Raw genomic sequence first — 230686 nt, 5'->3', positions numbered from 1 at the left:
GTAATTTGACGCAATTAAATATTGGTCTGTGGTTGCTTTTTTAAGTGAAGAGTTGTAATATTTTAACGCTTGTTTCTGGTTGTTGTTTTTATCATGAAAAACACCCATTTGGTAATAAATTACATCTAAAAAAGGTCGGTTTTCTCGATCTGCAAGTAGCTTATTGAATGTATTTACAAAAGACGTGGTATCTCCTTTTTCATAATCAAACAGTTGTGCTTTTTTGACTTGGGATTGAATAACATATTCTCTTGCCACTTTTCTTTTCATGTCAATAACGGACTGGTAGCTGTATATTGCGCTATCTTTTTTCCCTAGTTCTTCATACAATTGTCCCAGTATAAAACGATATCTGGCTTTTTCAGCTTTTACTTTGGTGTACTTTTCGGCTATTTTTAGTTTTGCTACTGCACTGTCTTTTTCCTCCAAATTCAAGAAAGCTTCTGATAAAAGTGCATTGGCATTTGCCACAACCTGATTGCTTAGTTTTTGTTCGTCTAGAAGTTTGGATATATTTTTAACCACCAATGCATCATTTCCTAAACGCATGTTGGTTTTTTCACGCCAAATTTTGGCCTCGTAAATATTGCTACTGTTTGGATATTTGTATAAGATGTAATTGAACGCGTCTAATGCGGGAACAAATCTTTGGTCGTAATATCGAGATTTACCAAGCAATAAATAGGCTTCATCAATTTGGCTATTTTTTTCTCTTCCGTCAATGTTCATCGAATGTTTCTGAATTGCCTTTGTGGCTTTGCTTTCCGCCAATTCAAAATCAGCATTTTTGGGTTTTTCTCCTGCAACGAACTCTTCTTTCATTTGCATTTTTTCAATTGGCAAACGTTTCCAAAAATTATCGCGGCTGCCGGCTTTTATACCTACTACACCTTTATCCAGTCCTATTTGACCGTTGTATAAAATGTTGTATTTAGTACTTAAAGCATGGGATTTTCTAGCCAAAAAAGTATCCTTCTTGGTAGAACATGCTATCAAAAAGAGCAAAAATCCTATAGAAAATAGTTGTCTAAATGTATTGGTTTTCAATGGTAAACGTTTTTATCAATTAACTTTCAAAAATACTTTTTAGTATAATGACTTGTAAAAATACGTTTCTTTTTGATAGTGTGGAAATTATTAGGTTTCTTTTTGATCTGTGCTTTTGCGTGAGATTTGAGATTAAGAGGAGAACAGCCAGTGGCTGTTAGGTATTTATTATTGCTGTTTTAGGTAAAGATTCCCTTATGATATTTTAATTGAAACAAAAGCCCGACCCGGAATTTTTTTTTCCGGGTCACGCCCAAAATAAATTCTTCCAGGCTTGAATGCTATAAATTTTGATTTGACTTACTAAAAATAAACCGCTAATTCGCGAATTAATAAATGTAATTAGCGAATTAGCGGTAAACTGTTTTATATATACTCGCTAATTTAAATTTTAAACTGCAAAAAACATTTCCAGTTCTTGAAGTGTCTCTCTGGAGGTTTGAATATCTTTTACAATTTCTCCTTTGTTTAGTGCTACAATTCTATCGCAAACCTCCACCGTATGCAATAAATCATGACTTGAAACCAGAACAGTAATTTCGGGATTTTCAGCCAGTTCTTTGATGATTTTCTTTAATCTATTTACCGTCGTTGGATCTAAATTAGCAAAGGGTTCGTCTAGAATTACCACTTCCGGATTTCCAATAAGCGTAGCAATAATCCCCACTTTCTTTTGGTTTCCTTTGGACAAATCGCGTAAATATTTTTTGTTTTTAAGGATTTCACCGTTAAAAAACTCTTCATGTTTAGCCAGCAATGCATCAATATCGGCTTTGTTTTGACCACGTAAATCGCCAATGAAATAAAAGTATTCTTCGGGTGTTAAGTAACCTATTAAAAAGCTTTCGTCCAGAAAAGAAGCGGTAAACGGTTTCCAGTTTTCACTCGTATTTACTTGAACATTATTATTGATAATATTTCCCGTTGAAGGCTGGATTAAATCCAATAACAAACTGAAAAAAGTAGTTTTTCCGGCTCCATTATTTCCTACTAAACCAAAGCTTTGTCCTTTTGGAATCTCAAGCGTTTCAATGTTTAGAACTGTAGTTCCGTTATATGTTTTTGAAAGGTTGTTTACTTGTATCATTTTGATTTACGATTTTAGAAATACGATATTAGATAGACGGTTTTTATGATTTCTGCTTGTAAGCATCAATGGTTTTATATTTTTCGGTTTTATAGATTTTTTCAATTAGGGAGAATACTTTATCTTTCAAAGCAAAACCTATTAATCCTGCAATGGCTACCAACGCCAATCCTAAATTGGGATCCATAATTTTGGAACCAATCCAATAAAGTCCCAAAGGCAGCAGCAATTTTGGAAGTGAAATCAACATTGTGTTTACATTAAATGCTTTTTTATCGCCAAAAGCGCCTTTAGTAGAATCTAAATCTATTGGTGTTTTCGTGTAAGCGCCGGCAAGAAGTACCAAGTGCGAATTTACTCCAATGTTATAAATCGCCCCGACAACAATTGTAAGGTACACCTGCCAACCAAAATACAAATAAAACGACGCTAAAATTGTCGAAATAAACGTTGCGATCACAATCAGCCACCATTTTGAACTCAAATATCCTTTGTAAGGAATGTTTTGTGTCATCATCAGCGGATAATAAGCGCTGTCCCAACTCGGTACAAATTGACCGAAGGTGAATAAGAATCCTCCCGAGACAAAAATTCCCGCAAAAATGTGCATCACCGGATTATATAAACCATTCGTTTTAAAAAATAACAATCCATAAAATAAAAACACCACACTCATGATAACGGTGGTTTTCGATCTTTTGTTTCTTTTGATTAATTTGATGTCGTTTTTTAAGAACGTTCCCAAAGTACCAAATTGGTTTAACCAAGTCAAATCCTCGGTTTTGGCAATTTTGTTTTTAGTCGAAAGTCCCGCATCTAAGTATAAATTATTTTTAAAAAAATGGAAAGTGAAATAATATAATCCGATTAAAACCAAAACAGGAAGCAGAAACATCCATTTTGTATGAAACAATGCATCGAAAAACAAAGAAGTATAATTGGTAATATCAAAAACTTTATAATATTGACAACCTCCTAAAACAAGTACAACTCCCACGAAAATCGCAAACAAATGGTCTTTGTTATTCAATAAAATATTGAGAAAATTATTTATGTAAATTAATGAAACCATTGCCAAATACCAAATTACCGCGCTCAAGACATCATATCCTTCGATAATCAAAACAATCGTAAACGGAATAAAGAAAAAAACATGAACGATATTAAAAAAGGACAAGATTGTCTTTCCCAAAGAGAAATGCACAATTGTTGGTTTTTTTATTGGTAAAATTAATAACGGTCTAATGTTCATTACCGGAATAGCCTGTAACAAAAGACGAATTATTAAATCCATTAAAAAGTAATAAATCAAAAACTTATTTACCGTTACTAATGGATCAAGTTTCATTTCCTTAAGAATGTAAAATGCTCCAATTCCCAAGGCCAAGAAAGCCACAGAAAAATAAGCAATAAGAAAGAACATTAGAATTTTTAGTCCCAAATTAGTTGCGAAAGAAGCTGATCTTGTAAAAGCCTTCCATTCGAGATAAATAAAACGTTTAAACATAATTTAGTGGTTTGGTTTTATTGTAAGTAGATAAAGACGGAAAAATGTTACAGCTTTTCTAATTTATATTCGGGATAGGTAGTTTGTAAATAGTCTTCTGCCTTGGATGGAATAATTTTAAAAATGATGAAAATCAGCAGACCAAGAACTACCAGAAAGAAACTCAAACCTAGTGTCCAGATGTCATTACCCAAATACTTTTCGGAATGATTAAAGATTGAAACGAAGAAGTTAAATGGAAAAATGATAACGCCTGAAAAACTTCTATATTGATTTATTATTTCTTCAAAAAGCCATCTTTTTTCTTTGGTTTGCTTTTTTCTTTTTTTGATTTTATTGTTTTTGAAAATTTCGTAAAATGTAAACCCAATCAAAATGAGGTAAAACCCGATAAAACTCCATTCGTTGTACCGACTTATTTTGAGAATACTGTATAAAACTAGCGTCATAGCAATCGTCAATACAATCTTTGGGATGCCAAAAAAATCTTTAAAATGTTGCCAAACCAAACCGTTGTATTTTTTACCCAAAACGGCTTGTCGTTTTTCCACTACATCCATAAAACCAAAAACGCCAAACTTCTTAAATTCCTTGTTCAAAGCTTCGTCAAAAGTAAGTTTAGGATTTTCTTGCCATTCGGTTTCAATGGCATTCGCTAAATGATCCACTAGTTCTGATTGCAAGTCATACCATTCTACAAAATGCTGGCGGGTGAAGGTAAAGAGTTGATCTATTTGTGAGGTGGTTAGTTTCATGTTATGTTTTGGTATTCTTGAAAGTTATTTGTCGCTTAAGATTTTCTTACTTCTTTTGTCATGCTGAGGAACGAAGCATCTCTGCTTGGTTAATCAAAACAGTGGTCCAAAAAATTTAACGCAGGGTTAATTGTTTTAATTAATGTAATCTTCTTGTCTTTTTTCCAGCCTTTAATTTCTTTTTCTTTGGCAATTGCTAATTGAATCCAAGTAAATTTTTCGAAATACAACAAATAATGAACATTATATTTGGCTGTAAACGAATTAGGATTCAAGGATTCTTTGTGCTGCTTTAATCGAATTTTTAAATTATTTGTAACGCCAGTATACAAAACAGTTTTAGCTTTATTCGTCAGAATATAAACATAATAAGTATGGTTACCTTCTTGAAATTCTATCATATTCATTTGTTTTAAAGATGATTTGCCAATTTTGTGGAGATGCTTCGTTCCTCAGCATGACAATTTTATATGAGTTTATTACTTGATACTTGAGCTTCGTTGCGTTTTCAAAAACTCTATTTCTGAAGCAATATGATCCGTAACTTCTAGTTTTATGTCGTCATGTTTTAGACTGTTTAAAATTAGAGTTTCATCTATTTGGGTGATTTGTTCTGTGGTTAATTTCATCTTTAAAGATTTGATAATTTTTTTTCAAATTGAAAATGTTTATAGGCAAGTTGCAGATAAATTCCCGTGAGTAAAACATAAATTATTGCAAAAAAAACAGATACAAAAGCAATTTTAGCATCTTGATGATTCAATCGTACTGGAAACAAACCAATTCCTAACATAAAAAGAAAGATGATGAGGCCTAAGCTCTTTTTCTTCATCAAATAACTATACGTTGTTTGTCGTTTTGATGTTTGAATTAAACCCCAAGCCAAAACAACCGAACAAAATTCGGCAAGAACAAACGATTTTAAAACTTGTTGAATATTTGTTGGAACTGTTACATAACTTGCATTTCTAGCAAATAACAGTAATGAAACGGCAATCAAAGCAGAAATTGAAATTACGATCAACAATTGCCTTTTTACTATTTTATGGCATTTAGCAGTCATTATTCTAGGGTTTGTAAAACCAATTAATCCAGAAAAGGAAGGCTGTAATTGTGGTTTCCATTTTTCTAAAACAATTTTTAAATTTTCATCAAAGGAAAGTCCGTTTTCTTCCATTAAAAATTCTATTTCTGAAGCAATATGATCCGTAACTTCTAGTTTTATGTCGTCATAATTAAGACCGTTTAAAACTAAAGTTTCTTCTATTTGGGTGATTTGTTCTGTGGTTAATTTCATGGTATAATTTCTAGTTCAATCTGATTTCTAAAAAAATTAAAATTCTAATTTGGGATTTACTAAACTCTGCATGTTTCTGATAAAATCTTCCAGTTCTGAGAGTCGGTTTACGGTTTCTGTGGTCCCTTTTTCAGTTAATTTATAATATTTCCGCATTCGGTTGTCCACTTTTTCAATCTCCACATCCAGTATGCCTTCAGCTTCCAGTTTATGCAAGGCCGGATACAAAGCGCCCTCAGTAATATTGAGTTCGCCTTGGGTAATTGCTTTTACTTTTTGAGTGATTTCATAACCATACATCTTACCATTTTCTTCCAGCAATTTCATGATGATGGTATTCAAACTTCCCTTGTATAATTGTGAATTTTTCATTTTTTTGTCATTGCGAGGCACGAAGCAAGCTCAAGTTTAGAACACAAATATACATAAGAATCTTATACATAATTAAATTAGGTATAAAAATTTCAAAATTTATCACTTTTAGAAAACATATCGGTTTACTATCTTTGTAAAAAAATAATCACATGTCGTCCTTTTTAAAACTCATTATAAAAGAAGTAAAACGCGAAACCAAAGATGCCGTTTCCATACTTTTTAACGTCCCTGCAGAATTAAAACCCAACTATTCATTTATTGCGGGTCAATACTTAAATTTAAGGTTAACACTAGACGGACAAGAAATTCGTCGTGCCTACTCGATTTGTTCTTCACCAGAAAGCGGGGAATTACGAATTGCGGTGAAAGCGGTAAAAAATGGAGCTTTCTCTCAATTTGCAAATACAAAACTTAAAGCGGGTGACGCCCTAGAAGTAGGAACACCAGAAGGAAAATTCACATTTGATCCTCAAGCCGAACGACAAAAAAATTATGTTGCTTTTGTGGCAGGAAGTGGGATCACTCCGGTTCTATCAATTTTGAAGTCGGTTTTGAAAAACGAACCTAAAAGTTCTTTTGTGCTTGTTTACGGTAATAAATCTCCTGAGGAAACTATCTTTTTTCAAGAATTACACGATTTACAATTACAATATGTCGGGCGCTTTTTTGTGCATTATGTTTTCAGTCAAGCCAAAGCAGAAAATGCATTATTTGGACGCATAGAAAAAGCAGCAGTTAATTTTGTTTTAAGTAACAAACACAAAGAACTGGAATTTGATAAGTTCTATTTGTGTGGTCCAGAAGAAATGATTAATCTAGTAAGTTCTGTTTTAAAAGAAAAAAACGTAAAAGAATCCGCTATAAAATTTGAGCTTTTTACTACTTCTTCCACTGAGAATGCAATAAAAGAAAACTTAGAAGGTCATACAAAAATTACCGTGATGGTGGATGATGAAGAAACGACTTTTGACATGTCAAAAAAACAGACAATTCTGGAAGCCGCTTTAAAACAAGGAATTGACGCTCCTTATTCCTGTCAAGGAGGAATATGCAGCAGTTGTTTAGCAAGAGTGACGTCTGGAACTGCAGAAATGACTAAAAACTCTATTCTGACCGATGGTGAAATTGCCGAAGGACTGATTCTTACTTGTCAAGCGCATCCAACTTCTGCCAGTGTTTATATAGATTATGATGATGTTTAGGAATACCTGAATTCATTCATTGTTCGAAGTTCCAAGTTGGATATTCAATCTTTTTAATTTTGAACATCCAGCTTGGAATTTTTAAATTAGAGATCAAACCCCATGAAAAAACCTCGCGAACTTTTTAAAAATAACCCTCATCTTCTAGACGAAATAGAAGTGGAACAACTTTTGGAATATTGTGAAAAATTGCAAGATGAATTGGTCGATTTAAAATTTAAGCAAAACGAGAACAAACAATTGATTATGCTTGACATGCTCAAAGAAATTATAAAAGCGTGTGAAGAAACCGAAAAACAACAAAAAGAATTTTTACGTTTTGGATTAGAACCGCCTGATTTTGAGGAATCAATTTCTAATCTAAAGCGTTTTTTAATTGTAAGATGTAGAGAAAATGGAATTTGGCTGTGAATCCAATAGTATAATTCAGATTGAATAATACTGTCATAACAACAAATCTACAACACTGACTGAATTCTGAAAACTACTTGCTCTGGTAAAATCGTTCTCATCGCCTCTTCATAACCTTCCACTTTTTTGTTTCCGTACACCGAAGTTGGTAATTTAGGAAACAGGTTTCTATCCGAAACCAAAGCATTTTCCATCGGTTGGTTGAAAGGCAAAAATCCCGCATACGGATGCGTTGCGCCCCAAAGCGTAACAACTTTCACACCAAGCATTGCCGCAATATGCGCATTTCCGGAATCCATGGAAAGCATAACATCCAGATTACTGATGAGTTGCAGTTCTTGCTGAAATTTGATTTTACCCGCCATATTAATGACGTTTTCTTTAGTATTGGAAAGCGTATTTAAAATTCCGATTTCCTTTTTACCGCCTCCAAAAAGCAAGATTGTATTGTTTTTGTCTAAAGCCAATTCGGCTATGACTTGTTCCATTAAATCCAACGGATAGACTTTAGAGTCGTATTGCGCAAAAGGAGCAATTCCAATTAGTTTTTGGCTTTTATCACCAATTAAAGTTAGAATTTCTGGACTTAAAACGGCTTTTTCGGGAAATGCTGTCCCGAGACTTCGGGATAACAAATCTATAGGAAATCCTAGCGCTTCGAATACTTTTGCATGTCTCTCAAACATTGTGGGTAATTGCTTGAAAACTTTATTCTCTTCCTGCGTCAATGCTTTTTTCTCCGCTCTTCCTTTGTCAACTGAAGCCACTTTTTTTCCGCTCAAGGCAAAAAGCGATCTGACAATTTTAGAACGCAGAACGTTGTGCAAATCGGCAAAAGCGTCGATATCCAGCTTTTTTAAATCTTGGAACAATCGCAACAATCCTGCAATTCCTTTATGCCGCTCTTTTTCATCGAAAGCAAAAAAAGAAACATTGGGAATGAAATCAAAAAAAGGTTTGAAAAATGGTCTGCAAACCACCGTGATTTTAACCTCAGGATACTGATTTACAAAAGCCCGTAAAACAGGAACCGTCATGGCGACATCTCCCATTGCGGAAAGTCTCATGACGGCTATATGTTGGATTTTTTTAGGCAATTTAAAAATGCGAATTACTTCTTGTTTTGGTACAAAACAGGATTTAATTCATCATCATTGTACATTTTCATTTGTTTGTAAACTTTCATGAATTTGTCTCCTTTTTCAATGTCTGTTAATAAGTCATCGATTGCAGTTGACAAATCTGATCTTTGCTCCAGTAAAATGTTCAATTTTGCCTGACATTTATCTCTGTGATCTTGGGAAGCTTCAGCACGAGTGGCTTCTTCATTCATATGATAAATTTTTAAAGCTAAAATAGACAATCGGTCAAATGCCCAAGCAGGACTTTCAGAGTTGATTTTTGCATTCTCTTTTACCTTTACGTTGCTGTATTTTTGAAGGAAATAACCATCAATATATTCTACCATATCAGTTCGTTCCTGGTTAGAAGCGTCGATTCTTCTTTTCAATGTCAAAGCGGCTACAGGGTCAATATTTGGGTCACGAATAATATCCTCAAAATGCCATTGTACGGTGTCAATCCAATTTTTCAGGTATAATAAATGTTCGAATTTATCTTTAGGAAAAGGATTGTTTATAGGCTGATCTACATTATCAAATTGATGATAATCCTTAATACTTTGTTCGAATACGGAATAAGCTAATTTTGAAAACATATTTTTATATTTTATAAATACAAAGATACTTTTTATACTTTTATGGTATAAAAAAAACTTTAGAAGTTTAATTCCAAAATTCAAATCATGCAAATTCATATTTTATCAGAAAACAATAGTGTTCTGAATCATTTTTTAGGGCAAATCAGAAACATCAATGTTCATAATGACAGCATGCGTTTTCGAAGAAATATTGAAAGAATAGGTGAAATAATGGCCTATGAATTGAGTAAAGAATTGCACTTTAAAGACATCGAAATCCAAACACCACTTGGCATTAAAAAAACCACAGAAATTAAGGATCAGTTGGTTTTATGCTCCATTCTACGCGCTGGCTTACCATTGCATATCGGTTTTTTAAACTATTTTGACAGTGCCGAAAATGGTTTCATTTCAGCCTACAGACATCATCCTAACAATGATGCTAATTTTGAAATTAAAGTCGAGTATCAAGCAGTTGCTAATATCAATAATAAAAATGTAATATTGATTGATCCCATGCTTGCTACGGGACAATCCATAGTTGCTGTTTTCAATCGATTAATGGAACGAGGAAGCCCGAAAGAAATTCATATCGCTGTTGTTATTGCTGCGCCAGAAGGTATTGCTCATCTTGAAAAACAGTTGCCTGAAAATTGTCATCTTTGGATTGCCACCTTAGACGAAAAGCTAGATGAGAAAAGTTATATTGTTCCAGGACTTGGAGATGCCGGAGATTTAGCTTTTGGACAAAAATTATAATTGCGAGAAAAAAGTAAACAAACTACAAGCAATAAGTACAACTAATGCTATTTCTTGACTTAACTTTGATTGTGGTGTTTCAATGTGACTTGTTGCCATTATTGCCAAAGGGGCAAACGTAAACAGCAATAAATCATTGCTTTTATTTGCTGAAACCACAAAAATTAATACTCCAATAAAAAATGAAACTATAATTTTTTTGAATGAAGTATGCAAAAGTACCGGTCTGTGTGATAAGGTCGCAAACATAGATATTACAAAAAACAAGGCTATAGTAGCATAAATGGATAAAGCGGCATTTTGATAATTGTTAGTGAAATAATTGATCTCAAAAGTTGTTGCCACGTTTCTATTTATGAATTCAATCATACTCACATTGAAAACCATAGATAAAAGCAAAGAAATAATTCCCACTATAAAAAATGCGATAAAAGGTAATACCCAATTTCTAAACTCGCTGGAAACATGAAAAAGTATGGAAATAAATACAAGTATAATAAATAGAATACTCCAAAAATGAAATAAAGCAGCTACAAAAATCCATAATGAAGCATCGAATATTTTTTCTGTGGAAGCTTTCAGTGATTGTAAAGAAATCAATCTCCGAAGTGCCAATAGAATAAAGAAATTTGAAACAACGAGGTTCAAATTATCGAGTACAGAGGGGAAAAAAAGTAGGAATAAAAGATAAAAAAAAATGGTGTAGCTACTGTCTTTACTCAATCCATTTTTCTTTGCAACGAAATTTGTAATTAAAACTGAGGCTAATAAAACACCTAAGATTGTTACTTTTTTCAAAATTAAAATACCCGAGCCCATCCAAGAAAGATCCTGAAACTGATACATTAAAAAGAAAACCAGTATTAAAATTACGACCAAAGATAAATTTAATGGAGTAGATTTTTTAAAAACACTTGTTATCATAAGGATATTTTATACTTTTGTGATTGTAAATATAATACTTGTTTAAAAGGAAAGGCTGCAAGTTCAAAAGATTATTATTGAAAATGAACTTTTTTGTAATCTGAAACCTTTAAAAACAATTAATAAAATTAATTTTATACATTATGAAAGCATTTTTCGAAGGAATAGAATACTTATTTGTAAACATTTTATTTGCTCCTCTTGACTTTTTACGCGCTTTAGAACTGAAATCTTGGTTTGTAGCTAGTACTATCAACTGGATTTTCATGATTATTTGCGCAGCAGCAATGGTCTATTGGATTTTGCAATTGAAATTACATCAAGACAATGGTGAAGAAAACCAAGATACTACCGCTCACTCTTTTTTAAAATAATATTTAAAAAAAGTGAACGATAATTGGAAACTATTTTAAATCATTTCCAATATCTTTTCTAAAATACATCTTATCAAAGCAAAGTTTATCTATGTTTTGGTAAGATTTTTTTATGGCCTCTTCAAAATTATTTCCATAAGAAGTTACGGTCAAAACCCTTCCTCCATTAGACACAACATTGCCGTTGACTAATTTTGTTCCCGCATGAAATACAATCGAATCGGTAATATTTTCTAATCCTTGAATTACTTTTCCTTTTTCAAATTCTTCTGGATATCCACCAGAAACAACCATTATTGTAGTAGCGCTTCTTTCGTCAACTTCCAGCGTAATCTCATCTAGTTTTTCATTGGCTACAGCCAAAAATAATTCAACTAAATCCGTTTTCAATCTAGGAATAACCACTTCGGTTTCCGGATCACCCATTCTCACGTTGTATTCAATTACGATTGGTTCGTTTTTCACATTGATTAAACCAATAAAAACAAATCCCTTGTACGGAATTCCATCTTTTTGAAAACCTTCGATTGTAGGTTTTACGATGCGAGTTTCTATTTTCTCCATCAAAACAGCGTCAACATAAGGAACTGGAGAAACTGCTCCCATTCCGCCTGTATTTAACCCCGTGTCGCCTTCACCAATGCGTTTGTAATCTTTAGCCGTTGGCAGAATTTTATAACTTTTCCCGTCAGTCAGCACAAAACAACTTAATTCTATTCCGTCAAGGAATTCTTCGATAACCACTTTTGAACTAGCTGCGCCAAATTTTTGGTGAACCAACATGTTTCGTAATTCTTCTTTGGCTTCTGCCAAATCCTGAATAATCAAAACACCTTTTCCTGCTGCTAATCCATCTGCTTTCAAAACATAAGGCGGTTGCAAGGTTTCAAGAAATTTACATCCATTTTCAACCGTTTCAGCAGTAAAACTATCGTAAGCGGCTGTAGGAATATTATGTTTAATCAAAAATTCTTTGGCAAATTCTTTACTTCCTTCTAATTGCGCACCTATTTTTGATGGACCAATAACTGGAATATGTTTCAAATCATCATCGTTAAGAAAGAAATCGTAAATTCCTTTTACTAATGGATCTTCTGGACCTACAACAACCATCGCTACTTTTTCCTGAATCACGAACGTTTTTATAGCGTGAAAATCAGTTGGGCTCATATCAACATTAGTTGCGATTGAAGCGGTACCAGCATTTCCCGGTGCTACAAAAAGTTTGTCACAAAGTGGGCTTTGAATCATTTTCCATGCAAAAGCATGTTCTCTTCCGCCGGAACCCAGTAGTAAAATTGTCATGGTGTAGTTTTTAGTTGTGTATCCACCTTTTGGAGGATGGTGCAAAAATAGTTGGTTTTAGGCTGAAATAATAATTTTTTTTACTTACTTTTGACGTTAGTAACGTAAAAGATATGATAATTTCATTTGGATCCAAAGAAACTGAAAAAATATGGAATGGAATTGTGGTAAAAAAACCATCAATAGAAATACAACAAATAGCCCGAAGAAAGCTAAGAATGCTTAATAACTCTCAAGATTTAATAGATTTGAGCATTCCTCCTTCCAATCGATTAGAAAAATTAAAAGGCGACTTGAATACCTATTACAGTATTCGGATTAACAGTCAATGGCGGATTATTTTTATTTGGGAAAAAGGAAATGTTGCTAATGTCGAAATTATAGATTACCATTAAAAGTTCTTAAAATGGAAAAATTAAAAAATATACATCCTGGTGAAATTTTATTGGAAGAATTTCTTATTCCTTTAGAAATATCCGCCTACCGATTAGCAAAGGAACTGAAAATTCCGCAAACCAGAATTTCTGAAATTACTAAAGGAAACCGACGAATTACGGCTGATACCGCTTTGCGTTTGAGTCTGTATTTTGGCAATTCTGCAAAATTTTGGTTAGGACTTCAGGATGATTTTGATATTGAAGAAGAACAAGAAAATAAAGCACAAGAACTGCAATCCATCAAACGTTTTGCTACTAAAAATATAGCTTAGATGTTTCCACTATTCGACTTATCACTCCAAATAAATGGTTTCCCAATGAAGGAAGCCAAATCCGAATTGCAAAAAATTGTTGCTCTATCAGCTGAAGACCACAAAATTTTTGTCGATAATAAAAAAAGAGAAATTGTTGCATTTCATATGCAAAACAATCCTTTTTATCGGGAATTAATTGGTTTAAAAAATGATAAAAACTGGCATGATTTACCTGTTTTAAATAAACAAAATTTACAAAAACCATTATTGGAACGACTTTCGAAAGGCTATACTCCAAAAAATGTTTACGTTAATAAGACTTCCGGTTCCAGCGGTGATCCATTTATTTTTGCCAAAGACAAATACAGTCATGCATTAACTTGGGCTTCTAATATCTATCGTTTCGGCTGGTACGGAATTGATTTCAACAGTTCCTATCAAGCCCGTTTTTATGGAATTCCAATGGATTTTATTGGCAACAAAAAAGAACGGTTCAAGGATTTTTTGAGTAATCGGTTTCGATTCTCTATTTTCGATTTATCAGATGCTGTTTTAGAAAAGATGCTGAAAAAGTTTTATCATAAAAAATTCGATTATATCAATGGCTACACGAGTTCGATTGTTTTGTTTGCCAAATTTTTACAGAAGAAAAATATCGTATTAAAAGATATTTGTCCTTCGTTAAAAGTGTGTATGGTTACTTCCGAAATGCTTTTTGAAGATGATAAAATAGTGCTGGAAAAACAATTTGGAATCCCTATTGTCAATGAATACGGCGCATCAGAACTGGATTTAATTGCTTTTCAGAATCCCGAAGGACAATGGCAAGTGAATTCAGAAACGCTGTTTGTGGAAATTTTGGATGAAAACGACATTGTTTTACCGTATGGTCAAGAAGGTCGCGTTGTCATCACTTCCTTGTTCAATAAAGCGCATCCGTTTATTCGATATGACATAGGTGATATTGGGATTTTGGACGAAAAAAGCACCTTAAAAAAACCCATTCTCAAAAAATTAGTTGGTCGAACTAATGACGTTGCGATTTTGCCAAGCGGTAAAAAATCTCCCGGACTGACCTTTTATTATGTGACAAAAAGCATTATTGAAGACGATGGAAACGTAAAAGAATTCATTATTAAACAAACAAAAATGGATTGTTTTGAAATTGAATACGTTAGTGAAACCGAATTAAATTTGGCACAAATTCAAAAAATTAGAAAAGCAATTGAGTTGTATTTAGAACCTAATTTAAACTTCAGTTTTATTCGAAAAAGTACTTTGGAAAGAAGTAATCGTGGCAAATTGAAGCAGTTTAAATCGATGCTTTAATGTAGCGCGGTTTTATTAACAATTGCGTAAATAAAAATCCTATCATACAAATTGTTGCCACAACCAAATTGAATCCGTGAAACCTTCTGTAAACGGCAAAATTATGCTTTAATAAATCTAATTTTGAAGCAGAGATTGAGTTTTCTCTAATTCTGTAATAAGCCAAACTTTCAGGAACAGGTTGAGCAGATTTAATTTTTTTGAGAATCGTGAGCCAAAGCATCCAATCTTGGCGTTTTCTGATAGATGAAATATTAATCTTTCCGAAATAATCAACATCGTAAATACCCGTAAGATTCCCAACATAATTACAAAAAAACAACTGTTGATAGGAAAGATTTCTGGGTGATTCCACTCGTTTCTTTAATGACTTCCCTTCTTCATCAATACATTCGTAAAAAGAAAAGGAAAACGGTAAATGGTTGCTTTTTAGGAAATTTATTTGTTTTTCCAATTTCTCTGGTTTCCATAAATCATCAGCATCTAAAAATGAAATATATTTCCCCGAAGTCTTGTTTAAAGCGGTGTTTCTGGCAATTCCGGTTCCTGAATTTTTTTCGAGTGTATAAATTTTAATTCTTCTATCGTTAATTGCAATTTCTTCCGCAATTGAAACTGTTTTGTCCGAAGAACAATCATCAACAATAATCATTTCCCAGTTTTGGTAGGTTTGATTTTGCACGGATTGAATCGTTTCTGCAATGAATTTTTCAGAATTGAAAGAAGGTGTAATAATAGATACTAATGCTGTTTCCATTTTAATATGCTTTTTCTTCGCCTTTAAAAATATTGACAACCGTTTGCAAAATAATTTCTAAATCCAAGATAAGCGACCAGTTTTCGATGTAAAAAATATCAAAATTAACTCGGTTAATCATATCTTTTTCGGTTTCAATTTCACCTCGACAGCCGCTAACTTGAGCTAAACCCGTAATGCCAGGTTTAACGCAATGACGCACCATATATTTTTTTATTTTTTTTCCATATGATTTATTTTGTGCCCAAAGATGCGGACGAGGGCCTACAACTGACATATCACCCAGTAAAACATTCAAAAATTGCGGCATTTCATCTATGCTTGTTTTTCTCATAAATTTACCGATACGGGTGACACGCGGATCATTTTTGGAAGCCTCATTTTCGGTTGTTCCATTGATTCTCATCGAACGAAACTTATAACAAAAAAATTCATTTTCATCAATTCCAGGTCTGCCTTGCTTAAAAAAAATAGGCCCTTTAGACTCCAATTTTATCAAAATAGCTAATAAAGGCACTAGCCAAGATAAAAGAAATATTACAACAAGCGATGAAAAAACAATATCAAAAACCCTTTTAAATATCTTTATTAAAGGTTCATGCAAAATTGTTTTCTTTAAGGAAAGAACCGGGAAAAAATCGTAATAATCTATTTTCAAATTCTTTGAAAAAATCTCTTTTGTGTCTGGTATGAATTTTATTGTTTTGTTATTTTCATCGGCAAAATCAATTAAATCTTTCAACTCAACGTTGGAGATTTCATTTAATGAACAATATATTTCATGAACACAATTTTCAATTACAAAAGGCTTTAAATCTGCCAACTTACCTTTGATGTTTTGATTCGATTTCTTATCGGAAAAATAACCCAAAAATCGATAACCGTAATCGTTTCTGGTTTCGAAAAGATTTTTTAATTGAATTGCCTCTGGTGTATATCCAATGATTACTGCGCTTCTGTAATTACTTCCGGTTACTATTCTATATTCTTTTAGATAATAAAACAGCATGAATTTTGATAAAGTAATCAGCAATATGCTAGAACTTATAAAAAGAGCGATAGTATTACCGCTAAAAACAACCTGTTTTGAGAAAGGAAAATAAGCAATGACAATAAGCAAAAATAAGACAGATTGCTTAATTATTTTTGAAATAATTTCGATTGGTGTAGTAAAGCGATATACATCATAAAACTGTATAAAAACAGCAGTGCAAATCCATCCAACTGATTGATAAATAAGATAAATTTCAATGTTTAAATTAAGTTCTTTAAAGAAAAATAGGCTCATAACAGAAATGACCAATAAATCTGTGGCAACACTAATCGGTCTTATGTATTTTGAATATCTTCCTGTTTGAAATGCAGTCATAATTAACGAATATAACCTGTTCGGTACTTTATCAATTTTTTTAAAAAAATCCCTGTTGCCATTGAATTGAAACAGCTGCAGGTAATGGTTATCATTTCGTATCGGTTTACTTTGGCTTTCCAACATATTATCTGTTTTGACTTTTGGTTAGCAAATAGTAATTTTAAAAAATCAACTTCCAGAAAAACATATAAAAATTAATTTATTATTACTTCCTTCACATTTGTTTTTTAACTACTCAATCACCCACACAATCTATTACAGTAAATGTGCTGTTATTATTTCATTTTTAATTAAACTCAATGTATATTAAAACTATACAACATCAAAATTAATTCCTAACCCTTTAACTTTTATTGATTTTTTATAAGAAATCTACAATTAATTCGGTCAATTAATATAAACATTAAAACACTAAAAGAATAGCGCTCCTTTTCATCCAATTAAAATTCTCTACTTTATATAACTTGAAAAATCTTTATGTTCCTCTTTTGAAAGCTCCTCTTTTGACAACGATTTAAAATACTCATAGGTAATTTTCATTCCTTCGGCACGGTTTACCTTGGCTTCCCATCCCAATAATTTTTTTGCTTTTGTTATGTCGGGTTGTCGTTGTAAAGGATCATTTATTGGCAATGGAAAATATACTATTTTTTGATTTGTTCCGGTCAATTTAATGATTTCCTCAGCAAAATCTTTAATGGTGATTTCATCTGGGTTACCAATATTTACAGGTAAAACATAATTGGAATGCAATAATCTGAAAATACCTTCCACTTGGTCATCTACATAACAAAAAGAGCGCGTTTGCATTCCATCGCCAAAAATGGTCAAATCTTCACCACGAAGTGCCTGTCCTATAAATGCAGGAATCACTCTTCCGTCATTGAGTCTCATTCGTGGTCCATACGTATTGAAAATTCTAACAATTCGGGTTTCCACTCCGTGAAAAGTATGATACGCCATCGTTATCGATTCCTGAAAACGCTTGGCTTCATCATAAACGCCTCTTGGACCTATAGTATTTACGTTTCCATAATATTCTTCGGTTTGTGGATGAACCAATGGATCTCCATACACCTCCGAAGTAGATGCAATAAGGATTCTCGCCTTCTTGACACGTGCCAATCCTAAAAGATTATGCGTGCCAAGTGAACCGACTTTTAAGGTTTGTATCGGAATTTTCAAATAATCAATAGGGCTTGCTGGTGATGCAAAATGCAATATATAATCTAAATCTCCGGGAACATGGACGAATTTTGTAATATCATGGTGATAAAATTCAAAATGTTCTAATTTGAATAGATGTTCTATGTTTTTTAAATCCCCTGTAATGAGATTATCCATGCCAATGACAAAATAACCTTCTTTTATAAAACGGTCACAAAGATGTGATCCTAAAAATCCTGCAGCTCCGGTAATAAGTATTCTTTTCATATAGATTTTTAGCTTATTTTGATGTCTTTTGAAGTTGTTGATGAATTAAAAAGACAATACATTATCGTAAAAAAAACAATTCCTCGTTGCCGAGATAAAAATGATTCGGTCAAAAATAAACTAATCGTTAGGACTGCAAAAGAAATATGAACGAAATCTTTTGATTGAATGCCTTTAATTAAATTTAAGATAACAATCGCAACAATTAATAAAAAACCGAAAATACCCATTTCAGCAAAAAGTTGAATATATTCATTGTGGAAATTTTTATTTTGATAACCATCATGAGTGCTATCCCCGGAAAAAATGGCGTGTTTTTTTCCCATTTCTTTAATTTTAAAAGCAGTTGCGTTAAGTCCGTAGCCCGTAAATAGAATTGGATCTTCCTGCAGCATTTCTTTAAAAATCCTGATTTGATACACTCTAAAAGCAGTACCGGAAAAATAATCGTTTTGTTGGAATTTTTGTTGCGTCCAAGCTTGATGAACATTTACATAATTTACATTTCCTTGTATATCAAGCTTATTATTACCAGTAGTACTGGTGTTCGAATGAAATTCAGATGAAAAGCGGTCTCTAATTCTAGGAGACAACACTAATAGTAACAACCCCATTACAATTAAACCAATCATTGTCTTTTTTCGCGCCAAACTCTTTTTAAAATTATAAAACTCATAAAATACAACTAGGAATACAAAAACTATAATTATATTCTTTGATGACAATAGAAAAATAAATATCGCAAATAAAAAAGAGATTGTTTTAAATAAATTTGATTCTGATATTTTTGTATAAAAATAAAAAAATGCGACACTCATATAAACCGAAACATGTATAGCATTAAGATCTTCATTTACTAAATCGTGGTAAAAGAATACTGCGCTGTTTTTTGTAATTAAATACCTAATTATGGCTTTAATCAAGTAGAAAACCATGTAAAAGAACATACCAAAACTAAAATATTTTAAAACAAATTGTTTTTTATTTTCATCTAATGCAGGCATTGCCATAAAGCAAATTGGAAAAATCAATAAAGGAAGTTCTTTTGAAATCGCTTTTAATGTCGCATTTACATCCTGACTCCAAAATATTGAAATTACCATCAAAAGATATAAAATAATTGGCGCAATCAGGTATTTTTCAATTCTAAAATTATTTTTTCTGAAAGAAAATAAAGCTGTTAATGCAAAGAATAATATAGTAATACTATTAACCGCATAACTCAAAGGTAAAGTAAGCAAAACTACTATTAAAGCCAGCAAATTAAGGTTTTGTTTACTTTCCAATTTTATTTCTTGACATGCATTCTTCAAATAATTGCAGGTAGTCTCCATTAATTTTATCCCAATTAAAATCATTAACAATCGTGTCAAAATTATTTTGAACGAAATTTGAATTCATCTCTTTATTTACTGTCAAAAAAAGCTCTTTTACCTCTTGAGCATTTGAAAAATAAAATGAGTTTTCTTGTAAAATAGCTTTATTAAAAATATTATCATGAGCAATAATCAAGGCTCTCGAAGCCATTGCTTCTAAAAGAGATGGATTAGTCCCTCCCACAGAATGTCCATGAAAATACAAATTAGAATAGTATCTTAAATTGTTTAAGTGATCTAAGTTATAAATTCCACCTAAGAATTTAATATTTGAGTACTGTTTAAATTTATTCTTTAAAAACGCTCCATATTTTGTCTGATGATTTCCAACAACAATAATTTCAGTTTTAATATTGCTTAAGACCAACCCTTCTAAAACCATGTCAAGATTATTTTCTGGTTCAAATCGAGCCATTATCATGTTGTACTTATATTTTGACAACTGATAATCTAATAATATCGATTCGTTGGTATTTTTAAAAGGATTAGCACCATAGGCAATATAGGTTGATTTTTTATTATATTTTTCTTTCAAAATACTCTGGATTCCTAACGAATCCGCCACTAAATAATCACTGCTTATAACTGCTAATCTTTCGGCAAATTTAAGAAATTGACGAACTGGTTTAGAATATTTGGTCCGTTTCCACTCTAATCCGTCCATATTAGTAATGATGATCGATTTTCGTGGTAAAAGAAACGACCATATTGAATTACTGGTATAACCCAACTGCAAAATGATATCAAAATTTCTTTTGCGAGAATCCATAATGCAATTGTAATCATAAATGAATTGACCAAAAGTCCCAATTTTGTGCTCTGGATCATTTTGATGGATAATATGAACTCCATGAAAAAGTTTTTCTTGAAAGGGATGATTGTGAGAATTATAGACATATACTTCATGCCCTTTATTTACTAGGAACACTGAAAAAAATTCGGCAAATTGCTCAAAACCAGAGTAATAATTTGGTATACCCCGAGTACCTAAAATGGCTATTTTCATATGTTTTTACTAAATTTTATAATTAGCATTTTTTTAGTTTATATCGAGTGATTTTGATTGTCGTTTATTGCTTTGAAAAGTACTGATGCAGCTATTTTCCAATTGTATTTATCTTTAATTGCTTTCGAAATAGAATAAAAGTTTTGTGGATTCAGACCAGCAATTATTTTATCTTTTAAATCCTTTTCATCAAAAGGATTAAATAAATTATTTTGGAAGAAGTCAAAATCAGACATTGCAGTTGTATTTGAGCAGATTGTTGGAATTTGCGCTGCCGCAGTTTCTAATGGCGGAATACCAAAACCTTCAGCAATTGAAGGATATATAGAAAGTGATGCCCCTCGAATTAAATTCAGTAATTCATCAAAATTAACTTTGTTTAGAATTACAATTTTATCTTTTATCTCGTTAGGTAACGTTTTAAAATAACGTTTGTAAGTTGTGTTTGTAATTAAATTGTCTCCAACAAAAACTAAGTGAAATTGTTCATGAAATTTATTTTCAACAAAAACTTTTAATAACAACAGATGATTTTTTCTTTTTTCCCAGCGGCTCAGATATAAAAAATAACTCGCTAAACCATAATTAACTTTATTAGCCTCCATTACAGCTTTTTTGTCATATTCTTCAAAAAAAACAGCCTCGACAGCATTTGGTGTTACTTCAATGTTTTCAATCTTGAAATGATCTTGAATTCTATTTTTAGAATATTCTGAAACGGTTAAAACTATATCTGCCTTTTTTGCGCTCCATTTGAAAAGAATCTTTTTAGAAATCTTGTATGCTAATGGAAAATAACTTGGAAAATCTAAAAATAAAACATCGTGAATAGTGACAATGTATTTGCATTTTTTTATTGGCGGCACAATATATTGAAAATGGGCGTAATCAATATTGTTTTTTTTTATTAAACCTGGAATATCAAATAATAATCTTAGATATTTACTTTTTGATGAATATTGAAGATAATGCACATTATTATTTTTCCCGAAAATGCTTTCAAGATTTCCGGTATAAGAAGCAAAATAAAAGGTTTTGGTTTGGTCCTTAATCAACTCTTGATACAGTCCTTTAATATAACTTGTAGTTCCTTGTGGGCTTCCGTCAAAAACATGACAATCAACAAAAATTTTTAAATTTTTCATTCTGAAATTTCTTTTTGAAAATTTGTCTTCCTCTCAAAATACAGAAATGCTCCTAAAATAAAAATAATAACATCTCGACCGTTATAAATTCCGGTAATTGTCAATGTAGTAAATAAATATATTAGCCCAATTGCCGAAATAAATAGTGTAACAAATTTTTTGTCTTTTTGGTTGAAATATACAGTTCGATACAGCATTGTGAAAAAAATTAATAGAATTATAATTCCTAAAGCTCCCGTTTTGTAAAATACATACATATACCCATTATGCAGCTCTGAAATGTATTTGATTCCATTTTTTTCACCTGTTAATGGTGCGTAAAATTTTAGATTAACTAAAGACCCGTAACCGGTCCCAAAAACAAAACTACTGGGATTGTCTTTCATTAAAGCAAAAGCTCTTTTTACTTCATACCCACGCCAATGGTCCCATAAATCTTTATGATTTTCTCGGTCAATTTTTGTTTTAAATATTTCAGCTGGCGCAATTTTTATTTTATAGAGAAATGCTTGCATTCCAGGTTTGTCTCTTTCTATTTTCACAGAAAACAAAAAGACATAAAACAGCATGATTAAAAGAGTAAAAACTGCCAAGAATCGTATTGCTTTTTTGGTCAAAATAGTATGTCCTTCAATTGATAAAAAAAGAATAATCGCTACAACAATCATTGTTCTTGAAAAATATAAAATGTTAGAAACCAAAAGTACAATTAGAATCGCTTTTCTTTTTAAAACGCTACTGAACAAGGTCTCTTGGTAGAATTTTTTATAATATAGTAGGAAAAAAACAGCGAAAAGTTCCAAAAAATTGTCTTTTCCAAACTCTCTAATTCTCTCCACTGAACCGGAAAACAAATCAGCTGTTGCCATTAAAATTATAAAATGAAGTACTGCCGATGCAAATCCGCATAAAATAATTGTCTTAATGAAGTAACTAAAATTGTTGATTTTTTTATAAAATAGATAACCGACAAGTAGCCCTAAAACAGGTTTCAAAAAATGAAAAATATCTTTTATAATATTGTAAACTTCATATTTATGAATCAAAGTTCCTGCAAAACCTAATAATAAAAGGAGTAATACGGGTATTGTTTTTATCAGAAAAGATTCAGTTATTGTAATTTTTTCAATCAAAAAGTAAAGCGCCACCATTCCTACTTGTATAAACAAATTAGCCTTGAATGAAGGCAGATACAATTGTAAAAAAAGTACAATTACAAATAGAATAGTATAAAATCTAGATTTACTTATATGCATCAGATTGTATCTGGTAGTTAAAAAAACTATTTAGTCTTTTATTAAAATTGATTTTATGTTTTTTACCCATTTATTTAGTTTCAAAACAATCCTAATTCCAGTTTTTTCAAGTCCGAAGAAATGTTTTGAAATATAGGTCTCATATCCTTTTACTAATAAATGGTTTTTTGACTTCGTGAACCCTATAAAATGTATGTAACTAAAATGAGGCAAAAAAACTCTTTTATATCCATTATTTGCTAGTTTTTTGGAAAAATCAACATCTTCCACATATAAAAAATAGTCTTCATCAAATCCCCCAATCTCATTGAACACCTTGGTCAATAAAAGTAAAAAAGATCCGCTTAGCCAATCTACTTCATAAAAACGCTCTGTAAAATTTCCTTTTATAAATTCATTCCCTCTATCCAAAAGTTTTTTCATTTGGAACATATTTCTATAATTGGGGAAATTTCCCGCAGATGGAAGATAGTTTCTTTTGCCATCCAGCATTTTAATACCAATTGCGCCTATTGTTTGATCCGTTTTTAAAAAATCTAGAACTGGCATTAACCGTTCAAGAATTATTGTATCATTGTTTAATAATAGCAAATACTTTCCGCTAGCTATTTTTACAGCTTCATTATTAGCTTTCCCAAAACCAAGATTAATTTTTGATTCGATAACGACTATTTCAGGGTAATTTTTTTTTATAAAGGAACAGCTTTCGTCATGAGAATTATTGTCGATTACAATAATTTCGTATGCTATGCCGTCTAGATTTTGAACTAATGAATCAAAACATCCTTTTAAATATCTTAATCCATTAAAGTTTACTATTACTACCGAAAGTTCTGGAAGCATTGTTTAAGTGTTATAAAAAGGTAAATCTACATAAAAGTTAAGAAACCTAGTTTCTTTTTAATGATAATAACAAAAACAATGTTAACTACTATGTTTGTTATTAAACTTGAAGTTGCTGCGCCTTCAATACCATATTTAGGTATCAAAAAAATATTTAGGATAACATTTAATAAAAATCCTAAAAAAAATATGTTTTTAACTATCTTTTGATGGTTTGTCATATTTAAAATCTGATCTACATTTCCAGTCATAGCATTAAAAAGAGACCCAATTGTAATTAATATTAATGTGTTCTTGCCTGCAACAAAACCGGGACCAAATAATTTTAAAATTAATTCACTAAAAAAAATTAAAGTTACTGCTAAAGGTATTGTCAGAATAATTACTAATTGAGTAATCCTATTTATAACCTTTTTCATTTCAGCGATATTATTTTTATAATACAGTTCTGATACTTTTGGCATAATAAGCACATTCATTGAAACGACAAAAAAAAGGGTCAAATAACCAATTTTAAAAGCCGTATTGTAAATCCCAATCTGGCTTTCGTTTTCAATCCTACCCAACATAAGGATATCGGTCCAGTTTAATAAAATTAGAAAAACACCACTCAACATCATTGGAAAAGATTTATTTATAATTCCTTTAAATGATATTGTAGGGTAAATTATTTTTTCTTTTTTGTGAAAAATAGCTACAAACCCAATAATTACTGTGATTAAAATTGAACTTACATAAGCCAGAAAAATGAAATATTCAGTAAGATTATATTTATAAAAAATAGCCAATAATCCCATAAAAAGAACATTCGGTAATATAAAAAATAGTAGTCCATAAGCGACAAACTTTTTTATTGAAATAAAATAATAACAAATTATTTCGTGAAGTATCATAAATGGAACGCTAAACCCCAATATTAAAAAGTACGTATAGAGATTCGGTTTTTTGAATAGCACTTCGGAAAAAAAAGAAGCTCCAAAAGAAATAAATAAAATTGGGAACGATGAAACAACGAGTACAATTTTACTCACTTTTATCAATAATCCTTTTGATTTTATATCCGCATCAAATTCTCCAGTAAATCCCACAAAAGCATTAGGAATTCCCAAAGCAAAAACCACCGCTACAATTTGTAATACAGTTAAAGCGATGGTATAACTTCCAAAAACCGCTTCGCCGTAAAAATGGTTAATAAACCACATCGAAAGAAAACTTAATGCCATCGCTATCATTCTAAAAGCAAAAATAATTCCCCCTTTAGAAAGTATAAAACCTATGATGTCTTTATCCACAAGTAGTTTTTTAAGCATTCTTTTGATACCTTTTAAATTTCACAAAACAATTTATTATACAATAGTTGCCAATCAATCATTACATATATGGAATCCCAATGTATCTGAGTTGAAAGGTTGGGAATTGAAGAAATACACATGAGTTTATTAAAGAAGAAAAAAAATCAAAGCGCATTTTTCTTAAATAGTGGTCATCTGCTTTATTTGTACATTTAATTAATTTCTGTCGATCTAAATCGAAAGAGAGCGGCAATTTATTAAGCGTATCAACAGCATCATATAATCTAAAAATAACTGTAGTTTTAATATCCGTAGCAGTTAAATTCATTCCTTAAATATTATCTAAAAATGATAAAAGGAAGTTTCTAACTTCCTTTTATCATTTTTACTTTATAAGTTTTTCAATTTCTGTTTTTATTGCTAAATCATGGGGGTATAAAGATGCTCCCTTAACACTGTTAGGGTCTTTCCTCTTTAATGATCTTGTTTTATAATCAATAATTGTAGCATTCTCGTCTGCTCTGAAATAATTGAAAATATTGGTTTCATCTGCTACGAACTTCCTGTCAAAATAATTAAATTTAACTTTATTCAAGATAATTTCCTTATTCTCTTTATTAACTCCAAAATCAAATCTTACTTTTATTGGCAGAACATCTTTTGGTAAACTAAAAGTAACTTGCTGCCCTACTTCTTTTCCTTGCACAGGAAGCCAAATTGAGCTTTGTTCAGTATAATCTTCGGCAGAATCTTGTGCATAATACAAATGAAGTGTATCATTCTCCTTGATTACTAAATCTAAAGTGACTTTAAATAAATTTTTTGTATCGTCAATTTTTTCTTCTTTTTTTACTTCTTTTTTACACGAAATCAAACATAATATCATTGATAAACATAGAAAAAATAATTTTACTTTCATTTATATTTCTTTTACTGTGATTGGATTTAATTCTTTAATTATTGTTGCAATTTTAATTTTTGTTTGCGATAAAAGGCAACAAAAAAATAATATATTATGAATGCAAATATAAATAAAATTGGCAGAACAAATTTTAATTTTCCATTGATAGCACTAGGACTTTCGAGATTCAATACTGCACTGTCATCTTTTACAATTTTATTTAATCCAACAAGCTCGACTCTGTGAGATGCTTGCTCGTTAATTAAATTATCCTTCGTCTTAATAATGTCATTTAGTTGCGTGTTTTCATTATAATAAACTAGTTTATCGCTTTTTTGAGCACCGTTTACCATATTAGAAAATCCATTTAAGACATTATTAATTTGTGAAATAATAGTGTCATTTTGACTCATCTTTATTTCAACATTTTTAATTGAAATCTTTTGAATTTTAGCAAAATAATCGGATTTATTAAAATAATTCAACAACGGTTGAATCGTTGCTTTATCATTCGTTATTCCATTTGTTTGCATAGAAATAGTATGAAATATATAATTTTTACTAGTCAAATTATCTTCAAGAATTTTTTTAATATCCCCGTCTTCCGCCATCAACTTGATTAATTCAAAGTTTTCAGTTTTGTTTTCAATAAATTTATAAACATCATTAATGGGTTTTATCTCTATTTTTTTTAATTTCTTAGGTATATTTATACCTACAACTTCTTTTAAAAAAACCGTGTCTCCTTCATTGATTTTTGATTGGATCAAATCAATTTTTGAATACAAATAATCGGTGCTTCCAAAATTTGGTGTTACAATGATTTGACTATCATAACTTTTTTGCGTTTGGTCTAAAAATAATCCAATACCAACTCCTACTACTAACAAAATTAAAATTACAATCGCATTTTTTATAAAAAACCGAATGCCATTGAATATAAGAGCATTAATTTTCTCGAAAAAACCTCCTATCTTTTTTGAAATTTGTGATAAGTCTATTTCCTGATCTTCTGGATTAGGTTGGGGTACATTTGTACTCATATTGTCTTCTTATTTTACGTTGAAAAGTTGTTCCAATATTTTAATGGTAATCAAATACGTAGGTTTTACTCCTGTCGTTCCAAGTCCACCCGAAGCTAATGTGCTTCCGGTTTCAAGTGGATTATCCGAAGCATAATACGCATATCTCACTTTAATATCCAATGGGACACTCTTCCTGATTTTGGAAGCGGATTGAATGGCTTTTTGATAATAAGAACCTTCCATTTCCAGACCAATAACTCCCCAAGTAGATTCGTGAAAAAATTTCAATAAATCTCTGTTTTGTAAGGAAGTTCCAAGTACAGTAACCATTGGTCCCGCAAAAACTGAAATACCATTTCCTTCAAACATATCCGCAGTTAATTCATTTTCGAAAAAATAATTATCCGCCGTTCCCTCATTGATATGAGCATTCGGAATCATAATATCGCCTTTTCCGCCTTCCAGAATACCTGCTTTTCCCATTATAGAAACGGATTCTACGTTGAGTAAAGTTTCTTTTTTATACGGTTTCAATAACTCGTCAATGCATTCATAAGCTTGCTCACCAAAAGCATAGTCCATGACAATAATTACGGGTTGTTTATCCCCTAAATTAGATTTTGGAAACGATGATTTAGCCCAATCAATTTTGGCAGTATCAAAAATTTGAACATCAATATTAGTTCCTGAAGTATCGGGCAACGAAATCATTCCGTGTTTCAGCGCTACTTCTTCCACTTGATTTCGAACTTCATTTGCTCCCTGCTTGCTCAATTCTTCATAAATAAAGAAATCCGCTTTGCCTTTAAATTTGGTTTTCAAAACCTCGGTTGCAAAAATAGAGTTCATCACACTGTGCATATTGGCACTAATCACATGAATAGGTCGTCCTAAAAGTTCGTTTTCTTTAAGAACTTCCTTAATATTTGTTGCCCATATTTCACCATGAATGTGATGTCCTAAACGTTCTCTTAAAATAGGACTGAACGTTATGGTTCTTTTATTATCATTCACAATCTCTTCGATTGCCAATTTTCCTAACCAAAAAATTACGTGTAAAAAACGATCTGGTGAGGCAGCGGAACCAAATGAATCATAAATGTCTAAAACCTCTTCAAATGTTCGTCCAAGGATATTCGCAGCATGTGAAATCGCTTTCTCTTTTTCTATAAGAGTCAGTTTTTTGTTTTGGGAAACCGCCTGTTCCAGTTTAAACCAATCGCGCGATACTTCACCGGCGTCATCCAGCAAAACTCGATTTCTGATTTTATGGGATTCAATGAAAATAAACGTCAAATGCGTCAAAATATCATAGATGTCGGAACGTCCACGGGTAATTTCTACATTCATTTGTTCCTCGTCAATTCTATAGCAATTACGACGTCTTTTAGGCGGAACAATCGCTTGAAAATGAGATTTGGAATATCCCTCTTCCGAAGTTAAATTAATAAAACGACATTCTTCAATTCCTAAAGGAAGACGTTCAATAACATATAAAAGCCCATTTAATTCTACTTTTTCTTCACCAATATTTCCATATATTTCAGGGCGTAACGCCAATAAGGCTTCGCGTAAAGTATCCCCAGAAATTCCCATTGGTTTATAAAAACCTCTATTGAATAAATGGCGCATCGTGATGTACATTTTTTCAATAGCTGCCGATGATTCTTGTGCTCTGGATCTTGATATATTTTTAGTTTCTTTCATTCTTTTTATTTTCTAACCCGTAAATGTAATTCTTTTATTTAAAGTTTTAATAAATCCACAATCTTCCTGTCATTAGAAAGTCTTGGAATTTTATTCTGACCTCCTAATTTTCCAATGGATTTCATATAATCCTGAAAACCATTTTTTGCCACTTTTGTAAGTACCACTTTTTTCAATACGTTCCCCACAATTAAATCGTCATAATAGATGTTTTGCTTTCTCATGGCATTGTCTATCGCTTCCGCAAAAGCTGCGATGTCTTCCGGTTCGTTCTCAAATTCGATGAACCATTCATGATATGGCAATCCTTCAGCTGGTGTGATTTGCGGCGCAACAGTAAATTCATTAATCCGTATAGTAGTTCCAATTATCGCTTCCTGCAAGGCACTTTCTACTTCCTTGCCAATCACGTGTTCCCCGAAAGCCGAAATGTAATGCTTGATTCTTCCGGAAACAATTATTCGATACGGTTTCAATGAAACAAACTGAACGGTGTCACCAATGTTATATCCCCAAAGTCCCGCATTTGTAGAAATAATCAAAACATAGTTTACGTTCAATTCTACCTCGCCAATGGTATAACGTCTCGGTCCCGTCCCGAAACTTCGGGATTCGGGATCGGCAGAAAATTCGTCACTTTTAATAAATTCGTAGAAAATACCACCATTCAAAAGCAGTAACATTCCCTTTTCTTTTTGGGAATCTTGGCAGGCAAAAAATCCTTCCGAAGCGGGAAATAACTCGATGCTATCCACTTTTCGACCAATCAAATTTTCAAATTTAGCGCGATACGGTTCATAATTCACCCCGCCATAAATAAACAAATTGAAGTTTTTGAAGATTTCACCTACCGGCTTTCCTCCTTTTTGCTGCAATTTTTCAAAATACATTTGCACCCAAGAAGGAATTCCTGAAATCACCGTCATGTTTTCGTTAAATGTTTCTTCGACAATCGCATTTACTTTGGTTTCCCAATCTTCGATACAATTGGTTTCCAAAGAAGGCATTCTATTTTTTTGCAAATACTTAGGAACAAAATGAGCCACAATTCCTGATAATCGCCCCAGCTTGATCCCATTTTTTTCTTCCAGAATTGGACTTCCTTGCAGGAAAATCATTTTTCCGTCTACAAAATCAGCTTTGCCGGTTTCATGAATATAAAGCAAAATCGCATTTCTGGCCGCTTCAATATGATACGGCATCGATTCCTTCGTCAGCGGAATATATTTGGCTCCCGATGTTGTGCCTGATGTTTTGGCAAAATAGAGCGGTTTCCCTTTCCAAAGTACATTTTCTTCTCCATTTACAACCTTATCAACATACGTTTTCAACCCTTCATAATCTCGAACTGGAACATTTTTCGCAAAATCAGAACTTGTTTTTATAGTATCAAAATGATGGTCCATGCCAAATTGAGTTCCCTTAGCTTCGTTGATTAACTTTTGTAAAACTTTGTTTTGGGTTTTAACAGGATTATCGGCCCACTTCTGTGTTTTCGTATATATTTTCTTTGCAAAAAGTTTTGCAGCGACTGATTTTATTGACATTTTTTTTATCTTTTTAATTTTTTTTTGCCATGAAGAATCAAAGGCACCAAGATTTTATTATAAGCTAAAAACCCTATTTATTATTTTGAGTTTTGGCTCGTCCCCTTAGGGTAGGCTGGGTGGGAATCTTCTTTCGTCACTTGTGTTCTTAATTCCAATTCTTCTTTTGACGGAGATAAATTAACCTGTGACGGTACGTCTTCGGTTGCCGCAAGTATCGAATCTTTATTGAATTTTGCAAATTCTAATTCACCCGTTAATACTTTCTGAATTGATTTGATGTAAGCCTCGTTTTTCTTCAAGGCAAATGACAATGAATCCGCTTTTATAGCTAATTGGGTCGCATCTTTTTTAAGTTTTGAGGAAGAATATCCCGGAATAAATTCTCGTAAAGGCGTAAAAGCGATAATAAAAGTGGTAACCGTTATAATAATAATTGTACTCAAAGTAACAAATACGAACACATTCATCAAAGTAAGTTTCAAAGAAAAAGTTTCCTCAAAAGTATCTTCGTTTAGAATTATTAAACGTCTTTTATTGAATAGATTTTCCTTTATTATTTTACGTTTCTGTCTTTTCTTGGACATACAATTTGATTATTGAACAAATATAAACAATTATTGCTATTGCTGGTATTTGAATCCTTTCAACCCTTTGCAGGAAGTTAAAAAAGTATTTTAATAAATTTTTAACGTTGTTGAAACCAAATAACTGCCTTAAAATGAGTTCCTATTAATTTATTCTAATTACCTTTGTCTATAGTTTTTATTACAAATTTGCTTCGGCATAAATTATTCAATCATGGGAAGATTTGGTGTTACAGAAATCCTTGTTATATTAGCCGTTGTTTTATTACTTTTCGGAGGTAAAAAAATCCCGGAATTAATGAAAGGTTTAGGAAGCGGAATTAAAGAATTCAAAAACGCTGCTAAGGATGATAACCAGCCTGCTGATAAAAAAGTAGACGAAGAAACAAAATAAAAAAAAGGCTTTTCTAAATTTGAAAAGCCTTTTTTTTATAGTTTAAATTATCATTGTCAACTGAATCCGTTTTCTATCTTCATCAACTTCCGTTACTTTTACCTGAACGTGTTGGTGTAGTTTTACCACTTCGTTTACATCACTCACAAACCCCGCTTTAAGTTGCGAAATGTGAACCAAGCCGCTTTCTTTCACGCCAATATCCACAAAACAACCAAAATTGGTGATGTTATTCACAATTCCCGGTAAAATCATTCCGGTTTTTACGTCTTTAATGGTTTTTACATTGGGATCAAATTCAAATACTTTAGCCGATTTTCGCGGGTCCAATCCTGGTTTCTCCAATTCTTTGATGATGTCTTTCAATCCTAACAAACCAATTTCTGGTGTAATGTAATTTTCTGGTTTTATTAAAGTCGTTTTTTCTGTATTGGCAATTAAATCATTCACCGTCAATTTCAAATCCTTGGCCATTTTCTCCACAATTCCGTAAGCTTCCGGATGCACAGCGGAATTATCCAACGGATTTTTGGCATTCGAAATTCGAATAAAAGCAACGCCTTGCTGATAGGCTTTTTCACCTAATCTCGGCACTTTTTTGAGTTGTTTTCGATCCGTAAATGGACCGTTTTCCGAGCGATACTGAACTATATTTTCGGCCAGCTTCTCTCCTATTCCACTCACATAACTCAACAAATGTTTACTCGCCGTATTGATATTGATACCTACGGAATTCACACAACGAATCACGGTATTATCCAGTTCTTCTTTCAACTTATTTTGATCCACATCATGCTGGTATTGGCCTACGCCAATGGCTTTCGGGTCAATTTTCACCAATTCTGCCAAAGGATCCGAAAGTCGTCTCCCAATAGAAATCGAGCCACGAACCGTCACATCATAATTAGGAAATTCCTCTCTTGCAATTTTCGATGCGGAATAAACAGATGCGCCAGCTTCTGAAACAATGAAAACCTGAACCGGTTTGTCGAAAGCTATTTTCTTGATAAAAAATTCGGTTTCACGCGAAGCGGTTCCGTTTCCAATGGAAATCGCATCAATTTTATAAGAATTCACCATCGAACGAATTTTTTTCATCGCCATGGCTTCCTCTTTTTGTGGCGCATGCGGATAAATCGTTTCATTGTATAGTAAATCTCCTTTTTCGTCCAAACAAACAATTTTACAGCCACTTCTAAACCCTGGATCAATCGCTAAAATTCTTTTTTCACCTAAAGGAGGCGCTAACAATAACTGCCCCAAATTATTTGCAAAAACCTGAATCGAATTGGCATCAGCCTTCACCTTTGCTTCTTGTAAAGCTTCGTTTGAAATTGCCGGATTTAACAATCGTTTGTAACTATCCTCTATCGCTAATTGTACGTGTGGTGTGGTTTTATTTTGACTTTTTAAAACTAACGCATCAATAATATCATACGCTTCATCAATATCGACTTCGACTTTAAACTTAATAAAACCTTCGTTTTCGGCACGAAGCATCGCTAGTAATCTGTGTGAAGGTGCTTTTGTCAAAGGTTCTGACCATTCAAAATATTGATTGAATTTCTGTGCTGCTTCTTCGTCTTTCTTCGTTTTTACTACTTTGGTTGTAATGGTGGCTTTGCGTTCGTACAATCTTCGGAGTTGTTTTCGAACATAAATATTTTCATTAATCCATTCGGCAATAATATCTCTGGCTCCTTGTAGTGCTGCTTCTTCATTGCTGACATTTTCGTTTAAATATTGTGTTGAAATAAAGTCGACATCATCATTATTTTGCGCCATGATGATTTTAGCGAGCGGTTCCAATCCGTTTTCACGAGCAACATCGGCCTTGGTTTTTTTCTTCTTTTTATAAGGCAAATAAAAATCTTCCAATTCCTGTAAGTCAAAACTGTTTTGGATTTTTTTCTCTAATTCTGGACTAAGCGCATTTTGTTCCTGAATCGATTTTAAAATCGCTTCTTTTCGTTTTACAATGACTTCGTAATCTTTTTGGAATTTGGCAATTTGTTCAATAAAAACTTCGTCCAGATTTCCGGTTTTGTCTTTCCTGTAACGGGAAATAAATGGAATCGTACAATCCTCTTTTAATAATTGAACTGTGTTTTGAATATTAATTGCTTCAGTAGAAACATATTTAGCTATAAATTGTATATTGGTCATCCTGTAATTAGATAATTTTAAACGTATTAATCTGATAAATTTTTAATTAGAAAAATGAAATCATCTAATTAATTTTTAGCTAAAATAATAGCTTTTAACTTCAAATTTATATCAATTATGACTTTATTATATAGTTTTTTGACCTTGAATATTTTAGCTTTTATAATTACTGCTTATGACAAACGGTTGGCGATTGTGCATAAAAAAAGGATTTCCGAAGAAACCCTTTTGACTTTTGCTGCTTTTGGCGGCACCATTGGTTCGGCATTAGCCATGTATTTTTTCAATCATAAAACATCTAAAAAATATTATCTTTTTAAGTTTTATAGAATTGTATTTATCCAAATTTTAGTGGTTTTGGGATTGTTATATCTTGACTTTCTAGAGTATGAAATCTAAATAATTACTCTTATTAATTACTTCAAAAGTCGCATCTGGGTAGGCTTTTGCGAAAGCGGTCGGAATTTTGACTTTTTTCTTTTCGTTCCATTTAAATTCAAAACCGTGAAGTTCCTCTCCTGTTTCTTCCAACCAATCTAGTTCTTGCTGATCGTAAGTTCTCCAAAAGTAATTTTTAGCTTTTATCTTTTGATAATTTTGCTTTTTGACTCTTTCTGAAGCGAGATAATTTTCCCATAAATCGCCAATATCGGTTCTGGAATCCAAACGATTAAAGTTATTGATGATACCATTCCGAATGCCATTATCATAAAAATACCACCGGCTCGATTTTACAATTTCCTTTCGCAGATTCCTGCTAAAACCTTCCACTTTGAAAATTATAAACACTTTAGAAAGCAAATCTAAATAGTTGGCAACTGTATTTTTAGACATTTGTAATTGAGTTGCCAACTCTAGCAACGAAACCTCTTTACCTAATTGATATGCAATCAAGCGCAACAAATCGTATATTTTATCGGAATGCTTGATGCCATCAAAAATCAAAATGTCTTTTAACAAATAGGAGTTGATGATTTCATACAAATACTCTTTTTTATCTTCCCAATCAGTGTATTGCTCCAATTCCGGATAACCGCCAAAGAGCAATCGTTGTTCCAAATTTTCGGTAGTTTGTTTGTAATTTTCATAAGGAGCAAGCTCCATTTGTGCCAATGGAAAAAGATATAAAGTGTTTTTTCGACCCACTAATGGCTCGCCCAGATTATTATTCAAATCAAATATTGAAGAACCTGTTGCAATAATTTTTATACCAGGAATAGAATCAACAATCAGTTTTAAAATCAAACCGATATCAGGAATAATTTGAGCTTCGTCTATCACCAATAAATCGATATTTAACAACAATCGTTGATAATTACTCACGGAACGTTCCTTGAGTAAATTGGCATCATTAATATCTTCGCCGTTGAGTTTCAAGTAGCTTTCACTAGGAATGGTTTGAAGATAATTTGTTATGAGTTCCGTTTTTCCAACACGTCGCGCCCCTAATAAAATCAGTACTTTATTTGGAAGTAATTTTCGGTTAAATTCTTGGACAATGGCTCTCTTAAAATAATTTCCCATACTACTTGTTTTAGAAATCTAGAACAAATATACATAAAAAACGCTAATTCGGTCAACGTACTGACTGAATTAACGTTAATTCAGTCAATGTACTGACCAAATTAATATAAATTCAGTCAATGAAATTAAAAAAATCAACTGATGAAAATAAAAAATCGTGCAATTATTTCAAAATAATTGCACGATTTTTTTAAGATAATAGGGTATAGTATCCTATTTTATTTACTAACAGCTAATTTTATCTACTCTATTTTGATGTCTACCACCTTCAAATTCAGTATCTAAGAATGTCTCGACCATTTCAATTGCTTGTGGTATAGAAGTAAAACGCGCTGGTATACTTATAATATTGGCATTATTATGTTGGCGAGCCAAAGTTGCAATTTCCTTCATCCAACATAAAGCGGCACGAACTTTCTCGTGTTTGTTCGCTGCCATGGCGATTCCATTACCGCTTCCGCAAATAATGATTCCAAAATCAGCTTTTTCATTTGACACATCATTTGCAACAGCATGCGCAAAATCAGGATAATCTACACTGTCAGTTGAATCCGTACCGTAATTAGTTACTTCGTACCCTTTTGCTTTAAGCATTTCAACAATAGCCTTTTTGTATTCCGGGCCAGCGTGATCATTTCCTATGGAGATTTTCATTTTTTATTTTATTAAGTTGTGTGGGGCAAATTTAACCAAACAATTTTATATATATGGTTTAGTGAATTTGTTTATTTGTTAAAAATAATTTGGTTGAAGACAATCATTTTAAGACCGAATTCTAACTATCACATTATTAAAAACATAGCATTATTGTACATTATGTTATTTATATAAACCGTTGTTAACCAATACATATAATATAATAGAATTGTTAATTTTTTACATTGTTAATAGCAAAACGCAATCACTTGATATTCAGTTAACTTTAAATTAACATAGATTGTTCATAAGTTTAGATAGAATATTAGAAGTTTTTTTGGGTGGTAAACAAAAAATAAGTAATCCAAAACGCACTTTAGAAATCCAAATTTTGTTTGGTGAAATTTTGGAATAGTTATCAATATAAAAAAGTTATTTATTAACAAAAATTTTAGAAATAGTTATTTACAAAAACAATTCCGTTTAGATTATTAACCATTGTTAATTAAAATTTAAAAACACTTTAAAACTAATCCTTTAAGCTAAGATAAGTATGTTGATAACTCTATATAACATCTTAAAAGTTCATTTCAATACATTTTAAAATAAATTTATTGTAACTATTAACAAGCTATAATAACAACTAAAAAATAATTTAAATTTAATTTTTCTTTTTGTTTATTTAAATAGATGTTGATAACATTTGAGTTTTTCAATTTCAAAACCATCTTTAAAAAAAGTAAAAGGTCTGTTTCTTTATACTATTCGAAGATTGTTATTGAGGTTGTCTAATATAACTTGAACGGCTTGAAAATCGTTTGGATGTATTTTTAGTTTGATTCCACCTAAAGCGGCAGAGTAAAAAGGAACGACCGCCAACGTAGTTTCATTTTCGAAAAAATAATGAATTCCTTCTTGATCCAAAATATGTTTCAGAACTACAATTTCATGCGAATAATTGAAAATAGCGATAGTTTGAAAGTCTTCCATTTTAATTGTTTTTATAAAGATACAATTTTTCTTTAAAGTTATATTTTCTTTAAAACTAGCGGCTCCTTACTAATAAACGTTAAGTATTTCGTAATTTTATAGCTTTAAGAACAGATGTATGAGTAAAAGATTAAGAAAGCCGATCAAAAAAGAGAAAGATTTCTCTGATAAAATATTAAAAATATTATCGCAAAGTGCTAATAAAGCATTCAATTATAAACAAATAGGAGCAAAGCTGGAACTGGATGACACCCAAAGCAGAAATCAAATTATTAAAGATTTGAAGATTCTGGCATCTCAAGATAAAATTATAGAATCAGAACCCGGTAAATATTTAGTAAAAGCAGTAAGTAAAGATTATTACGAAGGTAAAATTGATATGACCGGTCGTAAAACGGCTTATTTTGTTTGTGCTGAACTGGAAGAAGATGTTTTTATTCCAACCAATAATTTAAATCACGCTTTAGACAAAGATATTGTTAAAGTCTATGTTTACAATAGAAGAAAAGGAAAGAGACCTGAAGGCGAAGTCATTGAAGTAATTGAAAGAAACAAAACTGACTTTGTTGGTGTAATTGACATTCAAGCTAATTTTGCTTTTGTTTCTACTGCCAATCCAAAAATGTATACTGATATTTTTATTCCAAAAGATAAAATAGGAGAGGCAGAGCAAGGAGATGTAGTTTTGGTTCATATCGAAGATTGGCCAGCCAGAGCGGATAGTCCTTTTGGTTCTGTAATCAAAGTTTTAGGGAAACCAGGAGAACATGACACGGAGATTCATGCTATTCTTGCCGAATATGGATTGCCATCTGAGTTTCCTATTGAAGTGGAAACTTATGCTCAAAAAATAGATACCTCGATAGAAGCAAGTGAAATTGCCAAACGTCGTGATATGCGCGATACGTTGACTTTTACCATTGATCCAAAAGATGCCAAAGATTTTGATGATGCTTTATCCTTTAAAAAATTAGAGAACGGAAATTACGAAATAGGTATTCATATTGCCGATGTTTCTTATTATCTGGAAGAAGGAACTATTCTTGACGACGAAGCGTATCAAAGAGCAACTTCGGTTTATTTAGTAGACAGGGTAGTGCCTATGTTACCGGAAGTGCTGTCTAATTTTGCTTGTTCGTTACGTCCAAATGAAGAAAAATATACATTCTCTGCTGTTTTCGAAATAACAGAAACAACACAAGTGGTAAATCAATGGTTTGGTAGAACTGTAATTTATTCGGATCAGCGTTTTGCTTATGAAGAAGCGCAGTACATCATAGAGACCAAAGACAATACAATTCCAGAAGAAATATCTATTACCGGAAGTTCATATGTAGTTTCAGATGATATTGTTTCTGCGACGCTTAAAATGGATGAATTAGCTAAAATTTTTAGAAAAAGAAGAATGGCCGATGGCGCTATTTCTTTCGATAAAGTCGAAGTAAAATTCAATTTGGATCAAGACGGAGAACCTCAAGGTGTTTATTTTAAAGTGTCAAAAGATGCCAATCATTTAATTGAGGAATTCATGCTTTTGGCCAATAGAAAAGTGGCAGAATATATTGGTAAACAAAAGAAAACTTTTATTTACAGGATTCACGATGAACCTAACGAAGACAAATTAATTGCGATGCAAACTTTAATTGCAAAGTTTGGTTACAAAATAGATTTTAGAAACAAAGGAGACATTTCAAAATCATTGAATGCTTTGATGGAAGAAGTGAATGGTAAAAAAGAGCAAAATTTAATTGACACTCTTGCGATTAGAAGTATGAGCAAAGCCAAATATTCTACAGATAATATAGGACATTACGGTTTAGCATTCGAATATTATTCTCATTTTACTTCACCAATTCGTCGTTATCCTGATGTAATGGTGCATCGATTATTGCAACATTATCTGGATGGAGGAAAATCTGCTGATGAAGAAACGTATGAAACGAAATGTGTTCATTCTTCTACCATGGAAGGTTTAGCGACAAATGCGGAAAGAGATTCTATCAAATACATGCAGGTAAAATACATGCAAGATCATCAGGATCAAGAGTTTTTGGGTGTAATTTCCGGTGTAACAGAATGGGGAATATATGTAGAAATTATAGAGAATAAATGCGAGGGAATGTGTAGAATTCGAGATATAAAAGATGATTATTACACTTTCGACGAAAAACAATATGCACTAACTGGCGCAACATCTGGTAAATTATTACAATTGGGAGATGAAATTTACGTTAAAGTAAAAAACGCCGACCTGGTAAAAAAACAATTGGATTTCAATTTTATAAGACGAATTGAAGACATAGCAAAACCGTAAAAATGAAAAAAGTATTTATAATTGCATTTGTGTTATTAACTCAATTAACATTTGCACAGATAACGAGAAACATAGGGGATTTTAATGAAGTCAGAGTATTTGACAAAATCAATGTGAAATTAATTCCATCTTCAGAAAATAAAGTAGTCATTACTGGAAATAGAGCCAATGAAGTGGAAGCGGTAAATAAAAATGGCATATTAAAAGTTAGAATGCCTTTTCCAAAATTACTTTCAGGCAATGATATTATAGTGAAATTGTATTTTAAAAAATTAGAAAACATTACTGCAAGCGAAGGAAGTTATGTGTCAGGAGAATCTACTTTTAAGCAAACTATTTTAAATTTGAATGCCAAAGCTGGAGCAGAAATAAAAGTGACTGTTGATGTAGAAAAAGTAAATGTTATGGCTAATGCAGGCGGAATAATTGACTTAGCAGGAACAGCATTAAATCAAGATGTTGTTATTACTTCTGGAGGTATGCTAAAAGCAAAGGATTTACATACCACACAAACATCAATAAACGTTTCTGCAGGAGGAAATGCAGATATATATGCTACCACATTGGTTGATGCAAAAGTGAAAGCTGGAGGCTCTATTTTCATATACGGTAAACCTAAACAAATTAATAAAGAAGTTTTCATAGGCGGAACTATCACAGAAAAATAATAGTTTTGCAATTCTATTTGATAAATTTTAAATTTTAATGATAAACGATATTTTATCCGGTATTCCGTGGGGAATTTTCTTAAGTTTTATGATAGGTCCTGTCTTCTTTATTCTGCTGGAAACAAGTATTATAAAGGGATTTAGAGCAGCATTAGTTTTTGATTTAGGTGTGATATTGGGTGATATTGTATTTATAGGAATCGCATATTTAGGTAGTTACAGACTGATTCAAAGTCTAAAAGATAAGCCTGCTCTTTTTATTTTTGGCGGTATATTGATGTTGGTTTATGGTATTATTTCTTTTTTACAGTTAAAAAAGGAAGAAAAAGTAAATACTGATATTATTGATAAAGAGATTATTAAAAAGAATTACGGAAGTCTATTTTTAAAAGGATTTTTTTTAAACATTATTAATATTGGAGTTCTTGGTTTCTGGTTGGCAATTATTATTTCAGTTGGTCCAAAACTGGAAATGCAAACTTCTAGAATGATCAGTTTTTTTGCTGCCGTAATTTTATCTTATTTGTTTGTTGATTGCATTAAAATTTTATTAGCCAAGCAGTTAAAAAACAAATTAACTCCTTTAAATATTTTAAAAATTAAAAAGGGAATTAGTATTGTTTTAATGATTTTTGGAACGGTTTTGATAACCCAAGGTTGGTTTCCAAAAGAAAAACAAATGGTTAAAAATGCTTTAGAAAAAATAGAAAAATAGTTAAATAAGTTTTATTTCAAAAATATTTAGCCTAAATCGGATAGTAATATTCCGATTTAGGCTTTTTTGTATTTATGATTCTCTAAAAATATGGGTAATTTCAGTAGGTCGATTTACAGTTTATATTTGTTGTTTAGAACAATTTTTTTGTCATTCCAACGAAGGAGGAATCTCATTGTTTTGAGGAATATTTTCGATGAGATTCCTCCTTCGTCGGAAAGACAGACTTGATTAATATTTGCTAATTATATCACATCCATTCCAGTAAATTCATATGTATTTTGGTATTACTTAATTTTTCTAAAAATTAGACATAAAAAAACCTCCAAATTTCTTTGAAGGTTTTAGAAGCATCTCCCGAAGCTTCGGGACGGATTCGAACGTTATCTTTACTTAATTTTTCTTAAAAATTAGACATAAAAAAACCTCCAAATTGCTTTGAAGGTTTTAGAGGCATCTCCCGAAGCTTCGGGACGGATTTGAACGTTATCTTTACTTAATTTTTCTTAAAAATTAGACATAAAAAAACCTCCAAATTGCTTTGAAGGTTTTAGAGGCATCTCCCGAAGCTTCGGGACGGATTCGAACTATATCTTTACTTAATTTTTTCTAAAAATTAGACATAAAAAAGCCTCCAAATTGCTTTGAAGGTTTTAGAGGCATCTCCCGAAGCTTCGGGACGGATTCGAACTATATCTTTAATTAATTTTTTCTAAAAATTAGACATAAAAAAACCTCCAAATTGCTTTGAAGGTTTTAGAGGCATCTCCCGAAGCTTCGGGACGGATTCGAACTATATCTTTACTTAATTTTTTCTAAAAATTAGACATAAAAAAACCTCCAAATTGCTTTGAAGGTTTTAGAGGCATCTCCCGAAGCTTCGGGACGGATTCGAACTATATCTTTACTTAATTTTTTCTAAAAATTAGACATAAAAAAACCTCCAAATTGCTTTGAAGGTTTTAGAGGCATCTCCCGAAGCTTCGGGACGGATTCGAACTATATCTTTAATTAATTTTTTCTAAAAATTGTCTAGTCCTAAAAAAACGATACAGGATTAATAAAAATAAATATACAAATTATTAAACAGTAGTAAGCAAAAGTTTACTGCTGTTTTTTGTTTTATAGGTTCTCATTTTAATTTGATTCTGCACATGCATTTGGTTAGGTGTAAGCATAAAATTAGAATAATGGGGTCTTTTATTGTTGTAGATTTCAACAACTTCTTTTATTATTTGTTTCATTACAGGCAAGCTCTGGCTGTATTTATCAATATTAAATTCTTGCTTTAAAATACCATTTATTCTTTCTGCCACAGCATTTTCATAAGGATCTGAATTTTGCGTCATGCTACATTTTATTTTGCTTTTATTGAGTAGTTTTTGATATTCGTTAGCACAATATTGTAATCCCCTATCAGAATGATGTATTAATGGTAAATCCTTGTTTTTTCTATACTTTACTGCATTTTCCAAAGCAGCCAAAGTGCTTTCTGTATTCATATTATCAGCTACATTGTAGCCCATTATTTTCTTAGAATACGCATCGGTTACCAAACTTAAATAGCGAGGACTTTCTCTTTTGCCAATATAGGTGATGTCCGATACCCAGACTTGTTCGGGCCGCTGTATTTGCAATTCTAGAATTTGGTTTTGATGTTTCCTGAATCGATGATGCGAGTTCGTTGTTATATGATAGGAGCGTTTAGGCGTAATTAATAAATGATTGGCTCTAAGGATGTTGATAAATTTATCCCTGCCTATTTTTAATTGTTTTAATTCATTATTCAAAAGAAAATACAACTTTTTTGCTCCAATTCTAGGCATAGTTTGTCTGATTTCTAAAACCATAGAAACCACTTTTGAAGCGTTAGATTGTCTAGCTATTCTTCTTTTTATTTTTCGATAATAAACCTGTCTATCTACCCCAAACAAAGTACAGGCAAACATTACTGTTTGTTTTTGTTGTTCTTTAAAATGATCGATTGTTCGGGTGATGAGTTTTTTCGTATGTCAATTTGATATTCTTTTTCTGCAATATCAATCATCATATCAAAAATGATAGCTTTCTTGTCAGCGACAAAAGCGTGTCGCTCAAGAAGCGCTTTCTGTTTCTCTAATAATTTAACTTGAGACTCAAGTTCCATTATCTTCTGTTCGGGTGATTTGGGCATATTAAAAGGCATTTGATTTTCCCAATCAAAGTTACCAAATTTTCTAAGCCAATTAACGACAGTTTTTCTACATTGAATCTCATATTTCTTTGTAGCTTCTGTAGCAGTAAGTTGTCCTTGCTCAATTTCTTGAACAATTTGTAATTTAAAAGACATTGAATAGTCTTTTTGAGTTCGCTTTAAATAGCGAGTTACTTCTAGCTTTTCCATTAGGATACTTTTTTGTGTATCGCTATTTCAGGACGGGACAAATTAGACATAAAAAAACCTCCAAATTGCTTTGAAGGTTTTAGAGGCATCTCCCTAAGCTTCGGGACAGATTCAAACCATAACTTTATTTAATTTTTCCTAAAAATTGAAACAAAAAAAAAGAGATACATTTCTGTATCTCTTTTAGAGGCATCTCCCGAAGCTTCGGGACAGATTCAAACCATAACGTTATTTAATTTTTCCTAAAAATTAGACATAAAAAAACCTCCAAATTTCTTTGAAGGTTTTAGAGGCATCTCCCGAAGCTTCGGGACTGATTCGAACTATATCTTTAATTAATTTTTTCTAAAAATTAGATATAAAAAAACCTCCAAATTGCTTTGAAGGTTTTAGAGGCATCTCCCGAAGCTTCGGGACTGATTCGAACTATATCTTTAATTAATTTTTTCTAAAAATTAGATATAAAAAAACCTCCAAATTGCTTTGAAGGTTTTAGAGGCATCTCCCGAAGCTTCGGGACAGATTCAAACCATAACTTTATTTAATTTTTCCTAAAAATTGAAACAAAAAAAAGAGATACATTTCTGTATCTCTTTTAGAGGCATCGTCCGGATTCGAACCGGAGTAGGAGCTTTTGCAGAGCCCAGCCTAGCCACTCGGCCACGACGCCAATTATTTATTGGTGTGCAAATATAGTAAAAAAGTTAAAAAAGGAAAGCCAATAACCACAAAGTTTTAAAAATTCGTGATTCGTAATGGGTAACTCCTAATTAACTTAGTTTCTATCTTCTTCTAACTCTACAGTAACTGCTTCAACATCACCGCCCATAGGAGGATTTAATTTTGATACTTGTAAAATTACCTTAGAAACCGATGGTAGTTCTTTGAAAATTCTTGTCATAATACGTTGTGCCGCATGTTCCAGCAAGTTAGATCGAATAGCCATTTCTTCTTCCACAATTCGATTTAAATGCACATAATCCACCGTTTCATTCAGATCATCTGAAAAGGACGATTTCCGTAAATCTGTTTTTATTTTTAAATCTACTCTGTAATCGGAACCTATTTTACTCTCTTCCAGCAAACAACCATGATAAGAGTAAGTTCTGATGTTTTTTAATTTTATAAATCCCATTAATTTAATTTTTTTGTTTAAAATTTAAAGCGGAATTGCTAACTTTTCATAGGTTTCTATGGAAACATTAAACATTAAACCTTAAACTTTTTTATCTTTGCTAAAATTAAGAAAAAATATGTCAACCGAAGAAAAATCGCTCCATTTTATAGAACAAATTATTGAAGACAGTTTATCAAGCGGTTTTCCTCAAGATAAATTGCGTTTTCGTTTTCCACCGGAACCTAATGGTTATTTACATATTGGCCATGCCAAATCGATCTGCTTGAATTTTGGTTTAGGATTAAAATATAATGCGCCAGTAAACTTGCGTTTTGATGATACTAATCCAGCCAAAGAAGAGCAGGAATACGTAGACGCTATCAAAGAAGATTTGAAATGGTTGGGTTTTGATTGGACTGAAGAATTGTATTCTTCTGATTATTTTCAGCAATTATATGATTGGGCTGTTGCCATGATTAAAAATGGTAAAGCGTATATTGATAGTCAATCCTCTGAGGATATGGCTATCCAAAAAGGAACGCCTACACAACCTGGTGTTGATGGACCTTATAGAAACCGTTCTGTAGAAGAAAATCTTAGTTTATTTGAAGGAATGAAAAACGGTGATTTCCCCGAAGGAAGTCATGTTTTACGTGCTAAAATTGATATGAAATCAACTAATATGTTGATGCGTGATCCATTGATGTATCGAATTTTACACCGCCATCATCACCGAACCGGAAACGATTGGAAAATCTATCCGATGTATGATTATGCACATGGCGAAAGTGATTACATCGAACAAATTTCGCATTCTATTTGTACGTTGGAATTTGTGATGCATAGAGAATTATACAATTGGTTTTTAGACCAAATTTATGATGATTCAAAAGTAAAACCACATCAATATGAATTTGCGCGTTTGAACTTGAATTACACCGTAATGAGTAAACGTAAATTATTGCAATTAGTTCAGGAAAATATAGTAAACGGTTGGGATGACCCAAGAATGCCTACGATTTCCGGCTTGAGAAGAAGAGGGTATACCGCTGCTTCTATTCGTAAATTTTGTGATATTATCGGAGTTGCCAAAAGAGAAAATGTCATAGATGTTTCACTTTTGGAATTTTGTTTGCGTGAAGATTTAAACAAAACGGCTCTCAGAGTTATGGCAGTTTTGGATCCGATAATATTGATTATCACTAATTACCCGGAAGCAAAAGAAGAATGGTTGGAAGCCGAAAATAATCAGGAAGATGAAAACGCGGGTTTCAGAAAAGTCCCTTTTTCAAGAGAATTATACATTGAAAGAGAAGACTTTTTAGAAGAGGCGCCGGCTAAATTTTTCCGATTGAGTTTAGGGAGAGAAGTGCGACTAAAAAATGCCTATATCATTAAAGGCGAAAGCGTTGTTAAAGATGCTGCAGGAAATATCACTGAAATTCATGTGACGTATGATGAAGACAGTAGAAGCGGAAGTGGGAGTGAAGCCAGTCAAAGAAAAGTTGCTGGAACCTTACATTGGGTTTCTATAAAACATGCTTTGGAAGCAGAAGTTCGTTTGTATGATCGTTTATTTATTGATGAAGCGCCGGACAGTCATAAGGAGAAAAATTTCTTAGATTTTATGAATCCTAGTTCTTTGCAAATTGTAAAAGGATTTGTGGAACCAAGTTTATCTGACGTAAAATCAGATGAAAAATTCCAGTTTCAACGTTTGGGTTATTTTAATGTCGATAAAGACACATCCGAAGGTAAAATTGTCTTTAATAAAACCGTTGGATTGAAAGATGCCTGGGAAGAAAAAGGCAAGAAAGAAGAAAATTTATTGATGAATACCCAAAAAGAAATCAATAAATATGTGAAGGAAAAGGACGAGAATAATGCGGTTTTGATTTTAAATTCTATTATTGAAAACATAAAAAGTATTGATAATTACAGTTTAATTATTCAAACTATTGTTAAGAATATTAAAAATGATAATAACTCCTTGTTGTTTTCTAATTTGATTTTGCACTATTCTGATAAAGTTAAGATTAAAGACATTGAAGAAGAGTCATTGACTAAATTATATACAATGTCTTTAAAAAGTCAAATGACTGCCGTTAGAATTTTAGCTATTCAAAATTTACAAAATGATTTGAATAACTATACGCATTTCGAAGCGCAACTTATAGAAATGAAAAGTGGTGAGAAAAACGAGAAAGTTTTACATTTATTAAATGATTTAAAAATATAACACTCGCTTAACCATATAGATTTTTTCAATCGAAAGCGCCTTAACAGGACGCTTTTTGTTATTATAGTAATTCGTTATTAAAATTATAAAAAACATAAAATTTATCAATCAAAAACAACGTATATAAATTGAATTTAAAACGACTTTTTAAGTTTTATGACTTCTTTTATGTTCGTTGATTTTTTATTCAATGAGGCGCTTTATTTGCTTTTTTAGACTAATCAAAAGCAATTTAACGGCTTGTTAACAACGCTATGTTAATAGAATGCGTAACTTTAGGTTATTAACTATAAAAATTGAAAATTATGTCGAATAAAGCTGGAAGTACATTGATGGGTTTAGTAACTGGTTTAGCTATTGGAGCGGGTTTAGGAATTTTATATGCACCAGACAAAGGTTCCAGAACTAGAGAAAAAATTAATGATGGGTATGATGATGCCAAAAATAATTTGAAACTCAAATATGATAATGCATCTGATGAGTTGAAAAATAAAATTTCTCTTTTCAAACAAAATAATTTACAAGACACTTATGATGATATGATTTCAAATGTGAGTCATAAAGCGGAAGATGTAATTTCATTTTTAGAGCAAAAATTAGCTGATTTGAAAGAGCAAAATGCTAAGCTTCAAAAATAATATTAGTTACCATTATTAATTATATTAAAAAATATATTTATGGCTTTTGAAGAATTAAAAGAAAACACAGAGCATATCCAAGAACAGATGCAATCTTTCTTGGAAAGCAATGTGGCTTATTATAAATTATGGGGTTTTAAGGTGGCGATGAAATCAACCACCATGATTCTTAAATTGACCTTGATTTTTATTTGTTTTGGCATCGTATTATTATTTTGTTCTATTGCCGGAGCATTAGCGATTGGGAAATACATGGATAGTTATCCGATTGGATTTTTAATCGTAGGAGGAATATATTTAGTCATTACAGGACTTTTATTTACCATTAGGGATAAATTTTTTGAAGGATCAGTATTGGAGAACTTTTCAGAAATCTTTTTTAACGACTAATTATGGAAACTAAAAAATACTCATCCTACGCTCAAATCGACAGAGAACTGGAGATTTTGAGAATTGAAAAAGAAATCAGTTATCAAAAATTAGTCTTCGGGATTAAAAAAACCAAGGAAAGCTTTACGCCCAAAAACATTGTTAGTGGGGTTATAGGTTCATCTTTAAATGCTTTCTCAGGGTCCTATGGACCATTAGTCAGTTTGGCAATTCCATATGTTGCCAAAGCGGTTCCGTTTGTTTCAAAAGCAATTCCATTTATATCTAAATGGGTATCAAAATTAAAAAGAGGCAAATAGCCTCTTTTTTTTATGTTTTTTATTCTTCTATTTCGGGTGTTTCCGGCGGCTGTGGTGGGAGAGGAGCTTTAAAACCAGGATCATGTTCATCTGCTTTTGGTTTTCTCTTTTTATTCTTATTTTTCATCATTTCGCCCACTTGATTAGACGCGCTAAAAGAAGCGACCATATTATTCAGCATGTCACTACCGGCTTGAGGAGAATTAGGTAGTAATATTAAATTAGAGTTGGCGTCTGCGCCAATAGCCTGTAAAGTATCATAATGTTGAGTTACAACAATAAGCGCCGAAGCCTCCTGAGAGTTTATCCCAACTTTGTTTAATACATCTACACTTTCTACTAAACCTCTTGCAATCTCGCGGCGTTGATCCGCAATTCCCTGTCCTTGTAAACGTTTGCTTTCTGCTTCTGCTTTGGCTTTAGCCACAATTCTAATTCTGGATGCTTCTGCTTCAAATTCTGCTACCGTTTTTTCTCTATCTGCTGCATTAATTCTGTTCATTGCATTTTTTACTTGAATATCAGGGTCAATATCAGTAACCAATGTATTGATTATGGTATATCCATAAGTGGTCATTGCTTCATTCAATTCTCTTTTTACAGCAATGGCAATGTCGTCTTTTCTTTCAAAAACATCATCCAGTTTTAATTTTGGAACTTCGGCGCGAACTACATCAAATACATAAGAAGTAATTTGATCATGCGGATATTCGAGTTTGTAAAAAGCATCATATACGGTTTCTTTGATGACCATAAATTGCACCGAAACTTTTAGTTTTACAAAAACATTGTCTTTCGTTTTGGTTTCGATGATAACATCTAATTGCTGAATTTTCAGATTAACGCGTCCGGCAATTCGATCAATTAAAGGAATTTTCAGTTGTAGTCCCGATTGTCTGACACTTAAAAATTTTCCGAAACGTTCAATAATGACTGAGGTTTGTTGTTTGACAGTAAAAAAGGAAGAAAGTAAGATAAATAATCCAAAGACAAGGAAGATAATTAACGTAATGTTCATAGTATTAATAATTTAATTAAAAAGTTAGTGTTAAATTACAAAAAAACTTTAGGTTTGCGCTGATTAAATTTTAAAACATGAAAAAGATAGGTTTAACTACTGTTTTTATTCTCCTTTCAGTGGCTGTTGTTGCCCAATATAATTATCGGGATTCGAATCGAATTGGAATTACTTTTGGCGTAAACCAATTCACAATGAACACTAATAACTTTCATTCCACGCCAGATATGGGTTGGAACGCTGGGCTTTCCATAAGAGGGAACTTCTATAATGATTGGGATATGGTTTATGCCTTGCAGTTCAGCGAAAACAATTTTAAGGTCGCTACTAAAAGTCCTTTTTTATCAAATAAAGAGGTCAATTATAAATTGCCATCAGCACAAATATCGCTGCAGTTGAGTTATAAATTTATAGAAAATCATTTGAGTGTGGAGTTTGGTCCAATAGTACAAGTGAATGGAAAATTTAATATTGATGCTGAAAATGAAAACAACATCATTTCTGGAACCACATTGTTGGCCAAAGATATTGTTGATATTTCTAAATTTAATTTCTATCCCACGGTTGGAGTTACTTTTGGGGTTCGTCATTTTCGGGCAAATGTTTCGTATCAATATGGTTTAAACAATATGCTGGAAAACCTGAACAGCAAAAACTTAGGGGTAAATTTCAAAGGAAATCCCGGAATCATTAACGGAAAGCTTATTCTGTATTTATAAATTTACACTTATAGGAAAAATTTTATTAAAATATCAGGAAAAATCAAAATAGAAATCACTCAAATGTTTTACATTTGAGTGATTTCTATTTTTAACTTAAAAACTAAAATTATTTATGAAGAAGCCACTTTTTTATTTTGTATTACTTTCTAGCATTTATATGAATGCTCAAACCACGATTGTAGAGGAAAAATTTGAAAAGGACAACACTCCAATGCGATACCATTATCTAACAAAAAGCGACAAAATTGTTATTGAAAAGGGTGGATATGTTTCTATGTCTATTAACAGAAGGATAAATAACATTAGTAGTTATGATAGTAATGGAAAAAAAGAAATTTTAGCTGATAATTTTGAAACCGCGGAATCTACATTTTCAATCACCGAAAATACATTTCAATTAGTTGATTTCACAAAATTTTCAGGTGCTAAAACATACAAATATGTTGTTGATGGCAAAGAAACTCCTTCATTAAATTTTTCAGATCAAAGAAACAGTAATCATAGAGTATTTAGGCCTCAATTTTTTAACGATAAATATGAATTAGGGTTTACTGATGAAAAATTCAAAAACAGTATTAATTTTAAAAAAGATCAACTTTTATTAGATGTAACTGATATCTTCACAAAAAATAATAAGAGAATAAGTATTGAAAAGCCGGAGATAAACAGGTTAATAGGAGATGGGTTTATAAAGGCAGATGTAGATTTAGGGTTTGTTGCAAATATTGTTGATAATGAAAAGTTTGAAATTATTACCAAATCTATTTCTAAAGATTATAAAACAACTATTTTATATAGAACAAATTATAATATGGAAGGGAAGAAACTTAATGAAAAGTCTTTCACCGTTAATTTACAAGATAGTTTTTTAATTTATTCTTCAAATGACGGAGGATTCAAAGGAAGTGTGCAGGGATTGCCATTTACATTTCCTAATAACCCTAATGATCCTTCTTATATTAATATTAAAAGAACTGCTACAAATTCAGCATCTATTTTTATGGATGATTTATCAATTAATAATTTTTGTGAGGATTTTAAAACTGGAGATGTTTATATCTATGGTTTGTTTGGTATTAAAGCAGAAGAATTAAATGATATGAATTCGCCATCTGGGTACTATATTTTTAAGTTTGATAAAACAGGAAAAAAAATATGGGAATCAATTAATAAAATTGATGATGTAAAAGAATTTAACCATAAATTTTATTTAGTGGGTTTGTTTTCAAAACTTTCAATGTATAATGACAATCTACTTTTTCAAACTGGAACGGATAATACTTTTGACTATGTTCATTATGGTTATTTGGATAAAATGACGGGGAAAATTTTAAATAAAAATAAGATTTCTTATAAAGAAGATAAGATATATACATTTAAAGGAGACTACAGGGCTTTCTTGCTTTCTTTTTATCAATATGAAGGATATAAAAACAAAGTATTCGATTATGATGGTTTAGTAGCTATCGATACAAACAAAAAAGTAGCAGATTATTTGAAAAATATAGATTCAAAAAACAAATTATTTTTTAATACTATTATTTCTGACAAAGGAATTTGGTTAATGGAATCTGATAATGAAAAGTATTATAAAGTAACTTTCTTTAAAGCCTAAGCGTAAAAATGGTTCTAATTTAAAGCTTCCAGCCTTCAAAAGGCTGGAAGCTTTTTTTTATTCTTTTTGTTTTTATAAGGTAGCAATTGCGTTTTGGATTCTCTTAATCGTTTCGTCTTTTCCAATTACTTCAACAATATCATATAGGTGAGGGCCTTTCAGCGCGCCAACCAGACTCAAACGAAAGGGTTGCATTACTTTTCCCATTCCAATTTCGTTTTTCGTCATCCAGTCTTTTACGATGGTTTCGATATTCATGGACGTAAAATCCGTTATTTCCTCCACAACAGAGATTAATTCCTGCATTAATGCTGGTGTTTCTGTTTTCCAGTTTTTGCTTGCTTTTTCATCATACGATGTTGGAGCCACAAAAAAGAAATCACATAGTTCCCAAAATTCTGAAACAAAATGTGCGCGTTCTTTGATTAAGGAAACTACTTTTGTAACTATTTTTTCAGAAACGTTGAAACCTTTTTCAATCAAAATAGGAGCGAAGGCTTTCGCCAAATCTTCATCTTTCTGTTTTACCAAATATTGATGATTGAACCATTTGTTTTTTTCCGGATCAAATTTAGCTCCGGCTTTATGAACTCTGCTCAAATCAAAAGCTTGAACTAATTCTTCAAGCGTATATAATTCTTTTTCCGTACCGTCGTTCCATCCTAATAATGCCAGGAAGTTGATAACTGCTTCGGGGAAAAATCCTTTTTCTCTATAACCAGATGAAACGCCTTCTTCGGTTTTCCAATCTAATGGAAATACAGGGAATCCCATTTTGTCACCATCTCTTTTTGATAATTTTCCGTTACCGACAGGTTTCATAATCAATGGTAAATGGGCAAATTGTGGCGCTTCCCAACCAAAAGCGCTGTATAATAAAACGTGTAAAGGCATCGATGGCAACCATTCTTCACCACGAATCACATGGGTAGTTTCCATTAAATGATCATCCACAATATTGGCTAAATGATACGTTGGCATTCCATCGCTTTTAAACAACACTTTATCATCCAAAAGATTTGTTTCAAATTTTACGTCACCACGAATGATGTCATGCATATGTAATGTTTCGTTTACCGGAGTTTTAAAACGGATTACATAATGTTCTCCGTTAGCGATTCTTTTAGCCGTTTCTTCAGCAGAAATAACCAAAGAAGTATCTAGTTTTTCTCTGTTGTGATGATTGTATATAAAGGTATTTCCTTGTTCTTCTTCTAGTTTTCTTTGTGCGTCCAAAGACTCAGCAGTATCAAACGCATAATACGCATTACCGGAATTGATTAATTGATCCGCATATTCTTTGTACAAATGTTTTCTTTCGCTTTGACGATAAGGACCAAATTTCTCATTCTTTCCAATCGTTTCGTCTGGTGCAATTCCCAGCCATTCCAGTGCTTGCATGATATATTCTTCGGCACCTGGAACATAACGGTTTTGATCCGTATCCTCAATTCTCAGGAAGAACACACCATTATTTTTTTTGGCAAACAAATAATTGAATAAGGCGGTACGAACTCCGCCAATATGTAAAGGTCCAGTTGGACTTGGTGCAAAACGCACCCGAACTTGTTTAGACATTATTGTTGATTTTTTGCAAAGATACAACTCTAATTAGACAATGAGTAAATGTTTGTAATCCAATAATTCCGACAATTTCTCCGTTTTCTAATTTTCTCATTGGTAAATTTTCTAATTAAAAATTAGTACTTTTATTGGTTATTACAAATAAGTTAGAAATTTTGGAAACAGGAAATGTTATTTTTCAAAAATTGGAGGCTTTTATCAAAAAGTATTATACCAATGAACTGATTCGGGGAATATTATTCTTTATCGGTTTAGGGTTGTTGTATTTTTTGTTCACGCTTTTTGTAGAGTATTTTCTTTGGCTTAAGCCAATGGGACGACGGTTTTTGTTTTGGACCTTTGTTGCTATTGAAGTTTTCCTGATGTTCCGATTTATTTTGTTTCCAATCTTTAAATTGTTCAAACTCCAAAAAGGAATTGACTACAAACAGGCATCAACCATTATCGGAAATCATTTTGCCGAAGTAAACGATAAGCTGACTAATTTTTTACAATTGTCAAATGATGCGAATCAATCCGAATTGCTATTAGCGTCGATAGAACAGAAAGCGAAAACCTTACAGCCAATTCCTTTTGGAAACGCGATTAATTTAAATCAGAACAAAAGGTTTTTGCCTTTGGCGTTACTTCCTGTTTTGGTTTTAGCTGTTTTTTATTTGTCGGGTAACAGTAGAATAATTTCCCAAAGTTTGAATAGAGTAGTGCATTTCAATTCGCCATTTTTACCTCCGGCACCATTTCAATTCATACTATTAAACAGCAATCTGCAAACCGAACAAAATAAAGACTTTATTCTGCATGTAAAAACGGAAGGGAAAGTTGTTCCAGAAAATGCTACGATTTTTATAGACGATGAAAGTTATTTTATGGAAACTACTAAATCAGGTGATTTCCAATTTAAGATTTCGAAACCTTCAAAAGACGTAATGTTTCACGTGGAGGCCAATGGAATATCTTCGGAGGATTATGAATTGAAAGTAATAACAGTGCCATCTATTTCTAATTTTGAAATGATATTAAACTTTCCGTCGTATTTGAATAGAAGATCGGAATTTATCAAAGGAACGGGGAATGCTATTATTCCCGAAGGAACCAGAGTTACTTGGAAAATGAGCACGCAAGCGACTCAAAATGTGGTTTGGAAAGATGCATCATCCGTTTTTTCTTTTGCGAAAGCAGAAAACAACTTTACTTTATCTAGAAGTATCTTGCAAAACACAGAATATCAAATCCTTACCTCTAATAATAAAGTAAAAAACTATGAAAAGTTGGATTATCAGCTTTCAATAATCAAAGACCAGTTCCCAACGATCAAAGTCAGTAATGCTCCTGACAGTTTGAAGGTGGAGAAAAATTATGTATTGGGTCAAATTTCTGACGATTATGGATTGTCTAAACTGCAAGTGGTATATTATGAAAGAGAGAGGCCACAAACCGCCAAACGTGGAACAATTGTTGTGAAGTCCGGAGTATATGATCAATTTGTTTTTACTTTTCCAGGAAATCTTCCTGTGGTTCAAGGGAAGTCGTATGATTACTATTTTGAGGTTTATGATAATGATGCCATTCATCGTTTTAAAAGCACCAAATCTTCTGTCTTCTCGAATCGTGTTGCCACAGAGGAAGAGAAGGAAGATCAGGTTTTGAAACAACAGAACGACAATATCAACAGTTTAGAAAAGTCCTTGAAGAATCAGGATAAACAAATTTCTGCTATTGAAAAAATTCAAAAGAGCGGAAAAGAAAAATCAAATTTGGAATTCAATGATCAGCAAAAAGTAGATGATTTTATTCAGCGTCAAAAACAGCAGGATGAAATGATGAAGGAATTTGCAGAGAAAATGAAAGATAATCTGGATAAATTTAAAACGGATAAAAAGGACGAACTAAAAGAAGATTTGCAAAAACGTTTGGATAAAGCCGATAAAGATTTAGAGAAAAACCAGAAACTATTGGATGAACTTAAATCTTTAAATGATAAAATTAAGAATGAGGACTTGCTTGATAAATTAGAAAAGTTCAAACAAAACAGTAAAAACCAAACTAAGAATCTAGCACAATTAGTGGAACTGACTAAGCGCTATTATGTAGATAAAAAGGCGGAACAAATCGCCGATAAGTTAGACAAGCTTTCTGAGAAACAAGATAAATTATCGGATAACGAAAAGGAAAACAAACAAGAGAATCAAAAAGATATCAACGACGCTTTTGACAAAATTGAAGAAGACTTAAAAGATTTGGAAAAGGAAAACGCTACGCTTAAATCTCCAATGGATATTCCAAAAGATGCCGAGAAAGAAAAAAGTATTGATGAAGATTTGAAGAAGGCTGCGGAGGAATTGCAAAAGCAAAATCAAGCTAAAGCAAAACCAAAACAAAAAAGTGCTTCTAAGAAAATGAAAGAGATGTCTATGAAAATGGAACAAAGCATGGAAGGTGCAGAAAAGGAACAACTAGAGGAAGATGTAAAAATGCTGAGACAAATTTTAGATAATTTATTGGCTTATTCATTGTCTCAGGAGGATGTAATGCTTCAATTCAAAGGACTCAAAACAGGATCGCCTTCGTTTAATAAGAACATTAAAATCCAACAAAATCTTAAGCAGGAGTTCAAGCATGTTGACGACAGTTTGTTTGCTATGTCGTTGCGAAACCCAAAAATAGCCGATGACGTGACTAAGGAAATTGGAAACGTTCAGTATAATATTGACAAGTCGTTAGAGACTTTGACGGAATCTCAAATCCCCAAGGGGTTATCCCATCAACAGTACGCTATTTCAGCAGCCAATAAACTTGCCGATATGTTGAGTGAAACGTTAGCCAACATGCAAATGTCATTGTCTGGAATGGGCTCGGGAAAACCCAAACCTGGTCAAGGTCAGGGAATGCAATTGCCGGATATCATTAAAAAGCAGGAAGGTCTTGGTGAGAAGATGAAAGCGGGAATGGAGAAAGGGAAGAAGCCTGGGGAAGGACAGAAGCCAGGAGATGGAGAAAAAGGGAAAAAGGGTTCTGGACAAAATGGAGATAACGGCGAAGACGGTGAAGGAGATGCTAAATCTATTATGGAAATTTATAAAGAACAAAAGCAATTGCGTGAAGCGTTGCAAAACGAATTAAACAAACAGGGATTGGGTGGAAATGGACAGAGTGCTTTAGAGCAAATGAAACATATAGAAAAACAACTTTTAAACAAAGGATTTAAAAACGAAACGCTTCAAAAAATCCTTAATGTAAAACAAGAATTGTTGAAATTAAACACGGCAATTCAGCAGCAAGGACAGGAAAATAAACGAGAATCAGAAACCAACAAAAAGGAGTTTACGAATCAATCTAATGCATTGCCTGCGGCTTTATTAGATTATTTGAATAGCATCGAAATATTAAATAGACAATCCTTACCTTTGCGGTCGAATTTTAATCAAAAGGTTCAAGAATATTTCAATAAAAAATGATCAATTTTAATTACGAAACTGACTTTAATTTAGAAAACGAAGAAGCAATTGCTGCCTGGTTGTCTAATGTGATTGTGTCAGAAAAGAAGAAAGAAGGAGAGATAAACTATATCTTTTGCGACGACGAATATTTACATAAAATCAACTTAGAATATCTCAATCACGACACATTAACAGACATCATTAGTTTTGATTACACGATGGGGAATGAGTTAAGCGGGGATATTTTTGTTTCTGTCGAAAGAGTTAAGGACAATGCTAAAGATTTCAACGTTGTTTTTGAAGAAGAACTGAAGCGTGTTTTGGTTCATGGCGTTCTGCATTATTGCGGATATAAGGACAAAGGCGAAGCGGAGGAACTGTTGATGCGTTCTAAAGAAGATGAAAAAATCGCACTGTTCCACGTGGAACAGTAAGTGAATTTTGAAATTTAAAACAGTATTGTTTCACGTGGAACATGCAATATAATGTTTTGAATCGTTTTAAAATGTTTCACGTGGAACAATAAATAAAATCAAGTTTTGAGCGGTTTAAATTCCGCTTGAATCTTAATCCTGAGTTTCTCGGGACAAATTAATAAAAAGATGTTTCAAGAAGAATATGATGTAATTGTTGTTGGTGCGGGTCACGCCGGTTCTGAAGCGGCGGCGGCGGCTGCGAATTTGGGTTCCAAAACTTTGTTGGTGACAATGAGTTTGCAAAACATTGCGCAAATGTCCTGTAATCCTGCGATGGGGGGGATTGCCAAAGGGCAGATCGTCCGCGAGATTGATGCTCTGGGCGGGTATTCTGGAATTGTTTCCGATAGGACGGCGATTCAATTCAAGATGCTGAACAAGTCAAAAGGCCCTGCAATGTGGTCGCCAAGGGTTCAAAGTGACCGTATGCGTTTTGCAGAAGAGTGGCGTATGATGTTAGAAGGAACGCCAAATCTTGATTTTTATCAGGAAATGGTGAAAGGATTGATTATAGAAAACGGAAAGATAAAAGGAATTCGCACTTCGCTTGGAGTGGAAATAAAAGCTAAATCGGTTGTGTTGACCAATGGAACTTTCTTAAATGGATTGATTCATATTGGAGAAAAACAATTCGGCGGAGGAAGAGCAGGCGAGAGCGCTGCTTACGGCATCACCGAAGATTTAGTGAATGCAGGTTTTCAAGCAGGAAGAATGAAAACAGGAACGCCGCCAAGAGTCGATGGGCGTTCTTTGGATTATTCTAAAATGAATGAAGAAAAAGGTGACGCTAAGCCAGATAAGTTTTCGTATTCGGATATTACTTCGCCATTGATTCATCAAAGGTCTTGTCACATGACGTACACTTCTCTTGATGTTCATGATATTTTGAGAGAAGGTTTTGATCGTTCGCCAATGTTTAATGGTAGAATAAAAAGTATCGGACCACGTTATTGTCCGTCTATTGAAGATAAAATTAATCGTTTTGCCGATAAAGAAAGACATCAATTATTTGTGGAGCCAGAAGGGTGGAATACGTGCGAGGTTTATGTAAATGGTTTTTCTACTTCACTTCCGGAGGATATTCAATTTAAAGCGTTGCGCTCCGTTGTGGGATTTGAGAAAGTGAAATTTTTCCGTCCGGGTTATGCAATCGAATATGATTATTTTCCTCCGACACAATTGAAGCATACCTTAGAAACCAAACTTGTTGAAGGTTTGTATTTCGCAGGACAAATAAATGGAACTACAGGATATGAAGAAGCGGCTTCTCAAGGATTAATGGCTGGTATTAATGCGCATTTAAAAGTGCATGAAAAAGCACCTATGATTTTAAAAAGAGATGAAGCGTATATCGGAGTTTTGATAGATGACTTAATTACCAAAGGAACGGAAGAGCCATACAGAATGTTTACTTCTCGTGCGGAATACAGAACGTTACTTCGTCAGGATAATGCCGATTTCAGATTAACACCAATGTCGCATGAAATTGGTTTGGCTTCCGAGAAGCGTTTGCGCAGAATGGAACACAAACTAAATCAATCTGAAAAAATGGTAGCTTTCTTCAAAGAAACAAGTGTTTCTGTAGCGGAAGCAAATCCTATTTTGGAATCAAAAGACACAGCGTTGATTTCGCAAGGAGATAAAATGTTTAAAGTGTTTTCTCGTCCGCAAATTGATTTAGAAGATATAATGAAATTTGAAAAGGTGGCAACGTATATTTCGGAAAACGATGTGGATCAGGAAATATTAGAGCAAGCCGAAATCCAAGTGAAGTATTCCGGTTACATCGAAAAAGAAAGAAACAACGCTAATAAATTATTGCGTTTAGAAGATGTGAAAATTCCTGAAAATTTCGATTACAATAAAATCAAATCGATGTCAATTGAAGCCAAACAAAAATTAAGCAAGATTCGACCGGTAACTATTTCTCAAGCTTCACGAATTAGTGGGGTGTCGCCAAGTGATGTTTCGGTTTTATTGATATATATGGGACGTTAAGGAGTTTTCAGTGATCAGTTTTCAGTGATCATCGTATCTGAATACTAAATACTGAACACCGAACACTAATTTTGTTCCACGTGAAACTATCTTGTGAAGCCTTGCTATTATTGGATAATTCCAAAATAAAAAATTTCAACCCTGAAAGTATTTAAAAGTGCTTTCGGGGTTTAGTATAAAAACAAAAACAATATACATAAAGGGATTTAGCTGCAAACTGCGACTGAAAACTGAAAACTAACAATATGGACATTTCAAACAAAAAACATTTTTTAACCGTTAAAGATTATTCCGTTTCCAAAGAAACATTTGATTTATATCATGACGAAGAGTTGGACATGTTGGTTACCTCTCCGCAACCCAGTTTAGATGCTTTAGGAAAGTATTACGAAAGCGTAGATTATATTTCGCATACGGACAGCAAACGGTCGTTGTTTGAAAAAGCATATCATTTCGTAAAAAGCATAGCTTTAAAAAACAAACTCAATTTAATAAATTCACTGCAATCTGATAAAGGCAGGATTTTGGATATTGGAGCAGGAACTGGAGATTTTTTATCGGTGGCAAAACAAAACGGTTGGCAGACAATAGGAGTGGAGCCAAGTGATAAAGCAAAAGCGATTGCAAAAAACAAAGGCGTTTCTTTTGTCGAAAAAACAACTGAATTGGAAAATAACTCTTTTGATGTTATTTCGATGTGGCATGTTCTGGAACACGTTCCGAATTTAGACGAACAAATAAAAGAACTGAAACGATTATTAAAACCAAACGGGACTTTAATTATTGCGGTTCCAAATTTCAAATCTTTCGATGCAAAACATTACGGGAAATTTTGGGCTGCTTATGATGTGCCCATTCATTTTTGGCATTTTTCCAAAACCGCTATCCAATCTCTTTTCGAAAAAGAAAAAATGAAACTGGTAAAAGTGCTTCCTATGAAGTTTGATTCTTTTTACGTGGCATTGCTTTCAGAAAAATACAAAACAGGGAAAATGAATTTTATAAAAGCCTTTTTCGTCGGATTACAATCCAATTGGAGAGCAAAGAAGGATTTTGAGTATTCTTCGCATATTTACATCATAAAAAACAACTAAAATCTATTTTAAAAGCATTTAAGCGCTGATTTAGACTAAAACCAAGCTGAATATTGTCTTTTTTAAAAAAGCTGCTCATTTAAAAGCTATTGGATTCGATTGCTATAACCTTAAATTATCAATAATTCCTTTACAATAACAAAAACTGATATCATAAATAAATGTGTATTTTTCAAACTTTATGTCAATGCTACTTATTTTTTTATATTTTTGTCACGCATACATAAAAAATTAGAAATTCATCAAATGAAATCGAAGATTCACGAATACCAAAAAAGAAATATTAAAAATATGAGTAATAAAGCATTAGTAATTATCGCACTTTCAATTACAATACTATCTTGTAATAAACCAGCGCCACAAGTAAAGGAAGTAAAAACAGCTTATGTGGATACTTCAGTGTTAATGAAAGAATATACCGAAGCAAAAGACCTTGAAGCTAAATATAAAGCAAAATCAGAAGAGAAAGGAAGACAACTGGACGCTGAAATTTCAAGATTTAAGCAAGATGCTGCTAATTTTCAAAGTCAAGCACAAGCAAATGGACAAGCGTGGGCACAACAAAAAGGAGCTGAATTACAAAAAAGAGAGCAACAATTAGGTCAAGCGCAACAAGCATTGGCTCAAGAATTGCAACAAGAAAGCGGTAAAGAAATGGATTCTTTAGTTAGCGGTGTTAAAAAATTCATCAAAACCTACGGTAAAGAAAACGGATATTCGTATATCTACGGTACTGGTGACGCTGCCTCTGTTTTATATGCTGAAGATAAATACGATATTACTAAAGTGATTGTAAAAGCTTTAAACGATAAATACAAATCTCCTGAATCAAAGGAAGAAGTTAAAAAATAATTTTTTTATATATTAATTCAAAAAACGGCCTTCATCTAAATTTTAGAATGAAGGCTTTTTTTTGGAGCTTTATCCCGCTTTTCATTTCAATCTCTCAGTCGTAAAGCGTTTTTTCTTAACCATAAAAGGAGCTTCCTGCGGTCGCTCTTTTCTGTTTAGAAAAAATCGCTTTTCAACTGTCAAGGATTTCCATTTCAATCGGGGCTAAAAACGACCGGATTTAAAATTAAAATTGTTTTCCAAAAATGAAAATACTATTCCTATTTTCAATATTTTAGCTATCTCTATACACGCCAAATGCAAACAATCTCTGAAGCCGCTGCTTACACCTTACAATTTATTAATCAAACACATCGATCGGTATTTCTTACCGGTAAAGCAGGAACCGGGAAGACCACGCTTTTAAAGGAAATCATAGCAACCACGCACAAGAACACAGTTGTCGTGGCGCCCACGGGAATAGCGGCTTTAAATGCAGGAGGTGTTACGATTCACTCGATGTTTCAGTTGCCGTTTGGAGGATTTATTCCTGCCTTTAATGTCGATTCCCAATTCACGGATACGGTAAAATTTGAGTCGAAAGATACCTTGCGCCGGCATTTTAAAATGAGTGGATTGAAGAAATCGGTGATTCGCAATATGGAATTGTTGGTGATCGACGAAGTGAGTATGCTGCGCGCTGATTTGCTGGATGCAATGGATTATATGATGCAAACGGTGCGAAAGAACGCAACTCCTTTTGGCGGAGTGCAGGTTTTGTTTATCGGTGATTTATTGCAATTGCCACCGGTGATTCGGGATGAGGAATGGAGAACGCTGCGCAATTATTACAAAGGAAAATTCTTTTTCCATTCGCATGCTGTTCAGCAAAATCCGCCTTTATATATTGAGTTATCCACAATATACCGCCAAACCGACACGGAGTTCATCTCGGTTTTGAATAATTTACGGAACAACCAAATCACCGCAGCCGATGTTCAGGCGCTGAACAAATACGTAAAACCTGATTTTGATTTAAAAAATAACAAAGGCTATATCACACTTACCACCCACAATGCCAAGGCCGATGCTATGAACGCACAAGCTTTGGAAGATTTAAAAGGGGAGTTGATAACCTACAAGCCGGATATCGTGGGCGATTTTCCCGAGAAGATTTTCCCGATTGAGGAACGCTTACAATTAAAACTGGGCGCACAAGTAATGTTTGTGAAAAACGATCTATCCTTCGATAAAAACTATTTCAACGGAAAAATGGGAATCATAAAATCCCTTTCGAGCCAGGAGATTCTGGTTCATTTTCCGGAAGAAGACAAAACCATAGAAGTCGAAAAATACGAATGGCAAAATATCCGCTATAAAATTGATCCCGCCACAAAGGAAATTGAAGAAGAGGTTTTAGGGACTTTTGTACATTATCCAATAAAATTGGCTTGGGCGATTACGGTGCATAAAAGCCAGGGATTAACTTTTGACAAGGCTGCGATCGATGTTTCGCAGGTTTTTATGCCGGGACAAGCGTATGTGGCATTATCGCGTTTACGCTCGTTAGAAGGGCTTATTTTGCTATCTCCGTTGCGTATGAACGTGATTTCTAACGACCAGGATGTCATGGATTACTCTTTAAACAAGGCTTCGGAAGAATTATTGAAAAATTCACTGCATTTTGAAACCAAGAATTTCATCCATAACTATTTGATGCACAGTTTTAACTGGGCTGATTTAGCACAGGAATGGCGCAATCACAAGTACAGCTATGGGGATAAGTCTGAAAATTCAGCCAAATCGAAACATGCGCGCTGGGCAACAAACCAAATGGAAGCCATCGATTCCCTTTTGGATCCCTCCCAGAAATTCATGGCGCAGCTCAACAAAATCTTCAATAACGAAACCGTGGATTTAATCCATGTTTCCGACAGGATTCAAGCCGCTTTCAACTATTTCTTAAAGCCATTGGACGAGATGGTTTTTGAAATTCTCTGGAAACTCGAAGAAGTGAAGCGAGAGAAAAAAAGTAAGACTTATTATGAGGAACTGATTGTGCTCGAAGAATTGCAGACTAAAGCCGTTTTGCGATTGATGAAAGCCAAGCTTTTGATTGAAACCGTGGTTGCCGGTGAAACCATTTCGAAGGAAAAACTAACCTCTGACGAAATAAAGAAATACATCACTAGAAAAACTGAAGCGATTCAAAACCAATTTAAGAAAACACATGTCACTTTGATTGAAGACGAAGCCGACTTGGAACGCTATACGTCTAAAAAAGCGACCAAGAAAGCACCCAAGAAATCGACCGTGGAGGAAACCTACGACTTGTGGATTGGCAAAAATTCGATTCAGGATATTGCAAATATCAGGAAATTAACCACCCAAACTATAGAAAGCCATTTGGTCAAACTGATCCAATCCAAGAAAGTAAGCGTCCAAGACATACTGCCACAGGACAAAATCAAGGAATTGAGCCAAGCCTTCAAGCATTACAAAGAAGAATCGCTGAACGGCATGAAAGAGCAATTTGGCGACAAATATACTTGGGACGAATTGAGAATGTTCAAGGCGAGTTTGAATTAGGAGCAGTGTGTTCATGGTTTTTAAGAACGAATCCTCCCGCTATGCGTTGCAATCTTTTCTTTTTTAAAGAAAAAAAGAAAAGGATTTCCACTGCTATCGGGGCTACGGAGATTGTTTGGGTTTTTAATTAACAATAGTAAGATATTTATTATATATTTGAATGTAAATAAGGTATGATGGAAGTGAGACCTATTTTCACATATTGGTTTGGTCTTACTTTATCTGAAATATATGTACGGTTACCGACAATCTATCATAATGATTAATTTAAAACCGTTCGGAAGCACTCTATTTTAATAAATACAATGAAAAAAATATTTTATATACCATTCTGTTTTTTCAGTCTTATATCTTTTGCGCAAGAAAAAAACAAATTCTTTGTAAATTCAGGACTAAGCATTTATCCGAATATGAAAGAAAATCAAAGAAATTTCAATATTTCAGTCAGTTACCACAGACAAAGAAACGAAAAGTGGTCCATGGAATATTATTTTTTATATTCTCAAAACGATTACTTTCCCAGTTTTTATGGCAATGAAAAAGAATTGGATCGATTTATATTAACTGGGAATCCTGAGACAATTTTTGAAGACACCGAATGGGATTATGTGAAAAACCATGAAATAGGAGCTAAAATTCATTATTCCATTTACAAGAATAGAAAAATAAACCTATCCTGCAACATGGGGTTGGGAATTATTGCATATAAAGACAAATTATTTCGACTTTCATCGATTCAGGTCGATAAAAATAATGTCATTTATTCATATAGTTGGTTTGAAGTTAAAAATGTTGACGGTTATAGTTATACCGCTGGCATATTCCCTGGTTTACATCTAGATTATAAAACAGGTAAAAATTTTCTTATTGCCTTAGACGGTGGCTATCATAAAACGATAGATAATTTTAGTTTTTGGAATTTTTCTTTAGGAATAGGTAGGAAGTTTTAAAAAATTAAAACGCTGTTTGAAAATTTTTCAAACAGCGTTTTTTAATGGTTTTCTTTCTAACACTAGATTCCTCTGCTCTGGTGCTTGACTGCGTCGAGTACCTACTTAAATTGAAAAGACAAAACGTAGCGTTTGCAACGCGATTATGTAAATTGTAGTTATAGAAATTATGAAAAGGACAATACTATTTTTTGTAATGTAAATGTTGAACCATCGTGGTAAATGAGCCGCGTTGCAAACGCTTTGTTTAGTGCTAAAAAGAAAGTAGGTACTCGTTGCAAACGAGCACCAGATTAGCGCGATTATGTAAATAGCAGTTATAGCAATTATGAAGAAGACAATACTATTTTTTATAATGTAAATGTTGAACCATTGTGGTAAATGAGCCGCGTTTCAAACGCTTTGTTTAGTGCTAAAAAAAAAGTAGGTACTCGTTGCAAACGAGCACCAGATTAGGATATCCTATCTCACAAACTTTGTACAACATTTGCAGCAACACCAAGAATAAAAATTAATTACAATAAATCAAGGTTTACGACACACAATTTACCTTTGGTCGACTTCTTGTGTGTTTATAAAACAATCACGCATTAAACCGCTTAAAAAAGGCTTATTTGGTATGTCGGAGGTACTTGTTATTCGAATACCTAGCCCAGATAGAGGCGGCATCCTCTTTTGCGCGCAGCGGCGGGCACAAGAGATATAGCGGATAGCTGGAGATTGCTCCTAAAAAAATACCCCCAAATAGCTTTTTGCTTTTTGGGGGTAGTCTAAACCGTAAGGATTTTTATTTTATAGCGATTGGATTAAGATCCAAGCTTCCGGATTGTGTTTTTTCTGAATTTCCTGTTTTGCTTTTTCGGCTTCTGCAATAGTGGCATAACTTCCGTAAAGGACAGGGAATAATCCGTGTCTGTTAGGAGCGATTCGGCGGGCTTTGTATCCTAAGCGAGTTAATTGATTAAATGTTTTTTGTGCATTTTTTTCTTCTCTATAAACGCCTGCCATGATATGATACGACATTTTTACTTCCGTAGCTGATTTAACGGATAGCGTTACAGCGGGAATTGGAGTTTCGATAAAAAAAGTAGCTTCTTGTATTTTATTCTGAACCTGTTTTTGAACGGCCGTTTCAACAAGCGTAGTTTGAGTTGTGATTTGATTTTGGTAAATTGGATAGCCAACACCTGCTGTTAATCCTAATCCCAGTACAAAAATGGCAGCATATTTTAAATATGGATTCATTCTTCTTGCTTCCTCTGGAATCAAAGCAATGGTTTGATTTTCCTCGATTGCTTCAATTTTTTGTTCGAAGATTTCTCTTTTCACAAGTGGCGAAACAAACGGACTTAAACCAAATGAATTTGTCAAATAATTGGTTTGATCATATGGAGTAAATACTAAATTAGCATCGGCGTTCAGGCAAAAATCACCTACATTTTTTATCGAGAAAATGGCGTTTTCTTCCAATGCTTTTTTCCAAAGAAAAACTTCATACTGAATGGCGCTAACGGCATATTCATAAGATGTTTTTTCTGCTTGGGCAATATGATTGGCTAATAAACCATCATTGTTCTTCAAATTGGCATTGAAAGAAATCATTTTCTTTGGAGGAGAAAACGAATTCGAGCTTTCATTCAGTTGAGCCGATTGAATTTCGGTTAAAAAAGCTCCGAAACCTGGAACGGTTACACATTGATAACGGTATAAAAGCTGCGCGATGTAAGGTTCGATTTTCATAGTAACAAAGTTATACAACGAATATAGTTATCAAAATTTTATTCACAATTTTTATTAACAATCTGCTTTAAATTTTATACATTTCAATTTCAAACAGTTATTCGGAATTAATAAATGAGAAATTATCAGGAAAGAGTTCTCGATACATTTTTTTATTCCATTTCATTTCACAAAAAACACTCGAACCGACGTTTTGTATTGCCAGTATTCAATGAAATTACATTTAAAAATATAAAAGACGAACAATTTTCAGCTATGTTAGAACAGGATTTATTTCATTTATTGGCGTTGCAAAGGGTAGAAGGAGTTGGCGATATTATGGCCAAAAAACTATTGACTCATTTGGGAAGCGCCGAAGCGGTTTTCAAAGCCAAAGCGTCACAGCTTGCCGCTATCGATGGCGTTGGTTCGATTTTACTAAAAAATCTAAAAGACCAATCTGTTTTCACAAAAGCCAGTCAGGAGCTGGAGTTTATAAAAGCGAACGATATTAATGTGGCCTATTTTCAGGATGAGAATTATCCGGAGCGCTTAAAACATTGCATCGATGGTCCCGTTTTGTTGTTTACATCGGGGAATATCAATTTAAAAAATAAAAAGATAATCAGTATTGTGGGAACGCGCCAAATCACGTCTTACGGAATGGAGTTCTGCCGAAAACTGATTGAAGATTTGGCACCGCTTGATCCGGTAATCGTAAGCGGATTTGCTTATGGCGTTGATATCGTGGCACATCAATTGGCGATGGAACATAATCTGCAAACGATAGGAGTGGTGGCGCATGGTTTGAACCAAATTTATCCTAAAACCCATAAAAAATACGTCGCCAAGGTCGAGCAAAACGGCGGTTTTATGACCGAGTTTTGGAGTTCCTCGAATCCCGATAAAGAAAATTTTGTTCGAAGAAACAGAATCGTTGCAGGAATGACCGAAGCAACCATCGTAATAGAATCAGCGGATAGAGGCGGATCGTTAATTACCGCCAACATGGCCAACGATTACAACCGCGATGTTTTCGCCGTTCCGGGACGCGTAACCGACAAGTACAGTCAAGGCTGTAACAACTTAATCAAAACCCAGAAAGCAAATGTGCTGACCAGCGCTGCTGATTTGGTTTATATCCTGAATTGGGATCTTGAAAAGGAAATGAAACCCGTGCAAAAACAATTGTTTGTCTCTCTTGACGATGACGAACAAAAAGTCTATGATTTTCTTCTAAAAACCGGCAAAGAATTGATGGATATTATCGCTTTGCGTTGTGATTTCCCTATTTATAAAATCTCAGGAATGCTGTTGAATATGGAATTGAAAGGAGTTATTAGGCCATTGCCGGGGAAATTGTTTGAGGCTATATGATTTTAACATAATAATACTGCTAATTATCTGATTTTTAAATTATCTGCGAATTAGCAGTCTTCTTAATACTCATTCTTCTAATATGTCTCATTTGGATTGAAAGCTTCATGGGTTCGGATCCATTTGCCTTTTATTTTTTTCATAATAACAACAAATTTACTTCCGCCTGATATGCAAATTTTTAAATTTGTGAAAATTAGATGTTTTTTGTTTAGATAATACATAGGTTCAGAAAAACTATATATACAAACATCTGATTTATCGTACTTCTCAATTATTAATTCTATCCCTGTTTTTGTGTTCATACTTTCAAAAATAAGTTGACTGTGGCTAAAATCATTTTTGCCCCAATATTTATGGGTATCCCAAATTCTATTATCTTGGATAGGTGGATCCTGATTTTGTTTTTTAAATTTTTTCCAGTCTTTTTCGTTAAATAAATGTGTGTCCGGTTCTATATTTCCTTTTAAATCAATAGCTTGAATGAAATTTTGTTTAAAAATTTCTAATGTTAAATTAGAATTGAGTTTTTCTTGGGCAATGAATACTACTCTATTACTATCTTTTACAATTGTTATAAAATAATCATTGATGGCTTCAAGCTTTTCTTTTTCATCTTTTTTTAAAGTACTTTTAGTTTGCGAATAATTAGTAGAGGCGATGCATAGCGATAAGTATATTATTATGTTTTTCATGATATAGATTTTAATTACAGGGTAGTTCTAAATAGATATATTCCCGCTGTTACAGTTTTAATAGTAAGCCCCGTCAGTTATTTCTTTAACGAATATCCATTCGCCTTTTTTCTTTTTCATAATTACAAATGACCTCGGATTTATAAATTGTCGCCCTGTTGTTGTTTCTGAAATTGCAAAAACAGCATATATTTTTTTGTAGATCATTGGCTCTGAGAATGAAAAAGCAGATCGTTCTGGGATTTTACCCATATATTCATTATATATATAGGGTTTTGGAAAAACCTTTTCGGTCATCATTTTAACTTTTAAATTTTTAAAATCTTTTTGTTTCCATAGTGAGTTTCCCAACCACAAAGAATCAGTATTATGATTTCGGTATTTTTCATTCATTTCATTCCAATATTTCTCTTCATAAATTCTTGGATTTTCATCAAGACTATTTTCTAAATTATTATGATTTACATCAATATTTACTCTATCCTTCCACAAATTCAATGTGTAATTATTATTAATTTTGTTTGTAATAATGACGATGGTATCGTTAGTTTTTATGGCCTCTTTTAAATATGCATTTATAGGAGCAATTTCCTTATTTGCAGAAGAACAGCCATAAATAATAAGCAACAAACTAACTATATAAATATTTTTTTTCATATTATCTTAATTACAAGGTTTTCCTATTATGGTTTGTCCATTTACAGTACGACCACTACTTTCAGCATCATATCTTCCTTTTATTCGAAGATATGATGCACTCCCTACATAAATACACATAAATTTGCCTGTTAAATTTTACATTTTTTCTTGTTTTTTATCATAGAATGCGCTATCCGTATAAGAGAAATTTAGTGAATATTGGAGCAGTCGGGTTGTTTATTAAATAATTTTAGAAATGGGTCAAACCTCTAATAGCATTACATAATGATTTAGGCTCAACATTTATATATAAATCTTCAACATCATTTAGGCAAGCAGTTTTAGAAACGTCCACAAAATATTCAATTTTCTGATTTGAATTAGTTTTATCTTCCATTTTTTTTCTCACTATTACTCTTGAGAGATTTGCACCTATTCGCTTTTTATCTACTGTATTCAGAAAAGCTTTAATTATCTTAATACATTGGTGGCTTGTAGAGATATCTGTTAGAGATAAAATATAATAATCTGTATATTCTAATTTAAATTTTTGGCATATTCTTAAATTAGTTTCTATAGTTTTTAAATCTTTAGAAGAACAGACAATTATTTTAAATGGTTTGCTGTAGCTACTCTGACCCCAACTAAAATGTAAATAATTATATTTTTGACTATTAAAAAAGAATCTATCTGTATTTCTTATTTCTTGGGAATAAGAAATTAAATTTGATAGAAAAATCAGAGAAAACATTAACTTTTTCATACTTTTTAATTTAAAATCCAAATTCTTATCGATTTAACGCCTCCATTAGGCGAGGTATTAAACTTACGACTACTTCCAAAATCTTTTCCATAATTATTTATTTTTAATATTTTTTACTGAGACACAGCAAATTTTGCCAGTTACTTTATTCACTAATAATTCAATTAATTTCCTTTGTTTTATACCAAATTCTAGTACTCTCAATTTAATACCAACATTTATATAACCTAATATTGTAATTTTCGCTTGTTTTTATCATAGAATGTAGAGAAATATCTGGGTTATCAGTTGAATTTTACACGGTGGGTTACACTTTTTTTTGAATTTATTTAAATTAAAAAAAGTTGATTGAAACGGATATCAATCAACTTTTTGGAACATTATATTTAATAGTACCCAGAAAGGGTTTCATCAACTATTTTGGACTATTAAACCTAATATTCAATATATTAATTTAGTGAGATTAAAATTGTATATGATTTACGCTGATTAAAATTTCCAGATGTAATATCAATTTTAATGTTTTTTTTATCCTCATATACTTTTACAATATTTATATTGATAAAATTCTCCAATAAATATAATTTGCAAATTGGCAGTTCTCCAAATTCGCATTTAGATAAATACAAATTATTGGAAACTTCACCTGATTCTTCATTTTTTGCGCTTCCTACCTCGTTTTTTGTGATAACGATATTGATTAAATTATCAGTTAAAGCGTAAGATTTAAAATAACTTATATTTCCAATTAAATTATTTAATTCTAAATTGTTTACTTCTTTAGCTTCAAAGTTTTGAGATTTACAACTTAAAACTGTCATTATAGATAATAGTAAAATAATATTTTTCATAATTGTATTTTAAGGATTAATAACTTTGAACTGATACATGAATGTGGTCTTGGTGACCGCCAATAGGCCAATTCAGATTTACAGATCCGTTAGGAAATGTCTTGTGTTTAAAAGAAGGTCCGAAATTCTCTCTGATTGACGGATAGTTATCAAAAGCATCTTGCAGGGCTTTAACTTGAATATTATTACCTAAATTAATCATTTTTGTGCCATTTATTCTACTTATGTCAACCGCAGTGCCTCTTGTATGATTACTTGTAGAGGAATGAGTGCCATTTGTTGTGGCAGCAATATATATTGAGGTTATTTTATTAGAATTTTCTAGGTTGCTATTTGCTAAATTTATTGCAAATTTTATACTATTAACTAAATCTACAGCAACCTCATTGTTTGAATTTTTATTGTCGCTTTGAGTGGTTCCAAAGCTTATTATTAGTGTAGAACCATCGTTCAGAATAATACTCTTTGGAATCAACTGTTTAGGGCCAGAATAATCAATGTTATCGTAATCAGTGTCCCCCATAAATCCGTCAGAAGAATAGCCATAATTATTTACCATTGAATTAATCATTTCTTTAACAAATTGATTAATTGCAGGAACAATAATCCCGTTAAAACTATTTCCAGATAAATAATTAAACATTTCTTGTGCAAAAACACAACTTTCGTCCGACCAATTTTCATCGATTTGATATTGAATAATTTGATTAAAAGCATTCATATTATCTTGATTACTGGCAAAAAAACCTTGTGCTGCATCTCCTAAATTAGTCCAAACATACGACCTCTTTACTGCATTAATATAGTTTGGGTCGTCATATACAGGATTGTCATAAAAATTAGGTGCGTAAGCATAAGGATCCGCTGTGCCTCCGCCATCAGAAGTATTGCCTGGGTCAGACGACCCTCCGCCGCCACTACCTCCTCCGCTGGCACAAGATTCATAAGTTATGGTTGTGCTTGTGCATAAATAACATAAATCACAGATGCCAGTTCTACTGCACTCTCCGCTATTTGTACAGTGATAACTAGTAGTTTCAAAAGTACACATTTCTAAACTAGTAGTTTTTGATGTCAAAGAATTAGCGACGGTTCCTTCATATATCCGTTCTATTTTTTCAAATATTTTTTGTTTAGTATCACTTTTCGGGAATTTCTTTAAGTAAAAAATGGAGGTTTCCCATGAATTGTTGACTTTATGATATACAAGATTATATATTTCATTTGGTTGCGCTACTGTTGTCAATGGGTAAATACGAAAAGTATAAGTCGTTTTATTAGTTTCACTAACGTGTTTTTTTATTGCCAGCGTATCAATTATAAAATCAGAAAAGCGCATGGTTTCTTTAGCTGTATTGTTTTTTTTAGCTGCTGTATTGGATTGCATTTGCTTGGGATTGAGCTTTGTTTCGTTTTTGAATTGAACAAGCGAAATTTTGTCTTTATCAATAGCATTGTGTTGCTCTTTATTTTCAAGGAGTTCTTCCTCTACTTGGCAATTGCTAAACGTTATTGCTAAAACAAAAAGAATAAATTTGCTAATGTAGCTTTGTGCTTTGTGCTTTGTGCTTTGTGCTTTGTTTCATAGTTTTATGATTTAAAGTTAGTGCTATTTTTTTAAATAGTCTTTACCAAAAATATGGATTGTAAATCTTATAAGAAATACCCACTTTTAGTGATATTTTAAAAAAAAATCCCTTTCCAGTCTTTGAACTAAAAAGGGATTGCTATAAATATGATTTTAACATATAAGTCATTTAAGCTTTTGTGAAATAGTAATAAAACTATAAAAAACTTAAATGACTTCCATGTTTTAAAAATAGATTATTACACCTCAAATCCTAATTTATCTCTCACTCTTGCTAAAACGCCATTAGCTACAGCCGAAGCTTTCCCAGCACCAATTTTTAGTAAAGCATCGACCTCAGGAAGGTTATTCATGTAGTAATTGTATTTCTCTCTTTCGGTTTTGAAGGTCTCCGTGATTAATTCAAACAAAGCTTGTTTGGCGTGACCGTAACCGTAATATCCACCAAGGTAATTGGCAGTCATTCTGGCTATTTGTTCTTCATTGGCTAATAATTTATAAATCGCAAATGCATTACACGTTTCCGGATTTTTAGGATCTTCCAGTGGCGTGCTGTCGGTTTCGATGCTCATCACTTGTTTGCGTAAGGACTTATCATCAAGGAAAATATTGATGATATTATTTGCTGATTTACTCATTTTTCCTCCATTGGTACCGGGAATAAGCATGCCGTCTTTTTGTATTATCGCTTCGGGAATTACAAAAGTTTCTCCCATTTGGTGGTTGAAACGAGATGCTACATCGCGAGTGATTTCAAGGTGTTGCAACTGGTCTTTCCCCACGGGAACAAAATTTGCATCGTATAATAAAATATCGGCAGCCATTAGCATTGGATACGAAAACAAACCGGCATTAACATCTTCCAGTCTATCCGCTTTATCCTTGAATGAATGTGCCAATGTCAAACGTTGAAAAGGGAAAAAACAACTCAAATACCAGGATAATTCCGCCGTTTGAGGCACATCCGATTGTCTGTAAAAAACCACTTTATTTACATCTAAACCACAGGCAAGCCAAGCAGCAGCGGTGCTGTAGGTATTTGTTCTTAATGTTTCGCCGTTTTTTATTTGCGTGATCGAGTGCAAATCGGCAATGAAAAGAAACGATTCATTTTTGGGATTATTTGATAAAGCTATTGCGGGAATGATTGCGCCAAGTAAGTTTCCTAAATGTGGTGTTCCTGTACTTTGAACGCCGGTAAGTATTTTTGCCATTGTATTTTTTAACGTTTTACCGCAAAGGTTGCAAAGTTTTTCGCAAAGTTCGCAAAGATTACTATTTTTTTCTAACACTAAAGTTGCCAAATTTAATTCTTTTACCGCTATTTACATCCGATTCCTTACTTTTGGCATTATGAAAGGATTAAAAATTATTTTTTGGACACTGTGGCGCGTATGGTTTTACATTTTAATGGCTATTCCCATTCTCGCTATGTTTCCTTTTTTGGTGCTTTCCATTTTGACCGAAAGCGGATATCCTTACTTTTTTAAGATGGCTCGAATTTGGGCAAAATTCATTCTCTTTGGAATGGGTTTTTATTATAAAGTTGAAAAAAACCAGGAACTGGAATCCCATAAAAGCTATATGATTGTTGCCAATCACACTTCCATGGCCGATATCATGCTGATGCTGGCCACCATTAAAAATCCTTTTGTTTTTGTTGGTAAACACGAGTTGGCCAAGATTCCATTATTTGGATTTTTTTACAAACGAAGCTGTATTTTAGTCGATCGAGGCTGTCCAAAAAGCAGAATGGAAGTTTTTAATCAGGCGCAGAATAGAATTGATAGAGGATTGAGTGTTTGTATTTTCCCAGAAGGCGGCGTGCCGGATGATGAATCGGTATTGTTAGACACTTTTAAAGACGGCGCTTTCAGATTAGCGATTGAACATCAAATACCTATTGTTCCAATTAGTTTTGCCGACAATAAAAAAAGATTTTCCTATACTTTTTTTAGCGGAAGCCCAGGAATTATGAGGGTTAAAATACATTCGCAAGTAGATACCTTTGGTAAAACCGGAAGCAGTAGAAAAGTAATTCGGGAAGAAGTTCGAAATACCATTTACTCTCAATTGCAGGAATTTGAAAAGACCGAAAATGAAAATAAGTTTGCTTTTTAATAAATAGTATATAAAAAAAGAGTCCACCGTAGTGAACTCTTTTTTAGTTTTATGCTTCAGCTAATTCTTTTATTCTTGCTTTTATTTTTAATTCTAATTCGTCTGCTAATTCTGGATTGTCTTTGATTAAAGATTTTACCGCATCACGACCTTGTCCTAATTTGGTTTCACCATAACTAAACCAAGAACCCGCTTTTTTGATGATTTCAAATTCTACAGCAAGATCTAAAATTTCTCCTGTTTTTGAAATTCCTTCACCATACATGATGTCAAATTCAGCGATTTTAAATGGCGGAGCCACTTTGTTTTTCACCACTTTAACTTTGGTTCTGTTTCCAAGTACATTATCACCATCCTTGATTTGTGTAGAACGACGAATATCTAAACGTACTGAAGCGTAAAACTTCAATGCATTTCCTCCAGTTGTAGTTTCTGGATTTCCGAACATTACTCCAATTTTCTCTCTCAATTGATTGATAAAGAAAACAGTACAATTTGTTTTGCTGATGGTACCGGTTAGTTTACGTAATGCTTGAGACATTAAACGAGCATGAAGTCCCATTTTAGAATCTCCCATTTCCCCTTCGATCTCACTTTTTGGAGTCAAAGCAGCAACCGAGTCAATTACTACAATGTCAATTGCACCTGAACGAATCAAGTTTTCGGCAATTTCTAATGCTTGTTCTCCATTATCTGGTTGAGAAATGATTAGATTTTCAATGTCTACTCCTAATTTCTCCGCATAATTTCTGTCGAATGCATGTTCCGCATCAATAAAAGCAGCAATTCCACCTGCTTTTTGAGCTTCAGCAATCGCGTGAAGTGTCAATGTTGTTTTACCAGATGATTCCGGACCGTATATTTCAATAATTCTTCCTCTTGGATAACCACCAACTCCTAAGGCTAAATCAATCCCTAGAGACCCCGAAGAAATAGTTTCTACTTCTACAATGGCTTTGTCTCCCATTTTCATCACCGTACCTTTTCCGTAGGTTTTGTCCAATTTGTCTAGCGTAAGTTGTAACGCTTTTAATTTTGCTTCTTTCTCTGTACTCATCTTCTCTTTTACCTTTTCTTTCATCTATTTGTATTATTTTTTATAATCGTAAGAAACTGGCAGGATGAATATTTCTCCTGAAAATTTCATTTAGAGCAACATATATTTTCGTAAAAATACTTCTTTTTTTGATGTGAATTTTCTCTTTATAAAATATTTTTAAATCCTTAATTTTCATCAAAAGTTAATCAGTTATTCTTTTTTTTACATGAACAACGCTTTCAATTCAGTGGCATCATGAGGGTTTAATTTCCCTGCTAAAACCAAACTGAGTTGTTTGCGGCGCAAAGCAGCGTCAAAACGTTGTTTTTCCAGTTCTGTTTCCGGGATTATTTGAGGAACTTCAACAGGTCTTCCGGTATCATCTACGGCAACGAAAGTATAAATTGCTTCATTGGCTTTGGTGCGGTTTCCAGATTCTCTGTCTTCTACCCAAATATCAATAAAAATTTCCATCGAACTCTTGAAAGCTCTGGAAACTTTGGCTTCGACCGTAACCACACTTCCTAATGGAATGGCTCTATTGAAAGCTACATGATTTACGGAGGCTGTAACCACAATTCTTCTCGAATGTCTTCTTGCTGCGATACTTGCTGCACGATCCATACGAGCTAGAAGTTCGCCACCAAAAAGATTATTTAAAGGATTTGTTTCACTTGGCAAAACTAAATCGGTTAATATTGTTACGGATTCTGAAGGATGTTTTGGTATCATTTTATTTGTCAATGTAATTACTTTTTTTCTGATTTTATTTTTAGTTTAACCAATACACAGCCATTATTGCTGGTATGAAATAGATAACTATAGTTCTTGCGCCATCATAATCTTTAGCCAATCGCTGTCCGAATAGTAACATTAGTAAAGTAATGCAAGAAAAAACAGCTCCATAAAAACCAAAAATTCTTCCGTTGTTTACAAATAATTCGATGCAGCCAACCACACATAAAATACCTGAAATCAACTCTAAAATTAATATATTCAATAAGGCTAATGGCACAGCATTTTTCAACGGTGTTTTTGCAAAATGACCTTTTAACCAATCCACATTATCTTTCCAATAAAACAGTTTATCATATCCGGATTGAAGAAAAGTAATAGCTAAGAAAATTAGAATTAAAATCGAAGTAATGTTGTTCATGTTTTTATTTTTTGTGAATTAATCGGGTAAGTTTTATTGATAAATCGGTTAAGATTATTTTTGCATTTCCGTTGCGTTCAATATGATACATCGCATCCGAAAGTTCCTGAAAGATATCATTAATATTATTGCCATTGACAAAAGGGGCGAAATTCTCCATTTTGAATTTCTCGACTTGCGGTTCTATGTAAACTAAACTTTCGGCTTGATAATTCAATAACAAAGCCTGACGGAACATATCAATACAAAAGTGTAAAAACTTCTTTTGAGTCTCTCTTCCCAAACCGGCAATTTGTTCGCTCCACTGAATTAAATCCTGAATTGCTGCCGCATTTCCTTTTGCTCTAAAAGCGGCACGAACCCAATCTACAAACCATTTTTCGAAAAAAACAGATTCGCTATCCGGTTGCAACAATTGTAGTGCTTTGTTGTAATTTCCTTGCGCTTGGTGCGCTATTTTTACGGCCGTTTTAGTTTCAGTATTTTCACGTGAAACTAAGGCTTCGGCAATAACTTTTTCGGGTAAACCATTAAAATGCAAGACTTGGCAACGGGAACGTATGGTTTGAATAAGATCTTCTTCGTTTTCCGAAATCAGTATGAAAACCGTTCTGTCTGTTGGTTCCTCCAGTAATTTCAATAATTTATTGGAAGCGGCGATATTTAATTTATCTGCCATCCAAATGATCATTATTTTGTACCCGCCTTCATAGGATTTCAAAGCCAAAGATTTCAGGATTTCCTGTGCATCGTCGACTCTAATTTCGCCTTGTTTATTTTTAACGCCTAGCATTTGATACCAATCAAACAATCCTCCATAAGGATTTTCAGTTAAAAATTGTCCCCATTCTGTAATGAAATCAATACTTTTTGGCTTTGTTTTTACTTCTTCGGTGCTTACGGTTGGATAAACAAAATGTAAATCGGGGTGCGAAATTTTATTGAATTTCAGATTACAAGCCTCATTTGAACCCGAATTTTCCGAGTTTTGATTGCTGCAAATAATGTATTGGGCATAAGCGATTGCCATAGGTAACGTACCGCTTCCCTCAGGACCCACGAACAGTTGTGCGTGGGGAATTCTTCCCAAATCAGCACTTTTTGTCAAATGACTTTTAATGTGTTCTTGTCCTAAAATTTCTGAAAATTGCATAAAGCAAAGATATAAGAAAATGGTTTAGTCTAAAATTTTCAGCTGTAAAATGATAGTTAAGCATCCGATGTTTTAAATAATAAAAATTTAACTTCCTTTAGAATAAAAAACACTTAAAACATTAAAATGAAACATTATTTATTTATTTACATCGATTTCGTTGCTTAAAACAGAATTTATTTGATTTTTTCAAATTTATTAATAATTTAAAAGTTCTATATTTGTTATTCTTTCAAAAAAAATAAACTAAAAAAAGGCCTAATGAAAACTTTAAACGATTTCAATTTCAAAAATAAAAAAGCTATAATCCGTGTTGATTTTAATGTGCCATTAGATGAGGATTTTAACGTGACTGATGCTACTCGTATCGAAGCGGCAAAACCTACAATCGATGCAATTCTTGCACAAGGCGGAAGCGTAATTTTGATGTCACATTTAGGAAGACCAAAAGGTGTTGAAGGCAAATATTCATTAAAACATATCTTAAAAACGACTTCAGAAGTTCTTGGAGTTCCTGTTCAATTTGCTTCAGATTGTGTTGGTTCGGTAGCCAAAGATGCTGCAGCAAAATTACAGGCTGGAGAAGTTTTATTATTGGAAAATTTGCGTTTTCACAGCGAAGAAGAAGCCGGAGATGTTGCTTTCGCAAAAGAGCTAGCGTCGCTTGGTGATATTTATGTAAATGATGCTTTTGGAACAGCACACAGAGCACATGCATCTACAACTATTATTGCGCAATTCTTTCCTACTGAAAAATGTTTCGGATTATTATTGGCTAAAGAAATTGAAAGCTTGAATAAGGTTTTGAAAAACAGTGAAAAACCAGTCACAGCAGTTCTTGGTGGATCAAAAGTGTCTTCTAAAATTACGGTTATCGAAAATATTTTGGACAAAGTGGATCACATGATTATTGGTGGCGGAATGACCTTTACTTTTGTGAAAGCATTGGGCGGTAAAATTGGAGATTCTATCTGTGAAGATGACAAACAAGAATTGGCATTAGAAATTTTAAGATTGGCTAAGGAAAAAGGAGTTCAAATTCATATTCCGGTTGATGTTGTTGCAGCGAATGCATTTTCAAATGATGCGGAAACGAAAATTGTAGATGTTAATGAAATTCCAGATGGATGGCAAGGACTTGACGCAGGACCAAAATCATTAGCTATGTTCGAAAAAGTAATTATGGAGTCCAAAACCATTCTTTGGAACGGACCATTAGGTGTTTTTGAAATGGAAAAATTTGCAAAAGGAACTATTGCTCTTGGGAATTATATTGCGGCTTCTACAGAAAAAGGAGCGTTTTCTCTAGTTGGTGGTGGCGATTCAGTTGCGGCAGTAAAACAATTTGGTTTAGAAGATAAGATGAGTTATGTTTCTACAGGCGGAGGCGCTATGCTTGAAATGCTGGAAGGTAAAGTATTACCTGGAATTGCGGCTATCTTGGACTAATTGCGACATACTAAAACTACTTTTTGTAGTTTACCTGAAAACCCATAAATAGTGTTACAAGCATTATTTATGGGTTTTTTATTTTTATCCATTGCGAATGCAAAATTTATTTCTAGTAAATTGAAACAGAGCAGGAGGAATAAATGATTGTAAACAGACTGAAAAAATGGAATGATATTCGCTGCAGAAATAGTAAACCTGTAATGAAGCGGATAATAAAAGAAATAGCTATAAATTTGGGTTTTATTTTTTAATTAAATAATAATGAAGAAGGCTCAATTTTTATTTCTTTTTATTTCTTTTATGTTCTTTTCCTGTGCCAAGAAAAGTGATAATTTACCTCGGAAAACTAATGGGAAAATCAACACGATTTCCGTTATTATCGATGATCAATTGTGGAATGGCGAAGTGGGCGACAGCATCCGAAATAAGTTTGCATCACCAGTTATTGGTTTACCACAAGAAGAACCTCTTTTTAACATAAATCAATATCCAATTAAACTTCTGGAAGGATTCATGACGGATAGCAGAGCAATTATAGTGGTTAAAAAAGAAGTAGAAAACAATTTTGAAATAAAAAAAAATCAATATGCATCACCTCAAAATGTGTTTTATATCTCCGGAAAAACAGGGGCAGACATTATAAAATGTATAGAAAAAAATGCTCCGAAAATGCTTCAGTTAATCAAAAAAACAGAAATAGCTGAAAGCCAGAGAATTAATTCTCATTCACTACTCAATCCAAAAGTTATTGCTAACAAATTCCATATTTCACTAAAAATCCCTTCCAACTATGCCTATGTACTTCATAAAAGTAAATTTATGTGGTTGAAAAAGGAAATTAACGGGGGAAACAATAGCCTTTTGATCTATCAGGTTCCTATAAGTTCCATAAAGAAGAATTCAAATTTGATTACCAGTATTATCAAAATGAGAGATTCAATTGGGCAATTATACATTAGTGGTACCGAACCAAAATCTAACATGGTTACGGAAGAAGCCTATGCACCGTATCTTTTCAAGACCACGCTTGATGGGAAAAAAACCTATGAGACTAAAGGAACCTGGGAGTTGAAAAATGATTATATGCAGGGACCATTTATCAATTATGCCATTGTTGACAAGGAAAACAGCAGAATTCTGGTTCTGGAGGGTTTTTGTTATGCGCCTTCCATTGAAAAACGCGATTTGATGCATGAGTTAGAATCCATAATAAAATCGGTTGTTGTTTTGAAAAACTGATTTTTATTTTCTTTAATTTGCAATCTATAAATAGAATAAAAAGCACACGATGTTAAAATGGAGTATAAAGCCTTTTGAGGCACTTTCTGTTCACGAACTATACGATTTGCTGCGATTGCGAAGCGAAATATTTGTAGTGGAACAAAACTGCGTTTATCTCGATCTTGACGGCAAGGATAAAGTGGCGTTGCATCTTTTTGGAGAATTCGAAGGAAAAATCGTAGCTCATGCAAGACTTTTTAAGGCAGGAATCAGTTTTGATAATGCCTCGATTGGTAGAGTGGTTGTAGATGCAAATTACCGTGACCGGAAATGGGGACATGATTTAATGCGTGAAGCTATTGCTGGTGTTTTGCTGCATTTTGGCGAAAGCCAAATTACCATTGGTGCCCAATTATACCTTAAAAAGTTCTATGAAGGTCATGGTTTTGTTCAAACCAGCGAAATGTATTTGGAGGATGACATCCCGCATATTGAGATGAAACGGGAATAATTATATTTTTACAATAAGAAATTCTACTCTTCGGTCAAAAGCATCCCCTTTTCCAACGGGAAATTTATTGCCACAGCCTTTGTAGGTCATTCGAAGGCTGTTAATTTTTTTTGACATTAAATATTTAAAAACATTCCGGGCACGATTCGTCGAAAGTTTTCTTTCCTGTGTGGCTTCGTCTATGGCATCATCGTAATAACTGGGTGTGCAACAGACATGGCCTCTTATTTCAAATTGAAGATTTTGATTTTTTTGCAAAATCAATATGACTTTGTCTAATTCTTTTTTCGAATGTAAAGTAAGCTCACTTCTTCCTAAATCAAAGAAGATATTTTCTAGATAAATACGATCACCAACCTTATGATTTTCTTGAAAAGAGTTAAAAATGCCGTTTCCAAAACTATTCTTTTTTACAAGAAATAAATCAACACGTCTGTTTTTGGAACGAGTTTCTACTAAGTTTTCCACAGCGTCCGTTTGTATAATCACACGTCCCTTACCTTCTATGATCACAATTTTATTTTTATTAAAACCGTTGGAAGTAAGGATGTCTTGAACGGTATTCACCCTGCTCTTGGATAATTTATAATTATAATCGTTGTCCCCTCTATCGTCACAATAACCATAAATTTGAATCGATTCTATCTTGGTCGTATCTGCTTTTTTAGCAAAATCAATGATGGTTTTTATTTGTTCTTCGCTAAGGTTGTATTTGTCAAATTCAAAAAATACCGTTTCAACCGGTTTTTCTTGAGCTTTTAGATAACAACAAAAAAGTAAAAATAATATTTGGAAAAATTTGTTCATTATAATTTCAAAATAGATTTGTATTCTGAATTATTGTCCAAAATGCTAACCGCTTTTTTAACTTCGGTATTGTTTTTTATATAATATTGATATAATCCTTCTTGGTATTGATACCTTTTTATGATTTCATCTAAGATAAGATTCTTGATCTCTTTTTGATTTTTATCCAATAGCAGATCTTCACTTTTTTGCAATGCACTCAACAATTGCTGGTATTCTGTTGATATGGATTCGTCTACTTTTTCTTTTTTGGCTATAGCCAAAGTATTTTTCAAAGCCAACTCTGTTTCAGTATCAAAAGAGAACTTTTCAGCTTTTAAAAACTGTTTAAAGTCTAAATAATCCGCATCTGAAATCGTTGGAATCTTATCTCCTAAAGTTGGATTTTTATAATAATAATGCGTTACATAATTGAAAATTCCATCATTGCGTATTAATGCGTTGGTGATTGGACTTAGTTTAGTTTCGCTAAGCTCTACATCAGGCTGAATGCCGCCACCATCATAAACAGCTCTTCCTTTTCGTGTTTTGAATGCATTGTAATTTTTTTGCTCGGTTCTAGTGGCTACACCACTTTTGTCTTTATGTGCATAATCTAGGGCTTGAATACATCTTCCGGAAGGGGTATAATAACGGGCAATGGTTACCTTTAGTTGCGTTCCATAGGTTAATTCTACTGGTCTTTGCACTAATCCTTTTCCAAAACTTCGGCTTCCCAGTACCACGGCACGGTCTAAATCCTGTAAGGCTCCCGAAACAATTTCTGATGCGGATGCGCTTCTTCCATTGACAATTATAATTAATGGAATTTCGGTATCAATAGGTTCATTGGCAGTTTTATAGGTAGTATTGTGTTTTTCGATTTTCGATTTTGTAGTTACGATGATTTCATTTTTTGGAACAAAGAGATTGCAAATATTCACTGCTTCATTCAAAAGTCCGCCTGGGTTGTCTCTTAGATCCAAGATAATTCTTTGCGCACCCTCCCTTTTTAATTGTTCTAATGCCTCTTTGGTTTCGACGGAAGCTTTTTTATTGAAATGGGACAAGACAATATAACCGGTTTTTTCATCAATTTTCCCGAAAAATGGCACTGATTTTATTTCTACTTCATCCAATACAATTTGGGTTGTGTTGGTTTTTCCTTGTCGAATGTATTTGATGTCGATTTTAGTATTTTTTGCCCCTTTAAAAAGTTGTGAAGCATCTTCTTTGAATGCAGATAAAAGCACATCACCTATTTGAATAATTTCGTCACCAGGCTTGAGTCCAGCTTTATCCGCAGGGAAGTTTTTATAAATTTCTTTTACCGTTAGTTTCTCCTCTTTTCTTGTTAATAAAGCACCGATTCCAGTATATTCTCCTGTGTTATTTATTTTGAATCGTACCACCTCCTGCTCGTTGAAATAAACAGTGTAAGGGTCTAGACTGCCTAACATTCCTTTGATGGCTTTGTCCATTAAATCGCCAGGATTTGTCTCGTCTACGTAATTTTTATTCAACTCCTTAAATAGCGTAGTGAATATTTCTATCTGTTTTGCAATTTCAAAAAAATCGTCTTTGAAACTGGTTCCAATGAATAAAAATGCCGAAGCGACAATAGGAATTATGAATTTTTTTTTGAAAAAGAAGTTCATGGGTTTCGTATAACTAAATTTGTAACCGCTAAAATAACAATAAAACGTCAATATTAATTAAAGTATTGTATATAAAGGTTCTATTGCTTCATTTGATTGAATTGCAAATTATAATTTTTCTAAATCTAGGTTATTTTCTGACAAAGTAGTTTTACTATTTTGTTGCAAAAATTTCTCAAACAATTGAATAGTTTTGGTGTTGATTTCCTCATAAGACAAACGGTCTTTGCTTTGGTAAAACAACATAAAAGCATAGGGTTTATCCAGATTATCCAATAGTAAATGTTTGTTGAGACGATAGGTTTCACGAAGAACGCGTTTAAAATAATTTCGGTCAACCGCTTTTTTAAAATGTTTTTTTGATACCGAAACTCCCATCTTTATATTTTGCCCCGAAGTGTCGGGATTGTCCAAATTACCAGAATAATAGACTAATCGTAAAGGATATTTAGACACTGATTTCCCTTCGGAAAACAATAATCCAATGGTGATTTTACTTTTTAGTTTTTCGTTTTTTGGATAAGTGAAGTTCATTTTTGGATAAAAAAGACATGGATTTTATTCTGCAAAGTTACGATTAAACACGAATTCTATATATTGTTTGTGATTTAAATCCGACTAAAAATATATTTCTTACTTTTGTGGCTAATATTTTAAGAATGCAAAAACTGATTTCCTATCCTATATCCATAATTTATTATTTGTGTTTTGGTCTTATATTGGTCCTGTTTCATCCCATTCAATGGACTTGCTTTACTGTTTTTGGTTATCAGGCTCACAAAAAGAGTGTGGATTATATGAACTTTTTGTTGGTAAAATGCACCAATCTTTTAGGAACAACCTATAAATTTGAAAATATAGATAATATTCCTAAAGATGCCCCTTTGATTTTTGTTTCTAATCATCAAAGTATGTATGATATTATTGCAATGATTTGGTATTTACGTCGTTTTCATTGTAAATTTGTCAGTAAAATGGAATTAGGAAAAGGAATTCCAAGTGTTTCTTATAATTTGAGACACGGGGGTTCGGTCCTTATTGATCGCAAAGATCCAAAACAAGCTATTCCTGCAATCAAAGGATTAGCAGAATATATTGAAAAATACAAACGCTCGGCAGTTATTTTTCCGGAAGGAACTAGAAGCAAGAACGGAGCGCCAAAGTCGTTTTCCCAAACCGGATTGAAAATATTATGTAAAAATGCACCATCTGCTTACGTGGTTCCGGTAACGATAAACAACTCTTGGAAAATCGTTAAATATGGATTTTTCCCCTTAGGTTTAGGAAATCACCTTACCTTTGTAATACATAAACCATTAGCGGTAAAAGATTATGGTTATGAGGAACTATCAGAATTAACAGAAAAAACTGTAGTACAAGGAATAAAAATTTAATTTATATATAATGTCAATAAAAAACATTCGATTAGAAGTAATGCAGTTTTTGGAAAAAAACGTGGATAGCTTTGTTGATCAGTACCTAATCCCAGTGGAAAAAATATGGCAACCATCAGATTTTTTGCCTAATTCTGAAAGTGACACCTTTTTTGATGAGGTTAAAGAATTACGTGAAATAGCAAAAGAATTACCATATGATTTCTGGGTAACTTTAGTGGGAGATACAATCACCGAAGAAGCTTTGCCAACCTACGAATCCTGGTTAATGGATGTAGATGGTATTGATAACGTGGAAAGAAATGGCTGGTCTAAATGGATCAGACAATGGACTGGTGAGGAAAATCGTCATGGAGATTTGCTGAATAAATACTTGTATTTGTCAGGTCGTGTAAACATGCGTGAAATCGAGATGACTACACAACATCTTATTAATGATGGTTTTGATATTGGAACCGGACGTGATCCTTACAAGAATTTTGTATACACTAGTTTTCAAGAGTTAGCTACTTATGTTTCTCATAATAGAGTGGCGCAAATGGCGAAGAAATATGGAGATAACAAATTGTCTAAAATGTGCAAAATGATTGCTGGTGACGAGATGCGCCATCATCATGCGTATAGCGAATTTGTGACTAGAATTTTTCAAGTGGATCCAAGTGAAATGATGCTTGCTTTTCAATATATGATGAAAGCAAAAATCGTTATGCCTGCGCATTTTCTGAGAGAATCTGGACAAAAAATCAGTACTGCTTTCGAACAGTTTTCTGATTCGGCGCAGCGAATAGGTGTTTACACTGCTTCCGATTATGTTGATATCATGCAAAAACTGGTTGAAAAATGGGAAATTGAAAAAATGTCTGGTTTGACAGATGAAGCGGAGAAAGCCCGTGATTACTTAATGAAATTACCAGGAAGAATGGCTAAAATTTCAGAACGTATGGTAATTCCACAAGAATCCCATATTTTCAAATGGGTAGAACCTGCTTTAGCACGATAGATTTTTTAAGTTCTAAATAAAAGAATAAAAAATGTTGAGTTTTGAAGTTATTGTGCTTCAAGATTCAACATTTTTGATTAAGACCAATATTAAAATGATCAAAGAAGATATAATTGACAAGACGATTCTTTTCGTTAAAGAAAAATTAGAAAATGCCGAAGGCGGACACGACTGGTTCCATATTGAAAGAGTGTATAAAAATGCTGTTTTAATTTCTAAAAACGAAGCGTGTGATGCAACAATTGTTCGTTTAGGAGCGCTACTTCATGATATTGCCGACAGTAAATTTCATAATGGAGACGAGACTGTTGGACCCACCGTAGCCCGCGAATTCTTAGAATCAGAAAACGCAGCAGAAGAAACGATAGCACATGTAATAAATATCATTGAAAACATCTCCTACAAAGGCGGTAATTTCGAAAAGAAATTCTCTTCCATTGAGCTGGATATAGTTCAGGACGCGGATCGTTTAGACGCCATTGGCGCCATTGGAATTGCCCGAACGTTTAATTATGGGGGTTTTAAAAACAGAACGATCTACGACCCTAAAATTGCTCCGAAAACGAAGATGTCAAAGGAAGAGTACAAGAATAATGATTCTCCAACGCTCAATCATTTTTACGAAAAGTTGTTACTGCTAAAAGACAAAATGAATACGGTGACCGGAAAACAAATTGCACAAGAAAGACATAAATACATGGAAGGATTCCTGTCGCAATTTTATGCGGAATGGGAAGGGGAGAAATAATATTTTAGATTTCAGATAAACGATTTTAAATTTCAAATGTTTCTTGTTGCTGATTTTTAAATCAAAAATCAGCAATCGTTAATCAAAATTCTTAAATCGAAATTCCCTTTTCTTTCACCTCAATAATTACATCACAAACATTTTTAAAAGTCATAATTTGTTCAATAGTACTTCGCATTCTTTTTTTATTAATTTTAAGGACCAATCCATTTATATTGAGAATTAGATTTTTTTTAGACGAAATGTTTCTTTTTAGATGATGAAGGAAAATAGTGATTCCACATACAATTTTAATAATAATCGCTTAAAAAACAGTAATTTGAGAAAAACAATATTAAATTATTAGAAAAAAAACATTAAATTTGATATTCGTTTTTAGATCGAATTACTCCAAATCTTACTGGCTTGCCCCGCCGAATTTAATTAATGGTCTATATAAATATGTATTTATTAACCTTTAAATATAGTAATTATGGCAAAGCCAGTAACAATCACATTAAGTGTTCAAGCAAATTATCTTTTTGGATTAACTAATCCAACAAAAGCACAGATTAATGAAATATGTGTCTTATCTGATGACAACAACGGTAATTCTCCCAACGGAACTTTACCAGATTTCACCTCCATCGTATTTATAAATAACAATGTGAAATGGGTTGGTGTTACAGGTGATAACGGATATACCATAGCAATCACCAGCATTGTCTTTGACTCAGAAGACGGCGATACCAATTTCTTTACTGCCAAAACCATTCAAGGTTCAGCTGGGAGGTCAGGTAATGTAAATGCCAACGTTAAAAACGATAATAGGTTAGCTGGTTTAGAAGATATTTACCTGATTAATTTCAGCATTTATGATTCACCTTCTAATTATAAATCGTTTAGTATTGATCCAAAATTAGCAATAAATCCGCAATGAAATTGAGATTTTACAAGTGTATTGTAGAAATCTCCGGTGCGTTGTGTTTTCTATTTTTCCTGTCTGAAACTGCTTGGGGACAAGAGCAAAAAGTAGCCGACAGTTTAAAGCTGATTTACGCTAAAGGGAATCTCAAAGGAACTGAAAAGTTAGAACTGTTGAGAAATTTAGCATTTAATGAAGTTGATAATCTGGGACTTTCACTACGATATGCCGACGAACTTATTGCATTATCTAAAGCGGAAAAAAACTATTTATACCTTCACAGAGGATATTATCAAAAAGGAAATAAACACAGACTTGCCGGAGATTTAGATAAGTCTTTGGATGCTTTTATCAAAAGTGAAGAAGCAGCTACAAAAGCAAAATTCGTTGTTGGACAAGGAACAGCGTATTCCGCCATTGCCGATATTTATTCGGTGATGGGTAATGCTAAAAATGCAGATATTTACTATAACCGAGCGATCCAACTATTAAGAAAAACAGATAATGCTATTGCCTTAGCAAGTGCTTTATTAAATGCCGGAGATCAATATTTAAAAAACAAGCAATACAATCGGTCTTTACGCTATTTCAATGAGTCGGGCGCCATTTTCAAAAAAGCGGATTATTTGATTGGCACCGCTTATAGCTTGGGGAATATTGGACTGGTCTATGCAGAAAAAGGCAATCAAAAATTGGCGATGGAATATCTCGGGAAAGCGACGGCCATTTTGGAAAATATGCAAGATTATTATGGAATTTCCGATTATCTAATTCACATGTCGGATATTTATTTGAAACAAAATGATTGGACAAAAGCGTTGAATTATGCCAACCGAAGTTTGGAACTAGCCCAAAAATATGGTTTGAAAGACCAAGCTAGTACGTCCAATCTAAAACTGTCCCAACTCTATGAAAAAGCCGGAAATTCAGCAGAATCTTTAAAATATTACAAGAACCACATCTCTTATCGCGACAGTGTCACCAATCTCAAATCAGTGGAACAAATGGCTGATTTACGGACTAATTATGAAGTTAATCAAAAACAAGTTCAGGTTGATTTACTCAAAAAAGACAAAGAAATTCAGCATCTAAAAGCCAAACGCCAGCGCAATCTTATTTATGCCACAGTTTTCTCTTTTTTCCTTATTTTCTTATTGGCAATCGGATTGTACAGACGCTATAAATTCATTAAAAGAACCAACATTATAATTGAAGAAGAAAAAAACCGTTCAGACAATTTACTACTCAATATTCTTCCTGAGGAAACTGCTCAAGAGCTAAAACAAAATGGTAAAGTGGCCGCAAAACGGTTCGAATCGGTTACAGTATTGTTTACAGATTTCAAAGGATTTACGGAATACGCCAATTATTTATCTCCTGAGAAGTTGGTAGAAAGCGTGGATTACTATTTTTCTATGTTTGATACCATTATGGAAAAATATGGATTGGAAAAAATCAAAACCGTAGGCGATAGCTATATGTGTGCTGGCGGATTACCGTTTCCTACAGCAGACCACGCCCATAAAATGGTGTCGGCCGCTTTTGAAATCGCCGCTTTTGTACACAAATCATTAAAGCATAATCCACAAAATGAAACCCGTTTTGAAATCCGTATCGGTATTAATTCTGGACCAGTGGTTGCTGGAGTTGTAGGAACTAAGAAATTTGCCTACGACATTTGGGGCGATACCGTGAACATTGCTTCTCGCATGGAATCCTGTTCTGAACCTGGAAAAATTAATATCGCTGAAAATACCTTTGAACTCATCAGAGATAGTTTTGACTGTGATTATCGTGGTGAAATTGAAGTAAAAAACAGGGGTATGATGAAAATGTATTTTGTGAATGGGAAGAAAGAGGCGTGCTGATTTGATTTATCAGAACGAGACAGTCTTAATTTGGTTAACAGCGCTACAAACATCATGCTTTACTAATGCATCGAATAGATACATTAGTTGCATTTTTATATGATTCCCTTCGCTTTCATTTCTATAATTACATCCGACGCGTTTTTAAACGTGGGAGCTTGTTCAATGATACTTGCGACTCTTTTCTTATTAAGTTTAAAAGTAATATCGTTCTCAGTCGTAAATAAAAGTGCCGTTAAAAAAGGTTTATTCATAAACGGAGCCAATACCATAAAGGTTTCATCCAATGTATGAAATGATTCTATTTCTTCTGTTTTGGAACGTGCCGTAACCGAAAGCGCAAACACATCATTCTCGAGTAAAACGGGACGAACATAGATGTTTTTTAATTCAGTATCGCCTATGGTCTTTGCCAAAGTTAGCTTTGCGTAGGTTCCATCTTGAATACTTTGTTTTACACTTTCCCAAAAAAGGGCAAATACGGGTTGGTAGGACATGTTTTTTAAAATTAAAATTTGAAACTAGCTCGCAAAATTAGGGTTTGTTGTCCAAAGAATCCATTAATGCAAGAAAAAAAATTGTTTTAGAATTCGATTCAGTTTTTTTGGGATTGTTCCAAAAAACAATATCCTTTTATTACACGGTAATAATGGTGTAATAAAAAGATATTTATAAAAAACATAGTACCATATTAAAAACTATTTCCCAGTAAATACCGCTTTTCTTTTTTCTAAAAAGGCAGTTGTCCCTTCCTTAAAATCTTCAGTTCCAAAACATTTTCCAAAAGCTTTTATTTCCGTTTCAAATCCGTTTTTACCTTCTTTGAAGTTGGCATTGACTGCTTTTATGGCTTTGCCAATAGCGTAAGGGGAGTTTTTCATTATTTTTTGTGCAATACCTATACAAAATTCCAAAAGTTCTGCTTGCGGCACCACCTGATTTACCAAGCCAGTTCGGTATCCATCTTCGGCAGATATCATTCCTGCGGTCATAATCATTTCCATTGCACGACCTTTACCAATAAGTTGAGGTAAACGTTGTGTCCCTCCATAACCGGGAATCAATCCCAGTGAAACTTCCGGAAGTCCCATTTTAGCATTATCAGAAGCAACTCTGAAATGACATGACATCGCTAATTCTAAACCGCCACCAAGAGCGAAACCATTAATAGCTGCGATTACGGGAGTTTTTAGATTTTCTATATAATCAAATAATTTTTCTTGCCCTTCAGCAGCTAATTGCATCCCTTCTTCGATAGAATAATTGGCAAATTCTGAGATATCTGCTCCGGCAACAAAAGCTTTTTCACCACTACCAGTTAATATAATAACACGAATTTCATTGTTTTTCCCTAATGTTTTAAAGGCTTTATGCAAGTCAGAAATAGTGCTTGCATTTAAGGCATTTAGTTTTGAAGGACGATTGATGGTAACCGTTGCAATATTATTTTCGGTTGCAATTAAGATATTTTCGTAGTTCATAATTATGATTTTTAGGAGTTAATTATTGGAAGGGAAACTGTAAAAGTAGTCCCTTTTCCAAATTCAGTTTCAAAGGTAATCGTTCCTTTATAATTTTCGATAATGTTTTTAATAATACCGAGACCAAGACCCATTCCGCTGCTTTTAGTGGTGAATTTTGGTTCGAATATGCGACTGATATCTTCCGGTTGAATCCCGATTCCGTTATCCGCAACGGTAATCAAGACGTTGTTCAGCTCTTTTTGTATGGTAACAAGTATTGCTTTGTTTTGTTGATTTTCAGGAATAGCTTGAATGGCATTTTTAACTAAATTGGTAATGATTCGAATGAGTTGGGTTCGGTCTATTTTAGAAATAATTTCAGGCGAATCGCTTTTAAAAACAATATACTCTTCGTTGAAAATATCCAATGCCAAATCAACTACATTAACGACGTTCAATGTTTCATTCTGTTGTGCCGGCATGGAAGCAAAATTAGAAAAAGCTGACGCAACGGCACTCATCGTATCAATTTGTTGGATTAACGTCTCCGAGTAATCTTTCATTTTCTGCTTTATATCGGTATCATTTGGGTCAAATTTTCTTTGAAAACTTTGCACCGTCAATCGCATTGGCGTCAGCGGATTCTTGATCTCATGGGCGACTTGTTTTGCCATTTCGCGCCAAGCCTCTTCACGTTCGCTTTGCGCTAGTTTTACAGCGCTTTTTTCCAGTTTATCTACCATTCCGTTGTATGCTTCTATCAACAGATTTATTTCTTTGCTGCTGGCTTCTAATACAATTTTTTCGTTTTTTTGATTCAAACTGGTTTCGCTCAACTTGTCTGAAATCGTTTTCAAAGATTTAGTGATATAAGTCGAAAGAAAATAAGCCAAAGCAAAAGCCACAATTAACATAAAGGAATACACTTGGCCTAAGCGAATCAGGAAACTGTTTAATTCATTTTCGTAAAAACCATTATCTTCCACATAAGGCAAATTCAAAACCCCGAGAGGTTTGAATTTATCATCTTTTATCTGGCTGTAAGACGATCGATTCTTTATTCCATCTATAGTTTTAATGTCAACATATCTTTTTTCAATGGAAGACCGAACTAATTTCAGAATATATTTTGGGACGGGAGGCGACACTTTATCTACTGAAAAAGATTCCTTAGAGGATTTCAACAGTTTTCCGTCGAGACTGTAAATATTGATTTCAATACCATGAATTTGCGCTAGTTCGTGGATTTTATCTTTAAAAATTAATCCTAAGTTTTCCGTTTTCAAAGGATACGTTGTGGTAGAAAGCACGTAATTGATGTGTTCTTTTATCGCATCTTCTTTTTTTTCTAAGCGTTCTTGGTGGTATTCTTTGGCTTCGTTTTTAAATTGTATAATCGAAATTGAAGCTAATAAAACGGACGCCATAATAATCAATACAATCATGGAAAGGAAAATCCTGATTCGTAAGGAAAGCATCGACATTTTAAAGTTCTCTAGCATTTTTTTTAGTTTACAGTCTCCGTCTCAGTAGTCAGTTACAGATTGGAAGCTGCGACTGCGACTGATAACTATTTTTTTTCTCGAATGCGTTTATAAAATTTAAATCCGAGCATAATTAGAATCGAAAAAAGAAAAATTCCAACTACTCCATAAATCCAGTTTACAGCATTTTTTAAAATCACCAAAAACACCACTGCAAAAAGTATAATTGTGGCTCCTTCATTCCACAAACGCATAAAATTTGTCGTGTATTTCACTTCATCATTTTGCAATTGTTTGAATATTTGTTGGCATTTTCCATGATATAAATACAGAACAAATACAAAGCCAAGTTTCACGTGCATCCAAGGCATTTTTAACCAAGCTTGCCCTAAATCAGTAAATAACAACATCCAAAAAGCAAATATACTTGCTAAAATTGCCGATGGCCAAGTGATAATATACCATAGACGATACGTCATTATTTTGTACTGCTTTTGCAAAATTTCTTTCTCCGGAGATGGTTTTTGTGCAGCTTCAATTTGATAAACAAACAAGCGAACAATATAAAATAACCCGGCAAACCAAGTAATAACAAAGATGAGGTGTAGAGATTTAAGGTAATTATAATATTCCATCGGTAGTTTTAATCAATTTTATATTCATTTCTTTTTTTAGATAATAGCCAGTTAATATTGTTGACAAAACATCGGCTATGGGGAATGCAATCCATACTCCAAAAATACCTAAAAAATTTGGTAGTATCAGCACTAGTGGAATCAGGAAAAATCCTTGCTTACTTAAGGTCAAAAGCAATGCTTTTTTTGCTTTTCCGGCGGCTTGAAAGTAGGCTGCACCAATTAACTGAACGGCAATAATTGGAGAAGCAGCAAAAACCCAACGAAGTGCATCAGGTGTTTCTGCAATTACTTCTGGGTCAATAGTAAAAATCGCAACTATAGGTTTAGCAAAAACTAAAATAACGATGAAAATTAATGTAGCTAAAAGCGCGGAGTATTTTATCGAAAGCTGTACCGTTTCTTTAACTCGTTCATAATTTCCGGCGCCATAATTAAAGCCAGCAATGGGCAGAAAACCCTGGGTAATTCCCAGAATTGGAAACAAAGCAAACATCAACATCCGACTGATAATTCCATAAATAGCCACCGAATGTTCGCCTCCATACGTATATAAAGTATGATTCAGGATAATGGCTAAAATACTCACGACGCCCTGCCTCGAAAAAGTGACAATGCTCAATTCAGTGATTTCCTTTATAATTGGCATTTTAAACTTAAAATGTCTCGCTCTTAGTGTCAGTTCACTTTTAAAGACAAAAAACCAAAGCACAAAAAGAAAACACATGAAATAAGAAATTGCCGAAGCCATTGCCGACCCAAACATTCCCAAATTCATGAATTTTATAAAAACAATATCTAAGGCAATATTTGCAAAAGCGGGAATAATCATGGCAATCATAGCAAATTTCGCTTTGCCTTCGGCCCTGATAATATTGTTTCCCATCATACAAAGCGCCAAAAAAGGTACTGAAATGATGATGGGAAAAAAGAATTCTCTTGCAGGTTTCATGATGGCTCCTTTTGCGCCAAAAAGCACCAACATTTCAGTACTAAAGAAAAGGCCAAACACGACAAAAACAAACGACAATAAAAAAGTCATCATGATTTGATTGGCAAAAGTGTCTATTGCTTTTTCGCTATTTTTAGCGCCCAAAGCTCGCGAAAGTACAGAGCCGCCACCTACTCCAATCGCCATTCCTAAAGAAGAAATCAAAAAGGTAATAGGCAGAACAACCGTTACCGCAGCGATTGCTAAGGAACCAATCCATTGCCCAACAAATATAGTGTCCACCAGAATATTAACCGACATAAATAAAATGCCAATAGAAGACGGAACCGCTTGTTTTATCAAGAGTTTTTTGATGTCTTGTGTTCCTAATTCTTCGGCAGAAACATTCATTTAAGCGTTTGCTTTTTTAGAACCAATCGCTTCTTCTTTTGAGTCTAATGGCAGAGCCCAATCGTTAATCCAATTACTTACGGTTTTGCACCAATCATCACCATCATTTAAACATGGAATGGCTAGAAATTCTTCGCCTCCATGAACTTTAAATTCGTGATTGGCTTCCATGGCAATTTCTTCTAATGTCTCTAAACAATCCGAAACAAAAGCCGGTGTTACAACTGCCAATTTTTTAATTCCCTTTTCAGGCATTTTATTCACTTCAACATCCGTGTAAGGCGTAAGCCATTTGTCTCCTGCCAATCGGGATTGAAATGTCTGACTGTATTTTCCTTCGGGTATTCCCAATAGTTTTACAACTTGTTTGGTCGTTTCGTAACATTGGTGACGGTAGCAAAATTCATGCGCTGGTGAGGGCGTGTTGCAACAAGAACCATCAATTTTACAATGTGATTTGGTGATATCCGTTTTACGAATGTGTCGCTCCGGAATTCCGTGGTAGGAGAATAATAAATGGTCGTAATCATAACCTTCCAAATGACTTTTTATAGAATCAGCAAGGTTTTTTAAATAATCCGGTTTGTTGTAAAATGCAGGAACAATCGTGAATTTCATTTCTGGGAAATACTTTTTGCGGTGTTCTTCAGCTAGTTCTAAAATGGTAGTTGTAGACGCCATCGCATGTTGAGGATACAAGGGAAAAAGCATCACTTCATTCACGCCTTTATCATGCAGTTCTTGTAAACCAGATAATAGAGATGGATTTCCATAACGCATGGCCAATGAAACAGGAACGTCAACGAGTTGTTTCACTTTTGCGTGCATTCTTTTTGATATAACGACAAGTGGTGAACCTTCGTCCCACCATATTTTGGCGTAAGCCGCAGCTGATTTTTTAGGTCTGGTTTGCAAAATAATTCCGCGAACTAACAATGCTCTCAACAAAAACGGAACGTCAATTACGTATTTGTCCATTAAAAATTCATCTAAATAAGGTTTTACATCTTTTGGAGTTGGACTTTCCGGGGAACCTAAATTGACTAATAATACACCTTTCATGTTGCTTTTTTTTTATTGCTATAAAAGTAATCAAACTTACTTTTTGATAAATTGCGGTTAACTATTTTTTATTTATTGTTTAATATAAGAAATCAATACCAATCTACATATTTGGATTAATGGACATTAAATATTTCTTTGGCGTGGTGGCAAATTTCTTTTTGAATGCAGCAATAAAATGACTTCCGGTGCTATATCCAATTTTCAATCCCACTTCATTTACATTATAAGAACCGCTATCCAGTAATTTTCGGGCAAAATCCATTTTGTAATCAAACAGAAAACCATAAACGGTATCGCCATAAATTTGTTTGAAACCCATTTTCAGTTTCTTTAGATTCAAACCGATTTCATCAGCCAATTCCTGTAATCCGGGTGGTTCGGCCATATTGGCAATGATGATTTCTTTGGCTTTTTTAATCTTCATTACATTGTCTTCATCTATTAAAAACGGACATTGTTCTGCATTTGGATCTTCGGTTCGGTTGAAATACAAACTCAATAATTCGTATCCTTTTCCTTTGTAATAGAGGTTTTTTATCGACGGATGCAGGCTGTAATGAAACAATTGAGATAAAACAATAGCCATCGACGGGCTAATATTTCCCTCGTTGTAATATTTTTTATCCTTGTTGTCTGCACTTAAAAAGGTGATATAATCGGCTTCTGTCGAAAATAAGGCGTGAAATTTTTTGATGGAAATAATAACGGAAATTACCCAAGAATTAGGCGCTAATTCCAGATTTAAAGGTAATTCTTTCTGAGGATTGTATAAAAGCAACGATTTTTCTTCTTTTAGTTCCAAAGCGTAATTCCCTTGATTGAAGATGAATTTTGCATTTCCTTTCAATCCAAAATGAAACTGAATCAATCCGCTGCTTACTTCGCGTTGGGCTTGAAAGGCTTCAGTGCTATCATTCTGAAAACGAATTAGGGTAAAGTCATCTTCAATTTTTATAATTTCCTGAGAACCCATAGCGATGTTTTTTTAAATTAAAAATGATATTTAGCAAATCACTTAATTTAGAAACGCTCTAAATAAGGCGATAAAAAATACCTGTTTCTGCTACAAAAATAAGGGTTTTTATAATAAAACAACGTTTTAAAACCAAAAAATCACGTAGCGACACAAAAAGAACTTCTAGCGTTATTTTTATAAATAGTATAGTGATAATTTTGTTCCACTTTCTGGAAAAGTGCAAATATGGAAAACAATAACACATCAAAGCATCATTATTTTTACGCAGTTGGATTGAGCTATAAAAAAGCAGATGCTGAGATTAGAGGTAAGTTTAGTTTAGATGCCGCGGCAAAAACGCGTTTACTGGAACAAGCTAAGACCGAAGGAATAGAGAGTTTAATAGTTACTTCAACCTGCAACCGTACTGAAATCTATGGTTTTGCAGAACACCCTTTTCAATTAATAAAACTAATTTGTGAAAACAGTCAAGGTTCTGTGGAAGCATTTCAAAAAGTTGGTTTTGTTTATAAAAATCAAGAAGCAATCAGTCACATGTTTCGAGTAGGAACAGGTTTAGACAGTCAAATTCTGGGTGATTTCGAAATCATTTCTCAAATAAAAACCAGTTTTATCCAATCAAAATCTTTCGGATTAGCCAATACTTTTTTGGAGAGATTGGTCAATGCTGTAATCCAAGCCAGCAAAAAGATAAAAACAGATACGGAGATTAGTTCTGGTGCCACTTCGGTTTCTTTTGCTTCTGTTCAGTATATTATCAAGAATGTGGAAGATATTGGTAATAAAAATATTCTATTGTTTGGAACTGGAAAAATTGGTAGAAATACGTGTGAAAATTTGGTAAAACATACTAAAAACGAGCACATTACTTTAATCAACAGAACCAAAGATAAAGCCGAAAAATTAGCCGGAAAACTGAATTTAATTGTAAAAGATTATTCAGAACTGCATCTGGAATTACAAAAAGCAGATGTTGTAGTCGTTGCTACCGGAGCACAAAACCCTACGGTTGACAAAGCAATTCTGAATTTGAAAAAACCATTGTTGATTTTGGATTTGTCTATTCCAAAAAATGTCAATGAGGACGTGATGGATATAGAAGGAGTGACGTTAATTCACATGGATTATTTGTCTCAAATGACAGATGAAACTTTAGAAAATAGAAAAAAACACATTCCCGCTGCGGAAGCGATTATTGAAGAAATAAAAGAAGAATTTATTACTTGGACGAAAGGCAGAAAATTTGCTCCGACAATCCATGCTTTGAAAGCAAAATTGAATGCTATAAAAATTTCAGAATTGGATTTCCAAAGCAAAAAGCTTCTAAATTTCAATGAAGAACAAGCTGAAATTATCAGCAATAGAATTATCCAAAAAATAACAACTCACTTTGCCAATCATTTGAAAGATGACGATACTATGGTGGACGAAAGTATCGAATGGATTGAAAAAGTCTTCAAGATTGGCGCTACAGCGAAATAATTTCAATTTAAACTTTAATCTTTTGAACCATTAAGAAATTAAGGGTACTAAGAGGTTAACTTTGAAAAGTAGCATTAAATAGGGTGTAAATTGATAAAAATCAAAGCTAGTGTAGCATTTAGTAAATTAGTATTTTAAAAGGCTAGACACTAAATAAAAATTAAATGAATCTTAATTTCTTAATGGTTTTTAATTTTAAAGGAACTTTTTTGAATTCAAAATATAAAAATGGCAGAAAAAGTTATTAGAATAGGAACTCGCGATAGTGAACTCGCGCTTTGGCAAGCCCACAACGTCGAAAAAAGACTCAACGATTTAGGATATAAAACCGAAATTATAGCTGTTAAATCTACTGGAGATATCATTCTTGACAAACCACTTTATGAATTAGGAATTACAGGAATTTTCACCAAAACACTTGATATTGCTATGATTAACGGTCAGGTCGATATTGCTGTACATTCGATGAAAGATGTCCCTACGGCTTTGCCAATAGGGATTGTACAGGCAGCAGTTTTAGAGAGAGCAAGCACCTTAGATATTTTAGTACATAATGGCAATCTTGATTTTCTTAATGAATCAGGAACTATTGCTACAGGAAGTTTGCGTCGTCAGGCACAATGGTTAAATAAATACCCTACTCATAAAGTAGTTGACTTACGCGGAAACGTAAATTTGCGTATGAAAAAGTTGAAGGAGGGAGACTGGAACGGAGCTATTTTTGCGGCTGCTGGTTTAGAAAGAATCAACTTAAAACCGGAGAATTACATTAATTTAGACTGGATGATTCCCGCACCCGCTCAAGGAGCTATGCTCGTTGTTGCTATGCAAGATGATGCGTTTACATTAGACGCTTTATCTCAGTTAAATAATATTGAAACCGAAATCGTAACGTATATAGAACGTCAGTTTCTAAAAACTTTAGAAGGTGGTTGTACGGCGCCTATTGGAGCTTTGGCAATCTATAATGAAGAGGAAGATAACATTCATTTTCAGGGAGTTTTATTTTCGCTTGACGGAAAAGAAAAAATTGAAGTGGACAAAATTGTTCCTATCGAAGAATGGAAAAAATTAGGTTTCTATGCTGCTCAGAAAGTCTTAAATAATGGCGGAACAAAATTGATGACGGAAATTAAAAATAACTTAAAGAAATAATGAGTCAAACAAGCATTTTATCAACCAAAACATTGTCAGACGAGCAAAGGCAAGCATTTCTTGCGGCTAATTTTGATCTTTTAGAACAAGATTTTATCGAAATTAAAAACAACCTTTTTGAACTGAACACCATAAATACTAATTTGATTTTCAGTAGCCAAAATGCGGTTTTGAGTTTAATGGAACAAAACGGTTGGGAAGCTCTTAAAACCAAAAGTGTGTTTTGTGTAGGTATTAAAACCAAAGATTTACTGGAACTTAACGGTTTTAAAGTAGATGTTTACATGGATTACGCCTCAGAATTAGCGGAAATCATCACCTTAATTTACAACAAGGAAAGCTATACTTTTTTAAGCGGAAACTTACGTAAGGAAACATTACCGCAAGCCTTAAAAAACGAGGGAATAACTTTTAATGAAATCGAAGTGTATCAAACCAAGTTGGCACCTTTTAAAATATCTGACCAAGAAAAATTTGATGGGATTCTATTTTTTAGCCCATCTGGTGTGGAGAGTTATTTGACAAACAATAAAATCAAAAATGAAATTTGCTTTTGCGTGGGTAATACTACAGCCAAAACATTAGAATTAAATAAAGTTAAAAACATTGTAATTGCCGAAACACCAACCATCGAAGAGGTGATCGAGGAAGTTATAGAATATTATAAAACGGAGGGCATCTAGCAATCTGCTAAAAATTAAATACATGATCAAGAACGACTTATTTTTAAGAGCATTAAAAGGAGAAACAGTACAACGTCCGCCAGTTTGGATGATGCGTCAAGCAGGAAGATATTTGCCGGAATTCATCGCTTTGCGCGACAAATATGATTTTTTTACGCGTTGTCAAACGCCAGAATTAGCGGCTGAAATTACAGTTCAACCTATTCGCAGAATTGCTCCCGATGCAGCGATTTTGTTTTCGGATATCTTGGTGATTCCTCAAGCAATGGGAATTGATGTTGAGATGAAACCTAATTTTGGTCCGTATTTACCAAATCCTATTCGTACGATTCAGGATGTGGAGAAAGTAATCGTTCCAGATGTCCACGAAACTTTAGGATACGTTTTTGACGCTATCAAATTGACTAAAGAAATGTTGAACGATGAGGTGCCATTAATTGGTTTCGCAGGTTCTCCTTGGACAATTATGTGTTATGCAGTGGAAGGGAAAGGTTCGAAAAGTTTTGATATGGCTAAGGGATTTTGTTTCCAATATCCAGAAGCAGCACACGTTTTATTGCAAAAAATCACCTATACTACCATTTTATACCTAAAAGAAAAAGTAAAAGCAGGAGTAAACGCCGTTCAAATTTTTGACTCTTGGGGCGGAATGTTATCCCCAGTTGATTATCAAGAATTCTCTTGGAAATACATCAATCAAATCATTGAAGCATTAGCTGATGATGCACCGGTAATCGTTTTCGGAAAAGGATGTTGGTTCGCATTAGGCGAAATGGGAAAAAGTAGAGCTTCAGCATTAGGAGTAGATTGGACTTGTTCTCCAAAAAACGCGAGATACTTGTCTGGCGGAAATATTACGTTACAAGGAAATTTTGATCCATCAAGATTGTTGTCGCCAATTCCGGTAATCAAGAAAATGGTACACGAAATGATTGACGAATTCGGAAAAGACAAATACATCGTGAATTTAGGTCACGGAATTTTACCAAATATCCCCGTGGATCACGCCAAAGCGTTTATTGATGCGGTTAAGGAGTATAATATGTAATGAAGTTTTCAGTCACAGTTTTCAGTTCGTTGTGACTGAAAACTGTGACTGCTACTGAAAACTAAAGAATATGTTAAACAAAGGATTACGAGATCAAGAAAGTGAACGAATAGACAATGTGCTAAAGACGTTGCTTTCTTTGGTTTATGTACCCAAAAAAGCTACTGATGAAGATATAATCAATATCGAAAACCAACTCAAAGCTTTAGGTTTAAATATTGAAAGTTTAATCGAAATCGAACCACATAATTTAATCGAACTTTTAGGAAGATTACATTTTGATTGGAATCAACGGGAACAATTCGCTGGTTTTTTGATTGCTTTTTCAAAAGATAATCCGTTTGATTTAAAGGAGAAAGCGATTTCAATTTACGAGCATATTCAATCTGAAAGCAAGACATTTTCTTTTGGAATATTTAATAAAATAGCTTTGGCGAAAGCCAATTCCTAGAATAAATGAGAATCACAGAAAACTTCATTATTGACAAATTGAAACCAACAGATGCAAATCAATTGTATCATTTTATGCTTGACAATAATGAAAGATTATGTAGGTTTTTCCCGCTTACCCTTTCGGGGAATTCAACGGTAGAAAAATCGATAGCCTACATTGCACTTAAGGAGAAAGAAATTCAGGAGAAAACAAATTTCACCTTTGCAATTAGAGAAGTGGATTCTCAAAAAATTGCTGGATTGATTATCATAAAAAAGATTGATTGGGTGAATAGAACAGGAGAATTGGCCTATTGTATCGGAAAAAATTTTGAAGGAAAAGGGTTGGTTTCAAAAACAGTTAAAGCAATTTCAAATTTCGCTTTCAATGAGTTGGATTTGAAAATACTTCAAATTATAGCTCATAAAACGAACCTTGCAAGTGTGAAAGTTGCCAAAAACGCTAACTTTAGTTGGGTGAAAACGTTGCTAAATGAATTCACGCCAACCAATGAAGCTCCATTAGATATGGAATTATATGAATTAACAAGATGAAAAATAAATTTTACTCTTACATACAAAACCTTCAAGACCAAATCGTCGCAGGACTAGAAGCAGTTGAAGGTCAAGCCAAATTCCGTGAAGACCTTTGGGAACGTCCGGAAGGCGGCGGTGGAAGAACCCGAGTAATAGAAAACGGAAAAGTTTTTGAAAAAGGCGGAGTTAATATTTCAGCAGTTCACGGAAAATTACCTGAGGCTATGCAGAAAATGTTCAACGTAGGCGAAGCCGATTTTTTTGCCTGCGGATTGAGTTTGGTTATGCATCCCAAAAGTCCAATGGTGCCAACGGTTCATGCCAATTGGCGTTATTTCGAAATGTACGATGATAACGGAAATGTGATTCAACAATGGTTTGGTGGCGGACAGGATTTAACACCCTATTATCTGTTTGAGGAAGATGCAATTCATTTTCATCAAACCTGTAAAACCGCTTGCGACAAGCATAATCAGGAGTTTTATCCAAAATATAAGAAACAATGTGATGCCTATTTCTGGAACGCACATCGCAATGAAGCTCGCGGAATTGGTGGATTGTTTTTCGATTATTGTAAAGCAACGGACGCTATGAGTATGGAAAATTGGTTTAACTTTGTTTCTGAAGTGGGAAATAGTTTCCTGGAAGCCTATGTTCCCATTGTTGAAAAAAGAAAAGAGTTGTCCTATACTCCAGAACAAAGAACTTGGCAGGAAATCCGTCGTGGTCGTTATGTCGAATTCAATTTGGTTCACGACAAAGGCACTTTATTTGGACTAAAAACTAACGGAAGAATCGAAAGTATCCTAATGAGTTTACCGCCGCATGTGCAATGGGTATACGACCATCACGCAGAAGCCGGAAGTGAAGAAGAAAAATTAGTAAACGTATTAGAAAATCCGATTGATTGGATTTAAGATTGTTGATTAACGATTTGTGATTGCAGATGTGACGCAATTCTTAACTAATGAAATTATAAAAAAATATATAACAAGATTGAAGAGTAATGATTGGTTCGCCAGTTCGCCTTTAAGGCTCGGGTAACGATTTGTGATTTCAGAAGTACAGGAGAACAAATCAAAAATCAAAATTCGTTAATCAAAAATCAAAAATCATATGTTCCCATTACAAAGAGGTAGAAGATTACGCGTCAATGAATCCATTAGAAGTTTAGTTCGTGAAACCAGTTTAAGTCCATCGGATTTTATGTTTCCGATGTTTATTGCAGAAGGTGAAAATGTACAAGTGGAAATTTCTTCGATGCCGGGGATTTTTCGTCGCTCCATTGATTTGACGGTCGAAGAAGTAAAAGAAATATATGCATTGGGTATTCGTGCCGTGAACATTTATGTAAAAGTCAGTGAAAATTTAAAAGACAATACAGGGAAAGAAGCTTGGAATAAAGATGGATTGATGCAGCAAGCAATTCGCGCTATCAAAACCGCTTGTCCGGAAATGATTGTAATGCCTGATGTGGCTTTAGATCCGTATTCTATTTATGGTCATGACGGAATTATTGCAAACGGAGATGTAGAGAATGATTCAACTAATGAAGCTTTGGTAAAAATGGCCGTTTCTCATGCTCAGGCTGGTGCCGATTTTGTCGCGCCAAGTGATATGATGGACGGACGAGTTTTACGTTTGCGACAAGGTCTGGATGCAGCCGGTTTTCACAATGTGGGAATCATGAGCTATTCGGCTAAATATGCATCCGCTTTTTACGGACCGTTTCGTGATGCTTTAGATAGCGCGCCAGTGGATTCAACGGATATCCCAAAAGACAAGAAAACCTACCAAATGGATTATGCGAACCGCATCGAGGCCATTAAAGAAGCGTTGTGGGATGTAGAAGAAGGTGCTGATATGGTGATGGTAAAACCTGGAATTGCGTATTTAGACATCGTTCGCGAGGTTAAGAATGCCGTGAATGTTCCCGTGACCGTATATCATGTTTCGGGGGAATATGCGATGATTAAAGCCGCTGCCGAAAGAGGCTGGCTTGACCATGATAAAATTATGATGGAACAATTAATGTGTATCAAACGCGCGGGAGCAAGCTTAATTTCGACTTATTTTGCCAAAGAAGCTGCGATACTTTTAAATAAATAACCCATGAAAAAATTATTATTTTTAGCAGCAGTTTTAGTACTGCTGTCTTGCAAAAAAGAAAATCAAGAATCTTTTGGAAAATCAGAGAATAAATCTGAGGAGTCAGCCGAAAACATAGCTAAATCACCGGAAGCACTAGGGAAAGAAATTTTTGAAGGAAAAGGAAATTGTGTCGCCTGTCATCAAGTGAACAACAAACTAATTGGTCCGAGCGTTCAAGATATTGCAAAAATATATAAAGAAAAGAATGGCAATATTATCGCTTTCCTGAAAGAGGATGCTGCGCCATTGGTTGACCCAAGTCAATACGAAGTGATGAAAACTAATTTCGCACTTACTGAAGAGATGTCTGACGAGGAATTAAAAGGATTGGAAGCCTATTTTTACAGCAATTTGAAATAATTTAGGCTGAACTTGTTTCAGTATTAGGAGCTATTTCCTGCTGTCCGTTATATCTTTTCTTGTCTCGTCTCGTCTTATGGGACGAGACGAGACAAGAAAAGGATGCCACTTCCATCAGGGCTAAAAAACAACAACCATTCGTCTCAGCGAATGGTTTTTTTATATCCATTATTTTCTTCTTTGTGAACTTTGCGAAAACTTTATGTACTTTGCAGTTCATTTTTATTTTATGGAAACAGCTTACATCAAAACACCTTTAGGAATTGCTACAATCATTGGTGACGAAAATGGGATTTCGGTAATTTCAGTTTCTGATGAAGGAGAAATTTCAAGCACAATTCCAACAATTTTAAAGGATGTCGTTTCGCAACTCAATGAGTATTTCGAAGGGAAAAGAAACGATTTCGATTTTAAATTAAATCCAAAAGGAACTGATTTTCAACAAAAAGTATGGAAAGCATTATTGGAGATTCCATACGGGAAAACCAGAACGTATCTAGAACAGTCCAAAATTTTAGGGGATGTCAAAGCCATCCGAGCTGTAGCTTCGGCCAATGGGAAAAATCCTTTGTGGATTGTGGTTCCCTGTCATCGAGTAATAGGAACTGATGGTTCATTGACGGGTTATGCAGGAGGTTTGTGGCGCAAGAAATGGTTATTGGAACACGAAAACCCAACGATACAACAAAGTTTGTTTTAGAAGCCACACAGATTTATACGAACTATCATATTTTACTTATATTTGGAATATATATATTTCATGCAGCATTTTTTAGATTTACTAAATGGGTACTAATCTGTGAAATCTGTGTTTAAAAAAGAAAGCAATGATAGAAAAAATAAACCTCAATAACATTCTCTTCCTCGATATCGAAACCGTTCCGGAATCCGAAGATTTCAACGCATTAGATTCGGAAATGAAACAGCTGTGGGAAAACAAAACACAATATCAGCGCAAAGAGGAATATACGCCGGAGGATTTTTATGATCGCGCGGGAATTTGGGCCGAGTTTGGTAAAATTGTCTGCATTTCGGTGGGTTATTTTGTTATCAAAAGTGATATTAGAAACTTTAGAGTTACTTCGTTTTTTGGAGAAGAAAAGAAAATTCTTCAGGATTTCAATAATTTATTAAACACTCATTTTAACCAACCACAGCATGTTTTGTGCGGTCATAACGCAAAAGAATTTGATATTCCATTCATCGCCCGACGCATGATTATTAACCAAATTGATATTCCCAATAAGTTAAACCTATTTGGAAAAAAACCTTGGGAAATCCCACATTTAGATACTTTGGAATTGTGGAAATTTGGCGATTACAAACACTACACCTCCTTAAAGTTAATGTGTAAAGTACTGGGAATCCCTTCGCCAAAAGGCGATATCGATGGCAGTCAGGTGGGACATGTTTTTTATGTGGAAAAAGACATTGACAGAATTGTCACCTATTGTGAAAAAGATACCATTGCCGTAGCACAAATTTTTCTTCGATTGCGACGAGAGGATTTGTTGATTGATGACGAGATTATTCATGTTTAGAAGGTAAAATGAAAAAGAGAGAAATCATAGAACTTGATAATTTTAAAAATGCTATTCCTAAAAAGAAGACATGGTATAAATATTTTGATGACACTTTTGTTTCTGTAATATGTACAGAAGGAAGGACATCTCATATTAGGAATAAAAGTCAAAAAGATTATAAGTTTATTGATAATAGAATGTGTTATTGGCACTGTCATTGGCAATATGAGTTAATTGAGGCGGTTTATGGTAATCAAGAAAAAAACATCAAGACCTATGAAAAAATAATTTTTCATAATGACGAGAAGCATATTATAGATAGTGTTGTGAATAATATTAGTATTGAATTTCAACATACATTATCTGTTTCAATTGAAGAAATGGATTCGAGATGGCATTCGCAAAGACATCATAATTATTTACCTTTTCTTGTTTTAGATTTTACAGAGTTTTTATCTCCAGCATTTTTTAAAGAAGAGTTCCAATATTCTTATAATTCAATAAAAAATCTTTTAAAAAGTATTTCTAAAGATACAACTGAATTTAAAATAGCAAAGAGACTTTTAAAATGGACTAATTCTGAATATTTCAAAAGCGGTAATTTATTTATACATTTTGAAGATGAAATGGTTCGATTTAATGATGAAATGTTATTTGGACATATAAAACATAAACAGGAAGAATTTGTAGAACAATTAAATTTTTTAGAAAAGTTATTAACTATTCAAATTCAAAATGATAAAATAGAGAAAGAAAAGAGAGAAGAACTGAAGCAACAAGAACTAAAAATACAAGAAGAAAATAGTAAAATAGAAGAACAAAAAAGAATCGATAAATTAATCTTGGATCGAGCGGTTTTCGAGAGTGAAAGAATAGAAGAACAAAATAAAAATCGAGAAAAACTTTATGAAGAAGAAAAAAGAGAGTTAGAAGAAAAGAAGAAAAGACTAGTAAAAAATAATTTTGATAAAGAAAAAAACTCTGATTTTCACTTTTTTAGAATGATTTTAGAGGAACCTAAAATAAGCAAAAACCTAATTAAGTATAATCTAAATGAAGTGATTTTTCATTATGATCATTTTTCAGAAAATTTAAATAATCAAAAGGTTAAACATCATATTTATTTTTCTGAGGAGTTAAATTTACTATTCATTTATTCAACAAAAGGATTCATTAATAGTTTGAATAAGTATAGTTTTGTTTCGTCAGAAATTAAAATTATAAGGAGAGAATATTGTGAAATAAGAACTTTCACATATAATCAGAATAAAAAAGAACCAGTTAAAATAGTTGAATATAGAAGTGAACTAGTGTTAGGATGTTTACATTCATTATCAAGTTATGCGTTAATTATATATGATATTGATGAAAAACCAATAGATAAAAAACATTTTGTTTTTGGTAAAATAATAGATGATGAATTTTATGAAATAGTCTCTAATTCTATGATAAACAATATGCCATTAGAGTATTTATATGAAGAAAAGGATTTGTCAGATATTAAGATTATAAAAGCAAATGAACTTATAAATTCTATATTTGATAAAAGAAATAGCCCTTTTTCGATTGAAGAAATAATTTCAAATTATGGCATTAATATTAAAATCATTGAAAATTACTATCAAGATCTGGGAATTGTTTTTAAGAATAATCTTTTAGAAAAATTCTACATCTGTAATTATTAATTAAAGTTACTTAGTATAATCTAAAAACTATTTGCTACAAAAAAAATATAAATATTTACATTTACAAAAATTATAGATTATGGTATTAAGTAGATTCTGGTTAGTTATTTTCATTTCGTCAATTGCCTTTATTATAGTCAGTTTGTTTACTGCAAATACGTATACCATTGATTATGTTTTGAATGGAAAAAAAGACGATCCAGTTCTAATTTCTGAAAAATATGCGGATCAACTTCCTGCTTTTATTAAAGATAGCATTAAAAAAGCACCAGATCAAACCATGATTATCAATCGGGATACTCTAAATGCCGACACGACTTATGTTTATAAAAACAAAACCGTAAAAATTTTCAGTGGTGTTCAAAAATCCGATGGTTTATTACCAACATGTAAAAATACTTTACTCGATTTAATACTGCCGCTTATGGCTTATTTGGCTTTTTTCTGTGGACTGATGGAACTTTTAATCATTTCCGGAGCATCTGGAAAATTAGCTAAAGCATTGAGTCCGGTGTTTGTAAAAGTATTTCCGAGTATCCCAAAAGACCATCCTTCCATCTCCTACATGACCTTAAACTTTGCCGCTAATTTCTTGGGATTAGATTCTGCTGCGACTCCATTTGGACTAAAAGCCATGGAAAGTTTACAAGAAATAAACCCCGATAAAGACAAAGCCAGTGATGCGCAGATCATGTTTATGTGTTTGCATGCTTCTGGTTTAACGTTAATAGCTACTTCTATTATTGGGTATCGAGCTGCCGCCAATGCAACTAATCCTGCCGATGTAATGCTGCCTTGTATTATTACTTCTTTTATTGGTACGATTGCCGCTTTTTTAATTGTTGGAATCAAACAAAAAATTAATTTCAAAAGTGCTTCTTTGGTTGTCACCTTGATGGTATTAATCGCTGCAATTGTTGGTTTATTGATGTACGTGAATCATTTGGATTTAATTGGAAAAAACTATTTCACCTCTAATCTTTCCGGGTTGATATTGGTTGGAATTATCGCTTTTACGTTGATTTTTTCATTCATTCATGAGAAGAAATTTGCTGAAGCAAGCACCACCGTCTTTGAATCCTTTGTAGTAGGAGCTAATAATGGAGTTAAAACCGGGGTTACTATTTTTCCTTATGTTTTGGGAATGTTAGTGGCCATTTCTCTATTTAGAAATAGCGGTTTATTTGAAATTATCAGTAATGGGATTTCCTTTGTCTTTTCTAATATTGGTGTGAGTAAAGAGATTACCGATGCTTTGCCAGTAGCGATGCTTCGTCCTTTTAGTTCTGCGGGATCGAGAGGATTTTTGATTGATTCTATGAATACTTTTGGAGCCGATTCCTTAACAGGTCGATTGAGCAGTATTTTTCAATGTAGCGCCGAAAGTACTTTTTATGTAATTGCGGTTTATTTTGGTTCTGTAAACATCAAAAACACCCGTTACGCTTTAGGAACAATGCTTTTGGTAGATTTAATTTGCGTTATCACCGCTATTTTTGTGGCGAGTTGGTTTTTTTAACCTGTACTTTAAATCATAAAAAGGCGGCTTAAGACGAGATTAAAAGAATAGTTTTAACTTGTTGGGTATACTTATCAAAAACGTCAGTTCGAGTGTTTTTTGTGCAATGAAATGAAGCGAAAAATGAATCGAGAACCGTTTTTGATAATAAATTTTCTTGTTCTCGATAAGATTTTCTTCCCGAGGCTTAGGGAGTAAACCACTCAGACTGTCGAAAATTTATCATTAAAAACTAATTACACCCAACAGGTTAGTTTTATAGTTAGATAGTTTCTTAAAATAACTCCATAAAAAAAGCCTCACAATCAAGTGAGGCTTTCCTTTTAATGTATTTAGAACAGGATTATTTCTTAATAAAAGATTTAACAACAGTATCTTGACCATTGTTCAATTCGAAGAAATAGATTCCTTTACTTAGGTTGCTTACATTGATTTCTCCACCAGAAGTTTTCCCAGTTTGAATTTGGAATCCTAGAGAATTGAAGATTTTGTATGAGCTCACTTTGTTTTCTTTAACAGAAACATTCAATACTTCAGAAGTTGGATTTGGATACAATACAAATGCTTCATTAGTAATTTCAGTTTTTGCTGTTTTAGAAAGCGCTGTTTTAGCGGTTGATACATAAGCTGTTCCAACACCTACTGCATAAAATGCATTAGTTGTTGCTATTACCTCAAGAGAACCTGCTCCGTACAAATCGATAGCTGCTTGAATTCCATAAGTTCTTGCATTTGCATAAGTAGAGCTTGATGTCATGTAAACGCTTTCCATACGGTAAGTTATTTTAGCTGCTTTATCAATTCCAATACCAGTTATGCTATAAGAACTTCCTTTATCATTTGTACCTGTTTTACCTTCGGTTAAGATATAAAACCAGTGGTTTAACACACCGCTATTGTTGTGAACACCACATTGATCGTTGTTTGAAGTCGGTCTGCATCTAGTTTGACTAGTCCAATTTATCCCACCATAAGTATCTGGTTGTCCTTCACTTTTAGGATTACTCATAGAACGTAAAGCGAGATGCCCTGCTCTTCTTTCGATGTCTTCACCAATTAACCATCTTTGTTTGTTAGGTGCTGCAAAATATTCGATACATGCTCCCCAAATATCTGAAAGAGCTTCATTCATGGCTCCTGATTCGTTTTTGTATGCTAAGTTTGCTGTGTTTGAACAAACTGCATGTCCTATTTCGTGTCCTGCTACATCAATTGACGTTAAAATGTCGAAATAAGTTCCGCTTCCATCTCCATAGGTCATTACACTTCCATTCCAGTATGCATTGTCATAAGCGTTGCTGTAATGAACATAACTTTTTATAGCTGCTCCAGCATTGTTATAACTGTTTCTTCCATGAACGGTCGACCAGTAATCATATGTTTTTTCAGCTCCCCAATGTGCGTCTAATGCTCCATTGTCTTTGTTTACATTGTTGTATTCAGCGGCGGTCCAGTTGTTGTCTACATCGGTAAAATTAACTGCTGCAGTGTAGCTTGTTCCCTTTTTCATATTGTAAGTCATAACTCCGCTTCCACGAGTTGCGTCAGACAAAATGTATGATGCTCCGCTAAGAGAAGTTTGAATAGATTGTGTTCCGCTGTAACGTGTGTCAGCATTTGCCAATACAAAAGCCGTAGCCAAATTTTTATTTTCTGATTTCTTGTCAACTGATGGTTTTGATCCGTTGCTGAATTCGCCTAAATGTTTGATTGTAGCGTTGTATAATAAAGTTGCTCCGGTTACCGCATCAACATAAATATCTCCACGGCTTACTGGATTTGTAGCGTAGATGTCAAATTTGTATGCTAAACGAAGTTGCTCTGTTTTTTTACCGTTGTTATCTTCATCTTCAAGTGGAAGTAACACTAGTTCTCCTGCAGGTTTTTGATAATCGTTTATTTTAGCTTCTGCTGGTGAATCCCAAAGATATTGAGAAGCTCCAATTTGTTGCAATGCACGACTAAATGCTTGTTCTTTTGATAAAGAAGGACGTGTATTAACATTGTCTAATTGATAGAATTCTCCGCTCATTGATTCTAGTTTCCCAGATTTTGAGTGAAGGGTATAAGTAGAAAATTCTACTTTTACTCCTTGGTGAAACAATTGAAATTTTTCATGTGAAAATCCAAATTTGTCTGTTTCTGATTTAGTTTTAGAAAAACTAGAATTGTTTTTTAAACCTAATTGTTCTGTGAATGCGATTTGAGAATCTGTAGATTTATAAGTTGATTTCTCATTAAAAGTGATTAAAGAAGGTTTCCCTCTTTCGTCATTGAATTTTTGTTTTACATTTTTGCTGCCATCTTGAGCGCTTGCTTCAAATGCAAAGAAAGAAACGGATGCAAACAGCGCAATTTTTCCAAGTAATTTTGTTTTCATTGGTTGGGGTTTTTGGTTAGAATTTATTTATTCAGACAATTAAATTTATTTTGCCAAAATTAACAAAAAACACATACGATGTTGTGTTTATTGGTTTTTATTTTTTGTTTATCGTAAAGTAAAAGGAGTTGTAATGACAAAAATTTTCGGGTAAGTAAATAGGATAAGACTGTTTTATAAGATGAAAGGAGTTGTCTTTTTTAAGACAACCCCTTTTTTTATTTAGTAAAAAAGCAAAATTAATTTTTAATAAATTTCTTAGTTATTCTTTTTTGACCGTCGTTTACTTCTAAAAGATAAACTCCTGCGCCTAATTTGCTAACATTGATTGCGTTTTCAGAAATTTTACCTTGCTCAACTTGTTGACCTAAGTAATTGATAACTCTAAAAGAAGCATTTCTGTTATCTGCCATTTTAACATTTAAGAATTCATTAGCCGGGTTTGGAGACATCGTGTAATCAAAAATGTTATTCTCAGTACCCAAATCTCCTGCAAAACTTGTATTAAATGCTGCGATAGCCGCACCTCCAATATTTACAGTATAGTCTTCTACTTCTCCATAAGAAAAAGTTTCACAAGCCGTTTGAGCTGCATTATATTTCATAGAAACTCTCATTCTTGTTGTTCCTGCCAAAGCAGTTGTTGGAACTGTAAAAGTACTTGTTAGGTTAGCGCTACTTGAAGAAGATCCAGAAACGATTTGTTCAGTTGTTTCAAAAATACCGTTTTTGTTATAATCAATCCAGATTTTCCAATACTCAGTGTAAGCTGAGCCGCTAAAACCAGCGCTAAACAAGATAGTGTTTGCACCATAAGGCACATTTCCTGTCAAAGCTGTAAAGTTTCCGTATCCTGCATTTGTACCACTTGTATTAGCAATTCCACCTAAACCAACATAGTCGATGTATTCAGATGTTGCATCGGTTCCTTTAGAAACGCAATACGTAGTTGTAGATCCTGATGTTGTTACGTTTACTACGTTACTAGCAGCAGATAAATTACCGGCAGCATCTTTTGCTTTTACAGAGAAAGTGTAAGCAGTAGCAGCTGTTAATCCCGAAACAGCATAGGTGGTTCCTGTAACAGTGGCTTTTAAAGTAGTCCCTTGATAAACATTATATCCTGTAACTGCTACATTATCAGTAGAAGCTGTCCAAGATAAGTTTGTTGTTGTTGAAGTAGTTCCTGAAGCTGCTAAACCAGCTGGTGTAGATGGTGCAATAGTATCAGCTGAGCCAGCATAAGCGGCACCAACTCCTACGGCATAAAATGCATTTGTAGTAGCAATTACCTCAGCAGAACCAGCTCCGTATAAGTCGACTGCTGATTGGATAGCATATGTTCTTGCATTAGCATATGTAGAACTTGCGGTCAAGTAAACACTTTCTAAACGATAGGCTATTTTTTCCGCTTTGGCTATTGTAATCCCAGTTACGTTAAATGCGCTTCCGATATCATTTGTCCCTGATTTACCAATAGATAAAATATAAAACCAGTGATTTAATACGCCACTATTTGTATGTACTCCACCTGAATCGGCAGTTCCTGTATACCAATATGTACCTTTGTAGGTATCTGGTTGTCCTTCAGCATTAGGATTGCTCATAGAACGTAGAGACAAATGTCCTGTTCTTCTTTCGATATCTTCACCAATTAACCAGGTTGATTTGGTTGGTGCTGCTGAAAACTCAATACAAGCTCCCCAGATATCTGAAAATCCTTCATTCATTGCACCCGATTCATTTAAGTAAGTTAAGTTGGCTGTATTGCTACAAACGGCGTGACCAATTTCGTGACCAGCAACATCTAAAGCTGTCAATATGTCAAATCCGCCGGTTCCACTTCCATCTCCATAAGTCATTACAGAACCATTCCAAAAAGCGTTGTTATTATCCGGATAGCCAGCTGCAATTAGATTATAATGGATATAACTTTTTATTTTTGCTCCGGCGTTATCATAACTATTACGACCATGTTTAGTTGAAAAATAGTCGTATGTTTTTTCTGCGCCCCAATGTCCATCTAAAGCTCCGTTGTCTTTATTTGTATTATTAAATTCCGTAGCGGTCCAGTTATTATCAGCATCTGTAAAATTAGTTGTAGGATAGGTAGCTGTTCTAGCCGAATTATAAGTTTGAACTCCTAAACCACGGGTCGCATCAGATAAAATATAAGATGAACCACTTAATGTAGTTTGAATGGATTGAGTTCCACTATAACGTGTTGCAGCATTAGCAGCAACGAAAGCAACAGTGCTCGCTTTTTCTTTTGACATTTCGGCAGAAGTTGCATGGCTGCCGTTGCTATATTCACCAAGATGTTTGATAATAGCATTGTAGAGTAATACCTCGCCTGTAACAGCATCAATATATACGTCGCCACGACTTACAGGTAATGAAGCATAAATATCAAATTTATATGCTAAACGTAAGTTGTTGTCTTTTAACTTTGAGGTTGGACCATCTAACATAGGAAGTAAAACTAACTCTCCAGTTGGTTTTTGGTAATTCATTGCTGCAGCATCTTCTGTTGAATCCCAAAGATATTTTTTAGCGCCAATTTTTTTCAATGCGCGGCCAAAAGCTTGTTCTTTTGACAAAGTAGGTTGAGTGTTGACTTTATCTAACGAAAAGAACTCTCCGCTCATTGATTCTAGTTTTCCAGATTTGGAGTGTAGTGTGTAGGTAGAAAATTCTACTTTTATTCCTTGATGATACAATTGGAATTTTTCATGTGAAAATCCTAATTTGTCTGTTTCGGATTTAGTTTTAGAAAAATTGGAATTATCCTTTAATCCCAATTGTTCTGTTAATGCTTTTTGAGAATCTGAAGATTTGTAGGTAGATTTTTCATTAAAAACGATTAATGAAGGTTTTCCTCTTTCATCAGTAATTTTTTGTTTTACATTTTTGGCGGCATCTTGTGCATTTGCTTCTAATGCAAAAAAAGAAACGGATGCGAACAACGCGATTTTTCCGAGTAATTTTGTTTTCATTTGTTTGGGGTTTTGGTTAGTTGTCGAAATAAAAATATTTAAACATGTGGGCGAATTTAACTAAAAAATAACATACTAATCATCATTTGTTTAAATTATTTAAATTAAATGCATGAGAAGCACAAAACACGTAGAAAATTATAACTTTTTAAGATTCGTCAGTAATCAGAAATAGGATTAAATTGTAGGCAAAAAAAATGCATCCATTTATAGGATGCATTTTTAGTATTGTAGATTCAAAAAAGAAGTTAATTTTAATCAATAACCATTTCAGGAATTTCGCCATCAATAATTAAAGTGGCTTCGGTTGAAGCTATAATATGTTCCACCGATACTCCGGGAGCACGTTCCAATAGTTTAAATCCATTTGGAGTTATTTCCATCACGGCTAATTCAGTAACTACTTTTTTAACGCAACCAACTCCTGTTAACGGAAGGCTACATTTTTTTAGAATTTTTGACTCTCCAGCTTTGTTGACATGCATCATTGCAACAATAATATTTTCGGCAGAAGCGACTAAATCCATGGCGCCTCCCATTCCTTTAACCATTTTACCGGGAATTTTCCAGTTCGCGATATCCCCATTTTCCGAAACTTCCATCGCTCCAAGAATAGTTAAATCAACATGCTGTCCGCGTATCATTCCAAAACTGAATGCGGAATCAAAAAAACTCGCTCCAGGCAAAGTAGTTATGGTTTGTTTTCCGGCATTGATTAAATCAGCATCTTCATCGCCCTCAAAAGGGAATGGTCCCATACCAAGAATTCCGTTTTCGCTTTGAAACTCAACGTCAATTCCTTCTGGAATATAATTAGCCACTAAAGTTGGAATTCCGATTCCAAGATTCACGTAATAGTTGTGTTTTAATTCTTTTGCAATTCGTTGTGCAATTTGATTTTTGTCTAAAGCCATAATTAGAAAATTTTTCTCACGGTTCTTTGTTCAATTCTTTTTTCATATTTCACACCTTGAAAAATTCTATTTACAAGGATTCCTGGAATATGAATTTCATTTGGATCTAAACTTCCTGCAGGCAACAATTCTTCTACTTCTGCGATAGTTATTTTTGCAGCTCCAGCCATACATGGATTGAAGTTTCTGGCTGTTCCTTTAAAAATTAGGTTTCCGGCTTCGTCACCTTTCCAGGCTTTCACAATAGCAAAGTCAGCTTCAAAAGCATGTTCCATGACATGCATTTTTCCATTAAATTCCCGAACTTCTTTCCCAACTGCCACTTCTGTTCCGTAACCGGCTGGTGTGAAAAAAGCTGGGATTCCTGATTGTGCCGCGCGACAACGTTCCGCTAATGTTCCTTGAGGGATAAGGTCAACTTCGAGTTCTCCCGAAAGCATTTGGCGTTCAAATTCGGCATTTTCTCCTACGTAAGAAGAAATCATCTTCTTGATTTGGCGTTTTTGTAATAATAAACCAAGACCAAAATCATCGACACCGGCATTGTTGGAAATACAGGTTAGATTATTAGTTTCTTTTTTTACTAATTCGGCTATGCAGTTCTCTGGAATACCGCATAATCCAAAACCGCCCAGCATGATGGTCATGCCGTTTTCAACTCCTTGAAGTGCTTCTTTAACGTTATTTACTTTTTTGTTGATCATATGATTAGGTGCTAATTCACAAATTTTAATTTTACTAAAAAACTTGAGTCATTAAGATTATTAAAGTCATAATGGTTACCGAAATTTAAGTTTGGAAACGAATAACCTAGCACTGATAGCAGTGAAAATCCTTTTCCTTTTTTATTCAAAAAGGAAAAGATTGAAACGAATAGCAGGATTAGCTCCAAATAAAATTTCTACAATTCGAATTCTCCTGTGTCTTGTTGTATATCAGTAGTGTCTTTTACTTTTGGGGCAGAATAACAATCTACCTTTATGGAAAGATTAGGCGGCCTGTTAAAATTTTCTTTGGAAACCTTAAGACCTGAATCTGCATAACAAAGTTTCATAAAATACGCCCAAACCGGCAATGCGGCAGTTGCTCCTTGTCCATAAGTAATGCTTTTGAAGCGGGCCGAACGATCTTCGCAGCCTACCCAAACACCGGTCACAAGATTAGGAACCATTCCCATAAACCAACCATCGGACTGGTTTTGTGTTGTTCCTGTTTTACCTGCGATTGGATTTCGGAACTGATATGGATAACCAGTCCAGCGATTGTCTCCGTCTCCTCCATAAGTGGTGCGTAAACGGTCACCAGAACCTCCCTCGGTTACACCTTCAAGTAATTTTATTACTGCAAAAGCGATATCTTTATTTAAAACATCATGAGACTCAGGAATAGGTTCGTAGATTATGGTACCACTTTTATCTTCGATGCGGCTTAGAAATTGTGGTTTCGTGTAAACCCCTTGATTAGCGAAAGTACTGTAAGCGGCAACCATATCTTCAACGGTGATTTCAACAGCTCCCAATGCTATGGATGGTTGTAAAGGGATTTCAGATTTCACCCCTAGTTTATGGGTTAATTCTACCACTGCTTCAGGACCTACTTTATCCATTAATTTTGCTGAAATGGTGTTGATAGAATTGGCTAAAGCTCTTTTTAAAGTTACCATTCCCACATATCTGTTATTGGAGTTTTTGGGTGTCCAAGATTCGGTCACGTGATGACGTCCAACAGGAATTGTAAATGGTGAATCTATAATGGAATCACAAGGTGACATATTCAATTGTTCGATGGCTGTAGCATAAACAAATGGTTTGAAAGTTGAACCTACTTGTCTTGCACCTTGCCCTACGTGATCGTACTGAAAATATTTGTAGTTAATTCCCCCAACCCAAGCTTTTATGTTACCCGTTTGTGGTTCCATCGCCATCAATCCAGACTGTAAAAAATGTTTGTAATAACGGATCGAATCCAAAGGAGTCATGATAGTATCTCTTTCTCCTTTCCAAGAAAAGACCGTCATTTTTGTTTTTTCGTTGAACGATTTTACAATTTCATCATCGCTTTTATCTTGTGATTTCATAACTTCCCAACGGTGTGAAGATTTCATCGCCTGATTCAGAATTCGTTCCGTTTCTTTAGTAGAAATATTTACAAAAGGAGCGTTTTTATTTCTTTTTGCTTCAATGAAAAATTGCTGTTGAAGGTTTGCCATGTGTGCCGCAACCGCTTCTTCGGCATGTAATTGCATTCTGGAATCTATGGTAGTGTATATTTTTAATCCGTCTTTATAAATATCATAATCAGAACCATCCGGTTTTTTATTTTCTTCTACCCATTTTTTCATGTAATCGCGCAGGTATTCTCTAAAATAAGTAGCCGTTCCGTCTTTATGGGTTTCTAATTTAAAATGCAAGACGATAGGTAAACTTTGTAATTTTACTTTTTGATCTTCTGTAATGATATTTCCTTTTTCCATTTGCAAAAGCACTACGTTTCTGCGGTTTTTTACCCCTTCTGGATTTCTAACAGGATTGTATAATCCAGAGTTTTTGAACATTCCAACTAATATTGCCGACTCGTCAATGGTTAAATCCTTTGGTTCTTTTGAAAAATAAGTTTTTGCAGCGGAGCTAACCCCTACAGAATTGTTTCCAAAATCATAAACATTGCAGTACATCGCGATTATTTCGTTTTTGGTGTATTGTCTTTCCAGTCTAATGGCAATAATCCATTCTTTTACTTTTTGCACAATTCTAAAAGGTAAAAACTTAGAACCTTCACCGTGAAACAATTGCTTGGCAAGTTGTTGGGTTAATGTACTCGCTCCACCGCTTGTTCCTACACTTGCAATTGCTCTCAAAGTCCCTCTTCCATCTATACCGGAATGCTCATAAAAACGAGCATCTTCTGTTGCTACCAGAGCTTGGACCAAGTTTTTCGGTAAATCAGCATATTTTAATTGAGACCTATTTTTTTCGAAATATTTCCCCAAAACCACTCCATCAGAAGAGATGATTTCTGTAGCTAAATTGGAATCTGGATTCTCTAAATCTTCAAAAGAAGGCATTGAACCCAAAAGTCCCCATGAGGCGAATAAGAAAAATAATGCGATAGAACCTAATGCATAAAAGAAAATTTTCCAAAATTTCTTTTTATAATAGTTTGCATCTCTCTCTATGTTTTTAGCCTGATTGTTGTTTTTCTTGATAGCCATAATAATATTTTAATCTTTTTTTTCTATTCTAAAACCAACTTCTGTAATTCCATCTAAAAGCTTCACGCCGGGAACTTTTCCAGTTTCTCGAACGGCTTGTTTTATATGAACTTTATACTTTCCTTTAAATTGTTCATTTTCCTTGTAAACGAGTTTACTTTCTTTTATGTCCGAAAAACCATCACCTAGCAAAGACCCGTCTGGATTTGCCATTTGGTATTCAAGCGTATCCACTTTTGTAAAACCATTTTGTTTTTCGATGGAAACAATTAAAAACAGATTGTTGTATTTATAACTGTTATTATCTCTCAAATTGACAAACAAATTATATCTTTTTGTTGAATCTAATTCCGGCAGATCGAAAGTAACAATACTGTCTTTATGCCAAGCACTTCCAACAGATTTGTACTCGTCAAAAACTCTTTTTTTGTCGCATGAAGAAGAGAGGATTACAACCAAAAGAAGTAAAGCGCTATTTTTTATCCACATTTTTAGTAATAATTATAGGTTTTCTTGGTTCAACAGGCTTTTTGTCCACAGGATTTTGTCTGTTGTTATTGTTGGGTTTATTATTTGCAGGCTTAATGGTATTGTTATTATTATTCGAAGGATTAATAGTATTGTTATTATTTGCTACAATTATATTTTCCCCACCCGGTTTGCGTTTTTTGTTTTGTTTTTTCTTTGCTTTTGGTTGGTCAAAACGAGTTAAACTCTCTTGCCCCATAGCATTGTTGAAGTTTTTCTCTGGCTCCACAACAATTTCTATAGCAAAATCCTCCAAAGAGGAAACTTTGTTTTTCAACTTGTTTTCAGCAATAATTTCTTTGACTTGTTCGATTTTCAACACATGCCAATTCGCAAAATTGTTAGTATAAGCAAACCACATTAGTCCTTTGAAAATATCTTGTTTTTGGCAAATGGCATCTCCTTTTTCAGTCACCAATTTTGTTTCAAAATCAGGAAAACCTTTCAAAGCATCCATATAAGTATCTAGTTCATAGTTCAAGCAGCATTTTAATTTACCGCATTGTCCAGCTAGTTTTTGTGGATTCAATGACAATTGTTGGTAACGGGCTGCTGAGGTATTTACACTTCTAAAATCCGTTAGCCAAGTAGAACAGCATAATTCTCTTCCGCAAGAACCAATTCCTCCTAAACGTGCTGCTTCCTGACGGAAACCAACTTGTTTCATCTCGATTCTGGTACTGAATTCTTTTGCGAAATCTTTAATTAAAGCACGAAAGTCAATTCGGTCATTTGCCGTATAATAAAAAGTAGCTTTGGAACCATCTCCTTGAAATTCAATGTCAGAAATTTTCATTTCTAGTTTTTGAGCAATCGCTAATTCACGCGCTCTAACTTTCATTGGTTCTTCTTTATCTCGAGCAGTCGACCAGATATCGATATCTTTTTGGGATGCTTTTCTGTAGATTTTTGGAACTTCGTTGCTCGTAGGATTTACTCCTTTTTTCTTCATTTGAATCCGAACCAATTCGCCCGTAAGAGTAACAATTCCTATATCATGTCCAGGAGAAGCAACCGTAGCTACAATGTCTCCCATACTTAAAGTTAACTTTTCCGTATTGCGGTAAAACTCTTTTCTTCCGTTTTTAAAACGTACTTCAACACAGTCGAAAGGCGCTTCACCATTAGGCAAACTCATATTAGAAAGCCAGTCGAAAACCGTTAATTTGTTGCAGCTATCGGTGCCGCAAGTCCCATTATTTTTACAACCCTTAGGTGCACCACCATCAGAAGTTGAACAACTTGTACATGCCATAATTTTATATGTAGTGTTGCGATAATTGCAACTTAAGTTCTTAAAAAGATTAATGTGTAAAGATAGCATTTTTTAGTTTTAAGTTACAATGATTGAAAATGCCAAATAATCATAAATTTTTTATAAAAAAAACCCATTACGATTGAATCCGTAATGGGTTGATTTCTAATTTTTAACTTCAATTTCCTAAGTATTTTAAAAGAATTTTTTCTTACAAATTTTGAAAATTATCATGAATTAAAATTTTGGTAATTGTTTACATTTATGCTTCTAAAATTTTATACAATTTATCAGACAAACGAATTCTAAACGGTAATTTGAAAGTGCAAGTATCTCCTGAAACTGCTTTTTCTGCAGCCACTTCATTAACAAACATAGCATCGATAATCATTTCCTGTTCTCCAGTTGTGGAACCTTTGATTAATATTTTGTCGCCAATTTTGATTTCGTCATCTTCAATAAGGAATTGTCCAATACTTGGTTTTGGAAAAAAATGAGTTCCTTTTCCGATGTACATTTTCTTAACTTTTTGTTCTTTTTTTATGGCTTTTTTCGGTTTCTCTGCAACAAAAATGCCATGAGTTTCTTCATTATTTTTGAAAGTCAGCACATCTGATTTTCCTTTTTTGAAAATCATATTGCCATTTTTAATACCTCTGCGAATGGCTTTTTGTTCGTCTTCCGGAAGATGAATTATACCCACACATTCTTGAGAACAACAGCCTTCCATTGCAGTTTTACATTCCTCGCATTGGATGAAAAGTAAATGACAACCTTCGTTCACACAATTGGTATGCACGTCGCACGGTTTGCCGCATTGGTGGCATTGAGACACAATATCATCTGTAATTCTTTCGCCCAAGCGGTGATCAAAAACAAAGTTTTTACCTATGAATTTACTTTCCAACCGTTCAGCTTTTACTTGTCTCGTGTATTCGATAATTCCGCCTTCTAGTTGGTAAACATTTTCAAAACCTTTGTGTTTGAAATAAGCGCTGGCTTTCTCGCAACGAATTCCTCCGGTGCAATACATCAATAATTTTTTGTCTTGTTTGTGTTCCGAAAGTTGTTCTTCTATGATAGGTAAGCTTTCGCGAAAGGTATCTACATCTGGTTTTATAGCTTTGGTAAAATGTCCAATTTCGCTTTCATAATGATTACGCATATCGACCACAATCGTATTTGGATCTTCCAGTAATTCGTTGAATTCCTTTGCTTTTAAGTGAATTCCAATATTAGTAACATCAAAAGTTTCGTCAACCAAACCATCGGCAACAATTTTATCGCGAACTTTTACAGTAAGTTTTAAGAAAGAATGATCGTCATGCTCCACGGCAATATTCAACCGAATGCCTTTCATGAAATCATAGGCTTCGATGGAATCTTTGAACGCATAGAAATTATCTGCGGGAAGTGATAATTGGGCATTGATTCCCTCACTGGCTACATATATTCGACCTAGAACCTCGAGAGGATTCCACGCCAGAAATAATTCGTTACGAAATTGTGTTGGATTTTGAATTTGCGCATAAGCATAGAAAGACAAAGTTAATCTTTGCTTTCCGGCATCATCGATCATGATGACTCTTTCTTCTGCGCTTAAGGTGTTATACAGTTGCATGCTATAAACAGTTTTAAGTTGAGAAAATTATTTTTGCAAAAGTAGAAAAAAAGTAGCTGAGTTGCAAAGTTGTCGATAGTCTAAATTTTTAGCCCTGATGGGAGGGAAAATCCTATGCTTTTTAGCATAGATTGGAATGACAGCAGGATTAGCTCCAAATAAAAAAAGTAATTATTGGTTGGAAAAAGTCATTTAGAACCCGTGGTGAATTTGAGTAAATCGTTTCTTTTTCTTGTTGATTTTCTCTAAGATAATATCTTACAATTCTATTTGAAAAGTAAATATAATTGATTAACTTTCAAATGTGTAAGTTTATTTTTGCTACCCTTTTCAGATGTTGAATTTAAAAATTTTGAGCTATGAAAATCTCCTTTGAAAAGCGAATATTCCTTGGGTTCGTGATTAACTTACTTGTTGTTTTTGTATCAGGTTGGATTTTTGTTTCACGGCTGAACAACGAAAAAAATAAAGAAATGAATTCCAGATTGGATTGGATTGAACTTTCCTTATTTGTTCTCTCTTTTGTTTTATTAATTATCGTGTATTTTATTATTCGTGCGCAATTGAACGCCAAAAACATATCACAGAATTTACTTCTTGAAAACAAACAGCTTTTGCAGTCCATAATTGACAATACCACTAGTCCTATTTTTATAAAAAAAATAAATGGCGAGTACATATTGATTAATAAACAATTCGAGTCTTTATTTAAGATTTCTAATGAGGAAATAATAGGCAAAACAGATTATGATTTTCTTCCCGCGACTGTAGCTGATGCTTATCGAAATTCCGATTTTGAAGCTGTCAAAGCGCTCAAAGAATTAAAAACAGAGGAGACGATTCAACAGCAAGATGGTTTGCATACTTACATCGCCGTAAAATTCCCTTTGTTCGATTCAAAAGGAAGGGTATATGCTCTTGGAGGAATTTTTACTGATATTTCGGATCGAAAACAATTAGATGAATCATTTAAAGCGGCGGATAAATTCTTCAATATGTCCTTAGACATGATGATTATCGCGTCCAAGGATAAATTTATAAAAATAAACACCGCAGTCAGTAAAATTTTAGGCTATTCGGAAGAAGAATTGTTGAGCCAGCCTTTTCTTGCGTATGTGTATCCTGATGATATTGAATCTACCAAAAATGAGGTGGTTAAACTGCAAGCAGGAGCTCCATCGATAAAATTTGAAAACCGATATATCTGTAAAGATGGATCAATAAAATGGATTTTGTGGTCAGTGTATCCAGATGTTGCAAGTGGGCTTTTATATGCTGTTGCCCGTGACATTACCGCATTAAAAGAAAGTGAAAAATCGTTAATGGAAGCCGAAAATTTTTTTAAGATGTCCTATGAATTGCTTGTTGTTGCCAAGGGTGATTATTTTATAAAAGTAAATCCGGCTTTCACAAGAACTCTTGGCTTTGACCAAAATGACATGAATAAAAAGACGTTTCTGTCTTTTACTCATCCGGATGATTTAAAATCTTCTATTGCGGCAGTCGAAAGATTGAAGAAAGGGGAGCCTATGTTGAATTTTAGAGCTAGGGCAATTTGTAAAGATGGATCTTATAAATGGTTGGAATGGTCCGGTACAATAGATATGCAGACGGGAATAATGTATGCTGTTGCTAGAGATGTAACCGAAAAAATTCAAAATGAAGAAACCTTGAAAATAGCGAATATGTTTTTTAATATGGCATTCGACATTCTTACAGTAGCCAAGGGTGAACATTTTATTAAAATTAATCAAGCTTTCACTAAAACACTCGGGTATAATCAAGAGGATATGGACCGATTGAAATTTATGGATTTAATTCACCCTGATGACAGGAAATATGCTGACGAGGTGTTGACAAAACACCTCACAGGATCACCGGTTGTCAATTTTAGAACTCGATTTATTTGTAAAGACGGATCCTATAAATGGCTGGACTGGAATAGCAATATGGATGTGCAGCAAGGTGTTTTCTATTCTGTGGCGCGGGATGTTACAGAACTAGTTAAATTAGAAGAAGAAGAGAAAACAGCGATAGATGATCTTTATGAAAATGAGGAGAAATTAAGATTAATAGTGGAAAATATTGGAGAAGGTGTTATTGTTGCCAATGCAGATAAAAAAATAGTTTTGGCTAATGATATGGCCAATGAAATTTTTGGAATCGAAGAAGATGAAAAAATATCATCTCATTTGACGGACCATTTCGAATTGTACTTTCCTGATGAAAAAACGATATTTCCTTCTCAAAATTTACCAATGGAGCGTGCGTTGAACGGTGAAATAACAGATGATGTTGAAGTCGTTCTTTGGAATCCGGTTGCGCAGGAAAAAAAACGGGTTCTTATTAGTGGCAGACCCCTAGTTGATCAAAACAATAAAGTAGTTGCGGCAGTTGTGACCATTAAGGACATCAGTAAATACAAACAACTGGAACAAGAATTGAAAGAAACAGAGTTGAAATACCGGCAATTAATCGGTTTTAGAAAAGGGGGCGATACGGCTGTTTGATTTTTATAAAAAATCTTAAAAGCAGATATAAAAAAACCATCAACATAAGCTGATGGTTTTAGTTTGATTTTTACTGGATTAACAGTATTCGTTGAAAGCGTCTTTTAGATTCTCAGCAATCAATTCAGCTGGGCGACCTTCAATGTGATGACGCTCTAACATATGAACTAATTCACCGTCTTTAAACAATGCGATACTTGGAGATGATGGAGGAAAAGGAAACATAAATCCTCTAGCGGCATCTACAGCTTCTTTATCAACACCAGCAAAAACCGTTACCATATGGTCAGGTTTTTTAGCGTTTTCCAAACTCATTTTTGCTCCCGGACGTGCATTCCTTGCCGCACAACCGCAAACCGAATTAACCACTACAAGAGTAGTTCCTTCAGATTTTATTGCGTTTTCAACTGATTCAGCCGTATGTAATTCTTGAAAACCTGCGTCAGATAGTTCAGCACGCATTGGTTTTACCATTTCTTCTGGATACATATTTTTTATTTTAAAATTTATAATCTCAAGTTGCAAAGTTACAAAGTTTAAAACCAACAAATTTATTTGAACTATAAAGTTTTGTTATAGTTGGATTGTTTTTTATTTTTTGAAAACAACATGAAAAATAGCTTTAATAAATAACATTTTAGGGCATTTTAAAATTACTTTAATATCTTCTATAAAAGTGGTTTCCTCGTCTAAGAATTTAAAAATTAAGGTTGGATTCCCTTTTTTGAACATGGAGGAAAAAATAGAAGAGCCCAATTCATTTTTACGATCTAAAATATCTAAAAGTAATAAGTCGTAGAACCAGAATTTGGTTTTTTTATGAAACTTCGTGAAGTCAGTTTCCGTTTGAAGGAATGAAACCAATTCAGTGGATTTTTTATCAGAGTTTTTGAAAGTGTATCCGGTACTCGCTTTAGTCCAACCACCGGAAGTACCAATATTAATGACGTTTTTGGTGTTGAGTTTCCAAAAAGGATAACATGTCATAGGAATACTACCTTGTTCTTTTTCCATGATTTCGTAATTGTTAATCCCTAGTTTTTCAATGTATTTTTTGATTTCGTTTTCGTATTCTGACTTTTCTAAATGCTTGTGCGAAAAGAGCGTGTATTCCAATAAAGCTTCGGTCTTCGACGTTGGCAAAACATACATAAAACGGGTGTTCCCTTTTTGTTCAACCGAAAAATCCATGAATGTCGCTTCTTCAGGATTAAAAACAGCTTGTTCACTTTTTATAAACCAACCAATAAAATGCTGTTGCAAAACAGGATATTTGGACTGATTTTCAACTTTTTGTTTGTTGTAAATACTGTTAAATAATTTGGAACAGGAAAAACTTTCAGAATCAGTTTCTATCAGAATTAAATTGTCGGATTCTTCAATTTCGGTTACTTTTTGGTGGATGAAAGTGATGTTTCCTTGTTTCGAAATCAAATCAAATACTTGTGTGTAAAAATCCAAGCCCTTCACCATGTTGTATTTATACGGTTTTAAATCCAAATCACGCTTGAAATTTTCATTGGCAAACAAAGCCACATCCCATTTTTTGGATATAGATTTCTCCCAAATCACTTCTTCTTTTGTCCAAAAACACCAAGTTCTGTCGTTGGCTTTTTTAGTGTTTTCATCCAATAACAAAATACTTTTATCATAAAATTTACCGGATTGCACCATTTTATATACAGTCATCAAAGCAGATAAACCGGTTCCCGTGAAAATAAAATCGAAGTGTTTCATTTAGATTGATTGCAATTTTCATCAAAAATAGTCAATTTATAAAGAATTAAAATCAGATTTTGAATCGAAGAGAATAACCTAAAGCAAAATAATATTTTGGCGATGTTTTAGAAAAACCAATGCCACCGGAAATATCCAATTGATGGTTTGGGTTAAATAGATAAGTTAATCCAGCGTCGCATCGATGGTCTGGTTTTTCAATTTGCGGAACAAAACCGTATAACTCAAAATAGCCTCCTATTTTTTCCGTGAACGAATAACCGCTTGTCAGGGTGTAAATAAAGGTTGGTTCTGCTGTTTCGCCATTCCATTCAGCACCTATATTGTAACTTAATGATTGTTTGTCGGACAGGGTGTGTTGCATGGTGAATCGAAATTCAGGAGCATAAAAAGGGGTTTTAAAACTTTTTGAAGCAAACTTTGGGATTGAAATATGCGCGATAAAAGATGTCGTTGGAATAATTCCTTTTTCTTCGAAAAGTCGAGTTTTGAAACCTATGAAAACGGGAGTTAAACCAGAAGTCTTTTCGGAATTGACTTTGTCAATGACATATTCAGTGATTAATCGCAACTCAAAGTGATCATTTATTCCAAAACGAGTCAAGATTGTTGGCGCGACAATCTCATTAGAATTAGCATTAGTTTTTTCGTAAGAAAAGCCATTTTCCATTTGGAAATAATTCTTTGGAACTATAAAGGGACACTCGGTTTGATCAGGTCTATCCGTTTGAATGGAAGGCAAATCTTGCGAAAATGCAATGTTGAAAAAAAGCAACATTTTGATTAATAGTAGTTTATGAATTTTCATTATGTATAAATAAATATTTAGACAAAACTAAAAAATATATTTTGCATATAAAAATTTATTATTATATTTGTTTCGAAAAATATACATCATGGGAAAATCGTTGGAAGAAGTTCACGGATCAGTAACCACACTAAACAAGAAATCGGTATTCCGAAAAATCCTTGCTTTTTTTGGGCCGGCCTATTTAATTAGTGTTGGTTATATGGATCCTGGAAACTGGGCAACAGATATTGCGGGCGGAAGCCAGTTTGGGTATGCCTTGCTTTGGGTATTATTGATGAGCAATATTATGGCTTTGTTGCTGCAAAGCTTGAGTGCCCGTTTGGGGATTGTTACGCAACGTGATTTGGCGCAAGCCTCACGGGAAACCTATTCGCCATTTATCAATTATATATTGTATTTCCTTGCGGAAATTGCTATCGCGGCCTGTGATCTTGCCGAGGTTTTAGGAATGGCAATTGGGATCAATTTACTGTTTGATATTCCGTTGATTGAAGGCGTGTTAATTACCGTTTTAGATACTTTCTTGTTGCTGTTTTTGATTAACAAAGGCATCCGAAAAATGGAAGCTTTTATCATTGTATTGGTTGCTATCATTGGATTTTCTTTTATTTTTGAAATGATTTTTGCGCAGCCGGAACTGGATAAAGTGTTGTTTGGATTAATTCCTTCTATGCCTAATGAAACGGCTTTGTATATCGCTATAGGAATTATTGGAGCTACAGTTATGCCGCACAATTTATACTTGCATTCTTCTTTGGTGCAAACCAGAAAATTCGAGAGAACTACCGCTGGGATTAAACAAGCTTTGAAATATAACTTCATCGATTCTACCATTGCTTTAAACTTAGCTTTTTTGGTAAATGCAGCTATTTTGATCTTGGCTGCAGCCACATTTTATAAAAATGGCATGTTTGAAGTGGCCGAAATTCAAGATGCCCACCGCTTTCTGGAGCCGCTTTTAGGAAGCAAATTTGCACCTATATTATTTGCAGTCGCCTTGATTGCTGCCGGACAAAGTTCTACTATTACGGGGACGCTTGCCGGTCAAATTGTAATGGAGGGGTATCTTAATTTACGTATTCAGCCGTGGGTTCGAAGAATCATAACCCGGTTAATTGCCATTATTCCTGCCGTTATTGTAATTACTATCTATGGAGAAAGTGTCACAGGAAAACTATTGATTTTGAGTCAGGTTATCTTGAGTTTACAATTGGGTTTTGCCATTATTCCGTTGATTCATTTTGTAAGTGATAAATCAAAAATGAAAGGATTTCATATCGGGAGAATTACCCAAATCGCTTCCTGGATTATAGCAACAATTATTGTTTCACTAAATGCCAAACTAGTTTTTGATGAAATAACTGGTTGGCTTGAAACTTCCGAAAATCCGCTATTGCTGTGGCTAACGGTGGTTCCCTTAGCCATAAGTTTCTTGATTTTGTTGCTTTATATTGTGTTCAAGCCTTTTATTTCCAAAGCAAAAATTGATATTCAAAATCATTCACCACATAGTTTAAAACTGCAATTTTCTAAAACGGGAAGTTATACTAAAAAGAATATTGCGGTCTCCGTAGATTTCTCCAGTGCAGATGAGGTGGCGTTAAATAACGCTTTTGAGTTAGGCGGAATAGAAGCAAAATACACCTTAATTCATGTGGTAGAAACGGTAGGAGCGATGGTTTATGGCGAAAATATTGATGATCATGAAACTTTGATAGACGAGAAATTACTGAATGAATACAGAGAAATGCTTTCGGAAAAAGGATTTAAAGTGGAAATAAAATTGGGATTTGGTAAACCAAATAAAGTGATTTCCAACATTATCAATGAAGGGAATTTCGACGTTTTGGTCATGGGAACGCACGGCCACACTGGATTCAAAGATTTGATTTTTGGAACTACTGTCGATAAATTGCGTCATAAAATTTCCATTCCGTTACTTATTGTGAAAAATTAAATTTCCTTATCCCAACCCTCTCCCAAGGCGAGGGAGTCGAGAATTGGATTATTTCTAACCAGCAATATTTTCCGTTTTCTCAATACTTAATTCAAAATACTTAATACTCTTCCCTATGACCTTTTCAGAAGAAAATTATCTTAAAACCATATATCATCTAACGATTATTTCAGATTCAGAAATAAGCACCAATGCCATTGCCGAAAAAATGGAAACCAAAGCTTCGTCAGTGACTGACATGCTTAAGAAACTTGCCGAGAAAGATTTGGTTCATTATAAAAAATATCAAGGTGTATCCCTAACCGAAAAAGGGAAACTATCTGCAAAAATGATTGTCAGAAAACACCGTCTCTGGGAGGTTTTTCTAGTTGAAAAGTTAGATTTTTCTTGGGATGAGGTTCATGATATCGCAGAACAATTAGAACACATAAAATCTGAAAAACTCATCAACAAACTGGATGATTTTCTGGGGAATCCAACCGAAGATCCGCACGGAGACCCCATTCCGGATGTTAACGGGCGAATTATTAAAATAGAAAAACAGCTGCTTTCGGAATTAGCGGAGAACCAATGCGGAATATGTGTTGGCGTAAAAGACACTTCGTCAGAATTTCTTAAATATTTAGACAAACAGGAAATTTCTTTGGGCTCTAAAATTGAAATTATTGGGAAAGAAAGTTTTGACTTGTCATTGAAGATAAAAGTGGACCATAAAGATTTGACAATATCCCACAAAATTGCAAGCAATCTTTTTGTGAAGTTAAATTAATAAATTTGGTCCTATCTTTGAAAGAACTATTATAAAAAATTATTAAATATGAAAAAGTCGTTTCTGTTATTTCTACTCGTTTTCAGTACTCTGACATTTGCACAAAGTCCAGTAAAGGAAAATATCAAATACCTAAAAATCATTCAGAAAAAGTGTGCAAATAAGAAAGGATACCAACTAGTTTTAAAGCAAGTGGTGAGTGATTCCCGCTGTCCCGAAGGACTAAATTGTATCTGGGCGGGTGAAGCTTCTGCGATTATATCGGTATATAAAGATTCAAAGTTAGTTGAGGATAATACGATGGTTTTTTCGATGAAAAATGAACAAGAAAATTTAAAATGGTTGGCCAATTATTTGCCAGAAAAACAAAAAAACTTAAAAAGCGTTAGTGTTTTTCCTTATCCAAAAAAAGGAGTTAAGATTAATGCAAAGGAGCCGTACCTAAAAATTGGGTTTGTCAAATAAGGAATGACTTAGAAATTATTGCGCTATTTTTTATCGCTTTTAAAGCCAATTAATTTTCGGTATTTCTGTTCACTTTCCTCTAATGCAACTTCCAGTTCTTTGTAATAAGTAATGTCTTTTATATTTGCCACTGCGGCGATAACATAGTTATTTTCATCTACTATTGGTCTACCACTAATTATGACCCTTTTTTTAGTTTTAGACTCAAAATCGGCTATTATAATTTCAACATCATCAGTTGATTCGCCTTTTAATGCTTTTTCCAGCGGGAGGTTTTGAGCTGGGAAAACGGTTTTTTCGTCGGGGTAATATAATTCGTATTTAGCGGACCAATCAAGGGTAGTGGGGTTTGCTGAATCTTGCTTTATTCCTATTATTTCTTCGGCCATGTGATTGGATAAAACAATTCTTTTTTGGTTATCAGTAACAATAATTCCTTCTCCAATATTTTCCAGAATTAATTTCAGTTTTAGTTCATTAAGGCGCACTACTTTTTCGGCTTCTATTTTTTCATTTTCCATTTTTTTTCTTAATGAAATGTCTTTGATAAAAGCAATGAAGATATACTTACCTAAAATAGTAGCTGGAGACACTGTTAACTCAATCTCGAACTCAACATTTTTTTTGTTAAGGGCTGTGATTTCTATTGTATTAAAAACCGATCTCTCGCCTGATACAAGGAAATTTTCTAGACCTTTTTTAAGATTTTCTCTAAACTGTTCAGAAATAATTAAAGTTTGCATAGGTTTTCCTGCAACCTCAGCGAATGTCCATCCAAATATTTTTTCGGCCTGAGGATTCCATCTCATGATGTTACCCTCCGTATTTATTACAATTAACGCATCTGGTGCTTCATTAAAAATGGTTTGCAATTGTTCCTCACTTTCTTTTAATTTCTGTTCGGCGGCTTTCCTCTCGGTAATATCTCTTATAATTGATTTATGTCCGGTTATTTTATTTCCTTCTCGTAATTGCATTACGGTTTGTTCTACCCATTTTTGTTCTCCTAATTTGGTAATAATAGGAAATGAAAAAAGTGTTTCATCTATTTTGTTTTTAAATTGATTTAAATAGAATTCAGCGACCCGGTCTTTCCACTCCGGAGCAACTAGCATTGAAAAATGTTTCCCCAATAACTCATCTTGGGTGTAACCGGTCAGTTTTTTGCAAGCAGGATTGATGTACGTAAAATAACCTTGAAAATCAGAAGTGTGGACTACATCACCAACATTTTCCACTATTTCGCGATATTTTTCTTCGCTTTTGCGAAGGGTTTCAATGGCTTCTGCTAATTGTGCTGTACGTTCTATTACTTTTTGTTCCAGTTCTTCATTTAGTTTTTGAATCACGTTTTCGGAATTTTTTCGTTCAGTAATATCATGAATAACAAGAACCCCACCGGCTATTCCTCCCGATGAATTTTTTAGTGGTCGTGCAGTTGCATTCACAAAAAGACCGTCGGGTTTTTTATAATTTCGAATAAACATTTCCAGATTATCTACGTCTTCACCGTTTAATGCTTTTACTAAAGGCAGCTCATTGGTATTAAAAATTGTTTTGGTATCAGGTAAAAAGAAGCCGTAGATTTCAGCCCATTTTTCATAAGGAATATCCATGGCACCGATTCCCATTATTTTTTCACCAGCTGCGTTCCAAAGAATGAATTTTTTGTTTTCATCAACAACAATTAATCCATCGCCCATATTTTGTATAACAGATTGCAAAAGGATGTTTTGTTTATTTAATTGTTCTTTGGATTGTGCGACTTCATTGTCTCTTTTTTCAATATTTTCCAACATATTATTCAGTCCCAATGAAAGTGTGCTGATTTCATCTTTACCTTCAACCGCGATACGGATTTTATAATCACCGCTATCCTTCACATTTTGCATCACCGATACCAAGTCCATCAACGGTTTTGAGATATATTTTTTAATCATTATGGCAATTAAAAACGCAAGTCCGGTTCCAACTAATAATAACACTATACCTAGACGTAAAACATCCATTTTAATTTTATTCAATTCCGATAGCTCGAAGCGGATACCAACGTATCCTATCGTTTCTTTATTCTTTTTAATTTTATTGTACACAAAAAGATTTTGATTAGTAAACAAGAAATTTTTTTGATCCATTGTTGGAATGCTAAACTGGAAATTTGAATCGGATCCTCGTCTTGCATAGGATGCAAAAACTTTTCCTTTGTTATCGAGTATGCTAGCATTTAGAATATCAGTTTGTACTGCTAATTCAGACAGAATTTTTTTTGCGGCATTATTATCCAAAAACTCAAGTGCAGAAACACTATTGAAACCCACTACTTGCGCAATTCCATTAGAACTCATCACTTTCCGGTCTTTGAATCCTTTAATATCGATTAACACAAAAGCGGTAATACAAAGTCCTAACACTAACGCAGAGGTAAAAACTTGCATTAGCACGAGTTTGTTTTTTATGGAGATGTTGCGGGGATTAATCATTTTGTTTATAATTAGATACTATTATTGGACAATAATTGCGTGTTGCAGTAAGAACGAGCTAACACCAATTCCAGCTTTATTTATTGCTTTTAGATTTACTTCGAATTTTAATTTGGTGTCGAGCATAACAAAATTCATATGTGCTCCTTTTTTCCCGTAGCCATTATGTTCCGTTACAATTAATATTGGCTTACCTGAAAATGTCGAAAGAATCGTTTCAATAGGAATACTACAGTTGTACGGAACAAATAGAATATTACAAAAACCTACTTCATTCAGGCTTTTATACTCCTTTACTTCAACCTTTTTGCTTTTAGCAATATCAAGCAATGAAGCAGTGATTGGACTCCCTTCCAGAATTGCAATCTTAAATATTTGGTTCTTAGTGCTGTTTTTCCAATATACATAATCTCTAAAACGATAAAGAAAATCAGCTTTCAGCGCATAATCTTTAGGGCCATCATTCTCTTGGGCTAATATTGGATTTGCCCCCGTAAGAATAATGATTACTGCCAAAAATAATATGATGTTTTTAATTGCCATTTATCTTATTTTTAAACAATGCTTTTGCTGTCTGGATTTTTGAATAACTTAAAAAAATAACGTGGTATTTGCCAAATAATCAATTCTTGGTATCCTAAAAAAATTATAGCGTTTGTACAATTTTACACCAGTCGACGGAAAGGTTTTAAGATGAAAAATCTGAAATTATTTTCAAAACACATCTTACATTAATGTCCAAATCCGAAGTTTTATTTTGAAAAAATTAAATTATAAATAATTGATTTTAAGTAAACTAACATTTTATTTGTTATGTAAATTTAGTTAATAAAAATTAATTTGTTCTCTGCAAAGGGAGCTATATTTTATTTTAAGAAAAGTTTAGTCTTATTCAATTTTTTTCAAAACCTTCTAATTTTTTATTTTAATACCTTCTAATTTTTGAATGCTTTAAAAAGAAAGAAGAATTTATTTTCTTTGACTATGAATCAAGTCAAAATTTATAGTTTAAAGATAAATTAAACATAGTTCCTAATTGACTGAAGTGAAATCCTGCATAGGTCATTTGCGAATAGCGACCATTGAATGTAACCAAGTTAAATTGTGATTTTACCTGCGTTGGATCATTCAAAATTGCAGTTCCGGCTGCGTTCTCTGCCTTGAATTTCCATTCTGGCAATACATTTAATAAATTGTTGATGTAAAGAGCTAGCGTTAATTTGTTTGTCGCGAGATAATTAATTCCTAAATCAGTAACTATTTTTGGGGTAAACTCAGTTCTTAAATTAGAATCTAAACCGCTTTGTTTGAATGTCGTTTTTCCAAAAAAAGTATTATTAAGGGATAAATCAAATTTTTTAATTTTGTAGTTTGTGCCCAAAATCCATTTTGTTTTAGGTCTTGATGTAAACATTAAAGCGTCAAATGTTGCTCCAAAATTGTCTCTTGCCACTGGTGAAATTCGCTTGTTTTCGAAAGTCACGTTTCCTGATAAATTGAATCCTAATTCCCCATTTCCTAATTTTATAATACCATAATTCATTACTAAATCTAAACCGGAAGTTCTTGAATCGAATGAGTTTTCAAACCAGGCAACGCTACCAAACTGTGTCTCGACCTTATCCCCCAAAATGATTCGATCCTTTACCTTAATGTTGTAATAATCTACAGTGAAATTAAATTTTTTTAAAGGTCTGGCTCCTATTCCTACAGTTATGTTAAGTGATTTTTCTGGGTCTAATTTGGGGACGCCTAAAATACGTGCCTGTGACGAAATATTATTAATTAACCCATCAACTTGAATTCCTTGGCCTGCCACGAAGGAATATTGTGATTTTTGAGTATAAATTTGGCGTAATGTTGGTGCTCTGAATCCTGTAGAAAGGGAACCTCTCAGAGTAATTTTGTCATTGTAAAATTTATATCTGGAACTTAATTTCCAAACCGTTGCTGGGCCAAAATCGCTGTAATATTCATAGCGAACCGTGCCATTTACTAAGAAATCTTTGTTGAAATCATAAGCTAAGTCGAAGTATCCGCCTAAATTATAACGATTCCATTGGCCTGAGTTTTCTGGTCTGTTGCCTGAAAATGAATCTGCACCTTCTCCGTCCCATGATGCTTTATCTCCTTCAATAATTTCAAATGTTTCTGTTCTCACCTCAGAACCAAAACCAACGCTTATTTTATCTGATAATACCTTAGAAATATCTAAGTTACCCACAATGTGGTTGAACGAAACTCCTCCAGGTTTGAAAAATAGCGGACTATTTTCTTGGTAAAGATTAACTCCATTAGAATCTTTAATGGCAGATCGATTTTGAGAGTTTTCTACCGTGTAGGTTTGTGAATTCCCCCCAACGGTTATACTTGCGTCGGTATTCCATCCATTTTTTATAAATTTAAAACCCCAGGTGGCATTATAATCGTTTAAATCGCCATTAAATGTTGGAAGATAACCTTTATAAGAAGCTGCTGTTCCGTCACCAAAGAAATCCTTTAAATACATAGGATAAACTGATGAGACGCTCCAATTTGGGATAGTGCTATTTTCAAAAGGGTTTTTTATTGACCTCCAATAAGGAGTTCTGTAATTTGCAAAAGAGTTCACTTTTTTGTACACATACATAGCATTGTAATACATTTGAGTTTCATCAGATAATATAAATCCTCCATTCACTAAGAATTTAGCAGCTACTGTTTCAGGAGAACCGTTGATGTTTCCTCCATCTGGTTTTTCCTTTAAAAATGCATCTACGGCTTGTCTTCCCAATATATTTCCTTGATTGATGGTAGCTAATTTTGCATTATAATCTGCGGAACCTTTGTATCCTTCAAAAACAGTATTAAGTTGAGTCTCATTCATTCCTGTTACACTAGTACCGCCAAGCGTATTGTCATTGTTCACGTAGCTTGATGGTTTAGTAGGGGATATGGAAACAAAATCATTGAAATCTCCTTCTGCATCTATTTTTCCAGGTCTGCTTGCCAAGTTTACTTTTGAGAAATCTAAAGTATAATTTACAAAGCCTTTGGTACCGACGGTAGATCCATTGTTCAAACTCAAGCTTAGCATTTCACCATCGCCTTTAGCCGTGATACCCGTCCTTAGAGTTGCTGCGCCATCGTCAGTGTTCGTTTTTAAAATAATATTCATTACACCTGCAATCGCATCCGAACCATATTGAGCCGATGCACCATCACGAAGTATTTCTACTCTTTCGATAGCATCAATTGGTATTGCAGAAATATCAACACCGGTTTCCCCGCGCCCCGGAGAAGTTTGAACATAAAGGAGGGCACTTAAGTTTTTCCGTTTTCCGTTAATAAGGATTAAAGTTCTACTGGGACCCATATTTCTAAATTCGTATGGGTCAAGTAATGAGGTAGCGTCACTTACTGGTGTTTGAACGGTGTTAAAAGAGGGGATTTTGTATTGTAATGCTTTATCAATAGTAGCTTGTCCAGTTGAAGTTAATTCTTTAGATGATAATATGTCAATAGGGAGTGTTGTTGTTGTGTTACTTCTGGGTGCAGCTCTTGTTCCTGTAACAATAAATTCATCATGGTTTTGTCCACTGCCTTCTTCAGATAAAAAAACATTTAGAATGGGATCAGTAGTAGTGTGTTCTTGTTTAGAAAGCCCTGAATAACTAAAGACTAAAATTGCCCCTTCTTTAATATTGATTATGTAAGCTCCATTGATATCAGTTGAAACACTGTTGGTTGTTCCTTTCTCAGTGATGTTGACCCCTGACAAAGGAGTGCCAGCATTATCAAATACAAAACCAGAGATTTCTTTTTGAGCAAAAAGAAGCGTGACGTTTAGCAGAAATAATATTAAGGTAAACTTTTTCATAATTAGTTGATATTGGTTCTTGATTGGTATAAAATCAATTGCAACATTATAATTGTATGAAGTTTCTATCTGATTACTTAGTACATGCTGTTCGTGAAAAAGTAGTCAATGAAATAAATAATTAAGTAGTCATAAGGGTAGTTGTCTTATTTTGCATTAAAAATTACGACGATTGTCCAATCTTATACCGATTACCAATACATAAAAGTCGCGTAATTTCAATTGTTTGCAAAGTAGTAAACGTGAAATTACTTTAAAAAGCCCTTAGATTGAAGTACAAATCGGAAGCCATTCTTTTGATATTTAAAAAAGTGCAAACGACTGATTGTAAGCCGAAAAAGCAATTTTTTTACTATGTAAATTTAGTTAATAAAAAGTAATTAACTTAAATTTAGGAATGATTTTTTTATTAGAAGAAAAATTTAGTCCGATTTTATTTAATGACAACCACAATCATCCTCTCCGCAGTTTTTATCAGATTTTTTCTTTTTGAAAAAGAATTTTCTAAGTAAAAAAGCAAGCGCAATTGCTAGTAAAACGAAGGCTATGATTTCTTGATACATAAACTGTTATTTTAGAATTTGGTACGCAATCAAAGCAACAACATAGGCGAAGCCGCTCATGAAAATTAATTGTCCTACAGGCCACTTCCAAGTATTAGTTTCTTTTTTGGTGATGGCAAGTGTACTGGCGCATTGCATAGCGAAAGCATAGAATAACAACAATGATATTCCAGAAGCAAAATTGAAGATTTTATTCCCTGTTTCGGGATTAATTTCGGCAGCCATTTTGTTTTTTATGGTGACTTCACTATCGCTTCCACCCACACTGTAAATCGTGGCTAATGTACCCACAAATACCTCTCTGGCGGCAAACGAACTGATAATGGCAATTCCTATTTTCCAGTCGTAACCCAATGGAGAAATAGCAGGTTCAATGGTTTTTCCCATTAAACCAATATAAGAGTTTTCCAGTTTTTGGGAAGCCACTGCATTTTGAAAATCAGTTTTAGATAATGGCTTTTCTTTTGTTTTTTCTACAACAATGGTTTCTGCCTTATTGAAGTTTTCGCCGGGACCGTAGGAGGCTAAAAACCACAAAACAATTGAAATAGCTAAAATGATCTTACCAGCTCCAAAAACAAATGCTTTGGTTTTTTCAATAACATTAATTCCTACGTTTTTGAAAAGCGGTAATTTGTAGTTGGGCATTTCAACAACGAAGTAGGTTTTTCCTTTTATTTTCAAGATTTTATTTAAAATATAAGCCGAAAATATTGCCATTCCAAAACCCAAAAGATACAAAAACATCAAGGTCATTCCTTGCATATTTATAATCCCCAAAAAACGTTCGTCAGGAATTACCAATCCAATAATAATTGCATAAACCGGTAACCTAGCAGAACAGGTTGTGAATGGGGTTACAAGAATGGTGATGAGCCTTTCTTTCCAGTTTTCTATATTTCTAGTTGCCATAATCGCAGGAATTGCGCAGGCTGTTCCCGAGATAAGGGGCACCACACTTTTACCGGATAAACCAAATTTTCGCATGATTTTGTCCATCAGGAAAACCACTCTACTCATATAACCGCTCTCTTCAAGAATGGAAATAAACATAAACAGAAAAGCAATTTGCGGAATAAAGATTAAAATTCCTCCAATACCTGGAATAATTCCCTGCGAGATTAAATTAGTTAATACTCCAGATGGTAATTTTTCGGCAGCTAAGGAACTTAATGAAGCGAACGTAGTGTCAATAAAATCCATTGGAATTTTTGACCATTCAAAAATAGATTGGAAAATGACAAATAAAATCAAAAAGAAAATTACATATCCCCAAACTTTGTGCGTCAGAACGCGGTCTAGTTTAGAACGAAAATCTTTGGCCACTGTACTGTCAATTTTCAAGCCTTCTTTGAGTACATCATTAATAAACTGATAGCGTTTTATGGTTTCTTTTTGTTGCAAACGCTTTAAGTCTGAATGGGATTTAGTAAATGAACTTCGAATTTCATTTCTATCTAAATTTAAGAAATTCACATCCTGAGTAATTACTAACCACAATTTATATAGCAATTGATTGGGAAATGTTTTGCGAAGTGTATTAAAATATTCAAAATCAATGCTTGATGCATTTAAACAAGGTTCCGTGGAAATTGTTTTATAGCTAACAATCAATTTTTTTAAGGCGTCGATTCCAAAACCTTTTCTGGAACTAATCAATGCGATTTTCGTTTTTAGATGTTCCTCCAGATAATGAATGTCTAATGTAATCCCTTTATAGGTCATTCTATCTGCCATATTGATAACTAATATGGTAGGAATTTCTAAATCTTTTATTTGGGTAAAAAGCAATAAGTTACGTTTCAAATTTTCTACATCGGTAACTACAAGAGCTACATCAGGATATAATTTGTCGTTTTTATTTAGTAAAAGTTCAATTACCACATTTTCGTCAATTGAACTGGCGTTGAGACTATAGGTACCTGGTAAATCTAAAATATTTGCTTTTACGTTATTTGGCAATTTGCAAAATCCAATCTTTTTTTCGACTGTAATTCCAGGGTAATTCCCCACTTGTTGATTTAGACCGGTCAACTGATTAAAAACGGAAGTTTTCCCAACATTAGGGTTTCCTATTAAAGCCACATTGATATTTTGATTCGTCATTATAAGCTATTTCTAATTATTTCAACTTCAATTTCACATGCTGTTTCGATACGTATAGCGACATGGGAACCATTGATGTCTAAATATAAGGGATCTCCAAAAGGAGCAATCTGAAGTAATTCCACCATATTTCCAGGCAAACAACCCATTTCCAAAAGTTTCAATGGGACGGCATCAATATCAAAATCCTTGATAATGGCTTTTTCACCTTTTTTGAGAGAATGTATCGTAGTGCGCAAATCTTATTTAGATTGAATTAAGATTGCAAAAGTACATATTTTAATACCATTACAAATGATAATTATCATTTTTGTAATTTTTTTATGTAAATTTTGAAATCGTTAATTAGTTTAGTTTGATGCTTTTCAACTGCAATTTCAGTTGGGTTTGCGCTGATTATTTATTCAGTACACAAAAAATTAATGTCTTCAATTAAGCGTTTCATGTCTTCTTTTTTAGTTCCGTCATAAAAACCACGAACCCGCCTTTTAGTATCAACCAAAACAAAATTCTCCGTGTGCACCATGTCATACAATTCTTCTGGTTTTCCTAATTTGACAGCCAGATACGATTTCCTTGCCATCGTGTAAATTTCTTTTTTATCTCCGGTAACCAAGTTCCATTTACTGTCTATCACTCCGTTTTTTATCGCATAGGCTTTCAAAACGGGAATACTATCAGTTTCAGGAAAAACGGTGTGTGACAACAACATTACTTTTGGATTGTTTACGATTGCTTTTTGAACCTCGGCTAAATTAGTGGTCATCTTAGGACATATGGAACCGCAAGTGGTGAAGAAAAAATCAGCTACATATACTTTTCCTTCATAATCTTTTTGGGTAATGGTTTTTCCGTTTTGGTTTACAAAAGAAAAATCAGCAATGGTGTGGTACTTGCTTATATATTGCACTGTGCTGTCCACCAACTCAGGATTTACATCAGAAGGATTGAAAATGGGTAGGGATTTACTAGGTTTCAATGCTACATAAAACAAGTAAATGGTTATGATTGAGAATACTAATAAAACACCAAAAAATTTTTGGTACTTAATGAAAATGCTTTTCATAAAAATGATTTGGTGCAAAAATACAAAAAGGAGGGCTTTTTTTTATTTATTTAACAAAATCACAATAGGACAAAAAATTAACTATAATTTAATTTATTATTAATTAAGTTTGTTATTCTATTATTAACAAATAAAAAATGAAAAAACACTTCACTAAACCACGACTTTTTGTGATTTCTACAATATTTGGTTTAACAATAAGTCATGCTCAAAATATTCCGGTAAAAATGCATCCAGGAATTGATATTTCTAATATGGATAAGAAAGTCAAATCAAGTGATAATTTTTTCCGATTCGTAAATGGAGCTTGGCTTGACAAAACGGAAATCCCAAGTGACAGAACTTCATGGGGAAGTTTTAATGAGTTGCTTAAAAAAACGGATAAAGATGCATTAGCCATCTTAAACGAAGCTTCTAAAAATCCTATGTACAAATCCAACACGGATCAAGGAAAAGCGATAAATCTTTTCAAATCTGTTTTGGATACTGTAGCTAGAGATAAAAAAGGAATCCAACCTTTAAAACCGTATTTGGCAAAAATTGATGCAGTAAAAAACATTCAAGATTTACAAAAACTTTTAGTTGAAATGGAACCAATCGGAGGTATTGGGTTTTTTGGTATCGGTGTTGGTGCCGATGAAAAAAACAGTGACAAGAACTCCGTTACCCTTGGTGTAGGAAGATTAGGTTTGCCGGATAAGGATTATTATTCTTCTGAGGATAAAGATTCTAAAGAGAAAAGAGCAAAATATCTGCTTCACGTGGAAAGAATGTTACAATTCATTGGTGAAAACCCAACAAAAGCAAAAGAAAGTGCCTCTAAAATTCTAGCATTGGAAACTGCATTGTCTAAACCAAGATTGGATAGAGTAGAACGCAGAGACGATAGATTGTCTTACAATCCAATGACGGTTGCTGATTTACAGAAAATGACTCCGGCAATCAATTGGCAAAATTATTTTTCTGGCATTGGTTTCACAAAATTAGATACAATAATAGTTAGTCAGCCAAGATACATGAAAGCGCTACAAACGGTTTTTACCGAAAACAAAGTGGCGGACTGGAAAGAATATCTGAAATGGTCTTTACTTAATAAGTCCAGCGGTCAGTTGTCGACTAAAATAGAATCGGCAAATTTTGACTTTTATGGTAAAACATTAACGGGCGCAATCAAACAAAGACCGCGTGAAGACCGCGCATTGCAAACGGTTAATAATACTATAGGTGAAGCCTTGGGGAAATTATACGTTGAGAAAATGTTTCCTGCTGAAGCAAAAGTAAAGGCAGAAAAAATGATTAAAAATGTAATTCGTGCGTACCAAAACAGAATTAACAATTTGACTTGGATGTCGGCAGAAACGAAAGTTAAAGCGATTGAAAAATTAAATAAGATTACGATTAAAATTGGTTATCCTGATAAATGGAAAGATTATTCAGCCTTAAAAATCACTAGTACTCAGGATGGCGGAAGTTTGTTTGAAAACCTACAAAATCTTTCTCGTTGGAATTTTCAAGAAGACTTAGAGAAGCTTAAACAACCGGTTGATAAAACCGAATGGGGAATGTCTCCACAAACCGTAAATGCATATTATAACCCTTCTTATAACGAAATTGTTTTCCCTGCAGCGATCTTGCAACCTCCATTTTATAATTACCAAGCGGATGAAGCTGTGAATTATGGTGGAATAGGAGCAGTAATCGGTCACGAAATTTCTCATGGATTTGATGATTCCGGTGCCCGATACAACGCAGATGGAAATCTAGTGGACTGGTGGACAGCAGAGGATTTGAAACAATTTACTGCCCTTGGAACTTCTTTGGCTAATCAATACAGCGCTTTAGAGCCTTTGCCTGGAATACACGTGGACGGGAAGTTTACTTTGGGGGAAAACATAGGCGATCTAGGTGGGGTAAATGCTGCTTTCGATGGATTGCAGATGTATCTGAAAGAAAACGGAAATCCAGGGTTAATCGACGGCTACACACCAGAACAACGTTTCTTTATTTCTTGGACTACAGTTTGGCGTACAAAAATGCGTGATGAAGCTTTGAAAAGTCAAGTAAAAACTGATCCGCATTCTCCAGGAATGTATCGTGCTTATGTGCCAATTCAAAATTTAGATGAGTTCTATAAAGCTTTTGGAATTAAAAAAGGAGACGGCATGTATGTGGAGCCGGAAAGCCGTGTGAAAATTTGGTAATCAAAATTTTAAATGTAAAATTAGATCCCATTCGATTAAACGAATGGGATTTTTTTTATAATAAAACGAATAGATTAGAAGCAACGAGAATACCAAATTACTAAAAAGCGGTCTAAATAGTTTTTATTCAGGCTTAAACAACTATTAAATCTAATATGATTTAACAAATTATAAAATTTTTATCGATAGATTTGTGACCCTAACTAATCAATTTAATAATAATGAAGAAAAATAATAATAAGCGACTGCTTTTTGTGATTCCCGCAATTATGGGATTTTCAATGAGTCAGGCCCAGAATTTACCCGTAGTGAAAGAGCCTGGAATCAATGTTAATTACATGGATAAAAACGTTAAACCAAGTAATGATTTTTTTCGCTACGTAAACGGAACGTGGTTAGATAATACTGCAATTCCAGGAGACAGAACCAGATGGGGAAGTTTTGATGAATTGCGCCAAAAAACAGATAATGATGCCTTGGCAATTTTAAAAGAGGCTGCAACAAATCCAGCCTATAAATCAAATACAGATCAAGGGAAAGCCATTAATTTATACAAGTCAATACTTGATACTGTTGGAAGGAATAAATTAGGAATAACGCCTTTAAAACCATACTTAAAAAAAATAAACGCGGTTAAAAATACTAAAGATTTACAAGCATTACTTATTGAAATGGAACCTATAGGCGGCATTGGATTTATGGGTGCAGGTGTAGGAACTGATGCCAAGAACAGTAGTAGAAACGTGATTAATTTAGGTCCGGGTGGCGTAGGTTTGCCAGACAGAGATTATTATGTTTCTGAGGATGCCGATTCCAAAGAGAAGCGTGCAAAATATGTTTTACACGTTGCCAAAATGTTGCAATATTTAGGCGATAAACCAGCAGTTGCGAAACTTAATGCGGAGAAAATCCTGGCTCTTGAAATTGCCATGTCCAAACCAAGATTGGACAGAGTAGAACGAAGAGATCGCCGTAAGTCATACAATCCAATGACATTGAGGGAATTGAGTAAATTGACTCCCTCAATCAATTGGGATAATTATTTCACAAAAATAGGATTGACAAAAGTAGACACCGTAATTGTATCGCAACCCAAATACATGACTGCTTTAGAAGCTATTTTTAAAGAGAACAAAGTAGAAGATTGGAAAGCGTACATGCGTTGGAGTTTATTGAACAGAGCTTCCAGTCAATTGTCAACAAATATTGAAAATGCAAATTGGGAATTTTACGGAAGAACCTTGACGGGTGCGATAAGTCAAAGACCCCGTGACGAAAGAGCGCTTCAAACCATAAACGGAGCCGTTGGAGAAGCTTTAGGAAAATTATATGTAGAGAAAAAATTTCCGGCTGAAGCCAAAGCCAAAGCGGAAAAAATGATTAAAAACATATTTTTGGCTTTCGAAAACAGAATCAATAATTTGGCATGGATGTCAGCGGAAACAAGAAAAAGTGCAGTTGAGAAACTTCATAAATCAAGAATTAAAATTGGTTATCCAGACAAGTGGAAAGATTATTCAGCCTTGACGATTAAAAGTCCACAAGAAGGCGGAACTTATTTTGAAAACTCAAAAAATATGGCTCAATGGCGTTTCAATGAAAATATCGCCGAATTAAAAAAGCCTGTTGATAAAGAAAAATGGGGAATGTCTCCACAAACTGTAAATGCCTATTACAACCCATCTAATAATGAAATTGTATTTCCAGCAGCTATTTTACAACCGCCTTTTTACAATTATCAAGCGGATGAAGCGGTAAACTATGGTGGAATAGGAGGAGTGATAGGTCACGAAATTTCTCATGGTTTTGATGATTCCGGAGCACGTTACAATGCCGACGGAAATCTAGTGGACTGGTGGACAGCAGAAGATTTAAAACAATTTTCCGCTCTAACCGGTGCGCTTGCAGCACAATATAGCGCCTTGCAGCCTATACCGGGAACATTTGTGGACGGGAAATTTACACTTGGAGAAAACATTGGAGATTTAGGAGGAGTGAATGCCGCTTATGATGGATTACAATTATACCTGAAAGAAAATGGAAATCCAGGATTAATTGATGGATATACACCGGAACAACGTTTCTTTATTTCTTGGTCAACAATTTGGCGTTCAAAAACACGCGATGAAGCGTTGAAAAACCAAGTAAAAACGGACCCACATTCGCCTGGAATGTACCGTGCTTATGTACCTTTGCAAAACGTGGATACGTTCTATCAGGCTTTCAACATTAAAGTAAATGACGGAATGTACATTGCACCGGAAAAGCGAGTAAGAATCTGGTAAAAATTATTATACTATCAAAAAGTCCCATTTGCCTGAGCAAATGTGACTTTTTTGTTTTTTACTTTATTAAATATTCCTGCATAAATCGGATTACCGCCAAACGTTGAAAATCGATATTGGGTTTCTTTTTAAATCCGTGACCTTCATCTTTTGCTTCCAGATACCAAACCGTATTTCCTTGTGTTTTTAGTTTATCACGCATCTGCATAGCTTCTGTCACAGGAACTCGTGGGTCATTAGTTCCTTGGATTATGAAAAGTGGTTTTTTTATTTTATCGGTATTATTTAGAGGAGCCATTTTCTCAAAAAAAGCGGCCATTTTCTCGTCTCTTTCATCACCATATTCCGCCCTTCTCAAATCACGTCTGTATTCCTCAGTGTTTTTCAAAAAGGTATTAAAATTTGAAATTCCTACAATATCGACAGAACATTTTATTTTGTCTGCATAATGAAAGGCTGTCGCCAAAGTCATATAACCACCATAACTTCCGCCCATAATCATAACTCTGTCTTTATCCAATTCTGGTTGTCGTGCAATCCAATCTAATAAAGCACCAATATCTTTTACAGAATTTTCTCTTAAAATGCCATCATCTTTAGCTAAGAAGGTTTTTCCAAAACCAGAAGAACCTCTTACATTTGGTAAAATAAGCGAAACCCCCATTTCACTGGTGTAAAAATTATTAGAACCTAAAAATGAAGCCAAAGATTGTGCTTCAGGACCACCGTGAATCATAATGATAACGGGTCTTTTTCCTTTAAATTTTGGAGAAGCAGGATAATAAAATCCGGAGATTTTTAAATCGTCAAAACTTTTCCAATCGATGAATTTGGGAATGGACATGTCCGATTGTTGCATTTCTCCCAATTCGCTCTCGGTCCAACGTTCTATTTTACCTGTTTTTAAATTCAATTGATAAACATCGGAGGCTGTTTGTGCGGTAGATTGATTGAAGAAGACACTTTCTTTATCCTTTGTAAAGCGGGCATCGCTAATTAACCCTACTGGAAGGTTTTTTACTTCTTTGTATGATTTATTGACAGCATTCATTAAATACATTTTATTCAATCCCGCTTCATTGCTAATAAAAACAATAGATTTTTTATCTTCAGACAAACTGTAATTCTCAATATTCCATGGAATATTTGTAGTGTAGTAAGTTTCTTTTTTAGTGCCTAGGTTCATCGTTGCCAATCGCTCAAATTCGTTATCCTTATCGGTTACAAACCAAATTTCATCAGCGATGTTAGAAAAACTTGCTCCAGATTGTGAAATTCCTTTGGTATTTCTATCAGTGACTTCGGTTAATTTACCGGTTTCAATATCTAGCACCCAGATATACGATTCGTTTATGGAAACATATTCTCCCAGTAATAATTTTTTATTGTCGGCTGAAATGTCTTGAATTCCCCATCCGCCGCCTTTTACTTGGAGAATTAACTTGTCTGACTTAGGATTGTTTGGATCCATATAGTAAATGTCGCGGTCTCCGCCGTTTCGTTTGGTTGACGAATAATAGAATGCTTTGCCATCTTTTCGCCAAATAATACCGCCGTTTTGTGATTTTCCTCCATCCGTTAATAGCCTAGATTGCAGGGTTTTTAAATCAAGTTTGAACAATTGACCAAATTCATTTCCTCCAATGTCTTTAGAATAAATTAGATATTCTCCTTTTACCGGTTCATAAGAGGCTGCGCTTACCGGTTCGTCAAAAAAAGTCACTTGTGTTCGAGCTCCCATGGACTGTGATACATGGTGTAATTGCGATGTTGAACCAAACCGTGTATTGATGATAATATCATTTTTAATTGGATGAATTTCAGCCAAAGAAGCACTTCTGGATTCCGAATATTTCTTTACCTCATTGGCGAGTTCTCTTGGGATTTCAGCAATATTCTCCGTGATTAAATTTTCATTTGGAATTACTGTACTTTTCTTTTGTTGTCCATGAACAACAAACAAAGTAAGGAAAGACGCGGCAGTCAAAAGAAAGTTTTTTAATTTCATATTTTTTGGTTTTATTTGGTTACGACACTATTTTTTCGCCCTTTTCTCAACGAGTAATTGACCATATAAAGTCCGCTTAAAATAACTCCGCCACCAATAGCTATAGCGGCATTGAGCGATTCGCTGAAAATTAGAGCACCTAAAATTACGGCTATTATTGGATTTATGTAGGCATAAATACTGCTTATTTGTGCCGGTAGATGTTGCAGCGCATAAATAAAAGCGATAAAGGTAAGAACAGAGCCGAAAACAACTAAATAAGAGATTGCCCACCAGGAAATAGCTGGAATTGAACTCAATGGTACGGAAGTTCCGGTAGCTCCGGTGAAGGCGAAAAGTAAAATGCTGGAAAGGAACATTTGTAATCCTAAACTAAAATATGGATTGAAACTTGCCGCTTTTTTCTTGGTATACAACGATCCAAACGCCCAAGTCAACGTTGAAATTATCGAAATAAAAATTCCAAATCTAAAATCCGGTTTTAAGAAATCATTTAAATGATCATAAAACACGACACAAACACCGCCAAAACTTACAATTAAACCAATTATGGCTAATCGCGCAAGTCGTTCTCCTCTAAAAATACTGATTATAACAATCCATAATGGTACAATAGCTCCAATTATGGCGCCTAATCCACTGCTGATGTATTTCACGCCCCATGTGCTTAATCCATTGCTTAAAACGAAATTAAGAACGCTTAGAATGAGGATGGTTTTCCATTGTTTTCCTTTCGGCCAAGGTGTTTTTTTAAACAAGAAAAAACAAATATAAAGTGCCCCTCCAATGAATTGTCTAATGGCGGCAAGTTGCAATGGTGGCATGTGTTTTACTCCTTCTTTTGAAGCAATCCAAGTGGTACCCCAAAAAAAACTCACCCAGCATAATGCTAAAATGGGTAATCCAATTAAATTTATCTTAGATGAAACGGCATTTTTAAGTTTGGTTCTCACTTTATAGACTGGGTTTAGTAAAAGTATATTTTAAAATGGTTGCAACTTTATCACTCAAAATGGTTTTTCCGATGGAAGCATTTTCATCATTAAATTTTGGCAACGGCAAATTCAAATCGGCAGCTTTTTGAGTATAATAAGTGGCGCGGGAAGGATGAAAAGGGGCGACTGCATTGAACGTTTCATTCCAACAATCGGTTTCAATAATTTTTAGAATTATGCCAATGCAATCTTCCTGATGAATCAAATTGATAGGAGCTTCTGGATTATCCAGATTTTCTCGTCCCGCTAAAAATTTAACAGGATGTCGGTCTTCGCCAATTAATCCACCAAAACGAATTACAGTAGTTTTAAAATTAGTGTTGCTTTGCAAAATTTGTTCTGCTTCAACTAACTGTTTGCCGCTTTCCGTATCTGGATTTAATGGTGTTTCTTCGGTTACAATATCATTTTCTTCTCCATAAACAGAAGTGGAACTGATAAAAAGGACGTTTTTCACAGCCGATTTTTCTATGAAGGGAACCAATGTTGCTATTTTCTCGACAAAACTTTCGCTATTGATTCCTCGTAATTTTGGTGGAATATCGATTAGTAAAGTGTCGCTTCCAAGCAAAAAAGATTCAATGGAACCTGAAACACTTTTGCTATGAAACGAAATTAAAAAAGGACTAATTCCTGCGTTTTCTAATATCGAAAGTTTCTCTGAAGAAGTCGTCGATCCATGTAATGAAAATCCTTTTTCTAACAGAGCTTTCGCCAAAGGCAAACCCAACCAACCGCAACCAAGAATACTGATTTTTGTCATTTTATTTATTGTAACCAATTTGTTTCAAAATCATCACAATTTGTGATGACATATTTTTAAGTGTTCAAGTTTCATTAAAATTACTTGACTTTTATAGTATCATTCTCAATTATTAAACTTTCTTTTATAAAAGGTTTTGCTTCCTTGGTTTTTAAATCCGTGTCAACTAAAACTGGCAGAGGGCTAGGATTTATCTTTTCCTTAATTACCACCGCATCATTCAAAACAAAAGGTGTTGGCATCATCCAATCTTCTCTTTTTGTCATGGTAAATAAGGGATTGGTCATTAAATCGAATGAACTTTCCATCATTTCCATATCTAAAATTGAAGTTGCATCAGTACTGAATTGCATTTCCAAAGGTAAATTATCCACCACATAATAACTCAAAATTTTCTTTCCGTTTCGTTGATATTTGGAACCTTTTTGACCTAAAGTGCTAGTTCCATTTGCTTTGAAGTTATGAATTATCATTTTTTCATTGGCAAAAATATCATAGCGATTTACTTTGCGATTGGGTGAAATTCGTAGTTTCAAATACCTTTGATTGCCAACAATTCTATCTTCAAGAAATTCGATTGTTGGTTTTTGGAGCTCTTTTTTTGGAGCTTCTTGTGCATAGGTAAATCTAGAATTATATTTACTGTATAAAGGCGTTTCATTTAAAGCGGTTGCATCTTTTGGGTTTTCACCCAAATAGCCTTTCACCCATGAATCAAGATTGGTGTCATACGTTGCCCAACTGGCTTTATTGGTGTCGGCATTATAGATATACAACAAACTGTTTGATTTGGCCTTTCCTTTTTCGTACCCGGATTCAGAATGTGCTTTCACACAAAAGCCGATGGCGAGTACAAAAAACACTAAGGACCAGATTCCCTTTTTGGCGAAAGCCCCAAACAACGGCAATAGTAATCCGAATGCTAAAACGGTAAGAATGGCACTTCCAAACAGCACTTTTAGTCCCAATCCTATCGGAAACATTTGAATAAATGGTGCTATAATTAATAATGCAGGAATGCTGAAAATCAGATTTAGTACTTTACTGGATTTCTGCGTGATAATAAATAAACCAAAAGAAAATAGACCAAAGTAAACAGGAATAATCAAAAATCCTGCTCCTTGTAAACTAAAAGCAAGAAATCCATTAATGATGATCCAAATAAATAATGGTGCCACATAATGATTCATGGTTATCTTATTGGCAGAAAAACGTTGGTAAAATGCAAAACTAATCGCTATCGCCAAGAGAACAAAAGCGCTAATATAGGCATGACCGTTATAGGTAAATCCGTTAAGTAAATCATTGTACTGCAGATATAATTTCAACAAAGCTTTCCATCCTAAAAAAGTGATTAATCCGGTAACGAGTATGGAACCCAAAAACGGAACAAATCCTTTGATAATTTCACGGAAAGATAAAATACGTTTTGCAATGCCTACGAAAATCAGGAGTATAAAGAAGACAAAAGCAATTACCGCCATAGGTAAAACCCAGTTAAAAGGGTAACTTATAAAAGTGTTGGGAATCGTAAAATAGACATAATCCTCCGTGGCTTTCGTGGTATTCAAATCAGCATTAGAAAAATAATTCAACAACGGCATCAAATACGTTCCCTGATGTGTTAAGGTGTTTTTGTTCAAATGATTGATGTCATCTTGCGCGGTGTGATAATTAAAATGGTCATCTATAAACGCAAAATTATAACCCTGAATATTGGCTTGTTCTCTAAAAACCGTCAAATCTGTATCATTGGGTAACATTTTATAAATGCTGTACATCAACGAATTGGAAACTGGATAAGTGGCGCCTGCGGAAGCAAATTCTTTTACCAATCCCGCGTTTCCTTTATTGGTTTCCATCAACATGTAACTTGGACCGGAAGAACCGCGTGCTTCAAAATTCAATACCAAACCCACTTCTTTTGCCCACGGATGTTGTGTTACAAATAATGCGGCACCATTTAAACCTAATTCTTCAGCATCCGAAAACAGAATAATAATATCGTTTTTGTGTTGTTTTTTAGTGTTCAAAAATGCCCGTACACTTTCCAAAATCGTCGCTACTCCCGATGCGTCATCACTGGCACCGTGAGAAAAGGAGTGTGGTGCGCTGTCGTAATGAGAAAGCAATAACAAGGCTTTGGAATTTCTTGTGCCTTTTATTCGAGCCAAGATATTTTTAGATTTTACCAGATTACCCCAATCACTCAACGTATATCCTTCTTGTACGGAACTTTCCAGTCCTAATTTGTTAAGCTCTTTTTGGAGATAATTGGCAACAAATTCGTGATTCTGGGAACCCACATAATGAGGTTGTTTTGCAATTGTTGCCACCTGAGTCAAAGCTCTTTGGGTTGAAAATTCCGAAAGAGATTGCGCGTCATCAGAAGGCCATTGCGGCATCATTGTAGCATAAATTAATCCAAGAACTCCGAGGACAAACAATGCGGATAAAATAGAGGAATAATCTTTTTTCATTTTGGTTAGTTGGTTGGTAGGTTGGGTCCTGGTATCAGATGTCTTTTTTTACAAGCACATAAAAATCATTGTCCAAAACCATATAGCCTTGGTCATACAGGAAATAGTAGGTATTTCCTGTTTTGGTCTGTAGAATATTGGTAAAAAATTCGAAGTCAAAACCTTTACTTAAAAGTTTTGCACGGGTGGTTTTTGATTTTCCTTCAATATTGAGTTCAGATAGAATGCGGTAATTTTTGCGCAACTTATTGTTGATGTTGCGCATAAAATTAGTGCTGTCTTTATTTATTTTATTGTTGTAGGCATTACGGCAACCGTCACTACAAAACTTTTTGTCTTCTCGTCCTACAATCTTTTCTCCACATTCTAAGCAGGTTTTATTCATGGATTGATTTTTCTAATTTCATATAAATCAGTTCGACGGTCTTTTAGGATTCTGGCGCTTCCGTGTTCATGTAGCTCTTTGAGCAAATTTAAATCGACATCTACAATTAAAGTCATTTCAGTATTTGGAGTCGTTTCTGCTTTTATTCCGGTGCTGGGAAATGCAAAATCCGAAGGTGTAAAAACAGCGGTTTGAGCATATTGAATATCCATGTTGTTTACTTTTGGGAGATTCCCAACACATCCGGCAATCGCGACATAACATTCGTTTTCTATCGCTCGTGCTTGTGCACAGTGTTTTACTCGTGTATAGCCACTTTGCGTATCGGTTAAAAATGGGACAAATAAAATATTCATTTCTTCATCGGCCAATAATCTCGACATTTCCGGAAATTCAACATCATAGCAAATCATAATGCCTATTTTCCCACAATCTGTGTCAAAAGTTTTAAATTGTGAACCACCCTTCATTCCCCAATGCAGCACTTCATTTGGAGTGATATGAATCTTATAATACATTTCAGAGGTTCCATCTCTTTTACAAAGAAATCCCACATTATACAAAGTGCCATTTTCTAAATAAGGCATGCTTCCTGAAATGATATTTATGTTATAAGAAATGGCAAGTTCCTGAAATTTTTTGCGAATGGGGTCTGCATATTTGGCTAGTTCTCGAATGGCGTCAGGCTCGGATAGATGATTGTAATCTGCCATTAAAGGAGCAATAAACAACTCAGGAAAAAGGGCAAAATCACTTTTGTAACCTGATATGGCATCAATAAAAAATTCAGCCTGTTCAAATAAGGCTTCAAGATTTATTAACGGACGCATTTGCCATTGAATTAATCCAAGTCTGATGATGCTTTTTTGAGTATTTATTAGTTGGGGACTTTCATCATAATAAATATTGTTCCATTCCAGTAACACAGCAAATTCCTTAGAATCGGTGTCTCCTGGCAAATAGTTTTTCATAATTCTCATTACGTGAAAATCATTACTTAGCTGAAAGGAAAGCACAGTGTCATGCAATTCTTTTAATTTTACTTTTTCGATATACTTTTTCGGAGTCAGTTTTTCAGCATATTTGCTGTAATTTGGAATCCTTCCTGCAAAAACGATTGCCTTTAGGTTTAATTTTTCGCACAATTCTTTTCGGGCATCATACAATCTTCTACCAAGTCTCAAACCTCGATAGTCAGGATGAATAAAAACATCAATTCCGTATAGTATTTCTCCTTTTGGATTGTGTGTTGAAAAGGAAGAGTTCCCTGTTATTTGAGAATAATTCGGATTTTTATCAACTAAAACTTCATCTACAATTAATGATAGTGCAGCACCCACTACTTTTCCGTCTGCTAAAATCACTAATTGTCCTTCAGAAAATAGACCAAGTAACTTCTCGATGTCTTGTTCTTTCCAGTACGAATCTGCCATTTCTGGATAGGACTCTACCATAGATTTTTTTAATTGTTTGTAGTCCTCAAATTCTAGATTTCGTAATTCTACTTTTTTTATTTTGGCTTGCATAACAAATTGATTTCTACCAAATGTAACAATTTAATTCCATTTACAAACGTTTACAAATAGTTACAACCGAAAGTAAGTAGTTATCTACCGAATAATTTTTTGAACTCACCGCATCTTTGCCCTGTTGATTTGAAAGAAGGATTCAACAAATAACTTATATACACTAACATTTAAATTTTACACGCCATGAATGCATTAAGAAACAAAGTACAGTTAATTGGACACGTAGGGAATGATCCAGAAATCAAAAATTTTGACGGAGGAAAAAAATTAGCCAATTTTACAATTGCTACAAACGAAAGCTACAAAAACGATAAAGGAGAAAAAGTTGAAGAAACCCAATGGCACAAATTAGTAGCTTGGGGTAAAACTGCCGAAATCATTGAAAAATATGTTACTAAAGGAAAAGAAATAGCCATTGAAGGGAAATTAACCCATAGAAGTTACGATGATAAAAATGGTGAAAAACGGTATATTACGGAAGTAGTGGTTAACGATGTTCTTCTTTTAGGGAAATAATAGTCCGTAAACATTCTCCGTTTTGGTCTCCTTTTATCATATGGTCATTTTGACTAATGACACCTCTTTAATTAGCTTGTAGTTGTTATGATGTTGCAAACTATTACTGGAAACAAAGCAAAAACCACCGATAATCATCGGTGGTTTTTTTATGTAAAATAAACTAGCGAAAAGCAATCAATTTTCTTTTTTTTATAAATCAAAGCAGGGACATCGTTTGCATCGTTTGTCTTCGCCTTTTTTATATTTTTCGCAACATTCTTTCTTTAAGCCTTTATCAGCTTTATCGCTTTTAGGGCCTACTTTTTTATCCTTTTTCTTTTCCTTATTTTTATTCTTTTTACTCAATTTGTAGAGAATTAAAATTATGAGATAATACTCCTTTTGTGTTAAATAGAGTGACTATTTATTGTCTTTTTAAACCGTGGATTTTTCAGACAGTTGTTGGATATCTCTATCAAATAAATACAAACCGCCTTTATCATCGCCAATTAAGTTTATTTTATCTAAAATAAGTTTAGCCTGAGCTTCTTCTTCAATTTGTTCGGATACGTACCACTGCAAGAAGTTGTGCGTAGCATAATCTTTCTCAGACAGTGAAATATCGACCAATTCGTTGATAGCGGCTGAAACAAAAATTTCGTGTTTATAAAGCTCTTCAAACATTTCTTTGAATGTTTCATAGGTTGTCTTTGGTGCTTTTAATTCTGTAACTCGGGCATGACCGCCACGTTCGTTGATGAATTTTACCAACTTAAGCATGTGCGCGCGTTCCTCATCCGATTGTACATACATAAATTTTGAAATACCTTCCAAACCATGAGTTTCAGACCAAGAAGCCATAGAAAGGTAAATTTGTGAAGATTCAGCTTCGATACGAACCTGATGGTTTAGTGCGGTTTCAATGGTTTTTGATAACATGGCTAAGTTTTTAAAGTTTCCTTCGTAAAGTTACAAAAAATACTTAGTTTACTGATTCATAATTTCTTGGAAATAATCAACAAATTGTCCCAGATGAAGACCATCCATTAATCCGTGATGCACATGAATTGACATTGACATGGTTCTTTTGCCGTTTTCAGTAACCATCATTTTTCCAAAGGAAATCTTCGGGCAACTGTCCGGAAAAGTATAACTTCTGGCGTGTGATAGTGAAGTGAAATTGAGCCATGGAATGGCTGAAAAATGAATTAAATTCTCCTCTTCGAAAGTTCTTGTAAAAAGACCAGCAGTATTTTGTACGCGTTCAATTTCTGTTTTTGCCGTTTTTTCGAAAACAGTAAAATCAACATTGTATTCAATCAAAGAGAATCCAAAGGATCCGTCTTCCCGCCCGATTGTTGCGGAGCCATTTATTTGGTCATAAATATAAATTTGGTCTTCATAAATACGATAACGGAACGATTCAATCGAATTTACTGCAACCAATGTTTTGTGAAGGTAGTAGATAAAAAAAGAGGTATTCAACTCTTTAGTTCTTTTATAAGCCCTCGTGCAATCTATTACAACTGTTGCCCCAAAAAATGGTTCTTCAAATTGTCTAAAAAAATGAAAATGTGATGCCCTTGGCCAGTTTTCTAAATCTAACAGTGCTTTCAAAATTCAAGGTTTATATTATTTGCAAAAATAAAGTTATTCTTTTAATATGGAAGGTCATTTTTTATGAAAATCTAAAATAGGATAAATAAAAAAAGCCCTAAAGGAAATTTCCTTTAGGGCTTTTTGATATAAAGAAGTAAATTATTTTACTCTAAAAGTAACTCTTCTTACTAATTTTCTTGCAGCATCTGAATCTTTATCAACTGAAGTGTCTTCACCAGCAGCAACTACATTCAATCTTGAGGCATCTACATTAGCTTTTACTAAAGTGTTTTTTACATTAGTTGCTCTTGCATTAGATAATTTATCATTGTAAGCAGATCTTCCTAATTCGTCAGCATGACCAATAATGTCAACTGAAGCAGAAGGATTGTTTCTTAAGTAAGTTAAGATAAAATCAGTACCTTCAGTAGAAACGTTAGTTGGTGTTGATTTGTTGAAATCAAAATAAACAGCTACATAACCACCATTAATTAAACTTTTAATCAATTCATTATTGTATACAACAGAACCGTCTCCAGTATTAGCTGCATAGTTTTTCATGATGTAAGCTTCAGTTTCATCAGGAACATTGTTGTTGTTTTTATCAATAGATCTTCCTTTAGTGTCAACCATTTGACCAGCAGGAGTATTTTGTTCTTGATCTAAATAATCAGCTACGCCATCATTGTCAGTATCTAACATTTTGTTTTCGATAGCCATAAATCTTGCGTCAATTGCAGCAAATTTACCTTCGTTATCAATAACCCAGTCAGCATGTTTTACATCTTTACCTAAGTAAACAGTTAAACCTACAGTACCATTAAAAAGAACTCCAGAAAATCCATTTGAACGAACTCTACTTGCTGTATCAAATGTAAGATTCTGACGAGCATTTACGATAGTCGTAAAATCACCTGTTAATGCAATTCTGTTTGTCAATTTGATTTGACCAGTTACACCAGCCATTAAGTTACCCATTCTGTCTTTTGCATAAGTAGGATTTTCTCTTTCCAAAAATGACAAACCTACACCTGCGTGACCTAATAAACCTAAAGTTTTAGTCCAAGTTTCAAAACTCATGATTCTACCTAAGTTAGCAACTCCTTGTAAGTCTACTCTGTAATACTTTGTGTCAAAAGGAAGTGAATTATCACCTTCTTGAAAACTGTTGTAACCAAAATCAGCTTTTAAACCAAATTTGTTGTTAAACATGTATCTAACTCCTAAATCTGCAACATAAGGACTAACTACTGCAGTTCTGTAACCTGCTGTCATTGTTCTTGTAGGTTTGTTGAAACCACCGGCTAATTCAACAGACCATTTGTTGTACGTGTTTTCTACAGCAGTTTCTGTAGTTTTTACTGTCTCTGTTTGAGCGCTTAAGGTTGTGAAACCAGCTGCGAAAACTAAAGTAAGTATGATTTTTTTCATAATTTTAATTTTTAAATTCTTGGCAAAAATACAACATATTGTTTTATGAGTTTTTTCTAACAGTTAATTTTGTAACAAATAATTTTAATTCTGTAAAAATCGGAATTAATATATGAAATTAAAGTATAGTAAATCAGATTGTTATGTTTTTTTAAGAAGGGTATAAATAGAATTATTTTTTTAAAAAAAGAATAAATCTGCAGTAAAAACACCTCAAAAACAGGTCATTTTACCTTTTTTTTAGTCATTATGGACTGAGTTTAAGCGCTAAAATAGCGCAGAAAACGGCTTTAAATTATAAAAAATCGTTTTAATTGATTTAGACTAAACCCAAAAGTTTAGACAAATTTATAATAGGTCTTTTTAAAAGCTTAACTATTCCAGTCGTTTTAATACATCAGTTATTTTTTCGAAAGCACTGAAATTCTCGTGCTCTACTTTATGGTCGATTTTTTCATGTGCCCAAGTCGTGTGAAACGGAATATGTACGGCGTGTCCGCCAATAGCTAAAACCGGTAAAACATCTGATTTCAATGAATTTCCAATCATAAAGAATTCCGAAGGTTGTATTTCCAAACGCTTTATTAAGTCAGAATAATCGATTTCCTGTTTGTCTGACATCACCTCTATATGATGAAAATAATGACCCAGACCAGAATTATGTAATTTTCGTCGTTGGTCTAATAAATCGCCTTTGGTGGCAACAACTAGTTTATATTTTCCTTTTAATGCTTCTAATGTTTCTTCGACTCCTTCCAATAATACGATTGGTTTTTCTAGTAATTCTTTTCCGTATTGGATAATTTTCTCAATCATTGCAATGGGAAGTGTATTATTCGAAATAGTCATCGCTGCTTCAATCATCGAGAGAATATAGCCTTTTATTCCGTAGCCGTACAATCTTAAATTGTCGATTTCCACTTTAAAAAGTTCCTGAGAAATCCCTTGATGCGATAAATAATCCTCCATCAACCCACAAAATTTTTTCTCGGTTTCATCAAAATACGTTTCGTTTACCCAAAGGGTATCATCGGCGTCGAAGGCTATTACTTTTAGGCTCATTTGGATAAAATTAGATGTTTGTCAAAACTATAACATTTTTAAAAAACAATGGGGCTCATCAAGCCCCATTGTTTTTTATTTTTTATTTTTAGGGAAGAATTATCCTTTTTCATAAGGAAAATTGCGCCCCACTTTTCTCATCATTCTTTCCATAACTGCATTTGCGGAACTCATCACATCTTCGCTCATTTGTTTGTAGAATCGCCAAAGTAATTCACCATCTTTTGCATTATAGATGTTCATTGTTAATTCACCAGTTGCAACTTTACCGGTGCCAAAGCCTATTAAAAGAGTTTTAACTATCGCAACACCCTCGCTGCTTGTTTTTTCGTAAGCATAACTGCATTTTAAAACGGCATCAACTCCAAGTATTTTCGCAATTGCATCTGGTGTCATTGTGTCGATTTTATCAAATATGCCATTTTGTTTTAAAAGTGCATTTGTTCTTTCCGTATCTTGTATTGTGACGGTATAATCTGGTGACTTTCGTAAAAGGTAAGTATATAAACCTGATTGTAAATTATCGCTTAATTTTATTTCTTCTGCAGCGTTAGTACTGACATCAAAATTTTTCGGTAATCGTTTGTAGGAAATAGTAGATTTGAAGGGTAATAATGCAATAGTCTTTTGATTAGCAATTTCTTGTTTTAGCTTTGGTGATTCAAAAATTTGTTTAGAACTTTCAAATTGTGCAAACATGAACATGCTTGAAAACAAACAGATAATAATTAGTAGATTTTTTTTCATAATGTGCTTAGGTCTTTAATAAGATAATTAATACGTTTTCGCAAATATATTATTTTAATTAAAATAAAAATGTCAAAAAATCTATTTATTTTCTGAATAGATTTTTTGACATTTAGTTCGCTATGGAAATAAAATTTAATTTATCGTCTCTCCATTCGCAGCTTCAGCATCCGGATTTACAAAAACTAATTTTCCTTTAGCATTTGTGGTCATCAAGATCATTCCTTGACTTTCTACGCCACGAAGATTTCTTGGAGCCAAATTAACTAGAACGGTTACTTTTTTACCCACAATTTCTTCTGGCGAAAAACTCTCGGCAATTCCCGAAACAATCGTGCGAACGTCAATACCGGTATCTACTTTCAAAATCAAAAGCTTGTTGGCTTTTGGCATTTTTTCTGCTTCTAGAATGGTTCCAACGCGCAAATCCATTTTGGCAAAATCCTCAAATTGAATCGCTTCTTTTTGTGGTTCGGACACCTTGTTTTCGGCTTTATTCGCTGTTTTTGTAGCTTCCAATTTATCTATTTGTTTTTGGATTTCCTCATCTTCAATTTTGGCAAAAAGCAATTCTCCCGAAACTTCGGGACCGCCAATTTGGTGTCCCGTCGGAATTAAATCCGAAGTTTCAGCGATTGAATTCCAACCGATTTTATTTTCAATTTTTAAAATTCTAGATAATTTTGTTGCTGTGAAAGGTAAAAACGGTTCACACAACACGCTTAAAGCAGCAGCAATTTGCAAGGCTACATACATTTGTGTTTGCACGCGCTCTGGGTTGTCTTTGATAACTTTCCAAGGCTCTTCATCGGCTAAATATTTATTTCCTAAACGCGCCACATTCATCAATTCGCTTAACGCTTCACGGAAACGGTATCTTTCAATCGAACTAGAAATAACCGCTGGATAGGCTTTCAATTCGGTTAATACTTCATTGTCATAATCCGTGAAGTTTGGAGTTCCCCCTTCGGGTGTTAGGGGGCTTGGTTGCGGAACAACGCCATTGTAGTATTTATTGGTTAAAACCACCACACGATTAATGAAATTCCCATAAATCGCTACCAATTCGTTATTATTTCTCGCTTGAAAATCTTTCCACGTAAAATCATTATCCTTAGTTTCTGGCGCATTCGAAGTCAAAGCATAACGCAAAACATCTTGCTGATTCGGAAATTCTTCCAAATATTCGTGCAACCAAACCGCCCAGTTTTTAGACGTAGATAATTTATTTCCTTCCAAGTTCAAGAACTCATTTGCAGGAACATTATCTGGTAAAATATAGCTGCCTTCGGCTTTTAGCATCGCCGGAAAAATGATGCAGTGAAAAACAATATTGTCTTTCCCTATAAAGTGAACCAGTTTAGTGTCTTTGTCTTTCCAGTACGGTTCCCAATCTTTTCCTTCGCGCAAAGCCCATTCCTTGGTTGATGAAATATAGCCAATTGGCGCATCAAACCATACGTATAATTTTTTCCCTTCGGCACCTTCAATGGGAACGTCAATTCCCCAATCGAGGTCACGCGTTACCGCACGAGGTTCTAATCCGCCATCAATCCATGATTTTACTTGTCCGTAAACATTAGGTTTCCAGTCGTTTTTATGCCCTACAAGAATCCATTCTCTCAAAAAATCTTCATAACGATCCAAAGGCAAAAACCAGTGCTTCGTCGATTTCATAATAGGAGATTCTCCTGTAATTGTCGATTTTGGATTAATCAAATCCGTAGCATTCAGCGTAGAACCGCATTTTTCGCATTGGTCGCCATAGGCTTCTTCGTTGCCACATTTTGGACAAGTTCCCACCACAAAACGGTCTGCCAAGAACTGATCCGCTTTGGCATCATACAATTGCTCCGTTACTTGTTCTATAAAATCTCCTTTTTCATATAAAGTTCTAAAAAATTCCGAAGCCGTATCATGGTGAATTTTAGCCGAAGTTCTGGAGTAATTATCAAACGAAATTCCGAAATCCGAGAACGATTTTCTGATAATTCCGTCATATTTATCGATTACTTCCTGAGGTGTAATGCCTTCTTTTTTGGCTTTCATAGAAATCGCTACGCCGTGTTCATCGCTTCCGCAAACAAACAAAACGTCTCTACCTTGCAAACGTAAATAACGGGAATAAATATCAGAAGGCACGTAAACCCCCGCCAAATGTCCAATGTGAATTGGTCCGTTCGTATAAGGCAATGCCGCTGTAATCGTATATCTTTTTGGATTCTGTGTCATAAAATTATTTTTAGATTCTGAAATTAATTCAGAAGGCGGTGCAAAAATAAGTATTTTTATGATAACGTAGGGGCAAGTGGCGACTTGTCCGTACACAATTTGCCATTATTCGTGATTTTCAGGAGAGTTTATTGTGAGTTTATAGGAGCAATTTCCCGTCTCGTACGAATGACGAGATTGCAATTTTTTCTTTTGTAAAGAAAAAAGCAAGGGGATTTGCATTGCAATCGGTAGGGTATTGTGAATTAACTATTTCAATCTCAAATAATCATTCACTTCTTGGTAAGACAATAACAATTCTTTTGGCCCATCTGAATAGGAGGCCGCTTCATATAGGTTGTAATATAAAAGCAATCCTTTGTCTGTGTAAAAAATATTTTGTGGAAGTTCGAATTTTTCGTCTTCAAACATCAATCCTGTGGAATTTATGGATTGGTTTTCGGGGATTTTATATTTGGCTCTGAATTTTTTTTCGGCGAAAGCCTTAAAAGCATTCTTGTTCTTAAATATTTTATTGTTTGAGATTGTTTTTCCTGTTTCTGGATCAAAAATTAAGGAACGTAAACCTTGATAACCATGAGCGCCACCCGTATAGGTATAATGATTGATTTCGATATTCAAAATACTATCCGATTGGTATTTTATACTGCCTTCAATTTTTGCTTCCCAGCCAAAAGTATCTTTAGGAAAATTCTTTTGCAGTTTTTCATAGGAACCAATAAAGGAAGTCAATAAACCATTATAATTTGTTGAGGTATATGGCTTTTCACCAAAATAAATAATCTCTTTCAAAACAGAAAACACTTTTTTATTGATGCTATCTGCAACCACTGGGACATCTTTGGCAACTGGGATTCGTAAAGTAATTTGAGGGCACTTTCCCTTGCATGGCAATGTCGTTTTTTTCTGGAAGGACTTGTCTTCAAAAACTAATTCTTTAGAACAACGCGCCATTGACAAAAGTAATACGGCAAAAAGGATAATGTGTTTCATCTCAAAAATGTTAATTAAATACAAAGGTATCAACTTGCCGCTTGGATAGAATAAATTAAAGGGTAAATTTGTGAAACTATTTCGCATTTAAAAAATAAAATACATATGAAATTCAATACAAAAGCCATTCACGGTGGTCAGCACCATGATCCAAGTACAGGAGCCGTTATGCCTCCTGTATATCAAACTTCAACATTTGTACAAACAAGTCCAGGTAAGCCGGTAAATCCGGATTATGAATATAGCAGGGCCGCAAACCCTACTAGAACGGCACTTGAAAACGCATTGGCAAGTATTGAAAACGGAACAAGAGGTTTGGCTTTTTCATCAGGATTAGCGGCCACGGATTGTCTTTTACGTTCTTTTAAATCCGGAGATGAAATCATCGCTATGGATGATTTGTATGGTGGAACTTACAGAATGTTTACTCGTATTTATAAAGATTCAGGGATTAAATTTCATTTTGTTGACATGAATGACATTGAGAAATTCAAGTCATTGATTAATGAAAACACAAAACTAGTTTGGGTGGAAACACCGACAAATCCACTGATGAAGTTGGCGGATATTCAAGAAATTGCTAAAATCACAAAGGAGAATAAAATTCTTTTTGCCGTAGATAATACTTTTGCTACTCCTTATTTGCAAAAACCATTAGACTTAGGAGCAGATATTGTAATGCATTCTGCGACGAAATATCTTGGCGGGCATTCTGATGTTATTGCTGGAGCTTTGATTGTAAAAGACGAAGCGCTGGGAGAACAATTGCATTTTCAACAATTTGCAACGGGAGCTACGCTAGGACCAATGGATAGTTTTTTAGTGTTGAGAGGAATAAAAACCTTGCATTTACGCGTGCAGAGACATTGTGAGAATGGGGAAAAAGTGGTTGCATTTTTAGACAATCATCCAAAAGTAAAAAGAGTTTATTATCCAGGATTGCCAAGTCATCCGTATCATGAAATTGCCAAAAAACAAATGAGTGGTTTTGGAGGAATGGTTTCTTTTACTTTTGCTTCAGGCAAAAAAGAGGATGCCATTAAATTTTTGGAGAATCTTAAAGTGTTCACTTTAGCAGAATCTTTGGGCGGAGTAGAATCATTGGCAAATCATCCCGCTTTGATGACACACGCATCGATTCCGGAAGACAAAAGAAAAGAAATTGGAATTACAGATGATCTGGTTCGATTGAGCGTAGGTATAGAAGATGCGGAAGATTTAATTGAAGATTTAAAACAGGCGTTAGCATAATTGCAAAATACAATAGTCAGCTTTTCTCTTTTATAGAGTAGAGTGTAAATAATAAACCCAATTCTGAAATTTAGAATTGGGTTTTTCGTTTTTATAATACTTGTATTTCCACTATTGTAAATAATAAATATAACCAACATTAAACCAAACCAACCAATCGTTTGCTTTGTTTTCTTTATAGAGAGCCGGATTAGGATTTAAACCATCCACCCAGTTGGAGAAGAAATATTGAAATCGTAAGTCCACCATTAAATCGCGTAACGGACTTAATTTATAACGTGTTCCTACACTTGATATAACAGACCAAACGTTCCCTCCTTCAGTGGAAAATCCATAAGGACGACCATCAGTTGGGGTTAGATATTTAGGAAATGTGGTTAAAGGAGTTCCTAATGGGCCCATGGTTGAGTAAGCTTTGGCATTATAATAACTGAATTGACCACCAAGACTTACAAACGGGCCTAACTTGCCAATTGTTGCGGTAAAATCACGAATACTTAAAGGGAAAAATTCCAACTGCATTCCTATATTGGTAATTGCAGTACTTCCTCTCATCGCTCTCAATTGATCTTTTCCTAACGAAGGTTTGCCTTCAGTCCATTGTCCAAAATGTTTTAATTCGGTTTTATTGTAGGATATTTCAGTTCTTAGTTTGAAATGGTCGTTAAAGTAGGTTTCGGGAGTATAGCAGTTACAATCAGCTCTGTAGGAGAAATTTATATAATGAATAATACCAATCCCCATTCCAGTATTTCCAGAATTGGTTTTTAAATCATGACGTTCCCCATAGTCAGATTGAAAGGCCACAGGCCCAGCAATAACTCCTATTTCATGAGAAAATCCAAATTGTGCATTTGAATTATAAGAGAATCCCAATAGGATAATTAAGAATAGTAGTAAATGTTTGACCATTATAAGGTAAGTTTTCATAATCTGAACAAATATATAAAAACATCACTTAGTAATTTAGAAAAATAGAATTTAAAAATAAGTGCACAAAATCTTATTTGGTTACGAAAACCACAACGATTTGGTTTAAAACGAGCGTTTGGGAATGGATTTCTTTGAAAATGCTTAATAAAAAGATAATTCTATTGATAAAACAAAAAAAACGACTCCAATATTGCTAGAAGGCGTATATTTGTACTCACTAACGAAAACGTTTTCTTAAACGTTAATAATCTATTAATCATGTCACAAAGTATTACTACTTTTATCGAATCGGTTGCTAAAAAGAATCCGAACGAGCCGGAATTTATGCAAGCAGTTTTAGAAGTTGCTGAAACAGTAATTCCTTTTATCGAAGAAAATAAAAAATACCAAAACAAAATGCTTTTGGAAAGAATGGTCGAGTCAGATCGTATCATTATGTTTCGAGTAACTTGGATTGATGATAAAGGTGAAACTCAAGTAAATAGAGGATACCGTATTCAAATGAATTCGGCTATTGGACCATATAAAGGAGGACTTCGTTTTCATCCTTCCGTAAATTTAAGTATTTTGAAATTTTTAGCTTTTGAGCAAACGTTTAAAAATAGCTTAACGACATTGCCAATGGGTGGTGGAAAAGGTGGAGCTGATTTTGATCCAAAAGGAAAATCAGATAATGAAGTAATGCGTTTTTGCCAAAGTTTCATGACTGAGTTGTGTAAACATATTGGTGCTGATACGGATGTTCCTGCTGGAGATATTGGTGTTGGAGGAAGAGAAGTAGGATATATGTTTGGTCAATACAAAAGAATCAGAAACGAATTTACTGGTGTTTTGACTGGTAAAGGAATTTCTTTTGGTGGTTCATTAATCAGACCAGAAGCGACAGGTTATGGAGCAGTGTATTTTGCTCAAAGCATGTTGGCTACAAAAGGAGATAGTTTTACAGGAAAAACAGTTGTGGTTTCCGGTTCAGGAAATGTGGCGCAATATGCTACTGAAAAAGCGACTCAATTAGGTGGAAAAGTGGTTACTATGTCAGATTCTGCTGGATATATTTATGATGCTGATGGAATTGACGCAGAGAAACTAGCGCACGTAATGGTAATCAAAAATGAGTTAAGAGGTAGAATTAGTGATTATGTTACTAAATATCCAACCGCAAAATACGTTGCAGGAAAACGTCCATGGGATGTAAAATGTGATATTGCGTTGCCTTGTGCTACTCAAAACGAATTGAACGAAGACGAAGCAAAAGCTTTAGTGGCACACGGATGTATCTGTGTTGCTGAAGGAGCTAACATGCCAACTATGCCTGATGCGGTTATTGTTTTTCAAAAAGCAAAATTATTATTCGCTCCAGGAAAAGCATCTAATGCTGGTGGAGTAGCAACTTCAGGTCTAGAAATGTCTCAAAACTCATTGAGATTGAGCTGGAGTTCTGAAGAAGTGGACGAAAGGTTAAAAGGGATTATGTTAAATATTCACGCTTCATGTGTGAAATATGGTTCTGATGCAACTGGTTATGTTGACTATGTAAAAGGAGCAAACATTGCAGGATTTGTAAAAGTAGCTGATGCTATGCTAGCTCAAGGAGTAGTATAAATCGGTTTTAATTATAATTTAAAATGCCTTCTACCTATATTAAGGATAGAAGGCATTTTTTTTGTGTAACAAAATTCTAATACTTTCGTTTGTTCTATATTTGTAAACCAATATTCATACAAATAATGAAAAACAGGCTTTTACTTTTTGTATTACTCATAACAGTACAATTGGGTTTTTCCCAAAACAATCTCTTGTGGCAAGGCTATTTTTCCTATAATGAAATTACAGATCTTTCGGAATCATCATCAACTATTTATGCAGCTTCGGAAAACGCATTGTTTTCTAAGAATACCACCACAAGCCAAATTAAAACCACCAATACTATTGACGGGCTTTCAGGGCAAACGATTTCATCATTATATTATAGTGAGGCATTCAATAAAACATTGGTTGGATACGAAAATGGATTGATGATTGTCATAAATGAAGCGGATGGAAGCATGCTGAATGTGGTCGATATTATTAATAAACAACTTCCTTCAAACATAAAAAAAATCAATCACTTCATGGAATTTGAAGGCATTGTTTATGTCTCCTGTGATTTTGGAATTGTTCAGTTCAATTTAAAGACGCTGCAATTTGGAGACACCTATTTCATCGGCGGTAATGGCGCAGAAATAAGTGTGAAACAGACCACAATATTCAATGGATTTATTTATGCGGCCACAAATACAGGCGTTAGAAGAGCAACTATTTCTAATAAAAACTTAGTTGATTTTAATCAATGGGAGTTGATTGTGGCAGGAAATTGGTTCTGTGTGTCAAGCTTTGGTACAGATTTGTATTCCATTAATTCTTCGGGATATATTCATAAATATGATTCCAACTCGAATTCTTTTATAGGATATAAAGCGCTTGCTCAACCTTCACAGGATATGCGAGGGACAGCGGATTACTTGATAATAACCACTTTGAACAGTATTTATGTTTACAACAAACAGATGGTGCTCGTTCGTCAAATTAATTCAAACCAAATCACCGAAACGAATCCCAATTTTACTTGCGCAACAATTATAGGGGATACGATTTTTATTGGAACAAAAGCTGACGGATTGATAACCACTTCTCTTTTGTCCTCCACGATGTTTGAAAATAGCACTCCAATTGGGCCATCGCGAAATAATATATTCGCACTTCAAGCAACTACAGATCAGCTTTGGACCGTATTTGGAGATTACACCGTGGATTACAATCCTTACGAATTAGATAGTTACGGCATAAGTAAATACAATGCTTCCGGATGGTTGAATATTCCTTACAAAAAAGTTTTAGGGGCAAAATCACTGGTTAGAATCACGGTTAATCCAGCAAATGAGAACGAAGTTTATGTCAGTTCATTTTTCTCAGGATTGCTAAAAATCGTAAATGACGAGCCTAAAATTCTGTATAATCAAACTAATAGTGGTTTAGAAACGCTAACTTTTTTGGGACCAAATTACATTGATGTGAGGATAAATGGAACTGCATTTGACAAATCCGGTAATCTTTGGGTTACCAATAGCAGAGTAAAAAACGGTTTAAAAGTATTGAAATCGGGAGGGCAATGGCAAAGCTATGCAATGGACAATATTCTGAATTTATCCAATGAAAACAGTTTTGGGCGAATGGCAATCGATAAAAACGGAACCAAATGGCTTTCTACAAGCAGAGACGGGGTTATAGGTTTTAATGAAAGTATTAATAAATTTAAAAAAATAACTTCAGGTCCCGATACGGGTAATTTACCTATTTCGGATGCAAGGGTTGTTGCCGTTGATGCCAGAAACCAACTTTGGATAGGCACTACAAAAGGCTTGCGAATTTTGTCTAATGTTGGGAGTTACCTGACTGATGATAAACTGACTACAAACCCCGTAATTATTTTAGAAGAAAATTTGGCACAAGAGTTACTTTACGAACAATTTATCACCGATATTGTTGTGGATGGGGCCAATAATAAATGGATTGGCACCGCCGATTCAGGTGTGTTTTTAGTCTCGCCAAACGGACAGGAAACCAAATATCATTTTACCACCAGCAATTCGCCTTTGCCAAGCAATGTTATAAATGACATTGATATAAATAGCAAAACAGGCGAAGTTTTTATTGCTACCGCCAAAGGATTGATTTCTTTCAAAGGAGTTGCAACGGCAGCGAATGATGATTTAAGCAATGTTTTTGTTTACCCAAATCCTGTGCGACCGGAATATGAAGGAACCGTAAAAATTGCCGGATTACTGGATAAAGCCAATATTAAAATCACCGATATAGAAGGGAATTTAGTTTATGAAACCATTTCCGAAGGAGGAACCATAGAATGGGATACCACTGCTTTTGGAAAATACAAAGTCGCTTCGGGAGTGTACATGATTTTTATTTCGGCGCAAGACGGGATCGAAACCAAAGTCAAAAAAGTAATGATAATCAGGTAAATTAAAGAGTGAATTTAATTTTTCAATCTTTAAATTTTTCAATCTTTAAATTAAAATAGTGCAAGTTAAAACCAAAGCGATCGTCATTTCCTCGTTAAAATTTCAGGAAAAAAGCTTGATTGTGAAGTGCTTTACGCAGTCTCATGGATTAAAATCCTATTTTGTCCGGGATGCTTTTTCGAGTCGAAAATCCAATCAAAAAATCGCTTACTTTCAACCGATGACAATTCTCGAAATCGAAGCCGTTCACAAAAACAAAGGCACTTTAGAAAATTTCAAAGAGATAAAAATCGCTTCCCCTTTTCATTCGATACATTCGGATATTTACAAAAGTACTATTGTGATGTTTATTTCCGAAATCCTGCATCATTCTATTCACGAAGAGGAAAAAAACGAACACTTATTTACGTTTTTGGAAACCGCTTTGCATTGGTTGGATAACCATGACGAAATCGCTAATTTTCATTTGATATTAATGTTGGAAACCACAAAATACCTCGGTTTTTATCCAGATATTTCTGATATTGATATGCCTTTTTTCGAAATGACCGAAGGTATTTTCACGCCTTTTCACGCGATTAGTTCGCTTACCGAACATGAAACTAATTTGTTTAAAAAACTGATCGATTTAAAATTCGATAATGACCAAAAAGTATTTCATGTCATTGAAAGACAAATTGTTTTGAAGATATTAATTGATTATTATAGTTATCACCTTGACGGGTTCAAAAAACCAAAATCTCTGGACGTTTTAAAAGAAGTTTTCTCCTAGAATGTACTATTGTCGGACTTATGATGAATTTTATCGAATTCTCTATTCAATTTTGTCTATTTTCTCTCATCTTTTCTTTCTTTTATTCAAAATTCCTTACTTTCGCACCTCGATTTAGAAAAGGATAAAATGAGCACAAAATTTACTGAATACAAAGGACTTGACTTACCAACTGTAGCGTCAGAAGTTCTGGATTTTTGGAAGAAAGAAAACATATTCGAGAAAAGCGTAACCACTCGTGAAGGAAACCAACCATTCGTGTTTTTTGAAGGTCCGCCTTCGGCAAATGGATTGCCTGGAATTCACCACGTAATGGCGCGTGCTATTAAAGATATTTTTTGCAGATATAAAACTCAAAAAGGTTTCCAAGTAAAGCGTAAAGCCGGTTGGGATACGCACGGATTGCCTGTGGAATTAGGTACCGAGAAAGAATTAGGAATTACCAAAGAAGATATTGGGAAAACGATTTCCATCGAAGAATATAACGAAGCGTGTAAAAAAACCGTGATGCGTTATACGGATGTATGGAATGATTTGACCGAAAGAATGGGATATTGGGTTGATATGGAAGATCCATATGTGACATACAAATCCAAATATATGGAAACGGTTTGGTGGATTTTGAAACAAATCTACAATAAGGATTTGATGTACAAAGGCTACACGATTCAACCGTACTCTCCAAAAGCCGGAACTGGTTTAAGTTCCCACGAAGTCAACCAACCGGGAAGTTACCGTGATGTGACTGATACTACTGTTGTGGCGCAATTTAAAGTGATTGAGGAACATAGAGAATTGTTGTTCTCTAAGTTTTACGAGTACATCACTTCAAAAAACTTACAACATTACAAATTAGAAGCTTTGGATTTAGATGAAATCTTTATCTTAGCTTGGACCACAACGCCATGGACTTTGCCAAGTAATACGGCTTTGACTGTAGGTCCAAGAATTGAATATGCTTTAGTAAAAACATTTAACCAATATACTTTTCGTCCGGCAACATTGATTTTGGCTAAGAATTTAGTTGGAAAACAATTCGGAAAAGGTTTCTTCGAAAGTGGGGAACCAGCTGATTTTGAAAATTTCAAAGAAGGCGATAAGAAAATTCCTTACCAAGTTCTTGCGGAATGCAAAGGTTCTGATTTAGTGGGAATAAAATACGAGCAATTGTTGCCATTTACATTACCGTATCAAAATCCAGAAAATGCTTTCCGAGTAATTTCAGGTGATTTTGTAACTACCGAAGATGGAACAGGAATTGTACATACTGCGCCAACATTTGGTGCTGATGATGCAAAAGTGGCTAAGGAAGCTACGCCAGAAGTTCCGCCAATGTTAGTTTTAGACGAAAATGGAAATCCTGTTCCGTTAGTAGATTTACAAGGAAAATTCACTTCTCACATGGGTGAATATGCCGGAAAATATGTAAAAAACGAATATTATAACGATGGTGAAGCGCCAGAACGTTCTATAGACGTGGAGCTTGCCATTCGATTAAAAGAAGAAAATAAAGCCTTCAAAGTAGAGAAATACGTACACAGTTATCCACATTGCTGGAGAACCGATAAACCTATTTTATATTATCCTTTAGATTCTTGGTTTATAAAAATCACGGAGGTTCGAGACAGAATGTTTGACTTGAATGAAACAATTAACTGGAAGCCAAAAGCTACCGGAGAAGGTCGTTTTGGAAATTGGTTGAAAAACGCCAATGACTGGAATTTATCGCGTTCCAGATATTGGGGAATTCCACTGCCAATCTGGAGAACTGAAGAAGGAACCGAAGAGATTCTAATTGGTTCTGTTGAAGAATTATACAACGAAATAGAAAAATCTATCGCTGCAGGTTTCCAAAAAGAAAATCCTTTCAAAGGGTTTGAAATTGGGAATATGGCGGAATCAAATTACGATTTAGTTGATTTACATAAAAATGTAGTGGATGAAATTACTTTGGTTTCTGCTTCTGGCAAACCGATGACGCGCGAAGCTGATTTGATTGACGTTTGGTTTGATTCGGGTTCAATGCCTTATGCACAATGGCATTATCCCTTTGAAAACAAAGATAAGATTGACGAAAATAAAGACTTCCCGGCTGATTTTATTGCTGAAGGTGTCGATCAAACGCGTGGTTGGTTTTATACGTTGCATGCTATTGGAACATTAGTTTTCGATAAAGTAGCGTACAAAAATGTAGTTTCTAATGGATTGGTTTTAGACAAAAACGGACAAAAAATGTCCAAACGTTTAGGCAATGCTGCGGATCCTTTCGAAACATTAAAAGAATACGGTCCTGATGCGACGCGTTGGTATATGATATCGAATGCAAATCCTTGGGACAACCTGAAATTTGACTTAGAAGGAATCGCTGAGGTTCGTCGTAAATTCTTCGGAACATTATACAATACGTATTCATTCTTTAGTTTATATGCCAATATTGACGGTTTCAAATTCGAAGAAGCAGAAATTCCGCTAAACGAAAGACCGGAAATTGACCAATGGATTATTTCAGAATTAAATACTTTGGTGAAAGATGTAGATAGTTTTTATGCGGATTACGAACCAACGAAAGCAGCTCGTGCAATCTCTGAATTTGTACAGGAAAACTTGAGTAACTGGTACGTTCGTTTGTGCAGAAGACGCTTCTGGAAAGGGGAATATGCGCAAGATAAAATCGCGGCTTATCAAACTTTATATACCTGTTTGTTGACCATAAGTAAACTAGGCGCGCCTATTGCGCCATTCTTTATGGATAAACTTTACAGAGACTTAACAGTACCAACAATCCCGACGCTTCGGGAAGAAAAATACGAGAGTGTACATTTGGCAGAGTTCCCAATTTCGGTTGAAAACTATGTTAATAAAATGTTAGAGAGCAAGATGCAGAAGGCACAGACCATTTCATCATTGGTTTTATCGCTTCGAAAAAAGGAAATGATAAAGGTGCGTCAACCTTTGCAAAAGGTAATGATACCAGTACTTGACGAGAATCAGAGAGCTGAAATTGAGGCTGTTTCTGACCTTATAAAAGCAGAGGTAAACGTGAAGGAAATCGTACTTTTGGACGATGCTTCTGGTATTTTGGTGAAACAAATTAAGCCAAATTTCAAGGCACTAGGACCTCGTTTCGGAAAGGATATGGGCTTGATTTCTAAGGAGATACAAGGGTTTTCAAAAGAGCAAATCGCTCAATTGGACAAGGAAGGAAGCTTGGATATTGTTATTGCAGGAAATAACGTAACTTTAACATTAGAAGATGTAGAAATAACATCGCAAGATATTGAAGGTTGGCTGGTTGCCAATTCAAACGGAATAACGGTTGCGCTTGATATTACAATTTCTGAGGAGTTGAAACAAGAAGGTATTGCAAGAGAATTAGTAAACAGAATTCAGAATATCCGTAAAGATTCAGGATTTGAAGTTACTGATAAAATTAAGGTTCAATTGAAAAGAAATGGACTTTTGGAACAAGCAATTCTCAAAAATGTAGACTATATTAAATCGGAAACATTAACTAATGATTTGGTTTTTGAAGATGAAATAGAAAACGGTACGGAAATTGAATTTGACGAAATAAAAACAATGATATTAATTTCAAAATAATAGAATATGGTAGATGAAGCTACAAGATACTCTGACGCAGATTTAGCAGAGTTCAAAGTGATAATACTTAACAAAATACAAAAAGCACAAGCAGATTTAGATTTGATAAAAAGTGCTTATATGAATGACTTGAATAATGGGACAGATGATACATCTCCAACATTCAAAGCATTCGAAGAAGGAAGCGAAACTATGTCTAAAGAAGCAAACTCGCAACTAGCTATTCGTCAAGAAAAGTTTATTCGAGATTTGAAAAATGCGCTCTTTCGTGTAGAAAACAGAACATATGGTGTGTGTAAAGTTACAGGTAAATTAATAGGGAAAGAAAGATTGAAAATCGTTCCTCACGCTACAATGAGCATCGAAGCAAAGAATTTGCAAAGATAAACTACTTGTTGTGTAATATTTAACGCTCCTAAGGGAGCGTTTTTTTTGATTAAATTGTTACTTTTGCGCCATTAAAATTTATAAAATGTCTTTACGAAAAGCGTATCTCCTTATTTTTATCATATTGCTTGTTGATCAAGTTTCAAAAATATACATCAAAACTAATTTTATTTTAGGTGAAGAAGTAGAAGTCTTCAAATGGTTTAAAATTCTTTTCATTGAAAATGAAGGAATGGCTTGGGGAACAGTTATTCCTGGAGCTTACGGAAAATTATTCCTCACACTTTTTAGATTAGTTGCTGTTGGGGGTATTGGATATTGGTTATGGGATTCTGTTGAAAGAAAACAGAGCTCTAATTACTTAATTGTTGCCATTGCATTAATCCTTGCAGGAGCTTTTGGAAACATAATAGATTCTGTATTTTACGGCGTTGTTTTTAATGACAGCCACCAAGAATTGGCCACATTGTTTTCAGATAGACCTTATGGGACTTGGTTTCATGGTAAAGTAGTCGATATGTTTTATTTTCCTTTTTGGCAAGGAGATTTACCTAATTGGGTGCCAATTTGGGGCGGAAGAAATTTTACTTTTTTTAATGCAATTTTCAATGTTGCCGATATGGCGATTTCAACAGGTGTTGGAATCTTGATTTTTTTCAATAAAAAAGCATTTCATCACAAATAGATTTCATCCTATCAATAAAATAAGAAAGACCTATTTCAAATTATGAAATAGGTCTTTTTTATTATTTGTTTTGTCCAGGTGCATAGCGTTTAGCGCTTTTTCCACCATATATTTTTTTCGCTTGTCCTGGGGGAAGTTTTTTGGCGTTATAAGAAGATCTGTTTGTGCCCGTTCTTGTGTGAATCGTGCAATTTGATAATGAAATCGCAAATATGCCAACTAGAATAGTTACTGCGAATCTGGAATTTTTAAATATTTTCATAGTTTACTTTGGTTTTATCCGCTGCGAAAGTACGGATAAAAAACTAAAACGAATAAATTGAATTTGGTGTTACACAAAAATCCAATTGTATGTCACTTTCAAAGATATCTGTGATTGTTTCTTCGGCTTCAAAAAATGAAAATCCAATTTTAATGGTTTCCGGATTGCATTCAGATAAAAGAATATCATAAAACCCTTTACCGTAACCCACCCGATGACCTTTTTTGTCGAAAGCTAAAAGCGGAACAAAAACGACCTCAATTTTATGGGAAGGAACTTCAATTCCATCAACTGGTTCCGGGATATTGTATTTATTTTTTTTAATTTTGGTGTTGTCCGTCAGTAAGAAATGGGTCATTTTTCTAGTTTCAAAATCACTTTTAGAAATAATTATGTCCTTGTCTTTACCGGAAAGTAGATGCAGAATAAATTCGGTATTTACCTCATGATGTTCCGTTATGGGTAAGAAAATATGAAAATAGCTTTTCTCCCAAATAGGAAGTTTCAGCAGTTTATTGGCAATTGCCAAACTCATTTCTTCCAACTCATATTCACCAATTTGTTTCCGCAGTGCTTTATACTTTATTCGTAAATTCTTTTTATTCCTCTCCATTTTCTGCAGTATTTGACATGTGATAAATAGCATCGCCTTCATATACAATAGGTGAAAGATTTGCATTTATTACGTAACCGTCATTCGGGGCTTTTATTTTTCGTTCAAATTTTCCGTAGGGATCCGTTATGGTGGCAAGGATAGATCCTTTTTTCAAAAAAGTTCCTATGGTGTTGTAATCATGCAATAATCCCGAACATTTAGCTCTAACCCAGCCAGATTTTTCAATATAGATGGTTGGTGTTTTTTGTTCCGTAACGATGTGTTTGGGATCTAACATATCAAGATGTGAAAGCAATCGTTTGACGCCATTTACGCCTTCATTGGCTATAGCATTATTAATATCAAGAGATTTTCCGCCTTCAAAAAGCAACATTTTCACATTTAATTTTTCGCTGGCACTTCTAAAAGAACCAGAAATATTTTTTGAATACAAAGTAAAAGGAGCATTGAACACATCAGCCAATACTTTTAATTCTTCATTATTATGAGTAAGGCGAATTTGAGGCGCATTGAATCGGCTGGCGCCACCAGCATGAAAATCAACGGCATAATTTACAACTGGCATGATTTCAGTCAAAATATGGAATGCAAATCGACTAGCCAAAGAACCCGTTTTACTTCCGGGAAATACTCTATTTAAATCTCTGCCATCCGGAAATTCCCGTGATTTATTGACAAATCCATATACGTTTATGATAGGAATGCAGATGATTGTTCCTTTTTTTGGCCTGTTAATTTTTTTGCTGATTAGCTGTCGAACGATTTCCACTCCATTGATCTCGTCACCATGAATTCCTGCTGAGAAAAGTACAACAGGTCCATCAATTTTAGAACGGCGGACAATAACAGGGATATTTAATTTGGTTGTGGTATGTAGTCGGGCAATTTCCACATTAATGGTTTTGCTTTCGCCTGGAATAATGCTTTCGCCAAAAATTATTATTGGTGCGGAATTATTTTTTATCATAAGTTCTTGAAAAGATAAAAATAACGATAATTACGAATCACAAACTAAATTTTTGATAAAACTTTCAACAAAAAGATTTCAATGGTATTGATTTGTATTTCGGAAATTTTGAGATTAACTTTGTTACATGAATCCAACAACTTTAGCCCTTCAAATTCAAACCTTGCCAGATAATCCCGGGGTATATCAATATTACGACAAAGAAGGGAAAATTTTGTATGTGGGCAAAGCCAAAAATTTAAAAAAAAGGGTTTCTTCTTATTTTAATAAAATTCATGATACAGCCAAAACCAATGTGCTTGTAAAAAAGATTGTAACCATAAGACACATAGTTGTTCCTACGGAAACGGACGCGCTTTTATTGGAAAACAACCTTATAAAAACCTTGCAGCCTCGGTATAATGTGTTGTTGCGCGATGACAAAAGTTATCCGTGGTTGTGTATCAAGAAAGAACCTTTTTCCCGCATATTTGCTACTCGGAGAATGGTCAAAGACGGATCGGAATATTTTGGGCCCTACACCAGTTTCAAAACGGTCAGTACTATTTTGGAACTGATTAAAGAGCTGTATCCACTTCGAACTTGTAACTATGATTTAAGTAAAAGCAATATCGAAAGCGGAAAATTCAAGGTTTGTCTCGAATATCATATCGGTAATTGTATGGGACCATGTGAAGGTCATGAAACTTTAGAAAATTACCAAAGGCAAGTGGATGCGATTCGTGAAATTCTGAAAGGGAATTTTAAAGAAAGCATGAAAGATTTCAAACGTGTCATGACTGATTTGGCTGCTGACATGCATTTTGAAGAAGCCCAAAAAATCAAAGAAAAAATAGAAGTGCTGGAGAACTATCAATCTCGTTCTACCATAGTAAATCCTAAAATTACCAATATTGATGTATTTTCGATAGTTTCTGATGAAAGTGCTGCTTATGTCAATTTTTTACAAATTTCACATGGTTCGATAATTCGGTCGCATACCATGGAGATCAAAAAGAAACTAGACGAAACCGACGAAGAGTTATTAGAATTGGCGATTGTCGAATTAAGGGAGCGTTTTCATTTATTGTCTCGAGAAGTTATTGTTCCCTTCCATGTTGATTTGGGAGAAAATATAAAAATTACCGTTCCGCAATTGGGTGACAAAAAACAAATTTTGGATTTGTCTATTCGGAACGCTAAGTTTTACCGAATTGAACAGTTGAAGCAATTGCAAATTGTAGATCCGGAGCGCCACACCAAAAGGATTATGGCGCAAATGCAAAAAGACCTGCGATTGCCGGTCGAACCACGACATATCGAATGTTTTGATAATTCGAATATCCAAGGAACCAATCCTGTTGCCGCCTGTGTGGTTTTTAAAGATGGGAAACCAAGCAAAAAAGACTACCGCCATTTTAATATAAAAACCGTCGAAGGCCCCGATGATTTTGCTTCGATGACCGAAGTAGTTTATCGCCGTTACAAAAGATTATTAGATGAAGAACAGCCTTTGCCACAATTAATCATCATTGATGGTGGAAAAGGGCAATTGTCATCGGCACTGAAAAGTATTGATGAATTGGGTCTGAGAGGAAAAATTACCGTAATTGGAATTGCCAAAAGACTGGAAGAATTATTTTACCCCGGCGATTCCATTCCGCTTTATTTAGACAAAAAATCGGAAACCTTGAAAGTGATTCAGCAATTGCGTAACGAGGCGCACCGTTTTGGAATTACGCATCATAGGGATAAAAGGAGCAAAGCGGCACTGAATTCTTCGATAGAAAGTATTCCAGGAATTGGTGAGAAAACAATGCTAACGTTAATTCAACATTTTAAAAGTGTTAAAAGATTGAAATTAGCGACAGAAAATGATATTTCTGGCGTTATAGGAGTATCAAAAGCAAAAAAAATTGTCGAATTTTACAAGAACAACTAGCGTTTTTTTTATGAGCCTATTCCAGCTGTTCGTTTCAAGCTTTCTGCAAAAAATCTTTTTTTCTAATAAAAAAAAAGGAGCTTCTACGGTCGCTCTTTTTTTTCAGGAAAAAATAGATTTTTTACCTTCAAGGCTTTTTACTGCCATCTGGGGCTTTACAAGACATTCAACAGCGGGGTTTTTAACTATTTTTTATTTTCTATTTTCTATTTTCTTTGTCGTTCAAAATTCATTCTCGCAAGAGCAAAAAAGACCAAAAATCGGTTTAGTTTTAAGTGGCGGCGGTGCCAAAGGCTTTGCGCATATCGGGGTATTGAAAGTATTGGAGGAATCCGGTATTAAAATTGATTATATAGGAGGAACTAGTATGGGAGCCGTTGTTGGCGGATTGTATGCTGCAGGATATAATGCCAGTCAGCTTGATTCAATATTCACGTCAACAAATTTTGATGAACTATTGAATGACTTCATCCCAAGATCGTCCAAAAATTTTTATGAAAAACGAAATGATGAACTATATGCGTTAGTCTTACCCTTTAATAAATTCAGAATAGGAATTCCCGAAGCATTGTCAAAAGGGATGTACAATTATAATTTATTAAGCAGACTGACCAGAAATGTAAGGGATGTAAAAGATTTCAGTAAACTTCCCATTCCCTTTTTATGCATTGGTACTAATATAGAAACTGGAGGAGCAGTAGTGTTAAATAAAGGTAATTTGGCGCAGTCCATGATTGCCAGTTCTGCATTTCCATCCGTTTTTGCTCCTATAGAAATAGATGGAAAACTAATTATAGATGGCGGAGTGACTAACAATTATCCGATAGAGGAAGTCAAAAAACTGGGAGCGGATATTATTATAGGCGTCGATGTTCAGGACGGTCTATTAAGCAGGAACCAACTCAAAAATGCAACACGAATTCTGGTGCAAATTACAAATCTTCATTCGATAGAAAAAATGAAGAAAAACATAGAAGATACCGATATCTATATAAAACCGGATATTAAAGATTACGGTGTTATTTCATTTGACAAAGGAAAAGAAATAATTAGAAAAGGAGAAGATGCGACATTCGCTGTATTTGAAAAAATAAAACTCTTAGTTGACGAGTCCAATCCCTATAAGAAGCCTAAATTAAAAATAGAAAGCGACAGTTTAAATATTACAAACATAAACTGTAATGAGTTAGAAAATTATACAAAAGACTATGTTATTGGAAAATTAAGATTCAAACCAGGAGTTAAAACAACTTATAATAATTTATTAACTGGAATTAATAACCTAAATGCTACTCAAAATTTTAGTTCGATTTCCTATTCATTAGACCCAACGGACGGGAAAGACGATCTGAATATCATTTTGCAAGAGAATTCTACAAAATCCTTTTTGAAATTTGGATTGCATTATGACGGCTTATTTAAAAGTTCCGTTTTGGTTAATCTGACCCGTAAGAAAACTTTATTTAAAAATGACATTGCTTCATTGGATGTGGTTTTAGGAGATAATTTTAGATATAATTTAGATTATTATATTGACAATGGATTTAATTTAAGTTTTGGATTCAAATCACAATTTAATCAATTCAATAGGAATGTAACCAAAGAAATAAGCAGTTTAGATTTAGGGGCTCTTGGAATTAATTCCGTTAATGTGGACTTTTCGGATGTAACGAACCAAATTTACTTCCAATCTTTATTTGTACAAAAATTTTTAATTGGAGGAGGAATAGAATATAAATTTTTGAAAATTAAATCCGAAACCTTGGCCAATATAGATCCTATAATTGACAAAAGTAGTTACGGAAGTTTATTCGGATATATGAAATACGACTCATTTGATGATAAATATTTCCCTAAAAAAGGATGGTATTTTTCGGGAGATATTCAATCCTATTTGATCTCTTCTGATTATACTGGTAATTTTCACCCTTTTTCTATTGCGAAAGGTGATTTTGGAATAGCAGGAACCCTTTTCAAAAAAACGACTTTTAAATTCCAAACTGAAGCCGGTTTTTCTTTTGGGAGTGATAGTGTTAATTTTTTCAATTTTCTTTTGGGGGGATATGGGTACAATATGATAAATAATTTCAGACATTTCTATGGCTACGATTTTTTAAGTATTGCAGGAAATAGTTATATAAAATCTACAGCAACCGTTGATTACGAATTTTACAAAAATAATCATTTCAACTTTTCGGCAAATTTCGCTAACATTGGAGACAGGCTTTTTGAAACTGTAGACTGGATTTCAATACCTAAATATTCTGGTTACGCGCTAGGATATGGATTGGAAACAATCATTGGACCTGTAGAAATTAAATATTCTTGGTCTCCTGAAAATTCTAGAGGATATACTTGGTTTTCTATAGGGTTTATGTTTTAATTGTAATTTATTTCAATAATAATTCCGATATTTGTTATTATGAAAACAACTTGGACCGGTTTATTAGGATATCTGCAATTTCTTATCAAGAGAAATCCTGAATGAGAAATTAATTAGATAATGGAAAATTAAAATAGAGATTCTCTTGAATCAATCTAATTCTATCGTTATCTAAATACTTTATTATCTCTCATTGTATAATTATCTAATTTAAAAAATTATGCCTATCTATCATAAATTGGGAAGTTTTCCCCAAAAAAGACACACACAGTTCGAAAAACCAAACGGTGGTTTGTATTACGAACAACTATTTGGAACAGAGGGTTTTCATGGTAATTCCTCATTGCTTTATCACGTTCACAGACCAACACAAATAAAAGAAATAACAAAATCGTATTCGGTGGAACCAAAAATTGCCATTGGAAAAAACATAAAATCTTTATTGTTAAAAGGGTTTGAGTTAAAACCCGAAGACGATTTTCTGGACAGTCGCAAAGCGATGTTAGTCAATAAAGACTGTACTATAGGACTCGCTGCGCCGAGACAATCATTGCGTAATTATTTCTATAAAAATGCCGACGCCGATGAAATGATTTTCATCCACAAGGGAAAAGGGAAATTGCGTACCATGATGGGAAACATTCCTTTTGAATACGGCGATTATCTGATTATTCCACGCGGAATGATTTATCAAATTGATTTTGAAACGACGGAAAATAGATTGTTTTACGTAGAATCTTTCGCTCCTTTTTATACGCCAAAACGATATAAAAATGATTCAGGACAACATTTAGAACATTCCCCGTTTTGCGAACGCGATTTTATTTTGCCAACAGAGTTAGAAACGCATGATGAAAAAGGTGATTTCCTGATCAAAATCAAGAAAGAAGGAATGATGCATGAAGTAATTTATGCTACACATCCTTTTGACGTTGTGGGTTGGGACGGTTACAATTTTCCTTACGGATTTAGCATTCATAATTTTGAACCCATAACTGGACGCGTACACCAACCGCCACCGGTACACCAAACATTCGAAACGGCAACTTTCGTGGTGTGTTCGTTCGTTCCTAGGTTGTACGATTATCATCCAAAAGCCATTCCAGCGCCATACAATCACAGCAATATTGACAGTGATGAGGTATTATATTATGTAGATGGTGACTTTATGTCACGCAACAATATCGAGCAAGGACATATTACGTTACACCCAAAAGGGATTCCTCACGGACCGGCGCCAGGCGCAATGGAACGTAGTATTGGTCATAAAGAAACCCACGAATTAGCCGTAATGGTCGATACATTTCGCCCGTTAATGGTAACCGAGGAAGCTATGGGATTAGACGACGGTCAATATTATAAATCTTGGGTGGAGTAATAGGGAGCTATTTCCTGCTGTCCGCTGTATCTTTTTTGTTTTTAAAGAAAAACAAAAAAGGATGCCGCTTCCATCAGGGCTAGGGCTTTAGTGTAAATATCAATGTATTTTTAAATTATTAAAATCTTTGTAAATCTGTTTTATCCGCATTAGCTGCGTTCCAAAATTGGATTTGCCAAATCAAAAAATAAATACCATGTCAAAAGAAGTAAAATCAGTAGAATACGGACTAGAAAAAATATTTGAAGGAGCACAAGATTTCCTTCCTTTATTAGGAACCGATTATGTAGAATTCTATGTAGGAAACGCAAAACAGTCAGCACATTATTATAAAACTGCTTTCGGATACCAGTCATTGGCCTATGCAGGATTAGAAACTGGGGTAAGAGACAGAACTTCTTATGTGTTGAAACAAGATAAAATCCGCATCGTGTTGACCACGCCATTAACACAAGATTCTCCAATACACGAACATTTGAGAAAACATGGAGACGGGGTGAAAGTAGCAGCGCTATGGGTAGAAGATGCCACCAGTGCTTATGAAGAAACAATGAAACGTGGTGCTCGATCTTTTATGGAGCCAACGGTTGAGAAAGACGAATTTGGAGAAGTAGTGCGTTCTGGAATTTATACTTATGGTGAAACCGTTCATATTTTTGTAGAACGCAAAAATTATAACGGTGTTTTCTTACCAGGGTATAAAGAATGGAAATCCGATTACAATCCAGAACCAACAGGATTAAAATACATAGACCACATGGTGGGTAACGTAGGTTGGAATGAAATGAATACTTGGGTTAAGTTCTATGAAGACGTAATGGGATTTGTGAATTTCCTTTCTTTTGATGACAAACAGATTAACACTGAATATTCGGCGTTGATGAGTAAGGTAATGTCTAACGGAAACGGACGAATCAAATTTCCAATCAACGAACCCGCCGAAGGAAAGAAAAAGTCACAAATCGAGGAATACTTAGACTTTTATGGTGGACCTGGAATTCAGCATATCGCCATTGCAACAGATGATATTATCAAAACAGTATCGCAATTGAAAGCAAGAGGAATCGAATTTTTGTCGGCTCCTCCGCATACTTATTATGAGGCAATTCCGGAACGTTTGGGAGATCACATGAAAATGATGAAAGAAGATTTAAACGAAATCGAGAAGCTAGCAATCATGGTGGATGCCGATGAAGAAGGATATTTGTTGCAAATATTTACAAAACCAGTGCAAGACAGACCAACATTGTTTTTTGAGATTATTCAAAGAATGGGAGCCAAAGGTTTTGGTGCGGGTAACTTCAAGGCGCTTTTTGAGTCAATTGAAAGAGAACAGGCATTGCGAGGAACGCTATAGAAACGCGTTATTTTTATATAATGTGAAATTTTAACCGATGAACGGTATGTTTTTTTGCATATATTGTGTTAAAGTATATTTTTAACTAAGAAATACTGGGTTTGTTAATTACCTTTGCACTCGCAAAACAGGAAGGGGTGGTTTCCTTCCTAAATTGATATAAATTTCATAATTTATAGTTTTTTGGTTAGTTAATAGCATAAAAACTCAGTCATTATTTGACTGAGTTTTTTTGTTTTAATATATTTGGAACAAAATTTGCAGTTACGGTCATTAATCTGACATAAAAAAGCAATGAAAAAAATACTACTACTCTTAATACTGATTACAACTGTTAGTTTTGATTCTCCTAAAGAAGATGCTTACGAAGCGGGTGAATGGTTTAAATTTAGAATCCATTACGGTGTTGTAAACGCGGGTTACGCAACTTTGGAGGTTAAAGATGCCACAGTAAATAACAGAAAATCTTTTCATGTGATAGGGAAAGGGTTTACTACTGGTATGTCTCGATTTTTCTTTAAAGTGGATGATTTATATGAAAGCTACATTGATAAGGAATCCGGAAATCCAAATCAATTTGTAAGAAAGATTAACGAAGGAGGTTATACTAAAAATCAAGAAGGTTTTTTTAATCAAAGTGCCAATCGAATTCTGGTTAAAGATTATAAGCACAAAACCGAAAAAACACTTATCATTCCAAAAAACACTCAAGACATCTTGTCGGCCTTCTATTATTTAAGAAATTATCCCGGCATTGATAAATTGAGGGTTGGAGAAGCAATCTCGATTGATATGTTTTTTGATAATGAAACTACAAAGTTTAAGTTAAAATTTATTGGACGTGAGGATATTACAACTAAATTTGGCGTTGTTTCCGCTATGATTTTTAGACCTTTGGTTCAATCGGGACGTGTTTTTAAAGAAGAAGAAAGTCTAACCGTTTGGATTTCAGACGACGATAATAAATTACCGTTGCGTATCAAAGCAAGTCTTGCTGTAGGATCAATCAAAGCAGATTTGGACGCATTCAAAGGATTGAAGAATCCGTTTAAAATAAAAAGATAATGAACAATAGTGATAATGCAGAAGTGATTTTAAAAGAAATTGAACTTAAATATCAAGCAATAAACCAGAAGACCGAGACGCAACTAGAAGGATTACTTTGGTCGAAACCTATAACTTACTGGGATTATATTCAAACGGATGCATTATTAAATCTTCAAATTCAAAGAACAACACTTCCGGATGAAATGGTTTTCATCATGTATCATCAAGTAAACGAACTGATATTTAAGATGATACTTTGGGAAATGAATCAAATTTCGTACGCACAAAACATTCAAACTGATTTTTTTACCGAAAGGTTAATGAGAGTTAGTCGGTATTTTGATATGCTGACAACCTCTTTCAGTATTATGGGAGATGGAATGGAAGTGGAGCAATATATGAAATTTAGAAATACGCTTACACCTGCAAGCGGTTTTCAAAGCGCACAATACCGCTTAATTGAGTTTTCTTCTACAGATCTAATAAATCTTATTGATCATCGCTATAGAGACACGATTGATAGAAACACACCTTATGAATTTGCTTTCGAACATTTGTATTGGCAAGCAGCTGGTAAAGATTATAAAACAGGTAAAAAATCATTCCTTTTGGAGGAATTTGAAAGAAAATACAAAAAAATGTTTTTAGGTCACATGGAAGAATATAACACCATAAATATTTGGCAGAAATTCAAACAACTTCCAGACGCAGATCAAAAAAATCCAGAATTAATTACAGCCATGCGTCATTATGATCACACGGTAAATATTACGTGGGTGATGCAACATCTAAACACGGCAAAAAAATATATTGATCAAAGTGGGAAAGGTGATGGAGAAGCGACAGGTGGTAGTGACTGGAAGAAATACATGCATCCAAAATACCAACGAAGAATATTTTTCCCTGAATTATGGACCGCTGCTGAGTTGGCGAATTGGGGAGAAGAAAAATAATTTAAATTACAATATGAATTACAGTTTGAAAAAAGTATTAATTATTATCATAGTATTATTTTCATTAGTATCGTGCAAAAAAACTGAGGTTACATTTGATGATGAAATTGTAAAACCTGTATCCAAAAAAGTTGAATTTGGATTTAAATATTCTGATTTTAATGTGATTAAAGACACGATAAAAAAGGGAGACAGTTTTAGTACTATTTTACAAAATCAAAACATTGGGAACAGAAAAGTATTTGATATTGCAAAAAAAGTTAAAGACTCATTTGATGTCAAAACTATTAGAATAAACAGACCATATACCTTACTGAGATCCAAAAACAAAACCAACAAATTACTGGTTTTTATTTATCAACCGGATGTAATGCATTATTACGTTGTTGATTTACGAGATACAGCCATTGTTGCCTATAAAAAAACATATCCGCTGACGTTTAAAAGCCGCACAATAGGAGGTTTATTAAAGGGATCCTTATCCGAGACTCTTGAGAATGCCAAGGTAGAAGGTTCAATGGCTAGCAAAATTTCTAAAATTTTTGCTTGGTCTATTGATTTTTTTAAACTTAAAAAAGGGGACCGATTTGGTATCACATTCAAAGAACGATTTATAAATGACACTATATATGATGGGGTCGAGAACCTAGAGGCAGCATTTTTTGAATACAAAGGAAAAATTATTTATGCGTTTCCTTATGCTCAAAATTCATCTTCAGGTAAGATTGAGTATTATGATGAAGAAGGCAAGACTTTAAAGAATTTCTTTCTTAAAACGCCTATTAAATTCAGTAGAATTTCCTCTCGGTTTTCAACTAATCGATTCCATCCTGTGCAACATAGGTGGAAAGCACATAAAGGTACGGATTATGCGGCACCATACGGAACACCTATTTCTACCACTGCTGCGGGAACAGTTGAACAAACTGGTTTTACGGCGGGTAATGGGAATTTTGTCAAAGTAAAACACAATGGGACCTATTCCACACAATACTTGCACATGTCGAGAATTTTGGTGAGACGTGGTCAACATGTCAATCAAGGTCAAGTAATAGGGCGAGTGGGTAGCACCGGCTTGGCGACAGGTCCTCATGTATGCTATCGTTTTTGGAAAAATGGCGTTCAAGTGGATGCTTTAAGGCTTAAGTTGCCTAATGGGGAACCTATGAGCGGCGGAAACAAAAGCCGTTTTTTAAAGACAATTGCTCCTTTAAAATGGGAATTAGACAGTGTTTCTAATTTGTAATTTGATTTAATGGCCTTTCTTTATTCTATTGAGATTACTTTCAGTCAATTTCGAACTTCACTTATTTGGCAAAATTATTCTAAATTGTTATATAATTGTAAACCCGTTTTTCATTAAAACTAATTTCAGTATTTTTGCCAAAAATTAAATACAACTACAATCCAAATATAAATGGCTTTAAATACAATAAACCCAACAGAAACCATAGCTTGGAAGAAACTTGAATTGCATTATAATGAAATGCAAACAGCTTCCATGCAAGAAATGTTTCAATCAGATGCTTCAAGAACAGAAAAATTCAATTTAAAATGGAATGATTTTTTAATTGATTATTCGAAAAATATAATCAATGAGGAAACGATTGCATTATTGCTTGACTTGGCAGAAGAAGTAGGACTTAAAAGTGCCATAAACGAGTATTTTGATGGTGAAATTATAAACCAGACTGAAAACAGAGCGGTCCTTCACACAGCTTTAAGGGCTAAAAAATCAGCTATTATAAAAGTTGACGGTCTAAATGTGGTTCCTGAAATTTACGAAGTAAAAAATAAAATAAAATCATTTACCAATGAAGTTGTCTCTGGCCAAAGAGTCGGCTATACAGGTAAACCTTTTACAAATGTTGTAAATATAGGCATTGGTGGTTCAGATTTAGGACCTGCAATGGCAGTTGAAGCATTACAATTCTACAAAAATCATTTAAACGTTCATTTTGTATCGAATGTTGATGGCGATCATGTGAATGAAATTATAAAAAAATTAAATCCTGAAACTACGCTGTTTGTTATTGTTTCCAAAACATTTACTACTCAAGAAACATTAACTAATTCTGAAACGATTAGAAAATGGTTTTTACAATCAGCGAATCAAGAAGATGTAGCCAAGCATTTTGTTGCCGTTTCTACCAATATTGAAAAAGTAACCGAATTTGGTATAAATCCAGACAATGTATTTCCTATGTGGGATTGGGTTGGCGGACGATTTTCATTATGGAGCGCCGTTGGTCTTTCAATAAGCTTGGCCGTGGGATTTGAAAATTTTGACGAATTATTAGCTGGTGCAAATGAAATGGATGAACATTTCAAAAGCGCAGATTTTGACGAAAATATCCCCGTAATATTAGCCTTACTGAGCATTTGGTATAATAATTTTTTTGGTGCCGAAAGCGAAGCTTTGATTCCTTATACACAATATTTACAAAAATTAGCGCCTTACTTACAGCAAGGAACTATGGAAAGTAATGGAAAAAGTGTTGGTAGAGATGGAAAACCGGTAAACTATCAAACAGGAACTATTATTTGGGGTGAACCAGGAACCAATTCTCAGCATGCTTTTTTTCAATTAATTCACCAAGGAACAAAATTGATTCCTACTGATTTTATTGGATTCATAAAACCATTATACGGTGATGAAGATCATCACGATAAATTGATGTCTAACTTTTTTGCTCAAACCGAAGCCTTATTACACGGAAAAACAAAAGAACAAGTGCAAGCAGAATTTGACAAACAAGGACTCTCGGCGGATAAGGCAAAATTTCTTTTGCCATTTAAAGTTTTTACAGGAAACAAACCCACAAATACCATCTTAATACAAAAATTGACACCAAAATCCTTAGGTTCTTTAATTGCATTATACGAGCACAAGATTTTTGTTCAGGGAATTATCTGGAATATTTTTAGTTTTGATCAATGGGGTGTTGAACTTGGAAAGCAATTAGCCAATTCAATTTTAAATGAAATCAATACTGAAGAAGTAAAGAATCACGATAGTTCAACTGCATTTTTATTGAATTATTTTTTAAAGAATAAATAGCACTCATTTTTTTTACAAATAACTTCATAGAAAAACCCTGATTTCACACAAAATCAGGGTTTTCTGTACATAAGTGGCTTATTAGTAGTTTTTTGAAAAATCATTTTATATTTTTTTATTTATTTTAAAATGTTATTTTTTTATCTAATATTCAATGTTATGTGTCTAAAATTGGAATAAATTATTTTTTTTAACAATATATTTATTAATAACATTTAATAGTAAATTAACGACGAAAAAAACACACTTTATTAACGTTGTGTTAACTTTTGAAAGTAAAAATGTTATATTTTTGCCAAATATTTTTAAACTAAACAAAAAAGCAAAAATGAAAAGAATTATTTTTATTTTGATTATTTTTTTATCGGTTGTTGGTCATTCGCAGGTAACTAGTTCTGCAATGTCTGGTACGGTTAAATCAAGTTCTGGCGAGTCCTTGCCAGCTGCTTCAGTAGAGGTTATACACAAGCCAACTGGAACAAAATATTTTTCAACTACAGATTCTAAAGGAGGATATGCAGTTCAAGGAATTAGACCAGGAGGTCCTTATACTGTAAAAGTAACTTATGTTGGTTACAAAACAACAGAGATTACTGATATCAATGCGCCATTAGGTAGTAACTTAAATGTAAACATTGTTGTTCAGGAAGAATCAAATGCTTTAAAAGAAGTTGTAGTTGTAAGTACAAAATCAAAAGGAGCTTTCAATAAAGGAAGAACTGGAGCTTCACAACAATTTTCAAATAGAGAATTAACAGCTGTTCCTGTGACAGGTGCAAGATCGATTAATGCAATCACTAAGTACAATGCAAATGCAGGAGCTAATGGTAGTTTTGGAGGTCAGGATTCAAGATTAAACAATTTTACAATTGACGGATCTGTATTTAATAATGGTTTCGGTCTTGGAAATGATTCACAAGCGGGAGGTAGAACTGGTTCAACCGCTATTTCTTTAGATGCAATTGAGCAATTACAAGTAAATATTGCTCCTTTTGACATACGTCAATCAGGTTTCCTTGGTTCAGGAATTAATGCGGTAACAAAAAGTGGAACTAATGAAATTGAAGGTTCTGTTTATAACTCATTCCGTAATAACAAAAAGAATTTTATTGGAACTAAAGCGGGAGATAGAGTAATAGTACCAGGAAAATTTAATGAAACTGTTTGGGGAGCCAGAATTGGAGCACCAATCATTAAAGACAAATTATTCTTTTTTGGAAATTTTGAAACAATAGAGAATACTAGCCCGGCTACGACTTGGACTTCTACAGGTTCACCACAGCCAAGTGCTCAAGTTTCTGCACCTACATTTGCTCAAATGCAAACACTTTCAACTTTTTTGAAAGACAAATTTAATTATACAACAGGTCCTTGGGAAAACTATGATGCTGCAAAAGTTTCGAAAAAATTCCTTACAAGATTAGATTGGAATATCAACGACAATCATAAACTTACGGCTCGTTACGTGTTTCATAACTCTTCATCAGATGAGTTAACGTCAAATTCTAACTCTTTAGGATTTGGTAACAGAAGAACTAGCGCACTTGCAATGTCTTTTCAAAACAGCGGATATGTTATTCAAGATAATACGAGATCGATAGTTGTTGAATTGAACAGTAAATTAAGTAATTCATGGTACAATAACTTCATCGCAGGTTATGACAAACAAATTGAAGATAGAGCCTTACAAGGTGGAGGTTTGTTTCCTACTATTGATATAAAAAACGGATCAGTCAATCCAGTTACTGGAGTTGTTACAGCAGGAACATCTAATCTTATTTCTGCGGGTTTAGATCCTTTTACTCAAGGGAATAAATTATCTTATTCTACTTTACACTTTACTGACAATTTGACTAAAACAATAGGGAAACACTCTTTATTATTTGGTGGTAACTTTGAGTACTTTAAATCAAGTAATTTGTTTTTCTCTGGTTCTAATGGAGTGTATGTTTTTAATTCATTGGATCAATTTTATAAAGCGGCTAATCAATCAGCTCTTAATGGTGGTGCGCCATCTACAATTGTCTCTGGTATTGATCGTGTTCAGTTTAGATATTCAGCTTTGGCTGGTGCTAAAGAGCCTTTGCAAATTTTGAAGTCAAATAAACTTGACTTGTATACTCAAGATGAAATTAAAGTTTCGGATCAACTTAGAGTTACTTTAGGACTTCGTGCTTCAGCTGTTTGGTTTGCTGATACAGCACTTGAGAATCCAAAAGTTACAGCAATGACTTTTGCTAACGGAGAAAAATTCAACACTGGTGATATGCCAAATACTCAGTATTTGTTTGAGCCTAGAATTGGTTTTAATTTAGATGTAACTGGAGATGCTACAACACAAGTTCGTGGAGGTAGTGGTGTGTTTACAGGAAGAGCTCCATCGGTTTTCTTATCTAATGCTATTGGTAATAACGGTGTTCTTACAGGTTTTGTTGATGTGAGTGGCGCTGCAATTGCAGCAGGTGGATACGGTTTTACACCAAATCCAAACGATTATTTTATTCCTGCTACACCTACGCTTCCCTCTACTTTTGAATTAGCGTTTACAGACAAAAAATTTAAGTTTCCACAAGTTTGGAAAACAAATATAGCAGTTGATCAAAAGCTTCCTTTAGGTTTTGTAGGAACGATTGAAGGTATTTTCCAATCAAACATCAATGCGATTCATTACTACAATGCAAATTTTGAAACTCCAGTTGGAAATTTCAGTGGTCCTGATACAAGACCAAGATATGCGCGTAATGACAACGGAGTTAGAATTAATGACAATGTTTCAAGTGCAGTCGTATTAACAAATACGAATAAAGGATATTTTTACTCTACAACATTTAAATTAGAATATCCATACAAGAAAGGTCTTTGGGGATCTGCAGCCTATACACATTCAAGTGCTAATGATTTATTATCAGCAGGTTCTATTGCTTCTGGTTCTTGGACTGGAGCTAGATCAGTAAACGGTAATAATGACTTACCATTATCATTATCTAGTAACAATACACCGCATAGAATTGTTGGTATATTAGGATATAAAATTGAGTACGGTGATAAACTTGGAGCTGCTACTTCAATTAACTTAGGTTATATTGGAGAACAATCAGGAGGAATCTCTTATGCCTATAATGGCGATATGAATGGTGATAGAGTAAATGGAAATGATTTATTATTTGTACCAAATAATGCGAATCAAATTCGTTTTCAACCATTATCAGTTACAAATGTAGTAAATGGAGCAAATGTAGTAACAGTATACACTGAAGCACAACAACAACAAGCTTTTGATTCTTACATTAACCAAGATAAATATCTTTCTACAAGAAGAGGTCAATATGCTCAGAGAAATGGAGCTGTCATCCCTATGTTACATAGATTAGATTTATCAGTTACTCAAGATTTTTTCTTGAAAATAGCTGGCAAAAAGAATGCTTTCCAATTCAGAGCTGATATCTTAAACTTTACCAATATGTTGAATAAAGATTGGGGTGTTACACAAAGAGTTACAAATTCAAATGTATTGAGCTACGTAACTACAACTGCAAATGTGCCTTTCTACCAATTAACAACTCAAACAGATGTTGCAGGAACAAAAACTTTAATTAAAGATACCTTCCAAAAAAATGCTTCAACTTTTGATGTTTGGCAAGCACAATTTACACTTAGATATATTTTTGGAAAATAATTTTCTTTAAACTTATTTGATATTTAATAACCACGCCTCAAAAGCGTGGTTTTTTTATGCCTTTTTTTCTTATATTTGTTAAAACAAAAACTTTATTTATGTACGAATTTATTCAAAAATTTCATTCTGGTTGGGCTTATTTAGCACTTTTATTATTAGTGGTTGCAGTGGTTAATTCATTTATAGGGATGTCTTCTAAAAAGGAATTTACCGCAAAAGATAGAAAAATTGCCTTATTTGCTTTAATAGGAATACATACTCAGCTATTGATTGGTTTTATTCTATATTTTGTTTCGCCATTAGGTTTTGCTTCATTCGGACAAATGTCAGATAAAGCGTTGCGATTGACTTCATTAGAACATCCATTAATAAATATTATAGGTATTACTTTGATCACCATAGGTTGGTCTAAACATAAAAAATTGATGACTAGCGAATCAAAATTTAAAACATTTTCTATTTTTTATGGTTTAGGATTGCTACTTATATTGAGTAGAATTCCATGGTCTATGTGGTTTTAAAAACCCGTTAAAGCTCTAGAAATAGAGCTTTTTCTATCTAGGTATGGTTTTTGTAAAATAGATTAACTAAAAGAAGAATACATGAAGAAATTAATTACATTATTTTTTTTGCTAGCAATTATTGGATTAGGTAGCAGTCAAAGTTCAAAAAAAGATAAACAAAAATCTGTTGTTCAAAAGGACACTCTTAAGAAAAGTAAAACGGTGTTTGGAAACAAGGAAGTTATTTCAGATACGATTATGGTCGTAGTAGGAAAATTTAAAGTTTACAAAACCGATGCTCATGCTTCTTATTATGCTGATAAATTTAATGGAAGAAGAACAACAAGTGGAAGAAAATTCGACAACAATAAATATACTGCAGCCCACAAAAAATTACCCTTTGGAACAAAAGTGAAAGTGACTAATGAAGCCAATGGTAAATCCGTAATTGTTGAAATTACAGATAGAGGTCCATTTGTTAAGTCACGGGAAATAGATTTGTCAAAAAGAGCATTTAAGGATATTGCATCTCGTCATGATGATGGAGCAATGCGCGTAACGATTGCGGTTTTGAATGATTAAATCACCATTTTTTGTATGGGTTATTGCTGAGATGGGAATTATAATATCGTTTATCATTTGTCACTTCTTCACCCAACCATTCGGGTTTTACAAAAGTTTCGGTTTCAGATTCAAGTTCAATTTCAGCCATAATTAAACCTTCGTTTTCGCCATAAAACTCGTCCACTTCAAAAATGTGATTCCCTAGTTTCACCTCAAATCTAGTTTTGTCGATGATTCCTTTTTCGCATAAAAGCAGTAGTTTTTGAGCATCATTAATAGGAATTTCTTTTTCCCATTCAAAACGAGACATTCCCGTATCGTTTGAAATTCCTTTTATGGTCAAATAGCCTTTATTTCCTTTTATGCGTACTCTTACCGTGCGTTCCGGAACTGAACTTAAATATCCTTGTGCAATACGATTTTTAATAAAAGCTGCTGCCTTAAAGGAGTCGTTTAAAACCAAGAATTTCTTTTCTATTTCTATCATGTTTATCGGGAATGCTATTGATGGTATTGTGTTTTATTCTCTTTCAGTTTCAATTCAAAAACAGAAGTTGGCTATATTTTTTTATACTTATCCAAGATTACTCGGACTATTATATATAAGTGTAACTCAAAGGTATAAAATATTTGTACGATGATTAGTTATATTCTTCAAATTGCTTCACAGGATAGCGTTATCGTCTTGATTTTTATCAGAATGATGCTCTGATTTTTTTTATATTATTTTCTAATCCTGGGATTGGCAACATCTTTTATGATTTAGTTAGTGAATAATGATAGGTCAAATCGTATTTTTACAAAAATCGACCATATAATAATGAAATTATTTTTTAAAGAAAAATCCAAAATAACTCCAATAGGATTAATAGCTTCTTCTTTTGACGAAAGTCAGTCTTGGCTTAAAAAGGAAGATGATTTAGAAGTTTTAGTTAGATTGATTCGACTCATTCGGCCGTCAAAAATCAAGAAAATCCAAACCATTAACTTGCAGGAAATTATTTTTTTTTTAAAAGAAAATGATTTTTGCCGTAAGCAGTTTTCTATTTACATTAAAGAAATTTTACAAGACAAAAAGTTTAATAAAATCCTTTCTGATGCTGCTATATTGCAAGATGTAGATTTTATTTTTGAAGTTAAAAAAAGAATTTTCGCAAAATTCCTGCCCTATCAGCCACAGAAAAATACTTTAGAATACATTCTTAACCAGGTTTTTTATAAAGCAGATGATTCGATTTGGGTTAATAGAATACCGTTCAATCAATTAGAAGAATTGTATGTATTATTAGAATTTAATTCAATTTACGAGACTACAGAACCTAATTCAAGTTTGTCAGAACTGTTGGTAGCAATGTCATTGATTACACAACGAATTAGTGGTCGTGCCATGGAAACCGATGTGCTTAAAATGGTGCCTGAATTTGACGATTTCGAAAGTCCTTTTGGTGCATTTGAAAGAGAATTACTGCTAATTGAAGAGAAGATTCGATCTTCAGAACATCATTATATTAATCGAGATGATTTGTCCTATGCTCAGCTATTGGTTTTACATAAACAGTGCGAAGAATTCGTTGATAAAGCATTCCATAATAGTTCTAAATACGGAATTTCACTTCGAGTGAACCAGAATTTATTAAAAATCAGGCAGCAATTAATTAGACTAAAATATTTAATTCCGCTATTAATTATTGAAAAAGAGAATGATAAAAAAACAAACGGAATCGCATTGGCTTTACAATTAATCAAGTACAATTGTTATAAAAATAATGTTCGAAAATTTATTGCCGAAAGTACCCAGCTGATTTCCTATGAAATAACGCAACATACCGCAAAGACCGGAGAGCATTATATTACAGAAACCCGAAGCGAATATTTTAAAATGTTCCGTACGGCTTTGGGCGGTGGGCTTATAGTGGGAATATTATGTGTTATTAAGGTATTGCTCTCTAAAGTGGAAGCGAGTTACTTTGGTCATGCTTTTTTTTATAGTATGAATTATGCCTTTGGATTTATTGCCATTTACCTTTTTGGTTTTACTTTGGCAACTAAGCAACCAGCCATGACTGCTTCTGCCTTAATAAAAGCACTGGAAGAAGGGTTAATTAAACAAGGTAAGGATTCTGAAAAATACGAAGCATTTGCTATTCTTTTCGCACGTGTGTTTCGGTCTCAGTTTATCGCGTTTGTAGGAAATGTAATTATGGCTTTTCCTATTTCATTGTTAGGAATTTGGCTGATTGATTATACTTTGGATTATAATATTGCCGCAACAAAATGGGAGAGTTTACTCACTGATTTAAGTCCCATTCATTCGTTAGCGATTCTTCACTCAGCTATTGCCGGTGTATTTCTATTCTTATCCGGTATCATTTCAGGAAGTATTGCCAATAGAGACAAACACAATCAGGTTTATTTTCGTATTGCGGAACATCCTGGACTGAAAAGGAGTTTAGGAAAAGTACGTACGTTGAAATTAGCAAAACTGTATGAAAAAAGGTGGGCAGGAGTTATATCTAATTTCTGGTTTGGTATTTTTATGGGGAGTATTGGTTCGATTGGCCTGTTTCTAGGATTAAATCTGGATATTAGACATATTACTTTTGCCAGTGGAAATTTAGCTTTAGGTTTGTATGGAGCAAATTATGCGGTTAGTAATTCTATGTTATTCTGGGGTATATTTGGAATCGGGATTATAGGTTTGGTCAATTTTATGGTTAGTTTTAGTCTGTCATTGGGACTAGCTTTCCGTTCGAGAGCTATTTCATTATTCGAAGTAAAATTTGTTGTTGCCTCGATTTGGAATCATTTTAAAGCAAGACCTGTCAGTTTCTTTTTTCCAACAGAGAAAAAAAATAAATCAGTAATAGTTGAAAACTATCTGAGTTCAGAAGTAAAAGAATAATTTAAAGTCCTTTGTAAATTATTTTATAAAAAGACTACACATGCAATTAGTATAGGATGGAAGCTTCAAATCCAAATAGGAAAATCATACACATCGATATGGATGCTTTCTATGCCTCCGTAGAGCAAATGGATAATCCGTTATTGAGAGGCAAACCCGTTGCAGTAGGTGGTTCGGAAAACCGAGGTGTAGTGGTTGCGGCAAGCTACGAAGCTAGAAAATTTGGTGTTCGAAGTGCTATAAGTGGAGTGATGGCCAAGAAGAACTGCCCCGAGCTCATTTTTGTCACACCAAGATTTGAAAGGTATAAAGAAATTTCAGCTAAGATTCAAAAAATTTTTCATGAGTACACGGATTTGGTAGAGCCGCTTTCCCTTGATGAGGCGTATCTTGACGTGACCAAAAACAAGAAAGGGAATCCTAGTGCTTCTTTATTGGCAGAAGAAATCCGATTACGCATATTCAATGAAGTAGGTTTAACGGCTTCGGCAGGAATATCAATTAATAAGATTGTTGCAAAAATAGCCAGTGACTATAACAAACCGAATGGGCAAAAAACAGTTAATCCCGATGAAGTTATTTCTTTTCTTGAAGAATTACCCATTAGGAAGTTTTATGGTGTGGGAAAAGTCACCACCGAAAAAATGTACCAGTTAGGAATTTTTACCGGTGTGGATTTAAAAAGTAAGTCTTTGGATTTTCTGGAGAAACATTTTGGGAAATCAGGAAATTTCTACTTTAATGTGGTACGGGGGATTCATAACAGTGAGGTAAAATCAAACCGAATTACAAAATCAGTGGCGGCCGAACATACGTTTGATGTCAATCTGTCCTCTGAAATCTTCATGTTGGAAAAGTTGGAAATTATTGCAAATGCACTAGAAAGACGATTGAAGAAGCACAATGTTGCCGGAAAAACAGTTACATTAAAAATAAAATACAGCGATTTTACCCAACAAACCAGAAGTAAAACGGTACCCTATTTTATATCTGATAAAGGAATAATTTTAGAAATTATAAAAGAGTTATTATATCAGGAACGAATGAAAGATTCCGTGCGATTACTTGGAATTTCACTGAGTAATTTAAATACCGAAGAGAAAAAATTCCTAGTAGTTCAGTTGAAATTTGATTTTTAATATGGTAAAGGCTCGTTCAACAATGGTTAAAACGGTATAATTAGAATTGTTTCTTCATTATTTTTTTTACATTTGATTGTATAATCAATTAATCATGAGCAATTTAAAACAATATGATGACGCTATAGTAAAGTATTATAGTGATTTACGAATAAAAACACTTCCCGTTTTTTCTTTAAATTTTCATTATGAATTTTTAAATGAATTAAGGGACTCGTTTTTAGATTTGTATAAATTAAGAGAAATTGCTGCTCAAAGTAAGTGGAGTCTGCAGGATTGGGATCTAAAAACAAGATTAGAAGAGGAAGTAATAATAGTTACGGATGCTAAACTGAAAATTGTTTTTGCATCACATAATATGGTGAAAATGAACGGCTATTTAGTTGATGAAGTTGTGGGTAATAGTCCCAAAATGTTTCAAGGCAAAGCGACTGACAGACAGATTTCGAGTGAAATAAATGAAGCAATACAATTACAGCAAGTATTCGAAAAAACGGTTTTAAATTATAAGAAAAGTGGTGAGATTTACTATTGCTTGATAAAGGGCTTTCCGATATTTGATTTGAAAGGAAAATTAAGTCATTACATTGCTTTTGAAAAAGCAGCATAAAAAAAACCTTTCTGTCAAGAAAGGTTTTTTAGTATTTTATATTAAAACTGCAATTAGTTTTTGCTATTCAGTTTAGATAGTAATCGTAAAAACTCAATATACAACCACACTAAGGTGATCATCAAGCCCATTGCACCATACCATTCCATGTATTTTGGCATTTTTTGTTCCGTTCCTTGTTCTATTCTGTCAAAATCCAAAAACAGATTTAAAGCGGCGATTACAATAACAAAAACGCTGATACCGATACTCATCAATGAATTACCATAATGTACCGGCACAAAGCTCGTGAACATGGAAAACAGCCAAGAAATTAAATAATAGGTGGCGATAGCAAGTGTTGCTGCCATCACAACCGACTTAAACTGCTCCGTTACCTTTACAATTTTATATTTATACAAACCCAGACATACCATAAAAGTCACAAAAGTTGCACCTACTGCCTGTATTACAATTCCGGGATATCGGGCTTCAAATATGGCAGAAACACCACCAATGAACAATCCTTCAAATAATGCATAACCTGGAGCTAAATAAGGGGAATATTGTGGCTTGAAAGCCGCGATAAGAACCAAAATTAGCCCTACAACTGCGCCCCCTATTGCGGGAACTATTGGATTCAGGCCATTAAAAGCCATCCACCAAATCACCATTGCTGAGGCGGTAAGAAGTAAAAACAGGATAATGGTTTTATTTATTGTCCCTGACAAGGTCATTTCTTGATTGTAATCAATTAAAGTGGCATTGTGGACTTCGTCTTTTCTAGATACTGCTGTGGATGAAAAAGACTTATTGTTTAAAAATGGATTTTTCGAATTTAAACTCATAGGAGATAAGATTTTTATACATCAAATATAAATTATATTTTACAGATGAATGTTTATTATGTCTTAATTTTTTTCGAATAAAAAATAGAAATACATTGATTCATAAAAATATATTTTGCAATAAAAAATCCGTCTCATATTTTCAACGAGACGGATTCTAAATATTGAGTCAATAGCTTTCTATTCTATTTCAGAAACTCTTAAGGTGTTTACCATTCCTTTATCTTTTATGGGCATTGCTGCCAAGTTGATAAGGAAATCCCCTTTTTTCACGAAACCTTTAACTTTAACAATTTCGTTGATGTCAATTACGGTATCGTCCGTACTTACATTTTTTTCGTAGAAGAATGATTTTACGCCCCATAATAAATTAAGTTGAGTAAGGATTCTTTTATTCGAAGTAAAAACTAATATATGTGCGTTTGGTCTCCAAGCCGAGATTTGAAATGCAGTGTATCCACTGTTGGTCAAGGTACAAATCGCTTTTGCTTGTATGGAATTAGCCATAATTGCAGCATGATGACAAATAGTTTTTGTAATAAAACGTTTTGTTTTTATCTGTGGTGTATTTTGTGGAACACGAATTAGTGGTGAATCCTCTACAGCTTCAATGATTTGAGTCATTTTTTGGATTACTTGAACAGGATAATTACCTGTTGCCGTTTCGCCAGATAGCATTACGGCATCCGCACCATCCATAACTGAATTAGCAACATCATTTACCTCGGCACGTGTTGGCGTCAAGCTGGTAATCATTGTTTCCATCATTTGCGTAGCTACAATTACCGGAATTCTAGCGGTTTTTGCTCTGCGAATCAATTCTTTTTGAACAAGAGGTACTTCGTGTGCTGGAAGTTCAACACCTAAATCTCCACGAGCTACCATTAAACCATCACAATAAGCAACGATTTTATCGATGTTTTCTAATGCTTCTGGCATTTCGATTTTGGCGATAATTGGAATTTTATAGTCAGAATGTTTAGCTATTAATTCTTGTAATTGTTGCAAATCCTCTGGAGTTTTCACAAATGAAAGTGCAATCCAATCTACATTTTGTCCAATAGCAAAAATAGCATCTGCAATATCTTTTTCTGTCATTGCAGGTAAAGATATTTTTGTGTTAGGAAGATTAACTCCTTTTTTAGATTTTAATTCACCACCTTGAATTACTCGGGCAACAACTTCTGTTTTCTTGTCCGTTTCAACAATTTCAAAAATAAGTTTTCCATCATCAAGTAAGATTCTTTCGCCAGGATTAACATCATTTGGAAATTCTTTATACTTCATAAAAACCTTCTTAGCAGTTCCTATAATATCTTCGGCAGTAGTAAATGTAATTAAATCACCATCGTGAACGACTACACCTTCTTCCATAACTCCTACGCGAAGTTTAGGACCTTGTAAATCTCCAAGAATTGCAGTAGTGTAACCAAACTCTTCATTTAAACCTCGTATTAGGTTAATCTTTTCTTTTACATCTTCGTAGTCAGCATGAGAAAAATTTACTCTGAACACGTTTACACCTGCTTCAATCATTTCTTTAATAATCTCTCTGGTACTACATGCAGGCCCAAGTGTGGCTACAATTTTCGTTTTTTTGTTTGTAAGCATTTGTATTAAAAAATTAAATTGTTTTTTGATTTTATTTGACTTGTTTCAACTGTATAAATGGCCGAAATACTATCAATTTTGTTTAGTATAGTTTGTATTTTGGATATGTCTATAATATCTTCGGTATTTTCTATCTTTAAGAAATAATCCACCTTTTTAAACTCAGGAAGTAAAAAAACCTTTGTCGCCACTTCCATGGTTATATTTGAAAATAGATTCTGATTATTTCCTTTTTTCTGTTGGATGACTTCACTTTTATTTTGAATCAAATTCCAGGATATAGCATTTTCAACATCAAAATAATAAAATCTAGAGAAATTTGTTTCCCCTTCTTTTATATTAATTTGAATTTCATTCTCACTTTTGCTTAGATTAATCGGAAGATTTTGATTAATAAAATAAGCCAAACGATAGTCTTCTAATGAAGTGTGAATAGCAATAAGATAATAATCTATTTCGTCAAATTCGCCAAGATCCAGTTTGTGAATACCCATTTCGTGCAAAATATGATGTAAATATAGTATTTCTATTGATGTTTTATCCTCTTCAAATGAGATGTTTGCGTTAATTTATAAACGAAAACGTTGTAGTTTTAAGAAAATTGATATTATTTTCTGTCCATCTTTTCCTGGAATGCAAAATAGGCACGTTGGGATGCTTTTTCTTCTGCTTTCTTTTTAGAAGTGGCTCTGGCTTTTGCAATTACTTTATCATCAATGCTCAGTTTTACACCAAACAAACGTTGTCCATCGATTGCGTTATCTTCAAAAATATCATAATGAAATACCTTTTTTTCTTTTTGACACCATTCTATAACTAAACTTTTATAGCTGATAACTTTGCCTTCCAGTCTGGCGATGTCAACGTACGGAACAACAACTCTTTTTTGGATAAATTTTTCGCAATAAACATAGCCTCTATCTAGATAAATTGCTCCCACTAATGATTCAAATATATTTCCGTGTATGTTTTCGCCAAAATGCTGAAGTGGCACTTTGCTTTCTATATATTGGACTAAATTTAAATCCTTACCTAGTTCATTCAGGTGTTCTCGGCTTACAATTTTTGAACGCATTTTGGTCAAATAGCCTTCGTCTCCCGCAGGTGCTTTGCTGAATAGATGTGCAGCAATTACTGAGCTTAGCATGGCATCGCCTAAAAATTCTAACCGTTCATAATTGATTGGATTTCCTAAAACATCCAAGCGATTAGAAGAACGATGGGTGAATGCCTTTTTGTAAAAATCTAGATTTAAAGGGGCAAAACCCAATATTTTTTGGATAGAATCAAAAAAAATCCCGTCTTCTAGAGAACGGGATTTTGAAAATATTTTTTTAATTATACGCATCTAAATTAGATTTCTAATTTTTTAACTAAAACACAAGCATTATGACCACCGAAACCAAAAGTATTACTCATTACCACCTTCATGTCTCTTTTTTGAGGAACATTGAAAGTAAAGTTTAGTTTAGAATCGATATTTTCATCATCTGTAAAATGATTTATGGTTGGGGGAACGATACCGTATTTCAATGAAAGTATTGAAGATATGGTTTCAATCGCTCCTGCTGCACCAAGTAGATGCCCAGTCATTGATTTAGTTGAATTCAAATTCATGGTATATGCATGCTCGCCAAAAACATGTAATATTGCTTTGGACTCAGCCATGTCTCCAAGAGGAGTCGATGTACCGTGCATATTTACACCATCAACGTCAGTTGCGTTTAAACCTGCGTCTCTTAAACAGTTTAACATTACATTTTTTGCACCTAATCCTTCTGGATGTGGCGCCGTGATGTGATACGCATCTGCTGACATACCGCCACCGCCTATTTCGCAATATATTTTTGCTCCACGTGCTATAGCATGTTCGTATTCTTCAAGGATTAAAGCCCCAGCGCCTTCACCTAAAACGAATCCGTCGCGATCTTTATCCATCGGTCTTGAAGCCGTTTTAGGATCGTCGTTTCTTGTAGATAAAGCATGCATTGCATTAAAACCTCCCATTCCTGCAATCGTTACTGCAGCTTCAGAACCACCTGTTACCATAGCATCAGCATGTCCTAAACGGATATAATTGAAAGCATCGATAATAGCATTGGTTGAGGAAGCACAAGCCGAAACCGTTGCGAAGTTTGGTCCTCTAAAACCATATTTTATTGATATATGACCACAGGCTATATCCGAAATCATTTTTGGAATAAAGAAAGGATTGAATTTTGGAGTACCATCACCTGCTGAATAGTTTATCATTTCGATTTGAAATGTTTCCAGTCCACCAATTCCTGATCCCCAGATAACACCAATTCTGTCTTTGTCTAATTTTTCAAAATTGAAACCAGCATCTTGCACTGCTTCCTCAGACGCAACCATGGCATATTGCGCATAGCGGTCCATTTTTCTAGCTTCTTTTCTATCTAGAAAATCTTCAGCATTAAAGTTTTTCAATTCGCAAGCAAATTGAGTTTTGAATTTGGAAGCATCAAAGTAAGTTATGGGTGCTGCTCCACTAACACCATTCATAAGCCCATTCCAATATTCTTGAATGTTATTTCCAATAGGTGTAAGTGCGCCTAAACCTGTAACAACAACTCGTCTTAATACCATAACTTCTTTATTTTGTTATTTTGAAACAAATAAAACCCATGCTTTTTTTGTCGTATTAGAATTACAAAAGAGCCATGGGTATTACAATAAATATCTTTTGATTGAAATACAATCTCAATTTTTAATTTAAAAAAAATAATAACACCCGCCTGCAGGATTGCAAACGGGTGCGATTTATTATTTTTTAGCTTCCTCGATGTAAGAGATTGCTTGACCTACAGTAGCGATGTTTTCTGCTTGATCGTCTGGAATTTGAATGTCAAATTCTTTTTCGAATTCCATAATAAGCTCAACAGTGTCTAATGAGTCAGCTCCTAAATCATTAGTGAAGCTTGCTTCTGTTACAACTTCGTTTTCGTCAACACCTAATTTGTCTACGATAATCGCTTTTACTCTTGATGCAATGTCTGACATAATCTTTAATTTTAGAATTTAATTTGTTGGCAAAAATAAAAAACTTTATTTTAAAACAACTAATAAGTTAATAAATGTGACAACTAATTTATAAAATATATTTGACAAAGCCTTCTGAATGTTATTTAATTTGGTTTTTTATTCTTTTTTTTGCATATTATAAATGAGTTTAATTATGAAAAAAATTGTCGTTTTTGCTTCTGGATCGGGGACTAATGCTGAAAATATTATTAAGTATTTTGCTGAAACGAAAATTGGAACTGTCGTCGCCGTGTTCACAAACCGTTCGGATGCCAAAGTAATTGAAAGAGCCAAAAACTATCAAGTTCCAGTCGTGGTTTTCTCTAAAGATGATTTAATTGAAAGTAAAATATTACAAAAAATTAACACATTCCGTCCTGATCTAATTGTTTTAGCTGGTTTTTTGTTAAAATTCCCACACAATATTATTGAAGCTTACCCGGATAAAATAATAAACATACATCCGGCGCTATTGCCTAAATACGGAGGCAAAGGAATGTATGGGATGAATATCCATAGAACAATTGTTGAAAACAAGGAAAAAGAAACCGGCATTACGATTCATTTTGTAAATGAAAATTACGACGAAGGGAATATTATTTTTCAAAATAAGATTGTTTTGAATGGAGATGAAACGCCCGAGCAAATAGCTGAAAAGATTCACGAATTAGAACAAGAACATTTTCCTCAAATAATTGAAAAACTACTAACACCTAAGCCTTAATTTTGAATTCACACGACGTACATATATATACAGATGGCGCTGCCAAAGGAAATCCCGGTAACGGTGGTTATGGTGTTGTTATGGAATGGGTTGGTAAACCATACCGAAAAGAATTTTATGAAGGGTTTCGTCATACCACTAATAACAGGATGGAATTACTTGGTGTCATTGTAGGTTTGGAAAAATTAAAAAATCCAAATACCAACGTTTTAGTGATATCTGATTCTAAATATGTGGTGGATTCTGTGGTGAAGAAATGGGTTTTCGGTTGGGAGAAAAAAGGTTTTGTAGGGAAAAAAAATCCAGATTTATGGAAACGGTTTCTTGTGGTCTACAGAAAACAGAAAGTTGACTTTAAATGGATAAAAGGACATAACAATCACATTCAAAATGAAAGGTGTGACGAATTAGCGGTTATGGCTTCGATGCAAAAGCAACTTTCAGTCGATGAATTTTATGAAAAAGAAGTAGAAAAGTTACTGTAAGTTGCGAATTTTCAGGCATATAAATTGGCAAAACTTTACGATTGATAGTCTTTGCAATTATATAACTTATAAACTATCTTTGCGCCTTAATTCGAAACAGATAAAATGAAATGAGCATAACGTAAATTCGATTTAATTACCGAATTTAATATGCGAATTCCATATTCCTTTAAAAAGCAAATATTGCGTACGTATGAATAAATTATTGATTGTTGGAACCGTAGCTTTCGACGCCATTGAAACTCCATTTGGAAAAACTGATAAAATTTTAGGTGGAGCAGCAACTTACATCGGTTTATCCGCTTCTTTTTTTAATTTACAATCTGCTATAGTTTCAGTCATTGGCGATGACTTTCCTCAAGAATATTTAGATTTATTGACCGATAGAAACATTGATATTTCAGGTCTTGAAACAGTAAAAGGAGGAAAAACTTTCTTCTGGAGCGGTCGTTATCACAATGATTTAAATTCAAGAGACACTTTAGATACGCAATTAAATGTTTTGGCTGATTTCCAACCAAAAGTACCTCATAATTTTCAAGATGCTGATGTAGTGATGTTAGGGAACTTACATCCGTTAGTTCAAAGCAGTGTTTTGGATCAAATGGCAAAACAACCAAAATTAGTAGTATTGGACACTATGAATTTTTGGATGGATTGTGCTTTACCAGAATTATTGGAAGTAATAAAACGGGTAGATGTAATCACCATCAATGATGAAGAAGCGAGACAACTTTCGGGTGAATATTCATTAGTTAAAGCAGCTGCCAAAATTCAAACCATGGGACCAAAATACGTGGTCATCAAAAAAGGAGAACACGGTGCGCTTTTGTTTCATAACAAAGAAGTTTTCTTTGCTCCAGCATTGCCATTGGAAGAAGTTTTTGATCCAACAGGTGCAGGAGATACTTTTGCGGGTGGATTTGCAGGATTTATTACACAGAGTGAAAACGTTTCATTCGAAAACATGAAAAATGCAATAATACACGGATCTAATTTAGCTTCGTTTTGTGTCGAGAAATTTGGAACCGAAAGAATGGTTGATTTAGATAAAAAAGAAGTGTTGTCAAGATTACAACAATTCAAATCGCTAACACAATTTGATATAGAATTATAATGTATTAAAACCTCGGAAACGGGGTTTTTTTGTTTAAAAAACAGCAAGTAATTGCAACTGGTTTAATTATTGTTACCAAGATAAATCAGTTAAATAAATTTTTTTTTAGAATAACACAACAACACAAACAACTTTACAATGAGCGACGCTTTACAACACGAATGTGGAATAGCATTAGTTAGACTACTCAAACCGCTTGAATTTTACAAAGAAAAATACGGAACTGCTTTCTACGGAATACAAAAAATGTATCTCCTTATGGAAAAGCAACACAATCGTGGACAAGATGGTGCAGGTTTCGCCAGCATTAAATTAGACATGGAGCCTGGAGAACGTTATATAAGTAGAGTGCGTTCGAATCATGCGCAACCTATTCAAGATGTTTTTGCACAAATAAATGACAGAATAAATGAAGAAATGGCTGCTCATCCTGAATATGCAGATGATGTGGCACTTCAAAAAGAAAATATCCCTTACATCGGAGAATTGTTTTTGGGACATGTTCGTTACGGGACTTTTGGTAAAAACAGTATTGAAAGTGTTCATCCTTTTTTACGTCAGAACAACTGGATGCACCGTAACCTGATTTTGGCGGGTAACTTTAACATGACTAATGTAAAAGAACTTTTTCAAAGTTTAGTGGAATTAGGACAGCATCCAAAAGAAATGGCAGATACTGTTACCGTAATGGAAAAAATTGGTCACTTTCTTGACGACGCAGTAACTGATTTGTACCAAGAATGTAAAAATGAAGGATTGACCAAAAGAGAAGCGTCACCAATAATTGCAGAGCGATTAGATGTGGCGAAAATTTTGACCCGTGCTTCAAAAAATTTAGATGGAGGTTATGCTATGGCGGGACTTTTGGGTCATGGCGACTCCTTTGTGTTTAGAGATCCAGCAGGAATACGCCCCGCTTATTTTTATCAAGATGATGAAATTGTTGTAGTGGCTTCTGAAAGACCAGTTATACAAACCGTATTCAATGTTCCTTTTGAAGAAGTACATGAAATTGAGCCTGGAAATGCGTTAATTATCAAGAAAAACGGAAAGGTCTCCATGCAGGAAATTCTTCCTCCAACGGTTAAAAAAGCATGTTCATTTGAACGTATTTATTTTTCCAGAGGAAGTGATGCCGAAATATATCAGGAAAGAAAAACATTAGGAAGACTTATTTTACCGGCTGTATTAAAGTCAATTGACGAAGATACGGACAATACAGTGTTTTCTTATATTCCAAATACTGCCGAAACCTCGTTCTACGGATTGGTTGAAGCAGCTCAGGATTTCTTGAACCAAAGAAAGAATAATTACATTCTTGAAAACAGGAATTCATTGACTAAGGATTCTTTACAAGAATTACTGTCCGTAAAAATCCGTACGGAGAAAGTTGCGATTAAAGATGCAAAACTGAGAACGTTTATTACAGAAGATAGCAGTCGCGATGATTTAGTGGCTCACGTATATGATGTTACTTATGGTGTGATAAAACCAACGGATAACTTGGTGATTATCGACGATAGTATTGTACGTGGAACTACCCTTAAAATGAGTATTATTAAAATGATGGATCGTTTGAATCCAAAAAGAATAGTAATCGTTTCATCGGCACCGCAAATACGCTATCCAGATTGTTATGGAATTGATATGGCTAAACTGGAAGGTTTAGTTGCATTTAAGGCAGCATTAGAATTACTTAAAGAAAGAAACTTATATCACATCGTTGATGAAGTGTATTTAAAATGCAAATCTCAGGAAAACTATAAAGACCATGAAGTGGTAAATTACGTTACTGCTATTTATGAGCCATTTCATCCACAGGAAGTTTCAGATAAAATTGCTGAAATGTTGAGCTCTCCAGAAATAAATGCAGAAGTTAAAATAATTTTCCAAACCGTTGAAGATTTGCATATAGCTTGTCCAAAAAACTTAGGGGATTGGTATTTTACTGGTGACTATCCTACACCGGGTGGTAACCGTGTAGTGAATCGTGCGTTTATGAATTTTTATGAAGGAAAAGATGTCAGAGCTTACTGATAAACAGTTGTATTTCAGTAATTAAACGTTTTTATAGGTTATTCATCTAATTTATTTGTATAGAACATATTACTACCCTAAATTTACTCCACCATACAACATTAGTAGGTTAAGTTTATGGTAGATTTGGGGCAAAAAGGGTGGGAGAAATTCCACCTTTTTTATTGCAAAAAATCTAAAATATAAAAAAACCGTCAATTTCTAATTTTGAAATTGACGGTTTTTTATTAAAGTACAATAGGGGAGAAAAAAGACTAATATTTTTTCTTTAGGCTAATATGCTAATTCCCCCTTTCGGAGTTAGGCGGCTTATTTCTCTAAAGCGAATCGTCTAGCTACTTCAGTCCAGTTAATAACATTGAAAAAAGCTTCAATGTAGTCAGGTCTTCTGTTTTGATAATGCAAGTAATATGCATGTTCCCAAACATCCATTCCTAAAATTGGAGTTCCGCCACAACCTACACCTGGCATTAATGGATTGTCTTGGTTAGGAGTACCGCAAACATCTACTTTTCCTCCTTTGTGAACACAAAGCCAAGCCCAACCAGAACCAAATTGAGTTGCTCCAGCTTTACTGAAACTTGCTTTAAACTCTTCAAAAGTTCCAAAAGCAGCTTCAATTGCAGCTAGTAAATCGCCAGTTGGCAATCCACCACCGTTTGGTGTCATAACAGTCCAAAATAAGCTGTGATTGTAAAATCCACCGCCATTATTACGAACAGGCATGTTTTTCATATCAAGATTAATCAAGATATTTTCAATGGTCTTGCCTTCCATATCTGTTCCGGCAATTGCTGCATTAACATTAGTAATGTAAGCGTTATGATGTTTCGTGTGATGAATTTCCATCGTGCGCGCATCAATATAAGGTTCTAATGCGTCATACGCATAAGGTAATTGTGGTAATTCAAAAGCCATAATATGTTTGTTTTAAATTAATTTATAATAATATTTATTCAAATTTAGACATTAAACTTTGGAAACGGAAATTCTATTTCGTTATAATTTCATTAAATTAATTGATAGTGTGCTCTTTTTAATACAATATGTAATGATAAAAGGTTTGTTTTTAGGAGCATCTTCCTGCTTTCCAATGCAATCTTTCTAGTCCTGAACTTATTTCAGGATCTTGAAACAAGTTCAGGACTAGAAAGGATTTCCACTTCAAACGAAATTCACTGAACACCTATGAGAATAAAAGTTACGTGAAGTAATCAGGGCTAAAAATGACAGTGTTTTAAATTGCCGTTCTGTTTTAAATACAGTTTCACAATCGAAATTTCCACATTATGATTGAGCCATTGCCATACAAACAATGCTGATTTTTGCTCCCGGAATTTTTAGCAAAGCACGGGCGCATGCTTCAAGCGTGGCTCCGGTGGTGATGACATCATCGATTAAAAGGAAATGTTTGTTGTGATTTTTATCTGTAAAGGAAACATCAAAAATAGTTTCGATTCCTTCCGTTCTTCCTAAAAGGGTTTTCTTGGATTGGGTTTTTGAATACACATTCCGAATCAGAAGAGACTTATTGTAATCTAAATTTAAACTAGCGGAAAGCGCAGTTCCAAAAGCGGTTACTTGATTGTAGCCTCTTTCTTTTAATTTTTTTGGATGCAAGGGTACGGGAATAATTTCATCGACAGATTTTAATACATCAATCTTTTTTAAATCTTCGGCATACCATTCACCCAAAATAGTTCCTATTTCCTCATGTCCTTTGTATTTTAAATTATGGATTAGCTCTTGGACAATTCCTTTTTTATGAAAATAAAATAATGCTGAGGTGTGAAGAACAGGAATTCTTCCATAGAATTTCTTGAACGCTTCATTTTCTGGATTCAAATGATGATTCGTCAACGGAATATCGTGTCTGCAAACCGTACAAATCACATTTTCATTGGTTAACAAAAACGAATTACATCCGGAACAAACCGTTGGAAAAAAGAGATTTATAATGCTTTTGAACATAAAAAAAGTGATTTATTTATAAAAATAGACAAATCACTGCTTCATTAGTCAATTATTTTCTTTTTTTAAGTTCACTTTTTATATTTTTGCAGTATTATGGCAAAACAAGAAGATTTATTTAAGAATGTAATTTCGCATGCAAAAGAGTACGGATTTATTTTTCCGTCTAGCGAAATATACGATGGTTTAAGTGCAGTGTATGATTATGCACAAAACGGAGTGGAATTAAAAAAGAACATTCGCGAATATTGGTGGAAGGCGATGGTTCAAATGAACGATAATATCGTAGGACTTGACGCGTCAATATTGATGCACCCAACGACTTGGAAAGCATCAGGCCACGTAGATGCATTCAACGATCCATTGATTGACAACAAAGATTCAAAAAAAAGATATAGAGCCGATGTTTTGATTGAAGATTATGCCGAAAAGCTAAATCAAAAAGCAATCAAAGAAATAGAAAAAGCAAGAACTCGTTTTGGTGATGCGTTCAACGAACAGGAATTTGTAACTACAAATGCCAGAGTTGTTGAGTATAAAGCTAAAGAAAGAGAAATTCTAGAAAGAATGGCTCGTTCGCTTGGTAACGAAGATCTTGAAGATGTAAAAGCATTAATCGAAGAACTGGAAATTGCCGACCCAGAAACCGGTTCTAGAAACTGGACCGAAGTGCGTCAATTTAACTTGATGTTTGGTACAAAATTAGGAGCGTCAGCAGATTCAGCAATGGATTTATATTTACGACCAGAAACTGCTCAAGGTATTTTTGTGAATTTCTTAAATGTACAAAAATCAGGTCGAATGAAAGTTCCTTTTGGAATTGCTCAAACCGGAAAAGCCTTTAGAAACGAGATTGTGGCAAGACAATTTATATTTCGTATGCGTGAATTTGAACAAATGGAAATGCAATTCTTTGTACGTCCAGGCGATGAAATGAAATGGTACGAACATTGGAAAGCGGCTAGGTTGAACTGGCATTTGTCTCTAGGTTTAGGAAAGGAAAATTACCGTTTTCACGATCATGAAAAATTAGCGCATTATGCAAATGCAGCGGCAGATATTGAATTTAATTTTCCATTTGGATTTAAAGAATTGGAAGGAATTCACTCTCGTACTGATTTTGATTTGAAAGCACACGAACAGTTTTCAGGTAGAAAATTACAATATTTTGATGGGGAATTGAATCAGAATTATGTTCCTTATGTGGTGGAAACTTCAGTAGGATTGGACAGAATGTTCTTGGCTGTTTTTGCAACTTCATTAAAAGAAGAAACATTGGAAGACGGATCTACAAGAACAGTATTGAAATTACCTTCTGTATTAGCTCCAACAAAAGCAGCTATTTTACCATTAGTAAAAAAAGATGGATTACCTGAAATTGCACATAAAATCGTAGATGATTTGAGGTGGGATTTCAATGTAGCCTATGATGAAAAAGATGCTGTAGGAAGACGTTATAGAAGACAAGATGCGCTGGGAACACCCTTTTGTATCACGGTCGATCATCAAACGATAGAGGACCAAACGGTAACGATTCGTCATAGAGATACGATGAAACAAGATCGTGTAAAAATCGCCGATTTGAAATCAATCATTGAGAATGAAGTTTCGATGAAAAACTGGTTAATGAAAATGTAATTACATTTTAGTTTATAGTAGAAAAGCTTTCCGTTTTGGAAAGCTTTTTTTAGTTTAACAAAAAAAATATTTTTTAATCCCGAAATACGAAATGTATTTAATTCGGAGTTTCTTTTACAACAGGAATTTATGTATTTTATCGGATTTATTTGCACTTCATCCTAATGTATTAACATTTGTTTAAAACATATTAACAAGACCTATTGAAAAATGGTTAAATGCTTATTTTTAGAAAGTTAAACAAGAATATTGAGGTAAAAAGTTTCTTTTTTCGCTTAATTGATTTACCCAAACTACTCATATTAATTTAATAATTTGAAGTATATTTTACTTTGGACCTTCGATAAAATGCCTAATCATATCAGGAAAAACAATTGATGAATTATTCGTACATTATTATTGACGATAATCAAGAAAGTGTTTTGAATACGAAAGCCGTTGCTGATGGCTTTTCGGAGCTTATCTTTGTGGCAGAAGCAAATAATTATACAGCTGGACTTAATCTTATATTAGAACATCAGCCGGATTTAATTTTTCTCGAAATTGACTCAGCCAAAAAAGAGAGCAATTTATCGCTAAATCTTATCAATGAATTACATAGGTATTTACAAGTAATTCCAAAAATCATTATTACGACTAGTAAGAAAGATTTAGCTTTCGAAGCAATACAATATGGAGTAACAGATTATCTGCTAAAGCCATTGATGAAAATCGACTTTATAAAATTGATTCTGAAATTGAATAAATCTGAGATTCAATCTCAAACAACAACAGAGCAATCAATTATACTAGATGAAATACCTACTAATTTACCACAGCAGAAACCTACAAGTGAGGAAAAGCCATTAATCCTATGTGTGAAATCCTACGGTGATTATAGATATATTGATGCCAAAGATATTTGTTATCTTCAAGCAGATAATAATTCAACTGACATTCATCTGAATAATGGTGAAATGATTACGGCTTTCAAAACATTGAAACATTTTGAAGGGATTCTGTCCGCTCCTTTTATTAGAATCCATAACAGTTATATCGTAAACCGAAATTACATTTCCAGAATCCATACCGGCAATACAGTATGTTATATTAAAAACACGACAGTTAAACTTCCTTTTTCTAAATCCTATAAGTCTAATATTGATCTTATTATCTCCGAATTCAATAATGGAAATTATCTTGAAATTTAAAAAATAGTCATCTACCCTAGTTTGATATTCATCCACTATCATTTGAGTACATTCTACCATAAACCTTTTTTTTTGTAGGAAAAATTAAGAATACCTATGTAGTTTTACTAAAGAATTTCTTGCTAAAGGAATCCTAAAAAAAGTAAAATCATATAAAAACATAAAAAACTCAAATCATGAAAAAATCAATCGTAACAATCGGATTATTCTCTTTAGTAATGATCTTAACTTCATTTACCACGTCAAAAACAGATAATATTATAAATGGTGATGCTAATGTAAATATCATTGGAGGAACTGGGACTTCACAAGGCAATGTGAAAGTAGATATTGTTGGAGGAACTGGGACTTCACAAGGCAATATGAAATTAGATATTATCGGAGGAACTGGGACATCACAAGGTAATGTGAAAGTGGACTAATAATTTTAAGTAAACTTTTCGAATAATATTAGGGCTATCAATTTTTGATAGCTTTTTTTTATGTTAATAGGTATATTTTGCTATTTTTGATAAATCTAATTAGCAACTATTGAAAAATAAATACTACATACCTCTATTATTATTGTTTCTGTTGTTTCTTTTTTTTGCATGTTTCAAAAAAAATGAAGGGAGCATTCTTGTTATTTCATCTAAAGATAGCCTTTCAACCTATTTTTCATTGGCAAATGATTTCAGTTTACCTCGCGAAAAAAGGCAAGTATTTACTCATAAAGCGTTTGATATAGTTGTAGATCAGGAAAATGATTCACTCAACCGAGTAAATATGTTTAAAGTTGCCAATCGGTATTATAACATAAACGATTGGAAAGACTTTAATAAAACAGTTCACCTTGTTTTAGACAAGTCAGAAAATGCTAAGGATACTATAAATATAATAAAAGCCTATACCTATTTGGGAGATTATTATGTATCTCAATCGGTTTCAGACAGTGCTTTCTTGTTTTATTATAAAGCGGAAAAGATGTATGTTAAATTGGGAGATAATTTTAATGTAGGTAAAACACTGATTAATAAAGCTACCCTACAGTATATGGCGGGGGATTTTTTAGGGAGTGAAAAAGCGGTTTTCATCGTATTGCGAATAATTAAAAATGAGAAGCAAGCCAATAATATTTTATACGATGCGTATAATCTTCTGGGGATAATATACGGTGAGCTTGGGGAATATGAAAACGCGATTGCGTATCATAATAAAGCATTAGCTATTAGTGATGATGAAATAATACCTAAGGAATTCCAGTCTAGAGCCACTTCTTATAATAATATCGGATTTCTTTATCTCAATTTTCACAAGTACTTGCTCGCAAAAAATTATTTTAAAAAAGGATTGGAACAAAACAACCTAGCTATTGAAAAACCAACCATTTATGCGATGTTGTTGGATAATTTGGCCTATTCTAAATTTAAATTAAAAGAAACTGAAGGCTTGCCGCAACTATTTTACCAGTCGTTGAAACTGAGAGATAGTTTAAAATTAACTTCTGGAATATTTATCAATAAAATCCATTTATCAGAATATTTTGCTTCAAAAAGCGATACTGTCAAGGCGATTAAATATTCTAAACAAGCACTTCTCCTAGCTAGAAATACTAGTGTTTCTAGAGATGTTTTGGTTGCATTGAATCAATTGGCAATTATTGAACCCAAAAAGGAAGCGATTTATAGTAAAGAATATATTCGTATCAATGAAGAGTTGCAAAAGGCAGAACGAAAAATGGGAGATAAATTCTCTAGGATCGAGTATGAGACAGATGTAATAAAAGATGAAAATACAGACTTGGCGGCTAAAAACCGGAATTTGTTATTTGGTTTTAGTGCATTTGCATTAGTGGGGCTGTTTTTATACATAATCAAGGCTCAAAAAACTAAAAACAGAGAATTGGTATTCAAACAAGAACAGCAAAAGGTGAATGAGGAAATCTATAATCTGATGATTTCGCAGCAAAACACCATAGAAACCAATAGAGTTAAAGAGAAGAAACGTGTTGCCCAGGAGTTGCATGATGGCGTGTTGGGACGAATGTTTGGCATTAGGATGAACTTAGATAGTTTAAATAAAATTGATGATGAAACTGCAATTCAAAGAAGAAATAATTATCTGTCGGAATTAAAAAATATAGAACAGGATATTCGTGAAATTTCGCATGATTTGAATAGAGAGAAATCGGAATTAATTAATAACTTCGTTGCGATTGTAGATAATTTACTTGAAGATCAAAAAAAGACATTCAAACCCAAATTGATAGCGGTCATTGATCGGAAAATAAAATGGGAGTTATTGAGCAATTCCAGTAAAATAAATTTATATCGAATTATTCAAGAATCACTTCAAAATATCAACAAGTATGCTGAAGCAAATACCATTAAAGTGGAACTCAAAAAAATGGATGGCGATTTATTTTTAACCATAAGTGATGATGGAAAGGGATTCGATATAAATAAAATGAAAAAAGGAATTGGATTGCAAAACATACAATCTCGTACCATAGAATGCAATGGAACGGTTGATATACAATCAAAAAAAGGAAACGGAACAATTATTACGATTGCAGTTCCATTTGAAAACACACAAATACTTACATAGAAATGACAATTGCCTCAAATGCAAAGACAATGATTAAAAATAATATACTGATTGTTGATGATCATCCTTTTATTATTGAAGGGTATAAAAATGCGATTACAAGATATAATCCAAAAGAATTTGAATTTTTTATTAGTCAGGCCAAAGATTGTGAATCGGCATATAATATTGTTACAAACCCAGATTCAACAATTTTTGACATTGCTTTTTTAGATATAAGTATGCCGCCGTACGAAGAAAAAGGGATTTATAACGGAGAGGATTTAGCTAAATTGATTTCTGAATACATGCCCAGTTGCAAAATTATTTTGCTTACGATGTATACTGAATTGTTGAAAATTAAAACCATTATCAAAACCATCAACCCAAGTGGTTTGGTAATAAAAAATGATTTGACATTTGACGAATTACTTTTTGCTTTTGATAAAGTTATAAAAGGCAAAACCTATTATAGCGAATCAGTTGTAAAAATGCTGAACTTGTCTGAAGAAGATACTATCGAAATTGACCAATTTGACAAACAAATTTTGTTTCATTTATCAAAAGGAACCAAGATGAATGATATTCCGCAATATATCCCAATATCTTTAGGTGCAATTGAAAGAAGAAAAATAAACTTAAAAGAATTGTTAAAAGTAGAAGAAGGTAGCGACATTGAATTAGTTCGAGAAGCTAAAAGCAGAGGGTTACTTTTTTAATGCTTTTTAAATTCAATAAACAAAAAAAACGACATTTTCTCAAATGTCGTTTTTTTTGTTTATTTAAAATTTTTATTCTTCTCGGATAGCATCCCATCCGCGTGCTTTTAAAGCAATTCGAGTATTAGCTCTAGTCACTAAATGAATTCCTTCACTTTCTTGTGTCATGTGACCAATAATGGTAAAATTTGGATTTCCTTTTATTTTTTCAAAATCTTCCATGGCAATAGTGAAAAGTAATTCATAATCTTCACCACCGTTTATTGCTACCGTTGTGCTATCAATATTGAATTCTTCGCATACGTTTATAAACTGCGGATCGATTGGCAATTTATCTTCATATAAATTACAACCCACTTTTGACTGTTTGCACAAATGCATAATTTCAGATGATAATCCGTCCGAAATGTCAATCATTGAAGTTGGTTTTATTTCTAAGGCATGTAACAGAGTACGTACATCTTTTCGTGCTTCGGGTTTTAATTGTCGTTCTATAAGATAGGTGTAAGCGTCTAAATCAGGCTGTGAATTTGGATTCACCTGAAATACTTGTTTCTCGCGTTCCAAAACCTGTAAACCCATATACGCAGCACCAAGATCACCTGTTACGACTAATAAATCAGTTTGTTTTGCACCATTTCTATAAATGATTTCTTCTTCATTAGCCTCGCCAATAGCGGTAATACTGATGATTAATCCTTTTTGTGATGAGGTAGTATCACCACCAATAACGTCTACTTTATATTCATTGGCAGCATGCGTAATTCCTGCAAATAATTCGTCTAAAGCTTCTAATGGAAAACGATTAGAAACGGCCACTGAAACCGTAATTTGTGTCGCTTTAGCATTCATCGCACAAATATCAGAGATATTTACAACGACTGCTTTATACCCTAAATGTTTTAACGGCATATAAGCCAAATCAAAATGTACGCCTTCAATCAATAAATCGGTAGAGACTACTACTTTCTTGTCTTTAAAATCCAAAACAGCAGCATCATCACCAATTCCTTTTATAGTGGAAGGCTGGTTGATTTCAAAGTTTTTTGTCAAATGGTCTATCAATCCAAATTCTCCTAATTGTGCGATACTCGTGCGTTGTGGGGTTTTATCTTCGATCATGATTGTTGCGAGGAACGAAGCAATCGCTTCATTCATTTATGTTAATTTACAAAAGTTTTCAGGCTGCAAATATACAAAGAAATTTTCGCCTTGAATTGCATCAATTTTCGCCGTTTTTTTCGCATCTTTAAGTTATTAAATTTATAAAAATGAAACCATTTGATATAGTTACCATAACGGTTAATCCGGCTTTGGACAAAAGCACTCATTTTAAAGGTCTGGTAGCCGAGCAGAAAATTCGATGCGAAGAACCACTATACGATGCCGGTGGCGGAGGAATCAATGTGTCAAAAGCAATTTCTCGATTAGGAGGGACTTCCTTGGCTGTATTTACTTCTGGTGGACCAATGGGCACAATGCTGAAAGAGCTGGTAAATAAAGAATCAATAGAATATAAAGCTATAGAAATTCAGGATTGGACAAGAGAAAGTTTCGTTGCTGTTGATGACAATACCAATTCTCAGTATCGTTTTAGTTTTCCGGGACCAACAATTACCGCTGCTGAAAAAGGCAAAATAATTCAAACTATTCAAGAACTAAAACCTAAATTTTTGGTTGTAAGCGGGGGTTTGAACAAAGATTTATCGGTTGATTTTTATCAAAAAATTGCAGAGACAGCAAAAGAATCTGATGTAAAAGTGATTGTGGATACTTCTGGAGAAGCCTTAAAAAAGGTTTTGGAAGTGGGTGTTTACTTAATCAAACCCAATGTGGGCGAACTGGCAAAACTCATTGGTGTAGAAAGATTGGAACTGGAAGAAGTAAATGCCGCAGCCAAGCAAATTATCTCAAATGGCGGAGCCGAAATTGTGGTGGTTTCGCTCGGTCCACAGGGAGCGGTTTTAGTCACAAAAGACTCTTACGAATTTGTCCCTGCTCCTCATGTAGCCAAAAAAAGTACCGTTGGTGCGGGTGACAGTATGGTGGGAGGAATGGTTTGGGCGCTATCGCAGAATAAAAGTCTGAAAGAAGTAATCCGTTGGGGAGTGGCATGTGGATCAGCGGCTACGATGAATGAAGGAACCCAATTGTTTAAACGAGAAGATGCACAACGATTGTTTGATTGGTTGAAAAATAAATAAATAAATATAATTCAGATGTAGAGATGACTGCAGTGCATCTCTACAATCGTGCATCCCTACAATCGTGCATCTTCACGATACCGAAAAAATGTAAAACCTGACGATTTTTAAATCCTCAGGTTTTCTCTATATTTTTTAAAAAGATTTGTTTCTAATCCATAATTTATGTTGGCTCCTACAAAATTTGATAGTGAAAGGCCTTAGAAAACCACCAATATCTTATATTTGTATCATCAAAAAGGAAAATAATAAGAATAAATCATTTTAAAAACTAAAACTGTATGCGATTATTTCTAAGTTGTTTTCTTTTTCTTTCCATTTCCAATGTTTTTTCACAAGAAAAGACCGCTGTTGAGAGTGATTCAAAAGTAAAAATCGATTCATTATATAGAGAAGATCAATTTTATTTTGGATTTACATATAATACGTTAACAAATAAACCTGCTGATTTGTCTCAAAGCAAATTGTCAACTGGATTTTCAGGGGGCTTCGTAAGAGACATGCCTATAAACAAAAATAGAACGGTTGCAATAGCTTCTGGAATTGGTTTTGCGTATAACAATTACAATCAAAATCTAGCCATTTATAAATCAGATCAGGCGCCAACCTATTCGATTATTGATTCCGAAACAAGTTACAATAAAAATAAATTTTCCCAGATTTTAGTGGAGGTACCTCTAGAGTTTAGATGGCGGACTTCGACTTATGAAAGCCATAAGTTTTGGAGAATTTATGGAGGGTTGAAATTCAGTTATGTGATTCATGACCGATCTATTTTTCAAGATGCGCAAGGTAAAATCATAGTTACAAGCAATAAGGATTTCAATAAACTTCTTTATGGGGCGTATATTGCGACGGGTTATAATACTATTAATGTGTATGCTTATTATGGTTTAAATTCCTTATTTAAATCGGCGAAAATAGACGGGGAACCGATTGTTTTGAAGTCATTGAATATTGGACTTATTTTCTATATTCTATAACCACAAAAAAAGGATAAGCAACTGCGGAATGCTTCCTAGAAAAAAACCTATAATTAATTCTTTAGTCGTGTGCGCTTTCATTTCTATACGTGAAGAAGCTACAATTCCATTTATAAGGATTAAAAAGGCAATGACAAAAGTATTTTGAATTTGAAAATGCAAACTCAGTGCAATAACAAATACGGTCAAACCGCTTATTGCCATCATGTGAAGACTGGCTTTTATATTTGTAAATAAAAATAAAAGTGCCAGAATAGTAGTAAGCAATGCTCCCAAAAAGAAGAAATGCAGCTCAGGATACCTATCGATAGTAATGCTTTTTCGAACCAATAAAATGATAAGAAAACATTGAAGAATCAGTGGTAGTTTGCGTTGTGATACTTCAGCAATCATGATGGAATCAATTTTACCGAGAGCTCTTAAGACCAAAAAAAACAGTACGGGGATGCATGTGGTAATAATCGAGACTTGAAAAAAAATGAATAGCTTTTCTTCAGTTGCAAAATTGGATGTATTTAAAAAAAGATAAAACACGGTGGCCATCGCCGGAATAAATATCGGATGAAAAATATAAGAAAATAATGGAAGTATTTTTTTCAAAAGTTCTATTGTTGATTGTCACTAACAAATATAGAGATTTTTGCAAAAGTGTTGTTGTAAATTCAATTAGTTGTATTTTTTTTAACGGTGACTTTTAACGGGGTTTTATTTTGCTTTTTTTTAAATGGAAGGGGAAATTAATTGTGATGTTACAAGGGCTTCATTATAAAAAGAAGTGTTATTTTTGATGAAGTCTTATTACAGCAGTTTACATAAATTCTTAAAATTGGCGTCATTCGCTCTCAAAATTAATGATTCTAAAAATCCAAAATATAATTCCGCAAATTCAGGCCGTATTTGTAGATAATAATGCTGATGCAACGATAGATGCCGTTTCTATAGACAGTCGCTCCTTGCAAAATGGGTCGCAGACGTTGTTTTTCGCCTTGGTTGGACCCAATAACGATGCGCATTTGTATATTAAAAACTTAATTTTAAAAGGCGTACAAAACTTCGTGGTTGCCCATATTCCGGATGATTGTGCCGGCAACGCTAATTTTCTGGTTGTTGAAAACACATTGTTAGCCTTGCAACAATTTGCGAAGTATTATCGCGGTCTTTTCGATTTTCCTGTTATTGGATTGACGGGAAGCAATGGTAAAACTATTGTAAAGGAATGGCTCAATTTTCTGCTAAGTCCGGATTATAATATCATTCGAAGTCCTAAAAGTTACAACTCACAAGTGGGTGTTCCCTTATCCGTACTTGGGATTAATGAGCAGCATAATCTCGGTATTTTTGAAGCAGGTATTTCTACTTTTTATGAGATGGGAAAACTGGAAAAAATCATCAAGCCAACGATCGGAATCTTAACAAATATCGGTTCTGCACATGATGAAGGTTTTGAAAATTTGGAACAAAAAATAACAGAGAAACTCATTCTTTTCAAGGATTCTGAAGTGGTTATTTATCAGAAAAACGAAATGGTAGATCCACATTTCGCGGATTTTAAAAACGGAAATAAAGTAACTTTCACTTGGAGTTTAAAAGAGGAGAGTGCCGATGTTTTTATCACAAAAAGATCTATTTTGGATAAAACAATTTTAGATATCCGTCAAGAGAAAGAAAATTTCGAAATAAAAATCCCTTTTCAAGACGAAGCTTCTATTGAAAATGCGATTTCGTGCTTGATGGTTTTGTTGTATTTTGAATATGATCAAATAACGATTCAAAATCGAATGGAATTATTATATCCAGTTGAAATGCGTTTGAAAGTCAAGAACGGAATCAACAATTGCAGTATTATTGACGACAGTTACAGTTCCGATTTCCAATCACTGAAAATAGCCTTGGATTTTCTCGAAAGCCAGAAGCAATACCAAAAGAAAACAGTGATTTTATCTGATATTTTCCAAAGTGGTTTTTCTAATGCCGAACTATATTCAAAAGTTGCAGAATTAATTATTTCCAATAAAATTAGTCGAGTAATCGGGATTGGTGAAACTATTTCTGAATTCAAAAATAAATTCACCAACTGTTTAACTTTCAAAAATACAGCAGATTTTATTGCTAATTTTGACGATTTAATTTTCAATAATGAAACCATTTTAATAAAAGGGGCAAGAACTTTTCAATTTGAAGAGATTGTGGCTCTATTAGAAGAGAAAACGCATGAAACGGTTCTTGAAATTAATCTGAATTCAATCAGTCATAATTTAAATTTCTTTAAATCGAAGTTGAAACCAACAACCAAAATGATGGTAATGGTTAAGGCTTTTGGATATGGTAATGGAGGATTTGAAATTGCCAAATTATTGGAACATCACAAAGTGGATTATTTGGGTGTGGCTTTCGCCGATGAAGGGATTTCATTGAAAAATCTGGGAATTCATTTGCCAATTATGGTGCTGAATCCTGAAAACACCAGTTTTCCTGCCATTATTCAACATCAATTAGAACCAGAAATTTATAGCTTGAAGGGACTTCGCGCTTTTCTTAAGATCGCGGAACAAAAGGAATTAAAACATTTTCCTATCCATATCAAACTCGATACGGGAATGCATCGTTTGGGTTTTGAAGCCAATACTATTGACGACTTGATAGCTACATTAAAGGGAAATCAAACCATTCAGGTTAAAAGTATTTTGTCGCACATGGCCACAAGTGACGATTTAGAACATAAGGATTTCGCACAATCACAAATTGATTTATTCGAGAAATTGTCTTCAAAACTGATGAGCGAATTACAAATAAAACCCATTCGCCATATATTAAACACTTCGGGAATTAGTAATTATCCGGATTCGCAATATGATATGGTGCGCCTTGGAATAGGTCTTTACGGAGTTTCAAATGATAACGAAGAGCAAAAACAACTGGAGAATGTAGGGACATTAAAATCTATTATTTCTCAAATCAGAACCATTCCTGCCGGAGATAGTGTTGGTTATGGCAGAAGATTTATGGCAGAGAAACCAACAAAAATTGCTACAATTCCTATAGGTTATGCTGACGGGATTTCCAGAGGTTGGGGGAATGGAGTGGGTTTTGTAACAATTAAAAATAGTAAAGCAACTATTTTAGGTAGCGTTTGCATGGATATGCTAATGGTGGATGTCAACGGAATTGATTGCAAAGAAGGAGATGCTGTGATTATTTTTGGCGAAAGCCCAACCGTAAATGAGATTGCGCAAAAACTAAATACTATTCCTTATGAAATTCTTACAAGTATATCTCAGCGGGTAAAACGTGTGTTTTATCGGGAATAATTTTTTTTGTAATAAAAAGAAGTTTGTTATGTTAAAATTTTAACTATGTTCGTTACTTAAAAAAAAGAGATTTTAACCTAAAACTAAGCAATTATGGGATTTTTCAGTGATTTTAAAACATCTTTAATGAAAGGTGATGTGTTGAGTTTAGCGACTGCCGTAGTTATTGGTGCTGCTTTTGGTAAAATTATCGCTTCTGCTGTGGATGATGTTATTATGCCAATAATTGGATTGATAACTGGAGGTATCGATTTTACCCAAAAATTTATTGCGCTCAACGGTAACAGGTATGAGACTTTGGCTGAAGCAAAAAAAGCAGGTGCAGCGGTTATTACTTACGGTAATTTAGTCCAAGCTATCATCAATTTTGTTATTATTGCTTTTTTCATTTTCATTATTTTAAGAGCTGCCGAAAAAGCCAAAAAGAAAGAAGAAGTGGTTGTGGTACCTGCCGGACCAACTGAAGTAGAATTACTTATACAAATTAGAGACTTGTTACAAAAATAAGAGCACAACACTTATGTTCCGTTAAACCATCCGCCACAGCTGATGGTTTTTTGCTTTGTTATAATTATAACATTTTGTTATTTTTTGTGAAGACTCTTGTATTGATTTGAATATTACTTACTTTTGTAGTTCAAAATAAGATTCAATAATAAATATATACTATGAGAATAGCAGTTGTAGGCGCTACTGGAATGGTTGGCGAAGTAATGTTAAAAGTATTGGCAGAAAGAAATTTTCCTGTAACAGAATTAATTCCTGTTGCTTCTGAGAAATCAGTGGGAAAACAAATCGAATTTAAAGGGAAGAGTTATACCGTTGTAGGAATGCAAACCGCAGTAGATATGAAAGCCGATATTGCTTTATTCTCAGCTGGTGGTGACACTTCATTGGAATGGGCTCCAAAATTTGCAGCAGCAGGAACTACAGTTATCGATAATTCATCGGCTTGGAGAATGGATCCAACCAAAAAATTAATTGTTCCTGAAATCAATGCAGGCGAATTAACAAAAGAAGATAAAATTATTGCTAATCCTAACTGTTCGACTATTCAAATGGTTTTGGTTTTGGCACCTTTGCATAAAAAATACAATATCAAACGTGTGATTGTTTCTACGTATCAATCCATCACTGGAACAGGCGTGAAAGCAGTACAACAATTGGAAAATGAATATGCAGGAATTCAAGGTGAAATGGCTTACAAATACCCAATTCATAGAAATGCAATTCCACAATGTGATTCTTTTGAAGATAACGGGTACACCAAAGAAGAGATGAAATTGGTTCGTGAAACTCAAAAAATTCTTGGCGATAAAACGATTGCTGTTACGGCAACTGCTGTTCGTGTGCCCATTGTTGGTGGACACAGTGAAGCGGTAAATGTTGAGTTTACTAAAGATTTTGAAGTGTCTGAAGTTCAGAACATTTTACATCATACTGATGGAGTTGTGGTTCAGGATAACAATGATACCTATACGTATCCAATGCCAATGTATGCGCAAGGAAAAGATGATGTTTTTGTAGGCAGAATCCGTCGTGACGAAAGCCAACCAAATACTTTGAACATGTGGATAGTAGCCGATAATTTAAGAAAAGGAGCGGCGACCAATACGATTCAAATCGCAGAATACCTTAGGGCCGCTAAATTGGTTTAACCTAAATTAAATTTTGACGCAGTAGAGATGCACTGAAGTGCGTTTCTACATCGGCAGTGCATCTCTAAATATTATATAAAAACTACAACGTATCATGTTGTAGTTTTTTTTGTTTTTAAATAGGCGTAACATTTTTTTGTTTTCTTACCTTTGCGAAGTATGAAAAAAAAGCAGGGCATAATTAATCTTACTTTGGTAGTTGCAGTATTGTTTTCAATGCTGTTTCAATCGGTTCATAGTTATACCCATTTGGTAAAGCAGTTTTCCGAAAAAAGATGCCACCATACTTACAATGTTACCAATTCTGAGATAACGCATCAGCATCATAATTTTGATAACTGTTCTATTTGTCAATTTACTTTTGGTAGTTATATTTCTCCAAATGAATTCTCGTACCAATTAAATTCTTCCTATAAAGAAATACCTTATTTCTTTACTGCAAAGACGGCTTTTGTTTCTTTCTCGGGAAGTTTATATTCCCTTCGCGGGCCTCCTGTAAATAGTTTAAGCTGAATTTATTTCAGCTTCTTTTGAATTTATTTCAGCAGGTATCATTTCTATTTTTTTTACTAAATAATTCCGGTCTCAGCCCTTTCTCCTTTATGAGTTCGCTGAGAAGAAGAACAATACAATAATTTTCAATGAAAAAATTTATTATAACCCTATTCTTGGGGTTTTCAGTTATGCTTCAAGCACAGAATTCGGTATCAGGAACCGTGACTGATTTAAAAAATCAGCCTATTAAAGGCGTTTCGGTTTATGCAACAGAATTACACAAAGGAGCCATAACAGATGAAAACGGAAAATATAACATGTCCAATCTTCCAAATGGAAGCATAAAACTTACTTTCAATTTCGTTGGTTTTGGAATCCAAAACAAAACGATAAATAATGCACAAAAAGAGAATACGCTGGATGTAATTCTGGAAGAAACCATATTCCAGATGGATGAGGTGATTGTTTCCACCGCTTTCAATAAATTACAATCGCAAAACGTGATGAAAGTTGAACATCAAAGTATGAAAGAGTTACAACGAAAAGGAACTGCTACTTTAATCGAAGGATTGGCGACTATTCCAGGAGTTTCGCAAGTTTCTACGGGAACTTCTATCGGTAAACCCGTTATTCGTGGTTTGAGCGGGAATCGTGTTTTGGTCTATTCGCAAGGTGTTAGAATGGAAAACCAACAGTTTGGCGACGAACATGGCTTAGGACTAAACGACGCAGGAATAGAAAGTGTTGAGGTGATAAAAGGCCCTGCTTCTTTACTTTATGGCTCCGATGCTTTGGGTGGAGTTTTGTATTTTAATCCAGAGAAATTTGCCGAAGCCAATACATTCAAAGCTAATTTCAGTCAGAAACTTTTTTCGAATACGCTAGGAAGTAATTCTTCTTTGGGATTGAAAACATCAACCGAAAATTGGAAATTCATGACCCGTGGGAGTTACAATACCCATTCCGATTATAGCATTGCCGATGGTGATCGAGTGACAAATACTCGTTACAGTGAAGCAGATTTCAAAACGGGAATTGGTTATAGCAATGCTAAATTTTCAACAGTATTGCGTTACAATTACAACAAATTAGATTTAGGAATTCCAGAGAACGGTCCCGAAGCTTCGACAGGAGAACAATCTACAAGCAAAAAAACGGGTTTTCCTAAACAAGGTGTTTTTAATCATTTATTGAGTTTAAATAATATCTTCTTTTTCCAAAATTCAAAACTGGATGTCGATTTGGGTTATGTTGCCAATGACCGATCTGAGTTCACAGATAGTGATGTAGCCAGTTTGCATATGAAATTGAAAACCTTCAATTACGATGCAAAATACCATTTGCCAAAAATAGGCAAAGTAGAATCTATCGTAGGAATTCAGGGGATGCACCAAACCAACACCAATTCAGGTGAGGAATATTTGATTCCGGATGCTGAAACCAATGATTTTGGTGTTTTTGGAACTGCTAATTATGAGTGGGAATCTAATGTGTTACAAGGAGGATTGCGTTTCGATAACAGACAAATCACCACGCAAGAACACGGAACTGCCGGAGAAGAAGGCTACTTTAAAGCCATTGATAAAACCTACGATAGTTTTAATGCTTCCCTGGGTTACAAAACCAATTTAGCCGAAGATTTGACTTTGCGATTGAATATGGCTTCTGGTTTTAGATCACCGAATCTGGCCGAATTAACATCCAATGGAGTTCATGAAGGAACCAATCGCTATGAAATTGGTAACAGCGATTTGAAAACCGAGCAAAACGTACAAACGGATATCAATTTAGAATATAAAAACAGTCATTTTGAGTTTTTTGCCAATGGATTTTACAATCATATCAACAATTATATCTATACCTCGCCAGCAGGAATAGTAATTGCTGGAAACGATGTTTTCGATTATATTCAGAATAATGCTAAACTGTATGGTGGTGAAATTGGATTGCATTTTCATCCGCACCCTTTAGACTGGTTGCATTTTGAAACAAGTTTTGAAACGGTTACCGGTAAGAAAAAAAATGGTGATTATTTGCCGTTAATTCCTGCCAACAATTGGAGCAATACCATTCGAACTGAATTTAAAATCAAAAATTGGTTGGAAGACGGTTTTGCGACCTTTAATGTTTCTTCTACTTTCAATCAAAATAATGTCAGTGGTTTTGAAACAAAATCAAATGGATATTCATTAGTGAATTTAGGTTTTGGAGGGAAAATAAAATTGGGTAAAACTTCTTTTGATGTTAATCTCAACGGAAACAATTTATTAGACAAAAGCTATATCGCGCATCTTTCAAGATTAAAAAGAGACGGCATTCCTAACATAGGAAGAAACGTCGTTTTGGGCGTAAATTTTAATTTGTAGAATGAGTTTCTAATTTCAAACTCTTTTACTTTTACATAAAAAAAACGTTATTCGAAAGAGTAACGTTTTTGGTTTTTTAGCGACTTGTCTTCAATGGGAATGAAAACTATTTTCCTATTTTTGTTATAACTAACTAAACCACATAGAATGAAAAAAACTTTTTTAATAATGGCTGTATCTGCCACATTCGCAAGTTTTGGTCAAAACCAAAAAATAAATACAATGAAGTATCCACATACCAATAAAGGCGAAACGGTTGACGTCTATTTTGATACCAAAGTTGCGGATCCGTATCGCTGGCTCGAAGACGATAAATCTGCTGAGACGGGTGATTGGGTAAAAACGCAAAACAAGGTTACTTATGACTATTTAGCTAAAATCCCGTTTCGTGATGCATTGAAAGCAAGATTGGAAAAACTATGGAATTACGAGAAGATAGGAGCGCCTTTCATTGAAGGGAATTATACGTACTACTACAAAAATAATGGTTTACAAAACCAATCGGTGTTGTATAGAAAAGACTTTAAAGGAAAAGAGACGGTTTTTCTAGATCCAAATACTTTTTCTAAGGACGGAACTACTTCACTGGGAGGATTGGATTTCTCAAGAGATGGTTCCAAAGTCGCGTATGCCATTTCAGAGGGCGGAAGCGACTGGAGAAAAGTGATTATCATGGATGCCATCACTCAAAAAATAATAGAAGATACCATTGTCGATGTAAAATTCAGCGGGGTTTCTTGGCACGGGAATAAAGGATTTTACTATTCCAGTTATGACAAACCAAAAGGAAGTGAATTGTCGGCTAAAACGGACCAACACAAACTGTATTTTCACAAACTTGGAACGGCGCAAAAAGAAGATCAAATCATCTTTGGCGCAGACCAAAAAAGAAGATATGTTGGTGGAAGTGTGACAGAAGACGATCATTATTTGGTCATCAACGCTTCGACTTCAACCTATGGGAATGAATTGTATATCAAAGACCTGACAAAACCAAATAGCCCCATTATTACCATTGTCGATAATTTCAAAAGTGACAACAGTATAATTGACAACGAAGGCACTAAATTATTCATAGATACCGACTTAAATGCGCCCAATAAACGCATTGTTACGGTAGATGTCAGTAACCCAAAACCCGAAAACTGGAAAGACTTTATTGCAGAAACCGATAATGTTTTGACACCAACAACCGGCGGCGGTTATGTTTTTGCTAATTATATGAAAGATGCGGTTTCGGTGGTGAAACAATATGATTATTCAGGAAAAATGATTCGGGAGATACAGTTGCCGGATCTTGGAACTGCAGGCGGTTTTGGCGGAAAGAAAAAAGAAAAAATGCTCTATTATTCTTTTACCAATTATGTTAGCCCAGGAACTATTTATTCATTCGAACCAAAATCAGGAAAATCGGCCGTGTATGAAAAACCAAAAGTAGATTTTAAAACCGAAGATTATGTGTCGAAACAAGTGTTTTACACTTCCAAAGACGGAACCAAAATCCCGATGATGATTACCCATAAAAAAGGATTGAAACTCGATGGCAAAAACCCAACGATATTGTATGGATATGGCGGTTTCAACGTAAGCTTAACGCCAAGTTTCAGTATTGCCAATGCCGTTTGGATGGAAAACGGCGGCGTTTATGCCGTTCCTAATTTGCGTGGCGGAGGCGAATACGGAAAAAAATGGCATGATGCAGGCACCAAAATGCAAAAGCAAAATGTGTTTGATGATTTCATCGCAGCGGCTGAATATCTGATTGCTCAAAAGTACACATCCTCTAGTTTTCTTGCCATTCGTGGTGGTTCAAACGGCGGATTGTTAGTGGGAGCTACCATGACGCAACGCCCGGATTTAATGAAGGTAGCGTTACCCGCGGTGGGCGTTATGGATATGTTGCGCTACCACACCTTTACCTCGGGAGCGGGTTGGGCGTACGATTACGGAACATCACAGGATAGCAAGGAAATGTTTGCCTACATCAAGGGGTATTCTCCGGTGAATAATGTAAAACAAGGAACCCAATATCCGGCCACGATGGTCACAACGGGCGATCATGACGATAGAGTAGTGCCAGCACATAGTTTTAAATTTGCAGCCGAATTACAGGAAAAACAAACTGGACCAAATCCCACTTTAATTCGAATTGATATTAATGCGGGACATGGCGCGGGGAAAGCCGTGGCGGCAACCATTCAGGAAAACGTGGACATACAGGCATTTACCTTGTATAATATGGGCTTTACCGCGTTGCCAAAACTGTAGCAGTCATTGCGAGGAATAAATTAATTTGGAGCTATTTCCTGCTTTTTATTGCAATCTTTTTATCTCGTTTTGAGAACGAGATAAAAAGGATTTTCATTGCAATCAGGGCTAGGGTATCCGATTCAACAAGAACTATAATTTTCAAAAACGCCCATCGAGAGATTGGCGTTTTTTGTTTCTGATCATTTTGTTTTGACAAATCAAATTGAAAACCAAAAACTAACTTTATTAAATAGGAAAATAAAAGAAAAATCAGGTCAAAAAGTAGACGGAATTAACCTCTTGATTCTTACTAAAATTATTTTGTAAATATCAACGAGGCAAGTTGTTTGTCTCGATTGTAAACATCCTCATAGAAGTGAAGGATGCCGTCATCATCGACCCAAGCGGTAAAATAACCAATATAAACAGGAATCTTGTTTTTAAGGGGATACCAGGTTTCAACTCCGCTAGACATGGCTTCAGCAATCTTTTCAGGATTCCATGCCTTGTCGTCTTTCAAAATAAGATTGGCAAGTTCCACGGGTTTAGCCACTCGAATGCAGCCATGACTGAAGGCTCTTTTTTCTTCATCAAATAAATTCTTTGAAGGTGTGTCATGCAAATAAATGGCATTGTTGTTAGGGAATAAAAATTTTACCAATCCTAGGGAATTTTCGGGTCCGGGTCTTTGTCTGACACGGCCGTCGAACCATTCCATGTCATGTTTGACCATGTAATTAGGGTTTTTGGCAAGAGCGGGCAGGATTTCTTTTCTTAAAATACTGTTGGGCACATTCCAGTAGGGACTGAAAACGATGTATTTTATGTCGGCACTAAAAACTACCGTTTTATTCATGACCTTTCCAACGACTACATTAGAAACTAATTCCTTTTTCCCTTTACTAAAATAGGTCAATTGGTAGGCTGGAATGTTGATGAATATCAAACCTTTCAAGGAGGAAACGCAACTGCATAGCCATCGGCAACGTTCCATATTGACCATGATGGTTTTTATGCGTTCCTTCAATGGCACGTTCATTGCCGCGATGTGTTTTGGCAAAATCACTTTGTCAAGGTTGAAGGCAGTTCTTTTTTTGTATTTCAAAATCCCGGTCGCCAGTGCGTCATCATAAACGGCACTTTTAGAATCGCTTTGAATATCTTCCGTAAGATATAAGTGTTGTCTTATTTGTGCTATCGTTTTTGAAGAGTCTCCAAGTTTGAAGGACTTTACCTTTCGATCCACCTCTATGGGATTCCATTCCCCTTTTTGATCCATTTCACGATATTTTTTTAACTGTTCCCGAAGTCGGTAATACTGCCCGTAAACCTCGCTTTCGTCTTTGTAAATTAGGGAAGGCTTTGCCAAAATAGAACCAAGATAATCAACATACGATTGTTTTTTTCGAGGAAGATACCATCCCATCTCTTCAATTTTATCAGAATCTAATCCACGGTAAACTTTATCGGCATAAAAGAAATACAAAGAGGATAGGAGCAGTTCAGCATCTTCATTTGGGTTTTGACTCTCTCCCGAAGTTTGAAAAATAAGGTCTAGTTTATCTTTATACGGAACCACTGCGTCAATCCCTTCTCCCTCTAAATTATTTAACTTGTTGTATAAGAAATTCCCAACTTCGCTGATTCTGTTTTTATCATACCAAATGTAATTGTATTGATGTTTGCGATACAGCGTTATTACATCAGATTGATACTTTTTTAGTTCTGGATTCTTGATAAAAAAAGCCTGTACCAAAGTGCTGTCAAAAGGCAACATTTTTGGAACAATAACATCTTGTGAAATCACTGCTGATTTTAAAGTGGCCGTTTTTACGATTTCTTTTTTGTTGTTATTGTTTTTACAAAATATGGAAGTCAACAAAAACAGCAAGACGATAACCATAATGGGGAGGATTGACTTTTTCATGGCTACTTCTTTAAAGGACTTATAAATTTACAAAAATTAATGGTATTGACTAAACAACAAGACGTTAAGATGTTGATTACCAATGCTGTTTTATTGCTATAAGAAATGCATGAACAAAATCAAAGTATATTCAAACAACCAAATTTAATATCGCAATTAATGTTCTTGAATTGCGTGAAATAACGGGCGCATTCTCGGTCAATACTAAATAAATTAATCAAATAAAATGTGTTTCAACAGTTGTGAAGTTGCGAAATAAAACTAATCTTCCTCATATAACAAGGACGCTAATCTTTCATCTCTATCGTAGATATCTTCATAAAAATGAATTTCCCCTTTGTCGTCTACCCAAGAGGTAAAATATCCAATGTAAAGCGGTATCTTTTTTTTCAGAATATAGGTGGTTTCTTTTTCCCCTTTCATAGCTTCGTTTATACGTTCGATAGGCCATTCAGGATCGTTTTTTAACAATAAAACCGCCAATTCCTTGGCTTTGTCCATATTGATGCAACCGTGACTTAATGCACGGTAATTGAATTCAAATAAACTTTTGGATGGTGTATCGTGTAAATAAATATCATTAGTATTTGGAAACATAAATTTAACGAGTCCCATTGGGTTCTTTCCTCCAGGTTTTTGTCTGACTTTCCCTTTGTTGGATTCCATATTATGTTTGGCTAAGTAATCTTTATCAGCAAACAACGCCAATGACAATTCGTTTTCAACGATGCTTTGGGGAATATTCCAATAAGGACTGAACACAATAGAACTTATATAACTGCTAAAAACAACTGTTTCAGTTATGTTTTTGCCCACCAACAAATTTGACTCTAATTCTTTTATGCCGTTTTTTCTATAAATTAAGTTAAATGCCGGAATGTTTATGATTATGATCTCATCCGATTTTGTCAAAGCGGGATCAATCCATCGGCAACGTTCCATGTTGACCATAATTGTTTGAATGTATTTCTTAATCGGTACATTCATTCGCTGAATTTGCCAAATTGAGATTTGGTAATTAGGTTGATAACCATTTCGTTTTTTGTAATTCAATACTCCTGCCATTAAATCATTATCGTACACATTGCTCTTGGAATCCTGTTTTAAATCTCCGGTAACTGTAAGGCGATGTCTTATTTGGCCAATGACTTTTGAGCTGTCAGAAGGTTTGTAGAATTGTACGGAAGCATTTGCTTCAATGGGAGTCCATTCACCGCTTTTTTCTATCTGTCTGTATATTTTTAAATAATCACGCAACTTATAATATTGTTCATACAAGGTTTTCTCATTCTTGCTTAGTAATTTAGTATCCACCAGTAATGAATCCAATAAATTCTCGTAAGACAAGTCCTTCCTTGGAAGAAACCATCCAATTTCTTTAATTTTTTTAGAGTCAATGCCGCGAAAAACTTTTTTAGCATAAAACACATACATGGTTGACAAAAATATTTCGGTGTCAGTTCTGGAGAGTTCATCTTTGAATTCCGAATCGAAGATTCCGTCAATTTTGTCTTTATAGGCGAGATTCGATTTTAGACCTTCTTCTTCGATTAGATTTACTTTAGAATATAGCAAATCAGCAAATTCAAGAAGTCCTTTTTCATCGTACCAAATCGATTTGTAATTTCTTTTTTTGTAAACAGCAATAACATCGGACTGGTATTTTTTTAAATCGGGATATTTACTAAAAAATTCGGAGACAATGGCTTTGCTAAGGGGAACTTCAGATTTTCCAAAGGTATATTCCTGAAGCTTTTTGGCAACAGAAATAACTTTAACCGTTAGATTTTCATTTCGGTTATGGTAGATCGTAGCAACTGATACACCACATAATACTACTACGATGGATAAAACATAGTTTTTCATAGTATGATTGAATATATAAAGATAAAAAAATTATATTTTCAATATAAAAAAAAACCCTAATTGTTTGGTGTTTTATGAATATCTTAAGATAAATAAAAGACCCGCTCTACCTGATTAGTTTTAATCAGGACATAATAAGATTTGTTTTCATAAGATTTTATTAATTGCCTTTGTTTTTACTTGAGTATCGTTAAATTTGAGAATCAATAATAAATATAAAATAATATGAAAATTCAAATCAACACGGACAAAAATGTAGAAGGACACGAGAGATTAGAATCTTATTTTTCTAATGAACTGGAAA

The 230686-nt window shown here is 33.9% G+C and carries 199 protein-coding genes and 1 tRNA gene (2 of these 200 cut by a window edge); 94 read left to right on the top strand and 106 right to left on the bottom strand.

The window, feature by feature from the left end:
• From H4V97_RS09820 to H4V97_RS09785, 8 genes are all read right to left on the bottom strand, one after another.
• Window positions 1–1047, bottom strand: the 5' portion of a protein-coding gene (locus H4V97_RS09820) for a tetratricopeptide repeat protein (RefSeq protein ID WP_209549610.1). Its footprint begins 1578 nt before the window's first position; the window shows 1047 of its 2625 coding nt (coding positions 1–1047); the start codon lies at window positions 1045–1047; its stop codon lies beyond the left edge, outside the window.
• A gap of 391 nt (window positions 1048–1438) precedes the next feature.
• Window positions 1439–2134, bottom strand: a complete 696-nt coding sequence (locus tag H4V97_RS09815) for an ABC transporter ATP-binding protein (RefSeq protein ID WP_196851145.1) — start codon at window positions 2132–2134, stop codon at window positions 1439–1441.
• A gap of 43 nt (window positions 2135–2177) precedes the next feature.
• Complete coding sequence (locus H4V97_RS09810) at window positions 2178–3641, bottom strand: DUF5687 family protein (RefSeq protein WP_209549609.1); 1464 nt, start codon at window positions 3639–3641, stop codon at window positions 2178–2180.
• Between the two features lie 47 nt (window positions 3642–3688).
• Complete coding sequence (locus H4V97_RS09805; protein ID WP_209549608.1) at window positions 3689–4396, bottom strand: hypothetical protein; 708 nt, start codon at window positions 4394–4396, stop codon at window positions 3689–3691.
• Window positions 4397–4485: 89 nt separating this feature from the next.
• On the bottom strand, window positions 4486–4797 hold the full coding sequence (locus tag H4V97_RS09800; protein WP_209549607.1) for a GIY-YIG nuclease family protein: 312 nt from the start codon (window positions 4795–4797) through the stop codon (window positions 4486–4488).
• A gap of 78 nt (window positions 4798–4875) precedes the next feature.
• Entirely contained in the window at window positions 4876–5025 is a 150-nt protein-coding gene (locus tag H4V97_RS09795; protein WP_209549606.1) for a hypothetical protein, read from the bottom strand.
• A gap of 2 nt (window positions 5026–5027) precedes the next feature.
• On the bottom strand, window positions 5028–5693 hold the full coding sequence (locus tag H4V97_RS09790) for a hypothetical protein (RefSeq protein WP_209549605.1): 666 nt from the start codon (window positions 5691–5693) through the stop codon (window positions 5028–5030).
• Window positions 5694–5729: 36 nt separating this feature from the next.
• Window positions 5730–6065: a PadR family transcriptional regulator gene (locus tag H4V97_RS09785; RefSeq protein WP_209549604.1), complete on the bottom strand. Its 336-nt coding sequence runs from the start codon at window positions 6063–6065 to the stop codon at window positions 5730–5732.
• A 152-nt stretch (window positions 6066–6217) separates the two neighbouring features.
• Here H4V97_RS09785 and H4V97_RS09780 point away from each other — a divergent pair, with 152 nt between their 5' ends.
• Both H4V97_RS09780 and H4V97_RS09775 read left to right on the top strand, forming a co-directional pair.
• Window positions 6218–7270 carry a ferredoxin--NADP reductase gene (locus H4V97_RS09780; RefSeq protein ID WP_209549603.1) on the top strand — a complete coding sequence of 351 codons (1053 nt, stop codon included), beginning with the start codon at window positions 6218–6220 and terminating at the stop codon, window positions 7268–7270.
• 102 nt (window positions 7271–7372) lie between these two features.
• Window positions 7373–7681, top strand: coding sequence for a hypothetical protein (locus H4V97_RS09775; protein ID WP_209549602.1), 309 nt, complete (start codon window positions 7373–7375; stop codon window positions 7679–7681).
• 47 nt (window positions 7682–7728) lie between these two features.
• On the opposite strand, the gene H4V97_RS09770 is transcribed toward H4V97_RS09775, so the two are convergent.
• Together H4V97_RS09770 and H4V97_RS09765 are read right to left on the bottom strand one after the other, a co-directional pair.
• Window positions 7729–8748 carry a glycosyltransferase family 9 protein gene (locus tag H4V97_RS09770; protein WP_209549601.1) on the bottom strand — a complete coding sequence of 340 codons (1020 nt, stop codon included), beginning with the start codon at window positions 8746–8748 and terminating at the stop codon, window positions 7729–7731.
• Between the two features lie 44 nt (window positions 8749–8792).
• On the bottom strand, window positions 8793–9398 hold the full coding sequence (locus H4V97_RS09765) for a DUF4254 domain-containing protein (protein ID WP_209549600.1): 606 nt from the start codon (window positions 9396–9398) through the stop codon (window positions 8793–8795).
• An 87-nt stretch (window positions 9399–9485) separates the two neighbouring features.
• Here H4V97_RS09765 and upp point away from each other — a divergent pair, with 87 nt between their 5' ends.
• On the top strand, window positions 9486–10139 hold the full coding sequence (gene upp, locus H4V97_RS09760; protein WP_209549599.1) for a uracil phosphoribosyltransferase: 654 nt from the start codon (window positions 9486–9488) through the stop codon (window positions 10137–10139).
• On the opposite strand, the gene H4V97_RS09755 is transcribed toward upp, so the two are convergent.
• Window positions 10134–11063, bottom strand: a complete 930-nt coding sequence (locus H4V97_RS09755) for a DUF6427 family protein (protein WP_209549598.1) — start codon at window positions 11061–11063, stop codon at window positions 10134–10136. The two genes, upp and H4V97_RS09755, sit on opposite strands and share 6 nt — an antisense overlap.
• 143 nt (window positions 11064–11206) lie before the next feature.
• Between H4V97_RS09755 and H4V97_RS09750 the strand changes: the two genes are divergently transcribed.
• Window positions 11207–11437 carry a DUF6341 family protein gene (locus H4V97_RS09750; RefSeq protein WP_196851158.1) on the top strand — a complete coding sequence of 77 codons (231 nt, stop codon included), beginning with the start codon at window positions 11207–11209 and terminating at the stop codon, window positions 11435–11437.
• A 30-nt stretch (window positions 11438–11467) separates the two neighbouring features.
• Here H4V97_RS09750 and purD read toward each other — a convergent pair whose 3' ends face one another.
• A complete protein-coding gene (gene purD, locus H4V97_RS09745; protein WP_209549597.1) occupies window positions 11468–12742 on the bottom strand; it encodes a phosphoribosylamine--glycine ligase in 1275 nt (424 codons plus the stop codon).
• 113 nt (window positions 12743–12855) lie between these two features.
• Between purD and H4V97_RS09740 the strand changes: the two genes are divergently transcribed.
• Genes H4V97_RS09740 through H4V97_RS09730 form a run of 3 tightly spaced genes read left to right on the top strand, consistent with a single transcriptional unit; the run spans window position 12856 to window position 14762 of the window.
• Window positions 12856–13137 (top strand): type II toxin-antitoxin system RelE/ParE family toxin, encoded by a 282-nt coding sequence (locus tag H4V97_RS09740; RefSeq protein ID WP_209549596.1) that lies wholly within the window; start codon window positions 12856–12858, stop codon window positions 13135–13137.
• Between the two features lie 11 nt (window positions 13138–13148).
• On the top strand, window positions 13149–13451 hold the full coding sequence (locus tag H4V97_RS09735) for a HigA family addiction module antitoxin (RefSeq protein WP_196851161.1): 303 nt from the start codon (window positions 13149–13151) through the stop codon (window positions 13449–13451).
• Window positions 13452–14762 carry a phenylacetate--CoA ligase family protein gene (locus H4V97_RS09730; protein WP_196851162.1) on the top strand — a complete coding sequence of 437 codons (1311 nt, stop codon included), beginning with the start codon at window positions 13452–13454 and terminating at the stop codon, window positions 14760–14762.
• Here H4V97_RS09730 and H4V97_RS09725 read toward each other — a convergent pair.
• The 14 genes from H4V97_RS09725 to H4V97_RS09660 form a co-directional block, all read right to left on the bottom strand.
• A complete protein-coding gene (locus H4V97_RS09725; protein ID WP_196851163.1) occupies window positions 14746–15519 on the bottom strand; it encodes a glycosyltransferase family 2 protein in 774 nt (257 codons plus the stop codon). The genes H4V97_RS09730 and H4V97_RS09725 overlap by 17 nt on opposite strands.
• 1 nt (window position 15520) lies before the next feature.
• Complete coding sequence (locus H4V97_RS09720) at window positions 15521–16888, bottom strand: undecaprenyl-phosphate glucose phosphotransferase (protein ID WP_196851164.1); 1368 nt, start codon at window positions 16886–16888, stop codon at window positions 15521–15523.
• Window positions 16889–17341: 453 nt separating this feature from the next.
• Window positions 17342–18325: a UDP-glucuronic acid decarboxylase family protein gene (locus H4V97_RS09715; protein ID WP_209549595.1), complete on the bottom strand. Its 984-nt coding sequence runs from the start codon at window positions 18323–18325 to the stop codon at window positions 17342–17344.
• An 8-nt stretch (window positions 18326–18333) separates the two neighbouring features.
• Complete coding sequence (locus tag H4V97_RS09710) at window positions 18334–19659, bottom strand: O-antigen ligase family protein (protein WP_209549594.1); 1326 nt, start codon at window positions 19657–19659, stop codon at window positions 18334–18336.
• Entirely contained in the window at window positions 19601–20707 is a 1107-nt protein-coding gene (locus tag H4V97_RS09705) for a DUF1972 domain-containing protein (RefSeq protein WP_209549593.1), read from the bottom strand. The genes H4V97_RS09710 and H4V97_RS09705 overlap by 59 nt, the downstream gene beginning before the upstream one ends.
• Window positions 20708–20745: 38 nt before the next feature.
• Window positions 20746–21852, bottom strand: coding sequence for a glycosyltransferase family 4 protein (locus tag H4V97_RS09700; RefSeq protein WP_209549592.1), 1107 nt, complete (start codon window positions 21850–21852; stop codon window positions 20746–20748).
• Window positions 21849–23108, bottom strand: a complete 1260-nt coding sequence (locus tag H4V97_RS09695) for an O-antigen ligase family protein (RefSeq protein WP_209549591.1) — start codon at window positions 23106–23108, stop codon at window positions 21849–21851. The genes H4V97_RS09700 and H4V97_RS09695 overlap by 4 nt, the downstream gene beginning before the upstream one ends.
• A gap of 30 nt (window positions 23109–23138) precedes the next feature.
• Window positions 23139–23951 (bottom strand): glycosyltransferase family 2 protein, encoded by an 813-nt coding sequence (locus H4V97_RS09690; RefSeq protein WP_209549590.1) that lies wholly within the window; start codon window positions 23949–23951, stop codon window positions 23139–23141.
• A 26-nt stretch (window positions 23952–23977) separates the two neighbouring features.
• Window positions 23978–25261 (bottom strand): flippase, encoded by a 1284-nt coding sequence (locus tag H4V97_RS09685; protein WP_209549589.1) that lies wholly within the window; start codon window positions 25259–25261, stop codon window positions 23978–23980.
• 367 nt (window positions 25262–25628) lie between these two features.
• On the bottom strand, window positions 25629–26162 hold the full coding sequence (locus H4V97_RS09680) for a hypothetical protein (RefSeq protein ID WP_209549588.1): 534 nt from the start codon (window positions 26160–26162) through the stop codon (window positions 25629–25631).
• Between the two features lie 38 nt (window positions 26163–26200).
• Window positions 26201–27187, bottom strand: coding sequence for a hypothetical protein (locus tag H4V97_RS09675; protein ID WP_209549587.1), 987 nt, complete (start codon window positions 27185–27187; stop codon window positions 26201–26203).
• Between the two features lie 9 nt (window positions 27188–27196).
• Window positions 27197–28876: a DUF6909 family protein gene (locus tag H4V97_RS09670; RefSeq protein ID WP_209549586.1), complete on the bottom strand. Its 1680-nt coding sequence runs from the start codon at window positions 28874–28876 to the stop codon at window positions 27197–27199.
• Window positions 28877–28914: 38 nt separating this feature from the next.
• Window positions 28915–30423 carry a GH3 auxin-responsive promoter family protein gene (locus H4V97_RS09665; RefSeq protein WP_209549585.1) on the bottom strand — a complete coding sequence of 503 codons (1509 nt, stop codon included), beginning with the start codon at window positions 30421–30423 and terminating at the stop codon, window positions 28915–28917.
• A gap of 80 nt (window positions 30424–30503) precedes the next feature.
• The gene (locus H4V97_RS09660) at window positions 30504–31010 is read right to left on the bottom strand and encodes a peptidase (protein ID WP_209549584.1); all 507 of its coding nucleotides are present in this window, start codon (window positions 31008–31010) and stop codon (window positions 30504–30506) included.
• Between the two features lie 214 nt (window positions 31011–31224).
• On the opposite strand from H4V97_RS09660, the gene tatA reads away from it, so the two are divergent.
• Window positions 31225–31404 carry a twin-arginine translocase TatA/TatE family subunit gene (gene tatA, locus H4V97_RS09655; RefSeq protein ID WP_196851178.1) on the top strand — a complete coding sequence of 60 codons (180 nt, stop codon included), beginning with the start codon at window positions 31225–31227 and terminating at the stop codon, window positions 31402–31404.
• Window positions 31405–31446: 42 nt separating this feature from the next.
• On the opposite strand, the gene H4V97_RS09650 is transcribed toward tatA, so the two are convergent.
• Window positions 31447–33570 carry a Tex family protein gene (locus H4V97_RS09650; protein ID WP_209549583.1) on the bottom strand — a complete coding sequence of 708 codons (2124 nt, stop codon included), beginning with the start codon at window positions 33568–33570 and terminating at the stop codon, window positions 31447–31449.
• 117 nt (window positions 33571–33687) lie between these two features.
• Here H4V97_RS09650 and H4V97_RS09645 point away from each other — a divergent pair, with 117 nt between their 5' ends.
• Window positions 33688–33969 carry a DUF1294 domain-containing protein gene (locus H4V97_RS09645; RefSeq protein ID WP_231385494.1) on the top strand — a complete coding sequence of 94 codons (282 nt, stop codon included), beginning with the start codon at window positions 33688–33690 and terminating at the stop codon, window positions 33967–33969.
• Here the strand turns inward: H4V97_RS09645 and H4V97_RS09640 are convergent.
• From H4V97_RS09640 to H4V97_RS09630, 3 genes are all read right to left on the bottom strand, one after another.
• Window positions 33952–35094, bottom strand: coding sequence for an ATP-binding protein (locus tag H4V97_RS09640; RefSeq protein WP_209549582.1), 1143 nt, complete (start codon window positions 35092–35094; stop codon window positions 33952–33954). The genes H4V97_RS09645 and H4V97_RS09640 overlap by 18 nt on opposite strands.
• A gap of 225 nt (window positions 35095–35319) precedes the next feature.
• The gene (gene rpiB / locus H4V97_RS09635; protein ID WP_209549581.1) at window positions 35320–35748 is read right to left on the bottom strand and encodes a ribose 5-phosphate isomerase B; all 429 of its coding nucleotides are present in this window, start codon (window positions 35746–35748) and stop codon (window positions 35320–35322) included.
• Between the two features lie 738 nt (window positions 35749–36486).
• On the bottom strand, window positions 36487–36720 hold the full coding sequence (locus tag H4V97_RS09630; protein WP_196851188.1) for a DUF2007 domain-containing protein: 234 nt from the start codon (window positions 36718–36720) through the stop codon (window positions 36487–36489).
• Window positions 36721–36838: 118 nt separating this feature from the next.
• Here H4V97_RS09630 and rnr point away from each other — a divergent pair, with 118 nt between their 5' ends.
• The 3 genes from rnr to H4V97_RS09615 are packed head-to-tail and all read left to right on the top strand — an operon-like array spanning window position 36839 to window position 40417.
• Window positions 36839–39034 (top strand): ribonuclease R, encoded by a 2196-nt coding sequence (gene rnr / locus H4V97_RS09625; protein WP_209549580.1) that lies wholly within the window; start codon window positions 36839–36841, stop codon window positions 39032–39034.
• A 2-nt stretch (window positions 39035–39036) separates the two neighbouring features.
• Window positions 39037–39702, top strand: coding sequence for a head GIN domain-containing protein (locus H4V97_RS09620; protein ID WP_196851190.1), 666 nt, complete (start codon window positions 39037–39039; stop codon window positions 39700–39702).
• A gap of 37 nt (window positions 39703–39739) precedes the next feature.
• The gene (locus tag H4V97_RS09615) at window positions 39740–40417 is read left to right on the top strand and encodes a LysE family translocator (protein ID WP_196851191.1); all 678 of its coding nucleotides are present in this window, start codon (window positions 39740–39742) and stop codon (window positions 40415–40417) included.
• A 1082-nt stretch (window positions 40418–41499) separates the two neighbouring features.
• On the opposite strand, the gene H4V97_RS09610 is transcribed toward H4V97_RS09615, so the two are convergent.
• The 4 genes from H4V97_RS09610 to folB form a co-directional block, all read right to left on the bottom strand.
• Complete coding sequence (locus H4V97_RS09610) at window positions 41500–42366, bottom strand: IS3 family transposase (RefSeq protein WP_209549579.1); 867 nt, start codon at window positions 42364–42366, stop codon at window positions 41500–41502.
• Complete coding sequence (locus tag H4V97_RS09605) at window positions 42366–42800, bottom strand: helix-turn-helix domain-containing protein (protein ID WP_209549578.1); 435 nt, start codon at window positions 42798–42800, stop codon at window positions 42366–42368. The genes H4V97_RS09610 and H4V97_RS09605 overlap by 1 nt, the downstream gene beginning before the upstream one ends.
• Before the next feature lie 599 nt (window positions 42801–43399).
• Window positions 43400–43470: transfer RNA gene (locus tag H4V97_RS09600), tRNA-Cys, on the bottom strand.
• Window positions 43471–43575: 105 nt separating this feature from the next.
• Complete coding sequence (gene folB, locus H4V97_RS09595; protein ID WP_196851510.1) at window positions 43576–43935, bottom strand: dihydroneopterin aldolase; 360 nt, start codon at window positions 43933–43935, stop codon at window positions 43576–43578.
• Window positions 43936–44053: 118 nt separating this feature from the next.
• Here folB and H4V97_RS09590 point away from each other — a divergent pair, with 118 nt between their 5' ends.
• From H4V97_RS09590 to H4V97_RS09575, 4 genes are all read left to right on the top strand, one after another.
• Window positions 44054–46156, top strand: coding sequence for a glutamine--tRNA ligase/YqeY domain fusion protein (locus H4V97_RS09590; RefSeq protein ID WP_209549577.1), 2103 nt, complete (start codon window positions 44054–44056; stop codon window positions 46154–46156).
• Window positions 46157–46461: 305 nt separating this feature from the next.
• Window positions 46462–46794, top strand: coding sequence for a YtxH domain-containing protein (locus H4V97_RS09585; protein WP_209549576.1), 333 nt, complete (start codon window positions 46462–46464; stop codon window positions 46792–46794).
• A gap of 39 nt (window positions 46795–46833) precedes the next feature.
• Entirely contained in the window at window positions 46834–47184 is a 351-nt protein-coding gene (locus H4V97_RS09580) for a phage holin family protein (RefSeq protein WP_196851513.1), read from the top strand.
• Between the two features lie 2 nt (window positions 47185–47186).
• Complete coding sequence (locus H4V97_RS09575) at window positions 47187–47483, top strand: DUF6327 family protein (RefSeq protein ID WP_209549575.1); 297 nt, start codon at window positions 47187–47189, stop codon at window positions 47481–47483.
• 19 nt (window positions 47484–47502) lie between these two features.
• Here the strand turns inward: H4V97_RS09575 and H4V97_RS09570 are convergent, their stop codons facing one another.
• Window positions 47503–48501, bottom strand: a complete 999-nt coding sequence (locus H4V97_RS09570) for an SPFH domain-containing protein (RefSeq protein ID WP_245345222.1) — start codon at window positions 48499–48501, stop codon at window positions 47503–47505.
• 77 nt (window positions 48502–48578) lie between these two features.
• On the opposite strand from H4V97_RS09570, the gene H4V97_RS09565 reads away from it, so the two are divergent.
• Window positions 48579–49220: an outer membrane beta-barrel protein gene (locus H4V97_RS09565; protein ID WP_209549574.1), complete on the top strand. Its 642-nt coding sequence runs from the start codon at window positions 48579–48581 to the stop codon at window positions 49218–49220.
• A 115-nt stretch (window positions 49221–49335) separates the two neighbouring features.
• A complete protein-coding gene (locus tag H4V97_RS09560; protein ID WP_209549573.1) occupies window positions 49336–50838 on the top strand; it encodes a hypothetical protein in 1503 nt (500 codons plus the stop codon).
• 72 nt (window positions 50839–50910) lie between these two features.
• Here H4V97_RS09560 and gltX read toward each other — a convergent pair whose 3' ends face one another.
• Window positions 50911–52416 carry a glutamate--tRNA ligase gene (gltX, locus tag H4V97_RS09555; RefSeq protein WP_209549572.1) on the bottom strand — a complete coding sequence of 502 codons (1506 nt, stop codon included), beginning with the start codon at window positions 52414–52416 and terminating at the stop codon, window positions 50911–50913.
• A gap of 161 nt (window positions 52417–52577) precedes the next feature.
• Between gltX and H4V97_RS09550 the strand changes: the two genes are divergently transcribed.
• From H4V97_RS09550 to H4V97_RS09520, 7 genes are all read left to right on the top strand, one after another.
• Window positions 52578–55877, top strand: coding sequence for a DUF4175 family protein (locus tag H4V97_RS09550; RefSeq protein WP_209549571.1), 3300 nt, complete (start codon window positions 52578–52580; stop codon window positions 55875–55877).
• Window positions 55874–56293, top strand: coding sequence for an rRNA maturation RNase YbeY (gene ybeY, locus H4V97_RS09545; RefSeq protein WP_209549570.1), 420 nt, complete (start codon window positions 55874–55876; stop codon window positions 56291–56293). The genes H4V97_RS09550 and ybeY overlap by 4 nt, the downstream gene beginning before the upstream one ends.
• Window positions 56294–56461: 168 nt before the next feature.
• Window positions 56462–58333, top strand: a complete 1872-nt coding sequence (gene mnmG, locus H4V97_RS09540; protein ID WP_209549569.1) for a tRNA uridine-5-carboxymethylaminomethyl(34) synthesis enzyme MnmG — start codon at window positions 56462–56464, stop codon at window positions 58331–58333.
• Window positions 58334–58578: 245 nt separating this feature from the next.
• Window positions 58579–59427: a class I SAM-dependent methyltransferase gene (locus H4V97_RS09535; protein ID WP_209549568.1), complete on the top strand. Its 849-nt coding sequence runs from the start codon at window positions 58579–58581 to the stop codon at window positions 59425–59427.
• 246 nt (window positions 59428–59673) lie between these two features.
• Window positions 59674–60279: an OmpH family outer membrane protein gene (locus H4V97_RS09530; RefSeq protein ID WP_231385505.1), complete on the top strand. Its 606-nt coding sequence runs from the start codon at window positions 59674–59676 to the stop codon at window positions 60277–60279.
• Between the two features lie 297 nt (window positions 60280–60576).
• Window positions 60577–62847 carry a helix-turn-helix domain-containing protein gene (locus tag H4V97_RS09525; protein WP_209549567.1) on the top strand — a complete coding sequence of 757 codons (2271 nt, stop codon included), beginning with the start codon at window positions 60577–60579 and terminating at the stop codon, window positions 62845–62847.
• A 410-nt stretch (window positions 62848–63257) separates the two neighbouring features.
• Window positions 63258–63797 carry a hypothetical protein gene (locus H4V97_RS09520; RefSeq protein ID WP_196851526.1) on the top strand — a complete coding sequence of 180 codons (540 nt, stop codon included), beginning with the start codon at window positions 63258–63260 and terminating at the stop codon, window positions 63795–63797.
• A gap of 792 nt (window positions 63798–64589) precedes the next feature.
• Here H4V97_RS09520 and H4V97_RS09515 read toward each other — a convergent pair.
• Window positions 64590–65537, bottom strand: a complete 948-nt coding sequence (locus H4V97_RS09515) for an SPOR domain-containing protein (RefSeq protein ID WP_209549566.1) — start codon at window positions 65535–65537, stop codon at window positions 64590–64592.
• Between the two features lie 255 nt (window positions 65538–65792).
• Between H4V97_RS09515 and dprA the strand changes: the two genes are divergently transcribed.
• Window positions 65793–66893: a DNA-processing protein DprA gene (dprA, locus tag H4V97_RS09510; protein WP_209550294.1), complete on the top strand. Its 1101-nt coding sequence runs from the start codon at window positions 65793–65795 to the stop codon at window positions 66891–66893.
• 77 nt (window positions 66894–66970) lie between these two features.
• On the opposite strand, the gene H4V97_RS09505 is transcribed toward dprA, so the two are convergent.
• The 6 genes from H4V97_RS09505 to trpS all read right to left on the bottom strand — a co-directional run bounded on the left by H4V97_RS09505 (window position 66971) and on the right by trpS (window position 72643).
• Complete coding sequence (locus H4V97_RS09505) at window positions 66971–67588, bottom strand: hypothetical protein (RefSeq protein WP_209549565.1); 618 nt, start codon at window positions 67586–67588, stop codon at window positions 66971–66973.
• A 57-nt stretch (window positions 67589–67645) separates the two neighbouring features.
• The gene (locus H4V97_RS09500) at window positions 67646–68245 is read right to left on the bottom strand and encodes a hypothetical protein (protein WP_196851530.1); all 600 of its coding nucleotides are present in this window, start codon (window positions 68243–68245) and stop codon (window positions 67646–67648) included.
• A gap of 232 nt (window positions 68246–68477) precedes the next feature.
• A complete protein-coding gene (locus tag H4V97_RS09495) occupies window positions 68478–68990 on the bottom strand; it encodes a hypothetical protein (protein WP_196851531.1) in 513 nt (170 codons plus the stop codon).
• 449 nt (window positions 68991–69439) lie between these two features.
• On the bottom strand, window positions 69440–69841 hold the full coding sequence (locus H4V97_RS09490; RefSeq protein WP_209549564.1) for a hypothetical protein: 402 nt from the start codon (window positions 69839–69841) through the stop codon (window positions 69440–69442).
• A gap of 16 nt (window positions 69842–69857) precedes the next feature.
• The gene (locus H4V97_RS09485; RefSeq protein ID WP_196848682.1) at window positions 69858–71228 is read right to left on the bottom strand and encodes a hypothetical protein; all 1371 of its coding nucleotides are present in this window, start codon (window positions 71226–71228) and stop codon (window positions 69858–69860) included.
• A 440-nt stretch (window positions 71229–71668) separates the two neighbouring features.
• Entirely contained in the window at window positions 71669–72643 is a 975-nt protein-coding gene (trpS, locus tag H4V97_RS09480) for a tryptophan--tRNA ligase (protein WP_196848683.1), read from the bottom strand.
• Between the two features lie 139 nt (window positions 72644–72782).
• On the opposite strand from trpS, the gene H4V97_RS09475 reads away from it, so the two are divergent.
• The gene (locus H4V97_RS09475; RefSeq protein ID WP_196848684.1) at window positions 72783–73550 is read left to right on the top strand and encodes a lysophospholipid acyltransferase family protein; all 768 of its coding nucleotides are present in this window, start codon (window positions 72783–72785) and stop codon (window positions 73548–73550) included.
• A gap of 49 nt (window positions 73551–73599) precedes the next feature.
• Here the strand turns inward: H4V97_RS09475 and recA are convergent, their stop codons facing one another.
• The 4 genes from recA to H4V97_RS09455 form a co-directional block, all read right to left on the bottom strand.
• On the bottom strand, window positions 73600–74607 hold the full coding sequence (recA, locus tag H4V97_RS09470; protein ID WP_196849007.1) for a recombinase RecA: 1008 nt from the start codon (window positions 74605–74607) through the stop codon (window positions 73600–73602).
• Window positions 74608–74811: 204 nt separating this feature from the next.
• Window positions 74812–75321, bottom strand: a complete 510-nt coding sequence (locus H4V97_RS09465; protein WP_196848685.1) for an acyl-CoA thioesterase — start codon at window positions 75319–75321, stop codon at window positions 74812–74814.
• A gap of 40 nt (window positions 75322–75361) precedes the next feature.
• Complete coding sequence (locus H4V97_RS09460) at window positions 75362–75745, bottom strand: DoxX family membrane protein (RefSeq protein WP_196848686.1); 384 nt, start codon at window positions 75743–75745, stop codon at window positions 75362–75364.
• 4 nt (window positions 75746–75749) lie between these two features.
• A complete protein-coding gene (locus H4V97_RS09455; protein WP_196848687.1) occupies window positions 75750–76898 on the bottom strand; it encodes an ATP-binding protein in 1149 nt (382 codons plus the stop codon).
• Window positions 76899–77159: 261 nt separating this feature from the next.
• On the opposite strand from H4V97_RS09455, the gene H4V97_RS09450 reads away from it, so the two are divergent.
• From H4V97_RS09450 to H4V97_RS09440, 3 genes are all read left to right on the top strand, one after another.
• Window positions 77160–78347: a phosphoglycerate kinase gene (locus tag H4V97_RS09450; protein WP_196848688.1), complete on the top strand. Its 1188-nt coding sequence runs from the start codon at window positions 77160–77162 to the stop codon at window positions 78345–78347.
• 264 nt (window positions 78348–78611) lie between these two features.
• Window positions 78612–79589 (top strand): DUF4837 family protein, encoded by a 978-nt coding sequence (locus H4V97_RS09445; protein WP_196848689.1) that lies wholly within the window; start codon window positions 78612–78614, stop codon window positions 79587–79589.
• A gap of 49 nt (window positions 79590–79638) precedes the next feature.
• On the top strand, window positions 79639–80082 hold the full coding sequence (locus H4V97_RS09440; protein WP_196848690.1) for a GNAT family N-acetyltransferase: 444 nt from the start codon (window positions 79639–79641) through the stop codon (window positions 80080–80082).
• Here the strand turns inward: H4V97_RS09440 and H4V97_RS09435 are convergent, their stop codons facing one another.
• From H4V97_RS09435 to rnpA, 3 genes are all read right to left on the bottom strand, one after another.
• Window positions 80083–80889 (bottom strand): OmpA family protein, encoded by an 807-nt coding sequence (locus H4V97_RS09435; protein ID WP_196848691.1) that lies wholly within the window; start codon window positions 80887–80889, stop codon window positions 80083–80085. It abuts the gene before it with no gap.
• Entirely contained in the window at window positions 80889–82526 is a 1638-nt protein-coding gene (locus H4V97_RS09430) for a S41 family peptidase (RefSeq protein ID WP_209549563.1), read from the bottom strand. Before H4V97_RS09430 ends, H4V97_RS09435 begins: the two co-directional genes overlap by 1 nt.
• A gap of 108 nt (window positions 82527–82634) precedes the next feature.
• Window positions 82635–83060 (bottom strand): ribonuclease P protein component, encoded by a 426-nt coding sequence (rnpA, locus tag H4V97_RS09425; RefSeq protein ID WP_196848693.1) that lies wholly within the window; start codon window positions 83058–83060, stop codon window positions 82635–82637.
• 125 nt (window positions 83061–83185) lie between these two features.
• On the opposite strand from rnpA, the gene H4V97_RS09420 reads away from it, so the two are divergent.
• The 5 genes from H4V97_RS09420 (at window position 83186) to H4V97_RS09400 (ending at window position 88440) form a co-directional block, all read left to right on the top strand.
• Window positions 83186–83920 carry a lysophospholipid acyltransferase family protein gene (locus tag H4V97_RS09420; RefSeq protein ID WP_209549562.1) on the top strand — a complete coding sequence of 245 codons (735 nt, stop codon included), beginning with the start codon at window positions 83186–83188 and terminating at the stop codon, window positions 83918–83920.
• A gap of 10 nt (window positions 83921–83930) precedes the next feature.
• Complete coding sequence (locus tag H4V97_RS09415) at window positions 83931–84920, top strand: acyl-ACP desaturase (protein ID WP_196848695.1); 990 nt, start codon at window positions 83931–83933, stop codon at window positions 84918–84920.
• A gap of 94 nt (window positions 84921–85014) precedes the next feature.
• The gene (locus H4V97_RS09410) at window positions 85015–85668 is read left to right on the top strand and encodes an HD domain-containing protein (RefSeq protein WP_196849008.1); all 654 of its coding nucleotides are present in this window, start codon (window positions 85015–85017) and stop codon (window positions 85666–85668) included.
• 472 nt (window positions 85669–86140) lie between these two features.
• The gene (locus H4V97_RS09405) at window positions 86141–86587 is read left to right on the top strand and encodes a hypothetical protein (protein WP_196848696.1); all 447 of its coding nucleotides are present in this window, start codon (window positions 86141–86143) and stop codon (window positions 86585–86587) included.
• Window positions 86584–88440, top strand: a complete 1857-nt coding sequence (locus tag H4V97_RS09400; RefSeq protein ID WP_196848697.1) for an adenylate/guanylate cyclase domain-containing protein — start codon at window positions 86584–86586, stop codon at window positions 88438–88440. The genes H4V97_RS09405 and H4V97_RS09400 overlap by 4 nt, the downstream gene beginning before the upstream one ends.
• Window positions 88441–88535: 95 nt before the next feature.
• Here H4V97_RS09400 and H4V97_RS09395 read toward each other — a convergent pair whose 3' ends face one another.
• The 7 genes from H4V97_RS09395 to H4V97_RS09365 form a co-directional block, all read right to left on the bottom strand.
• Window positions 88536–88937 (bottom strand): hypothetical protein, encoded by a 402-nt coding sequence (locus H4V97_RS09395; RefSeq protein ID WP_196848698.1) that lies wholly within the window; start codon window positions 88935–88937, stop codon window positions 88536–88538.
• 201 nt (window positions 88938–89138) lie between these two features.
• The gene (locus H4V97_RS09390; protein ID WP_209549561.1) at window positions 89139–89921 is read right to left on the bottom strand and encodes an enoyl-CoA hydratase/isomerase family protein; all 783 of its coding nucleotides are present in this window, start codon (window positions 89919–89921) and stop codon (window positions 89139–89141) included.
• 11 nt (window positions 89922–89932) lie between these two features.
• On the bottom strand, window positions 89933–91405 hold the full coding sequence (locus H4V97_RS09385; RefSeq protein WP_231385370.1) for an ATP-binding protein: 1473 nt from the start codon (window positions 91403–91405) through the stop codon (window positions 89933–89935).
• Between the two features lie 68 nt (window positions 91406–91473).
• Window positions 91474–92022, bottom strand: coding sequence for a CopD family protein (locus H4V97_RS09380; RefSeq protein ID WP_196848700.1), 549 nt, complete (start codon window positions 92020–92022; stop codon window positions 91474–91476).
• Window positions 92009–93364 (bottom strand): MATE family efflux transporter, encoded by a 1356-nt coding sequence (locus tag H4V97_RS09375; RefSeq protein ID WP_196848701.1) that lies wholly within the window; start codon window positions 93362–93364, stop codon window positions 92009–92011. Before H4V97_RS09375 ends, H4V97_RS09380 begins: the two co-directional genes overlap by 14 nt.
• On the bottom strand, window positions 93365–94426 hold the full coding sequence (gene hemH / locus H4V97_RS09370) for a ferrochelatase (RefSeq protein ID WP_196848702.1): 1062 nt from the start codon (window positions 94424–94426) through the stop codon (window positions 93365–93367).
• A 103-nt stretch (window positions 94427–94529) separates the two neighbouring features.
• Window positions 94530–95402, bottom strand: a complete 873-nt coding sequence (locus H4V97_RS09365; protein WP_196848703.1) for a helix-turn-helix domain-containing protein — start codon at window positions 95400–95402, stop codon at window positions 94530–94532.
• Between the two features lie 228 nt (window positions 95403–95630).
• Between H4V97_RS09365 and hemA the strand changes: the two genes are divergently transcribed.
• The 13 genes from hemA (at window position 95631) to H4V97_RS09300 (ending at window position 107980) form a co-directional block, all read left to right on the top strand.
• Window positions 95631–96887 carry a glutamyl-tRNA reductase gene (gene hemA, locus H4V97_RS09360; RefSeq protein WP_196848704.1) on the top strand — a complete coding sequence of 419 codons (1257 nt, stop codon included), beginning with the start codon at window positions 95631–95633 and terminating at the stop codon, window positions 96885–96887.
• A gap of 228 nt (window positions 96888–97115) precedes the next feature.
• Window positions 97116–98042 (top strand): hydroxymethylbilane synthase, encoded by a 927-nt coding sequence (hemC, locus tag H4V97_RS09355; protein ID WP_196848705.1) that lies wholly within the window; start codon window positions 97116–97118, stop codon window positions 98040–98042.
• A complete protein-coding gene (locus H4V97_RS09350; RefSeq protein WP_196848706.1) occupies window positions 98042–98725 on the top strand; it encodes a uroporphyrinogen-III synthase in 684 nt (227 codons plus the stop codon). Before hemC ends, H4V97_RS09350 begins: the two co-directional genes overlap by 1 nt.
• Before the next feature lie 22 nt (window positions 98726–98747).
• On the top strand, window positions 98748–99773 hold the full coding sequence (hemE, locus tag H4V97_RS09345; protein ID WP_209549560.1) for a uroporphyrinogen decarboxylase: 1026 nt from the start codon (window positions 98748–98750) through the stop codon (window positions 99771–99773).
• A 70-nt stretch (window positions 99774–99843) separates the two neighbouring features.
• Entirely contained in the window at window positions 99844–100224 is a 381-nt protein-coding gene (locus H4V97_RS09340) for a hypothetical protein (RefSeq protein ID WP_196848709.1), read from the top strand.
• 5 nt (window positions 100225–100229) lie between these two features.
• Window positions 100230–100760: a GNAT family N-acetyltransferase gene (locus H4V97_RS09335; RefSeq protein WP_196848710.1), complete on the top strand. Its 531-nt coding sequence runs from the start codon at window positions 100230–100232 to the stop codon at window positions 100758–100760.
• Window positions 100757–101659 carry an oxygen-dependent coproporphyrinogen oxidase gene (gene hemF / locus H4V97_RS09330; RefSeq protein ID WP_209549559.1) on the top strand — a complete coding sequence of 301 codons (903 nt, stop codon included), beginning with the start codon at window positions 100757–100759 and terminating at the stop codon, window positions 101657–101659. The genes H4V97_RS09335 and hemF overlap by 4 nt, the downstream gene beginning before the upstream one ends.
• A gap of 199 nt (window positions 101660–101858) precedes the next feature.
• Entirely contained in the window at window positions 101859–102851 is a 993-nt protein-coding gene (gene hemB, locus H4V97_RS09325; protein ID WP_209549558.1) for a porphobilinogen synthase, read from the top strand.
• 3 nt (window positions 102852–102854) lie between these two features.
• Window positions 102855–103253 carry a c-type cytochrome gene (locus H4V97_RS09320; protein ID WP_209549557.1) on the top strand — a complete coding sequence of 133 codons (399 nt, stop codon included), beginning with the start codon at window positions 102855–102857 and terminating at the stop codon, window positions 103251–103253.
• Window positions 103254–103482: 229 nt separating this feature from the next.
• The gene (locus H4V97_RS09315) at window positions 103483–103953 is read left to right on the top strand and encodes a methylated-DNA--[protein]-cysteine S-methyltransferase (protein ID WP_209549556.1); all 471 of its coding nucleotides are present in this window, start codon (window positions 103483–103485) and stop codon (window positions 103951–103953) included.
• Between the two features lie 127 nt (window positions 103954–104080).
• Window positions 104081–104794 (top strand): 3'-5' exonuclease, encoded by a 714-nt coding sequence (locus H4V97_RS09310; RefSeq protein ID WP_209549555.1) that lies wholly within the window; start codon window positions 104081–104083, stop codon window positions 104792–104794.
• 8 nt (window positions 104795–104802) lie between these two features.
• The gene (locus tag H4V97_RS09305) at window positions 104803–106461 is read left to right on the top strand and encodes a hypothetical protein (RefSeq protein ID WP_209549554.1); all 1659 of its coding nucleotides are present in this window, start codon (window positions 104803–104805) and stop codon (window positions 106459–106461) included.
• A 79-nt stretch (window positions 106462–106540) separates the two neighbouring features.
• A complete protein-coding gene (locus tag H4V97_RS09300) occupies window positions 106541–107980 on the top strand; it encodes a nucleoside recognition domain-containing protein (protein ID WP_209549553.1) in 1440 nt (479 codons plus the stop codon).
• 343 nt (window positions 107981–108323) lie between these two features.
• Here the strand turns inward: H4V97_RS09300 and H4V97_RS09295 are convergent, their stop codons facing one another.
• From H4V97_RS09295 to H4V97_RS09260, 8 genes are all read right to left on the bottom strand, one after another.
• Entirely contained in the window at window positions 108324–110360 is a 2037-nt protein-coding gene (locus H4V97_RS09295) for a M4 family metallopeptidase (RefSeq protein ID WP_209549552.1), read from the bottom strand.
• Between the two features lie 239 nt (window positions 110361–110599).
• Window positions 110600–113356: a M4 family metallopeptidase gene (locus H4V97_RS09290; RefSeq protein ID WP_209549551.1), complete on the bottom strand. Its 2757-nt coding sequence runs from the start codon at window positions 113354–113356 to the stop codon at window positions 110600–110602.
• A gap of 254 nt (window positions 113357–113610) precedes the next feature.
• Window positions 113611–114270, bottom strand: a complete 660-nt coding sequence (locus H4V97_RS09285; protein WP_209549550.1) for a CoA transferase subunit B — start codon at window positions 114268–114270, stop codon at window positions 113611–113613.
• A gap of 2 nt (window positions 114271–114272) precedes the next feature.
• Entirely contained in the window at window positions 114273–114974 is a 702-nt protein-coding gene (locus H4V97_RS09280; protein ID WP_209549549.1) for a CoA transferase subunit A, read from the bottom strand.
• Between the two features lie 197 nt (window positions 114975–115171).
• Window positions 115172–117481, bottom strand: coding sequence for a penicillin-binding protein 1A (locus H4V97_RS09275; RefSeq protein ID WP_209549548.1), 2310 nt, complete (start codon window positions 117479–117481; stop codon window positions 115172–115174).
• A 9-nt stretch (window positions 117482–117490) separates the two neighbouring features.
• Window positions 117491–117970, bottom strand: coding sequence for a gliding motility lipoprotein GldH (locus tag H4V97_RS09270; RefSeq protein ID WP_209549547.1), 480 nt, complete (start codon window positions 117968–117970; stop codon window positions 117491–117493).
• Window positions 117954–119264, bottom strand: a complete 1311-nt coding sequence (locus H4V97_RS09265) for a stage 0 sporulation family protein (protein ID WP_209549546.1) — start codon at window positions 119262–119264, stop codon at window positions 117954–117956. The genes H4V97_RS09270 and H4V97_RS09265 overlap by 17 nt, the downstream gene beginning before the upstream one ends.
• A gap of 262 nt (window positions 119265–119526) precedes the next feature.
• Window positions 119527–120885, bottom strand: coding sequence for a rhodanese-related sulfurtransferase (locus tag H4V97_RS09260; protein WP_209549545.1), 1359 nt, complete (start codon window positions 120883–120885; stop codon window positions 119527–119529).
• Window positions 120886–121244: 359 nt separating this feature from the next.
• Here H4V97_RS09260 and H4V97_RS09255 point away from each other — a divergent pair, with 359 nt between their 5' ends.
• Complete coding sequence (locus tag H4V97_RS09255) at window positions 121245–123395, top strand: PAS domain S-box protein (RefSeq protein ID WP_196848727.1); 2151 nt, start codon at window positions 121245–121247, stop codon at window positions 123393–123395.
• A 78-nt stretch (window positions 123396–123473) separates the two neighbouring features.
• On the opposite strand, the gene H4V97_RS09250 is transcribed toward H4V97_RS09255, so the two are convergent.
• The 3 genes from H4V97_RS09250 to H4V97_RS09240 form a co-directional block, all read right to left on the bottom strand.
• Window positions 123474–123884 (bottom strand): BrxA/BrxB family bacilliredoxin, encoded by a 411-nt coding sequence (locus H4V97_RS09250; RefSeq protein ID WP_196848728.1) that lies wholly within the window; start codon window positions 123882–123884, stop codon window positions 123474–123476.
• 102 nt (window positions 123885–123986) lie between these two features.
• Entirely contained in the window at window positions 123987–125132 is a 1146-nt protein-coding gene (locus H4V97_RS09245) for a lycopene cyclase family protein (protein ID WP_196848729.1), read from the bottom strand.
• Between the two features lie 52 nt (window positions 125133–125184).
• The gene (locus tag H4V97_RS09240) at window positions 125185–125940 is read right to left on the bottom strand and encodes a transporter (RefSeq protein WP_196848730.1); all 756 of its coding nucleotides are present in this window, start codon (window positions 125938–125940) and stop codon (window positions 125185–125187) included.
• A gap of 88 nt (window positions 125941–126028) precedes the next feature.
• Between H4V97_RS09240 and H4V97_RS09235 the strand changes: the two genes are divergently transcribed.
• The 3 genes from H4V97_RS09235 (at window position 126029) to H4V97_RS09225 (ending at window position 129134) form a co-directional block, all read left to right on the top strand.
• Window positions 126029–127900, top strand: coding sequence for an Nramp family divalent metal transporter (locus H4V97_RS09235; protein ID WP_196848731.1), 1872 nt, complete (start codon window positions 126029–126031; stop codon window positions 127898–127900).
• A gap of 115 nt (window positions 127901–128015) precedes the next feature.
• Window positions 128016–128669, top strand: coding sequence for a metal-dependent transcriptional regulator (locus H4V97_RS09230; RefSeq protein ID WP_196848732.1), 654 nt, complete (start codon window positions 128016–128018; stop codon window positions 128667–128669).
• Between the two features lie 48 nt (window positions 128670–128717).
• Window positions 128718–129134: a hypothetical protein gene (locus H4V97_RS09225; RefSeq protein ID WP_209549544.1), complete on the top strand. Its 417-nt coding sequence runs from the start codon at window positions 128718–128720 to the stop codon at window positions 129132–129134.
• Window positions 129135–129157: 23 nt separating this feature from the next.
• Here H4V97_RS09225 and H4V97_RS09220 read toward each other — a convergent pair whose 3' ends face one another.
• The 7 genes from H4V97_RS09220 to H4V97_RS09190 all read right to left on the bottom strand — a co-directional run bounded on the left by H4V97_RS09220 (window position 129158) and on the right by H4V97_RS09190 (window position 139208).
• Window positions 129158–131569, bottom strand: coding sequence for a PAS domain S-box protein (locus H4V97_RS09220; protein WP_209549543.1), 2412 nt, complete (start codon window positions 131567–131569; stop codon window positions 129158–129160).
• Window positions 131570–131635: 66 nt separating this feature from the next.
• Window positions 131636–132157, bottom strand: coding sequence for a YfiR family protein (locus H4V97_RS09215; RefSeq protein ID WP_196848736.1), 522 nt, complete (start codon window positions 132155–132157; stop codon window positions 131636–131638).
• Window positions 132158–132608: 451 nt separating this feature from the next.
• Window positions 132609–135473 (bottom strand): TonB-dependent receptor domain-containing protein, encoded by a 2865-nt coding sequence (locus tag H4V97_RS09210; RefSeq protein ID WP_209549542.1) that lies wholly within the window; start codon window positions 135471–135473, stop codon window positions 132609–132611.
• Window positions 135474–135910: 437 nt separating this feature from the next.
• Entirely contained in the window at window positions 135911–136036 is a 126-nt protein-coding gene (locus H4V97_RS09205) for a FeoB-associated Cys-rich membrane protein (protein ID WP_209549541.1), read from the bottom strand.
• Between the two features lie 6 nt (window positions 136037–136042).
• Window positions 136043–138142 carry a ferrous iron transport protein B gene (gene feoB / locus H4V97_RS09200; protein WP_209549540.1) on the bottom strand — a complete coding sequence of 700 codons (2100 nt, stop codon included), beginning with the start codon at window positions 138140–138142 and terminating at the stop codon, window positions 136043–136045.
• Window positions 138142–138381 carry a ferrous iron transport protein A gene (locus tag H4V97_RS09195; protein WP_196848740.1) on the bottom strand — a complete coding sequence of 80 codons (240 nt, stop codon included), beginning with the start codon at window positions 138379–138381 and terminating at the stop codon, window positions 138142–138144. Before H4V97_RS09195 ends, feoB begins: the two co-directional genes overlap by 1 nt.
• A 161-nt stretch (window positions 138382–138542) precedes the next feature.
• The gene (locus tag H4V97_RS09190) at window positions 138543–139208 is read right to left on the bottom strand and encodes an SCO family protein (protein ID WP_209549539.1); all 666 of its coding nucleotides are present in this window, start codon (window positions 139206–139208) and stop codon (window positions 138543–138545) included.
• Between the two features lie 137 nt (window positions 139209–139345).
• On the opposite strand from H4V97_RS09190, the gene H4V97_RS09185 reads away from it, so the two are divergent.
• Together H4V97_RS09185 and H4V97_RS09180 are read left to right on the top strand one after the other, a co-directional pair.
• Window positions 139346–141409 (top strand): M13 family metallopeptidase, encoded by a 2064-nt coding sequence (locus H4V97_RS09185; RefSeq protein WP_209549538.1) that lies wholly within the window; start codon window positions 139346–139348, stop codon window positions 141407–141409.
• A gap of 221 nt (window positions 141410–141630) precedes the next feature.
• Window positions 141631–143694, top strand: coding sequence for a M13 family metallopeptidase (locus H4V97_RS09180; protein ID WP_209549537.1), 2064 nt, complete (start codon window positions 141631–141633; stop codon window positions 143692–143694).
• Between the two features lie 58 nt (window positions 143695–143752).
• Here H4V97_RS09180 and H4V97_RS09175 read toward each other — a convergent pair whose 3' ends face one another.
• From H4V97_RS09175 to H4V97_RS09150, 6 genes are all read right to left on the bottom strand, one after another.
• Window positions 143753–145702, bottom strand: a complete 1950-nt coding sequence (locus H4V97_RS09175; protein ID WP_209549536.1) for an alpha/beta fold hydrolase — start codon at window positions 145700–145702, stop codon at window positions 143753–143755.
• Window positions 145703–145713: 11 nt separating this feature from the next.
• Window positions 145714–146655: a DMT family transporter gene (locus H4V97_RS09170; RefSeq protein ID WP_209549535.1), complete on the bottom strand. Its 942-nt coding sequence runs from the start codon at window positions 146653–146655 to the stop codon at window positions 145714–145716.
• A gap of 1 nt (window position 146656) precedes the next feature.
• The gene (locus tag H4V97_RS09165) at window positions 146657–147460 is read right to left on the bottom strand and encodes an SDR family oxidoreductase (RefSeq protein ID WP_209549534.1); all 804 of its coding nucleotides are present in this window, start codon (window positions 147458–147460) and stop codon (window positions 146657–146659) included.
• Window positions 147461–147540: 80 nt separating this feature from the next.
• Entirely contained in the window at window positions 147541–149868 is a 2328-nt protein-coding gene (locus H4V97_RS09160) for a M28 family peptidase (RefSeq protein WP_209550293.1), read from the bottom strand.
• A 106-nt stretch (window positions 149869–149974) separates the two neighbouring features.
• Window positions 149975–150325, bottom strand: coding sequence for a hypothetical protein (locus tag H4V97_RS09155; protein ID WP_209549533.1), 351 nt, complete (start codon window positions 150323–150325; stop codon window positions 149975–149977).
• Window positions 150322–151851 carry a bifunctional GNAT family N-acetyltransferase/carbon-nitrogen hydrolase family protein gene (locus tag H4V97_RS09150; protein ID WP_196848747.1) on the bottom strand — a complete coding sequence of 510 codons (1530 nt, stop codon included), beginning with the start codon at window positions 151849–151851 and terminating at the stop codon, window positions 150322–150324. Before H4V97_RS09150 ends, H4V97_RS09155 begins: the two co-directional genes overlap by 4 nt.
• Before the next feature lie 186 nt (window positions 151852–152037).
• Between H4V97_RS09150 and H4V97_RS09145 the strand changes: the two genes are divergently transcribed.
• Window positions 152038–152370: a single-stranded DNA-binding protein gene (locus tag H4V97_RS09145; protein ID WP_196848748.1), complete on the top strand. Its 333-nt coding sequence runs from the start codon at window positions 152038–152040 to the stop codon at window positions 152368–152370.
• Between the two features lie 192 nt (window positions 152371–152562).
• On the opposite strand, the gene H4V97_RS09140 is transcribed toward H4V97_RS09145, so the two are convergent.
• The 8 genes from H4V97_RS09140 to H4V97_RS09105 form a co-directional block, all read right to left on the bottom strand.
• Window positions 152563–152718 (bottom strand): hypothetical protein, encoded by a 156-nt coding sequence (locus H4V97_RS09140; RefSeq protein WP_209549532.1) that lies wholly within the window; start codon window positions 152716–152718, stop codon window positions 152563–152565.
• 69 nt (window positions 152719–152787) lie between these two features.
• Window positions 152788–153291 carry a ferritin gene (locus H4V97_RS09135; protein ID WP_196848750.1) on the bottom strand — a complete coding sequence of 168 codons (504 nt, stop codon included), beginning with the start codon at window positions 153289–153291 and terminating at the stop codon, window positions 152788–152790.
• Between the two features lie 48 nt (window positions 153292–153339).
• Window positions 153340–153969: a chloramphenicol acetyltransferase gene (locus H4V97_RS09130; protein ID WP_209549531.1), complete on the bottom strand. Its 630-nt coding sequence runs from the start codon at window positions 153967–153969 to the stop codon at window positions 153340–153342.
• A 141-nt stretch (window positions 153970–154110) separates the two neighbouring features.
• A complete protein-coding gene (locus tag H4V97_RS09125) occupies window positions 154111–155382 on the bottom strand; it encodes an OmpA family protein (RefSeq protein WP_196848752.1) in 1272 nt (423 codons plus the stop codon).
• Between the two features lie 375 nt (window positions 155383–155757).
• On the bottom strand, window positions 155758–156444 hold the full coding sequence (locus tag H4V97_RS09120) for an HAD family hydrolase (protein WP_196848753.1): 687 nt from the start codon (window positions 156442–156444) through the stop codon (window positions 155758–155760).
• 99 nt (window positions 156445–156543) lie between these two features.
• Window positions 156544–157191, bottom strand: coding sequence for a hypothetical protein (locus H4V97_RS09115; protein WP_196848754.1), 648 nt, complete (start codon window positions 157189–157191; stop codon window positions 156544–156546).
• Window positions 157192–157326: 135 nt separating this feature from the next.
• Window positions 157327–159423, bottom strand: coding sequence for a methionine--tRNA ligase (gene metG / locus H4V97_RS09110; RefSeq protein WP_196848755.1), 2097 nt, complete (start codon window positions 159421–159423; stop codon window positions 157327–157329).
• Window positions 159424–159672: 249 nt separating this feature from the next.
• Entirely contained in the window at window positions 159673–160416 is a 744-nt protein-coding gene (locus H4V97_RS09105) for a DUF3298 and DUF4163 domain-containing protein (protein ID WP_196848756.1), read from the bottom strand.
• Window positions 160417–160515: 99 nt separating this feature from the next.
• Between H4V97_RS09105 and H4V97_RS09100 the strand changes: the two genes are divergently transcribed.
• Complete coding sequence (locus H4V97_RS09100) at window positions 160516–161667, top strand: cystathionine gamma-synthase (protein WP_317192086.1); 1152 nt, start codon at window positions 160516–160518, stop codon at window positions 161665–161667.
• Window positions 161668–161778: 111 nt separating this feature from the next.
• On the opposite strand, the gene H4V97_RS09095 is transcribed toward H4V97_RS09100, so the two are convergent.
• Window positions 161779–162579, bottom strand: a complete 801-nt coding sequence (locus tag H4V97_RS09095; RefSeq protein WP_196848758.1) for a THC0290_0291 family protein — start codon at window positions 162577–162579, stop codon at window positions 161779–161781.
• 279 nt (window positions 162580–162858) lie between these two features.
• Between H4V97_RS09095 and gdhA the strand changes: the two genes are divergently transcribed.
• The 6 genes from gdhA (at window position 162859) to H4V97_RS09065 (ending at window position 172060) form a co-directional block, all read left to right on the top strand.
• Window positions 162859–164202, top strand: coding sequence for an NADP-specific glutamate dehydrogenase (gdhA, locus tag H4V97_RS09090; RefSeq protein WP_196848759.1), 1344 nt, complete (start codon window positions 162859–162861; stop codon window positions 164200–164202).
• Between the two features lie 125 nt (window positions 164203–164327).
• The gene (locus H4V97_RS09085) at window positions 164328–166616 is read left to right on the top strand and encodes a T9SS type A sorting domain-containing protein (protein ID WP_196848760.1); all 2289 of its coding nucleotides are present in this window, start codon (window positions 164328–164330) and stop codon (window positions 166614–166616) included.
• 58 nt (window positions 166617–166674) lie between these two features.
• Window positions 166675–167388 carry a DNA repair protein RecO gene (gene recO / locus H4V97_RS09080; RefSeq protein WP_196848761.1) on the top strand — a complete coding sequence of 238 codons (714 nt, stop codon included), beginning with the start codon at window positions 166675–166677 and terminating at the stop codon, window positions 167386–167388.
• A gap of 129 nt (window positions 167389–167517) precedes the next feature.
• Window positions 167518–170988 carry an isoleucine--tRNA ligase gene (gene ileS, locus H4V97_RS09075; protein ID WP_209549530.1) on the top strand — a complete coding sequence of 1157 codons (3471 nt, stop codon included), beginning with the start codon at window positions 167518–167520 and terminating at the stop codon, window positions 170986–170988.
• A gap of 6 nt (window positions 170989–170994) precedes the next feature.
• Entirely contained in the window at window positions 170995–171375 is a 381-nt protein-coding gene (locus H4V97_RS09070; protein WP_196848763.1) for a TraR/DksA family transcriptional regulator, read from the top strand.
• An 85-nt stretch (window positions 171376–171460) separates the two neighbouring features.
• Window positions 171461–172060 (top strand): lipoprotein signal peptidase, encoded by a 600-nt coding sequence (locus tag H4V97_RS09065; protein ID WP_196848764.1) that lies wholly within the window; start codon window positions 171461–171463, stop codon window positions 172058–172060.
• A 61-nt stretch (window positions 172061–172121) separates the two neighbouring features.
• On the opposite strand, the gene H4V97_RS09060 is transcribed toward H4V97_RS09065, so the two are convergent.
• The 3 genes from H4V97_RS09060 to H4V97_RS09050 are packed head-to-tail and all read right to left on the bottom strand — an operon-like array spanning window position 172122 to window position 173905.
• Window positions 172122–172322 carry a hypothetical protein gene (locus H4V97_RS09060; protein WP_196848765.1) on the bottom strand — a complete coding sequence of 67 codons (201 nt, stop codon included), beginning with the start codon at window positions 172320–172322 and terminating at the stop codon, window positions 172122–172124.
• Between the two features lie 43 nt (window positions 172323–172365).
• A complete protein-coding gene (locus tag H4V97_RS09055) occupies window positions 172366–172935 on the bottom strand; it encodes a 5-formyltetrahydrofolate cyclo-ligase (RefSeq protein WP_196848766.1) in 570 nt (189 codons plus the stop codon).
• Window positions 172922–173905, bottom strand: coding sequence for a succinylglutamate desuccinylase/aspartoacylase family protein (locus H4V97_RS09050; protein WP_209549529.1), 984 nt, complete (start codon window positions 173903–173905; stop codon window positions 172922–172924). The genes H4V97_RS09055 and H4V97_RS09050 overlap by 14 nt, the downstream gene beginning before the upstream one ends.
• Before the next feature lie 127 nt (window positions 173906–174032).
• Here H4V97_RS09050 and uvrC point away from each other — a divergent pair, with 127 nt between their 5' ends.
• The 11 genes from uvrC (at window position 174033) to H4V97_RS08995 (ending at window position 190766) form a co-directional block, all read left to right on the top strand.
• Entirely contained in the window at window positions 174033–175826 is a 1794-nt protein-coding gene (gene uvrC, locus H4V97_RS09045; RefSeq protein WP_209549528.1) for an excinuclease ABC subunit UvrC, read from the top strand.
• Between the two features lie 10 nt (window positions 175827–175836).
• Window positions 175837–178209, top strand: coding sequence for a patatin-like phospholipase family protein (locus H4V97_RS09040; RefSeq protein WP_209549527.1), 2373 nt, complete (start codon window positions 175837–175839; stop codon window positions 178207–178209).
• Between the two features lie 220 nt (window positions 178210–178429).
• On the top strand, window positions 178430–179587 hold the full coding sequence (locus tag H4V97_RS09035; protein ID WP_196848770.1) for a homogentisate 1,2-dioxygenase: 1158 nt from the start codon (window positions 178430–178432) through the stop codon (window positions 179585–179587).
• A gap of 196 nt (window positions 179588–179783) precedes the next feature.
• The gene (gene hppD / locus H4V97_RS09030; RefSeq protein ID WP_196848771.1) at window positions 179784–180944 is read left to right on the top strand and encodes a 4-hydroxyphenylpyruvate dioxygenase; all 1161 of its coding nucleotides are present in this window, start codon (window positions 179784–179786) and stop codon (window positions 180942–180944) included.
• Between the two features lie 294 nt (window positions 180945–181238).
• A complete protein-coding gene (locus H4V97_RS09025; RefSeq protein ID WP_196848772.1) occupies window positions 181239–182009 on the top strand; it encodes a DUF3108 domain-containing protein in 771 nt (256 codons plus the stop codon).
• Window positions 182009–182944, top strand: coding sequence for a tryptophan 2,3-dioxygenase family protein (locus H4V97_RS09020; protein WP_196848773.1), 936 nt, complete (start codon window positions 182009–182011; stop codon window positions 182942–182944). The genes H4V97_RS09025 and H4V97_RS09020 overlap by 1 nt, the downstream gene beginning before the upstream one ends.
• Window positions 182945–182969: 25 nt before the next feature.
• A complete protein-coding gene (locus H4V97_RS09015) occupies window positions 182970–184190 on the top strand; it encodes a M23 family metallopeptidase (protein ID WP_209549526.1) in 1221 nt (406 codons plus the stop codon).
• A 171-nt stretch (window positions 184191–184361) separates the two neighbouring features.
• Window positions 184362–186005 carry a glucose-6-phosphate isomerase gene (pgi, locus tag H4V97_RS09010; RefSeq protein ID WP_209549525.1) on the top strand — a complete coding sequence of 548 codons (1644 nt, stop codon included), beginning with the start codon at window positions 184362–184364 and terminating at the stop codon, window positions 186003–186005.
• A 328-nt stretch (window positions 186006–186333) separates the two neighbouring features.
• A complete protein-coding gene (locus H4V97_RS09005) occupies window positions 186334–189681 on the top strand; it encodes a TonB-dependent receptor (RefSeq protein ID WP_209549524.1) in 3348 nt (1115 codons plus the stop codon).
• 98 nt (window positions 189682–189779) lie between these two features.
• Window positions 189780–190202: a hypothetical protein gene (locus H4V97_RS09000; RefSeq protein WP_209549523.1), complete on the top strand. Its 423-nt coding sequence runs from the start codon at window positions 189780–189782 to the stop codon at window positions 190200–190202.
• Window positions 190203–190283: 81 nt separating this feature from the next.
• On the top strand, window positions 190284–190766 hold the full coding sequence (locus tag H4V97_RS08995) for a septal ring lytic transglycosylase RlpA family protein (RefSeq protein ID WP_209549522.1): 483 nt from the start codon (window positions 190284–190286) through the stop codon (window positions 190764–190766).
• 1 nt (window position 190767) lies between these two features.
• Here H4V97_RS08995 and H4V97_RS08990 read toward each other — a convergent pair whose 3' ends face one another.
• Entirely contained in the window at window positions 190768–191235 is a 468-nt protein-coding gene (locus tag H4V97_RS08990) for a CYTH domain-containing protein (RefSeq protein ID WP_209549521.1), read from the bottom strand.
• 333 nt (window positions 191236–191568) lie between these two features.
• Here H4V97_RS08990 and H4V97_RS08985 point away from each other — a divergent pair, with 333 nt between their 5' ends.
• The 3 genes from H4V97_RS08985 (at window position 191569) to H4V97_RS08975 (ending at window position 195399) form a co-directional block, all read left to right on the top strand.
• Entirely contained in the window at window positions 191569–193650 is a 2082-nt protein-coding gene (locus H4V97_RS08985; protein WP_209549520.1) for a recombinase, read from the top strand.
• A gap of 56 nt (window positions 193651–193706) precedes the next feature.
• Complete coding sequence (gene dinB / locus H4V97_RS08980) at window positions 193707–194789, top strand: DNA polymerase IV (protein ID WP_209549519.1); 1083 nt, start codon at window positions 193707–193709, stop codon at window positions 194787–194789.
• Window positions 194790–194883: 94 nt separating this feature from the next.
• On the top strand, window positions 194884–195399 hold the full coding sequence (locus H4V97_RS08975) for a PAS domain-containing protein (protein ID WP_209549518.1): 516 nt from the start codon (window positions 194884–194886) through the stop codon (window positions 195397–195399).
• A 53-nt stretch (window positions 195400–195452) separates the two neighbouring features.
• Here the strand turns inward: H4V97_RS08975 and H4V97_RS08970 are convergent, their stop codons facing one another.
• The 6 genes from H4V97_RS08970 to H4V97_RS08945 all read right to left on the bottom strand — a co-directional run bounded on the left by H4V97_RS08970 (window position 195453) and on the right by H4V97_RS08945 (window position 200858).
• On the bottom strand, window positions 195453–196226 hold the full coding sequence (locus H4V97_RS08970) for a Bax inhibitor-1/YccA family protein (protein ID WP_209549517.1): 774 nt from the start codon (window positions 196224–196226) through the stop codon (window positions 195453–195455).
• 180 nt (window positions 196227–196406) lie between these two features.
• Window positions 196407–197837 (bottom strand): pyruvate kinase, encoded by a 1431-nt coding sequence (pyk, locus tag H4V97_RS08965; protein WP_196848783.1) that lies wholly within the window; start codon window positions 197835–197837, stop codon window positions 196407–196409.
• Window positions 197838–197842: 5 nt separating this feature from the next.
• Entirely contained in the window at window positions 197843–198331 is a 489-nt protein-coding gene (locus H4V97_RS08960) for an IPExxxVDY family protein (RefSeq protein ID WP_209549516.1), read from the bottom strand.
• Window positions 198332–198444: 113 nt separating this feature from the next.
• On the bottom strand, window positions 198445–199185 hold the full coding sequence (locus H4V97_RS08955; protein ID WP_209549515.1) for a ribonuclease III family protein: 741 nt from the start codon (window positions 199183–199185) through the stop codon (window positions 198445–198447).
• A 5-nt stretch (window positions 199186–199190) separates the two neighbouring features.
• The gene (fabF, locus tag H4V97_RS08950) at window positions 199191–200444 is read right to left on the bottom strand and encodes a beta-ketoacyl-ACP synthase II (RefSeq protein WP_209549514.1); all 1254 of its coding nucleotides are present in this window, start codon (window positions 200442–200444) and stop codon (window positions 199191–199193) included.
• A gap of 177 nt (window positions 200445–200621) precedes the next feature.
• Window positions 200622–200858, bottom strand: a complete 237-nt coding sequence (locus H4V97_RS08945; protein WP_007137004.1) for an acyl carrier protein — start codon at window positions 200856–200858, stop codon at window positions 200622–200624.
• Window positions 200859–201033: 175 nt separating this feature from the next.
• Here H4V97_RS08945 and purN point away from each other — a divergent pair, with 175 nt between their 5' ends.
• The 4 genes from purN (at window position 201034) to H4V97_RS08925 (ending at window position 205242) form a co-directional block, all read left to right on the top strand.
• Window positions 201034–201603 (top strand): phosphoribosylglycinamide formyltransferase, encoded by a 570-nt coding sequence (gene purN / locus H4V97_RS08940; protein ID WP_209549513.1) that lies wholly within the window; start codon window positions 201034–201036, stop codon window positions 201601–201603.
• A gap of 2 nt (window positions 201604–201605) precedes the next feature.
• Complete coding sequence (locus H4V97_RS08935) at window positions 201606–202088, top strand: ribonuclease HI (protein WP_209549512.1); 483 nt, start codon at window positions 201606–201608, stop codon at window positions 202086–202088.
• A gap of 193 nt (window positions 202089–202281) precedes the next feature.
• Window positions 202282–203205, top strand: coding sequence for a PfkB family carbohydrate kinase (locus H4V97_RS08930; RefSeq protein ID WP_209549511.1), 924 nt, complete (start codon window positions 202282–202284; stop codon window positions 203203–203205).
• Between the two features lie 138 nt (window positions 203206–203343).
• A complete protein-coding gene (locus H4V97_RS08925; RefSeq protein WP_209549510.1) occupies window positions 203344–205242 on the top strand; it encodes an amidophosphoribosyltransferase in 1899 nt (632 codons plus the stop codon).
• Window positions 205243–205551: 309 nt separating this feature from the next.
• On the opposite strand, the gene H4V97_RS08920 is transcribed toward H4V97_RS08925, so the two are convergent.
• Both H4V97_RS08920 and H4V97_RS08915 read right to left on the bottom strand, forming a co-directional pair.
• Window positions 205552–206160, bottom strand: a complete 609-nt coding sequence (locus tag H4V97_RS08920) for a superoxide dismutase (protein WP_209549509.1) — start codon at window positions 206158–206160, stop codon at window positions 205552–205554.
• A 369-nt stretch (window positions 206161–206529) separates the two neighbouring features.
• Complete coding sequence (locus tag H4V97_RS08915; protein WP_209549508.1) at window positions 206530–207213, bottom strand: ComF family protein; 684 nt, start codon at window positions 207211–207213, stop codon at window positions 206530–206532.
• A gap of 96 nt (window positions 207214–207309) precedes the next feature.
• Here H4V97_RS08915 and H4V97_RS08910 point away from each other — a divergent pair, with 96 nt between their 5' ends.
• The 5 genes from H4V97_RS08910 (at window position 207310) to H4V97_RS08890 (ending at window position 213325) form a co-directional block, all read left to right on the top strand.
• Window positions 207310–208851, top strand: a complete 1542-nt coding sequence (locus H4V97_RS08910) for a glycine--tRNA ligase (RefSeq protein WP_196848792.1) — start codon at window positions 207310–207312, stop codon at window positions 208849–208851.
• 377 nt (window positions 208852–209228) lie between these two features.
• Entirely contained in the window at window positions 209229–210041 is an 813-nt protein-coding gene (locus H4V97_RS08905) for a LytR/AlgR family response regulator transcription factor (protein WP_196848793.1), read from the top strand.
• 176 nt (window positions 210042–210217) lie between these two features.
• Entirely contained in the window at window positions 210218–210463 is a 246-nt protein-coding gene (locus H4V97_RS08900; RefSeq protein ID WP_196848794.1) for a hypothetical protein, read from the top strand.
• A gap of 109 nt (window positions 210464–210572) precedes the next feature.
• A complete protein-coding gene (locus tag H4V97_RS08895) occupies window positions 210573–212627 on the top strand; it encodes a tetratricopeptide repeat-containing sensor histidine kinase (protein WP_196848795.1) in 2055 nt (684 codons plus the stop codon).
• 29 nt (window positions 212628–212656) lie between these two features.
• Window positions 212657–213325: a response regulator gene (locus H4V97_RS08890; protein WP_245345220.1), complete on the top strand. Its 669-nt coding sequence runs from the start codon at window positions 212657–212659 to the stop codon at window positions 213323–213325.
• 72 nt (window positions 213326–213397) lie between these two features.
• On the opposite strand, the gene thiL is transcribed toward H4V97_RS08890, so the two are convergent.
• Complete coding sequence (gene thiL / locus H4V97_RS08885; protein ID WP_196849013.1) at window positions 213398–214447, bottom strand: thiamine-phosphate kinase; 1050 nt, start codon at window positions 214445–214447, stop codon at window positions 213398–213400.
• Between the two features lie 149 nt (window positions 214448–214596).
• Between thiL and H4V97_RS08880 the strand changes: the two genes are divergently transcribed.
• The gene (locus H4V97_RS08880) at window positions 214597–215529 is read left to right on the top strand and encodes a 1-phosphofructokinase family hexose kinase (RefSeq protein WP_209549506.1); all 933 of its coding nucleotides are present in this window, start codon (window positions 214597–214599) and stop codon (window positions 215527–215529) included.
• Window positions 215530–215810: 281 nt separating this feature from the next.
• Window positions 215811–216512: a porin family protein gene (locus H4V97_RS08875; protein ID WP_209549505.1), complete on the top strand. Its 702-nt coding sequence runs from the start codon at window positions 215811–215813 to the stop codon at window positions 216510–216512.
• On the opposite strand, the gene H4V97_RS08870 is transcribed toward H4V97_RS08875, so the two are convergent.
• Window positions 216507–216905, bottom strand: a complete 399-nt coding sequence (locus H4V97_RS08870) for a hypothetical protein (RefSeq protein WP_231385375.1) — start codon at window positions 216903–216905, stop codon at window positions 216507–216509. The genes H4V97_RS08875 and H4V97_RS08870 overlap by 6 nt on opposite strands.
• Before the next feature lie 458 nt (window positions 216906–217363).
• Here H4V97_RS08870 and H4V97_RS08865 point away from each other — a divergent pair, with 458 nt between their 5' ends.
• From H4V97_RS08865 to H4V97_RS08840, 6 genes are all read left to right on the top strand, one after another.
• On the top strand, window positions 217364–219820 hold the full coding sequence (locus tag H4V97_RS08865; protein ID WP_209549504.1) for a bifunctional UDP-N-acetylmuramoyl-tripeptide:D-alanyl-D-alanine ligase/alanine racemase: 2457 nt from the start codon (window positions 217364–217366) through the stop codon (window positions 219818–219820).
• A 93-nt stretch (window positions 219821–219913) separates the two neighbouring features.
• Entirely contained in the window at window positions 219914–220327 is a 414-nt protein-coding gene (gene mscL / locus H4V97_RS08860; protein WP_196848801.1) for a large conductance mechanosensitive channel protein MscL, read from the top strand.
• 161 nt (window positions 220328–220488) lie between these two features.
• A complete protein-coding gene (locus H4V97_RS08855; protein WP_209549503.1) occupies window positions 220489–221478 on the top strand; it encodes an aspartate-semialdehyde dehydrogenase in 990 nt (329 codons plus the stop codon).
• Between the two features lie 159 nt (window positions 221479–221637).
• Window positions 221638–221991 carry a hypothetical protein gene (locus tag H4V97_RS08850; RefSeq protein ID WP_209549502.1) on the top strand — a complete coding sequence of 118 codons (354 nt, stop codon included), beginning with the start codon at window positions 221638–221640 and terminating at the stop codon, window positions 221989–221991.
• A 128-nt stretch (window positions 221992–222119) separates the two neighbouring features.
• Window positions 222120–224339 (top strand): TonB-dependent receptor, encoded by a 2220-nt coding sequence (locus H4V97_RS08845; protein WP_209549501.1) that lies wholly within the window; start codon window positions 222120–222122, stop codon window positions 224337–224339.
• A 168-nt stretch (window positions 224340–224507) separates the two neighbouring features.
• Window positions 224508–226607 (top strand): prolyl oligopeptidase family serine peptidase, encoded by a 2100-nt coding sequence (locus tag H4V97_RS08840; protein WP_410505221.1) that lies wholly within the window; start codon window positions 224508–224510, stop codon window positions 226605–226607.
• A gap of 298 nt (window positions 226608–226905) precedes the next feature.
• Here H4V97_RS08840 and H4V97_RS08835 read toward each other — a convergent pair whose 3' ends face one another.
• Complete coding sequence (locus H4V97_RS08835) at window positions 226906–228516, bottom strand: murein L,D-transpeptidase (RefSeq protein WP_209549499.1); 1611 nt, start codon at window positions 228514–228516, stop codon at window positions 226906–226908.
• A 261-nt stretch (window positions 228517–228777) separates the two neighbouring features.
• A complete protein-coding gene (locus tag H4V97_RS08830; protein ID WP_209549498.1) occupies window positions 228778–230382 on the bottom strand; it encodes a murein L,D-transpeptidase in 1605 nt (534 codons plus the stop codon).
• A gap of 225 nt (window positions 230383–230607) precedes the next feature.
• Here H4V97_RS08830 and H4V97_RS08825 point away from each other — a divergent pair, with 225 nt between their 5' ends.
• On the top strand, window positions 230608–230686 hold the 5' portion of the coding sequence (locus tag H4V97_RS08825) for an HPF/RaiA family ribosome-associated protein (protein ID WP_209549497.1). The gene runs 236 nt beyond the window's last position; the window shows 79 of its 315 coding nt (coding positions 1–79); its start codon is at window positions 230608–230610; its stop codon lies beyond the right edge, outside the window.

Origin of the sequence: Flavobacterium sp. CG_23.5, assembly GCF_017875765.1 — a bacterium.
GTDB lineage: Bacteria > Bacteroidota > Bacteroidia > Flavobacteriales > Flavobacteriaceae > Flavobacterium.
This window is presented reverse-complemented; position numbering and strand designations above follow the sequence as displayed.

Coding starts and splice junctions, on each gene's coding strand:
- H4V97_RS09815 (WP_196851145.1), bottom strand. CDS start 2,134: ATGATACAAGTAAACAACCTTTCAAAAACATATAACGGAACTACAGTT.
- H4V97_RS09810 (WP_209549609.1), bottom strand. CDS start 3,641: ATGTTTAAACGTTTTATTTATCTCGAATGGAAGGCTTTTACAAGATCA.
- H4V97_RS09805 (WP_209549608.1), bottom strand. CDS start 4,396: ATGAAACTAACCACCTCACAAATAGATCAACTCTTTACCTTCACCCGC.
- H4V97_RS09800 (WP_209549607.1), bottom strand. CDS start 4,797: ATGATAGAATTTCAAGAAGGTAACCATACTTATTATGTTTATATTCTG.
- H4V97_RS09795 (WP_209549606.1), bottom strand. CDS start 5,025: ATGAAATTAACCACAGAACAAATCACCCAAATAGATGAAACTCTAATT.
- H4V97_RS09790 (WP_209549605.1), bottom strand. CDS start 5,693: ATGAAATTAACCACAGAACAAATCACCCAAATAGAAGAAACTTTAGTT.
- H4V97_RS09785 (WP_209549604.1), bottom strand. CDS start 6,065: ATGAAAAATTCACAATTATACAAGGGAAGTTTGAATACCATCATCATG.
- H4V97_RS09780 (WP_209549603.1), top strand. CDS start 6,218: ATGTCGTCCTTTTTAAAACTCATTATAAAAGAAGTAAAACGCGAAACC.
- H4V97_RS09775 (WP_209549602.1), top strand. CDS start 7,373: ATGAAAAAACCTCGCGAACTTTTTAAAAATAACCCTCATCTTCTAGAC.
- H4V97_RS09770 (WP_209549601.1), bottom strand. CDS start 8,748: ATGAGACTTTCCGCAATGGGAGATGTCGCCATGACGGTTCCTGTTTTA.
- H4V97_RS09765 (WP_209549600.1), bottom strand. CDS start 9,398: ATGTTTTCAAAATTAGCTTATTCCGTATTCGAACAAAGTATTAAGGAT.
- upp (WP_209549599.1), top strand. CDS start 9,486: ATGCAAATTCATATTTTATCAGAAAACAATAGTGTTCTGAATCATTTT.
- H4V97_RS09755 (WP_209549598.1), bottom strand. CDS start 11,063: ATGATAACAAGTGTTTTTAAAAAATCTACTCCATTAAATTTATCTTTG.
- H4V97_RS09750 (WP_196851158.1), top strand. CDS start 11,207: ATGAAAGCATTTTTCGAAGGAATAGAATACTTATTTGTAAACATTTTA.
- purD (WP_209549597.1), bottom strand. CDS start 12,742: ATGACAATTTTACTACTGGGTTCCGGCGGAAGAGAACATGCTTTTGCA.
- H4V97_RS09740 (WP_209549596.1), top strand. CDS start 12,856: ATGATAATTTCATTTGGATCCAAAGAAACTGAAAAAATATGGAATGGA.
- H4V97_RS09735 (WP_196851161.1), top strand. CDS start 13,149: ATGGAAAAATTAAAAAATATACATCCTGGTGAAATTTTATTGGAAGAA.
- H4V97_RS09730 (WP_196851162.1), top strand. CDS start 13,452: ATGTTTCCACTATTCGACTTATCACTCCAAATAAATGGTTTCCCAATG.
- H4V97_RS09725 (WP_196851163.1), bottom strand. CDS start 15,519: ATGGAAACAGCATTAGTATCTATTATTACACCTTCTTTCAATTCTGAA.
- H4V97_RS09720 (WP_196851164.1), bottom strand. CDS start 16,888: ATGACTGCATTTCAAACAGGAAGATATTCAAAATACATAAGACCGATT.
- H4V97_RS09715 (WP_209549595.1), bottom strand. CDS start 18,325: ATGAAAAGAATACTTATTACCGGAGCTGCAGGATTTTTAGGATCACAT.
- H4V97_RS09710 (WP_209549594.1), bottom strand. CDS start 19,659: ATGGAGACTACCTGCAATTATTTGAAGAATGCATGTCAAGAAATAAAA.
- H4V97_RS09705 (WP_209549593.1), bottom strand. CDS start 20,707: ATGAAAATAGCCATTTTAGGTACTCGGGGTATACCAAATTATTACTCT.
- H4V97_RS09700 (WP_209549592.1), bottom strand. CDS start 21,852: ATGAAAAATTTAAAAATTTTTGTTGATTGTCATGTTTTTGACGGAAGC.
- H4V97_RS09695 (WP_209549591.1), bottom strand. CDS start 23,108: ATGCATATAAGTAAATCTAGATTTTATACTATTCTATTTGTAATTGTA.
- H4V97_RS09690 (WP_209549590.1), bottom strand. CDS start 23,951: ATGCTTCCAGAACTTTCGGTAGTAATAGTAAACTTTAATGGATTAAGA.
- H4V97_RS09685 (WP_209549589.1), bottom strand. CDS start 25,261: ATGCTTAAAAAACTACTTGTGGATAAAGACATCATAGGTTTTATACTT.
- H4V97_RS09680 (WP_209549588.1), bottom strand. CDS start 26,162: ATGAAAGTAAAATTATTTTTTCTATGTTTATCAATGATATTATGTTTG.
- H4V97_RS09675 (WP_209549587.1), bottom strand. CDS start 27,187: ATGAGTACAAATGTACCCCAACCTAATCCAGAAGATCAGGAAATAGAC.
- H4V97_RS09670 (WP_209549586.1), bottom strand. CDS start 28,876: ATGAAAGAAACTAAAAATATATCAAGATCCAGAGCACAAGAATCATCG.
- H4V97_RS09665 (WP_209549585.1), bottom strand. CDS start 30,423: ATGTCAATAAAATCAGTCGCTGCAAAACTTTTTGCAAAGAAAATATAT.
- H4V97_RS09660 (WP_209549584.1), bottom strand. CDS start 31,010: ATGTCCAAGAAAAGACAGAAACGTAAAATAATAAAGGAAAATCTATTC.
- tatA (WP_196851178.1), top strand. CDS start 31,225: ATGGGAAGATTTGGTGTTACAGAAATCCTTGTTATATTAGCCGTTGTT.
- H4V97_RS09650 (WP_209549583.1), bottom strand. CDS start 33,570: ATGACCAATATACAATTTATAGCTAAATATGTTTCTACTGAAGCAATT.
- H4V97_RS09645 (WP_231385494.1), top strand. CDS start 33,688: ATGACTTTATTATATAGTTTTTTGACCTTGAATATTTTAGCTTTTATA.
- H4V97_RS09640 (WP_209549582.1), bottom strand. CDS start 35,094: ATGGGAAATTATTTTAAGAGAGCCATTGTCCAAGAATTTAACCGAAAA.
- rpiB (WP_209549581.1), bottom strand. CDS start 35,748: ATGAAAATCTCCATAGGAAATGATCACGCTGGCCCGGAATACAAAAAG.
- H4V97_RS09630 (WP_196851188.1), bottom strand. CDS start 36,720: ATGGAAGACTTTCAAACTATCGCTATTTTCAATTATTCGCATGAAATT.
- rnr (WP_209549580.1), top strand. CDS start 36,839: ATGAGTAAAAGATTAAGAAAGCCGATCAAAAAAGAGAAAGATTTCTCT.
- H4V97_RS09620 (WP_196851190.1), top strand. CDS start 39,037: ATGAAAAAAGTATTTATAATTGCATTTGTGTTATTAACTCAATTAACA.
- H4V97_RS09615 (WP_196851191.1), top strand. CDS start 39,740: ATGATAAACGATATTTTATCCGGTATTCCGTGGGGAATTTTCTTAAGT.
- H4V97_RS09610 (WP_209549579.1), bottom strand. CDS start 42,366: ATGTTTGCCTGTACTTTGTTTGGGGTAGATAGACAGGTTTATTATCGA.
- H4V97_RS09605 (WP_209549578.1), bottom strand. CDS start 42,800: ATGGAAAAGCTAGAAGTAACTCGCTATTTAAAGCGAACTCAAAAAGAC.
- folB (WP_196851510.1), bottom strand. CDS start 43,935: ATGGGATTTATAAAATTAAAAAACATCAGAACTTACTCTTATCATGGT.
- H4V97_RS09590 (WP_209549577.1), top strand. CDS start 44,054: ATGTCAACCGAAGAAAAATCGCTCCATTTTATAGAACAAATTATTGAA.
- H4V97_RS09585 (WP_209549576.1), top strand. CDS start 46,462: ATGTCGAATAAAGCTGGAAGTACATTGATGGGTTTAGTAACTGGTTTA.
- H4V97_RS09580 (WP_196851513.1), top strand. CDS start 46,834: ATGGCTTTTGAAGAATTAAAAGAAAACACAGAGCATATCCAAGAACAG.
- H4V97_RS09575 (WP_209549575.1), top strand. CDS start 47,187: ATGGAAACTAAAAAATACTCATCCTACGCTCAAATCGACAGAGAACTG.
- H4V97_RS09570 (WP_245345222.1), bottom strand. CDS start 48,501: ATGAACATTACGTTAATTATCTTCCTTGTCTTTGGATTATTTATCTTA.
- H4V97_RS09565 (WP_209549574.1), top strand. CDS start 48,579: ATGAAAAAGATAGGTTTAACTACTGTTTTTATTCTCCTTTCAGTGGCT.
- H4V97_RS09560 (WP_209549573.1), top strand. CDS start 49,336: ATGAAGAAGCCACTTTTTTATTTTGTATTACTTTCTAGCATTTATATG.
- gltX (WP_209549572.1), bottom strand. CDS start 52,416: ATGTCTAAACAAGTTCGGGTGCGTTTTGCACCAAGTCCAACTGGACCT.
- ybeY (WP_209549570.1), top strand. CDS start 55,874: ATGATCAATTTTAATTACGAAACTGACTTTAATTTAGAAAACGAAGAA.
- mnmG (WP_209549569.1), top strand. CDS start 56,462: ATGTTTCAAGAAGAATATGATGTAATTGTTGTTGGTGCGGGTCACGCC.
- H4V97_RS09535 (WP_209549568.1), top strand. CDS start 58,579: ATGGACATTTCAAACAAAAAACATTTTTTAACCGTTAAAGATTATTCC.
- H4V97_RS09530 (WP_231385505.1), top strand. CDS start 59,674: ATGAAATCGAAGATTCACGAATACCAAAAAAGAAATATTAAAAATATG.
- H4V97_RS09525 (WP_209549567.1), top strand. CDS start 60,577: ATGCAAACAATCTCTGAAGCCGCTGCTTACACCTTACAATTTATTAAT.
- H4V97_RS09520 (WP_196851526.1), top strand. CDS start 63,258: ATGAAAGAAAATCAAAGAAATTTCAATATTTCAGTCAGTTACCACAGA.
- H4V97_RS09515 (WP_209549566.1), bottom strand. CDS start 65,537: ATGAAAATCGAACCTTACATCGCGCAGCTTTTATACCGTTATCAATGT.
- dprA (WP_209550294.1), top strand. CDS start 65,793: ATGTTAGAACAGGATTTATTTCATTTATTGGCGTTGCAAAGGGTAGAA.
- H4V97_RS09505 (WP_209549565.1), bottom strand. CDS start 67,588: ATGAAAAACATAATAATATACTTATCGCTATGCATCGCCTCTACTAAT.
- H4V97_RS09500 (WP_196851530.1), bottom strand. CDS start 68,245: ATGAAAAAAAATATTTATATAGTTAGTTTGTTGCTTATTATTTATGGC.
- H4V97_RS09495 (WP_196851531.1), bottom strand. CDS start 68,990: ATGAAAAAGTTAATGTTTTCTCTGATTTTTCTATCAAATTTAATTTCT.
- H4V97_RS09490 (WP_209549564.1), bottom strand. CDS start 69,841: ATGAAAAATATTATTTTACTATTATCTATAATGACAGTTTTAAGTTGT.
- H4V97_RS09485 (WP_196848682.1), bottom strand. CDS start 71,228: ATGCAATCCAATACAGCAGCTAAAAAAAACAATACAGCTAAAGAAACC.
- trpS (WP_196848683.1), bottom strand. CDS start 72,643: ATGGCAAAAATACTTACCGGCGTTCAAAGTACAGGAACACCACATTTA.
- H4V97_RS09475 (WP_196848684.1), top strand. CDS start 72,783: ATGAAAGGATTAAAAATTATTTTTTGGACACTGTGGCGCGTATGGTTT.
- recA (WP_196849007.1), bottom strand. CDS start 74,607: ATGAGTACAGAGAAAGAAGCAAAATTAAAAGCGTTACAACTTACGCTA.
- H4V97_RS09465 (WP_196848685.1), bottom strand. CDS start 75,321: ATGATACCAAAACATCCTTCAGAATCCGTAACAATATTAACCGATTTA.
- H4V97_RS09460 (WP_196848686.1), bottom strand. CDS start 75,745: ATGAACAACATTACTTCGATTTTAATTCTAATTTTCTTAGCTATTACT.
- H4V97_RS09455 (WP_196848687.1), bottom strand. CDS start 76,898: ATGCAATTTTCAGAAATTTTAGGACAAGAACACATTAAAAGTCATTTG.
- H4V97_RS09450 (WP_196848688.1), top strand. CDS start 77,160: ATGAAAACTTTAAACGATTTCAATTTCAAAAATAAAAAAGCTATAATC.
- H4V97_RS09445 (WP_196848689.1), top strand. CDS start 78,612: ATGAAGAAGGCTCAATTTTTATTTCTTTTTATTTCTTTTATGTTCTTT.
- H4V97_RS09440 (WP_196848690.1), top strand. CDS start 79,639: ATGTTAAAATGGAGTATAAAGCCTTTTGAGGCACTTTCTGTTCACGAA.
- H4V97_RS09435 (WP_196848691.1), bottom strand. CDS start 80,889: ATGAACAAATTTTTCCAAATATTATTTTTACTTTTTTGTTGTTATCTA.
- H4V97_RS09430 (WP_209549563.1), bottom strand. CDS start 82,526: ATGAACTTCTTTTTCAAAAAAAAATTCATAATTCCTATTGTCGCTTCG.
- rnpA (WP_196848693.1), bottom strand. CDS start 83,060: ATGAACTTCACTTATCCAAAAAACGAAAAACTAAAAAGTAAAATCACC.
- H4V97_RS09420 (WP_209549562.1), top strand. CDS start 83,186: ATGCAAAAACTGATTTCCTATCCTATATCCATAATTTATTATTTGTGT.
- H4V97_RS09415 (WP_196848695.1), top strand. CDS start 83,931: ATGTCAATAAAAAACATTCGATTAGAAGTAATGCAGTTTTTGGAAAAA.
- H4V97_RS09410 (WP_196849008.1), top strand. CDS start 85,015: ATGATCAAAGAAGATATAATTGACAAGACGATTCTTTTCGTTAAAGAA.
- H4V97_RS09405 (WP_196848696.1), top strand. CDS start 86,141: ATGGCAAAGCCAGTAACAATCACATTAAGTGTTCAAGCAAATTATCTT.
- H4V97_RS09400 (WP_196848697.1), top strand. CDS start 86,584: ATGAAATTGAGATTTTACAAGTGTATTGTAGAAATCTCCGGTGCGTTG.
- H4V97_RS09395 (WP_196848698.1), bottom strand. CDS start 88,937: ATGTCCTACCAACCCGTATTTGCCCTTTTTTGGGAAAGTGTAAAACAA.
- H4V97_RS09390 (WP_209549561.1), bottom strand. CDS start 89,921: ATGAACTACGAAAATATCTTAATTGCAACCGAAAATAATATTGCAACG.
- H4V97_RS09385 (WP_231385370.1), bottom strand. CDS start 91,405: ATGCTAGAGAACTTTAAAATGTCGATGCTTTCCTTACGAATCAGGATT.
- H4V97_RS09380 (WP_196848700.1), bottom strand. CDS start 92,022: ATGGAATATTATAATTACCTTAAATCTCTACACCTCATCTTTGTTATT.
- H4V97_RS09375 (WP_196848701.1), bottom strand. CDS start 93,364: ATGAATGTTTCTGCCGAAGAATTAGGAACACAAGACATCAAAAAACTC.
- hemH (WP_196848702.1), bottom strand. CDS start 94,426: ATGAAAGGTGTATTATTAGTCAATTTAGGTTCCCCGGAAAGTCCAACT.
- H4V97_RS09365 (WP_196848703.1), bottom strand. CDS start 95,402: ATGGGTTCTCAGGAAATTATAAAAATTGAAGATGACTTTACCCTAATT.
- hemA (WP_196848704.1), top strand. CDS start 95,631: ATGGAAAACAATAACACATCAAAGCATCATTATTTTTACGCAGTTGGA.
- hemC (WP_196848705.1), top strand. CDS start 97,116: ATGGCAGAAAAAGTTATTAGAATAGGAACTCGCGATAGTGAACTCGCG.
- H4V97_RS09350 (WP_196848706.1), top strand. CDS start 98,042: ATGAGTCAAACAAGCATTTTATCAACCAAAACATTGTCAGACGAGCAA.
- hemE (WP_209549560.1), top strand. CDS start 98,748: ATGATCAAGAACGACTTATTTTTAAGAGCATTAAAAGGAGAAACAGTA.
- H4V97_RS09340 (WP_196848709.1), top strand. CDS start 99,844: ATGTTAAACAAAGGATTACGAGATCAAGAAAGTGAACGAATAGACAAT.
- H4V97_RS09335 (WP_196848710.1), top strand. CDS start 100,230: ATGAGAATCACAGAAAACTTCATTATTGACAAATTGAAACCAACAGAT.
- hemF (WP_209549559.1), top strand. CDS start 100,757: ATGAAAAATAAATTTTACTCTTACATACAAAACCTTCAAGACCAAATC.
- hemB (WP_209549558.1), top strand. CDS start 101,859: ATGTTCCCATTACAAAGAGGTAGAAGATTACGCGTCAATGAATCCATT.
- H4V97_RS09320 (WP_209549557.1), top strand. CDS start 102,855: ATGAAAAAATTATTATTTTTAGCAGCAGTTTTAGTACTGCTGTCTTGC.
- H4V97_RS09315 (WP_209549556.1), top strand. CDS start 103,483: ATGGAAACAGCTTACATCAAAACACCTTTAGGAATTGCTACAATCATT.
- H4V97_RS09310 (WP_209549555.1), top strand. CDS start 104,081: ATGATAGAAAAAATAAACCTCAATAACATTCTCTTCCTCGATATCGAA.
- H4V97_RS09305 (WP_209549554.1), top strand. CDS start 104,803: ATGAAAAAGAGAGAAATCATAGAACTTGATAATTTTAAAAATGCTATT.
- H4V97_RS09300 (WP_209549553.1), top strand. CDS start 106,541: ATGGTATTAAGTAGATTCTGGTTAGTTATTTTCATTTCGTCAATTGCC.
- H4V97_RS09295 (WP_209549552.1), bottom strand. CDS start 110,360: ATGAAAACAAAATTACTTGGAAAAATTGCGCTGTTTGCATCCGTTTCT.
- H4V97_RS09290 (WP_209549551.1), bottom strand. CDS start 113,356: ATGAAAACAAAATTACTCGGAAAAATCGCGTTGTTCGCATCCGTTTCT.
- H4V97_RS09285 (WP_209549550.1), bottom strand. CDS start 114,270: ATGGCTTTAGACAAAAATCAAATTGCACAACGAATTGCAAAAGAATTA.
- H4V97_RS09280 (WP_209549549.1), bottom strand. CDS start 114,974: ATGATCAACAAAAAAGTAAATAACGTTAAAGAAGCACTTCAAGGAGTT.
- H4V97_RS09275 (WP_209549548.1), bottom strand. CDS start 117,481: ATGGCTATCAAGAAAAACAACAATCAGGCTAAAAACATAGAGAGAGAT.
- H4V97_RS09270 (WP_209549547.1), bottom strand. CDS start 117,970: ATGTGGATAAAAAATAGCGCTTTACTTCTTTTGGTTGTAATCCTCTCT.
- H4V97_RS09265 (WP_209549546.1), bottom strand. CDS start 119,264: ATGGCATGTACAAGTTGTTCAACTTCTGATGGTGGTGCACCTAAGGGT.
- H4V97_RS09260 (WP_209549545.1), bottom strand. CDS start 120,885: ATGCAACTGTATAACACCTTAAGCGCAGAAGAAAGAGTCATCATGATC.
- H4V97_RS09255 (WP_196848727.1), top strand. CDS start 121,245: ATGAAAATCTCCTTTGAAAAGCGAATATTCCTTGGGTTCGTGATTAAC.
- H4V97_RS09250 (WP_196848728.1), bottom strand. CDS start 123,884: ATGTATCCAGAAGAAATGGTAAAACCAATGCGTGCTGAACTATCTGAC.
- H4V97_RS09245 (WP_196848729.1), bottom strand. CDS start 125,132: ATGAAACACTTCGATTTTATTTTCACGGGAACCGGTTTATCTGCTTTG.
- H4V97_RS09240 (WP_196848730.1), bottom strand. CDS start 125,940: ATGAAAATTCATAAACTACTATTAATCAAAATGTTGCTTTTTTTCAAC.
- H4V97_RS09235 (WP_196848731.1), top strand. CDS start 126,029: ATGGGAAAATCGTTGGAAGAAGTTCACGGATCAGTAACCACACTAAAC.
- H4V97_RS09230 (WP_196848732.1), top strand. CDS start 128,016: ATGACCTTTTCAGAAGAAAATTATCTTAAAACCATATATCATCTAACG.
- H4V97_RS09225 (WP_209549544.1), top strand. CDS start 128,718: ATGAAAAAGTCGTTTCTGTTATTTCTACTCGTTTTCAGTACTCTGACA.
- H4V97_RS09220 (WP_209549543.1), bottom strand. CDS start 131,569: ATGCAAGTTTTTACCTCTGCGTTAGTGTTAGGACTTTGTATTACCGCT.
- H4V97_RS09215 (WP_196848736.1), bottom strand. CDS start 132,157: ATGGCAATTAAAAACATCATATTATTTTTGGCAGTAATCATTATTCTT.
- H4V97_RS09210 (WP_209549542.1), bottom strand. CDS start 135,473: ATGAAAAAGTTTACCTTAATATTATTTCTGCTAAACGTCACGCTTCTT.
- H4V97_RS09205 (WP_209549541.1), bottom strand. CDS start 136,036: ATGTATCAAGAAATCATAGCCTTCGTTTTACTAGCAATTGCGCTTGCT.
- feoB (WP_209549540.1), bottom strand. CDS start 138,142: ATGACGAATCAAAATATCAATGTGGCTTTAATAGGAAACCCTAATGTT.
- H4V97_RS09190 (WP_209549539.1), bottom strand. CDS start 139,208: ATGAAAAGCATTTTCATTAAGTACCAAAAATTTTTTGGTGTTTTATTA.
- H4V97_RS09185 (WP_209549538.1), top strand. CDS start 139,346: ATGAAAAAACACTTCACTAAACCACGACTTTTTGTGATTTCTACAATA.
- H4V97_RS09180 (WP_209549537.1), top strand. CDS start 141,631: ATGAAGAAAAATAATAATAAGCGACTGCTTTTTGTGATTCCCGCAATT.
- H4V97_RS09175 (WP_209549536.1), bottom strand. CDS start 145,702: ATGAAATTAAAAAACTTTCTTTTGACTGCCGCGTCTTTCCTTACTTTG.
- H4V97_RS09165 (WP_209549534.1), bottom strand. CDS start 147,460: ATGACAAAAATCAGTATTCTTGGTTGCGGTTGGTTGGGTTTGCCTTTG.
- H4V97_RS09160 (WP_209550293.1), bottom strand. CDS start 149,868: ATGATGCCGCAATGGCCTTCTGATGACGCGCAATCTCTTTCGGAATTT.
- H4V97_RS09155 (WP_209549533.1), bottom strand. CDS start 150,325: ATGAATAAAACCTGCTTAGAATGTGGAGAAAAGATTGTAGGACGAGAA.
- H4V97_RS09150 (WP_196848747.1), bottom strand. CDS start 151,851: ATGCAAGCCAAAATAAAAAAAGTAGAATTACGAAATCTAGAATTTGAG.
- H4V97_RS09145 (WP_196848748.1), top strand. CDS start 152,038: ATGAATGCATTAAGAAACAAAGTACAGTTAATTGGACACGTAGGGAAT.
- H4V97_RS09135 (WP_196848750.1), bottom strand. CDS start 153,291: ATGTTATCAAAAACCATTGAAACCGCACTAAACCATCAGGTTCGTATC.
- H4V97_RS09125 (WP_196848752.1), bottom strand. CDS start 155,382: ATGAAAAAAATCATACTTACTTTAGTTTTCGCAGCTGGTTTCACAACC.
- H4V97_RS09120 (WP_196848753.1), bottom strand. CDS start 156,444: ATGAGCCTAAAAGTAATAGCCTTCGACGCCGATGATACCCTTTGGGTA.
- H4V97_RS09115 (WP_196848754.1), bottom strand. CDS start 157,191: ATGAAAAAAAATCTACTAATTATTATCTGTTTGTTTTCAAGCATGTTC.
- metG (WP_196848755.1), bottom strand. CDS start 159,423: ATGACACAGAATCCAAAAAGATATACGATTACAGCGGCATTGCCTTAT.
- H4V97_RS09105 (WP_196848756.1), bottom strand. CDS start 160,416: ATGAAACACATTATCCTTTTTGCCGTATTACTTTTGTCAATGGCGCGT.
- H4V97_RS09095 (WP_196848758.1), bottom strand. CDS start 162,579: ATGGTCAAACATTTACTACTATTCTTAATTATCCTATTGGGATTCTCT.
- gdhA (WP_196848759.1), top strand. CDS start 162,859: ATGTCACAAAGTATTACTACTTTTATCGAATCGGTTGCTAAAAAGAAT.
- H4V97_RS09085 (WP_196848760.1), top strand. CDS start 164,328: ATGAAAAACAGGCTTTTACTTTTTGTATTACTCATAACAGTACAATTG.
- ileS (WP_209549530.1), top strand. CDS start 167,518: ATGAGCACAAAATTTACTGAATACAAAGGACTTGACTTACCAACTGTA.
- H4V97_RS09070 (WP_196848763.1), top strand. CDS start 170,995: ATGGTAGATGAAGCTACAAGATACTCTGACGCAGATTTAGCAGAGTTC.
- H4V97_RS09065 (WP_196848764.1), top strand. CDS start 171,461: ATGTCTTTACGAAAAGCGTATCTCCTTATTTTTATCATATTGCTTGTT.
- H4V97_RS09060 (WP_196848765.1), bottom strand. CDS start 172,322: ATGAAAATATTTAAAAATTCCAGATTCGCAGTAACTATTCTAGTTGGC.
- H4V97_RS09055 (WP_196848766.1), bottom strand. CDS start 172,935: ATGGAGAGGAATAAAAAGAATTTACGAATAAAGTATAAAGCACTGCGG.
- H4V97_RS09050 (WP_209549529.1), bottom strand. CDS start 173,905: ATGATAAAAAATAATTCCGCACCAATAATAATTTTTGGCGAAAGCATT.
- uvrC (WP_209549528.1), top strand. CDS start 174,033: ATGAATCCAACAACTTTAGCCCTTCAAATTCAAACCTTGCCAGATAAT.
- H4V97_RS09040 (WP_209549527.1), top strand. CDS start 175,837: ATGAGCCTATTCCAGCTGTTCGTTTCAAGCTTTCTGCAAAAAATCTTT.
- H4V97_RS09035 (WP_196848770.1), top strand. CDS start 178,430: ATGCCTATCTATCATAAATTGGGAAGTTTTCCCCAAAAAAGACACACA.
- hppD (WP_196848771.1), top strand. CDS start 179,784: ATGTCAAAAGAAGTAAAATCAGTAGAATACGGACTAGAAAAAATATTT.
- H4V97_RS09025 (WP_196848772.1), top strand. CDS start 181,239: ATGAAAAAAATACTACTACTCTTAATACTGATTACAACTGTTAGTTTT.
- H4V97_RS09020 (WP_196848773.1), top strand. CDS start 182,009: ATGAACAATAGTGATAATGCAGAAGTGATTTTAAAAGAAATTGAACTT.
- pgi (WP_209549525.1), top strand. CDS start 184,362: ATGGCTTTAAATACAATAAACCCAACAGAAACCATAGCTTGGAAGAAA.
- H4V97_RS09005 (WP_209549524.1), top strand. CDS start 186,334: ATGAAAAGAATTATTTTTATTTTGATTATTTTTTTATCGGTTGTTGGT.
- H4V97_RS09000 (WP_209549523.1), top strand. CDS start 189,780: ATGTACGAATTTATTCAAAAATTTCATTCTGGTTGGGCTTATTTAGCA.
- H4V97_RS08995 (WP_209549522.1), top strand. CDS start 190,284: ATGAAGAAATTAATTACATTATTTTTTTTGCTAGCAATTATTGGATTA.
- H4V97_RS08990 (WP_209549521.1), bottom strand. CDS start 191,235: ATGATAGAAATAGAAAAGAAATTCTTGGTTTTAAACGACTCCTTTAAG.
- H4V97_RS08985 (WP_209549520.1), top strand. CDS start 191,569: ATGAAATTATTTTTTAAAGAAAAATCCAAAATAACTCCAATAGGATTA.
- dinB (WP_209549519.1), top strand. CDS start 193,707: ATGGAAGCTTCAAATCCAAATAGGAAAATCATACACATCGATATGGAT.
- H4V97_RS08975 (WP_209549518.1), top strand. CDS start 194,884: ATGAGCAATTTAAAACAATATGATGACGCTATAGTAAAGTATTATAGT.
- H4V97_RS08970 (WP_209549517.1), bottom strand. CDS start 196,226: ATGAGTTTAAATTCGAAAAATCCATTTTTAAACAATAAGTCTTTTTCA.
- pyk (WP_196848783.1), bottom strand. CDS start 197,837: ATGCTTACAAACAAAAAAACGAAAATTGTAGCCACACTTGGGCCTGCA.
- H4V97_RS08960 (WP_209549516.1), bottom strand. CDS start 198,331: ATGGGTATTCACAAACTGGATCTTGGCGAATTTGACGAAATAGATTAT.
- H4V97_RS08955 (WP_209549515.1), bottom strand. CDS start 199,185: ATGCGTATAATTAAAAAAATATTTTCAAAATCCCGTTCTCTAGAAGAC.
- fabF (WP_209549514.1), bottom strand. CDS start 200,444: ATGGTATTAAGACGAGTTGTTGTTACAGGTTTAGGCGCACTTACACCT.
- H4V97_RS08945 (WP_007137004.1), bottom strand. CDS start 200,858: ATGTCAGACATTGCATCAAGAGTAAAAGCGATTATCGTAGACAAATTA.
- purN (WP_209549513.1), top strand. CDS start 201,034: ATGAAAAAAATTGTCGTTTTTGCTTCTGGATCGGGGACTAATGCTGAA.
- H4V97_RS08930 (WP_209549511.1), top strand. CDS start 202,282: ATGAATAAATTATTGATTGTTGGAACCGTAGCTTTCGACGCCATTGAA.
- H4V97_RS08925 (WP_209549510.1), top strand. CDS start 203,344: ATGAGCGACGCTTTACAACACGAATGTGGAATAGCATTAGTTAGACTA.
- H4V97_RS08920 (WP_209549509.1), bottom strand. CDS start 206,160: ATGGCTTTTGAATTACCACAATTACCTTATGCGTATGACGCATTAGAA.
- H4V97_RS08915 (WP_209549508.1), bottom strand. CDS start 207,213: ATGTTCAAAAGCATTATAAATCTCTTTTTTCCAACGGTTTGTTCCGGA.
- H4V97_RS08910 (WP_196848792.1), top strand. CDS start 207,310: ATGGCAAAACAAGAAGATTTATTTAAGAATGTAATTTCGCATGCAAAA.
- H4V97_RS08905 (WP_196848793.1), top strand. CDS start 209,229: ATGAATTATTCGTACATTATTATTGACGATAATCAAGAAAGTGTTTTG.
- H4V97_RS08900 (WP_196848794.1), top strand. CDS start 210,218: ATGAAAAAATCAATCGTAACAATCGGATTATTCTCTTTAGTAATGATC.
- H4V97_RS08890 (WP_245345220.1), top strand. CDS start 212,657: ATGATTAAAAATAATATACTGATTGTTGATGATCATCCTTTTATTATT.
- thiL (WP_196849013.1), bottom strand. CDS start 214,447: ATGATCGAAGATAAAACCCCACAACGCACGAGTATCGCACAATTAGGA.
- H4V97_RS08880 (WP_209549506.1), top strand. CDS start 214,597: ATGAAACCATTTGATATAGTTACCATAACGGTTAATCCGGCTTTGGAC.
- H4V97_RS08875 (WP_209549505.1), top strand. CDS start 215,811: ATGCGATTATTTCTAAGTTGTTTTCTTTTTCTTTCCATTTCCAATGTT.
- H4V97_RS08870 (WP_231385375.1), bottom strand. CDS start 216,905: ATGATTGCTGAAGTATCACAACGCAAACTACCACTGATTCTTCAATGT.
- H4V97_RS08865 (WP_209549504.1), top strand. CDS start 217,364: ATGATTCTAAAAATCCAAAATATAATTCCGCAAATTCAGGCCGTATTT.
- mscL (WP_196848801.1), top strand. CDS start 219,914: ATGGGATTTTTCAGTGATTTTAAAACATCTTTAATGAAAGGTGATGTG.
- H4V97_RS08855 (WP_209549503.1), top strand. CDS start 220,489: ATGAGAATAGCAGTTGTAGGCGCTACTGGAATGGTTGGCGAAGTAATG.
- H4V97_RS08850 (WP_209549502.1), top strand. CDS start 221,638: ATGAAAAAAAAGCAGGGCATAATTAATCTTACTTTGGTAGTTGCAGTA.
- H4V97_RS08845 (WP_209549501.1), top strand. CDS start 222,120: ATGAAAAAATTTATTATAACCCTATTCTTGGGGTTTTCAGTTATGCTT.
- H4V97_RS08840 (WP_410505221.1), top strand. CDS start 224,508: ATGGCTGTATCTGCCACATTCGCAAGTTTTGGTCAAAACCAAAAAATA.
- H4V97_RS08835 (WP_209549499.1), bottom strand. CDS start 228,516: ATGAAAAAGTCAATCCTCCCCATTATGGTTATCGTCTTGCTGTTTTTG.
- H4V97_RS08830 (WP_209549498.1), bottom strand. CDS start 230,382: ATGAAAAACTATGTTTTATCCATCGTAGTAGTATTATGTGGTGTATCA.